Source organism: Gordonia caeni (genome assembly GCF_039537105.1).
GTDB lineage: Bacteria > Actinomycetota > Actinomycetes > Mycobacteriales > Mycobacteriaceae > Gordonia > Gordonia caeni.
The window spans coordinates 1-229,135 of record NZ_BAAAZW010000005.1; the positions used below are offsets into that span (position 1 = coordinate 1).

The 229,135-nt window shown below is 70.2% G+C and carries 210 protein-coding genes, 4 tRNA genes and 3 pseudogenes (1 of these 217 cut by a window edge); 152 read left to right on the forward strand and 65 right to left on the reverse strand.

Going from position 1 to position 229,135, the window contains the following annotated elements:
• Window positions 1-194: 194 nt before the first annotated feature.
• The 3 genes from ABD732_RS08995 to cmrA form a co-directional block, all read right to left on the reverse strand.
• A tRNA-His gene (locus ABD732_RS08995) sits at window positions 195-267 on the reverse strand.
• A 95-nt stretch (window positions 268-362) separates the two neighbouring features.
• Window positions 363-962: an oligoribonuclease gene (orn, locus tag ABD732_RS09000; protein WP_344782807.1), complete on the reverse strand. Its 600-nt coding sequence runs from the start codon at window positions 960-962 to the stop codon at window positions 363-365.
• 45 nt (window positions 963-1,007) lie between these two features.
• Window positions 1,008-1,817, reverse strand: coding sequence for a mycolate reductase (cmrA, locus tag ABD732_RS09005; protein WP_344782809.1), 810 nt, complete (start codon window positions 1,815-1,817; stop codon window positions 1,008-1,010).
• 107 nt (window positions 1,818-1,924) lie between these two features.
• Here cmrA and ABD732_RS09010 point away from each other — a divergent pair, with 107 nt between their 5' ends.
• Window positions 1,925-4,495 (forward strand): LuxR C-terminal-related transcriptional regulator, encoded by a 2,571-nt coding sequence (locus tag ABD732_RS09010; RefSeq protein WP_344782811.1) that lies wholly within the window; start codon window positions 1,925-1,927, stop codon window positions 4,493-4,495.
• 63 nt (window positions 4,496-4,558) lie between these two features.
• Complete coding sequence (locus ABD732_RS09015; protein ID WP_344782813.1) at window positions 4,559-7,120, forward strand: LuxR C-terminal-related transcriptional regulator; 2,562 nt, start codon at window positions 4,559-4,561, stop codon at window positions 7,118-7,120.
• A gap of 272 nt (window positions 7,121-7,392) precedes the next feature.
• Here the strand turns inward: ABD732_RS09015 and ABD732_RS09020 are convergent, their stop codons facing one another.
• Window positions 7,393-9,456, reverse strand: a complete 2,064-nt coding sequence (locus ABD732_RS09020) for an oxidoreductase (protein ID WP_344782815.1) — start codon at window positions 9,454-9,456, stop codon at window positions 7,393-7,395.
• 58 nt (window positions 9,457-9,514) lie between these two features.
• On the reverse strand, window positions 9,515-10,087 hold the full coding sequence (locus ABD732_RS09025; protein ID WP_344782817.1) for a PadR family transcriptional regulator: 573 nt from the start codon (window positions 10,085-10,087) through the stop codon (window positions 9,515-9,517).
• A gap of 163 nt (window positions 10,088-10,250) precedes the next feature.
• Between ABD732_RS09025 and ABD732_RS09030 the strand changes: the two genes are divergently transcribed.
• Window positions 10,251-11,168: an SMP-30/gluconolactonase/LRE family protein gene (locus tag ABD732_RS09030; protein WP_344782819.1), complete on the forward strand. Its 918-nt coding sequence runs from the start codon at window positions 10,251-10,253 to the stop codon at window positions 11,166-11,168.
• Here ABD732_RS09030 and ABD732_RS09035 read toward each other — a convergent pair.
• The 5 genes from ABD732_RS09035 to ABD732_RS09055 all read right to left on the reverse strand — a co-directional run bounded on the left by ABD732_RS09035 (window position 11,075) and on the right by ABD732_RS09055 (window position 15,800).
• A complete protein-coding gene (locus ABD732_RS09035) occupies window positions 11,075-12,850 on the reverse strand; it encodes an ABC transporter ATP-binding protein (protein WP_344782821.1) in 1,776 nt (591 codons plus the stop codon). The genes ABD732_RS09030 and ABD732_RS09035 overlap by 94 nt on opposite strands.
• Window positions 12,851-12,962: 112 nt before the next feature.
• On the reverse strand, window positions 12,963-13,094 hold the full coding sequence (locus ABD732_RS09040; RefSeq protein WP_344782823.1) for a hypothetical protein: 132 nt from the start codon (window positions 13,092-13,094) through the stop codon (window positions 12,963-12,965).
• A 120-nt stretch (window positions 13,095-13,214) separates the two neighbouring features.
• Window positions 13,215-13,622: a molybdenum cofactor biosynthesis protein MoaE gene (locus ABD732_RS09045; protein ID WP_344782825.1), complete on the reverse strand. Its 408-nt coding sequence runs from the start codon at window positions 13,620-13,622 to the stop codon at window positions 13,215-13,217.
• Window positions 13,615-14,640 carry a bifunctional molybdenum cofactor biosynthesis protein MoaC/MoaB gene (gene moaCB, locus ABD732_RS09050; RefSeq protein WP_344782827.1) on the reverse strand — a complete coding sequence of 342 codons (1,026 nt, stop codon included), beginning with the start codon at window positions 14,638-14,640 and terminating at the stop codon, window positions 13,615-13,617. Before moaCB ends, ABD732_RS09045 begins: the two co-directional genes overlap by 8 nt.
• A complete protein-coding gene (locus ABD732_RS09055; RefSeq protein WP_344782829.1) occupies window positions 14,625-15,800 on the reverse strand; it encodes a molybdopterin molybdotransferase MoeA in 1,176 nt (391 codons plus the stop codon). Before ABD732_RS09055 ends, moaCB begins: the two co-directional genes overlap by 16 nt.
• Window positions 15,801-15,909: 109 nt before the next feature.
• On the opposite strand from ABD732_RS09055, the gene moaA reads away from it, so the two are divergent.
• From moaA to ABD732_RS09085, 6 genes are all read left to right on the forward strand, one after another.
• Complete coding sequence (moaA, locus tag ABD732_RS09060; protein ID WP_344782831.1) at window positions 15,910-16,917, forward strand: GTP 3',8-cyclase MoaA; 1,008 nt, start codon at window positions 15,910-15,912, stop codon at window positions 16,915-16,917.
• The gene (locus ABD732_RS09065; RefSeq protein WP_344782833.1) at window positions 16,910-17,158 is read left to right on the forward strand and encodes a MoaD/ThiS family protein; all 249 of its coding nucleotides are present in this window, start codon (window positions 16,910-16,912) and stop codon (window positions 17,156-17,158) included. Before moaA ends, ABD732_RS09065 begins: the two co-directional genes overlap by 8 nt.
• 51 nt (window positions 17,159-17,209) lie before the next feature.
• Window positions 17,210-17,950 (forward strand): molybdate ABC transporter substrate-binding protein, encoded by a 741-nt coding sequence (gene modA / locus ABD732_RS09070; protein WP_344782835.1) that lies wholly within the window; start codon window positions 17,210-17,212, stop codon window positions 17,948-17,950.
• A complete protein-coding gene (modB, locus tag ABD732_RS09075; protein WP_344782838.1) occupies window positions 17,947-18,747 on the forward strand; it encodes a molybdate ABC transporter permease subunit in 801 nt (266 codons plus the stop codon). The genes modA and modB overlap by 4 nt, the downstream gene beginning before the upstream one ends.
• Before the next feature lie 157 nt (window positions 18,748-18,904).
• Window positions 18,905-20,278 carry an MFS transporter gene (locus ABD732_RS09080; protein WP_344782840.1) on the forward strand — a complete coding sequence of 458 codons (1,374 nt, stop codon included), beginning with the start codon at window positions 18,905-18,907 and terminating at the stop codon, window positions 20,276-20,278.
• Entirely contained in the window at window positions 20,275-21,414 is a 1,140-nt protein-coding gene (locus ABD732_RS09085) for a uroporphyrinogen-III synthase (RefSeq protein ID WP_344782842.1), read from the forward strand. Before ABD732_RS09080 ends, ABD732_RS09085 begins: the two co-directional genes overlap by 4 nt.
• Here ABD732_RS09085 and ABD732_RS09090 read toward each other — a convergent pair.
• From ABD732_RS09090 to ABD732_RS09110, 5 genes are all read right to left on the reverse strand, one after another.
• Complete coding sequence (locus tag ABD732_RS09090) at window positions 21,396-22,109, reverse strand: sirohydrochlorin chelatase (protein WP_344782844.1); 714 nt, start codon at window positions 22,107-22,109, stop codon at window positions 21,396-21,398. The two genes, ABD732_RS09085 and ABD732_RS09090, sit on opposite strands and share 19 nt — an antisense overlap.
• On the reverse strand, window positions 22,106-22,525 hold the full coding sequence (gene nirD / locus ABD732_RS09095) for a nitrite reductase small subunit NirD (RefSeq protein ID WP_344782846.1): 420 nt from the start codon (window positions 22,523-22,525) through the stop codon (window positions 22,106-22,108). The genes ABD732_RS09090 and nirD overlap by 4 nt, the downstream gene beginning before the upstream one ends.
• A gap of 11 nt (window positions 22,526-22,536) precedes the next feature.
• Window positions 22,537-25,071, reverse strand: a complete 2,535-nt coding sequence (gene nirB / locus ABD732_RS09100) for a nitrite reductase large subunit NirB (RefSeq protein ID WP_344782849.1) — start codon at window positions 25,069-25,071, stop codon at window positions 22,537-22,539.
• Window positions 25,072-25,204: 133 nt separating this feature from the next.
• The gene (locus ABD732_RS09105) at window positions 25,205-26,926 is read right to left on the reverse strand and encodes an NTP transferase domain-containing protein (RefSeq protein WP_344782851.1); all 1,722 of its coding nucleotides are present in this window, start codon (window positions 26,924-26,926) and stop codon (window positions 25,205-25,207) included.
• Between the two features lie 257 nt (window positions 26,927-27,183).
• On the reverse strand, window positions 27,184-31,224 hold the full coding sequence (locus tag ABD732_RS09110) for a bifunctional nitrate reductase/sulfite reductase flavoprotein subunit alpha (RefSeq protein WP_344782853.1): 4,041 nt from the start codon (window positions 31,222-31,224) through the stop codon (window positions 27,184-27,186).
• A gap of 143 nt (window positions 31,225-31,367) precedes the next feature.
• On the opposite strand from ABD732_RS09110, the gene ABD732_RS09115 reads away from it, so the two are divergent.
• The 4 genes from ABD732_RS09115 to ABD732_RS09130 all read left to right on the forward strand — a co-directional run bounded on the left by ABD732_RS09115 (window position 31,368) and on the right by ABD732_RS09130 (window position 37,229).
• Window positions 31,368-32,498: a thiolase family protein gene (locus ABD732_RS09115; RefSeq protein WP_344782855.1), complete on the forward strand. Its 1,131-nt coding sequence runs from the start codon at window positions 31,368-31,370 to the stop codon at window positions 32,496-32,498.
• Window positions 32,498-33,301 (forward strand): crotonase/enoyl-CoA hydratase family protein, encoded by an 804-nt coding sequence (locus ABD732_RS09120; RefSeq protein WP_344782857.1) that lies wholly within the window; start codon window positions 32,498-32,500, stop codon window positions 33,299-33,301. The genes ABD732_RS09115 and ABD732_RS09120 overlap by 1 nt, the downstream gene beginning before the upstream one ends.
• 91 nt (window positions 33,302-33,392) lie before the next feature.
• Window positions 33,393-35,756 carry an FdhF/YdeP family oxidoreductase gene (locus tag ABD732_RS09125; RefSeq protein ID WP_344782859.1) on the forward strand — a complete coding sequence of 788 codons (2,364 nt, stop codon included), beginning with the start codon at window positions 33,393-33,395 and terminating at the stop codon, window positions 35,754-35,756.
• A 192-nt stretch (window positions 35,757-35,948) separates the two neighbouring features.
• Window positions 35,949-37,229, forward strand: coding sequence for a hypothetical protein (locus ABD732_RS09130; protein ID WP_344782861.1), 1,281 nt, complete (start codon window positions 35,949-35,951; stop codon window positions 37,227-37,229).
• Between the two features lie 77 nt (window positions 37,230-37,306).
• On the opposite strand, the gene ABD732_RS09135 is transcribed toward ABD732_RS09130, so the two are convergent.
• Window positions 37,307-37,383 (reverse strand) — tRNA-Arg (locus tag ABD732_RS09135).
• Window positions 37,384-37,429: 46 nt separating this feature from the next.
• On the opposite strand from ABD732_RS09135, the gene ABD732_RS09140 reads away from it, so the two are divergent.
• Entirely contained in the window at window positions 37,430-39,607 is a 2,178-nt protein-coding gene (locus ABD732_RS09140; protein ID WP_344782863.1) for a bifunctional copper resistance protein CopD/cytochrome c oxidase assembly protein, read from the forward strand.
• An 89-nt stretch (window positions 39,608-39,696) separates the two neighbouring features.
• On the forward strand, window positions 39,697-40,119 hold the full coding sequence (locus tag ABD732_RS09145; protein ID WP_344782865.1) for a single-stranded DNA-binding protein: 423 nt from the start codon (window positions 39,697-39,699) through the stop codon (window positions 40,117-40,119).
• Here ABD732_RS09145 and ABD732_RS09150 read toward each other — a convergent pair.
• Window positions 40,097-40,483 carry a TIGR02611 family protein gene (locus tag ABD732_RS09150; RefSeq protein WP_344782867.1) on the reverse strand — a complete coding sequence of 129 codons (387 nt, stop codon included), beginning with the start codon at window positions 40,481-40,483 and terminating at the stop codon, window positions 40,097-40,099. The genes ABD732_RS09145 and ABD732_RS09150 overlap by 23 nt on opposite strands.
• A gap of 227 nt (window positions 40,484-40,710) precedes the next feature.
• On the opposite strand from ABD732_RS09150, the gene ABD732_RS09155 reads away from it, so the two are divergent.
• Window positions 40,711-41,289 carry a beta-class carbonic anhydrase gene (locus ABD732_RS09155; RefSeq protein WP_344782869.1) on the forward strand — a complete coding sequence of 193 codons (579 nt, stop codon included), beginning with the start codon at window positions 40,711-40,713 and terminating at the stop codon, window positions 41,287-41,289.
• Window positions 41,290-41,373: 84 nt separating this feature from the next.
• The gene (gene ettA / locus ABD732_RS09160; protein ID WP_344782871.1) at window positions 41,374-43,050 is read left to right on the forward strand and encodes an energy-dependent translational throttle protein EttA; all 1,677 of its coding nucleotides are present in this window, start codon (window positions 41,374-41,376) and stop codon (window positions 43,048-43,050) included.
• On the opposite strand, the gene ABD732_RS09165 is transcribed toward ettA, so the two are convergent.
• A complete protein-coding gene (locus tag ABD732_RS09165; RefSeq protein ID WP_344782873.1) occupies window positions 43,037-44,299 on the reverse strand; it encodes a PucR family transcriptional regulator in 1,263 nt (420 codons plus the stop codon). The two genes, ettA and ABD732_RS09165, sit on opposite strands and share 14 nt — an antisense overlap.
• A gap of 112 nt (window positions 44,300-44,411) precedes the next feature.
• Between ABD732_RS09165 and ABD732_RS09170 the strand changes: the two genes are divergently transcribed.
• The 7 genes from ABD732_RS09170 (at window position 44,412) to ABD732_RS09200 (ending at window position 55,084) form a co-directional block, all read left to right on the forward strand.
• Window positions 44,412-45,251: an SGNH/GDSL hydrolase family protein gene (locus ABD732_RS09170; protein WP_344782875.1), complete on the forward strand. Its 840-nt coding sequence runs from the start codon at window positions 44,412-44,414 to the stop codon at window positions 45,249-45,251.
• 100 nt (window positions 45,252-45,351) lie between these two features.
• Window positions 45,352-46,644 (forward strand): spinster family MFS transporter, encoded by a 1,293-nt coding sequence (locus ABD732_RS09175; protein ID WP_344782877.1) that lies wholly within the window; start codon window positions 45,352-45,354, stop codon window positions 46,642-46,644.
• Window positions 46,641-47,480, forward strand: coding sequence for a poly(ethylene terephthalate) hydrolase family protein (locus tag ABD732_RS09180; protein ID WP_344782879.1), 840 nt, complete (start codon window positions 46,641-46,643; stop codon window positions 47,478-47,480). The genes ABD732_RS09175 and ABD732_RS09180 overlap by 4 nt, the downstream gene beginning before the upstream one ends.
• A 116-nt stretch (window positions 47,481-47,596) precedes the next feature.
• A complete protein-coding gene (locus ABD732_RS09185; RefSeq protein ID WP_344782881.1) occupies window positions 47,597-48,646 on the forward strand; it encodes a helix-turn-helix domain-containing protein in 1,050 nt (349 codons plus the stop codon).
• A gap of 106 nt (window positions 48,647-48,752) precedes the next feature.
• Window positions 48,753-49,649 carry a helix-turn-helix transcriptional regulator gene (locus ABD732_RS09190; RefSeq protein WP_344782883.1) on the forward strand — a complete coding sequence of 299 codons (897 nt, stop codon included), beginning with the start codon at window positions 48,753-48,755 and terminating at the stop codon, window positions 49,647-49,649.
• A gap of 54 nt (window positions 49,650-49,703) precedes the next feature.
• Entirely contained in the window at window positions 49,704-54,365 is a 4,662-nt protein-coding gene (locus ABD732_RS09195; protein WP_344782885.1) for an NAD-glutamate dehydrogenase domain-containing protein, read from the forward strand.
• A gap of 41 nt (window positions 54,366-54,406) precedes the next feature.
• Window positions 54,407-55,084, forward strand: coding sequence for a DUF8185 domain-containing protein (locus ABD732_RS09200; RefSeq protein WP_344782887.1), 678 nt, complete (start codon window positions 54,407-54,409; stop codon window positions 55,082-55,084).
• Window positions 55,085-55,090: 6 nt separating this feature from the next.
• On the opposite strand, the gene ABD732_RS09205 is transcribed toward ABD732_RS09200, so the two are convergent.
• Together ABD732_RS09205 and ABD732_RS09210 are read right to left on the reverse strand one after the other, a co-directional pair.
• Complete coding sequence (locus ABD732_RS09205) at window positions 55,091-56,731, reverse strand: glycoside hydrolase family 13 protein (protein ID WP_344782889.1); 1,641 nt, start codon at window positions 56,729-56,731, stop codon at window positions 55,091-55,093.
• 12 nt (window positions 56,732-56,743) lie between these two features.
• Window positions 56,744-57,136 (reverse strand): globin, encoded by a 393-nt coding sequence (locus ABD732_RS09210; RefSeq protein WP_344782891.1) that lies wholly within the window; start codon window positions 57,134-57,136, stop codon window positions 56,744-56,746.
• A 163-nt stretch (window positions 57,137-57,299) separates the two neighbouring features.
• On the opposite strand from ABD732_RS09210, the gene ctaJ reads away from it, so the two are divergent.
• On the forward strand, window positions 57,300-57,521 hold the full coding sequence (ctaJ, locus tag ABD732_RS09215; RefSeq protein ID WP_425553026.1) for an aa3-type cytochrome oxidase subunit CtaJ: 222 nt from the start codon (window positions 57,300-57,302) through the stop codon (window positions 57,519-57,521).
• Entirely contained in the window at window positions 57,508-58,020 is a 513-nt protein-coding gene (locus tag ABD732_RS09220) for a DUF5130 family protein (protein WP_344782893.1), read from the forward strand. The genes ctaJ and ABD732_RS09220 overlap by 14 nt, the downstream gene beginning before the upstream one ends.
• A 70-nt stretch (window positions 58,021-58,090) precedes the next feature.
• Here the strand turns inward: ABD732_RS09220 and pepN are convergent, their stop codons facing one another.
• The gene (pepN, locus tag ABD732_RS09225) at window positions 58,091-60,685 is read right to left on the reverse strand and encodes an aminopeptidase N (RefSeq protein ID WP_344782895.1); all 2,595 of its coding nucleotides are present in this window, start codon (window positions 60,683-60,685) and stop codon (window positions 58,091-58,093) included.
• 21 nt (window positions 60,686-60,706) lie between these two features.
• Window positions 60,707-61,213 (reverse strand): hypothetical protein, encoded by a 507-nt coding sequence (locus tag ABD732_RS09230; RefSeq protein WP_344782897.1) that lies wholly within the window; start codon window positions 61,211-61,213, stop codon window positions 60,707-60,709.
• A gap of 112 nt (window positions 61,214-61,325) precedes the next feature.
• On the opposite strand from ABD732_RS09230, the gene ABD732_RS09235 reads away from it, so the two are divergent.
• The gene (locus tag ABD732_RS09235; protein WP_344782899.1) at window positions 61,326-61,934 is read left to right on the forward strand and encodes a mycothiol-dependent nitroreductase Rv2466c family protein; all 609 of its coding nucleotides are present in this window, start codon (window positions 61,326-61,328) and stop codon (window positions 61,932-61,934) included.
• 19 nt (window positions 61,935-61,953) lie between these two features.
• Here the strand turns inward: ABD732_RS09235 and ABD732_RS09240 are convergent, their stop codons facing one another.
• Entirely contained in the window at window positions 61,954-62,967 is a 1,014-nt protein-coding gene (locus ABD732_RS09240) for a M48 family metallopeptidase (protein ID WP_344782901.1), read from the reverse strand.
• A gap of 22 nt (window positions 62,968-62,989) precedes the next feature.
• Between ABD732_RS09240 and ABD732_RS09245 the strand changes: the two genes are divergently transcribed.
• The 3 genes from ABD732_RS09245 to ABD732_RS09255 all read left to right on the forward strand — a co-directional run bounded on the left by ABD732_RS09245 (window position 62,990) and on the right by ABD732_RS09255 (window position 65,315).
• On the forward strand, window positions 62,990-63,460 hold the full coding sequence (locus tag ABD732_RS09245) for a ribose-5-phosphate isomerase (protein ID WP_344782903.1): 471 nt from the start codon (window positions 62,990-62,992) through the stop codon (window positions 63,458-63,460).
• 15 nt (window positions 63,461-63,475) lie between these two features.
• On the forward strand, window positions 63,476-64,321 hold the full coding sequence (locus ABD732_RS09250; protein ID WP_344782905.1) for an Fpg/Nei family DNA glycosylase: 846 nt from the start codon (window positions 63,476-63,478) through the stop codon (window positions 64,319-64,321).
• Window positions 64,322-64,421: 100 nt separating this feature from the next.
• Window positions 64,422-65,315 (forward strand): cutinase family protein, encoded by an 894-nt coding sequence (locus tag ABD732_RS09255; RefSeq protein WP_344782907.1) that lies wholly within the window; start codon window positions 64,422-64,424, stop codon window positions 65,313-65,315.
• 91 nt (window positions 65,316-65,406) lie between these two features.
• Here ABD732_RS09255 and ABD732_RS09260 read toward each other — a convergent pair whose 3' ends face one another.
• On the reverse strand, window positions 65,407-66,105 hold the full coding sequence (locus ABD732_RS09260) for a L,D-transpeptidase (RefSeq protein WP_344782908.1): 699 nt from the start codon (window positions 66,103-66,105) through the stop codon (window positions 65,407-65,409).
• Between the two features lie 345 nt (window positions 66,106-66,450).
• Window positions 66,451-66,521 (reverse strand) — tRNA-Gly (locus ABD732_RS09265).
• A gap of 150 nt (window positions 66,522-66,671) precedes the next feature.
• On the opposite strand from ABD732_RS09265, the gene ABD732_RS09270 reads away from it, so the two are divergent.
• The 5 genes from ABD732_RS09270 (at window position 66,672) to clpX (ending at window position 71,095) form a co-directional block, all read left to right on the forward strand.
• Window positions 66,672-66,748, forward strand: a tRNA-Pro gene (locus ABD732_RS09270).
• A 47-nt stretch (window positions 66,749-66,795) separates the two neighbouring features.
• Window positions 66,796-68,169: a trigger factor gene (tig, locus tag ABD732_RS09275; RefSeq protein ID WP_344782910.1), complete on the forward strand. Its 1,374-nt coding sequence runs from the start codon at window positions 66,796-66,798 to the stop codon at window positions 68,167-68,169.
• A 245-nt stretch (window positions 68,170-68,414) separates the two neighbouring features.
• Entirely contained in the window at window positions 68,415-68,993 is a 579-nt protein-coding gene (locus tag ABD732_RS09280) for an ATP-dependent Clp protease proteolytic subunit (protein WP_344783483.1), read from the forward strand.
• A gap of 50 nt (window positions 68,994-69,043) precedes the next feature.
• Complete coding sequence (locus tag ABD732_RS09285; RefSeq protein WP_344782912.1) at window positions 69,044-69,724, forward strand: ATP-dependent Clp protease proteolytic subunit; 681 nt, start codon at window positions 69,044-69,046, stop codon at window positions 69,722-69,724.
• 96 nt (window positions 69,725-69,820) lie between these two features.
• Window positions 69,821-71,095, forward strand: a complete 1,275-nt coding sequence (gene clpX / locus ABD732_RS09290; RefSeq protein WP_344782914.1) for an ATP-dependent Clp protease ATP-binding subunit ClpX — start codon at window positions 69,821-69,823, stop codon at window positions 71,093-71,095.
• A gap of 33 nt (window positions 71,096-71,128) precedes the next feature.
• On the opposite strand, the gene ABD732_RS09295 is transcribed toward clpX, so the two are convergent.
• The gene (locus ABD732_RS09295; RefSeq protein WP_344782916.1) at window positions 71,129-71,794 is read right to left on the reverse strand and encodes an SAM-dependent methyltransferase; all 666 of its coding nucleotides are present in this window, start codon (window positions 71,792-71,794) and stop codon (window positions 71,129-71,131) included.
• A 43-nt stretch (window positions 71,795-71,837) separates the two neighbouring features.
• Complete coding sequence (locus tag ABD732_RS09300) at window positions 71,838-72,791, reverse strand: NAD(P)/FAD-dependent oxidoreductase (protein ID WP_344782918.1); 954 nt, start codon at window positions 72,789-72,791, stop codon at window positions 71,838-71,840.
• A gap of 136 nt (window positions 72,792-72,927) precedes the next feature.
• Between ABD732_RS09300 and sodC the strand changes: the two genes are divergently transcribed.
• Window positions 72,928-73,578, forward strand: coding sequence for a superoxide dismutase[Cu-Zn] (sodC, locus tag ABD732_RS09305; protein WP_344782920.1), 651 nt, complete (start codon window positions 72,928-72,930; stop codon window positions 73,576-73,578).
• A gap of 78 nt (window positions 73,579-73,656) precedes the next feature.
• A complete protein-coding gene (locus ABD732_RS09310; protein ID WP_344782922.1) occupies window positions 73,657-74,262 on the forward strand; it encodes a molybdenum cofactor guanylyltransferase in 606 nt (201 codons plus the stop codon).
• A 6-nt stretch (window positions 74,263-74,268) separates the two neighbouring features.
• Here ABD732_RS09310 and helR read toward each other — a convergent pair whose 3' ends face one another.
• Window positions 74,269-76,410: an RNA polymerase recycling motor ATPase HelR gene (gene helR, locus ABD732_RS09315; protein WP_344782924.1), complete on the reverse strand. Its 2,142-nt coding sequence runs from the start codon at window positions 76,408-76,410 to the stop codon at window positions 74,269-74,271.
• A gap of 139 nt (window positions 76,411-76,549) precedes the next feature.
• On the opposite strand from helR, the gene ABD732_RS09320 reads away from it, so the two are divergent.
• The 11 genes from ABD732_RS09320 (at window position 76,550) to ABD732_RS09370 (ending at window position 90,584) form a co-directional block, all read left to right on the forward strand.
• Window positions 76,550-79,204 (forward strand): valine--tRNA ligase, encoded by a 2,655-nt coding sequence (locus ABD732_RS09320; protein ID WP_344782926.1) that lies wholly within the window; start codon window positions 76,550-76,552, stop codon window positions 79,202-79,204.
• The gene (folC, locus tag ABD732_RS09325; protein WP_344782928.1) at window positions 79,201-80,604 is read left to right on the forward strand and encodes a bifunctional tetrahydrofolate synthase/dihydrofolate synthase; all 1,404 of its coding nucleotides are present in this window, start codon (window positions 79,201-79,203) and stop codon (window positions 80,602-80,604) included. The genes ABD732_RS09320 and folC overlap by 4 nt, the downstream gene beginning before the upstream one ends.
• A complete protein-coding gene (locus ABD732_RS09330; RefSeq protein WP_344782930.1) occupies window positions 80,601-80,996 on the forward strand; it encodes a DUF4233 domain-containing protein in 396 nt (131 codons plus the stop codon). Before folC ends, ABD732_RS09330 begins: the two co-directional genes overlap by 4 nt.
• 56 nt (window positions 80,997-81,052) lie before the next feature.
• Window positions 81,053-81,499: a hypothetical protein gene (locus tag ABD732_RS09335; RefSeq protein WP_344782932.1), complete on the forward strand. Its 447-nt coding sequence runs from the start codon at window positions 81,053-81,055 to the stop codon at window positions 81,497-81,499.
• A gap of 38 nt (window positions 81,500-81,537) precedes the next feature.
• Complete coding sequence (gene ndk, locus ABD732_RS09340) at window positions 81,538-81,954, forward strand: nucleoside-diphosphate kinase (RefSeq protein ID WP_344782934.1); 417 nt, start codon at window positions 81,538-81,540, stop codon at window positions 81,952-81,954.
• A 318-nt stretch (window positions 81,955-82,272) separates the two neighbouring features.
• Window positions 82,273-85,338, forward strand: a complete 3,066-nt coding sequence (locus ABD732_RS09345; RefSeq protein WP_344782936.1) for a translation initiation factor IF-2 N-terminal domain-containing protein — start codon at window positions 82,273-82,275, stop codon at window positions 85,336-85,338.
• Between the two features lie 211 nt (window positions 85,339-85,549).
• On the forward strand, window positions 85,550-85,861 hold the full coding sequence (gene rplU, locus ABD732_RS09350; RefSeq protein WP_344782938.1) for a 50S ribosomal protein L21: 312 nt from the start codon (window positions 85,550-85,552) through the stop codon (window positions 85,859-85,861).
• Window positions 85,862-85,896: 35 nt separating this feature from the next.
• Complete coding sequence (rpmA, locus tag ABD732_RS09355; RefSeq protein WP_344782940.1) at window positions 85,897-86,160, forward strand: 50S ribosomal protein L27; 264 nt, start codon at window positions 85,897-85,899, stop codon at window positions 86,158-86,160.
• Between the two features lie 113 nt (window positions 86,161-86,273).
• Window positions 86,274-87,740 carry a GTPase ObgE gene (obgE, locus tag ABD732_RS09360; RefSeq protein WP_344782942.1) on the forward strand — a complete coding sequence of 489 codons (1,467 nt, stop codon included), beginning with the start codon at window positions 86,274-86,276 and terminating at the stop codon, window positions 87,738-87,740.
• A complete protein-coding gene (gene proB / locus ABD732_RS09365) occupies window positions 87,733-88,848 on the forward strand; it encodes a glutamate 5-kinase (RefSeq protein WP_344782944.1) in 1,116 nt (371 codons plus the stop codon). The genes obgE and proB overlap by 8 nt, the downstream gene beginning before the upstream one ends.
• A 17-nt stretch (window positions 88,849-88,865) precedes the next feature.
• On the forward strand, window positions 88,866-90,584 hold the full coding sequence (locus ABD732_RS09370; RefSeq protein WP_344782946.1) for an acyl-CoA dehydrogenase family protein: 1,719 nt from the start codon (window positions 88,866-88,868) through the stop codon (window positions 90,582-90,584).
• Here the strand turns inward: ABD732_RS09370 and ABD732_RS09375 are convergent.
• The 4 genes from ABD732_RS09375 to ectA form a co-directional block, all read right to left on the reverse strand.
• The gene (locus ABD732_RS09375) at window positions 90,566-91,483 is read right to left on the reverse strand and encodes an NAD-dependent protein deacetylase (RefSeq protein WP_344782948.1); all 918 of its coding nucleotides are present in this window, start codon (window positions 91,481-91,483) and stop codon (window positions 90,566-90,568) included. The two genes, ABD732_RS09370 and ABD732_RS09375, sit on opposite strands and share 19 nt — an antisense overlap.
• Before the next feature lie 102 nt (window positions 91,484-91,585).
• Window positions 91,586-91,984 (reverse strand): ectoine synthase, encoded by a 399-nt coding sequence (locus ABD732_RS09380; protein WP_344782950.1) that lies wholly within the window; start codon window positions 91,982-91,984, stop codon window positions 91,586-91,588.
• A complete protein-coding gene (gene ectB, locus ABD732_RS09385; RefSeq protein WP_344782952.1) occupies window positions 91,981-93,276 on the reverse strand; it encodes a diaminobutyrate--2-oxoglutarate transaminase in 1,296 nt (431 codons plus the stop codon). The genes ABD732_RS09380 and ectB overlap by 4 nt, the downstream gene beginning before the upstream one ends.
• Window positions 93,277-93,286: 10 nt before the next feature.
• Window positions 93,287-93,814 (reverse strand): diaminobutyrate acetyltransferase, encoded by a 528-nt coding sequence (ectA, locus tag ABD732_RS09390; protein ID WP_344782954.1) that lies wholly within the window; start codon window positions 93,812-93,814, stop codon window positions 93,287-93,289.
• Window positions 93,815-93,971: 157 nt separating this feature from the next.
• On the opposite strand from ectA, the gene rsmD reads away from it, so the two are divergent.
• The 6 genes from rsmD (at window position 93,972) to mutM (ending at window position 98,178) form a co-directional block, all read left to right on the forward strand.
• Entirely contained in the window at window positions 93,972-94,541 is a 570-nt protein-coding gene (gene rsmD / locus ABD732_RS09395; protein ID WP_344782956.1) for a 16S rRNA (guanine(966)-N(2))-methyltransferase RsmD, read from the forward strand.
• Between the two features lie 37 nt (window positions 94,542-94,578).
• Window positions 94,579-95,067 carry a pantetheine-phosphate adenylyltransferase gene (gene coaD / locus ABD732_RS09400; protein ID WP_344782958.1) on the forward strand — a complete coding sequence of 163 codons (489 nt, stop codon included), beginning with the start codon at window positions 94,579-94,581 and terminating at the stop codon, window positions 95,065-95,067.
• 128 nt (window positions 95,068-95,195) lie between these two features.
• Window positions 95,196-95,990, forward strand: a complete 795-nt coding sequence (locus ABD732_RS09405) for a DivIVA domain-containing protein (protein WP_344782960.1) — start codon at window positions 95,196-95,198, stop codon at window positions 95,988-95,990.
• A 34-nt stretch (window positions 95,991-96,024) separates the two neighbouring features.
• Window positions 96,025-96,588, forward strand: coding sequence for a YceD family protein (locus ABD732_RS09410; protein WP_344782962.1), 564 nt, complete (start codon window positions 96,025-96,027; stop codon window positions 96,586-96,588).
• Window positions 96,585-97,307, forward strand: coding sequence for a ribonuclease III (gene rnc, locus ABD732_RS09415; protein ID WP_344782964.1), 723 nt, complete (start codon window positions 96,585-96,587; stop codon window positions 97,305-97,307). The genes ABD732_RS09410 and rnc overlap by 4 nt, the downstream gene beginning before the upstream one ends.
• Entirely contained in the window at window positions 97,300-98,178 is an 879-nt protein-coding gene (mutM, locus tag ABD732_RS09420; RefSeq protein WP_344782966.1) for a bifunctional DNA-formamidopyrimidine glycosylase/DNA-(apurinic or apyrimidinic site) lyase, read from the forward strand. The genes rnc and mutM overlap by 8 nt, the downstream gene beginning before the upstream one ends.
• A gap of 31 nt (window positions 98,179-98,209) precedes the next feature.
• On the opposite strand, the gene map (ABD732_RS09425) is transcribed toward mutM, so the two are convergent.
• Window positions 98,210-98,980, reverse strand: coding sequence for a type I methionyl aminopeptidase (map, locus tag ABD732_RS09425; protein ID WP_344782968.1), 771 nt, complete (start codon window positions 98,978-98,980; stop codon window positions 98,210-98,212).
• 47 nt (window positions 98,981-99,027) lie between these two features.
• On the opposite strand from map (ABD732_RS09425), the gene ABD732_RS09430 reads away from it, so the two are divergent.
• The 12 genes from ABD732_RS09430 (at window position 99,028) to ABD732_RS09485 (ending at window position 114,398) form a co-directional block, all read left to right on the forward strand.
• Window positions 99,028-99,294, forward strand: a complete 267-nt coding sequence (locus ABD732_RS09430; RefSeq protein WP_344782970.1) for a helix-turn-helix domain-containing protein — start codon at window positions 99,028-99,030, stop codon at window positions 99,292-99,294.
• A 52-nt stretch (window positions 99,295-99,346) separates the two neighbouring features.
• Complete coding sequence (locus tag ABD732_RS09435) at window positions 99,347-99,760, forward strand: OsmC family protein (RefSeq protein WP_344782972.1); 414 nt, start codon at window positions 99,347-99,349, stop codon at window positions 99,758-99,760.
• Window position 99,761: 1 nt separating this feature from the next.
• Window positions 99,762-100,031 carry an acylphosphatase gene (locus tag ABD732_RS09440; RefSeq protein ID WP_344782974.1) on the forward strand — a complete coding sequence of 90 codons (270 nt, stop codon included), beginning with the start codon at window positions 99,762-99,764 and terminating at the stop codon, window positions 100,029-100,031.
• 38 nt (window positions 100,032-100,069) lie between these two features.
• Window positions 100,070-103,666 (forward strand): chromosome segregation protein SMC, encoded by a 3,597-nt coding sequence (smc, locus tag ABD732_RS09445; RefSeq protein ID WP_344782976.1) that lies wholly within the window; start codon window positions 100,070-100,072, stop codon window positions 103,664-103,666.
• A 10-nt stretch (window positions 103,667-103,676) separates the two neighbouring features.
• A complete protein-coding gene (ftsY, locus tag ABD732_RS09450) occupies window positions 103,677-105,116 on the forward strand; it encodes a signal recognition particle-docking protein FtsY (protein ID WP_344782978.1) in 1,440 nt (479 codons plus the stop codon).
• A 107-nt stretch (window positions 105,117-105,223) separates the two neighbouring features.
• Window positions 105,224-105,853 carry a TetR/AcrR family transcriptional regulator gene (locus tag ABD732_RS09455; protein WP_344782980.1) on the forward strand — a complete coding sequence of 210 codons (630 nt, stop codon included), beginning with the start codon at window positions 105,224-105,226 and terminating at the stop codon, window positions 105,851-105,853.
• Window positions 105,854-105,863: 10 nt separating this feature from the next.
• Window positions 105,864-107,486: an acyl-CoA dehydrogenase family protein gene (locus ABD732_RS09460; RefSeq protein ID WP_344782982.1), complete on the forward strand. Its 1,623-nt coding sequence runs from the start codon at window positions 105,864-105,866 to the stop codon at window positions 107,484-107,486.
• A gap of 148 nt (window positions 107,487-107,634) precedes the next feature.
• Window positions 107,635-108,969, forward strand: coding sequence for an ammonium transporter (locus ABD732_RS09465; RefSeq protein WP_344782984.1), 1,335 nt, complete (start codon window positions 107,635-107,637; stop codon window positions 108,967-108,969).
• A gap of 46 nt (window positions 108,970-109,015) precedes the next feature.
• Complete coding sequence (locus ABD732_RS09470; RefSeq protein WP_344782986.1) at window positions 109,016-109,354, forward strand: P-II family nitrogen regulator; 339 nt, start codon at window positions 109,016-109,018, stop codon at window positions 109,352-109,354.
• A complete protein-coding gene (locus tag ABD732_RS09475; RefSeq protein WP_344782988.1) occupies window positions 109,329-111,713 on the forward strand; it encodes a [protein-PII] uridylyltransferase in 2,385 nt (794 codons plus the stop codon). Before ABD732_RS09470 ends, ABD732_RS09475 begins: the two co-directional genes overlap by 26 nt.
• Window positions 111,714-111,731: 18 nt before the next feature.
• The gene (gene ffh / locus ABD732_RS09480; protein WP_344782990.1) at window positions 111,732-113,315 is read left to right on the forward strand and encodes a signal recognition particle protein; all 1,584 of its coding nucleotides are present in this window, start codon (window positions 111,732-111,734) and stop codon (window positions 113,313-113,315) included.
• A gap of 6 nt (window positions 113,316-113,321) precedes the next feature.
• A complete protein-coding gene (locus tag ABD732_RS09485; RefSeq protein ID WP_344782992.1) occupies window positions 113,322-114,398 on the forward strand; it encodes an amidohydrolase family protein in 1,077 nt (358 codons plus the stop codon).
• On the opposite strand, the gene ABD732_RS09490 is transcribed toward ABD732_RS09485, so the two are convergent.
• Entirely contained in the window at window positions 114,385-115,038 is a 654-nt protein-coding gene (locus tag ABD732_RS09490; RefSeq protein ID WP_344782994.1) for a hypothetical protein, read from the reverse strand. The two genes, ABD732_RS09485 and ABD732_RS09490, sit on opposite strands and share 14 nt — an antisense overlap.
• A gap of 281 nt (window positions 115,039-115,319) precedes the next feature.
• Here ABD732_RS09490 and rpsP point away from each other — a divergent pair, with 281 nt between their 5' ends.
• The 13 genes from rpsP to ABD732_RS09555 all read left to right on the forward strand — a co-directional run bounded on the left by rpsP (window position 115,320) and on the right by ABD732_RS09555 (window position 124,901).
• Window positions 115,320-115,853, forward strand: a complete 534-nt coding sequence (gene rpsP / locus ABD732_RS09495; protein ID WP_344782996.1) for a 30S ribosomal protein S16 — start codon at window positions 115,320-115,322, stop codon at window positions 115,851-115,853.
• Window positions 115,850-116,092 (forward strand): RNA-binding protein, encoded by a 243-nt coding sequence (locus tag ABD732_RS09500; protein WP_344782998.1) that lies wholly within the window; start codon window positions 115,850-115,852, stop codon window positions 116,090-116,092. Before rpsP ends, ABD732_RS09500 begins: the two co-directional genes overlap by 4 nt.
• A 13-nt stretch (window positions 116,093-116,105) precedes the next feature.
• On the forward strand, window positions 116,106-116,624 hold the full coding sequence (gene rimM / locus ABD732_RS09505; RefSeq protein ID WP_344783000.1) for a ribosome maturation factor RimM: 519 nt from the start codon (window positions 116,106-116,108) through the stop codon (window positions 116,622-116,624).
• A gap of 6 nt (window positions 116,625-116,630) precedes the next feature.
• Window positions 116,631-117,311, forward strand: coding sequence for a tRNA (guanosine(37)-N1)-methyltransferase TrmD (gene trmD, locus ABD732_RS09510; RefSeq protein WP_344783002.1), 681 nt, complete (start codon window positions 116,631-116,633; stop codon window positions 117,309-117,311).
• 49 nt (window positions 117,312-117,360) lie between these two features.
• Window positions 117,361-118,575, forward strand: coding sequence for a hypothetical protein (locus ABD732_RS09515; protein WP_344783004.1), 1,215 nt, complete (start codon window positions 117,361-117,363; stop codon window positions 118,573-118,575).
• 164 nt (window positions 118,576-118,739) lie between these two features.
• A complete protein-coding gene (gene rplS, locus ABD732_RS09520; protein WP_344783006.1) occupies window positions 118,740-119,081 on the forward strand; it encodes a 50S ribosomal protein L19 in 342 nt (113 codons plus the stop codon).
• A 37-nt stretch (window positions 119,082-119,118) separates the two neighbouring features.
• Window positions 119,119-119,907, forward strand: coding sequence for a signal peptidase I (gene lepB, locus ABD732_RS09525; RefSeq protein WP_344783485.1), 789 nt, complete (start codon window positions 119,119-119,121; stop codon window positions 119,905-119,907).
• A 13-nt stretch (window positions 119,908-119,920) separates the two neighbouring features.
• A complete protein-coding gene (locus tag ABD732_RS09530; RefSeq protein ID WP_344783008.1) occupies window positions 119,921-120,571 on the forward strand; it encodes a ribonuclease HII in 651 nt (216 codons plus the stop codon).
• Window positions 120,572-120,580: 9 nt separating this feature from the next.
• The gene (locus tag ABD732_RS09535; protein WP_344783010.1) at window positions 120,581-120,892 is read left to right on the forward strand and encodes a DUF2469 domain-containing protein; all 312 of its coding nucleotides are present in this window, start codon (window positions 120,581-120,583) and stop codon (window positions 120,890-120,892) included.
• A 99-nt stretch (window positions 120,893-120,991) separates the two neighbouring features.
• Entirely contained in the window at window positions 120,992-121,396 is a 405-nt protein-coding gene (locus ABD732_RS09540) for a YraN family protein (RefSeq protein ID WP_344783012.1), read from the forward strand.
• Between the two features lie 36 nt (window positions 121,397-121,432).
• Entirely contained in the window at window positions 121,433-122,917 is a 1,485-nt protein-coding gene (locus tag ABD732_RS09545) for a YifB family Mg chelatase-like AAA ATPase (RefSeq protein WP_344783014.1), read from the forward strand.
• A complete protein-coding gene (gene dprA / locus ABD732_RS09550) occupies window positions 122,914-124,053 on the forward strand; it encodes a DNA-processing protein DprA (RefSeq protein ID WP_344783017.1) in 1,140 nt (379 codons plus the stop codon). Before ABD732_RS09545 ends, dprA begins: the two co-directional genes overlap by 4 nt.
• A 41-nt stretch (window positions 124,054-124,094) precedes the next feature.
• Window positions 124,095-124,901, forward strand: coding sequence for a siderophore-interacting protein (locus ABD732_RS09555; protein ID WP_344783019.1), 807 nt, complete (start codon window positions 124,095-124,097; stop codon window positions 124,899-124,901).
• Between the two features lie 13 nt (window positions 124,902-124,914).
• Here ABD732_RS09555 and ABD732_RS09560 read toward each other — a convergent pair whose 3' ends face one another.
• The gene (locus tag ABD732_RS09560) at window positions 124,915-126,297 is read right to left on the reverse strand and encodes a WS/DGAT/MGAT family O-acyltransferase (protein WP_344783021.1); all 1,383 of its coding nucleotides are present in this window, start codon (window positions 126,295-126,297) and stop codon (window positions 124,915-124,917) included.
• Window positions 126,298-126,350: 53 nt separating this feature from the next.
• Window positions 126,351-127,805, reverse strand: a complete 1,455-nt coding sequence (locus tag ABD732_RS09565; RefSeq protein ID WP_344783023.1) for an MFS transporter — start codon at window positions 127,803-127,805, stop codon at window positions 126,351-126,353.
• Window positions 127,806-127,903: 98 nt separating this feature from the next.
• Here ABD732_RS09565 and ABD732_RS09570 point away from each other — a divergent pair, with 98 nt between their 5' ends.
• On the forward strand, window positions 127,904-128,779 hold the full coding sequence (locus ABD732_RS09570; protein WP_344783025.1) for a tyrosine recombinase XerC: 876 nt from the start codon (window positions 127,904-127,906) through the stop codon (window positions 128,777-128,779).
• Here the strand turns inward: ABD732_RS09570 and ABD732_RS09575 are convergent.
• The gene (locus tag ABD732_RS09575) at window positions 128,764-129,300 is read right to left on the reverse strand and encodes a M23 family metallopeptidase (RefSeq protein ID WP_344783027.1); all 537 of its coding nucleotides are present in this window, start codon (window positions 129,298-129,300) and stop codon (window positions 128,764-128,766) included. The two genes, ABD732_RS09570 and ABD732_RS09575, sit on opposite strands and share 16 nt — an antisense overlap.
• A 249-nt stretch (window positions 129,301-129,549) precedes the next feature.
• Here ABD732_RS09575 and rpsB point away from each other — a divergent pair, with 249 nt between their 5' ends.
• The 5 genes from rpsB to ABD732_RS09600 all read left to right on the forward strand — a co-directional run bounded on the left by rpsB (window position 129,550) and on the right by ABD732_RS09600 (window position 133,692).
• Window positions 129,550-130,437, forward strand: coding sequence for a 30S ribosomal protein S2 (gene rpsB, locus ABD732_RS09580; protein ID WP_344783029.1), 888 nt, complete (start codon window positions 129,550-129,552; stop codon window positions 130,435-130,437).
• 57 nt (window positions 130,438-130,494) lie between these two features.
• Entirely contained in the window at window positions 130,495-131,319 is an 825-nt protein-coding gene (gene tsf / locus ABD732_RS09585; RefSeq protein WP_344783032.1) for a translation elongation factor Ts, read from the forward strand.
• Between the two features lie 186 nt (window positions 131,320-131,505).
• Window positions 131,506-132,243, forward strand: coding sequence for a UMP kinase (gene pyrH, locus ABD732_RS09590; RefSeq protein ID WP_344783034.1), 738 nt, complete (start codon window positions 131,506-131,508; stop codon window positions 132,241-132,243).
• A gap of 52 nt (window positions 132,244-132,295) precedes the next feature.
• Window positions 132,296-132,853 (forward strand): ribosome recycling factor, encoded by a 558-nt coding sequence (gene frr, locus ABD732_RS09595; protein ID WP_344783036.1) that lies wholly within the window; start codon window positions 132,296-132,298, stop codon window positions 132,851-132,853.
• Window positions 132,850-133,692 carry a phosphatidate cytidylyltransferase gene (locus ABD732_RS09600; protein ID WP_344783038.1) on the forward strand — a complete coding sequence of 281 codons (843 nt, stop codon included), beginning with the start codon at window positions 132,850-132,852 and terminating at the stop codon, window positions 133,690-133,692. Before frr ends, ABD732_RS09600 begins: the two co-directional genes overlap by 4 nt.
• 12 nt (window positions 133,693-133,704) lie before the next feature.
• On the opposite strand, the gene ABD732_RS09605 is transcribed toward ABD732_RS09600, so the two are convergent.
• Window positions 133,705-134,100, reverse strand: a complete 396-nt coding sequence (locus ABD732_RS09605) for a LapA family protein (RefSeq protein ID WP_344783040.1) — start codon at window positions 134,098-134,100, stop codon at window positions 133,705-133,707.
• A 31-nt stretch (window positions 134,101-134,131) separates the two neighbouring features.
• Here ABD732_RS09605 and rlmN point away from each other — a divergent pair, with 31 nt between their 5' ends.
• Window positions 134,132-135,238 carry a dual-specificity RNA methyltransferase RlmN gene (gene rlmN / locus ABD732_RS09610; RefSeq protein ID WP_344783042.1) on the forward strand — a complete coding sequence of 369 codons (1,107 nt, stop codon included), beginning with the start codon at window positions 134,132-134,134 and terminating at the stop codon, window positions 135,236-135,238.
• Between the two features lie 13 nt (window positions 135,239-135,251).
• Here rlmN and ABD732_RS09615 read toward each other — a convergent pair whose 3' ends face one another.
• On the reverse strand, window positions 135,252-135,518 hold the full coding sequence (locus tag ABD732_RS09615; RefSeq protein WP_344783044.1) for a DUF2631 domain-containing protein: 267 nt from the start codon (window positions 135,516-135,518) through the stop codon (window positions 135,252-135,254).
• Between the two features lie 97 nt (window positions 135,519-135,615).
• On the opposite strand from ABD732_RS09615, the gene dxr reads away from it, so the two are divergent.
• From dxr to ABD732_RS09640, 5 genes are read left to right on the forward strand one after another with little or no spacing between them, the layout of a single operon-like run.
• Window positions 135,616-136,791, forward strand: a complete 1,176-nt coding sequence (gene dxr / locus ABD732_RS09620) for a 1-deoxy-D-xylulose-5-phosphate reductoisomerase (protein WP_344783046.1) — start codon at window positions 135,616-135,618, stop codon at window positions 136,789-136,791.
• Window positions 136,792-136,822: 31 nt separating this feature from the next.
• Window positions 136,823-138,031, forward strand: a complete 1,209-nt coding sequence (locus tag ABD732_RS09625) for a M50 family metallopeptidase (protein ID WP_344783048.1) — start codon at window positions 136,823-136,825, stop codon at window positions 138,029-138,031.
• A 36-nt stretch (window positions 138,032-138,067) separates the two neighbouring features.
• Complete coding sequence (ispG, locus tag ABD732_RS09630; protein ID WP_344783050.1) at window positions 138,068-139,219, forward strand: flavodoxin-dependent (E)-4-hydroxy-3-methylbut-2-enyl-diphosphate synthase; 1,152 nt, start codon at window positions 138,068-138,070, stop codon at window positions 139,217-139,219.
• Window positions 139,220-139,261: 42 nt separating this feature from the next.
• Window positions 139,262-140,098: a GNAT family N-acetyltransferase gene (locus tag ABD732_RS09635; RefSeq protein ID WP_344783052.1), complete on the forward strand. Its 837-nt coding sequence runs from the start codon at window positions 139,262-139,264 to the stop codon at window positions 140,096-140,098.
• A 54-nt stretch (window positions 140,099-140,152) separates the two neighbouring features.
• Window positions 140,153-141,979 (forward strand): penicillin-binding transpeptidase domain-containing protein, encoded by a 1,827-nt coding sequence (locus tag ABD732_RS09640; protein WP_344783054.1) that lies wholly within the window; start codon window positions 140,153-140,155, stop codon window positions 141,977-141,979.
• 79 nt (window positions 141,980-142,058) lie between these two features.
• Here the strand turns inward: ABD732_RS09640 and ABD732_RS09645 are convergent, their stop codons facing one another.
• A complete protein-coding gene (locus tag ABD732_RS09645; RefSeq protein ID WP_344783056.1) occupies window positions 142,059-142,505 on the reverse strand; it encodes a hypothetical protein in 447 nt (148 codons plus the stop codon).
• Between the two features lie 210 nt (window positions 142,506-142,715).
• Here ABD732_RS09645 and ABD732_RS09650 point away from each other — a divergent pair, with 210 nt between their 5' ends.
• A complete protein-coding gene (locus tag ABD732_RS09650; RefSeq protein ID WP_344783058.1) occupies window positions 142,716-143,603 on the forward strand; it encodes a hypothetical protein in 888 nt (295 codons plus the stop codon).
• 25 nt (window positions 143,604-143,628) lie between these two features.
• Here ABD732_RS09650 and ABD732_RS09655 read toward each other — a convergent pair whose 3' ends face one another.
• The 3 genes from ABD732_RS09655 to ABD732_RS09665 all read right to left on the reverse strand — a co-directional run bounded on the left by ABD732_RS09655 (window position 143,629) and on the right by ABD732_RS09665 (window position 146,502).
• Window positions 143,629-144,411, reverse strand: coding sequence for a heme ABC transporter ATP-binding protein (locus ABD732_RS09655; RefSeq protein WP_344783060.1), 783 nt, complete (start codon window positions 144,409-144,411; stop codon window positions 143,629-143,631).
• A gap of 4 nt (window positions 144,412-144,415) precedes the next feature.
• Complete coding sequence (locus ABD732_RS09660; protein ID WP_344783487.1) at window positions 144,416-145,414, reverse strand: FecCD family ABC transporter permease; 999 nt, start codon at window positions 145,412-145,414, stop codon at window positions 144,416-144,418.
• Window positions 145,415-145,500: 86 nt separating this feature from the next.
• Window positions 145,501-146,502, reverse strand: a complete 1,002-nt coding sequence (locus ABD732_RS09665) for a heme/hemin ABC transporter substrate-binding protein (RefSeq protein ID WP_344783062.1) — start codon at window positions 146,500-146,502, stop codon at window positions 145,501-145,503.
• Window positions 146,503-146,625: 123 nt separating this feature from the next.
• Here ABD732_RS09665 and map (ABD732_RS09670) point away from each other — a divergent pair, with 123 nt between their 5' ends.
• Window positions 146,626-147,489: a type I methionyl aminopeptidase gene (gene map / locus ABD732_RS09670; protein ID WP_344783064.1), complete on the forward strand. Its 864-nt coding sequence runs from the start codon at window positions 146,626-146,628 to the stop codon at window positions 147,487-147,489.
• A 16-nt stretch (window positions 147,490-147,505) separates the two neighbouring features.
• On the opposite strand, the gene ABD732_RS09675 is transcribed toward map (ABD732_RS09670), so the two are convergent.
• Window positions 147,506-148,918: a serine/threonine-protein kinase gene (locus ABD732_RS09675; RefSeq protein WP_344783066.1), complete on the reverse strand. Its 1,413-nt coding sequence runs from the start codon at window positions 148,916-148,918 to the stop codon at window positions 147,506-147,508.
• Between the two features lie 69 nt (window positions 148,919-148,987).
• Between ABD732_RS09675 and ABD732_RS09680 the strand changes: the two genes are divergently transcribed.
• From ABD732_RS09680 to ABD732_RS09690, 3 genes and pseudogenes are all read left to right on the forward strand, one after another.
• Window positions 148,988-150,529: a cobyric acid synthase gene (locus tag ABD732_RS09680; protein WP_344783068.1), complete on the forward strand. Its 1,542-nt coding sequence runs from the start codon at window positions 148,988-148,990 to the stop codon at window positions 150,527-150,529.
• Window positions 150,511-151,338, forward strand: a complete 828-nt coding sequence (locus ABD732_RS09685; RefSeq protein WP_344783070.1) for an alpha/beta fold hydrolase — start codon at window positions 150,511-150,513, stop codon at window positions 151,336-151,338. The genes ABD732_RS09680 and ABD732_RS09685 overlap by 19 nt, the downstream gene beginning before the upstream one ends.
• Before the next feature lie 133 nt (window positions 151,339-151,471).
• Window positions 151,472-152,816, forward strand: a pseudogene (locus ABD732_RS09690) (lipase family protein).
• A 227-nt stretch (window positions 152,817-153,043) separates the two neighbouring features.
• Here ABD732_RS09690 and mtr read toward each other — a convergent pair.
• Both mtr and ABD732_RS09700 read right to left on the reverse strand, forming a co-directional pair.
• The gene (mtr, locus tag ABD732_RS09695) at window positions 153,044-154,441 is read right to left on the reverse strand and encodes a mycothione reductase (RefSeq protein ID WP_344783072.1); all 1,398 of its coding nucleotides are present in this window, start codon (window positions 154,439-154,441) and stop codon (window positions 153,044-153,046) included.
• Window positions 154,438-155,523, reverse strand: a complete 1,086-nt coding sequence (locus ABD732_RS09700) for an alpha/beta hydrolase (RefSeq protein ID WP_425553016.1) — start codon at window positions 155,521-155,523, stop codon at window positions 154,438-154,440. Before ABD732_RS09700 ends, mtr begins: the two co-directional genes overlap by 4 nt.
• A gap of 99 nt (window positions 155,524-155,622) precedes the next feature.
• On the opposite strand from ABD732_RS09700, the gene mqo reads away from it, so the two are divergent.
• From mqo to ABD732_RS09725, 5 genes are all read left to right on the forward strand, one after another.
• Complete coding sequence (gene mqo / locus ABD732_RS09705; RefSeq protein ID WP_344783076.1) at window positions 155,623-157,152, forward strand: malate dehydrogenase (quinone); 1,530 nt, start codon at window positions 155,623-155,625, stop codon at window positions 157,150-157,152.
• A gap of 5 nt (window positions 157,153-157,157) precedes the next feature.
• Window positions 157,158-159,014, forward strand: coding sequence for an AAA family ATPase (locus ABD732_RS09710; RefSeq protein ID WP_344783078.1), 1,857 nt, complete (start codon window positions 157,158-157,160; stop codon window positions 159,012-159,014).
• Between the two features lie 148 nt (window positions 159,015-159,162).
• On the forward strand, window positions 159,163-159,780 hold the full coding sequence (cobO, locus tag ABD732_RS09715; RefSeq protein ID WP_344783080.1) for a cob(I)yrinic acid a,c-diamide adenosyltransferase: 618 nt from the start codon (window positions 159,163-159,165) through the stop codon (window positions 159,778-159,780).
• Entirely contained in the window at window positions 159,774-161,156 is a 1,383-nt protein-coding gene (locus ABD732_RS09720) for a cobyrinic acid a,c-diamide synthase CobB (RefSeq protein WP_344783083.1), read from the forward strand. The genes cobO and ABD732_RS09720 overlap by 7 nt, the downstream gene beginning before the upstream one ends.
• 61 nt (window positions 161,157-161,217) lie before the next feature.
• Window positions 161,218-162,828, forward strand: a complete 1,611-nt coding sequence (locus tag ABD732_RS09725) for a GAF domain-containing sensor histidine kinase (RefSeq protein WP_344783489.1) — start codon at window positions 161,218-161,220, stop codon at window positions 162,826-162,828.
• Window positions 162,829-162,834: 6 nt separating this feature from the next.
• Here ABD732_RS09725 and ABD732_RS09730 read toward each other — a convergent pair whose 3' ends face one another.
• The 3 genes from ABD732_RS09730 to ABD732_RS09740 are packed head-to-tail and all read right to left on the reverse strand — an operon-like array spanning window position 162,835 to window position 164,684.
• Window positions 162,835-163,344 carry a pyridoxamine 5'-phosphate oxidase family protein gene (locus ABD732_RS09730; RefSeq protein ID WP_344783085.1) on the reverse strand — a complete coding sequence of 170 codons (510 nt, stop codon included), beginning with the start codon at window positions 163,342-163,344 and terminating at the stop codon, window positions 162,835-162,837.
• Window positions 163,345-163,348: 4 nt separating this feature from the next.
• On the reverse strand, window positions 163,349-164,020 hold the full coding sequence (locus tag ABD732_RS09735; RefSeq protein WP_344783087.1) for a hypothetical protein: 672 nt from the start codon (window positions 164,018-164,020) through the stop codon (window positions 163,349-163,351).
• Window positions 164,010-164,684 carry a response regulator gene (locus tag ABD732_RS09740; protein ID WP_344783089.1) on the reverse strand — a complete coding sequence of 225 codons (675 nt, stop codon included), beginning with the start codon at window positions 164,682-164,684 and terminating at the stop codon, window positions 164,010-164,012. The genes ABD732_RS09735 and ABD732_RS09740 overlap by 11 nt, the downstream gene beginning before the upstream one ends.
• Window positions 164,685-164,790: 106 nt before the next feature.
• Here ABD732_RS09740 and ABD732_RS09745 point away from each other — a divergent pair, with 106 nt between their 5' ends.
• From ABD732_RS09745 to ABD732_RS09755, 3 genes are read left to right on the forward strand one after another with little or no spacing between them, the layout of a single operon-like run.
• Window positions 164,791-165,765 carry an acyl-ACP desaturase gene (locus ABD732_RS09745; protein WP_344783091.1) on the forward strand — a complete coding sequence of 325 codons (975 nt, stop codon included), beginning with the start codon at window positions 164,791-164,793 and terminating at the stop codon, window positions 165,763-165,765.
• Between the two features lie 25 nt (window positions 165,766-165,790).
• Window positions 165,791-167,011 carry a uroporphyrinogen-III C-methyltransferase gene (gene cobA / locus ABD732_RS09750; protein WP_344783093.1) on the forward strand — a complete coding sequence of 407 codons (1,221 nt, stop codon included), beginning with the start codon at window positions 165,791-165,793 and terminating at the stop codon, window positions 167,009-167,011.
• Window positions 167,012-167,038: 27 nt separating this feature from the next.
• Window positions 167,039-167,509, forward strand: coding sequence for a hypothetical protein (locus tag ABD732_RS09755; protein WP_344783095.1), 471 nt, complete (start codon window positions 167,039-167,041; stop codon window positions 167,507-167,509).
• Window positions 167,510-167,514: 5 nt separating this feature from the next.
• Here ABD732_RS09755 and yaaA read toward each other — a convergent pair whose 3' ends face one another.
• A complete protein-coding gene (gene yaaA / locus ABD732_RS09760) occupies window positions 167,515-168,255 on the reverse strand; it encodes a peroxide stress protein YaaA (protein ID WP_344783097.1) in 741 nt (246 codons plus the stop codon).
• A 56-nt stretch (window positions 168,256-168,311) separates the two neighbouring features.
• Between yaaA and ABD732_RS09765 the strand changes: the two genes are divergently transcribed.
• Entirely contained in the window at window positions 168,312-170,045 is a 1,734-nt protein-coding gene (locus ABD732_RS09765) for a proline--tRNA ligase (RefSeq protein WP_344783491.1), read from the forward strand.
• Between the two features lie 7 nt (window positions 170,046-170,052).
• Here ABD732_RS09765 and ABD732_RS09770 read toward each other — a convergent pair whose 3' ends face one another.
• Together ABD732_RS09770 and ABD732_RS09775 are read right to left on the reverse strand one after the other, a co-directional pair.
• On the reverse strand, window positions 170,053-170,484 hold the full coding sequence (locus ABD732_RS09770; protein WP_344783099.1) for a ferritin-like domain-containing protein: 432 nt from the start codon (window positions 170,482-170,484) through the stop codon (window positions 170,053-170,055).
• Window positions 170,481-170,984 (reverse strand): hypothetical protein, encoded by a 504-nt coding sequence (locus ABD732_RS09775; protein WP_344783101.1) that lies wholly within the window; start codon window positions 170,982-170,984, stop codon window positions 170,481-170,483. The genes ABD732_RS09770 and ABD732_RS09775 overlap by 4 nt, the downstream gene beginning before the upstream one ends.
• Window positions 170,985-171,148: 164 nt before the next feature.
• On the opposite strand from ABD732_RS09775, the gene rimP reads away from it, so the two are divergent.
• From rimP to ABD732_RS09810, 7 genes are all read left to right on the forward strand, one after another.
• Entirely contained in the window at window positions 171,149-171,697 is a 549-nt protein-coding gene (gene rimP / locus ABD732_RS09780; RefSeq protein WP_344783103.1) for a ribosome maturation factor RimP, read from the forward strand.
• A 73-nt stretch (window positions 171,698-171,770) separates the two neighbouring features.
• Window positions 171,771-172,826: a transcription termination factor NusA gene (nusA, locus tag ABD732_RS09785; RefSeq protein WP_344783105.1), complete on the forward strand. Its 1,056-nt coding sequence runs from the start codon at window positions 171,771-171,773 to the stop codon at window positions 172,824-172,826.
• A gap of 36 nt (window positions 172,827-172,862) precedes the next feature.
• Entirely contained in the window at window positions 172,863-173,162 is a 300-nt protein-coding gene (locus tag ABD732_RS09790) for a YlxR family protein (RefSeq protein WP_344783493.1), read from the forward strand.
• Window positions 173,163-173,264: 102 nt separating this feature from the next.
• Entirely contained in the window at window positions 173,265-176,036 is a 2,772-nt protein-coding gene (infB, locus tag ABD732_RS09795) for a translation initiation factor IF-2 (protein WP_344783107.1), read from the forward strand.
• Window positions 176,036-176,515, forward strand: a complete 480-nt coding sequence (rbfA, locus tag ABD732_RS09800) for a 30S ribosome-binding factor RbfA (RefSeq protein WP_344783109.1) — start codon at window positions 176,036-176,038, stop codon at window positions 176,513-176,515. The genes infB and rbfA overlap by 1 nt, the downstream gene beginning before the upstream one ends.
• Entirely contained in the window at window positions 176,512-177,468 is a 957-nt protein-coding gene (locus tag ABD732_RS09805; RefSeq protein ID WP_344783111.1) for a DHH family phosphoesterase, read from the forward strand. The genes rbfA and ABD732_RS09805 overlap by 4 nt, the downstream gene beginning before the upstream one ends.
• Window positions 177,469-177,479: 11 nt before the next feature.
• The gene (locus ABD732_RS09810) at window positions 177,480-178,772 is read left to right on the forward strand and encodes an MATE family efflux transporter (RefSeq protein ID WP_344783113.1); all 1,293 of its coding nucleotides are present in this window, start codon (window positions 177,480-177,482) and stop codon (window positions 178,770-178,772) included.
• A gap of 6 nt (window positions 178,773-178,778) precedes the next feature.
• Here ABD732_RS09810 and ABD732_RS09815 read toward each other — a convergent pair whose 3' ends face one another.
• Together ABD732_RS09815 and ABD732_RS09820 are read right to left on the reverse strand one after the other, a co-directional pair.
• The gene (locus ABD732_RS09815; protein ID WP_344783115.1) at window positions 178,779-179,111 is read right to left on the reverse strand and encodes a GNAT family N-acetyltransferase; all 333 of its coding nucleotides are present in this window, start codon (window positions 179,109-179,111) and stop codon (window positions 178,779-178,781) included.
• 64 nt (window positions 179,112-179,175) lie between these two features.
• Complete coding sequence (locus ABD732_RS09820; RefSeq protein WP_344783117.1) at window positions 179,176-180,378, reverse strand: NAD(P)/FAD-dependent oxidoreductase; 1,203 nt, start codon at window positions 180,376-180,378, stop codon at window positions 179,176-179,178.
• An 82-nt stretch (window positions 180,379-180,460) separates the two neighbouring features.
• Between ABD732_RS09820 and ABD732_RS09825 the strand changes: the two genes are divergently transcribed.
• From ABD732_RS09825 to truB, 6 genes are all read left to right on the forward strand, one after another.
• Window positions 180,461-181,051 (forward strand): TetR/AcrR family transcriptional regulator, encoded by a 591-nt coding sequence (locus ABD732_RS09825; RefSeq protein ID WP_344783119.1) that lies wholly within the window; start codon window positions 180,461-180,463, stop codon window positions 181,049-181,051.
• Window positions 181,052-181,106: 55 nt separating this feature from the next.
• Window positions 181,107-181,466 (forward strand): DoxX family protein, encoded by a 360-nt coding sequence (locus ABD732_RS09830; RefSeq protein ID WP_344783121.1) that lies wholly within the window; start codon window positions 181,107-181,109, stop codon window positions 181,464-181,466.
• A gap of 28 nt (window positions 181,467-181,494) precedes the next feature.
• Window positions 181,495-182,460, forward strand: a complete 966-nt coding sequence (locus tag ABD732_RS09835) for a metallophosphoesterase family protein (protein WP_344783123.1) — start codon at window positions 181,495-181,497, stop codon at window positions 182,458-182,460.
• 137 nt (window positions 182,461-182,597) lie between these two features.
• Window positions 182,598-183,290 carry a 4'-phosphopantetheinyl transferase family protein gene (locus ABD732_RS09840; RefSeq protein WP_344783125.1) on the forward strand — a complete coding sequence of 231 codons (693 nt, stop codon included), beginning with the start codon at window positions 182,598-182,600 and terminating at the stop codon, window positions 183,288-183,290.
• 3 nt (window positions 183,291-183,293) lie between these two features.
• On the forward strand, window positions 183,294-185,384 hold the full coding sequence (locus tag ABD732_RS09845; protein WP_344783127.1) for an acyltransferase family protein: 2,091 nt from the start codon (window positions 183,294-183,296) through the stop codon (window positions 185,382-185,384).
• A 32-nt stretch (window positions 185,385-185,416) separates the two neighbouring features.
• Window positions 185,417-186,316: a tRNA pseudouridine(55) synthase TruB gene (gene truB, locus ABD732_RS09850; protein WP_344783129.1), complete on the forward strand. Its 900-nt coding sequence runs from the start codon at window positions 185,417-185,419 to the stop codon at window positions 186,314-186,316.
• 19 nt (window positions 186,317-186,335) lie between these two features.
• Here the strand turns inward: truB and ABD732_RS09855 are convergent, their stop codons facing one another.
• Window positions 186,336-187,019: a metal-dependent transcriptional regulator gene (locus ABD732_RS09855; protein ID WP_344783131.1), complete on the reverse strand. Its 684-nt coding sequence runs from the start codon at window positions 187,017-187,019 to the stop codon at window positions 186,336-186,338.
• A gap of 41 nt (window positions 187,020-187,060) precedes the next feature.
• Here ABD732_RS09855 and ABD732_RS09860 point away from each other — a divergent pair, with 41 nt between their 5' ends.
• The 4 genes from ABD732_RS09860 (at window position 187,061) to ABD732_RS09875 (ending at window position 191,598) form a co-directional block, all read left to right on the forward strand.
• Window positions 187,061-188,026 carry a bifunctional riboflavin kinase/FAD synthetase gene (locus tag ABD732_RS09860; RefSeq protein WP_344783133.1) on the forward strand — a complete coding sequence of 322 codons (966 nt, stop codon included), beginning with the start codon at window positions 187,061-187,063 and terminating at the stop codon, window positions 188,024-188,026.
• Window positions 188,027-188,182: 156 nt separating this feature from the next.
• Entirely contained in the window at window positions 188,183-188,452 is a 270-nt protein-coding gene (gene rpsO / locus ABD732_RS09865) for a 30S ribosomal protein S15 (RefSeq protein WP_344783135.1), read from the forward strand.
• A gap of 103 nt (window positions 188,453-188,555) precedes the next feature.
• Entirely contained in the window at window positions 188,556-189,017 is a 462-nt protein-coding gene (locus ABD732_RS09870; RefSeq protein ID WP_344783137.1) for a VOC family protein, read from the forward strand.
• 319 nt (window positions 189,018-189,336) lie between these two features.
• Entirely contained in the window at window positions 189,337-191,598 is a 2,262-nt protein-coding gene (locus ABD732_RS09875; RefSeq protein WP_344783139.1) for a polyribonucleotide nucleotidyltransferase, read from the forward strand.
• A gap of 165 nt (window positions 191,599-191,763) precedes the next feature.
• Here ABD732_RS09875 and ABD732_RS09880 read toward each other — a convergent pair whose 3' ends face one another.
• From ABD732_RS09880 to ABD732_RS09890, 3 genes are all read right to left on the reverse strand, one after another.
• A complete protein-coding gene (locus ABD732_RS09880; protein WP_344783141.1) occupies window positions 191,764-192,225 on the reverse strand; it encodes a GNAT family N-acetyltransferase in 462 nt (153 codons plus the stop codon).
• A gap of 29 nt (window positions 192,226-192,254) precedes the next feature.
• Window positions 192,255-194,306: a neutral/alkaline non-lysosomal ceramidase N-terminal domain-containing protein gene (locus ABD732_RS09885; protein ID WP_344783143.1), complete on the reverse strand. Its 2,052-nt coding sequence runs from the start codon at window positions 194,304-194,306 to the stop codon at window positions 192,255-192,257.
• A gap of 97 nt (window positions 194,307-194,403) precedes the next feature.
• On the reverse strand, window positions 194,404-195,873 hold the full coding sequence (locus ABD732_RS09890; RefSeq protein ID WP_425553018.1) for an MFS transporter: 1,470 nt from the start codon (window positions 195,871-195,873) through the stop codon (window positions 194,404-194,406).
• 97 nt (window positions 195,874-195,970) lie between these two features.
• Between ABD732_RS09890 and ABD732_RS09895 the strand changes: the two genes are divergently transcribed.
• The 5 genes from ABD732_RS09895 to ABD732_RS09915 all read left to right on the forward strand — a co-directional run bounded on the left by ABD732_RS09895 (window position 195,971) and on the right by ABD732_RS09915 (window position 199,741).
• The gene (locus ABD732_RS09895; protein ID WP_344783145.1) at window positions 195,971-196,450 is read left to right on the forward strand and encodes a MarR family winged helix-turn-helix transcriptional regulator; all 480 of its coding nucleotides are present in this window, start codon (window positions 195,971-195,973) and stop codon (window positions 196,448-196,450) included.
• Window positions 196,451-196,462: 12 nt separating this feature from the next.
• Window positions 196,463-197,947 (forward strand): amidase, encoded by a 1,485-nt coding sequence (locus ABD732_RS09900; protein WP_344783147.1) that lies wholly within the window; start codon window positions 196,463-196,465, stop codon window positions 197,945-197,947.
• Between the two features lie 63 nt (window positions 197,948-198,010).
• Window positions 198,011-198,763 (forward strand): 4-hydroxy-tetrahydrodipicolinate reductase, encoded by a 753-nt coding sequence (gene dapB, locus ABD732_RS09905; RefSeq protein WP_344783149.1) that lies wholly within the window; start codon window positions 198,011-198,013, stop codon window positions 198,761-198,763.
• Window positions 198,764-198,768: 5 nt separating this feature from the next.
• Entirely contained in the window at window positions 198,769-199,284 is a 516-nt protein-coding gene (locus ABD732_RS09910; RefSeq protein WP_344783151.1) for a hypothetical protein, read from the forward strand.
• Window position 199,285: 1 nt separating this feature from the next.
• The gene (locus ABD732_RS09915) at window positions 199,286-199,741 is read left to right on the forward strand and encodes a flavodoxin family protein (protein ID WP_344783153.1); all 456 of its coding nucleotides are present in this window, start codon (window positions 199,286-199,288) and stop codon (window positions 199,739-199,741) included.
• An 18-nt stretch (window positions 199,742-199,759) separates the two neighbouring features.
• Here the strand turns inward: ABD732_RS09915 and ABD732_RS09920 are convergent, their stop codons facing one another.
• Window positions 199,760-200,278 (reverse strand): hypothetical protein, encoded by a 519-nt coding sequence (locus tag ABD732_RS09920; RefSeq protein WP_344783155.1) that lies wholly within the window; start codon window positions 200,276-200,278, stop codon window positions 199,760-199,762.
• Between the two features lie 11 nt (window positions 200,279-200,289).
• Window positions 200,290-200,670 (reverse strand): winged helix-turn-helix transcriptional regulator, encoded by a 381-nt coding sequence (locus ABD732_RS09925; protein WP_344783157.1) that lies wholly within the window; start codon window positions 200,668-200,670, stop codon window positions 200,290-200,292.
• Between the two features lie 131 nt (window positions 200,671-200,801).
• Here ABD732_RS09925 and ABD732_RS09930 point away from each other — a divergent pair, with 131 nt between their 5' ends.
• From ABD732_RS09930 to ABD732_RS09970, 9 genes are all read left to right on the forward strand, one after another.
• Window positions 200,802-201,452, forward strand: a complete 651-nt coding sequence (locus ABD732_RS09930; protein WP_344783159.1) for an NAD(P)-dependent oxidoreductase — start codon at window positions 200,802-200,804, stop codon at window positions 201,450-201,452.
• Between the two features lie 99 nt (window positions 201,453-201,551).
• Complete coding sequence (locus ABD732_RS09935) at window positions 201,552-202,832, forward strand: GDSL-type esterase/lipase family protein (protein WP_344783161.1); 1,281 nt, start codon at window positions 201,552-201,554, stop codon at window positions 202,830-202,832.
• Window positions 202,833-202,859: 27 nt separating this feature from the next.
• On the forward strand, window positions 202,860-203,666 hold the full coding sequence (locus tag ABD732_RS09940; RefSeq protein WP_344783163.1) for a thymidylate synthase: 807 nt from the start codon (window positions 202,860-202,862) through the stop codon (window positions 203,664-203,666).
• Between the two features lie 31 nt (window positions 203,667-203,697).
• Window positions 203,698-204,201 (forward strand): dihydrofolate reductase, encoded by a 504-nt coding sequence (locus tag ABD732_RS09945; protein ID WP_344783165.1) that lies wholly within the window; start codon window positions 203,698-203,700, stop codon window positions 204,199-204,201.
• Window positions 204,198-205,436 carry a winged helix-turn-helix domain-containing protein gene (locus tag ABD732_RS09950; protein ID WP_344783167.1) on the forward strand — a complete coding sequence of 413 codons (1,239 nt, stop codon included), beginning with the start codon at window positions 204,198-204,200 and terminating at the stop codon, window positions 205,434-205,436. The genes ABD732_RS09945 and ABD732_RS09950 overlap by 4 nt, the downstream gene beginning before the upstream one ends.
• Complete coding sequence (locus ABD732_RS09955) at window positions 205,433-206,182, forward strand: class I SAM-dependent methyltransferase (RefSeq protein WP_344783169.1); 750 nt, start codon at window positions 205,433-205,435, stop codon at window positions 206,180-206,182. The genes ABD732_RS09950 and ABD732_RS09955 overlap by 4 nt, the downstream gene beginning before the upstream one ends.
• Window positions 206,179-206,586 (forward strand): helix-turn-helix domain-containing protein, encoded by a 408-nt coding sequence (locus ABD732_RS09960; RefSeq protein ID WP_344783171.1) that lies wholly within the window; start codon window positions 206,179-206,181, stop codon window positions 206,584-206,586. Before ABD732_RS09955 ends, ABD732_RS09960 begins: the two co-directional genes overlap by 4 nt.
• An 82-nt stretch (window positions 206,587-206,668) precedes the next feature.
• Window positions 206,669-207,076, forward strand: a complete 408-nt coding sequence (locus ABD732_RS09965; protein WP_344783173.1) for a VOC family protein — start codon at window positions 206,669-206,671, stop codon at window positions 207,074-207,076.
• Between the two features lie 62 nt (window positions 207,077-207,138).
• Window positions 207,139-207,651, forward strand: a complete 513-nt coding sequence (locus ABD732_RS09970; RefSeq protein WP_344783175.1) for a hypothetical protein — start codon at window positions 207,139-207,141, stop codon at window positions 207,649-207,651.
• A gap of 158 nt (window positions 207,652-207,809) precedes the next feature.
• On the opposite strand, the pseudogene ABD732_RS09975 reads toward ABD732_RS09970, so the two are convergent.
• A pseudogene (locus tag ABD732_RS09975) lies at window positions 207,810-209,192 on the reverse strand (IS1380 family transposase).
• Between the two features lie 201 nt (window positions 209,193-209,393).
• Between ABD732_RS09975 and bsh the strand changes: the two are divergent.
• A complete protein-coding gene (bsh, locus tag ABD732_RS09980; RefSeq protein ID WP_344783177.1) occupies window positions 209,394-210,371 on the forward strand; it encodes a choloylglycine hydrolase in 978 nt (325 codons plus the stop codon).
• 190 nt (window positions 210,372-210,561) lie between these two features.
• Here bsh and ABD732_RS09985 read toward each other — a convergent pair.
• Window positions 210,562-211,945: pseudogene (locus ABD732_RS09985) on the reverse strand (IS1380 family transposase).
• A gap of 135 nt (window positions 211,946-212,080) precedes the next feature.
• On the opposite strand from ABD732_RS09985, the gene ABD732_RS09990 reads away from it, so the two are divergent.
• From ABD732_RS09990 to ABD732_RS10010, 5 genes are all read left to right on the forward strand, one after another.
• The gene (locus tag ABD732_RS09990) at window positions 212,081-212,464 is read left to right on the forward strand and encodes a hypothetical protein (RefSeq protein WP_344783179.1); all 384 of its coding nucleotides are present in this window, start codon (window positions 212,081-212,083) and stop codon (window positions 212,462-212,464) included.
• Window positions 212,461-213,690, forward strand: a complete 1,230-nt coding sequence (locus ABD732_RS09995) for a CaiB/BaiF CoA transferase family protein (RefSeq protein WP_344783181.1) — start codon at window positions 212,461-212,463, stop codon at window positions 213,688-213,690. The genes ABD732_RS09990 and ABD732_RS09995 overlap by 4 nt, the downstream gene beginning before the upstream one ends.
• A gap of 5 nt (window positions 213,691-213,695) precedes the next feature.
• Complete coding sequence (locus ABD732_RS10000) at window positions 213,696-214,601, forward strand: beta/alpha barrel domain-containing protein (protein ID WP_344783497.1); 906 nt, start codon at window positions 213,696-213,698, stop codon at window positions 214,599-214,601.
• A gap of 42 nt (window positions 214,602-214,643) precedes the next feature.
• A complete protein-coding gene (locus ABD732_RS10005; protein ID WP_344783183.1) occupies window positions 214,644-215,417 on the forward strand; it encodes an HAD-IIB family hydrolase in 774 nt (257 codons plus the stop codon).
• A 141-nt stretch (window positions 215,418-215,558) separates the two neighbouring features.
• The gene (locus tag ABD732_RS10010) at window positions 215,559-216,446 is read left to right on the forward strand and encodes an intradiol ring-cleavage dioxygenase (protein ID WP_425553027.1); all 888 of its coding nucleotides are present in this window, start codon (window positions 215,559-215,561) and stop codon (window positions 216,444-216,446) included.
• A gap of 13 nt (window positions 216,447-216,459) precedes the next feature.
• Here the strand turns inward: ABD732_RS10010 and ABD732_RS10015 are convergent, their stop codons facing one another.
• The gene (locus tag ABD732_RS10015; protein WP_344783187.1) at window positions 216,460-217,230 is read right to left on the reverse strand and encodes a tyrosine-protein phosphatase; all 771 of its coding nucleotides are present in this window, start codon (window positions 217,228-217,230) and stop codon (window positions 216,460-216,462) included.
• Between the two features lie 151 nt (window positions 217,231-217,381).
• Here ABD732_RS10015 and thyX point away from each other — a divergent pair, with 151 nt between their 5' ends.
• The 6 genes from thyX to ABD732_RS10045 all read left to right on the forward strand — a co-directional run bounded on the left by thyX (window position 217,382) and on the right by ABD732_RS10045 (window position 225,695).
• Window positions 217,382-218,131 carry an FAD-dependent thymidylate synthase gene (gene thyX / locus ABD732_RS10020; protein ID WP_344783189.1) on the forward strand — a complete coding sequence of 250 codons (750 nt, stop codon included), beginning with the start codon at window positions 217,382-217,384 and terminating at the stop codon, window positions 218,129-218,131.
• Between the two features lie 38 nt (window positions 218,132-218,169).
• Window positions 218,170-219,075, forward strand: coding sequence for a 4-hydroxy-tetrahydrodipicolinate synthase (gene dapA, locus ABD732_RS10025; RefSeq protein ID WP_344783191.1), 906 nt, complete (start codon window positions 218,170-218,172; stop codon window positions 219,073-219,075).
• Entirely contained in the window at window positions 219,075-220,934 is a 1,860-nt protein-coding gene (locus ABD732_RS10030; protein WP_344783193.1) for a ribonuclease J, read from the forward strand. The genes dapA and ABD732_RS10030 overlap by 1 nt, the downstream gene beginning before the upstream one ends.
• A 10-nt stretch (window positions 220,935-220,944) precedes the next feature.
• On the forward strand, window positions 220,945-221,577 hold the full coding sequence (locus ABD732_RS10035; RefSeq protein ID WP_344783499.1) for a TIGR03085 family metal-binding protein: 633 nt from the start codon (window positions 220,945-220,947) through the stop codon (window positions 221,575-221,577).
• A gap of 83 nt (window positions 221,578-221,660) precedes the next feature.
• On the forward strand, window positions 221,661-224,495 hold the full coding sequence (locus ABD732_RS10040; protein WP_344783195.1) for a DNA translocase FtsK: 2,835 nt from the start codon (window positions 221,661-221,663) through the stop codon (window positions 224,493-224,495).
• 204 nt (window positions 224,496-224,699) lie between these two features.
• Window positions 224,700-225,695 carry a TerC family protein gene (locus tag ABD732_RS10045; RefSeq protein WP_344783197.1) on the forward strand — a complete coding sequence of 332 codons (996 nt, stop codon included), beginning with the start codon at window positions 224,700-224,702 and terminating at the stop codon, window positions 225,693-225,695.
• Here the strand turns inward: ABD732_RS10045 and ABD732_RS10050 are convergent.
• The gene (locus ABD732_RS10050; RefSeq protein ID WP_344783199.1) at window positions 225,655-225,939 is read right to left on the reverse strand and encodes a YciI family protein; all 285 of its coding nucleotides are present in this window, start codon (window positions 225,937-225,939) and stop codon (window positions 225,655-225,657) included. The genes ABD732_RS10045 and ABD732_RS10050 overlap by 41 nt on opposite strands.
• 24 nt (window positions 225,940-225,963) lie before the next feature.
• Window positions 225,964-226,497, reverse strand: coding sequence for an amino-acid N-acetyltransferase (locus ABD732_RS10055; protein ID WP_344783201.1), 534 nt, complete (start codon window positions 226,495-226,497; stop codon window positions 225,964-225,966).
• A gap of 73 nt (window positions 226,498-226,570) precedes the next feature.
• Here ABD732_RS10055 and pgsA point away from each other — a divergent pair, with 73 nt between their 5' ends.
• The 4 genes from pgsA to ABD732_RS10075 all read left to right on the forward strand — a co-directional run.
• Window positions 226,571-227,164 (forward strand): CDP-diacylglycerol--glycerol-3-phosphate 3-phosphatidyltransferase, encoded by a 594-nt coding sequence (gene pgsA / locus ABD732_RS10060; protein WP_344783203.1) that lies wholly within the window; start codon window positions 226,571-226,573, stop codon window positions 227,162-227,164.
• Window positions 227,165-227,347: 183 nt separating this feature from the next.
• Window positions 227,348-227,635 carry a helix-turn-helix domain-containing protein gene (locus ABD732_RS10065; RefSeq protein ID WP_344783205.1) on the forward strand — a complete coding sequence of 96 codons (288 nt, stop codon included), beginning with the start codon at window positions 227,348-227,350 and terminating at the stop codon, window positions 227,633-227,635.
• 61 nt (window positions 227,636-227,696) lie between these two features.
• Window positions 227,697-228,485: a PspA/IM30 family protein gene (locus ABD732_RS10070; RefSeq protein WP_425553019.1), complete on the forward strand. Its 789-nt coding sequence runs from the start codon at window positions 227,697-227,699 to the stop codon at window positions 228,483-228,485.
• Between the two features lie 14 nt (window positions 228,486-228,499).
• Window positions 228,500-229,135, forward strand: the 5' portion of a protein-coding gene (locus ABD732_RS10075; RefSeq protein WP_344783207.1) for a glycosyltransferase. Its footprint extends 570 nt past the window's final position; only the first 636 of its 1,206 coding nucleotides appear in the window; its start codon is at window positions 228,500-228,502; its stop codon lies off the right edge, out of view.

A 229,135-nucleotide genomic window follows, 5' to 3' on the forward strand; every position in this document is an offset into this window, starting at 1 on the left:
GCGGCCCCATCAGCGCGCCCCGTCAGAACGAAATCGAAACAGCCCGAATCTCCCTTTGTTGCCGCCAGAGGGACGATGTCCGGAGCGGCCGGTCCGGTGTCGAGGGCCGTCGACACCGGTGCCGGACCACAAGACGGCAGAAACGAGATAGTGCCTGGCCTGCATTCGCAGGCCAGGCACTATCTCTTCTTCGGGGTGACTGACGGGACTCGAACCCGCGACAGCCAGGATCACAACCTGGTGCTCTACCAACTGAACTACAGTCACCATCGACGCTGATCGGCGTTACCGCTTCTCAGGGTCAGGACAACACTCTATCCGTTCGGTGGGGTGAAACTCCAATCGGATTACCGCAGTGTCGTTTACGCAGGTCCGAGGTTCTCGACGAGCGTTTGCAGCTCCTCGGCGTCGGGGCCGGGAGCGTCGACGAAGGCGGCCTCGCGGTAGTAGCGGAGCTCGCGGATCGATTCGCGGATGTCGGCCAGGGCGCGGTGGGCCAGGCCCTTCTCCGGCTGTCCGAAGTAGATGGCCGGGAACCACCGGCGGCACAGTTCCTTGATCGAGCTGACGTCGATCATCCGGTAGTGCAGGAAGTTGTTCAGCTCCGGCATGTCCCGGGCGATGAACGCGCGGTCGGTCGCGATCGAGTTGCCTGCCAGGGGCACCGAGCCGGAAGTGGAGATGTGCTCGCGCAGATACTTCAGGACCATCTGTTCGGCCTCGGCGACGCTCACCGTGGACGCACGGACCTCCTCGGTGAGTCCCGAGGCGGCGTGCATCTTGACCACGACGCGGGGCATCGCCGCCAGCGCCGCATCGTCGGCATGGATCACCACGTCGACGCCGTCGCCGAGGACGTTGAGGTCGCTGTCGGTGACGAGCGCGGCGATCTCGATGAGTTTGTCGGAGCCGGTGTCCAGGCCGGTCATCTCGCAGTCGATCCAGACGAGTTTGTCTTCCACGACATCCGACTCTAGCCCTGCGGGTCTGCGGCGGGACCGGCCGGTTTACTCGCCCTCGCCCAGCTTGGCGTAGAAGGTGCCGACGATCGGCGCCACGATCGCGCGCGGGCTGTAGCCGCCGGCCACCGACATCGCCTTGGACAGTGCACCGGGCACCACGCGCATCTTGTTGCGCGACAGTGCATCCAGGCTCATCTCGGCGACGCGCTGGGAGGAGTGCCAGAGGAAGTCGGGGACCATCTTGTCGACGATGGAGGCCTCGTCCTCGGTGGGCGTCTGGGTGCGCACCGGTCCCGGGGCCAGCAGCGTCACGTGCACGCCGGTGCCCGCGAGCTCGCCGCGCAGCGACTCGCTGAAGGTGTTCACGAAGGCCTTGGTCGCGGCGTAGGTCGCATTGTTGGGGATCGGCATGTTGCCGGCCGCCGACCCGACCATGAGGATTCCGCCGGCGCCACGCTCCACCATCTGGGGTAGCACGGCCAGGGTGAGGTCGTGCACGGCGTTGACGTTCAGCAGCACCTGCGCCCGCTCGTAGCCCGGGTCCAGGTCGGCCAGCGGCCCGAAGGTCGCGATGCCGGCGTTGTTGCAGAGCACGGAGATCTCCCGGGCCGCGAGCTCCTCGCACAGCCGCCCGGTGGCCTCGGCGTCGGACAGATCGGTGGCGCGCACCTCCACCTCGACGCCGCACCTCCGCCGCAGTTCGGCCGCCAGCTCCTCCAGGATCTCGCCGCGCCGGGCCACCAGGATAAGCGAATGCCCGCGGTCGGCGAGCACGCAGGCCAGGGCCATGCCGATGCCGGAGGAGGCGCCGGTGACCACGGCGCGGGCGGACGGGTTCGGTGCGGGAAGAGCCATGGACGTCATCGTAGAGCGACGCTGGAAGACGTCGCTCGATCGGATGGATGTCCAGCGGCCTGCGGGAAGGCAGTTCACGGTCCGGTGACCTGGCAGATAATCCGTGTATGCCCACGATCGAGACCGGCTACCAGGCGGAACAGGCACTGCTTCGCGCGCGCCTGGACGGTGACGCGCAAGAACGCGGGTGCGTGGTAGTGGGACCGGCCGGATCAGGGAAGACCACGATTCTGGAGGCCCTGCGGAATCGGTACGCAGGCCCGGTGCTCACCGTGAGTGGTGTCCGGCGCACACCGGACCTCGTGTTCGGGCACCTTCCGGCATGCCGAGAGACGACCGCTCCGGAGGGGGACCGGCCGGCGGCGTGGCTGCGATGGGCGGTCGCCGATGCGTGTCGTGAGCGCTCGGGGACGGCGCTGTTCGTCGACGACGCACACTTGCTCGACGACGATGCGGCGGCGATCGTGCATTCGCTCGTCGTGCACGACAACGTGCCCGCATTTCTGGCCTGCGTACTCGATGCCGACCGGTCGCCGGCCCCGGCGGTGCGGTCGCTGTGGAAGGACAGGCACTTGCCGCGCGTGGATCTCCCGGCGATCGGTGCGCGGGAGGTGCGCGACTATCTGACTCGGGTGATCGGTCATCCGGTCACCACTCGCGATGTCGCTGCCTTCACCCGATGGTCCCGCGGCGCTCCCGCGACGCTGGTCGATCTGACCGCCTCGTCGCTCGAGGCCGATCAATGGGAGGTGGTCGGCGGGGTCGCGGTGCTCATGCAACGTCCGAGCCCGTCGGTGGAGGAGCGGGAACGGCTGGCCGAGGCCGTCGAGGGGTTGTCCGAGGGTGCGTTAGCGGTGGTGGAGTGCTTCGGCGCGGCGACCCCGGTGATCGGTACGCGGATGCTCGACTGGCTGCCACTGGGCCCGATGATCGACCTCGCCGGCTGGGATGCGCTGCTGGAAGCGGAGCGGTGCGGCGTGATCGAGGCCGACACCACAAGGGTGCGTCTCACAGTCCCGTTCCTCGCCGATGCGGCGGCCCGACGCACTCCGGCATTGCGGCGGGCCGAGTTGGCCGGTCGGTTGGCGACGGCGATCAAGGTCGGCTCCGGCACGCGAACCGGGGCTTCTCTCGAGGATGAGGCGTTGGCGCTGACCGGACTCCTCGCGCTGACCACTCCGCAGGGGGCCTCGGCCGGCGTCCGGCTCGCAGCGGCCAGGAGCGCCCACCGGCTCGGTGATCCGGAGGCGGTGCGTGCCCTTGCAGCGCCACGCGCCGACATCCACTCGGCCGACGATCCGGAGCTGGCGGTGCTGTACGCGTGGGCGCTGATCCACCTGAACCACCTCGAGTCTCTCCGTGTGCTGACCGTCCGGTGGGCCGACGAGCCGCTGCCCGCCTGGCGTGGGTTGGTCGACTTCCTCACCGAGTTCGGGCGGAGGCGGAAGCTCGGCGGCCGTGCCTTCCTGGACCTGCACGATTCGGACGAGGGTGGGCTGATCGGGGGTGTGGCCGAGCGCATGAGCCGCGATCGCATGAGCGGAGCCTGGTTCTGCTTCCTCCTCGCCGAGACCGCGATGCTCGTCGGCCGCTACACCGAGGCGCGGGGCCTCCTCGACGCGGTGGGGTCGGCGGCCGACGACGACGGCCTGCTCATGTTCCACCTGGCGTACGTGGACGTGCGCCTGCAGACCGCCGTGAGCGGTGCGGACCGTGCCTGCGCGGACACGGAGCGGATTCGGCAGGCGAGCGGGTGGCGGAGTGATCAGGTGTGCGCGGCCGCCGACTTCGTCTGCGGAGTAGCGCATGCGAACGCGGGTAGATTCGACGATGCCCTTGCGGAACTGCGGGACAGCGCGCCGTTCCTGGTCGCGACCAGGCTGGAGGATTCGTCGGCCAGGTTGATGGGCCGGATCACCCTGATGTCGACGGGGACGGGCTGGCGCGCGGGGGCGGCGCCGATCGAGGTCCCCGTGGACCCGTACGCGCTGCTGACCGTGAGTGAACTGACTCTGGACCGGGCCTGGTCGCTGGCGGCCGATGGAGACGCTGCCGGTTCCGTCGACTGTCTGCTGGACTTCGCCGAGGCGATCACGGGTGCTGCGCCGACACTGGCAGTGGACCACTTCGAGCTGGCGGCGCGTTTCCTGGTGCCGGGCGAGACGGAGGTGACGCGCCGGCTGACCGCGGGGGTGGGGACGGTGGCCGAGACGGTGGAGCCCGCTCGCCGGATCGATGCGCTCTCCGGATACGCGGGTGCGGTGCGGACGGCGGACGGGGCCGGCCTGGAAGCGGTCGCCGAGCGATACCGCAGCCTCGGCTTGGTGCCTGTGGCAGCCGACGCCTTCGCGCAGGCCGCCGATGCTCGGCGAGCGGCCGGCGCCACGCCCGCCGCTGTGACCGACCACCTCGCCGCCAAGCGGCTGGCCGAAGCGGTCGGCGGCCTGGCGTCGCCGGCGCAGCGGCTGGTGGCCGCACCGCTGCTCACCCGGCGCGAGGCGGAGATCGTCGCCCTGGTCGCTCAGACCCGAAGCAACGCGCAGATCGCCGAGCAATTGCAGTTGTCGGTGCGCACGATCGAGGGGCACCTGCTGCGAGCATCCGGCAAGCTCGGTGTGCGCGACCGCAAGGCGCTGGCGGAGATCTGGCGGGAACAGCTGTCCGCGTCGTGCGCGTGACCGAACTGCAGTACAAGCCGGCAAACCCGGGCGCAGGCGGCCGATCGGGCTGATAATCCGGATGTGGCGACATGGGCGTATCGGCGCACCGCCGAGTTCTCGGCGGTGGCTTCTGCATGGGCGTCCGGTCGCCCGGTCCTCGTCACCGGGCCCGCCGGGATCGGCAAGACCACCCTCGCGCGACAGTTCGCGGCTTCGCTCGGTCGCCGACCTTTCTGGATCATCGGCACCCCCGCCATGGCGCACACACCGCTCGCTGCGGTCACCGCAGCGGTTCCAGTCGCCGCGTCCGACGGCGCGCCGGTGATCGTCGATCGGCTGCGCGAGCGACTGCTGTCCGACGGCGCCATCGTCGTCGTGGAGGCGGCCGAGCATCTCGACGGCGCGTCAGCGGCGATCGTCGGACGGTTGTTCGTTTCGGTCGCCGGTGCGGGGATCGTCACGGCCAGCGGGGAACTCGATCCGTCGCTGCGGGCCGCGCTGGAGACCGCGGGGGCACACGAAGTGCAGGTGACAGCACTTGACCTGGCATCGACGACGGCATTCGTCGAGGAACGACTCGGCGGCCCCGTGGAGATCTCTGATGCGGTGCGTATCCATCGCGTTTGCGAAGGCAACCCGTTCAACGTGATCGAGTACGTCGACGGTGCAATGCAGGCCGGGGACCTGGCTCCGGCGAGCGACGGCACATGGCGGCTGCGCCCGGCCCCGGCGGTGAGCGATGACCTGCGCCGAGCGGGGGCCGAACGGCTGTTCACGGCGACGGCCGACCAGAGGCGGCTGCTGGGGCTGCTGAGTCTGTGCAACCCGCTGCCGCGGAGCGTCGTCGATCGGCTCGGGCTGGCCGGGGGCGTCGGCGCCGCCGAGGGGGAGCTGATCCTGCCGTTCGCGGACACCGTCGTGCCCGGTCACGCTCTCTTCACAGAGATCCACCGGGCGGAGATGGGTGCTCTGGAACGGCGGCGGCTGGTAGGCGAACTGGTCGACGTACTCGGCGAGGTGTCCGACGGCGCGGTGGAGAGGTTGCACCGGGCCCGGTTGTGCCTGGAATACGAGTTGCCGCTCGACGCGTCCGCGTTCGCGGAGAGTTCGGCGGCGGCCTTCTTACTCGGCGATCTTCAGCTGGCCGCAGGTCTCGCTGAACGCGCAGTGGACGGTGGGGCGGGGCCGTCGGCGCTGATGCAGCTGTCCCGTGCCGAATCGGGGATAGGGCATGCCCGGAAGGCGAAAGAGCTTCTGGGTGAGGTGGATCCGGATTCCCTGGATGAGGAGGAGCTGGCGGGTTACGCAGTCACACGGGCGATCAATCACACCCTCGGTGACGGTGACCAAGCCGCCGCGCTGGCGGTCCTCGACAAGTTCGAGCCCCGCATCCAGGCGCTGGGCTTGCGGTCGGCGTTCGCTGCGCTGCGCGCCCTGGCACACGTCAACGTCGGGAACCAGTATCAGGCGCTCTTGTGGTCGCGTCGGGCGCGGGGGATCGCCGAAAGTGCGCCGCTGTGGATGGTGGTCGGAAAGTACGTCGAAGCCGAAGCGCTGCGCCGCTGCGGTGAGACCGGTCGTCCCATCGCCTACTCGCGCGACGCCCTGGAGTCGACCGGTACGGGAGTCTCGCTGGCGGGTACCGGTGCCCGCCGCACCCTGGTACAGGCGCTGCTGGCCGACGGTGACCTTTCCGGCGCGCAGGACCGGGTCGACGAGTTGCTGGAGGCTACCCTGCTGCACCATGTTCCGCAGGCCATCGCGTGCAGCACGGCGGCGCAGGTCGCCGCCGCCCAGGGGCGGTTCACGAGCGCGCGCCGATTCTGCGAGAACGCGCTCCGGGCGCTGGGGGACGACGACCGGACCGGCTTGGGGCGGGGCACCGCAGCGCAGCTCGCGGCGATCTGTGCGATCAGCTGTGACGTGGACGGCGCCCGCCGGGCGCACGCGGTCACCGCACGGATGACGCGTACTGCGGACGGTTGGACGGGGACCAATCCGCGGCTTGCCGAGGCCTTCCTATGGCTCGCCGAGGGGGAACTCACCCGACCGGCGGCACGGTTCCGCGAAGTGGCCGCGGTGTGCCTTGCCGCCGAGCAACGACACGACGCACTGGTGGTGCTGCACTGGGCGGTCCGTCTCGGCGATGTGGCGGCGGCACGGGAACTGCTTGCGCTCGCGGCCACATGCGAGGGGCGATTGACTGGGCTGCAGCGCGAGCATGCCGCGGCTCTGCTGGCGTCGTCTCCGCCACGGCTGGTCGCCACCGCGATGGAGTTCGAGCGCCTCGGGTTCGTGCCGTCGGCGGTGGACACGCTGGCGCGGGGCATAACGCTTCATCGCCGCGCGGGAGAAGCTCGGCGGGCGACGATGCTTCTGGAGCGTTTCGCGGATCTGCGCGAGCGATGTGAAGGCATGATGACTGCACCGGTTCGCGAGGTGCTGGGCGGTGCGGTGCTGACAACCCGCGAGGCCGAGATCCTCGGCATGACCGCAGCGGGCGTCACCACCGGTGACATCGCCGATCGGCTGGCGGTCGGTCAGCAGACGGTGCGGAGCGTTCTCGCGCGCGCACGCCGCAAGGTCGAAGTCAGTCGTCACCCGAAGGTCCACCCGAAGCCGGGATCACCACGATCCGGATGAGATCACCCTGCGCGACGGCGAGATACAACGTGCCGTCAGGTGAGGACGAGATCGAGCGAAGATCGCCGGCTACTTGATCTCGGGTGCGCAACTACTCACGTCGTGGTGGCCCGACCCCCACTCGGTTCGACCCTCGACGGAGAGAGGCTCCTGTGCGCGAGGAAGGGGAGATTCTCCCCCTATGGCTGTGAGAACGCCGGTGTCGGGCGAGGACTCCGCGCGATCGGCGGGAACGGCAGCGCGGCGTGACCGAGCAGCGAGGGCCGACTCGGTCACGGCAGGCCGGCGGCCACCTCGGTGCCCTGGCGGATGGCCCGCTTGGCGTCGAGTTCCGACGCGAGATCCGCGCCGCCGATCACGTGCGTGGTGACGCCCGCCTCGGTGAGCGGGTCGACGAGATCGCGGACCGACTCCTGGCCGGCGCACACGACCACGTTGTCCACCTCGAGGACCCGCTTGCCGGTCTCGTTGCCTTCCTTGTCGTGCACGGTGATGTGCAGACCCTCGTCGTCGATCTTGTCGTAGGTGGCGCCGGAGATCTGTTCGACGCCCTTCATCTTGACCGTGGCGCGGTGCACCCAGCCGGTGGTCTTGCCGAGGGTCTTGCCCTGGCTGCCGGCCTTGCGCTGCACCATGTAGACCTGCCGGGTCGCCGGCAGCGGACGCGGCTTGGTGACGAAGCCCGGGGTGTCGAGGTCTTCGGTGACGCCCCACTCCTGTTCCCACTCCTTGAGGTTCAGGGTGGGGGACTCGTCGACGGTGAGGAACTCGGTGACGTCGAAGCCGATGCCGCCGGCGCCGATCACCGCCACGCGCTTGCCCACCTCGCGGTGGCCCAGCACGGCGTCCGCGTACGACATCACCATCGGATGATCGATGCCCTCGATCGACGGGATTCGGGGGGTCACGCCGGTCGCGATGATCACCTGGTCGAACCCGTCGTCGATGATCTCCTGCGGGCTCACCCGAGTGCCGAGGTGGACCGTGACGTTGTTGACCTCGAGCTGACGGGTGTAATAGCGGATGGTTTCGTTGAACTCCTCCTTGCCCGGGATCCGGGCGGCGATGGAGAACTGTCCGCCGATGGTGTCGCCGGCCTCGTACAGGTCGACGCGGTGCCCGCGCTGGGCGGCCGAGACCGCCGCCGACAGCCCGGCCGGTCCGGCGCCGATCACGGCGATCCGGCTCGCGTGGCGGGTCTGCCCGAGCGTCAGCACGGTCTCCCGGCCGGCGCGCGGGTTCAGCAGGCACGACACCTTCTTGCCGACGAAGGCATGGTCCAGGCAGGCCTGGTTGCAGCCGATGCACGTGTTGATCTCGTCGGAGCGACCCTCCTCGGCCTTGTTCACGAAATCCGGGTCGGCCAGCAGAGGGCGCGCCATCGAGACGGCGTCGACCTTGCCGCGCTCCAGGATCTCCTCGGCGAACTCGGGGGTGTTGATGCGATTCGACGCGATCAGCGGGATGTCGACCACGTCGCGCAGCCGCTCGGTGAACTTCACGAAGGCGCCGCGCGGCACCGAGGTGACGATGGTGGGCACCTGGGCTTCGTGCCAGCCGATGTCGGTGTTGATGGCGTCGACGCCGAGTTCCTCGACGCGCTGGGCCAGCAGGGCGATCTCGTCGAAGGTCTGGCCGCCCTTGACGAAGTCGGCGACGGACTGGCGCAGGATCACCGGGTAGTCGCGCGGCACCTGCTTGCGGACCTCCTTGACGATCTCGAGCAGGAAGCGCTGCCGGTTGTCGGTGGACCCGCCCCACTTGTCGGTGCGGTCGTTGGTGCGCGGACAGAGGAACTGGTTGATCAGGTAGCCCTCGCCGCCCATCAACTCGATCGCGTCGTACCCGGCCCGCCGGGCCAGCTTGGCGGCCTCGCCGAAGGTCCGGATCACGTGCCGGATCATCTGGTCGTTCATCTTCATGTGCTTGAACGGGTGGATCGGCGACGGCTCACTGCCGGCCGCGACCTTGAGTGGGGTGTACCCGTAGCGGCCGGCGTGGATGATCTGCAGCGCGATCTTGCCGTCCTCGGCGTGCACGGCCTTGGTGAACTCGCGATGGCGCAACACGTCGGCGTGATTGGTCATCTTGCCGGCGAACGGCAGGAGCAGGCCGGTGCGGGTGGGGGAGAAGCCGCCGGTGATGATCAGGCCCACACCGCCGCGCGCCCGCTCGGCGTAGTACGCGGCCAGCTTGGGCGTGTCCCAGATGCGGTCTTCCAGACCGGTGTGCATGGACCCCATCACGACGCGGTTCTTGAGCGTCATGCCGCCGATCTGCAGCGGCTCGAAGAGCAAGGGGTAGTGGGCGTTGGGGGCGCTGGTCGGGGCTGACATGGCGACCTTTCTTCTCGGAGGTTCCGGGGCTGTCGGAGGTGCGGGGGCTGTCGGGCGGTCAGGAGGCGGGAGTGCCGCGCTGATTCTCGGTGTCGAGTTCGCGCTGCAGACCCGCGAGAGTCTCGTCGCACCACCCGACGGTGGCTTCGAAGGCGCGGACCCCGCCGCGCAGCACCAGGTACTGGTGCAGCTTGCGGCCGCTGAGCGCATCCGGCTCCGGGTAGTAGTCGCGTTCGAAACCGCGGTAGAGGTCGAGCATGGCGTGCGCCTCGTCCCGGTGAGCCTTGAGCTCGCCGATCACCGCGGCCAGGTCGCCGAACTCTGCGGCCCGCAGTTTGACGCCGAGGTCGCTGCGCATCGGCATCACCGGGGTCGGGCTGCTGACCCAGTCGGCCAGCAACTGCCGCCCGGCCTCGGAGATGGTGTAGACCTTCTTGTCCGGGCGGCCGTCCTGGGAGACGTCGTGGTAGGTGACCAGCCCGTCGGCGTCGAGCTTCTTGAGCGTCCGGTAGATCTGCTGGTGCGTCGCCGACCAGAAGTAGCCGATCGACCGCTGGAACTGCCGGCCGATCTCGTACCCGGTGCCGGGGCGCTCGGCGAGCGACACCAGGATCGCGTGCTCCAATGCCATGCCACGACGCTACCCGTGCAACAAGGTTCTATGCAACATAGTTCTTATGCAACTCGATGCACCGGCTGATTCGGCGGGCGACGGTATGCTGGGGGTCACCGGAACGAGCCAATAGGACTTATGGCACACGCGCCCGGCTCCCGATCCTGATAAGAAAGGGCCTGTGAACACTTTTCGACGTATCGCGCTGCCCGGCAACGGACCCGAGGACGTCGTGTGTCTGCCCGACGGACGGGTGCTCACCGGCCTGGACGACGGGCGTCTGGTCGCGGTCACGCCGGACACCGATGCGGTCGAGGTGCTCGCCGACACCGCAGGTCATCTCCTGGGCCTGGAGGTGCTGCCCGACGGCGCCATACTGATCTGCGACCACGACCGCGGTGTCCTGCGGCTCGACAACGGCAGCGGGCGCCCCGAAGTGCTGGTGGACACCGTCGACGACCGGCCGCTGCATTTCGCGAGCAACGTGGTCGGCGCGGCCGACGGCACCGTCTACTTCACCGCGTCGTCCCAGCGGTTCACCATCGACCACTGGCGTTCGGACATCATCGAGCACTCCGGGAGCGGCCGCCTGATCCGGCGGAGCCCCGACGGCGCGGTCGACGTGCTGCTCGACGATCTGCAGTTCGCCAACGGCCTGGTGCTGGCCCCCGACGAGTCCTTCGTCCTGGTCGCTGAGACCGGCGCCTCCCGGATCACCCGCTACTGGCTGACCGGCGAGGACGAGGGCGCCACCGAAGTGGTGCTCGACGATCTGCCCGGCTACCCGGACAACATGTCGATCGGCAGCGACGGACTGGTCTGGTGCGCACTGGCCTCGCCGCGAAACCCGTTGCTGGAAGGCATCTTCAAGCTCCCGGCGCGGGCACGCAAGGTGCTGGCCAAAGTGCCCGAGGGCCTCGGCCCCGCCCCCGAGGACGTGGTCTGGGTGATCGCCTTCGACTTCGACGGCAACCGGGTCCACGACATCCGGCCCAAGGGCGTCGACTACACCTTCGTCACGAGCGTCGCCGAGCGCGACGGCGTGCTGTACTTCGGCACCATCGTCGACAACGCACTCGGGGTGTACTCGCTCGACTGACCGTCCTCGCAGCGGTGCCGCCCGGCCGGCGCGACCAGCCGACCCTCGCGCAGGGTGAGGACCCGATCGGCGATCCGGGTCAGCCGTGGATCGTGGGTGATCAGCAGCGTGGTCCGGCCCGCGGTGAGCCTTCGCAGCGGTGCCACGATCCCGTCGACGGTCTCGTCGTCGAGGGCGGCGGACGGCTCGTCGAGCACCAGCACCGGGGTGTCCCGCAGAATGGCCCGCGCGATGCACAGCCGCTGCCGCTGGCCTCCGGACAGCTCCACTCCGCCGTCGGCGAGCACGGTGTCGTAGCCGTCGGGCATGTGCTCGACGAACTCGTCGGCACCGGCGTCCCGCGCCGCGGCCCGGATCTGGTCGTGGCTCGCGTCCGGACGTCCGTAGGCGATGTTCTCGGCGACGGTACCGGCCTTGATGGTGGGCGTCTGCGGCAGCAGCGTGACGTGCTCGCGCACGGTGGCGCCGCTGAGGATCTCGAAGTCGTTGCCGTCCAGCAGGATCCGGCCGGAGTCCGGTGCCTCGAGTTTGGTGAGCAGGGCGGCGAGCGTGGATTTGCCGACACCGCTGGGGCCGACCAGCGCCACGATCGAGCCCGGTTCCAGCGTCAGGTCGATGCCGTTGAGAACGGTGCGCGGTCCCCGGCCGAAGGTGACCTCCCGCAGTTCCATTCGGCCGGCGGCGGCGGTCAGCGCCGTGGCGTCCTCCGGCTCGGGCAGATGGACGGGTTCGTCGAGGAGTTCGGCGATCCGATCGGCGCTCACCGCGGTGGACACCACCGACAGGCGGATCTCGGCGAGCTCCTGCAACTTGGGATAGAGCATGGCGAGATAGCCGGTGAGGGCGAGCAGCTGACCGATGGTCAGATCACCCCGCCGCACCTGCCAGACACCGGTCACCGTGACGATCAGAGTCATCACCACTTCGGCGAACCCGACCACCGCGCCGAATCCCGCCTCCAGCCGGGTCTCGCCGAGGCGGGCGCGCGCCCAGCGCCGGCCGTGGCGGGCCAGGCGATCGGCCTCCCGGGATTCCTGGTTATCGGCGACGGCGGTCTCGTGCCCGGACAGCGCGGTGTTCACGGCTTCGGCGATGTCGCTGTTGGCCTCGCGCTCGTCGCGAGTGACGCGGGCCTGGTGACCGCTGAACAGTGTCGAGACGGCCCAGAGCACGGGGACCGCAGCCAGCGCCACCCCGGCCACGACGGCGTTCATCAGGAAGGCGGCGCACAGCAGGCCCGCGATGGAGACACCCGCGACGGCGAGGCTGAGCAGGCCCGACGCGATGAGATGCTCGACGGCTTCCAGATCTGACGAATGCCGGACCACCAGGTCGCCGAGGCCGCGGCGACGATGAGTCAGCGGCGAGAGACGCTGGACGTGAGCGAAGACGCGGGTGCGCAGCCGGAGCACGATGCGTTCGGAGGCGGCGGTGGCCAGGACGGCGCCGGCGTAGTCCGCGCCTGCCGAGGCGGCCGTGATACCCAGCCAGAGCAGTGCAACCCGGGCGAAATGCCAGACGCCGTTGGCGTGCAGCGCGGAGTCGACCAGGTCGGAGAGGACGAAGACGCCGATCGCGTCGGAGGCGGCCGCGAGGATCAGCAGTGCGGCGGCACCGGCGAGGCGGCGACGTTCGGCGAGCAGTTCGTGGCGGAAGCGTTTCATCGCGGCGACGGGCGACATGAGAGTCCTTCAGGGGGAGAGCCTTCGCGGCCGGGGACACACGCCATCGCCGTGTGCGCCGATCGGCGCACACGGCGATGGTGTGGGGAGGGCGGTCAGGGGAGAACGGGGCTCAGCGCCACTGCCAGATCCAGCGGCGGGTGCGGCTGTTCCAGACGCGCTGACGGCGGCGGCGCCGCGGCTGCTGCTGCGGCTGGCGGCTACCGGGCCGGTTGTTCCGCTGCGTGGTGGCTCCGTTGATCATGTCGTCTCCTTTTGACGTGACAGTGTTTCGACTGCCGGCCGCGGATCCCTCCGTGACCGACAAAGACGAAACTAGGAGCGCAGACTGTGCCGGAACTGGCTGCGAACTGCTGACCGCCTGTCAGGTGCGGCAGGCGCCGACCCAGGCGGTGTCGCCGTCGGTGTAGGTCTCGTGCTTCCAGATCGGCACCTGGGACTTGATCTCGTCGATCACGCGCGCGCAGACCTCGAAGGCCTCTCCCCGGTGCGGGGCGGCGACGGCGACGACCACCGCGGCGTCGCCGATCGCCAAGTCGCCGACCCGGTGCTGGGCCGCCACCCGCACCTCTTCGGTGCGATGGCGGTCGAGGACCTCCTGCAGGAACCTGTCCGCAGCCGGATGCGCCTCGTAGCGCAGCGAGGCCACGGCGCGGCCGTCGTGATGGTCGCGCACCACCCCGGTGAAGGTGACCAGGGCGCCGTCGGCGTCGGTGAGCACCCGCTGTTCGCACACCCGCGGGTCCAGCGGCCGGTCGAGGATGTCACTCATGATGGCCGGCTCCTTCGGTCAGTTCGAGCAGATGGGTCACCAGTGGGCCGAGCACCTCGAGGCCGTCCTTCACACCGCCCGGTGATCCCGGAAGGTTCACCACGAAGGTGCCCCCGGCCAGGCCGGCCCGCCCCCGGCTGAGCGCCGCCAGCGGGGTCGCGGCGCGGCCGCGGTCGCGGATGGCCTCGGCGATGCCGGGCAGCTCGGTGGTGAGCACCGCCGCGGTGGCTTCGGGCACCCGGTCGTCGGCGGTGGGGCCGGTGCCGCCGGTGGTGATGAGCACGGCGGGCGCCGTCGCCAGGACCGCGTGCAGCGCATCGGCGAAGTCGTTGTCGGCGACCACGGTGACCGCGTCCACCTCGAAGTCGTGATCGGCGAGCCAGCGGGCGATCACCGGTCCGGTGCGGTCCTCACGCTCACCGGCGGCGCCGCGGGTGGAGGAGACGACGACCGCTGCCCGGTTGCTCCGGTGCAGAGGAGCGCGGTCGGCGCCGGCCTCCGGCGCGGTGCCGGCTGGAGCGGTGTCGCGGGTCCAGTGACCGTGGCGTCCACCGGTCTTCTCCTGCAGGGCCACCTCGGTCATCTGTGCCGCCGGATCGAGCGCCTTGACCATGTCGTGCAGGGTCAGTCCGGCGACGGTCACCGCGGTCAGTGCCTCCATCTCGACCCCGGTCTTGCCTGTGGTCGCGGCCGTGGCGGTGACGATGATCCGGTCGTCGTCGAGAGTGAAGTCGACGGCCACCTTCGACAGTGGCAGCGGATGGCACAGCGGAATCAGGTCCGCCGTGCGTTTGGCGCCCTGGATGCCGGCGATCCGCGCGGTCGCCAGCACGTCGCCTTTGGCGACGCCGCCGCCGCGGACGGCCTCGATCACCGCGCGGCTGGTCTGAAAGACCCCGCGCGCGGTGGCAACGCGTTTGGTGACGGCCTTGTCGGAGACGTCGACCATGGCCGCGGTGCCGTCGGCGCGCAGATGGGTCAGCCCGTCTGGGCGCCCCGGCGTCATGTCATCGGCCATGTGGTCACCTCGGCTCCCGCCGGGAGGTGCGTCACCTCGGCCTCGATCTCGATCAGCAGGTCGGCGGCGGCGGCGGTCACCGCGAGGTGGCTGCCCGGACCGCCGATGGGGGACACCGTGCCGTCCGGGTTCGCGACGCCGCGCAGGAACTGGGTCTTGCCAGGCACGGAGGTCACCTCGCGGGCCAGCCGGGCCCGCGACGACGGCACCGGTGGCCGCCCGCTGATCGCGCGCAGCGCATCGCGCAGCAGCACCTCGAACGAGACGACGATGCTCACCGGGTTTCCGGGGAAGCAGCAGACCGGGGTCTCCCGCCAGGTCGCCAGCCCCTGGGGGCCGCCGGGCTGCATGGCGATCGGGCCGAACCAGCCGTGGTCGCCGAGGCTCTGGCGCACCGGTTCGCGTTCGCCCATCGAGATGCCGCCGGAGGTGAGCACCAGGTCTGCGTCCTGGCATGCGGCGGTCAGGATGGTTTCGAAGTCGCCGTCGTCGCGCGCGGAGGCCACGAAGTTGACTTGCGCGCCGTGCTTGGACGAGAGCGACTGCAGAACAAGGGAATTGGACTCGAAGACTTGCCCCGCTTCAGGCTTGCGGCCCGGGCGGATCAGTTCGCTGCCGGTGGAGATCACCGCCACCCGCGGGCGGCGGTGCACCTCGACGGTCGGCACGCCGCTGGCGGCGAGAGCGCCCAGGTGACGCGGCGCGAGCCGGGTCTGCGCATCCACCACCAGCTCGCCGGCGCGCACGTCGTCGCCGGCGGGGCGGACGAAAGCTCCGCTCTCGACGGGCCCGTCGAACCGGACCCGGTCGTCGGTCTCGGAAGTGGACTCCACGGGCACCACGGCGTCGGCGCCCGGTGGCATCGGGGCGCCGGTCATGATGGCCATCGCCGCCCCCGGCGGCAACTCACGACGTTCGTTGTCGCCTGCGTAGATTCGGCCGAACACGGGCAGCGAGGCTCCGGCGGTGACGTCGGCGGCCCGGACGGCGAAACCGTCCATCGCCGAGTTGTCGAACAGCGGCAGCGAGTAGGGGGCGTGCACCGGCCGTGCGGTGACGTGGTCGAGTGCGGCGGACACCGGAATGGTCTCGGTGCGGGCGACTCCGGCGAGGTGGGCGGCCACCCTGCGGCGGTGGTCGGCGATGGGTCTGCGGGTCACAAGCCCACCCTAAGGTATGCGCGGAAGGCGAACAGCCGGTCTGACGGCGGGCGCCGAAAGGTCGACGACCGATTGAACGGAGCGAATCGCTGCTAACGTCGGAGAGGTGATGGGGGTGCAGACGCAGACGCAGGCGGTTCTCGTGGACGGCCTGGGCAGGCGTGCCCGCGACCTGCGGATCTCCCTGACCCAGGCGTGCAATCTGCGCTGCCGCTACTGCATGCCCGCCGAAGGTCTGCCGATCATGCCGCGCGAGGAGTTGCTGTCGGCCGGCGAGGTGGTGCGGCTGGTCGACGTCGCCGTCGACGATCTCGGCATCGACGAGGTGCGGCTGACCGGGGGTGAACCGCTGATCCGCCGGGACCTGGAAGACATCATCGCGCAGGTCCGCGCCCGCCACCCGGAGCTGCCGATCGCCCTGACCACCAATGCGCTGGGCCTGGCCCGCCGGGCGGACGGCCTCGCCGCCGCCGGCCTGAGCCGGATCAACATCTCGCTCGACACCGTCGACCGTGACCTGTTCGCCTCCATCACCCGCCGCGACCGGCTGCCCGACGTGATCGCCGGGATCGACGCCGCCGTCGCCGCCGGGCTGGCCCCGGTCAAGGTCAATGCGGTGGCGCTGCGGGAGAACCTCTCGCGCGCACCGCAATTGCTGCGCTGGTGCCTTGACCGCGGACTGTCGTTGCGGTTCATCGAATCCATGCCCCTGGACGCGGACGAGACCTGGACGCGCGACGGCTACGTGACGGCCGCGGAGGTCCTCGACGTCCTCGGCGGACACTTCGACCTGACGCCCCTGGCCCGCGAGGACAGCGGGGCGCCCGCCGAACGATGGCGCGTCGACGGCGGTCCCGGCACCGTCGGGGTGATCGCGTCCATGACGCGGTCGTTCTGCGGGGCGTGCGATCGCACACGGATCACGGCCGAGGGGCGTGTGCGCCCGTGTCTGTTCTCCGACGACGAGATCGACCTGCGGGCCATCCTCCGCTCCGGTGGCGACGACGCGGCCCTGGCGGCGGCCTGGCGCGAGGTGACCTGGCGCAAGTCGCCCGGGCATCTGCCGGCCGACGTTCTGACCCACCCCCGCCGTTCGATGGGAGCAATCGGTGGCTGAGACCATCACCGTCACGTATTTCGCCGCGTTGGTCGACCGGGCCGGATGCCGGACCGAAGAGTTCGAGGTCGCCGAGCCGACCGTCGGCGCCCTGCGCGCGGCCGTGGCCGGTCGGCACGGTGCCCGGGTCGCCGAACTGGCCGACCACAGCTCGGTGCTCAGCGGCGACCGGTTGCTCCGCGAGGACGCCGAGGTGATCGGCGCCGAAGTGGATCTGCTGCCGCCGTTCGCTGGCGGTTGACCCGCCCATGCGTCATCTTTGACGGGTACACCTTCGAGTCAGGAGTGGAAGATGAAGCGGCGCAGACTGTTCGGACCGGTCCTCGTGATCGCCGCGATCGTGGGACTGAGCGTTTCGATGACCGCGTGCGGCAGTGACGACGGCCAGAGTATCCGGGTGATGGCCGCGGCCTCCCTGGTGGACGTGATGGATCCGCTGTCCGACGCCTACGGCCAGCAGCACGACGGCGCGAGCGTGGAGGTGGACGCCGCCGCCTCCTCGGCACTGGTGCAGCGGCTCAAGTCCGGGGCCAAGGCCGATGTGCTGATCACCGCGGACACCGCGACGATGGACCAGGCGGTCGCCGACGGACTGGCCGCCGATCCGGTGGTGGTGGCCACCAACAAGCTCGTGATCGCGGTGCCGAAGGGCAACCCCGCCGGCGTGACCGGACTGGACTTCTTCACCACCGCCGGCAACCGCTCGGTGATCTGCGCCAGTGAGGTCCCCTGCGGCCGCGCGGCGGAGAAGGCGATCGACGCCACCGGCGGCACCCCGCAGCCGATCAGCCGCGCCGTGGACGTGCGGGCCGCGCTCGGGTCGGTGACCAGTGGTGAAGCCGACGCCGCGCTGGTCTACCAGACCGATGCCGCCTCGGCCGGCGACCAGGTGGACATCATCGAGATCCCGAACGCCCCGGTCAACGAGTACCCGGCCGCCGCCCTCACCGACGACGGCAAGGACTTCGTGAACCTGCTCACCTCGCAGGAAGGCAAGCAGATTCTGCAGGACGCCGGCTTCGGCACTCCGTGACCGACTCCCGGCCGGCCACCCGGCTCCCGGTCGCCGTCTCCGGCGTCGGGGTGCTGGGCCTGGCGGTGCTGATCGCCCCGCTGATCGCATTGGCCTGGGCGGCGCCCTGGAGCCGGATCTGGGAGCTGCTCACCGCCAAGCCGGCGATGCAGGCCCTGGGTCTGTCGCTGGGGGCGGCGACGCTGGCGACCCTGTGCGCGATCGTCCTCGGCGTTCCGCTGGCGGCGGTGCTCGCCTCGGGCGCCATCCGCCCCACCCGCCTGGTGCGGCTGCTGGTGGTGGTGCCCATGGTGATGCCGCCGGTGGTGATCGGCACCGCGCTGCTGACCCTCCTGGGCCGCCGCGGGCTGGTGGGCCAGTACCTGGACGCCTGGTTCGACTGGACCCCCACCTACACCTTCTCCGCGGTGGTGATCGCCCAGCTGGTGGTCGCCATGCCGTTCCTCGTCGTGAGTGTGGAGGCGGCCCTGCGCGCCCGCAACATCGACGCCGAAGAAGCCGCCTACACGCTCGGCGCCGGCCGATTCACCACCTTCCGGCTGGTCACCGTTCCCGAGATCCGCGCCGGAATCGGCGCCGGCGCCATCATGTGCTTCGCCCGCGCACTTGGCGAGTTCGGCGCCACCGTCACCTTCGCCGGCAACGTCCAAGGCGTCACGCAGACCATGCCGCTGGCGATCTACCTGTCGCTGCAGCGTGACGACCAGTCCGCGATCGCCATGGCCATCGGCCTGGTCATCCTCAGCGTGCTGATCCTGATCGGCATGCGCGGCCGCTGGCTGCCGGCCCTGTCCTGAGTCCGCGCTGGAGCGAGTCGGGGTCTCACAGCCGCACCCGAGCGCGCGAGAGAACCTGATTACCCAGTGGAGACCCGAGCGGCAAGGATGGGGAAACATTCGGTCCGTACGTTCGCCTGGTCGGCACTCGTCGGCGCAGGAACGCGAGGAGGAATCCGTGCAGAGCAAGCGATCTCACACGATCACCGACTGGGACCCCGAGGACGTAGAGGCCTGGGAGAACGGCGGCGCCCGGGTGGCCCGCCGCAACTTGATCTGGTCGGTTGCCGCCGAGCACGTCGGCTTCTCCGTGTGGTCGCTGTGGTCGGTGATGGTGCTGTTCATGCCCACCGAGGTCTACGGGATCTCGCTGGGTGACAAGTTCCTGATCGGCGCCGTCGCGACGCTGACCGGCTCCCTGCTGCGTTTCCCGTACACCATGGCCACCACCCGCTTCGGCGGTCGCAACTGGACCGTCTTCTCCGCGGTGGTGCTGTTGATCCCGGTGGTCGCGACCATCGCGTTGCTGGCCAACCCGGGGCAGCCGCTGTGGATGTATCTCGTCTGCGCGGCGCTGACCGGTCTGGGCGGTGGCAACTTCGCCTCCTCGATGACCAACATCAACGCCTTCTACCCGCAGCGACTCAAGGGCTGGGCGCTGGGTCTCAACGCCGGCGGCGGCAACCTCGGCGTGCCTGCCGTGCAGCTGCTGGGCCTGCTGGTGATCGCCTGGGCCGGTGACCGCCAGCCCTACTGGGTGTGCGCCTTCTACCTGGTCGCCCTCGTCGCCGCCGGCATCGGTGCCGCGATGTTCATGGACAACCTCCAGGGCCCGGGCGTGGACATGGCCGCCATGCGCGCCGCGCTCGGCAACCGGCACACCTGGACCATCTCCCTGCTGTACATCGGCACCTTCGGCTCGTTCATCGGCTTCTCCTTCGCCTTCGGGCAGATGCTCGCCCTGAGCTTCCGGGAACAGGGGCAGTCGGTGGGTGAGGCCTCCCTGCATGCGGCGCAGATCGCCTTCATCGGTCCGCTGCTCGGCTCGATCAGCCGCGTCTACGGCGGCAAACTCGCCGACCGCTTCGGTGGCAGCGCCGTCACGCTCGTGGTCTTCGTCGGCATGATCGGCGGCGCGGCGGTCCTCATCGCCGGCGGCACCTCGATCGCCGCCTGCGCCATCGGTTTCGTGCTGCTGTTCGTCCTGTCCGGGATGGGCAACGGCTCGGTGTACAAGATCATTCCGTCGGTGTTCGACGCGGCCGCGCGTTCGCTGCCACTCGACGAGGCCGGCCGCGCGGCGTACTCGCGGTCCATGTCCGGCGCGGTGATCGGTATCGCGGGTGCCGTCGGCGGTCTCGGCGGCGTCGGCATCAACCTGGTGCTGCGCCAGTCCTATGCGAGCACCGGGGCAGCGACCTGGGCGTTCGTCATCTTCGGGGCCTTCTACGCGGTGGCCGCGGTGATCACCTGGCGCGTCTACCTCGCCGTGCCGCGCAGCCGCGCCGCGTCGGGCGAGTCCGTCGCGGAGTCTGCGACACTTGGTTCATGACGAACCGCAACGGTGCCCCGGCCGCCGAGGGTGAACTGACCGGGTTCACCGTGGCCGTCACCGCCGCCCGCCGCGCCGAGGAGTTCACCACACTCCTGGCGCGGCGGGGCGCGCGTGTGCGCAGCGCAGCGGCCATCGCCATGGTCCCGTTGCACGACGACGTCACCCTGCGCCGGGTCACCGAAGAACTGATCGCCCAGCCGCCGGAGGTGCTCATCGCCACCACCGGAATCGGGTTCCGGGGATGGATCGAGGCCGCCGACGGTTGGGGGCTGGCCGAGGATCTGCTGAGCGCGCTCGGCGGTGCGCGGGTGATCTCCCGCGGCCCCAAGCCCACCGGTGCGCTGCGCGCGGCCGGCCTGCGCGAAGAGTGGTCGCCGGCGTCGGAGTCGTCGGTCGAAGTCCTCGAATGGCTCACCGCCGGTGACGATCTGGCGGGCCGCCGCGTGGCCGTGCAGTTGCACGGCGCCACCGACGAGTGGGACCCCAATCCCGGCTTCCTGTCCGGCCTGACCGGTCTCGGCGCAGACGTCGTGGGCGTCCCGGTCTATCGCTGGAAGAGTCCGGACGACCTGGAGGCCCTGGACGGACTGATCGTCGACATCGCCACCGGGGGAGTCGACGCGGTCACCTTCACGTCGGCGCCCGCCGTGGCCTCGATACTCAACCGGGCCGACGAGCTGGGGCTGAGCGCGTCGCTGCGGCAGGCGCTCCTCGACCGCGCGGTGGTCTACTGCGTGGGGCCGGTCACCGCGGGTCCGCTGGAGGCGATCGGGGTGGCCTCCGTGGCGCCCGACCGGATGCGACTGGGGGCGCTGGCCCGGCTGGTGGCCGACGACCTTCCGCAGCGGCGGCCGGAGCTGGAGGTCGCCGGGCATCGGCTCGGGGTGCGGGCGGCCGCGGCCGTGGTCGACGGCGTCGAGCGGGAAGTCTCCGCGACCGGGCTGGCGCTGCTGAAAGCGCTCGCCGCGCGGCCCGGGCAGGTGCGTTCGCGCGAGGAGTTGCTCACTCTGCTGCCCGCCGGCGGCGACGACGCGCACGCCGTGGAGGTCGCGATCGGCCGGTTGCGCAGCGCGCTGGGGGTGCGCGAGCTGATCGGGACTGTGGTGAAACGCGGTTACCGGCTGGCGGTCTGAAGCGGCGCGCCCGCGTGCACGGACTGTGCGCGGGCGCACGCCAGTCCGACCACCGCGGGATGCAGGCCCAGCGGCCGCCCCACGGCGTCGGCGCCGGACTGCTCCAGCCGCTGCTGAAAGAGGCCGTCCGCCAATAGATACGAGGCCACCGCCACACGGCGGGCCCCGCTGCGCCGCGCCTGCGCGACGGCGTCGGCCACCGACGGCCGGGTGATCGCGCCCTTGGGCGGCGCGGCGAAGGCCAGGTGCACCGGCCCGCCGCGGCGCTGCGCCAACTGCGCAGCCACCTGCTCCAGGTCGATCAGCGCTCGCGGGTCGGCCGAACCGGCGGCGGCGAGCACCAGCGCATCGGCGGAGCGGGCACCGGCTTGCGACAGCCGGTCGTCGAGCACCTGCGCCAGCACCGGGGACGGCCCCAGGGGGGTACTCACCGACAGCCCTGGGCGGTCGGCCACCGCCAGCCGTTCGGGGAGATCGTGGCAGACGTGGTGACCGCGGGCCAGGAAGGCCGGCACCACGCGCACCGGCCCGTCGGGCAGGGCGGCCAGCGCCTCCTCCGGGCTGGGGCCCAGGACGTCGACGAAGGCCACCCGCACCGGCGCGGACATCCGCTGCGACATCGCGCGGGCCAGATCGCCGATCATCGCGACCCCGCGCGGATTGCGCGTGCCGTGCGCCACCAGCAGCGTGTTCATCGGACCGGGTCGGCCGGGTCGGCGGGAGCGGGCAGGTAACCGAACCGGACCTGCGGGGAGTTGGCCACGAAGACCGTGCCGTCCAGGCCGATCCGGGTGCCGTACACCGGGACCGAGACGCCCTCGGCGTCCAGGCAGCGGCCGTCGATCAGGCTGAACGCCTGCTTCTTCAGCGGTGACTGCACCACCGGGAAACCGGCGCGGTCGCCGACGATGCCGCGCGAGAGCACCGCGGCGCGGCCGATCGGGTCGATGTTGCCGATGGCCTTGAGCCGGTCGTCGGCGAGCCGGAACAGCGCCACCTGAGCGCCGTCGGGCAACAGCACCGCGACGCCGCGCAGGCGTTCCAGCCGGTCGACGTGGCAGGCCGGGGTCCAGTCGCGGGTCCAGCGGTGGAGATCGAAAGCGAGAGACATGGCAGGGCTCCTCAGACGGTGCGCGCGGCGGCGGGGACGGTGGGCTGGCCCAGCAGGACCGGGACCTTGCGGCCGTTGTTCTCGCCGAAGGCGACGGTCGGGTCGGGCGACTCGGGGGCGTTGACGAAGGAGACGAAGCGGGAGAGCTTCTCCGGGTCGTCCAGGACGCCCTTCCACTCGCACGAGTAGCCGTCCACGTGCCGGGCCATGGCGGACTCGAAGTCCTCGGCCAGGCCGAGGGCGTCGTCGACGATCACCTCGCGCAGGCGGTCCAGGCCGCCGTCGAGTTCCTCGAGCCACGGTGCGGTGCGCTGCAGCCGGTCGGCGGTGCGGATGTAGTACATCAGGAAGCGGTCGATGTATCGGACCAGCGTCTGCGTGTCCAGGTCGCCGGCCAGCAGTTGGGCGTGGCGCGGGGTCATGCCGCCGTTGCCGCAGACGTACAGGTTCCAGCCCTTCTCGGTGGCGATCACCCCGACGTCCTTGCCGCGCGCCTCGGCGCACTCGCGGGCACAGCCGGAGACGCCCATCTTGAGCTTGTGCGGCGACCGCAGCCCGCGGTAGCGCAACTCCAGGTCGATCGCGAGCTGCACCGAATCCTGCTGGCCGTAGCGGCACCAGTCCGAGCCGACGCAGCTCTTCACGGTGCGCAGCGACTTTCCGTAGGCTTGCCCGGATTCCATGCCGCCGTCGACCAGCCGACGCCAGATCTGCGGCAACTGCTCGACGGTCGCACCGAACATGTCGATGCGCTGGCCGCCGGTGATCTTGGTGTACAGCCCGAAGTCGCGGGCGATCTCGCCGATCAGGATGAGGTGGTCGGGGGTGATGTCGCCGCCGGGCACGCGGGGGACCACCGAGTAGGTGCCGTTGCGCTGGATGTTGGCCAGGAAGGCGTCGTTGGTGTCCTGCAGGGTGGCCTGTTCGCCGCCCAGGATGTGCTCGGAGCTGGTGGAGGCCAGGATGGAGGCCACCGTCGGCTTGCAGAGGTCGCATCCGGTGCCGGTGCCGAACCGGGCGATGAGTCCGGAGAAGGTGCGGATGCCGCTGGCCTGCACCAGTTCGAAGAGTTCGGCGCGGGACTGGGCGAAGTGCTCGCACAGCGACTTGGACACCTCCACGCCCTCGGCGTCGAGGAGCTGGGAAAGCAGCGGTACGCACGAGCCGCAGGACGTGCCCGCCCCGGTGCAGCCCTTCAACTCGGCCACGGTGCACGAGCCGTCGGCGATCGCCGAGCACAGCGTCGCCTTGGTGACGTCGTTGCACGAGCAGATCTGGGCGTCGTCGGGGAGGGCGCCCACACCGAGCGCGCTGCCGCCGCCTTCGGCGGCCGGCGAGATCAGGCCGACCGGGTCCCCGGGCAGCGTGGAGCCGACCAGCGGCCGCAGCATCCCGTACGACGACGCATCGCCGACCAGCACACCGCCCAGCAGGGTGGAGGCGTCGTCGGAGAGCACCAGCTTGGCGTAGGTGCCGCCGATCGGGTCGCTCACCACCACCGGCAGCGAGCCCGGCGTGGTGCCGTGGGCGTCGCCGAAACTGGCCACCTCCACGCCGAGGAGCTTCAGCTTGGTCGACAGGTCGGCGCCGGGGAAGGTGGCGTCGCCGTCGACGAGTTGGTCGGCGACCACCTCGGCGGTGGCGTAGCCGGGGCCCACCAGGCCGTAGCAGCGGCCCTCGACCGCGGCGACCTCACCGATCGCGTACACGGCGGGATCGCTGGTGGCGCAACGCAGGTCGGTCAGCACGCCGCCGCGATCGGCCAGCGCCAGACCGGCCTCGCGGCCGAGCTCGTCGCGCGGCCGCACGCCGGCGGCGAAGACCAGCAGCCCGGCGTCCACGACGTCGCCGCCGGCCAGCGTGACCCGGACGCCGCCGTCCTCGCCGGGCTCGATGTTGTCGGTGCCCGAGGACAGGCTGATGTCGATGCCGCGCTCGCGGATCATCCGGGCCAGGTGCTCGCCGCCGCCGGAGTCCACCTGGTGCGGCATCAGCCTCGGATTCACCTCGACCACGTGCGGGCGGAGCCCCAACTGCTGCAGCGCATTCGCCGCCTCCAGGCCCAGCAGGCCGCCGCCGACCACCACGCCGACGGCCTTCGGGTCGCGGGCCAGTGCGGCCTCCGCGTCGGCGCGGATCGCGTCGAGATCGTCCAGGGTGCGGTAGACGTGGCAGCCCGGGGTGTCCCGGCCGGGCACCGGCGGCACGAAGGCGGAGGAGCCGGTGGCCAGGACCAGGGCGTCGTAGCCGATCCATTCGCCGCCCGCGGTGCGCACCCGGCGTCCGGACAGGTCGAGCTCGTCCACGCCGGTGCCGGTGCGCAGCGTCACCGCCGGGTCGTCGGGGAAGCTGTTGCCGGGCAGGGCGAGGCTGCTGCGGTCCCACGCCCCGACGTAACTGGACAGGCCCACGCGGTCGTAGGCGGCGTCGGCTTCTTCGCCCAGCACCACGATCTGCCAGCGACCCTCCTGGTCCCGGGTGCGCAAGGCTTCGACGAAGCGGTGGCCGACCATGCCGTGGCCGATGACGACGACGGTTCTGCTCATGGGTGACGTCCTTCCTGGTGCGTGATGTCCTCACGGTAGGAAGGCGGTGTTGCGCGGAGATTGCCCGCGATGTGGCCGGGCGGTCACATCGATCGCACAGCCGGATCCGGTGGGCTGTGAGGGCGGTGTGCGCTCAGATCAGGCGCTCGACGGCGGCAGTCACCTCGGCGGGCGGCAGCAGCGCCAGCCCGCGATGCCCGATCGCCGAAAGCAGATGTCCGGTGCCCCGCCCGGCGGTGACCGTCCAGCGGCCGGCGCCGTCCGGCTCCACCGGCAGCACCCGCCACCGTGCGGCCAGGCGAACTTCCTCCGCGTCGATGACGTCGAGGAACTCCGGCGCCCGGGGAGCACGGTCCAGGAGTCCGTCGAGGATCGCCGGCGCCAGGAGTGCGGTCCCGGCGACCGCCGCCAGTGGATTCCCGCCGAGTCCGAGAAGCACTGCGCCGCTGGGCATTCGGGCGACAATCACCGATCCGCCCGGGCGCAGGGCGATGCCGTCGACCAGAATCTGCGCGCCCTCGGCGGTCAGCGCGGTGCGCAGGTGATCGGCGACCCCGTGGCCGGTGGCACCGATCACCACGATCAGGTCGGCGTCCGGTGTCGTGAGCGCGGCCCGGAAGACCTCCGGCCGATCGGACAGATGGCCGCCGCCGGTCACCTCCGCACCGGCGCGGCGCAGCAGGTCGGCGACCGGCCCCGACGCGGTGTCGGGAACGGTGCCGTAGGGCAGCGGCGCGTCGGCGGGAGTATCGGCGGCGATCTCGTCACCGGAGGTGTGCAGCCGCGCGCGGACGGGGCCCCGGGCGGTGATCTCGGCCACGCGGGCGGCCCGGGCCGCCGAGCGGACCGCGGCGTCGACGCCCAGCCCGGCCGGGGCCAGGACGGCGCCGGCCGGCCAGGCGCTGCCGCTGCGCCGGGTGTCGTCGCGGCCGCTCGAGGTCTCGGTGAGCCGGTCACCGTGCAGTTCGGTCTCCTCGTGCCGGATCACCCGCTGCGCGCCGGCGGGCAGGGCGGCGCCGGTGGCGATGGGGGCGGCTTGGCCCGGGTCCAGCGCGCGGGAATCGGTGTGCCCGGCGGCGCGGGGTGCGTCGAGCAGCGTCCACGGGCCCGGTCCGGCGACGGCGTAGCCGTCCATCGCCGAGGCGTCGAACGGCGGAAAGGCGGCCGCGGCGGTCAGCGGCTCAGCGAGTACCGCGCCGGCGGCGGCGTCGACGGGCAGCACCACCGGACTCAGCGGTCGTAGGACCGAGCGCAGCAGGCCGCGGACCGCGGGCGGGCCGGCGGCGCGGCGGCGGGCGTGGTCGAGGTCGTCGGGGGTGTCCACGTCGGCGGTACCGGGCAGGGCGAGGAAGCGCGCGTCCGCCGGAAGCAGACTGCGGACCGAAGCGTCAGGGGCGGCGGCCGTGGCGGCTGCCAGTGCGGACGCAGACCACGCCCCGAGGAGGTACTGCGCCCGCCCGTCGCCGTCGGCCGCGAACACGGCGGGCGCCCCGGTCTCGCGCAGTTCGCGACACAGCCGCTCGACCTGGGCCGCGGTGAGGTCGGGGAGATCGCTGGCCAGCACCACCACGGGGACGTCGGTGCCGTCGTCACGGCCGAGCGCGGCCAGCCCGGCGGCGATCGCGGCGACCGGGCCCGCGTGCGGCGGCTCCTCCCGTGCGGACAGCACCGGGGACGGCAGCCCGCGGTCGGGGCCCACCACCACGGTTCGGCCGGCGGCGGCCACGGCGTCGAGGGCGATGTCGATCAGCCGGCGTCCGCCCACTCGTTCGGCGGGCTTGTCGGCGCCGGCCAGACGGCGGGCGCGGCCACCGGCCAGGATGATGGCGTCGAAGCGCGGTTGCGGCACGGTCACCGCCCGACCATACGACGCCACGGTGGATCCGTGGCCGAAGTGGAGGCTCGGGCAGCGTGGTGGTGGTGGTTGTCGTCGGGTTGGTGCCTTCGACACGTCCGCTCACTTCGTTCGGGACGGCTCAGGCGGCGGTGGGGATGGGGTCGGCTCGGGCACAGCGGGAGCATGGGGACGGCTCAGGCGGCGGTGGGGATGGGGTCGGCTCAGGCGGCGGTGGGTATGGGGGCGGCTCGGGCAGCGGGAGCAAGGGGGACGGCTCAGTAGACGTCGCGGACGTAGCGGCGTTCGGCGGCCAGGGCGGTGACGTAGGCGTCGGCGGCGGACGGGCTGAGCCGGCCCTGCTCGGCGATGATTCGGCGCAGGGTGTCGTCCACGTCGCGGGCCATGCGGCTGGCGTCGCCGCACACGTACACGTGGGCGCCGCGTTGCAGCCACGACCACAGCTCCTCCGCCTGAGCCAGCAGCAGGTCCTGGACGTAGATCTTCTGGTCCTGGTCGCGGGAGAAAGCGGTGTCGAGGCGGGTGAGCATCCCGTCGGCCCGGAACTGCTCGAGCTCGTCGCGGTAGTAGAAGTCTGTCGCCCGATGCTGCTCGCCGAAGAGCAGCCAGTTGTCGCCGGAGGCGCCGGTCGCGGCGCGGTGGTGCAGGAATCCGCGGAACGGCGCCACGCCGGTACCGGGGCCGATCATCACCGCCGGTGCGGCGGGATCCTCCGGCGGGGCGAAGTACTTGTTGGACTGGATGAAGATCGGCACCTCGGGGTCGTCGTCGGCGGCGCTGAGGAAGGTGGAGCAGACGCCACTGCGGTGTCCGTGCGGTCCGTCGAAGTCGACGACGGAGACGGTGATCTCGACCCGCCCGGCGTGGGCGAGGGGGCTGGACGAGATCGAGTACAGGCGCGGCTGGATCGGGCGGAGCACCGCCAGCCAGTCGGCGGCGCCGGCGGTCACCGGGTGGCTGTGCAACAGGTCGAAGGCCTGCCGCCCCCACGACCAGTCCGCCAATGCGGTCGGGTCGGCGATCAGGGCGGTCAGGTCGTCGTCGTGGTGGTGTTCGTTGACGAAGCGCACCAGATCGCCGGTGATCCGGGTGATGTCGAGATGACATGTGAGGGCTTCGGCCAACGGCATCGACCGCCCACCGACCTCGACGCATTCGCCCCCGTCCAGGCCGGTGGCCGCGAGCCACTGCGCCACCGTCGGGGTGCTGTTGCGGGGCCAGATGCCCAGGGCATCGCCCGGCGCGTACTCCAAGCTGCCCGCGGGAAGGTCGAAGGCGAAGCGGCGCACCTGCTTCGCCGAACCGGGGGCGGTCAGCAGATCGTTCGCGAGCAAGCGGGTCCGGAGCGGATTCTTGCGCGAGTAGCCGGGGGCGGTGGCCTCGGCCACGGCCGGTGCGGCGGCCGTCGTGGTCTCGGCGTTCTCTGCGTTGTCGGGATCCAGTGCGCTGCGGACCGCGGCGAGCCAGCGCGCCGCCTGCTCCTCGTAGTCCGGTTCGCACGAGGCGCGTGGGCACATCCGCGTCGCGCCCAGGAACTCCAGCCGCGCGTCGAGCTTGCGGGCGAAGCCGCAGAAGTCGGCGTACGAGGAGTCCCCGAAACCGAGGACCGAGTACCGCAGATCGGCCACTTGCGAGGCGATGGCCACGCCGAGCGCATCCCACAGCGCCAGGGCGCCGTCGGGGGCGTCGCCGTCGCCGGTGGTGGCGACCAGGAACAGGACGTCGCCGCGCAGGTCGTCGATGCCGACGTGCGTGGCTTCGGTGAGGGTCACCTCGAGGCCGTCCGCGCGCAGGGCGTCGGCGCATTCGGCGGCGTACTCCTCGGTGGTACCGGTCTGGGAGGCCCAGACCACCAGGACCCGGCGGGTCGGCGGCCCGGCGTCGACGGCGAACTCGGTGCGGGAGAAGTATCCGGCGAGGACGCCCTGCGCCCAGTCGCGCACCTCGTCGCGCAGGGGGGCCGAGGCGGGAATGGTCGGGAGCGCATCCACCGGGGGATTGGCCCGGATCCCGTGCACCAGGCCGGTGAGGAAGGCTTGTTCGCCGCTGGTCGCCATGGGTGCCGGGCCGATGCCGAGGGCCCCGGCCAGCGCATCGCCGGCGAGCACGTCGCCGACGGGCGGGGCGGCGGACTCGGGGGCGGCCGGCTCGGCCTCGACCGGTGCGGGGGCGATCGAAACCGCGCAGACTTTGAACTCGGGCTGCAGCGAATCCGGGTCCACGGCGTCGACCGTCATGGCGTTGACCGCCTGCAGGTCGCCGCCCCAGTGCATCGGCACGAAGCACAGGCCGGGGGTGATGTCGTCGGTCAGGCGCGCGGGCACCCGGACCGCGCCGCGGCGGGAGACCACGTCGACCGGTGCGCCGTCGTCGATTCCGGCGGCCCGCGCGTCGTCGGGGTGCAGTTCCACGAAGGGGGACGGGTTGAGCTTCTCCAAGCGGGGGACCCGTCCGGTCTTGGTGCGGGTGTGCCATTGGTGGGGGAGCCGGCCGGTGGTCAGCAGGAGCGGGTGGTCGTGGTCGGGCTGCTCGGCGTGCGGCAGGTAGGGGCGGGCCAGAAAGCGCGCCCTGCCGTTCGGGGTGGCGAAGGCCAGGCGCGGGACGGTGCCGTCCGGGTGGCGGAGCAGCTTCTGGCTGACGCCGTCGTTGCGGTACCGGATGGGGTTGCGGGCCCCGCTGCCGGGCGGGGCCGGCCACTGGACCGGGCCGGACCGCAGCCGGTCGTGATCCACCCCGCGCAGATCCCAGCCGGTCCGCGGATTGTGGAAGGCGGTGATCTCGTCGAAGACGGCGGCGGCGTCGGCGTGATCGAAGCCGTCGGTGAAGCCCATGGCGCGGGCCACCCCGGAGATCAGCTGCCAGTCCGGGCGGGCCTGGCCGGGCGCCGGGACAGCGGGCGCGGTGTAGGTGAGGGAGCGTTCGGAGTTCACCATCACCCCGGCGCTCTCCGTCCACAGCGTGGCCGGCAGCACCGAGTCGGCGTAGGCGGAAGTCTCCACGTCCGTGTAGACGTCCTGCACGACGACGAACTCGGCCTTCTCCAGCGCCCGGATCACGGTGTCCCGGTTGGCCACTGAGACCACCGGGTTGGTGCAGATGATCCACACCGCTTTGATGGTGCCCTCGGCGAGCTGCTCGAACAGATCGATGGTGCCGCCGCCGGCGGTGTCCGGGATGGTGCCCGACGGCAGACCCCAGAGGGTTTCGGTCTCGGCGCGGTCGCCGGGGTGCAGGGCGGTGCGCTGACCGGGCAGCCCCGGCCCCATGTAGCCCATCTCGCGGCCGCCCATCGCATTCGGCTGCCCGGTGAGGGAGAAGGGGCCGCTGCCGGTCCGGCAGATGGTGCCGGTCGCCAGATGCAGGTTGCAGAGGGCGTTGGTGTGCCAGGTGCCGTGGATCGACTGGTTGAGGCCCATCGTCCACAGGCTCATCCAGTTCCCGGCCTCGCCGAGCCAGCGGGCCGCGGTGCGCAGATCGTCCTCGGACAGGCCGCAGATCTCGGCGACCCGGCCGGCCGGGTAGTCCTCGAGCAGTGCGGCCAGTTCCGGCCAGCCGTCGGTGTGCTCGTCGATGAAGTCCTGGTCGATCGCGCCGTCGTCCACCAGCAGCCGCAACAGACCGTTGAGCAGCGCCAGATCGGTGCCCGGGCGCACCGGCAGGTGCAGGTCGGCCTTGGCGGCGGTCGCGGTGCGGCGCGGGTCCACCACGATCAGGCGGGCCCCGGCCTTGACCCGGTCCATCATGCGCAGGAAGAGGATCGGGTGGCAGTCGGCCATGTTGGCGCCGATCACCAGGAAGGCGTCGGCGTGGTCGAGGTCGTCGTAGCTGCCCGGCGGCCCGTCGGCGCCGAGGGACTGCTTGTAGCCGGTGCCCGCGCTGGCCATGCACAGCCGCGAGTTCGATTCGATCAGCGGTGTGCGCAGGTAGCCCTTGGCCAGCTTGTTCGCCAGGTACTGCGCTTCGATGGACATCTGGCCGGACACGTACAGCGCCACCGCGTCGGGGCCGTGCTCGTCGCGCAGTTCGGTGAAGCGGCCGGCGATCCGGTTGATCTCGTCGTCGACGTCGACCGGGGCGAGTGCGCTCCCGCGCTCGGTGCGGCGCAGCGCCGTGGTCAGCCGCCCGGGTGCGCGCAGCAGGTCGGCGGTGGTGTTGCCCTTGGTGCACAGGCGTCCCCGGTTGGCGGGGTGCGCGGCGGTGCCCGAGACCTTCGACACCGCGCCGTCGGCCACCTGCAGCGTCAGGCCGCAGCCGACACCGCAGTAGCCGCACACGGTCTCGACGGTGGATTGGGTCATGGGCCGAGCCTGGTGCGGCGGTGTTACGCATCCGCCGACGCTCCGTTACCGGGGGATCAAGCCGTCCGCACACCGGCGGCGGCCACGGTGTGCGGACAGGGCGGGCGCAGGTCGGGTCTATGACTGCTGCCACAATGGCGCCCATGAGAGACGCAGTCATCATCGAGGCAGTGCGTTCGCCGATCGGCAAGCGCAACGGATCCCTGTCGGGTGTGCACCCGGGCGACCTGACCGCCCACGTGCTCAACGAGGTCGTGCAGCGCGCCGGTGTCGATCCGGCCGACGTCGACGACGTGGTCTGGGGCTGTGTGAGCCAGGTCGGCGACCAGGCCGGCAGCATCGGCCGCGTCGGCGTGCTGGCGGCCGGATGGCCCGAATCGGTGCCCTCCACCGTGGTGGACCGCCGGTGCGGATCGGCCCAGCAGGCGGTGCATTTCGCGGCCGCGGGAGTGATCTCCGGCCAGTACGACCTCGCCGTCGCCGGCGGTGTGGAGTCGATGTCGCGGGTGCCGATGGGATCGGCTCGCGGCGACGGGAAGCCCTATCCGCCGTCGGTACTCGACCGCTACGGCGTGGACGGCTTCAATCAGGGCATCGGCGCCGAGATGGTGGCGCGCAAGTGGGGGCTCTCTCGCGCCCAGGTGGATGAGTACTCGGCGCGGTCGCACGAGCGGACCGCCGCGGCCGCCGACGCCGGTGCCTTCGATGCGCAGCTGGCCCCGCTCGCCGGCCTGGACCACGACGAGGGCCTGCGCCGCGGGACGACGGCGGAGAAGCTGGCCGGTCTGCGGACCGCTTTCGACGAGGACGGGGTGATCACCGCGGGCAACTCCTCGCAGATCTCCGACGGCGCCGCCGCGTTGCTGGTGACCTCCAGCGACTACGCCGCCGAGCGCGGCTGGAAGCCGATCGCCCGCGTGCACACCGCCGTGCTGGCCGGCGACGACCCGGTGATCATGCTGACCGCCCCGATCGCGGCGACGCACAAGGCGCTGGCCCGGTCGGGTCTGTCGATCGGCGACATCGGCGTCTTCGAGGTGAACGAGGCCTTCGCGCCGGTACCGCTGGCGTGGCAGGCCGAGACCGGCGCCGCCGACGAGGTGCTCAACCCGCTCGGCGGCGCGATCGCCGTCGGTCATCCGCTCGGCGGATCGGGCTCGGTGCTGATGACGAGGATGGTGCATCACATGCGCGACAACGGGATCCGCTACGGATTGCAGACGATGTGCGAGGCCGGCGGCATGGCCAACGCCACCATTCTGGAGCTGATCTGATGAGCGGTGACCCACTGCTGATCGAGCGAGACGGTGACATCGTCACCTGGACGATCAACCAACCCGAGACCCGCAACGCCATCTCCGACGACGCGGTGATCGACGCGATCGTCGGGGCCGTCGCCGAAGTCAACCGCGACCAGCAGGTGCGCGTGGTGATCCTCACCGGCGCTGGCAGCGCCTTCTCCGCCGGCGGCAACGTGAAGGACATGGCGGCCCGCGCCGGGCTGTTCGGCGGACCGTCGCACACGCAGCGCATCGGCTACCGGGAGGGGATCCAACGGATCCCGCGCGCGATGGACACCCTCGAAGTCCCGGTGATCGCCGCGGTGAACGGCCCCGCGGTGGGCGCCGGCTGCGATCTGGCGATGATGTGTGACCTGCGGATCGCCTCGTCGCAGGCCTTCTTCGCCGAGAGCTTCGTCAAACTCGGGTTGATCCCCGGTGACGGCGGCGCCTGGTTCCTGCCGCGACTGGTGGGCCCGGCCCGCGCGGCGGAGATGGCGCTGACCGGTGATCGTGTCGACGCGGCGACCGCCCTGGACTGGGGCCTCGTCTCGCGGGTCACCGAGCCCGGGGAGCTCCTGGACGCCGCCCGCGCGCTGGCTGCGCGGATCGCGGTTAATCCGCCGGTGGCGGTGCGGATGACCAAGAAGCTGTTGCGCGAATCGACGCGGCAGAGCCTGGATCAGCTGCTCGAACTGTCGGCCGCGATGCAGGGCATCGCCCACCACACACGCGACCACCACGAGGCCGTCTCGGCATTCCTGGAGAAGCGGCCCGGCGAGTTCACGGGTGACTGACCGGTAGCAGGGTGAAGGAGCGGATCGTCGGAGCGTTCGAGCGTAGGGTCGCAATGGGAGACAGCCCCTTTCGACGAACGGGAACGACCTCATGACGATGAGTGAGCATCGGCGACCCTCCGAGGCCGGCGAGCCGCAGACCGGCCTGATGCCGGACGGCGCGCGGCAGGGGGGCTACGGTCCCGCCACCGAGAAGAGCTGGTCGAGCAGTCCGTACCGGCATCCTGCCGCCGGCTGGGGTGCGGCCATGTCGGTGGGCAAGGTGCTGGCGCGCCAGCGACTGCCGATCGTGGGCACTGAGTCGATGTTCACCATGAACCATCCGGTCCGCGGCTACGACTGCCCGGGCTGCGCCTGGCCGGACGATCCCGGGGTGACGCTCGACATCTGCGAGAACGGAATCAAGCACGTCACCTGGGAGATGACCCGCAAGCGCGTCGACCGCGAGTTCTTCGCCGCCCACTCGGTCACCGAACTGGCCGAGTGGACCGACTTCGACCTGGAGGACCAGGGCCGGCTCACCGAGCCCATGGTCTACCGCGCCGCGACCGACCGCTACGTCCCGATCAGCTGGCACGACGCCTTCGCGCTCATCGGGGTCGAGTTGCGCGCCCTCGACAACCCCGACGAGGCCGCTTTCTACACCTCCGGGAGGTTGAGCAACGAGGCCTCGTTCCTGTACCAGCTGATGGCCCGCGAGTACGGCACCAACAACCTGCCGGACTGTTCCAACATGTGCCACGAGGCCTCCGGGCGGGCGCTGACCGCGTCGCTGGCGACAGGCAAGGGCACCGCCGACCTGGAGGATTGGGACGCCTGCGACGCGCTGTTCATCCTCGGGGTGAACGCGGCCTCCAACGCGCCCCGGATGCTGACCTCGCTCGCGGCGGCCGTCGACCGCGGCGCCCAGGTGGTGCACGTCAATCCGCTCGTCGAGGCCGGCGCGACGCGCACCATCGTGCCGCACGAGATCGTCGACATGGCGCGGTTCAAGACCACCGAGACCAGTACCGACAACCTGCAGGTGCGCCCCGGCGGCGACATGGCGCTGATCCGCGGGATGGCCAAGGTGGTGTTCGAGGCGGCCGAGACCGACCCGACCGCGATCGACCACGAGTTCCTCGCCGAGCACACCGACGGACTGGACGACTACCGGGCGCTGGTGCAGTCCACCGGCTGGGATGAGCTGGTGGAGCAGTCGGGCCTGAGCGAGTCCGACATCCGCCGGGCCGCCGGAACCTACCTGGCCTCCGAACGCACCGTGATCAGCTGGTGCCTGGGCGTCAGCCAGCACGAGCACGGCGTCGACGCGATCCGCGAGATCGTGAATCTGCTTCTGCTGCGCGGCAACATCGGCCGCCTCGGCGCGGGGCCGTCGCCGGTGCGCGGACACAGCAACGTCCAGGGCAACCGGACGTGCGGGATCGACCACAAGCCAGGGGAGGCCTTCCTGGCGCGGCTGGACGAGGTGTGCGGGATCGAGTCGCCGCGCGCCCGCGGCCTGGATACCGTGCACACCGTCGCCGGCATGCACGCCGGCACCGTGAAGGTCTTCGTCGGTATGGGCGGCAACTTCGTGCGCGCCGCCCCCGACACGGTGACCACCGCCGAGGGACTGTCCCGCTGCAATCTCACGGTGCACGTGAGCACCAAGCTCAACCGCAGCCACCTGGTCCACGGCGACCAGGCGCTCATCCTGCCGTGTCTGGGGCGCACTGAGCTGGACGAGCAGGGCGGCGGGGTACAGGGGATCTCAACCGAGGATGCGATGAGCTCGGTACAGCTGTCGGTGGGGCAACGTCGACCGGCGTCGCCGCACCTGCTCAGCGAACCGGCGATCATCGCCGGAATCGCCCGCGCCACGATGCCCGACAGCCCGACCGACTGGGAGGGCTACGTCGACCACTACGACCGGATCCGCGACGTGATGGCCCGAGTGCTCCCCGGCTTCGAGGGCTTCAACGAGCTGGTGCGCCGGCCGTACGGCTTCCGCATCCCGCAGCCTGCGCGCGAGCGCGACTTCCGCACCCCGTCGGGCAAAGCCGAGTTCTCGCTCGCCGGGCTGCCGGATGTGATTCCGGACGGCGACGACGTCCTGGTGCTGCAGACCATGCGGTCGCACGACCAGTGGAACACCACGATCTATTCCAACGACGACCGCTACCGCGGCGTGAAGAACATCCGCGAACTGATCCTGATGAACGCGAAGGACATGCGGGACCGGGGACTGGCCGAGGGCGATCTGGTGGACATCGTCGCCACCTCCAAGGACGGCTCGCAACGCTCGGTGAGTGGTTTCCGGGCGCTGGAGTACAACGTTCCGCGCGGTGCGGCCGCGGGCTACATGCCGGAACTGAACGTACTGATCGGTGCCGCAGATTTCAGTGAGCAGAGCGACCAGCCGCTGATGAAAAGTCTCCGCGTGACGGTGACGCCGTCGGCGTCACCCCGCTGAAAGCGTCCCACTCACAGCCTGAGCGGTCGGGCCTCGTGAACCGGGCCGTGAGGGCTGGGCTGTCGTACGACGTCCGAATCAATCTGTCTCAGAACGCATCTCATTCTGTGAACAGCCTGTGATGAAGGTCACGATCGTCTTAATGTTCGATGCAGCGTTGGGGACATCGAACAAATTCAAAGGGGACGTCACATGATTCGCTCGCTCAATCGCAGGACACGGCGCCGTCTGAGTCGAAGCAAAGTGGGGGCGGGGGTTTCCGTGGCCGCGGCGGCCGCGCTTTTCGCCAGCGGGCTCACCGCGCCGCCGGCGCAGGCGCTGGAGATTCCTGGAGTCTCCGGGGAATGCGCACCGGGCGATCCCGTCGGCGACCCGCCGTCGGGCGCCGACTGTGCAAACGCGAGCCCGTGGATCGTCGGCCCTGTGATCGACGCCATCATCGAGGCGGTGGCTCCGGACCTTGGGGTCAATGTAACCGACCTCAACAGGGCATTCGTCATCCTCGGTGCCGGGACGTCGACCATCAGTGGCAGTGGTTTCAACATGGCTCTGGGAGGCTTTGGGAACGCGACCGCCAACGCACAGACCCCGCTGAGCGGTGCCATCGCGATCGGCGTGGGGGGCGAGGCGAATGCCACCGCGAGCCTCGGGAGTGTGTCGCTAGCTGCCGCGATCGGGGGCGATGCAAACGGGAACGCGCTGCCGCTGGGAGTGACCGCCGTGGTTGCCGTCGGCGGAGACGCGTCGGCCACTGCGCTCGGCGGCTTCGCCGGCGCCTTCCCGACGCTGAACGAAGAAGGGGACGAACAAGGACCCAACCGCGCAGTCTGCACGGCGCTCTATGCCACGGCGAGCTACACCGATACGGCGGGCGCCACCACCTCGTGCACCAGTGTGCTCTTCATCTTCCAGCAGTCGCAGGACGCTGACGGCCCGGTGGTCTACGCGATCAAGAACCCGCTGTCGCTGGGGCTGGCCTCCCCCCTGGGGGCGCTGGAGAGTCTCCTCGAACTGTTCGATGAAGACCTGGCGGGTTTGGCCGGCACCGGCTTCCTCCCGGTCTTCGAGGAGGACCTCATCCGGATCGTGATGAACGATGACGGCCCGACGATCGAATCGGACCTCTTCGGCCCGGGCGCCCCGGAGCCGGAGCCGGAGCCGGAGATCCTCACCGCGTCGGCCACCGAGTCCGAGTCTGCGGTGAACACGCTGAGTGCGGGCGAGGCACCCGAGCGTGATGAAGCTCCGTCGGGCGCGCTCACCGACGACGGGACCACAGACTCGGCCGACACCGAGCTGACCGGCGACACCACGCCGGAAACCGGTTCCGGCGGAGACGGCAGCGGCAACACCGGTGGTGAATCGGAGAACCTCAGCGACTCCGGCGACGACTCCGGTGACGCGGGCGAATCCGAGAGCGCGGGCGCTGCTGACGACTCCGGTGACGAGACGGGTTCGCTCGAGCTGGAGTGAGTCTGTGACCCAAAGCGCACGTTGAAGGCGCGAATCGCCGCTGCTCAGGCCTGAAGTAGTCCTGAGCAGCGGCGATGTGGTGCCCCCGGCAGGACTCGAACCTGCGACCTCGGGATTAGAAGGCCCTTGCTCTATCCACCTGAGCTACGGAGGCGGTGCCGATAGCGAGGGCGAGTATATCCCGACCTAGAGTGGATCTCATGACTACGACCACCCCGCGGGCGACGGGGAAACCCGATCGCGACAGCCTGCGGGATCCGTCGGGGGCCCGGCGGCTGCTGATCGCGCTGATGATGCTCGTCGGTGTGATCGCCGCGGTGATCGTCACCGCGGTCAGTGCGGCGACGGCGCTGCGCCTGACCGGTCTTCCCGACCCGGGCTGGGCCACCACCTACGGGCTGCCCGTGGTGACCGTGGTCGGACAGTTGTTCGCTGCGATCGGGTTCGGCGCCGCGATCTTCGCCGCCTTCTTCGTGCCGCCGCAGGCCAGTGGGGAACTCGATGTCGGCGGGTACCGTGCGCTGCGCTGGTCGTCGGCGGCCTTCGCCTGCTGGAGCATGGCGGCCCTCGCCCTGATCCCGCTGTCGGTGGCCAACGTCAGCGGTCATCCGCTGGGCGAGACCATCTCGCAGTGCTTCTCCACCATCGGCGGCAGCAGCACCTTCGGTGTGTGCGGCGACGTCGCCGAATCGCGGTACTGGATGTGGACGGCGATCTTCGCGATCTTCGCGGCTGCGCTGGCCAAGGCCGCCCTGCGGTGGGGCTGGACGATCCTGGTGATCGGTCTGGGGTTCCTGTCGCTGATGCCGCCCGCGCTGGCGGGGCACTCCTCGGCCGGCGGCGACCACGACATGGGCACCAACAGCCTGATCCTGCACATCGTCGCCGCCTCGGTGTGGACCGGCGGCCTGATCGTGGTGCTGGCCTACTGTTTCGGCAACGGCCGCTGGCGCACGCTGGCGCTGCGCCGCTATTCGCGGGTGGCCTTCTGGTGCCTGATCGTCGTTGCGGCCAGCGGCGTGGTGAACGCGCTGGTGCGCATGACGTTCGGGCAGTTGTTCACCACCACCTACGGGCTGGTGGTGCTCGCCAAGTTCATCGCGTTGCTGATCGCCGGCGCGCTGGGGGCCGCGCATCGCCGCTACACGATCGCCGAACTGGAGAAGTCCGAGAACCCGGGCAAGTCGCTGTTCGTGCGCCTGGCCGCGGTGGAGACGATGGTCTTCGCGCTCGCCTTCGGCCTCGGGGCCGGGCTCTCGCGCACGCCGCCGCCGGTCCTGGAGACCGCCAGCGTCACTCCGGCCGAGCTGAAGATCGGTTTCCGGATCGACCGGGAACCCAGTCTGGCGAGCCTCGCCCTCGACTGGCGCTTCGACCTGATCTTCGGCACGGCCGCGATCGTGGCGGCCGTGGTCTATCTCGTCGGTGTCTGGCGTCTGCGCCGCCGCGGCGACGCCTGGCCGGTGGGCCGCACCGCGGCGTGGCTGCTGGGCTGCCTGGCGCTGCTGATCGCCACATCGTCGGGTCTGGGCCGGTACTCGCCGGCGGTGTTCAGCGTGCACATGATGGGCCACATGATCCTGTCCATGCTGGTGCCGGTCCTGCTGGTGCTCGGTGCACCGATGACGCTGGCCCTGCGGGCGATTCCGCCGGCGGGCCGCGACCAGCCGCCGGGCCCGCGCGAATGGCTGCTCTCCGGGATCCACAGCCGGTACTCCCGGTTCGTCACCCACCCGCTGATCGCCATCACCGTCTTCGTCGGCAGCTTCTATGTGCTCTATCTCGGCGGCCTGTTCGAGATGATCGTGCAGCACCACTCCGCACACCTGCTGATGAACCTGCACTTTCTGATCAGCGGCTACCTGTTCTACTGGCTGGTGATCGGTATCGACCCCGCGCCGAGACAGGTCAGCCCGGTCGCCAAACTGGGCATCGTGTGGGGGTCACTACCGTTCCACGCCTTCTTCGGTGTGGCACTGATGCTGACCTCCGCGGTGATCGCTGAGGAGTGGTACAAGTCGCTGATGCTGCCCTGGAGCAACGATCTGTACTCCGACCAGCAGACCGGCGGCGGTATCGCGTGGGCGACGGGCGAGTTCCCGCTCATGCTGGTGATGATCGCCCTGCTGGTCCAATGGCAGCGTCAGGACTCCCGGCAGGCCCGCCGATTCGACCGGCGCGCCGAACGCGACGGAGACGCCGAGCTGGAAAGCTACAACGCCATGCTCGCGCAGATGAACACCCCGGCCCAGGCGCAGAAGACTTCCGACGGCGCCCAGTCCGACGGCGCCCAGCCCGGCGGCGCTACGCCCGGGGGCGAGACCCCCGACGGCAAGATCCTGGACGACGGTGTGGATCACCGGCCGTCCGGGCCGTAGCTGTCCACAACCCGGCGCCCGGCGGTGTTCCCGTCCTGCCTCGACTGCGCGATGCTCGCGACAGGAGTCGAGAGAGCGGAGTCGGGGAGATGTTCGAGACCTACACGACCATCACGGGGCGCGTGACCAGCGACCCGCGGCACTGCCGGACCGAGCTGCACGGCGAAGTCGTGTCCATGCGGGTGGCCTGCACTTCCCGGCGGCTGGACCGGCAGACCGGGCGATGGTCGGACGGGCCGTCGGTGAAGCTGACGGTGGTGTGCTGGCGGCGGCTCGCCGCCGCGGTCGCCCCGGTGGTGCAGCGGGGCGCGCAGATCATCGCGCACGGCCAACTGCGGACCGAGGAATACGTCGCCGCCGACGGCAGCGCCCGCGCGGGACTGGAGATGACCGCCGTCTCACTGGGGCTGGACCTGGCACACCCGCGCTCAGTGGAGCAGCGCCGGCGGCCGGTCGAGGACGGGGACGAGCCCGCAGCGGCCGGGGCGGCTAGTACGCGGGCTGAGGGGTGAAGCGCGTGTAGGCGGTGCGGGCGTGGGCCAGCATGGTCTGCCGGTGGTAGGCGAGCTGGTCCAGAACGGCGCCGCGGGTGCGGTCGGCGATCCGGCTGCCGATGACGCTGGCTCGGTGCAACTGGGCACGCAGGAACGACGTGACCCGGTGCGCCCAGGTGAACTCGGTGGACAGGACGGCGAGACCGAGGAAAAGGGTCACCCAGCCGGGCCCGGGAATAGGCAGCGGGATCATGGCCAGACCGGCCAGCATCATCAGGGTGCCGACGACGCCGACGGCGAACCGATAGATCTGGTTCAGAACCGGGTTGCGTCTGATGACGAAGCGCTGCCGCCGGTGCCAGATCTTCAGTCGCAGTCGCATGCGCGGCCCTCCTGGGGGGTCGAGTTCGGTGTGCGCGGCGCCGGCGTCTCCGACGCGCAGTAGGACTCAACGTACGGGTAATTCCTGAGTAAGCCGTGAGATCGGCGGGATGTCGCGCAAACTCACAGAAATCTCCGCCATTCGCCCCGCCGTGAGCCGAAGGGTTCACCGGCCGCCGGCGTCGGCCTAGCGTCGGGTCACACCGAACTATCGCCGTGGAGGCCCCGATGTCTGTTCTGTCCGAAGTGCTCGCCAGCAACGCCGCCTACGCCGAGGACTTCGGTGACAAGGGCGAGCTGGCGCTGCCTCCCGCCCGCGGTTTCGCCATCCTGACCTGCATGGACGCCCGGCTCGATCCGGCGAAGTACGCCGGTCTGGCCGAAGGCGATGCGCATGTCATCCGGAACGCCGGCGGCCGGGCCAGCGACGATGCGATCCGGTCGCTGGTGATCTCGTACAAGCTCCTGGGCACCAAGGAGTGGTTCGTCATCCACCACAGCAACTGCGGCATGGAGTTCTTCACCGACGACGTGATCCGCGGCCTGCTGGCCTCGAGTCTGGAGACCGCGGCGCTCGGCGACGACGGCTTCTACGACGTCGGTACCGGCCCCGGCGCCCGCGAGGGTGACTACATCGACTGGCTGACGATCACCGATCAGGCCGACAGCGTCACCGAAGACGTGCGCCGGATCAAGGCTCACCCGCTGGTGCCGGCCGGCATCGGCGTCTACGGCTACATCTACGACGTGACCACCGGGCGTCTGGTGGAGGTGCCGGCCGCGACGGAGGCCGGCCGCGCAGGCTGAGCGCGCCCGATGCCCGCTGATCGCGGGGACCACTACACTGGAGGGCTGTTGTGCCCATGTGCGGTGTGAGAAGAGGTTTAGGCGTTGGCTGGCGAGTTTATTTACACCATGAAGAAGGTGCGCAAGGCGCACGGTGACAAGGTCATCCTCGATGACGTCACGATGTCGTTCTACCCCGGAGCGAAGATCGGCGTGGTGGGGCCGAACGGCGCCGGCAAGTCGTCGATCCTGAAGATCATGGCCGGGCTGGACCAGCCGAGCAACGGCGACGCCTTCCTCGATCCCGACGCCACCGTCGGCATCCTTCTCCAGGAGCCCCCGCTCAACGAGGAGAAGACGGTCAAGCAGAACGTCGAAGAGGGCATGGGCGAGATCGTCGAGAAGCTCGCGCGGTACAACGAGATCGCCGAGTTGATGGCGACCGACTACTCCGACGAGCTGATGGAAGAGATGGGCAAGCTCCAGGAAGACCTGGACAACTCCGATGCCTGGGACCTCGACAGCCAGATCGAGCAGGCCATGGACGCGCTGCGCTGCCCGCCCGGCGATTCGGAGGTGACCCACCTCTCCGGTGGCGAACGCCGCCGCGTCGCCCTGTGCAAGCTGCTTCTGAGCAAGCCCGACCTGCTGCTGCTCGACGAGCCCACCAACCACCTGGACGCCGAATCGGTGCTGTGGCTTGAGCAGTTCTTGGCGAGCTACCCCGGCGCCGTGCTCGCCGTGACGCACGACCGCTACTTCCTGGACCACGTCGCCCAGTGGATCTGTGAGGTCGACCGCGGCCAGCTCCACCCGTACGAGGGCAACTACTCGACGTACCTGGAGAAGAAGGCCGAACGGCTGGAGGTCCAGGGCAAGAAGGACCAGAAGCTGCAGAAGCGGCTCAAGGAAGAGCTCGCGTGGGTCCGCTCGGGTTCCAAGGCCCGCCAGACCAAGAACAAGGCGCGTCTGGCCCGCTACGACGAGATGGCCGCCGAAGCCGAGAAGCACCGCAAGCTCGACTTCGAAGAGATCCAGATCCCCACGCCGCCGCGACTGGGCAACGTGGTCGTCGAGGTGGAGAACCTGAAGAAGGGGTTCGACGATCGCATCCTGATCGACGATCTGACGTTCACCCTGCCGCGCAACGGCATCGTCGGCGTGATCGGTCCGAACGGCGTCGGCAAGACCACCCTGTTCAAAACCATCGTCGGGCTGGAAGACCCGGACGCCGGCACGGTCCGCGTCGGCGAGACCGTCAAGCTGAGCTACGTCGACCAGACCCGCGCCAACATCGACCCGAAGAAGACGGTGTGGCAGGTGGTCTCCGACGGACTGGACTACATCGAGGTGGGCCAGAACGAGATGCCCTCCCGCGCCTACCTGAGCGCATTCGGCTTCAAGGGCGCCGACCAGCAGAAGCCGGCGGAGGTGCTCTCCGGCGGTGAGCGCAACCGGCTGAACCTGGCCCTGACCCTCAAAGAGGGCGGCAACCTGATCCTTTTGGACGAGCCGACCAACGACCTGGACGTGGAGACCCTGAGCTCCCTGGAGAACGCGCTCGAGCTGTTCCCCGGCTGCGCCGTGGTGATCTCGCACGACCGCTGGTTCCTGGACCGCACCTGTACCCACATCCTCGCGTGGGAAGGCAACGTCGAAGAGGGCAAGTGGTTCTGGTTCGAGGGCAACTTCGAGGCCTACGAGGCCAACAAGATCGAGCGCCTGGGTGCCGACGCGGCCCGGCCGCATCGGGTCACGCACCGCAGGCTCACGCGGGACTGACGTCGATCACCCGGCCGCGGCGGGCAGCCACCGCCGCGGTCAGGGTGGCGGCATCGGCTGGACTGGTCGCGTCCAGGCCGGTCAGTTCGGCCGTCTTGCGTAGACGGTAGGCGACGGTGTTCGGGTGCACGTGCAGGGCGGCGGCAGTGGCGTTGCGGTCGCAGGCCGCGTCCAGATAGCACTCCAGAGTCTGGTGCAGCGCTGATCTGCCGTCGAGCGGGGCGAGCAGCCCGGCCAGCAGCGGTGTCGCGGCGCTGGGGCGGGTGAGTTGATATTCCAGGGCCACGTCGCCCAGCCGGACCACGCCTGCCGTGTGCCCGAAACACCGGGCCACCCGCAGCACCTCCTGCATCTGCGCGTAAGCGCCGCCGACGCCGTCCGGCTCGGCGACGGTCACCGCTGACAGGACGCCGGCGCCGATCGTGCGTTCCAGATTCGTCAGGTTGCGTTTGAGCGTCGCGTACTGAAAGCTCTCCGCCCAGTCGGTCACGCCGGGCTCGGCCTCGAAGATCGGGATCAGTGCGCCGCCGCCGCTGCTGGTCACCAGGCTAAGGGCGTCGTCGCGCCCGACACCGTCGAGCGCCCGCTGCATGCGGCGCACCTTGCGGCGCTCGGCCACCACCACATCGACATCGGCGGATTGCTCGTCGGGGTGCGGATCCAGGTGCAACGTCACCACCCAGTACAGCCGGGCCAAACGCACTCCCGCTCGCTCGGCCGCGCCGACGGCGTCGGCGCCCGAGGTGAGCGCGACGAACAGCGCCCGGCGCACCGAATCGTCCTGACCGGGGGCGGCGCGCACCGAGCCGTACCCCGCCAGGACCGCGGACGTGGCCGCACGCAGGTGCGTCTGCAGACGGACCCCCGCGCGAGACAGGTCTGCCGTGTCCCCGTCGCCGGCCATCGCACTGATCTCCGTCCACCAATGCTCGCACCCCAGGTGATAGGCGAGTAGGACGTCGGCGAGGGGGACCAGTTCCTCGGCGCGTCGCTGCGCGGACTCGCGCACCGGGGCCAGGTCGGTCTCATCCGGCCCGTGCTCGGTGCGCAGCGAATCGACGAACACCTCGAAGTTCCGCCGGATGATCGCCGTGACATCGGTGCGGACGGCCTCTTCGGGAAGGGACCGATAGAACGGCACCCGCGTCCACACGGTCTGGACCGTGTCAGCGACGATCGCTTGCGTCCGCTGGGCCAGCTGGTCGGCGAGCGCCCGGCCGCCGAGTATGACGACTTTGTTCTCTGGCACAAGATCCCCTCGATAGTCGAATGTCTCGAACAATCGCGAACTGCATGTTCGTTGCCATCATGTAATCCGCACCACGTTCAGTTCGACAAATCTGAAGAAAGCGAGGGACGCCATGCAGTCCCTGATCCGGGTCGTCGCCGCCACGATCGCCGCCGTGTGCCTGGGGGCGCTGCTGCCGGGCATCGCCACGGCGGCGCCGCCCTTGCGCTACGTGGCGCTCGGAGACTCCGCGGCGGCCGGCCCGCTGATCCCGGATCAGGATGCCGACAGTCCCGGCTGTCTGCGCTCTTCGCGCAACTACCCGTCGGTGGTCGCCGCCCGGCTCGGGGCGACGCTGACCGACGTCACCTGCTCGTCGGCGCGTACCGAGCACGTCGCCGAGGCGCCGCAGACGACCGTGGCCGGTCCGGTCCCGACGCAGGTGCAGGCGCTCGGTCCGGACACCGATCTGGTGACCGTCACCATCGGCGCCAACGACATCGATCTGTTCAGCACCGCCCTCGGCTGCCTCGAGCCGGTGCCCGGTGATTCGTGCTCGGATCCCGCCACCGCCGCCGAGCGCCGCGCTCGCATCGCGGCGGCCGCACCGAAGTGGGGTGAGATGCTCGACGACATCGCCGATCGGGCTCCGAATGCGCGGGTGGTGGCGGTCGGCTACGGCACCTATGTGCGTCCGGGCGGCTGCCCCAGCCGTCAGCCGATGAACGCCCGCGACGCCGATTACCTGCAGAGCGTCGTCGATGCGGTCAACGAGGCGATGGCCGCGCAGGCCCGTGCCCGGTCGATGGAGTTCGTCGACATCCGCGGTCGCACCGCCGGGGGAGACATCTGCGCTGCTCCCGATCGTGCGTACTACGCCGGCATGGTCCCGGCCGAGCCGGCCGCGCCACTGCATCCCACTGCGCTCGGTATGCGGGCCATCGGCGGCTACGTCGCCGAGCAGCTCGGCTGACGTCCCCCGCTCCGGCCATCACGAGAGGACTCCCATGTCATCGCTGTCGTCCCCACCACTGCCCGCACCCGTCGGAACCGCTCACTCCCGGGGCAGATCCGTGCTCGGGGGAAGTCTGATCGCCCTGTTCCTGGCGAATCTGCTGAACTTCTTCGATCGCGCCATTCCGGCCGTGGTCGCCGAGCCCATCAAGATCGAGTTCGCTCTCAGCGACCTGGAGCTGGGTTTGATCACGTCCGCGTTCACCGTGGTCTACGCCATCGCGGGGCTTCCGCTGGGCCGGCTCGCCGATCGTGCCGACCGGCCCAAGATCATCGGTGCCGGACTGCTGGTGTGGAGTGGCCTGACCGCTGCGACGGGCGCGGCCGGCAGCTACGCGCTCTTCTTGCTCGCCCGGCTCGGCGTCGGCGTCGGGGAGGCGAGCTTCACCCCGGCAGCCAACTCGATGATCGGCGATCTGTATCCGGCGGAGCGGCGCTCGCGGGCCCTGGGGATCTTCATGCTCGGCCTCCCCGTCGGGTTGTTGCTGGCCTACTTCACCGTCGGTCAGATCACCGAGGCCTTCGGCTCGTGGCGCGCCCCGTTCTTCGTGGCCGCGATTCCCGGTGTGCTGCTGGCCGTGGTGATGTTCCGGCTGCGCGATCCGCAGCGCGGTGCGTCCGAGAGCTCCCCGGTCGGATCGGCCGAGCCGATCGACCGTCCGATCCGCCGACTCCTCGCGATCCCCACGCTGCGCTGGCTGATTCTCGCCGGATTGACCTTCAACTTCGCCGCCTATGCAGTGAACTCTTTCACCGTGCCGCTCCTGATGCGGCAGTACGACCTCAAGCTGACCACGGCGGCGGTGGTGGCCGGGGTGATCATCGGTCTCACCGGACTGGTCGGCCTCCTGGCCGGCGCCCGCTTCGCCGACCGCGCCTCGTCGACTTCTCCGAAGGCGCGGCTGATGGTCGGCGCCGGCGCGACAGCACTCGCCGCACCGCTGACGGCGCTGGGCCTGCTCCAGCAGGGAGCCAGCGTGGTGGTGTTCACCGTGCTGTTCTCGCTCGGCTGGCTGCTGGCGTACGTCTTCTACGTCAGCGTGTATCCGGCGATTCACGATGTCGTGGTGCCGCGTCTGCGAGCCACTGCGACCGCCCTGTTCTTCGCCGCCATGTACCTCCTCGGCGGGTTCGCCGGGCCGGTGGTGGTCGGTGGTCTCTCCGACTGGTTCGCTGCGCGCGCCGCTGCCGGCGCCGGCGCCACCGATGTCGCCGCCTTCGGCGGTGACGGGCTGAACTCGGCGATGTACCTGGTCCCACTCACCCTTGTGCTCACCGCCGTCTTCATCCACTGCGCCGCCCGGCGCGTGGGCGAGGACTCCGGCCGCATGCGTGCCGAGCTCGCACAGTGAGGGCTTCGGCTGTGCTGCGGCGGATCCTGGTACCGGTCACGGCGGCGCTGACCGCGCTCACCCTGCTGATTCCGGTACCGGTTCAGGCAGCGGGTGACTGGGCGGGTCAGGCCCCGTTCACGCCGCAGGTGCGGATCGATCTGGTGCACACCGTCTATTACCCGCGCGAGATGGGGCGAGACGGACTGCGCCACCCCGTCGTGCTGTGGGGCAACGGCACCGGAGCGATCCCGGGCGTCTATTCCGGGCTGCTGCGGCACTACGCGCGCCAGGGCTTCGTCGTCGTGGCTGCCAACACTCCCACCAGTAACTTCGCTATCAGCATGCGCTGGGGCATCGACCTCATGGAGCGGGAGAACGCCGATCCGCGCAGCGTGTTCTTCCGGAAGGTCGACCTCGGCCGGATCGCCGCAGCCGGGCACTCCCAGGGCGGCTCGGCGGCGATCAACGCCGCTCTGGACAAACGGGTCAGCACTGTGGTGGCGATGGCGCCCGGACCGCTCAACGATCCCGCACTCGTGCGGGACGCATCCATCCTCTACCTTGCGGGGGAACACGATCCGATCGTGTGGCCGGCGCTGGTTCGGGCGATGTACCGGCGGTCCGGCCACCTCCCGGCCGGCTATCTGGAGATGCGCGGCGCCTCGCACCTGGAAGCGGTGCCGTCCGGCGGATCGATGCGCGCGCCGTCGACGGCGTGGCTGCGCTACTGGCTCTTCGACGACGATCGCGCCGGGCGCGCGTTCTTCGGTGAACACTGCGGATACTGTGTGGATCGCAGCGTGGTCACCGTGTTCGAGCGGAATCGTGCTGCGCAGCGCTCGACTGCGAGATAGGTCATACCTCGCCAAAGTAGCCCGGCGTAGAGCCGAAGACTCACTACGCTGGCTCTGGGGCCAATGCTGTCCGCACGAGCGGTGTGGACTGAGACGGGTAGGGAAGAGGGCACGCCGTGGCAGGTGGCTTTGACGCCGGGATCGACACGGGGCGGCAAGGCGGCCTGGAGCGATCGACGCTGACCGCCTGGAGAGCGCGGATCGGTGCCGATCAGTCGCTGGGCCGCAACCCCACCCGCTATCTGCGGCGCGTGGGACAGCAGGGCCTCGACAACCACATGGAGACTTTTCACGTCGACGCCGACCCGGTCGAAGATTTCGAGGAATACCTCTACTGGCGGCCGCTGTCGCAGTTGATGGTCTTCTCATTGCTGCGCACGCCGTGCACCACCGAGCGGACGGCTGAACTGGTCCGGCGATTTCGGTCGGAGTTCGTCCTGGTCGGCACTCAACATCTGCCGGGTGGGGGCACCGTGACCCAGGGCGGCCGCACCTTCCGGTACAGCCATCCGCGGCATCTGGTGGCGGTCAACAACGACGAGCCCTTCGTGCAGGTGTCCAACACGGTGGCCGATCTCGCCGGCGTCTGGGTGCCCATCGAGCTGCTCGACGGCAGGCCGAACGAGGAGTGGTCGATGGGGCCGCTGGTCGACGACTCGCCGCTGGCGCGCGCCACTGCGGCGTACATCGCGAGTTTCGCCAACGACGTGGCCGTCCGACGAGCCGACATCGACACCGACACCCAGGTGGCGGTGGCAGAACTGATCCGTGCCGCGCTGTCGTCGCACCGCGGCGACAACTTCCGGGCCGCGGACAGCGAGCTGTACGTCCGCGAGATCACCGGCAAGCTGATCGAGCAGAACTTCCGCGACCCCACGTTCGACGTGGAGTCGATCGCGCGTCTGCTGTTTCTGAGTCGCCGTCACCTGTATCGCGCCTTCGCCGGCGCCGACCAGACTCCCGCGGTCCTGATCGCTCAGCGCCGGCTGGCCGCGGCGAAAGCACTGCTGGTCCGCGACAGCCGGATGAGTCTGCGGGAAGTGGCCGCCGCGTGCGGCTTCGCGTCGGCGGGCACCCTGTCCAAGCGATTCCGGGCCGAGTTCGATCTCACGCCGAGTGAGTTCCGCAAAGCGGTCCGGGCCGGGGAGGTGAGCGCCGATGGGTAGCGGTTCGTCCAGGCCGGTCCACGCGTCGTTGCGGGGCCCTTCCGGGTTGGTGGCGCATCCGGCGTTCGACCGAATCCGCGTATCCGAGCCGGAGCGTTTCCGTGCGATGGTCCGCACCGCTCAGCTCGCCACGATGCGCGCCCAGATGACGCAGCTGACCGAGTGCACGGTGGAGGGCACCGCCGCCAACCCCGCCCGGGACCCGGCCGACCGGATGATGATGGCTGCCGTCGCCGACGGCCCCTCACGGTTGAAGGTTCCCGGTAGTGGAGCCGAGATGGACTGTGCCGCTGGACGACTGGTGGTCGTCGCCCCGGGTGCACGGTTCTCATGGCGGTTCTTCGGTCCGGTGGGGATCGCCGCACTGTCGGTGCCCGCGGTCTTGATCGACCGGCTCGGAACGACCGGCCGGCGGCCGGGTGCGGCGGCCCTGTCGGACTCGCCGCTGGATCGGGCGACGGCGGATTTCGTGGGGCAGTTCGCCCTCGACGCGGTGTCCGGGCGCCACCCGGTTCAGCCGCGGGCCGAGACCGTGGTGGTCGATCTGATCCGCGCCGCGGTCGACCGCAACGCCGACGGCGTCGACAGCGAGGAAGCCTATGTCCGTGCCGCGGTGCGGGAGGTGATCGAGCGCGAGTTCGCCCACACCTCCCTGTCGGCGGCGCGCATCGCCGAGCTCCTCTCGATGAGCCGCCGGCAGCTGTACCGCTACTTCGAGGGCAGCCCCGAGACGGTCGCCGATCTGATCGCCGCCCGGCGCGTGGAGCATGCGCGCGAACTTCTGGATGCCCCCGGGCCGGTGCAGATGGCGCAGGTGGCGCAGGCCTGCGGCTTCAGCTCGGCAGGCACGCTGCGCCGGCGCTTCGAGCAGCGTTTCGCGATGGCCCCCCGCGAGTACCACCTGCAGGCGAGGGCGACGCGCCGACAGCCGCCGGTCCAGACCCAGCAGCCCCGCAGGTCACGACCGTCACGGCCGGTGTCCGATGCCTACGAGGCCATCTGATCGGCCGCACGACCCGCCGGGCGGGGCTAGCCTGACGAGTGTCAGGAGGTGGCCATGACCGACGACCGCGGCACCGGGACGATTCCCGAGCACCTGATCCCGGGAGCGCTTCTGCGTTACGGCGGAGCAGCGGGCGATCGTGAGGCGCTCGCCCGGCATCTGGCGGTGGCCACGGTGCGCGCGCCGGACGGCTTCGTGGTCGACGCCGGACGTATCGGCGACGGCGTCCTGGAGATCATGGTGGTGGCCGCAGACGCGCCGCTGTTGGTGGAGTCGGTGCTCACCGTCGTCGACGCCGCCGATCTGACCGTCGAGGGGATCGACCATCCGATCATGCCGGTGCGCCGCGACGACGACGGCCGCCTGCTGCTGATCGGGGACGACCCCCAGGTGGAGGTGCCCGCCGGGGCCGGCCCGGTGATCGACGAGTCGTGGATCAGCGTGCGCGTCTTCGCCTCGGCCCTCTGCGATGCCGAGCAGGTGCGCACCGACGTGGCCCGGGCCGTGGGGCTGCTCGGCGCAGTGACCCGCGACGGGGAGGCGATGCGCACGGCGCTGGCCGGGCTCGCTGATTCGGCGATCGCCCCGGAGACCGAACGCAATGAGTACCGCGAACTGATCGGGTGGATCGCCGGCGGACCCAACTTCCATCTGGTGGGCTACGCGCGCGGCGACGGCAGCCCCGGCCTGGGTGTCTGGGCCGACCCGCAGACCATCCGACTGCAGCCCCTCCGGGAGGAACGCGACCGCCCGGTGATCGACCGCGTGTACCTGGAGACCGGCGTGCTGAGGACCCGGTACCCCGTGGTCCTGCGGTTCTTCGACGGGCACGTGGAGCACCAGTTCGTCGGCACCTTCACCTCGATCGGGGTGTACCAGTCGGTGCGGGAGATCCCGGTGGTGCGGCACAAGGTCTTCGCTGTTCTGAAAGCCCTTGGACTGGAAGAGGATTCGTTCAGCGGACTGGCGGCGATCGAGTTGCTCCAGACCTACCCGCTGTTCGCGTTGTTCGCCGCGTCCACCGCGGAGATCTCCCGGAGGCTCGCGGAACTGCTGACGGCGAACCTGGATCGCACGGTCCGCTTCTTCGCCCGCCTGTGTCACGACGGCCACACCGCGAGCGTGATCGCCTTCCTGCCGCGCGACCGCTACTCGACGGCGGTCCGCGCCCGGATCATCGAGTTCGCCGAACGCGAACTGGGCGGCTCCATCCCCGAGTTCGCGACGAGGCTCGCCGACGGCCCGCTCGCCCAGCTGCAGGTGATGCTGCGGGTGCGCGGCCTCTCCGAGAACGAGGACCTGAGCATCGGTTCGCCCACCTACACCCGGCTGGAGGGGCTGCTCAGTGAGGCGGTGCGGACGTGGGAGGACGACGTCCGGGAACTGACCGGCGCCGACGCGGTGGTATCCGGCCTGCTGCCGGCCGTCTCGACCCGATACCGGGAAGAGCGCGCGCCGTCGGGGGCTGCGCACGACCTGCCGATCGTGGCCGGGCTGGCCGCCGACGACGTCCATGTGGTACTGCGCTGCGCCGACGAGGTGCCCTGGACCTTCTCGCTCTACCTGGCCGGCCGGGATGCGGCGCTGACCGACGTGCTGCCGGTCCTGGCCAGTTTGGGACTGACGGTCCTCGACGAGCACCCGTACCGGGTGGACCGTGCAGACGGCCTCGGAGTGCGGATCTACGAGTTCGCGGTTCAGCCGGCCCCGCACGTGCACGCCGCCGAGACCCTCGGCAACGAGGAGCGCATCGCCGAGGCCTTCCGCCGGATGTGGGTGGGCCACACCGACGTCGACTCGCTGAACGAGCTGGTCCTGCGGGCGGGGCTCACCTGCGCCGAGGTCACGGTGCTGCGGACCTATGTGCGCTACCTGCAGCAGCTGGGGTTCGGCCACAGCATTGCGCATTTCGCCGAGGTCCTGGGCGAATACCGGGAGGTCACCCGGGCACTGGTCGCCCTCTTCCTGGCGACCTTCGACCCGGGGATCGACCCGGCGGCACGGGCACGCCGCGTCGAGGACGCACGAGGGCGGCTCGACGCCGAATTGGCGGCGGTCCTGAGCCTGGACGCCGACCGGGTGCTCTCGGCGCTCGCCGGCGCCATCGCAGCGACCCTGCGCACCAACTATTTCCGGCACGCCGATCCCGACTGCGCGCGCATCGACGGACGGTTCGCGCCCACGCTCGCACTGAAATTGGCCGTTCGTGACCTGCCGCAGGCACCCGCACCACGGCCCGAGTACGAGATCTTCGTGCACTCGGCACGGGTGGAAGGGGTGCATCTGCGCTTCGGCGCGGTGGCGCGCGGCGGCTGCCGGTGGTCCGACCGCCGGGAGGACTTCCGCACCGAGATCCTCGGCTTGGTGAAGGCGCAGGCGGTGAAGAACGCCGTGATCGTCCCCGCCGGAGCCAAGGGCGGTTTCGTGGTGCGGCGCCCACCCGCGGCCACCGGAGACGCCGGCGCCGACCAGGCTGCCCTGCGGGACGAGGGCATCGAGTGCTACCGCGCCTATGTGGCGGCACTGATCCAGTTGACCGACAACCTCGCCCACGCCGACGGGACCGTGGTGCCGCCGGCGGCGGTGGTCCGCAACGACGGCGACGACCCCTACCTGGTGATGGCCGCCGACAAGGGGACCGCCAGCTTCTCCGACATCGCCAACGCGATCGCCGCGGACTACCGGTTCTGGCTCGGCGACGCCTTCGCCTCGGGCGGCTCGGTCGGCTACGACCACAAGGCCATGGGCATCACCGCACGCGGCGCCTGGGAGGCGGTCAAACGGCACTTCGCGGAGATGGGCGTGGACACCCAGAGCGAGGAGTTCACCGCCGCCGGCATCGGCGACATGAGCGGCGACGTCTTCGGCAACGGCATGCTCGCCTCCCGCTGCACCAGACTGGTCGCGGCATTCGATCACCGGCACGTCTTCGTCGATCCCACCCCGGATCCGGAGGTCTCGTACCAGGAGCGGGCGCGGCTGTTCGCGCTGCCTCGATCGTCGTGGGCGGACTACCGTACAGCCCTGATCAGCGCCGGCGGCGGCGTCTGGTCGCGCGAGGTGAAGTCGATCCCGGTCAGTGCGCAGATGCGCGAAGCCCTCGGCCTGGACGGGGAGACGACGGCACTGGCGCCGCCCGAGCTGATCCGTGCGATCCTGCAGGCGCCGGTCGATCTGCTCTTCAACGGCGGCATCGGGACCTACATCCGGGCCTCTGACGAATCCGACAGCACCGTCGGCGACAAGGCCAACGATGCCGTCCGGGTGAGCGCGGACCGGTTGCGGGCCGAGGTGGTGGGCGAAGGCGGGAACCTGGGCGTCACCGAACGGGGCCGGGTGGAGGCCGACCTGTGCGGGGTGCGGATCAACACCGACGCGCTCGACAACTCCGCGGGCGTGGACTGCTCGGACCACGAGGTGAACATCAAGGTGCTGCTGGACTCACAGATCTCGGTGGGCGCACTGGATCCGGCCGAGCGCACCGGCCTGCTGGGGTCGATGACCGACGAAGTGGCGGGCCTGGTGCTGGCCGACAACATCGCACAGAACGCCGAGCTGGGCTGCGCGCGCCGCCGCGCCGACGACGAGGCCGACCTGTACGCCCGACTGCTGGCCCGGCTGGCGGCCGACGGCGTGGACCTGGCCTTGGAAACGCTGCCCACTCCCGAGGCGCTGGAGGAGCGCCGCGAATCCGAACTCGGTCGCGGTCTGACCAGCCCGGAGCTGGCGACGGTCATGGCCCACGTCAAGCTCGGAGCCAAAGCCGAACTGATCGCCTCATCGCTGCTCGACGGCGACGTCTTCGACCCGCTGGTGCACGCCTACTTCCCCCGGCCGCTGCGCAGCCGGTTCGCCGCCGGTATCGACGGTCACCGCCTGCGCAGGGAGATCGCCGCGACCTGCCTGGTGAACCAGATCGTCGACGACGGCGGAATGACGCACCTGTTCCGGATGACCGAGGCGACCACGGCCACCATCGAAGAGGCCGCCCGCGCCTATGCGGCCACCGCGCAGGTCTTCGGCCTCACCGACGAGATCGCCCGGCTGCGCAGCAGCGGCCTGGACGTGGCCCTGCTGGACGAGATGACCCAGCGTGACCGGACCCTGCTCTCGCGCGCCTCCCGCTGGTTCCTGGAACACCGGCCGCAGCCGCTGGCGATCGCCGCCGAGGTGCGCCGGTACAGCGTGGTGGCCGACCTGACACCGAAGATGGACCTGTGGGCCCGGCCCACCATCGCGGCCGCGATCGATTCGGCCGCAACCGATTTCGTGAGTCGCGGCGCCGGACCCGAGCTGGCGAGGCAGGTGGCGAGGGCGCCGTTCCGGCTGCACCTGCTCGACATCGCCGATCTCGCCGAGGTGGCCGACCGCGATCTCGACGAAGTGGGCGACCTGGCCTTCGCGGTCCTCGAACACTTCGCCATCGACGAGCTGCTCGAGGCGGTCGGTTCCCAGCTTCGGGCGGACCGGTGGCATCTGCTGGCGCGGCTGGCCTTGCGCGACGATCTGCACTCGCTGGTCCGCACGCTGACGCTGGCGATCCTGCGGCTGTCGGAGCCGGGGGAGAGCGCCGAGACCAAGATCGCCGACTGGGAGTCCTCGCGGAGCACCACGCTCGCGCGTGTGCGGGCCACGGTCGACGACGTCAAGGCCTCCGACGATCCCGGGATCGCGGGTCTGACGGTCGCCGTGCGGGCCCTGCGTAGTGTGGTCTGAGGAGTCGGACCAGCGGTACGGATGAATGGGGAGGTACCCGGGTGAGCGGACTGATCGTGGCCGCGGCGAGCGATCGCGGCGATGCCGCCGCCTTCGTCGCCCGGGCCTCCCGGGTGGACGATTCCGGGGTGATCCGGCTCAAGCAGCGCACCGACGGTCGCGTCGGGCTGTGGGTGCGAACCGGTTTCGACGTGCTCGCCACCCGGTCGGTCTTCGGGACGGTGGAACCGTCGGACGTGGTGGCCGACGTCGGGGCGATGGCGGCGTCCCTGGCCGGCGACGACGCCCCGGTGGCTCTCGGCTTCGCGCTGCCGGCCGCCTGGCGCGGTGCGCTGCCCGGCGTCGACGGCTTCACCCACCTCGACGACGTCCCGGCCCGCGAGCTGATCGACGTGGCCCGCCGAGGGACGCGCGTGGCCCGAGACGAGTCCGGAGCACTCGGCCCGGCCTCGTCGCTGCTCGATCAGGAGGTGATCGAGGTGACCTCGGAGGCCGCGGCGCAGACGGCCGCCATCACCATGCGCGCGGTGTTCGCGCTCACCGCGATGGGCTTCGTGCGGGATGCGCGCGGCCATGAGATCAGTGAGGACTCCCCGCTCGAGGCCATCGCCGAGGCCGAGCCGGTTCGCGTCCGGGTGAGCCCGGCGTGGGTGCGGGTGGATGCCCGCTACGGCTCGGTGTACCAGCGGCAGGCCGTACTCGGCGTGTCGGTGCTCTGAGGGGCCTCAGACCAGCCAGGCGGCCGAGTTCGGTGCCAGCATGCCCTGCTCCAGCGGAAGACTGACCAGCAGGATCTCGCCGTGGGGGAGTGGCACCGGGGAGTCGGTGGTGTTCAGCGCGCAGATCAGGCCGCCGGGCCGGCGGAAGGCCAGGCAGCCGTCCGGGGCGCCGTACCACTGGACGTCGTCACCGCTGAATTCCGGACGCGCATAACGTAATTCGATCGCCTGCCGGTACAGCGACAGGGTGGAGTACAGGTTCTCCAACTGCACCTCGACGGTGAAACGTCCCCAGTCCGCGGGCATCGGCAGCCAGGTGTCCGGGGTGCTGCTGAAGCCGTACGGCGGCTCGTCGCCCTCCCACGGCATCGGCACCCGGCAGCCGTCGCGGCCGCGGTCGGTGTGCCCGGAGCGGGCCCACACCGGATCGACCAGCGCCTCGTCGGGCAGGGTCGCGTTCGGCAGACCCAGCTCGGCGCCGTTGTAGATGAACACGGTGCCCGGCAGGGCGAGTTCGACCAGCGCCATCGCGCGGGCCCGGGCGATGCCGATGCCCAGCGCGTTCTCGGCGGACCAGGCGTCCTCACCGGCCTCGGCAGGCGCCGGCGGGGTGTAGCGGGTCACCTCGCGCTCGACGTCGTGATTGGACAGGGTCCACGTGGGCACCGCGCCCACCGCGTGCACGGCCGCCAGCGACTCGGTGATCGCCTCACCGATCGCGGCCGCCTCGAAGGGGACGGTGGCCAGCCGGAAGTTGAAACCGAGGTGCAGTTCGTCGGGGCGGACGTACTTGGCGAACTCGTCGTTGGAGTCCACCCACACTTCGCCGACGTTCGCGGTACCCGGGTACTGGTCCATCACCGCGCGGATGCGGCGGTGGATGTGGTGCACCTCGTCGTTGTTGAAGCGGGGATCGTCGTCGGTGTGCTTGAGGATCACCGCGGGGGTCTCCATGTCGGGCAGCCCGGGCGCCTTGGCCATGCCGTGGGCCACGTCGATCCGGAAGCCGTCGACGCCGCGATCGAGCCAGAAACGCATGGTGCGCTCCAGGTCGGCCATCACCTCGGGGTTGTCCCAGTTGAGGTCGGGCTGTTCGGGCGCGAACAGATGCAGGTACCACTCGCCGAGTTCGCCGTCGGCCTCGCGGATCCGGCTCCACGCCGGACCGCCGAAGACACTGGTCCAGTTGTTGGGCGGCAGTTCGCCGTGTTCGCCGCGGCCGGGCCGGAAGATGTAGCGGTCGCGTTCGGGGCTGCCCGGCGCCGCGCCGAGCGCGGCGGAGAACCACGCGTGCTGGTCGCTGGTGTGGTTGGGCACCAGATCCATCGTGACCCGCAGATCACGGTCGTGCGCTTCGGCGATCAGCTCGTCGAAGGTCGCCAGATCGCCGAAGAGCGGGTCGACGGCGCGTGGATCGGACACGTCGTAGCCGTGGTCGGCCATCGGTGACCGCATGATCGGCGAAAGCCAGATCGCGTCCACGCCAAGCAGTTCCAGGTAGCCGAGCTTGTCGATGATTCCGGCCAGATCACCGACGCCGTCGCCGTTCAGGTCGGAGAACGACCGCGGATAGATCTGATACACCACGGCCTTCGACCACCACTCGTCAGCGGGGCTCACCACGGGATTCACGATGTCTGCGCTCACCCGGGCATTGTTTCACATCGGGCTGTTCATGAGGGACTGCGCAGCTGCATGGAGGTATTCGGTCAGCCGGGCACGGTGTTCGTCGTCGAGGACGTCGGACGGCACCGAGGCGACGGCGATGTCCATGCACCGCAGCCAGGCGTCCCGTTCGAGGGGGCCGATCTTGTACGGCACGTGCCGCATGCGCAGGCGCGGATGGCCGCGTTCCTGCGAGTAGGTGTGCGGTCCACCCCAGTACTGCTCCAGAAACATGCGCAGCCGGCGCTCGGCGCCGTGCAGGTCCTCTTCGGGATACAGCGGCAGCAACACTTCGTCGTCGGCCACCTCCGCGTAGAAGCGTTCGGTGATCGCCCGGAAGGTCGCCTCGCCCCCGACTTGCTCGTAAAAGGTGTTCACGACATCCATTGTTCCCCATCTACGACGCGCTGTAGGCCCTCCGCACACGGGGCGGGGCCGGGTGGGTTAAATTGGACGGGACAGGCGGCCCGCATCCCGCGGGCTCCAAGCGCCCGCCGACGGGTCGCTCGTGGAAAGGCTGACAGTGGAAGACTGGGTCGTCCCCATCGGAATGATCGTGATCATTCTGGTCTCGATCTCCGTGCTCGCATGCGTGGTCTCGATGCTCTTCTCTTCGGGCGTCCGCCGCCCGAAGGTTCCGGAGTACACCCTGGACCAGGAGTGGACGCGCGCCCCCGCGCTCTTCAGTGCGACCGAGATCGAGCCCATGGCACTGCCGCGGCACTTCGAGCCGGCCGATACCGAGGGAGGGTATGCAAGTGGCAAGTGGTGACACCAAGCGCGAAGTCGCTCAGCAGCAGGGCGGCGTGGTCGACCTCGCCGGCTTCTACAACGACGAGGGGCTGCCGCTGGGCGCCGCCGTCACCGCGAGTGGCCGGATCTCCACCGCGCTGTTCCCGGGGGCGACCTTCGACACCCCGCCGTTCACCCGCGACGAGCTGATCGCTCTCGACGAGGCCCTCCGCGACGCGAGCAACCTGGCCGAGGTCCGGTTCTCGGTGTACATCGGGAACCTCGGCGACGACGTGGTGGCCGACGCCCGCGGCATCCTGGCCAAGGCGCCGGAGCCGGCGTACGGCACGCTGATCGCGGTCTCGCCGAACACCCACGAGGTGGCGGTGGTCTCCGGTTCGGAGGTGGCCGGCCGCGTCAACGACCGCGTCGCCGAACTCGGGGTGACCGCTGCGATCTCCGCGTTCAAGAACAATCAGCTGATCGACGGTCTGGTCTCCGCGCTGCGCGTGATGGCCACGGCGGTCGCCCGGCCCTGACGCCAGAGCCCTAGACCACTCGGGCCCCCGACCTGCGAAGGTCGGGGGCCCGAGTGGTCTCGCGAGCAGCTCAGCGCGCGTCGAAGGCGCGGGCCCGCAGGGCGCGTTCGACGCCGGCACGGCCTTCGACGATGAGGCGTGCCAGGGCCGGGGGCACGTCGGGGGCCGCCAGGAAGGCGTCCGCCGCGGCCAGCGCCGCCTCGCTGACGTCCCAGGACGGGTACAGGCCGACCACCACGGTCTGCGCCACCTCGCTGGTTCGCCGCGCCCAGAGGCCGGCGACGTCGGCGAAGTAGCGGGCCGTGTACGGCAACAGCAGTTCGGCCTGGCCGGGCCGGTTGAGACCCTCCACGATCGAGCGCACCGTCACGTTGGCGACCGAGTCGTCGGTGAAGGCGGTCGTCCAGGCGGCCTCCTTGGCGTCGGGCACCGGTCGCGCGGCCCGGGCGGCCTCCGCGTGCCGGGCACCGGCCGCGGTGTTGTCGCGCGCGGCCTCGGCGTCGATCACCGGCGTGATCCCGTCCTGCGTGGGTAGCGCGCCGGCGGCGGCCAGCGCCTTGACGATCCTCCAGCGCAGTTCGGCATCCAGGGTGAGCCCCGCCAGCCCGTACTCCTCCGGCGCCTGGCCGTCGAGGAGGCCGCGCCACAGGTCCACCTGGTCCTGGTTCACCACACCGCCGAGGAGGGCGTTGACGAAGGCGAGCTGATGATCGGAACCGGCCTCGGCCGCGCGGGCCAGGTCCAGCAGCGCGGCGGCGAAAGCGGGCCGGCCGGTGGCCTCGGCCCACTGCGGTTCGGCGTAGGCCTCCAGCGCGGTGGCCGCCTGCAGCAGGACCCGCTGCACCACCCCCACCTCGGTCTCGGCGCCGATCCCGGCCGACACCAGCGTCACGAAGTCGCGGGCACGCATCTCGGCCTGCCGCGTCATCTCCCACGCCGCCGACCACACCAGGGTGCGCGGCATCGAGTCGGCGATGTCGCCGACTCTCGCCGTCGCGGTGGCCAGCGACTCGGGATCCAGGCGCACCGAGGCGTAGGTGAGGTCGTCGTCGTTCAGCAGGATCAGGGCGCCGCGCGGCACACCGATCAGGTCGGGTACCTCGGTGCGCGGGCCGTCGACGTCGATCTCCACACTGTGCGTGCGGACCAGGCGGCCCTGGGCATCGTCGTCGTAGACGCCGATCCGCATACGGTGCACACGCGTCTCACCGGCCCCCGGCTCGGCGCCGTCCTGCAGCACGGCGAAGCCGCTGAACCGGCCGTCGCCGTCCAGGGTGAACTCCGGGCGCAGGACGTTGATGCCGGTGGTCTTGAGCCACTGTGCGCCCCAGTCGGACAGGTCCCGGCCGGAGGCGCGCTCGAGGGCGCCGACCAGGTCGGCGAAGGTGGCGTTGCCGAAGCGGTGCTCGGCGAAGTACTCGCGCAGCCCGGTGAGGAAGGGCTCCAGGCCGACATAGGCGACCAGTTGCTTGAGCACCGAGGCGCCCTTGGCGTAGGTGATGCCGTCGAAGTTCACCTCGACGGCGGCGATGTCGGGGATGTCGGCGGCGATCGGATGCGTCGACGGCAACTGGTCCTGCCGGTACGCCCACGACTTCTCCACGTTGGCGAAGGTGGTCCAGGCGTTGGTGTACTCGGTGGCCTCCACCTGTGAGAGCACCGAGGCGAAGGTCGCGAACGACTCGTTGAGCCACAGGTCGTCCCACCACTGCATGGTGACCAGATCGCCGAACCACATGTGCGCCATCTCATGCAGGATGGTCTCGGCGCGGCGCTCGTAGAGGTAACGGGTCACCCGGGACCGGAAGACGTAATCCTCCAGGAAGGTGACCGCGCCGGCGTTCTCCATGGCGCCCGCGTTGAACTCGGGGACGAACAGCTGGTCGTACTTTCCGAAGGCGTACGGGATGCCGAAGGTGCGGTGGTAGAAGCCGAAGCCCTGCTTGGTCTCGGTGAATAGCCGGTCGGCGTCCATGAACTCGGCCAGCGAGGCGCGGCAGTACAGGCCGAGCGGGATGGTGCCGTGCTCGTCGACGTACTCGTCGGTCCAGGTGGCGTACGGGCCGGCGATCAGAGCGACCAGATAGGTGCTCATCACCTCGGTGGTGGCGAAGACGTGCTCGACGGCGCCGCCGGCGGCGGGGGCCGCTTCGGTCTCGGCCCCGTTGGAGATCACCTGCCAGCCGGTGGGCGCGATCACCCGCAGCGAGTAGGTGGCCTTGAGATCCGGCTGGTCGAAGCAGGCGAACATCCGCTTGGCATCGGCGGTCTCGAACTGGGAGTACAGGTATACCGCGCCGTCGGCGGGGTCGACGAAACGGTGCAGGCCTTCGCCGGTGTTGGAGTAGGCGCAGTCGGCCACCACTGTCAGCTCGTTCTGCGCGGCCAGATCGGTCAGCGTCAGGCCGACGGACTCGTCGTATCCGGCCACGTCGAGTGAGGTGCCGTTCAGCTCCGCCGACAGCAGGTCCGGGGCCACCAGGTCGATGAAGGTCTGCGCGCCCGGCTCCGCGGTGAACGTGACCGTGGTGCGCGAGCGGAATGTCTCCTCGCCCGGGGCGTCGGTGCCGTCGGCGGTCAGATCCAGGTCGATGCGGTAATTCTGGACGTCGATGGTGGCGGCGCGCTCCCGGGCGGCCGCGCGGGTCAGATTCGGTGCAGTCACCTCACCGACTGTAGTCCCGGGTCAGGGGGCGGTGAAGGTCCCCACACCGGGCAGCGACGGTTGGCCGGCGTTCGGATACGCGCCCGATCCGATCAGGTGGATGCTGACCATCACCTGGCCCGAGCCGGTGGGCACGTCCCGTGAGGTCGGGGTGGGATCGAGGAAGTGCGGGCACGGTTTGACGGTGGCGGTGCCGCTGCGGCCGTTGGTGACGTTGATCCAGTTCACCGCCACCAGCGCGCCGCCGCCGGTGGCCGAACAGGTCTCCGGGGGTGCGGGCGCAGCCAGCCGCGTGACGCCGCGTTGGTCGGTGGTGGCGGCGGTGACGTTGCCCAGCACCGGCATCGGCACCACGAGGCCGCTGAACTGCAGTCCGACGGCCGGCCACTGCAGCACCGAGACCGGTGCGGCGGCGATGGTGACCGGCGGCGGCTCGGCCTGTGCCGGGGCGTGGGCCAGTGCCGCCCCGGCGACGGCAGCGGCGGCCGCGACAGAGCAGGCGATGGGGAGGGTCTTGCGTGAATTCATGACGGCGTCCTCGGGTGGTGTGCGGTCCGTCCCGACCCTGCTCACCACGCTAGTCAGCGGCCCGGGTGACGGCAACCACACGCGGGCGGCGTCTGGTGATTGAATGGGAGCCATGGCTGATCGCGATCGTGTGGATTTCTGGTTCGACCCGTTGTGCCCGTGGTGCTGGATCACCTCGCGCTGGATCCTCGAAGCCGCACAAGTGCGGCCCATCGACGTCCGGTTCCATCTGATGAGCCTGGCGATCCTGAACGAGGGCAAAGACATTCCCGACGCGTACCGCGACATGCTCAAGGACGCCATGGAGCCGGTGCGCGTGCTGGCGGCCGCGGCCGACCGGCACGGAGACGAGGTCCTCGCGCCCCTCTACGAGGCGATGGGAACCATCCGGCACACCAACGGCAGCCACGACTTCACCTCGATGATCACCGAGTCGCTGGCCGCCGCTGGTCTGGAGGCCGATCTGGCGCAGGCCGCCTCCTCCACCGACTACGACGCTGAGATCCGGGCGAGTCATCACCGGGGGATGGACAAGGTGGGCGACGACGTCGGCACCCCGACCATCCACGTCAACGACATCGCCTTCTTCGGCCCGGTGCTGTCGCGGATCCCGCGCGGCGAGGACGCCGGGAAGGTGTGGGACGGGGTGGTGGCGCTCGCGAGCTACCCGCACTTCTTCGAACTCAAGCGCTCGCGCCACGAGAATCCCGAGTTCGACTGAGCGGCCGCGAGCCCGGGCGCTAGAACTTGGGCGGGGCGACGAGCCCGTTGGGCAGACTGCCCGGCGCCGGTTCGGCCGGCGGCGGGGGAGTCGGGATGTCGACGATGTGGCCGCTGCCCACGCCGCGCGTGGCCTTGCGCGGGCGCAGCACGATCGCCCCGGCCCGGGTCCGGTCGCGCAGCGCCGCCGCGCGCCAGGTGAGCACCGGATGCGTGGACAGCAGGTTCACCAGCGTGACGAAGAACCCCTTCTCCTGCACGGCGCGGTCGGCGAACTGGTCGAAGTCGACGGCGCTGAGCATGTACTTGCCCGCCGACATCAGTCCGATCGCCGGCGGCGCCCCGGCCGGACGGGTGTAGTAGCCGTAGTTGTCGGCGGTGTACTCCTGGGCGCGAGACAGGGTGGTTCCCAGGATCGGCACCGACATCAGAGTGCCGGTGAACAACTGCCGCCAGTACGAGGTGTGCCCGGCGGCGATGTGACCGACCTCGTGACCGATGATGAACTCGAGAGCCTCCGGGCTGCGCGCGGTGCCGCCGACCTCGAACAGGTCCGAGTAGATGACGATGTAGCGCCGGAAACCGTGACCGGACGCGAAGGCGTTGATCGCACCGTTCCCGTTGACCACGTAGCCGTCGGGGACGTAGTGCAGCCCGTAGCGGGCGGCGGCGGCGACCAGCATCGCGTAGCCCTCGGGAAACTGGGTGGGCGTCATCTGCACCGCGCCGACGCGCTGCTGGGCGTACATCAGGCCGCGGGCGAAGAGCACCACCAACGGCAACGCCAGAATCAGCAGGAAGTAGTCGCTGATCGAGCCGCCGGCGACCAGCACGATGACGGTGACGTAGCCGCCGAGGCTGAGTAGAAGCAGCAGGACCAGCATCGGGATCTCCCACGGATGGAAGCGAGGCTTCCCCGAGTAGACCGCGGGCGGCCGCCAGACGGCATCCGGGCCGGGCTGATACTCCGGCGGCGCGAGCACCTGGGGATCGGGCACACCGGGGACTGAGGGGATGGGCGCGTGGGTATCCACCCCACCAATCTATAGTGGCCGCATGCGGATTTACCTGGGTGCCGACCATGCCGGATTCGAGCGCAAGAACGAGATCGCCGACCATCTGCGGGCCGCTGGCCACGAAGTGGTCGATTGCGGTGCTCACGAGTACGACGCGCTCGACGACTACCCGCCGTTCTGCATCGCGGCGGCCGAGCGGGTCGTCGCAGATCCGGGCAGCCTGGGCATCGTGCTCGGCGGCAGTGGCAACGGCGAGCAGATCGCCGCCAACAAGGTTCCCGGTGCGCGCTGCGCGCTGGCCTGGAGCGTGGAGACCGCGACCCTGGCCCGCGAACACAACAACGCCCAGCTGATCGGGATCGGCGGCCGCATGCACTCCACGGAGGAGGCACTGGCGATCGTCGACGCCTTCGTGGCGGCTCCGTGGTCGGACGAGGAGCGCCACCAGCGCCGCATCGACCTGCTGGCCGACTACGAGCGCACCGGCGAGAACCACCTGCCGCAGGCCTGACCCCGCGGCCGCCGGATGCCCGAGGGACACGCGCTGCACCGGCTCGCCCGGCGACAGCAACAGCAGTTCGGTGGCCAGCGGCTCCAGGTCAGCAGTCCGCAGGGCCGGTTCGGTCCGGAGGCGGCGCTGCTGGACGGTCTGGTGTTCCGCGCCGCCGACGCCTGGGGCAAACACCTGATCTACACCTTCGGCGGCCCCGAGCCCGACCCCGATGAGGCCGGCTCGCGCCCGGCGCGCACCGCCGCGCCGCGGCTGGTGCACATTCACCTCGGGATCTACGGTGCCTTCACCGAGGAGGACCTGCCGATGCCCGAGCCGACAGGCCAGGTGCGCCTGCGCATGGTCGGCGACACGATGGGCCTGGATCTGCGCGGCCCCAACGCCTGCGAGCTGTACACGCCGCACGACCTCGAGGCGCTCATCGGCCGGCTCGGCCCGGACCCGCTGCGCGCCGACGCCGATCCGGGCCGGGCGCAGGCCGCGATCGCCAGGTCGCGCCGGCCGATCGGTTCGTTGCTGATGGACCAGAAGGTGATCGCCGGCGTCGGGAACATCTACCGTGCCGAGGTGCTCTTCCGGGCGGGGATCGATCCACTGCGTCCGGGAACGTCGGTCACCGGCGCCGAGTTCGAGGAGATCTGGGCCGACCTGCTGGCGCTGATGCCGGTCGGTGTGGAGCACGGGCGGATCCACGTGATCCGGCCCGAGCACGATCACGGCGCACCCGCCTACGCCCCGGACCGGCCCCGCACCTACGTGTACCGCCGCGCCGGTGAACCCTGCCGCGTCTGCGGTGCGCCGATCGCCTGGCGCGAACTGGAGGGCCGCAACCTCTTCTGGTGCCCCGGCTGCCAGAAGTGATTCCCCCGGGCGACGGCCCCGCTCCGCAGTCGCGAGGTTCTCAGCCGATGTTCAGAGACTTGCCCGGGCCGCTCCCAGACGCGACGCGCACAGTGGAGACATGACCACGACCGCAGTGACGGTCCTCGCCGTCGGCGGGACCGGAGAGTCCTTTCCCGACGACGACCGCACCGAGGTGACCGGCATGCTCGCCGCGGTCACCGACGACCTCGACGAGCGTTTCCGCGCCCGCTGGGTGCCCTATCCGGCGAGCTACGGGCCCAGTCCGCGCCTGGACGGGGAGAGCTACCAGACCAGCGTCTGCGCCGGTGTCGTCGCCCTCGCCCGTGCCGTGGAGCAGGCCGTCGCCGCAGACCCGGAGGCGGCCGTGATGCTGATCGGGTACTCGCAGGGGGCCGTGGTGATCCGGACGCTGCTGGCGCATCCGTCATCGCACCACCTGCTGTCGGCGATCTGCGCGGTCGGCTTCGTCGCCGACCCGCATCAGCCGCCCGGCGTGGTGGCCGGTTGCGACGGCTGGGGTGTGGCCGGACCGGGGCCGGAGCTGCCGGGCGGGCTGCCCGCATTCTGGGTCGGTGCGGCCGAAGACATGATCTGCAATGCCAGCCCGGACTCCCTGATCCGCGATGTCGCCGACCTGTCCGGTGTGCTGTCGGTGGGCCAGTTGCGTCGCTGGGCCGGCGACGTCTGCGCGCGGGTGCGCGCGGCGGACCTGCAGAACGCGGCCGCCACCCGGGTCTCGCCCAGCCAGTGGCGCCGCGACGTGCACCGCCTGGCGGTGGCCGCGCGCGAGGTGCGCGGCTATCTGCCGTCGGCGCTGCGGGCGGGCAGCCTGCGCTGGGAGAACCCGCGCGGCGGCCGGCACGTCTCCTACGACAGCGAGCCGTATCGGCGCGCCCCGCTCACCGACCCGGACACCACCGGCTGCCAGGCCCTCGCGCACTGGATGCAGGTACAGGCAACGTTGGGGGAGCGTCGAATCGCGGCCGCGTGAGGCCCGTTCACCGACCCCGGATGCGAAATGAGGCTCCTCCCGAATACGGGAGGAGCCTCATTGCGTCTAGGCGGGATCAGCCAGCCGGCGATCAGCCGTTGTACTGGCCGCCCACGGTGCCGCGCACGACGATCGGCGTGCCGGTGCCGATGTTGTCGTACACCCACTTGCCGTTCTCGGTGCTCACGTTCAGGCAGCCGTGGCTGACGTTGGTGTTGCCCTGCTGGGCCACCGACCACGGAGCTGCGTGGATGAAAATGCCCGAGTTGGACATCCGGGTGGCGTACTCGACATAGGTGCGGTAACCCTCGGGCGAGTCGATCGGCACACCGTAGGTGGAGCTGTCCATGTACATGTCACGGTACTTCTCCATGGTGCGGTAGGTGCCGTTCGGAGTCGGGTGCTTGTCCGAGCCCATCGACAGCGGCATCTTCTTGATGAACTCGCCGTTCTTCCACCAGTAGATGGTCTTGTCACCGTCGACGGCCAGCGCGACGTACCCGGTCGGGGTCTTCACGTTCGGCATGGCCGGCACACCCGGCTCAGCCGGCTGGGTCGACTTCGGCGACGGCTTGTTCGGCGTCCGCTCCGGAGAGGTGGGCGGAGTCGGGAGTTCAGGGAGCTCGGGCACGTCGATGGTCGGACCACCCGGGAAGATGGTGACCTTGCTGGCCGGCTCTGCGTGAGCGGCGGCCGGAAGTGCCAGGGACAGGGCGGCGGCGCTGACTGCGACGGCTACGAGGCGGGCAGTAACGGTCTTACGTCGGCCCGAAGACTTGGCTGAAAACACTGTGGTCAAAACCTTCGTTCGTGGTCATGGATGACGTCCCCCCGAGACGTACAGGAAGCATCGTTACACAACTGTTGTGATCGAGCCAACCGAATGTGCGAGGCGACCTCGCTGAGAATGAGCGAATCTGGCTGGTCCGGCCTGGTCGACCTCGGTCGATAGCGAAACCGGTCACATCGGTGTGTCGGGCCCTCTCCGGGTCCGAGATCGCTGCATTCCACGCTAACACGGCCGGAAACGGCGGCCCGGGAACCGTATCCGCCGGCGGCGGCGTGACGTGGACCGAGGGAGGCCCCAGAACGAAGCCCGGCCAGTGGAGATTCCACTGGCCGGGCGTTCGATACGAGCGGGTGACGGGAATCGAACCCGCGTAGCTAGTTTGGAAGACTAGGGCTCTACCATTGAGCTACACCCGCGTTGCGCGCGGTCGACATCAGTCGGCCGTCCCGCGAGCACAGACTCTACGTGACCGACTTTCGGTCGGCAAAAGCCCGCCCGCGTTCGTGGGATCGCAGCAGTGACCCGTACTATGTGCTGTTGGTCGCGTCGAGAGTTGCCGCGGGCCGCGGGATGTGGCGCAGCTTGGTAGCGCATCCGCTTTGGGAGCGGAGGGTCGCAGGTTCAAATCCTGTCATCCCGACCACACTCAAGACACCGACGAGCACAGTAACCAAAAGGAGCACCAACGTCGTGAAGAGCACCGTCGAGCAGCTGAGCCCGACCCGAGTCAAGCTGAATGTCGAGGTTCCGTTCGAGGAGCTGTCCGGCGACTTCGACCGGGCCTACCAGACGCTGGCCCAGCAGATCCGTATCCCGGGATTCCGTCCCGGCAAGGCGCCCGCCAAGATCATCGAGGCCCGGGTCGGTCGCGACACCGTGCTCGAGCAGGTCGTCAACGACGCGCTGCCGGGCAAGTATTCGGAGGCACTGGCCGAGTCCGAGGTCAACGCCATCAGCCAGCCCGAGATCGAGCTGGGCGACCTGGTCTACGGCGAGCCGCTCACCTTCAGCGCCGTCGTCGACACCCGCCCGGAGATCACCCTCCCGGACTTCGCGTCCCTGTCGGTCGAGGTCGACCCGATCGAGGTCAGCGACGCCGACGTCGAAGAAGAGCTGGAGACGCTGCGTCAGCGGTTCGGCACCCTGGCCGGTGTCGACCGCGGCGTGCAGAACGGCGACTTCGTGTCGCTGGACCTGTCGGCCACGGTGAACGGCGAGGCCGTCCCGGACGCCGCCACCGAGGGCCTGTCCCACGAGGTCGGCAACGGCGACCTGATCGACGGCCTCGACGAGGCCATCACCGGCCTCAAGGCCGGGGAGAGCACCGAGTTCACCACCACGCTGATCGCCGGCGAGCACGCCGGCGCCGAGGCCGTGGTCAGTGCCACCGTGCAGTCGGTCAAGGAGCGCGAGCTGCCCGAGCTGGACGAGGAGTTCGTTCAGATGGCCAGCGAATTCGACACCGTCGACGAGCTGCGCGAGGACCTGCGCCGCCAGGCCTCCGAGGCCAAGAAGTACGAGCAGGCCGGCAGCATCCGCGACGCGGTGCTCGACCAGCTGCTCGAAGAGGTCGAGTTCCCGCTGCCGGAGAAGGTCGTCGAAGACGAGGTCGAGGCCACCCAGCACCAGCTGGTCCATGCGCTCGGTCACGACGACGAGCAGGTCAACCGCTTCCTGGAGGCTCAGGGCAAGACCCGCGAGGAGTGGGACGCCGAGGCCAAGGAGACCGCGGAGAAGTCGGTGCGCACCCAGCTGCTGCTGGACGCGATCGCCGACGCCGCCGAGACCGAGGTGGACCAGAACGAGCTGACCCAGCAGATCATCATGCAGGCCCAGCGCTACGGCATGCCGCCGCAGGAGTTCATCCAGCAGCTGCAGAACGCCAACCAGATCGGCGCCCTGTACGCCGACGTCCGCCGCAACAAGGCGCTCGCCTCGGTGATCGGCGACGTCACCGTCAAGGACACCAACGGAGAGGTCATCGACACCGAGACCTTCTTCGGCACCCCGGACGCCGAGGGCGAGGACGCCCAGGCCGACGACGCCGAGGACGAGCAGGCCTGACGCCGCTTCGACCCCGCCGCAGCCGGGACCGGATCTTCCGGTCCCGGCTGCGTGCATCGCCGAGGGTGTTCGAACGGCGACAGACGTTCCGCTGTCAGCGAATCCGCGGGTGTGGGGAACAACCGGGCCCCGATATTTGATTACTGTCGGTGACAGCTTTCAATCGCGGCTCTGGCCATCCCACGAGGTGGCCGCCATGACAGATGGGACCTTCTACTGTGAGCAACCTGTACACGCCGCCCACCATGAGCTCGGGTGTGGCCGGGCTGAATCTGAGTGATTCGGTCTTCGAGCGGCTGCTGCGCGAACGCATCATCTTCCTCGGTACCCAGGTCGACGACGACATCGCCAACCGCCTCTGCGCGCAGATCCTGCTGCTGTCGGCCGAGGATCCCGAACGCGACATCAGCTTGTACATCAACTCGCCGGGCGGCAGCGTCACCGCCGGCATGGCCATCTTCGACACCATGCAGCTGGCACCGTGCGACATCTCCACCTACGCGATGGGCATGGCCGCCTCGATGGGGCAGTTCCTGCTCGCGGCCGGCGCCAAGGGCAAGCGGCACGCGCTGCCGCACGCGCGGATCATGATGCACCAGCCGTCGGCGGGCATCGGCGGCACCGCGGCGGACATCGCCATCCAGGCCGAGCAGTTCGCGGCCACCAAGAAGGAGATGAACCGCCTCAACGCGGAGTTCACCGGCCAGAAGCTGGAGAAGATCGAGGCCGACGCCGACCGCGACAAGTGGTTCACCGCGTCCGAGGCCAAGGACTACGGCATCGTCGACCACGTGGTGACCAGCGTCGCCCGCACGGGCAAATGACCCGCGGCCCCGTGACTCGACCGGCTCCCCACAACCTCATCGGAGAATCCATGTACAACGACCTCCCGGCCGCGGTCCGCGCCGGCATCCCCGATTCGGCCCTGGCGCTCAAGCAGATCCAGGCGCGCTACATCCTGCCGTCGTTCATCGAGAACACCCCGAACGGTCAGCGGCAGTACGACCCGTACGCCAAGCTCTTCGAAGAGCGCATCGTGTTCGTGGGCACCCCGATCGACCAGACCGTCGCCAACGACGTGATGGCGCAACTGCTGGTCCTGGAGAGCCAGGACCCCGATCGCGACATCACGATGTACATCAACTCGCCGGGCGGCAGCGTGCCGGACATGCTCGCCATCTACGACACCATGCAGTACGTGCACTGCGACATCGTGACCGTCTGCCTGGGCGAGGCCGCCTCGGCCGCCGCCATCCTGCTGGCCGCCGGCACGCCGGGTAAGCGCGCCGCGCTGCCCAACGCCACCGTGCTGATCCACCAGCCGCGCACCGGCGGCGCTTTCCAGGGCCAGGTCTCCGACCTGGAGATCCAGGCCGCCGAGATCGAGCGGATCCGCAAGCGCCTCGACGAGATCCTGTCCCGCCACACGGGGCAGGACACCGCCAAGATCCGCAAGGACACCGATCGCGACAACATCCTGTCCGCGGACGAGGCGAAGGACTACGGGATCATCGACGAGGTCTTCGAGTACCGGAAGAAGTCGGCGCGCAAGTAGCCGACACGCCGGGGGGAACCGGCCTACAAGCGGGTGGACGACGACTAGCGCAGGTACCGTTGAGGTCCTGTAGATCAGGAAGTGGGTGCAAGCCAGATGGCACGTATCGGAGATGGTGGCGACCTGCTGAAATGCTCGTTTTGCGGTAAGAGCCAGAAGCAGGTCAAGAAGCTCATCGCCGGCCCCGGGGTGTACATCTGCGACGAGTGCATCGATCTCTGCAACGAGATCATCGAGGAAGAGCTGGCCGAGACCAGCGATGTGAAGCTCGACGAGCTGCCCAAGCCGGCCGAGATCCGTGACTTCCTCGATACCTATGTGGTGGGTCAGGACACCGCCAAGCGCACGCTGGCGGTGGCCGTCTACAACCACTACAAGCGCATTCAGGCAGGGGAGAAGAAGGAGCCGCGCGGCGGCGAGTCCGTCGAGCTGGCCAAGTCGAACATCCTGATGCTCGGCCCCACCGGCTGCGGCAAGACCTACCTGGCGCAGACCCTGGCCAAGATGCTCAACGTCCCGTTCGCGATCGCGGACGCGACCGCGCTCACCGAGGCCGGCTACGTCGGCGAGGACGTCGAGAACATCCTGCTGAAGCTGATCCAGGCCGCCGACTACGACGTCAAGCGCGCCGAGACCGGCATCATCTACATCGACGAGGTCGACAAGGTGGCGCGCAAGAGCGAGAACCCGTCGATCACCCGCGACGTCTCCGGCGAGGGCGTGCAGCAGGCGCTGCTGAAGATCCTCGAGGGCACGCAGGCATCGGTGCCCCCGCAGGGCGGCCGCAAGCACCCGCACCAGGAGTTCATCCAGATCGACACGACGAACGTCCTGTTCATCGTGGCCGGCGCCTTCGCCGGGCTGGAGAAGATCGTCTCCGAGCGGGTCGGCAAGCGCGGTATCGGTTTCGGCAACGACGTGACCACCAAGAACGACGTCGACACCACCGATCACTTCGCCGAGGTGATGCCGGAGGATCTGATCAAGTTCGGGCTGATCCCGGAGTTCATCGGCCGGCTGCCGATGATCGCCTCGGTGACCAACCTGGACAAGGAGGCGCTGGTCTCCATCCTGTCCGATCCGAAGAACGCGCTGGTGAAGCAGTACTGCAAGCTCTTCGACATGGACAACGTGGAGCTCGAGTTCACCCCGGACGCCCTGGACGCGGTGGCCGAGCAGGCCATCCACCGCGGCACCGGTGCCCGCGGTCTCCGCGCGATCATGGAGGAGGTGCTGCTGCCGGTGATGTACGACATCCCCAGCCGCACCGACGTCGCCAAGGTGGTCGTGACCGGTGAGACGGTCAGCGACAACGTGCTGCCGACGATCGTCCCGCGCAAGCCCCCGCAGCGGCGCGAGAAGTCCGCCTGAGTCCGGGCTTCCCCGCTCCAGCCCTGGTGCGCGTCACGCTGTTCGCGTGGCGCGCACCACTGCATCGTGCAGGCGCTGGGTCTTCCCCTGCGGATCGACGACGCTGCGCGACTCTCCGGTCGCGGACTCGATCCGCCACCGGCCGGCGGGCAGGACCTCGCTGATCCAGTCCGCGGTCACCTTCGTCTGCTCGGGCGGCCCCGGATGGTCGCCCTCCGAGTGGTCGCCGTCCGAGTGGTCGCCCTCCGAGTGGGCACCGTCATGGTGGAGGTGCCCGACGACCAGCAGGGTGCCGCCCGGTGCCACCCAGTCCGACAGTCGCCGGTAGAAGGCGAGCTGATCGCCCTCCGGGTGCGCGTAGAAGGTGGTGACCAGGTCCACCGGTTCGGCCGGCGCCCAGTCGGTGAGGTCGGCGTGGACCCAGTCGACGGTGACCCCGGCTTGGTCGGCGCGGTCGGCGGCCAGGCGCAGGGCGCTGGCCGAGACGTCGGCTCCGGTGGTGGTCCATCCGTGTGCGGCGAGCCAGATCGCTTCGCTGCCGGCGCCGCAGCCGGCATCCACCGCGGTGCCGGGAGTCAGCCCGGCGAGTTCACGCTGCAGGTACGGGTGTTCGGCCGCCGCCTCGGGGTGGTCGGCGCCGGCCCAGCGCTGTTCCCAGTAGTCGCCGGACATTTCCGCGTCGTGGTGATGGGGTGCCATGAGTTCTCCTGTGGGGCGGGGAGGGGACGAGTGCGCTCGGCGTTCAGGCCGTGACGCGGCGTTCCTCGACGGCGCGGTCGGCGTCGGCGAAGGTCAGGTTCAGGTTGAGGCGGGCGGCCACCAGGACTCCGTCGGCGGCGGCCGCGGTGACCTGCGCGGCCTGGTCGCGCAGGTTTCCGGCCACCCAGACGCCCGGCACCGCGGTGCTGCCGTCGGCATCGGAGGGGACGACGGTGCCCATCTGATTCTCTTCCAGGGGCAGCCCGAGGCCTGCGATTATCCCGACGTTGGCCTCGATACGCGAATGCACGGCGAGCGCATCCACCTCCACTGCGGTGCCGTCGGCCAGCCGGACACCGGTCAGGGCGCCGGCGGCGTCGTCGAGCACCTCGGCGACGCGGCCGCGCACCACCTCGATCCCGACGGCCTCGAGCTTGGCCACCTCGTCGGGGGCCGGATCGGCATCGCCTGCGAGCAGGACGACGTCGTCGCTCCACTGGTGGAACATCAGCGCCTGCATCCACGACAGCGGACCGGTGCCGAGGATTCCGATGCGCCGATCGCGCACCTCCCAGCCGTGGCAGTAGGGGCAGTGCAGCACGCTGGTGCCCCAGTGGGCGGCCAGGCCGGGGAGATCGGGAAGCACGTCGCGCACGCCGGTGGCCACCAGCAGCGCCCGGCTGCGCAGCACGGTGCCGTCGTCCAGGGTGACGGCGAATCCGTCGCCGTCGGGGAGGGCGTCGCGGACCTGCCCGGCCAGCACGCGGCCCCCGTAGCCGGTCACCTCGGTCCGGCCGCGCGCCAGATACTCGGCGGGCGCGATGCCTTCGTTGGCCAGGAGACCGTGGATTCCCGCGGCGGGCGCGTTCCGCGGTGCGCCGCCGTCGATCACGGTCACCGCGCGCCGGGCGCGTGCGAGGGTCAGGCCGGCGCTCAGGCCGGCGGCTCCTCCGCCGATCACGATCACTTCGTCGTGCCGGTCATGGTTCTCGTTCATCGGTGCGGTCCTCTCGTCGGCGGGTTCGGTGATGACAGCGAGCATGCGCCCCACGACGCCATCGGCGCAATGCCTATTGCCGAACGGCAAAGAATTGCCTCTGCCAGAGGGCCGGACAGGGTCTACCGTGGGATGCATGACTACTCCCCGAATGCGACGACCTGGAATCCGGCGACGCGGGGCACGACTGGGCGGGGCCGTGGCGGCCGTCGCGGTCGCGGTGGCCCTGACCTCGTGCGGGAGTTCCGACAACAACGGCGACGACGACATCGACGTCCCCCTCCGGAACGCCGCCGGTGAGCAGATCGCCACCGCGGAGTTCGAGTTCGACGACGGCTATGTGACCGTCAAGGTGACCACCGAGGAGCCGGGCAAGCTGTCCCCGGGGTTCCACGGCCTGCACATCCACTCGGTGGGTGTCTGCGAACCGGACTCGCAGCCGCCGGACGGGGGCGAGGCAGGGGACTTCCTGTCGGCCGGCGGACACTTCCAGGCACCCGGGCACTCCGGGCATCCGTCCAGCGGAGACCTGTCCTCCCTGCAGGTGCGCAGCGACGGGTCCGCGCTGCTGGAGACCACCACCGACGCGGTGACGCGCGACGACCTGTCCGCCGGGACGGGGTCGGCCATCGTCATCCACGCCGGCCCGGACAACTTCGCCAACGTGCCCGCCGACAAGTACCGGCAGTCCGACGGCACCCCCGGCCCGGACGAGGAGACCATGGCCACCGGTGACGCCGGTGCACGCGTGGCGTGCGGCGTCATCTCGCCCGGCAGTGACGGCTGATCGGGATGACTGGCCGGGGTGCGACCGATCGGGCCAATCGGCTTCTGCCGCCCCGGCTTTGACGACACAATGGCGAGCATGACTGAGCAGAGGCAGCACGGACTGGCCGGAATCATTCTCGCGGGCGGGCGATCGCGCCGGATGGGTCAGGACAAGGCCTCCCTCGAGTGGGAGGGGCGCCCGATGCTCGACGTGATCGCCGAGTCGATCGGGCAGCGGTGCAGCCCGGTGCTGGTGGCCGCGCCCGCCTCCTCGCAGGCGTTCGCCGAACTGGGGCCGGACTCCGAACTCACCTGGGTCACCGACGAGCAGGTCGGGACCGGGCCGCTCGGGGGCATCGTTGCCGCCCTGTCCGCCGCCAAGGACGCCGGCGCCGCCGCGGCCTTCGTCTGCGCCACCGACCTTCCGCTGGTGAGCGCGGACCTGATCGATGAGTTGCTGCGCGCGCTGACCGGCTCGCCTGACGTGGTGATCGCTCACGAGGGCGGCCGCGATCATCCGCTGGCCGGCATCTACCGGGTGCGCGCCCTCCCGGCGCTGGAGGAACTGGTCGCCCAGGGCGAACTGCTGATGACCAACGCCCTCGATGCCGTCGTCACCCACCGCGTGGGCGTCTCCGATCCGCGCTGGCTCACCAACGTCGACGCTCCCGAAGACCTGCACCGGCTCCGCGAACTGGCCTGAGCGGTATCACTCGGCGATGACCAGTTCGCCCGTCGTCCGGGTCATCGCGATGTAGCGGTTCACCGCTCCGGGCAGACCGCTGCCGTATTCGCCGGGCGCGATGGCCACCACCAGATCGAACTCCAGGCCGCTGGTCTCCGACGGCAGCAGTGCCCGTACCCGCGCGCGCTCGCCGATCCCGGCCAGCCGGCCGGGCCCGCCGATCACCGCGGCGACACCGTCGTTGCCCGCGAGCCAGGCATCCAGCACCGCAGGCACCTGGTCGACGCCGATCCGGCGCACCGGGCGCCCCGCACTGCGAATCGATTCGCCGATGTTCGCGCTCGGCAGCAGCGGGCGGATCTGCTCGGCGGCGACCTCCATCACCTCCCGCGGTGTCCGGTAGTTCACCGACAGCGCTGCCACCCGCAGATCGCGCAGGCCGGCGGCGGTCAGGCGTTCGCGCCACGTCCGGTCGTCGCCGCGGCGGCTCTGCGCGCGGTCGCCCACCACGGTGAAGCCGCCCGCCGGGCAGCGACGCGCCAACATCGCCCACTCCGCGTCGGTGAGATCCTGTGCCTCGTCGACCACGACGTGCGCGAACGGTCCGGCCAGCCGATCCGGGTCCGCGACCGGCAGGCCCGTCTCGTCGGTCACCAGGGTGCCCATCCCGCCGAAGGCGAACTGCTGCACCAGCCCCTCGCGGTCGTCGTCGGCGGCCACCAACTCGTCGAGGACCTCGCCCATCACCCGCTGCTGCTCCGCGACCGCTGCGCTGCGGCGCCGGTCCCTCGACTCGAAGTCCTTGTCGCCCAGGCGATGTCGTGCGGCATCCAGGAGGGGCAGGTCGGCGACGGTCCAGTGCTGCGGATCCGGCCGGTGCAGGGCGGCCGCCTCGTCGACGGACAACGCAGGCGCGCACAGGCGCAGGTAGGCGGGCACGGTCCAGAGGTCGCCCACCACGTCGCGGGCGTCCAGGAGCGGCCACGCCCGGTGCAGCGCCGAGAGCAGACTCCGGTCCGCGGCCAGCGCCGCTGCGAACTCGCCGCCGGGCAGTCCGGGGTGCCGTGCGGCGAGGTGCTCGGTCAGCGCGTCGAGGATCTGGCCGCGGGCCTCGTTGTGCGGCGTGCCGTATTCGACGGCGTCGAAGGCGACGGCCCAGTCCCGGGCGGTCACGGTGACGTCGGCCCAGTCGGTCTCCACCGTGACCGGCCGGTCCGGGGGATCCTCGTAGAACGCCACCGCCCGCTCGATCGCAGCGGTCAGACCGGCCTTGAGTTCGGCGACCCGCCGATCGGGCTCCTCGATCGCCCCGGCGCCCTCGGCGGTCAGGTCGCGCAGCGTCGCGAAGCGGGTGCCCTCCTCGCCGAGGTCGGGGAGCACGTCGGCCACGTACGACAGGAACGCCGGCGTGGGCCCGACGAACAGGACGCCGCCGCGGGCCGCGGTGACGCGCGGATCGGCGTAGAGGAGGTAGGCCGCGCGGTGTAGCGCGACGACGGTCTTGCCGGTGCCCGGGCCGCCGTCGACCACCAGGGTGCCGCCGGCCCGGTCGCGAATGATCGCGTCCTGTTCGGCGGCGAGCGTGGCGAGCACATCGCGCATCCGTCCGGTGCCCGCGGCGCCGAGGGCGGCCAGGAACGACGACTCCGCGTCCAGGGCGCCGCCGTCGAGGCTCCGGAGGGCGTCGTCGGTGAGCGCCTCGTCCCAGTAGTCGCTCACCCGGCCGTTCGACCAGCGGTAGCGGCGCCGGGCCGCCAGCCCGCACGGCTGCGCCCGGGAGGCGGCGAAGAACGGTGCAGCGGCCGGGGTGCGCCAGTCCAGGAGGAGGTCGCGCCCGTCCGCATCGGTCACACCGATCCGCCCGAGATAGCCGATCGTGCCGTCGGGCGCGGTCATCCGGCCCAGGCACAGTTCGGCGCCGCGGCGGCGCAGAACTTTCAGACGCGCGGTGAGCCCACGGATCTCGGCGTCCCGCTCGGCGGCTTCGCGCCCGCCCCGCGCCGGAGTCCGGTACAGCGTGTCCAGCCGTTCCTCGATGCCGTCGGAATGAGCGGCCACCGCGGCGTCGATCGCGGCGAAGCGCGCGTCGTCGTCGGCGATCAATGCTGCGGCCGCCTTGCGGGCGCTGCTGTCGGGCAGGTCGAAGTAGGTGGACTGCGGTGGCATGCGGGCGGCTCCAGGAGTAGGCGTGAGCAGCGATTATGCACCCCCGATCGGGCCTTGCGGCAAGCCCCGATGCGCGCGCTACAGTAGAAGGGGCACCGGCCCCGAAGGCCGCGCCGAGTCATTACCTAGAATCGAGGTCGTGACTACCCCTGACGCGAGCAACTCGCTTCCCGCTGCCTGGAATCCCGCCGAGCATGAAGAAGCGCTGTACGAGGGCTGGGTAGCCTCCGGATACTTCGAAGCCGATCCCACCAGCGACAAGCCGGGCTACTCGATCGTGCTGCCGCCCCCGAACGTCACCGGCTCCCTGCACATGGGACACGCGCTCGACCACACCCTGATGGACACCCTGACGCGCCGCAAGCGCATGCAAGGGTACGAGGTGCTGTGGCTGCCGGGCATGGATCACGCCGGCATCGCGACGCAGAACATCGTGGCCGGCCGATTGGCCGAGGCCGGTATCGACCGCGAGGAACTCGGCCGGGAGGCCTTCATCGAGAAGGTCTGGGAGTGGAAGCGTGAATCCGGCGGCACCATCCAGGGACAGATGCGCCGCCTCGGCGACGGCGTGGACTGGAGCCGCGACCGCTTCACCATGGACGAGGGCCTCTCGCGCGCCGTCCAGACCATCTTCAAGAAGCTCTACGGCGACGGCCTGATCTACCGGGCCGAACGCCTGGTCAACTGGTCGCCGGTGCTGCAGACCGCGATCAGCGACATCGAGGTGAAGTTCGAGGAGGTCGAAGGCGAACTCGTCTCGTTCCGCTACGGCTCGCTCAGCGACGACGAGCCGCACATCGTGGTGGCCACCACCCGGATGGAGACCATGCTCGGCGACACCGCGATCGCGGTGCACCCCGACGACGAGCGCTACCGGGATCTGGTGGGCACCGAGATCGCCCACCCGTTCCTGGACCGGGCCATCCCGGTGATCGCCGACGCCTACGTCGACCCTGAGTTCGGCACCGGCGCGGTCAAGATCACCCCGGCGCACGACCCCAACGACTTCGAGATGGGCGTCCGGCACAACCTGCCGATGCCGACCATCATGGACAAGACCGGCCGCATCGAGGGCACCGGCACCCGGTTCGACGGCCTCGACCGCTTCGAGGCCCGGGTCGCGGTGCGCGAGGCGCTCGCCGAGCAGGGCCGGATCGTCGAGGAGAAGCGCCCCTACCTGCACAGCGTCGGACACTCCGAGCGGTCGGGCGAGACCATCGAGCCGCGGCTGTCCATGCAGTGGTGGGTCAAGGTCGATCAGCTCGCGAAGGCCGCCGGGGACGCGGTGCGCGACGGAGACACCGTGATCCATCCGGCCAGCCAGGAGCCGCGCTGGTTCGGCTGGGTCGACGACATGCACGACTGGTGCATCTCGCGCCAGCTGTGGTGGGGCCACCGGATCCCGATCTGGTACGGCCCGGACGGCGAGGTGGGCTGCTTCGGCCCGGACGAGACGGCCCCCGAAGGCTGGGAGCAGGACCCGGACGTCCTCGACACCTGGTTCTCGTCGGGACTGTGGCCGTTCTCCACCATGGGGTGGCCGGAGCAGACCCCCGAACTCGACAAGTTCTATCCGACGTCGGTGCTGGTCACCGGATACGACATCCTGTTCTTCTGGGTGGCCCGGATGATGATGTTCGGCACCTACGTCGGCGGCCTCGCCGACGCCGGCCTGGCCGCCCGCAAGGCTGCGGTGCCGTTCGACAACGTCTTCCTGCACGGCCTGGTGCGCGACGAGCACGGCAGCAAGATGAGCAAGTCCAAGGGCAACGGCATCGACCCTCTGGACTGGGTGGACCGCTTCGGTGCCGACGCGCTGCGCTTCACCCTGGCCCGCGGCGCGAATCCGGGCAGTGACATCTCGGTGGGCGAGTCGCACGCGCAGAGCTCGCGCAACTTCGCCACCAAACTGTTCAACGCGACGCGCTTCGCCCTGATGAACGGCGCCCGGCCGGGCGACCTGCCGCCCCGCGCGGAGCTGACCGTCGCCGACCGCTGGATCCTGGGCCGCCTGGACCAGGTTCTGACCCAGGTCGACGAGGGGTTCGAGGCCTACGAGTTCTCCAAGGCCTGCGAGGCGCTCTACCACTTCGCCTGGGACGAGGTCTGCGACTGGTACCTGGAGTTGGCCAAGGTGCAGAACCAGGAGAGCGACGGGCGAGCGGCGAGCACCGCCCTGGTGCTCGGCACCGTTCTGGACAAGCTGCTGCGTGCGCTGTCGCCGGTGATGCCGTTCGTCACCGAGGTGCTGTGGAAGGCGCTGACCGGCGGCGAGTCCGTCGTCGTCGCGTCCTGGCCGGAGTCCTCCGGTGAGCCGGTCGACTCCGCGGCCGCCACCGCGATCGCCGACCTGCAGAAGCTGGTCACCGAGGTGCGGCGGTTCCGCAGCGACCAGGGCCTGAACCCGGGCCAGCGGGTCGCCGCCCGGGTGAGCGGTCTGGACGCCGAGTTCGACGAGCTGCGGTCCCAGCTGGAGTCGCTGGCGCGGCTGCAGCCGGCCGGCGACGACTTCGAAACCACCGCGACCGTGGAGGTACGGCTGTCGGGGTGCACGCCCACGGTCGCCATCGACACCTCCGGGCAGGTGGACGTGGAGGCCGAACGCAAACGCGCCGCGAAGGACCTCGCCGCTGCGGAGAAGGAACTGGCCGGCACCACCGCCAAGCTCGGCAACGAGCAGTTCCTGGCCAAGGCCCCCGGCGCCGTGGTCGCCAAGATCACCGCGCGCCGGGAACTGGCCGAGGCCGAGGTGGAGCGACTCACCGCCAAGCTGGCCGAGTTGGACGCCCGGTGAGCGACACCGACCGGGACGCCGACCTCGCCGAACTGGCGGCGGTGGAGGCCGAGCTCGACACGCGCTGGCCGGAGACCAAGATCGAGCCGTCGCTGACGCGCATCACCGCGCTGATGGAACTGCTGGGCCACCCCGAGCGGGCGTACCCGTCGATCCACGTCGCCGGCACCAACGGCAAGACCTCGGTGACCCGGATGATCTCCTCGCTGCTGCGCGCCTTCAGCCGGCGCACCGGCCAGATCACCAGCCCGCATCTGCAGTCGGTGACCGAGCGGATCGCGATCGACGGCATGCCGATCAGCCCCCGCGACTATGTGGACACCTACCGCGACCTGGAGCCGTACATCACGATGGTCGACGACTCGTCGACCGCCGCCGGCGGCCCCCGGATGAGCAAGTTCGAGGTACTCACCGCCATGGCCTTCGCCGCCTTCGCCGACGCCCCCGTCGAGGTGGCCGTCGTCGAGACCGGCATGGGCGGGCGCTGGGACGCCACCAACGTCATCGACTCGGTGGTCGCGGTGATCACCCCGATCGCCTTCGACCACGCCGACTACCTGGGGGACACGCTCACCCAGATCGCGGGGGAGAAGGCCGGGATCATCTCCGGCGCCGACCCGGAGGCCCTGGTGCCCGACGACCCGGTGACGGTGATCGGCGTGCAGCAGCCGGAGGCGATGGACGTGCTGCTGCGCGCCGCGGTGGAGGCCGGCTCGGTGGTGGCCCGCCAGCAGTCCGAGTTCGCGGTGCGCTCCTCGGCCACCGCGGTGGGCGGGCAACTGCTGACCCTGCAGGGCCTCGGCGGCACCTACGAGGACATCTTCCTTCCACTGCACGGGGCGCACCAGGCCGAGAACGCCGCACTCGCCCTCGCCGCGGTGGAGGCCTTCTTCGGTGCCGGCGCCGACCGGGGGCTGGACGCGGACGTGGTCCGCGCCGGGTTCGCCGAGGTGAACAGTCCGGGCCGGCTGGAACGGGTGCGCAGCACCCCCAGCGTCTTCGTCGATGCCGCCCACAATCCGCACGGGGCCACGGCACTGGCCCGCACCCTGACCGAGGAGTTCGACTTCCGCCGGCTGATCGGCGTGATCGGCATGCTCGGCGACAAGGATGCGCGCGGCTTCCTGGATCAGCTCGAGCCGGTGCTTCACTCGGTGGTCATCACCGACAACGGCTCCCCGCGCGCTCTGGACCCGGCCACGCTCGGCGAATTGGCCGAGGAGGTCTTCGGTGAGGACCGCGTGCTGATCGAACCATTCCTGCCCGACGCCGTGACCGCCGCGATCGGCCTGGCCGAAGAGGGCGAGGACGAGACCCTCTCCGGCGCGGGGGTGGTGATCACCGGGTCGGTGGTCACCGCCGGTGCCGGTCGCACCCTGTTCGGCAAGGAGCCCGCATGAGCCAGACACCCGAGTATTCGGCCCCGCTGACCGATCCGTGGAAGGGGTTCCGCGGCATCATGGCCGCAGTGCTGATCCTGGAGGCCATCGTGGTGGGCCTGACCTTTCCTGTGGTCGCCACCCTCGGCGGAGGGGTGACGGTGGTCCCGGGGATCTACCTGGGCGTGGTGTGCCTGCTGCTGGTCGTGCTCTCGGGCATGCAGCGGCGCCCGTACGCGCTGCAGATCAACTTCGCCATGCAGGCACTGGTGATCCTCGGCGGCCTGTTCCACTGGTCGATCGCGGTGGTCGGCGTGGTCTTCCTCTGTGTGTGGATCTACATCGCCTACATCAGGCGGGACGTGGAGCGCCGGATCGAACGCGGCCAGTTGCCCGGTCAGCACCCGGTATGACGTCGGCTACACTCGGCGGCAACATGATGGAATCCGGGTTGAGTGGAAACGATGGCATGACGCAGCGTCGAGGGGCGGCAGGACGCCGCTGGGCGGTGACGACGGCGGCAGTGCTGCCGGTGATCGGGGCGCTGCTGATCAGCGCGCCCGCGCATGCCGACCCGGACGAGCCGCGCAGCGGCCAGGAGCCGAACATCGAGCAGGTGGAGCCCGGCGCACCGATGCCCGTGCCGTCCGGGGCCTTCGGATACCTCGCCACCCGCAGCGCGACGCTGTGGCTGGCAGGCCAGCAGCCCGCCGACCGCATCGAGGCGCTCCCGGTGCCCCCGCAGTACCGTCTGGCCAACCGGGCACTCGCCGAGCAGATGGATCGTGAACTCACCGCTGCAGTCCGGACCCCGGGCGCCTGCGTGCAGATCATCATCGACCCGCAGTCGAGCTCGGGGAACCTGTTCGATTACGGCGTCTGGTCCATCGACCGCGAGTACTGCCCGGCCTCCTGATCGCGCGGCGGGTACCCGGGGCGCTACAGTGTTGCCTCGTGACTGAACAGACTCTCGTTCTCATCAAGCCCGACGGCGTCCAGCGTGGACTGGTCGGCGACGTCATCAACCGCATCGAGCGCAAAGGCCTGACACTGGCCGCACTCGAGCTCCGCGAGGTGACCGTCGAACTGGCGTCCGCGCACTACGCCGAGCATTCCGAGCGCCCCTTCTTCGGTGACCTCCTGGAATTCATCACCTCCGCCCCGGTGGTGGCGATGGTGGTCGAGGGCGATCGTGCGATCGCCGCCTTCCGTCAGCTCGCCGGCGGTACCGACCCGGTGGAGAAGGCCGCCCCGGGCACCATCCGCGGCGACTTCGGTCTGGCGACCCAGTTCAACATCGTGCACGGCTCGGACTCGCCGGAGTCCGCCGCGCGCGAGATCTCCCTCTGGTTCCCCTCGCTGAATTCCTGATCGATCGCCTGATCACACCGCTGCGCGACTGCCGCGCGGCGGTGTGATCGGGGACCGGATTCCCGGCCGTGTGCAGGATCCGGGTGAACGTGTGGGATACTTGTCCAGTCGGGGGTGTCACACTTTGGCATCCCGGATGCGACGCACAGCGCAGTGGCCGTCATAGCGGCCGGCGCGGTGGACGTCGACAAGCAAGGCGTCTGAGACGACGCGAAGACCACACAACACCGGCCGATTTGGCCGCACACATAGGGAAGGCCCTCGCGTGGCCGCGTCGCCGCAAGTCGTCGACGCGCCCGGGGGTCCCAAGGAGACCACGTGACCGATAACGGGTCGCCGACCGACGCACAGGCGTCGGATCATTCGGCGGAAGCATTTCCCCTACGACTCCGCGTGCATGCACTCGCCCGAACGCTGGGATTGACCAGCCGGGAAGTGCTCGCGCACCTGCAAGAACTGGGCGTCACCGCACGCTCGGCGTCATCGTCCATCAGCCGGGACGAGGCGCAGTCGGTCGCCGACCGCGTCGCAGCGCCGGCCGACGACGCCGGTGAGACCCAGATCCCTGAGACCCAGACCCCTGAGGCCCCTGCGTCCGAGGCGCCGGTCGCGCAAGCGCCGGTCACCGAGTCGCTGTTCTCCGCGATCGTCGTCGAAGAGCCCGCCGCGCCGGTGACGGCGCCGGGCGAGGTGGCGCCGCTGTTCCTGCCGCCCACCCCGAAGACCGCCGACAAGCCCGCCGACAAGCCCGCGGCTGACAAGCCCGCAGCTGAGAAGCCGGCCGCTGAGCCCGCCGCAGACGCGGAGAGCGTCGACGACGAGTCCCCGACGGAGCGTTCCGCCGAAGGCGGCGCCGACAAGAGCGGGACCGACAAGAGCGGGACCGACGAGAGCGGAGCCGACAGCAGCGACGCCGCCCAGGACGACGACAACGAGGACGGCACCCAGCGTGCGCGCCGGCGTCGCCGGGGCCGCCGGGGCCGCGGTCGCGGACGCGGAGACGCCGACGGTAACGACGGCGACAAGTCCGACACCGACAGCGCCGACCAGGCCGAATCCGGCGACAGCGATTCCGGTGACAGCAAGTCCGCCGACAGCGCCGACGCCGACGGCACCGACGAAGGCAAGAGCGACACCGGCGACAACGCCGACGCCGACACCGATGACGCCGCCACCGACGACGAGGGCAACGGCGGTGACAACGACGGTGACTCGACCACCCCGAGCAGCAAGCGCCGGAGGCGGCGTCGCCGCCGCCGCAGCGGTTCGGACGGGGACGAGACCGGTGGGTCCGACGATCCGCCGAACACCGTCGTCCACGAGCGGGAGCCGCGAGCTCGCCGCCAGCGCGACGAGGTGCAGGGCATCTCCGGTTCCACCCGGCTCGAAGCCAAGCGCCAGCGCCGCCGCGACGGTCGCGATGCCGGCCGCCGCCGCCCGCCGATCCTGTCCGAGTCGGAGTTCCTGGCACGCCGCGAGGCCGTCGAGCGGGTGATGGTGGTGCGCGAGCGCACCGTCGATCCGGCCGCGGCCGCCGCCGATCCGCACACCCCGACCGAGGACTACACGCAGGTCGCGGTCCTGGAGGACGGCGTTCTGGTGGAGCACTTCGTCACCACCGAGAACTCGCAGTCGATGGTCGGCAACATCTACCTGGGACGCGTCCAGAACGTGCTTCCGGGCATGGAAGCCGCGTTCGTCGACATCGGCCGTGGCCGCAACGGCGTCCTGTACGCCGGCGAGGTCAACTGGGAGGCGGCCGGACTGAACGGCGGCTCCCGCAAGATCGAGCAGGCACTCAAGCCCGGCGACTACGTCCTGGTCCAGGTGAGCAAGGATCCGGTAGGGCACAAGGGCGCCCGCCTGACCACGCAGATCTCGCTGGCCGGCCGCTACCTGGTGTACGTGCCGGGCGGCACGTCGACGGGAATCAGCCGCAAGCTGCCGGACACCGAACGCAAGCGACTCAAGTCGATTCTGTCGAAGCTGGTGCCCGACGAGGCCGGCGTCATCATCCGCACCGCCTCCGAGGGGGTCAGCGCCGAGGAGCTCGGTGCCGACATCGCCCGCCTGGAAGAGCAGTGGAAGGGCATCGAGGCGGCGGCCGAGACGCACAAGGCCAAGGCCTCGGGCAGCACCAAGGCGCTGTACGAGGAGCCCGACCTGCTGGTCCGGGTGGTCCGCGACCTGTTCAACGAAGACTTCACCAAGCTGGTGGTCGAGGGCGACAAGGCCTGGGATCAGGTCGCCGGGTACGTCGAGCGCGTGGCCCCGGATCTGTCCGAGCGCGTGTCCCGGTTCGACAAGGCCGATCCCGGTGCGCCGGACTCGTTCTCGGTCTACCGGATCGACGAGCAGCTGGCCAAGGCACTCGACCGCAAGGTCTGGCTGCCCTCGGGCGGCACGCTCATCATCGAGCACACCGAGGCCATGACGGTGGTGGACGTCAACACGGGCAAGTTCACCGGGTCCGGCGGAAACCTGGAAGAGACCGTCACCCGCAACAATCTGGAGGCGGCCGAGGAGATCGTCCGCCAGATGCGGCTGCGCGACATCGGCGGCATGATCGTCGTCGACTTCATCGACATGGTCCTGGAGTCGAACCGGGACCTGGTGCTGCGCCGTCTCACCGAGGCGCTGGCCCGGGACCGCACCCGTCACCAGGTCTCCGAGGTCACCTCGCTGGGTCTGGTCCAGATGACGCGCAAGCGGCTGGGGACCGGCCTGCTGGAGGCCTTCTCCACCACGTGCACCACCTGCCAGGGACGCGGCCTGATCGTGCACACCAATCCGGTGGAGGTCCGGTCCGGCGACGACTCGTCGCGCGGCGACGGCGGTTCCAAGCGGTCGCGCCGAAACAAGCGGCGCAACGACAAGCCCGACGCCCCCGCGGCCGCGGCCGCGGCGCCGACCGAGTCCAAGTCGCACAAGCCGGCAGCCGAGCATCCGCTCTTCAAGGCGATGGCGCACCACGAGGACGAGGAGGCGCCGGCCGAGGAAGCCGCCGCGACCGCGTCGGCCCCTGTGACCGAGCAGGCCCCCAAGAAGTCCGAGCAGGCCCCCAGGAAGTCGGCGTCGGCCCGCAGGAAGGCCGAGCAGGCCCCGAAGGTCGAGACGGCGCCGGCGAAGGCAGAGCCCGAGCAGTCGGCCGGCAAGCCCGAGCCCGAGCCCGAGCCGGAGACCGCCGCACCGGTGGTCACCCGGCGCCGGCGTGCGGCGCGGCGCGCGGCTGCGCCGAGCGCTCCCGCCGAGCCGATGGTGATCTCCACCGAGGCGCCGGTGACCACGGTCGCAGGGCACGTGAGCGAGCCGGTGGTGGAGGTGACACGCAAGCCGCGGCGGCGCGGCGGCCGGAGGGCCGCGGGCGCACCGCCGTCGTCCTAGACCGGGGCGACGCGCGGCGGGGCAGCCGGTTTGACCTGGTTCAGTATCCTGCCGTAGCCTTGACAGGTCGCCTTCCGCAGGCGAGCGCGCCTGTGCGCGCAGCCGCGGGGGGATCTCCGGATGAAGCCGGAGACGCACGAACACCGATGTACGCCGGACGCAGAGACCTCTGCGCCTCGGCCCGATGAGACGAGTTAAGAGGACAGCGGTAATGGCAACGTACGCCATCGTCAAGACCGGCGGTAAGCAGTACAAGGTCGCCGAAGGTGACATTGTGAAGGTCGAGAAGCTCGACGTCGAGCCGGGCGGCTCCGTGGAACTGCCCGTGGCGCTCGTCGTCGACGGTGCGAACCTGACCACCGACGCCGACGCGCTGGCCAAGATCTCGGCCACCGCCGAGGTCGTGGAGCACGTCAAGGGCCCGAAGATCCGGATCCACAAGTTCAAGAACAAGACCGGCTACCACAAGCGCCAGGGCCACCGTCAGCGGCTGACGGTCCTGAAGTTCACCGGTATCAACTGACAACCCAGCCGTAACGACTTCAGGAGGTCTGAGCAATGGCAACTAAGAAGGGCGCGTCCAGCACGCGCAACGGTCGCGATTCCAATGCCCAGCGGCTGGGTGTGAAGCGCTTCGGCGGCCAGCTGGTCAACGCCGGCGAGATCCTGGTCCGCCAGCGCGGCACCAAGTTCCACCCGGGCGTCAACGTGGGCCGCGGCGGCGACGACACGCTGTTCGCCCTGGCCGACGGCGCCGTGGAGTTCGGCACCAAGCGCGGCCGCAAGACCGTGAACATCGTCCCGGATTCGGCTGCGGTCTGACCCGGACGTCACACACATAAGCTCGAAGCCGACAGGGCGGGGCAGGGTTCGCGGAGAGCCCTGACCCGCCCTGTCGCTTTCTATATCCAGCTCAGCTCTAGGAGGGCAGCGCCATGTCGAGGTTCATCGACCGGGTGACCATCGATGCGGTGGCCGGAAGCGGCGGGCACGGCTGTTCCTCGGTGCACCGCGAGAAGTTCAAGCCGCTCGGCGGCCCCGACGGAGGCAACGGCGGCAGCGGCGGTGACGTGATCCTGGTGGTGGACCCTCAGGTGCACACCCTGCTCGACTTCCACTTCCGTCCGCACGCCAAGGCCGGCAACGGCAAGCCCGGTGAGGGCGGCAACCGCAGCGGCGCCAACGGCGAGTCGCTGATCCTGAAGGTGCCCGACGGCACCGTGGTGCTCGACACCGACGGCACCGTCCTGGCCGATCTGGTCGGGGAGGGCACCGAGTTCGTCGCCAGCCAGGGCGGCCGCGGCGGTCTGGGCAATGCGGCGCTCGCCTCGCGGGCGCGCAAGGCGCCCGGCTTCGCGCTGCTCGGCGAACCCGGCGAAGAACGCCAGCTGGTGCTGGAGCTCAAGTCGGTGGCCGACGTCGGCCTGGTGGGTTTCCCGTCGGCCGGCAAATCGTCGCTGGTCTCGGTGCTGTCGGCGGCCAAGCCGAAGATCGCCGACTACCCGTTCACCACACTGGCCCCCAATCTGGGCGTGGTGACCGCCGGTGAGGACACCTTCACCATCGCCGACGTGCCCGGCCTGATTCCCGGCGCCTCGCAGGGCCGCGGGCTCGGCCTGGACTTCCTGCGCCATCTGGAACGCTGCGCGGTGCTCGCGCACGTGGTCGACTGCGCCACCCTGGAGCCCGGCCGCGACCCCGTCTCCGACATCGACGCGCTCGAAGCCGAACTTGCCGCCTACCAGCCGGTGCTGGCGCAGGACCAGTCGCTGGGCGACCTGGCCGACCGCCCGCGGATCGTGGTGCTCAACAAGGTGGACATCCCCGAGGCCGACGAGCTCGCCGACCTGGTGGAGGACGAGATCGCCGAGCGCGGCTGGCCCGTCTTCCGGGTCTCCGCCGTCGCCCACAAGGGTTTGCAGGAACTCAAGTACGCGTTGTCGGCGCAGGTGGCCGAGTACCGCCGCGAGCACGAGAAGCCGGTGGCGCGACGCGTCGTGCTGCGGCCCAAGGCCGTGGACCGGACCGAGTTCACCGTGGCGGCCGATCCCGACATCGAGGGCGGCTTCATCGTGCGCGGTGAGCGTCCCGAGCGCTGGATCCGCCAGACCCAGTTCGACAACGACGAGGCCGTCGGCTACCTGGCCGACCGGCTCAATCGTCTCGGGGTGGAGGAGGCGCTGGTCAAGCGCGGCGCCAAGGCGGGCGCTGCGGTCACCATCGCCGGGGTGACCTTCGACTGGGAGCCGACCGTCCCGATGAGCGAGGACGTGCCGCTGACCGGCCGTGGCACCGACATCCGGCTCGAGCGCAACGATCGCGTGGGCGCCGCCGAGCGCAAGGCGGCCCGCAAGCAGCGCCGCCTCAGCGAGGACGAGACGGACGAGGACACCATTGAGTGAGGTGCGGACGGCGATCGCCGGAGCGCGCAGCATCGTCGTCAAGATCGGTTCGTCGGCGGTCACCGACCTGCAGACCGGCATCGACCTCGCGCGGATGGATCTGCTGGTCGACGCCCTGGAAGCGCGGATGCGTGCCGGCAGCGACGTGGTGGTGGTGTCGTCGGGGGCAGTGGGCGCCGGGATAGCCCCGCTGGGGCTGAAGAAGCGGCCCGCCGATCTGGCGACCAAGCAGGCCGCGGCCAGCGTCGGTCAGCTGAAGATGGCGCAGGCCTGGGAGGCTTCGTTCTCCCGGTACGGCCGCACGGTGGGCCAGGTGCTCCTGACCGCCGACGACGTCTCCAACCGCGCCCACCACGCGAACGCCCAGCGCACCCTGGACCGGTTGCGGGCCCTGCACACGGTGCCGGTGGTCAACGAGAACGACACCGTCGCCACCAACGAGCTGCGGTTCGGCGACAACGACCGTCTCGGCGCCCTGGTGGCGCACCTGGCCGGCGCCGACGCCCTGGTGCTGCTGTCCGACGTGGACGGCCTGTACACCGGCGACCCCCGTAAACCCGGCCCGGACGGGCAGCCTGCCCGATTCATCGCCGAGGTGGCCGGCCCGGAGGACCTGGACGGTGTGATCGCCGGCTCCGGCGGAACGTTGGGCACCGGCGGTATGGCCTCCAAACTCTCGGCGGCACGGCTCGCGGCCGATTCCGGCGTCCCGGTGTTGCTGGCGGCCGCGGCCCAGGCAGATCGGGCCCTGGCGGATGCCTCGGTGGGCACCGTTTTCGCGGCTCGTCCGCAGCGCCTTTCGGCGCGCCGGTTCTGGGTGCGGCACGCGGCAGAAGCGCTGGGGCGCTTGACCATCGACGCCGGAGCGGTGGACGCGGTCGTCGGCCGCCGCCGGTCGTTGCTGGCCGCCGGCATCACCGGTGTCGCCGGCGGATTCTCCAGCGGTGACGTGGTGGAACTGGCCGGTCCCGACGGGGTGGTGTGCGCGCGCGGCGTCTCCTCGTACGACGCCGACGACATCGCCGCCATGCTCGGCAAGTCCAGTGAAGAGCTACCCGCGGACTACAGCCGTCCGGTGGTCCACGCCGACCATCTGGTCCGGGCCTGACTCGCTACAGTGAGTCCATGACAGGACTCCTGCTGAATCCGTCCACCGCCGACTTCTCGCAGTTCGATCCCGAAAGCCGTCGCCTGCTGCGGGCGACCGTCGACTTCTTCGAGTCGTACGGCAAGGATCGGCTCCTGCAGGCCGACCTGAACGCGGAGTGGGTCGACGACTTCCTCGAGTTCGAGAAGAACGAGAAGCTGTTCGCGACCTTCCTGACGCCCGCGGCCTACGCCGACGGCGACGAGAACCGCCGCTGGGATGCCGCGCGCAACGCCGCCCTCAGCGAGATCTTCGGGTTCTACGGTCTGGCCTACTGGTATGCCGAGCAGGTGACCATCCTCGGCCTGGGACCGATCTGGATGTCGGGCAACGAGGAGGCCAAGACCACCGCGGCTCGCCAGCTCCTCGACGGCGAAGTGATGGCCTTCGGGCTGTCGGAGCGGTCGCACGGCGCGGACGTGTACAGCACCGACATGATCCTGACCGAAGGGGCCGACGGCGGTTTCACCGCGTCGGGCACCAAGTACTACATCGGCAACGGCAACGTCGCCGGCATGGTGTCGGTGTTCGGCCGGCGCGCCGACATCGACGGCCCCGAGGGCTACGTGTTCTTCGTCGCCGACAGCCGCCGCCCGGAGTATCGGTTGATCGGCAACGTGGTGCACGGGCAGATGTTCGTCTCCACCTTCGAGCTCGACGACTACCCGGTGGGCCCAGCCGACATCCTGCACACCGGGCCGGAGGCCTTCGCCGCCGCCCTGAACACCGTGAACGTCGGCAAGTTCAACCTGTGCCACGGCTCGGTCGGCATGTGCGAGCACTCGCTGTACGAGGCGATCACGCACTCCAACAACAGGATCCTGTACGGCAACCCGGTCACCGACTTCTCTCATGTGCAGGGCAATTTCGTCGACGCCTACGCCCGGCTGGCCGCGATGAAGCTGTTCAGCGACCGCGCCGTCGACTACTTCCGCAGCGCCGGCCGCGAGGACCGCCGCTACCTGCTGTTCAACCCGGTCACCAAGTCCAAGGTCACCTCCGAGGGGGAGACCGTGATGACGCTGCTGCTCGACGTCGTGGCGGCCAAGGGCTACGAGAAGAACACCTACTTCCATCAGGCCAACCGCTTCATCGGATGGCTGCCGCGGCTGGAGGGGACCGTGCACGTCAACGTCGCGCAGATCCTCAAGTTCATGCCCAACTACCTGTTCGATCCGGCCGAGTACCCCCAGATCGGCAAGCGGACCGAGCCGGGCGACGATGCCTTCTTCTTCGCGCAGGGCCCGGTCGGCGGCGCCGGGAAGGTGCGTTTCGCCGACTGGACGGCGCCCTACGAGGCACGCCTGGACGTGCCGAACGTGGCCGCGTTCTACGCGCAGGCCAAGGCCCTGCAGACGCTGCTGCAGACGGCGCCGCCGAGTGAGGCTCAGCGCGCCGACCTCGACTTCGTCCTCACGATCGGGCACCTGTTCTCCCTGATCGTCTACGGCCAGCTGATCCTCGAAGAGGCCGCGCTCACCGGTCTGGACGACGACCTGCTCGCCCGCATCTTCGACTTCCAGATCCGGGACTTCTCCGGCTACGCGGTATCGCTGTACGGCAAACCGTCGGCCACACCGGAACAGCAGCGGTGGGCGCTGGACGCCATCGCCCGCCCCGAAGCCGACTCCGGCGTGTTCGACCGGGTGTGGCAGCAGGTGAAGGCGCTCGACGGCGCCTACGCGATGCCCGACTGAGAAGCGGAGTTCACCGGTTCGGGGCCCAGCGCGGCGGCGACGGCGGGCAAAATCGTCTCGCAGCGGTGATCGATCTTCAGGTGCGCGAGCTCGTCACCGCGGGTCGCGCCCCGGTTGAGGATCGCGACGGGCTTTCCCGCCCGGGCCGCGTGCCGCACGAAACGCAGCCCGGACATCACGGTCAGTGAACTGCCGACCACCAGCACGGCGTCGGCGTCGTCGACCATGGCGAAGGCCCGGGCCACCGCGGTGCGCGGCACGTTCTCGCCGAAGTACACGATGTCGGGTTTGAGGATGCCGCCGCACTGCGGGCAATCGACCGTCGCGAAGCCGGCGGTGTCCTCGAGGACGGCGTCGGCGTCCGGGGCCACCTCGATGGCGCCGCGGCCGGTGACGCGGTCCCGGAAGCCCGGATTGGCCGCCTCCAAGGCCGCGTCGAGCACGTGCCGCGACAGGGTGTGCCCGCAGTCCAGGCAGATCACCCGGCCGTAGGAGCCGTGCAGGTCCAACACGCGCCGGGACCCGGCCTTGAGGTGGAGCATGTCGACGTTCTGGGTGAGGATCCCGGAGATCAGTCCGTCGTCCTCCAGCCGGGCGAGGGCCCGGTGCGCCGCGTTGGGGGAGGTGGCGTCCATGTGGCGCCAGCCCAGATGGTTGCGCGCCCAGTAGTGCCGCCGGAACTCCGGTGAACTGAGGAACATGTCGATCGTCATCGGCGTGCGCGGGGGAGACCCCGGGCTGCGGTAGTCGGGGATCCCCGACGGGGTGGACAGGCCGGCGCCGGTCAGCGCCACGCTGCGCCGGCCGGTGAGGAATGCAGTGAGCTCCGCGGCACGCCCGGTGGGATCGGGGTCGAGGGCGGTCTCCGGGGCCGGGGTCCACGCGACAGATCGGCGCATGGCGTCCATGGTTCCAGATGCGAACCGCGGTCCGCTCGATCGTTGCTGTGCAACCATCGTGCGGACCGCGGATCGAAATCGGTCGAACCCGGTTCCGGGACGTCAGTCGTCGACGGTCACCAGCGGGTACACGCCGTTCTCGTCGTGCACCTCGGTGCCGACGACCGGCGGGTTGAAGACGCAGAGCATCCGCATCGGTCCGCTGTCGTCGACGGTGACCGTGTGGCGCTCGTGGCCGTTGAGCAGGTACATCGTGCCGGGGGCCAGCGGGTAGACGGTGCCGTCCTCACGGTCGGTCAGCGTCCCGGTGCCTTCCACCAGCCACACCGCTTCGACGTGGTTGGCGTAGTGGAACTCGTTGACCGAGCCGGGCTCGATGGTGGTCTCGTGGAACGAGAAGCCCACCCGGTCGCCGCCCAGCACGATCCGCTTGGACCGCCAGTGTCCGGCGGCCACGTCGCGGTCGGTACCGGTGATCTCCTCGGTGGTACGAACGATCATTCAGCAACCTCCGGGGTGCGCTCGGTGGCGACGGCCGCGACCGCCTTGCTCAGGATGTCCAGGCCGCGCTGCAGGTCGTCCTCGTCGATGGTCAGCGGCGGAAGCAGCTTGACCACTTCGTCGCTGGGGCCGGAGGTCTCGGCCAGCAGACGGTCCTCGTACGCCAGGGCGCAGACCTTGCCGGCGAGCTCGGGCTCGTCGAAGACCAGGCCCTGCACCATGCCGCGACCGCGGTGGGTGACGCCCTCGTACTTCTCGGACAGACCGGCGAAGGTCTCCGAGATGATCGCGCCCTTGCGGTGCACGTCGCGGGTCAGCAGGTCGTCCGACCAGTACTTGTTGAGCGCCGTGGTGGCGGTCACGAAGGCCGGGTTGTTACCGCGGAAGGTGCCGTTGTGCTCGCCCGGATTCCAGACGTCGTGCTCGGGCTTGAGCAGAGTCAGCGCCATCGGCAGGCCGTAGCCGCTGATCGACTTGGACAGCGTCACGATGTCCGGCTTGATGTCGGCGATCTCGAACGAGAAGAACTCGCCGGTGCGGCCGCAGCCCATCTGGACGTCGTCGACGATCAGCAGGATCTCGCGCGACTGGCAGAGCTCGGCGAGCGCGCTCAGCCATTCGGCGCGAGCGACGTTGACGCCGCCCTCACCCTGAATGGTCTCCACGATCACCGCGGCCGGCCGGTTGAGGCCCGAGCCGTGGTCGTCGAGCACTCGGGTGAACCAGCCGAAGTCCTCGACGGCGCCGTCGAAGTAGTCGTCGAACGGCATCGGGGTGCTGTGCACCAGCGGCACGCCGGCGCCGGCGCGCTTGGTGGCGTTGCCGGTCACCGAGAGCGAGCCCAGGGTCATGCCGTGGAAAGCGTTGGTGAAGCTGACGATCGACTCGCGGCCGGTCACCTTGCGGGCCAGCTTCAGCGCGGACTCGACCGCGTTGGTGCCGGTCGGACCGGGGAACTGGACCTTGTAGTCCAGGTTGCGCGGCGCCAGGATCCGGTCGTGGAAAGTCTGCAGGAACTCGCCCTTGGCGACGGTCGACATGTCCAGACCGTGCGTGATGCCGTCGCGCACCAGATGGCGCAGCAGCGCTTCCTTGAGGTCGGGGTCGTTGTGCCCGTAGTTGAGTGCGCCGGCGCCAGCGAAGAAGTCGAGGTATTTGTTGCCGTCGACGTCGGTCAGCCACGCGCCCTGCGCGGTATCGAAGATGGCCGGCCAGTTCCGGCAGTAAGAACGGACTTCAGATTCGTATTTAGTGAAGGTTTTGTCGTCCACATGCGTATCGATGGTGGTCATCGTTATTTCCTTATTCAGATTGTGAATCCGCCGCCAGGATGTACAGATCCTCTGGTTGGTGTGCATCCGGGAACAGTGTTGCGGCGAAGAGGGATTCGGATCGGAATCCCAATCCCAGGGTTTTCGCGGCTGAAGCGAACAGATGCTTCGAGCCGTCGTTGTCCGGGCTGATGGTGGTCTGCATGCTCGTCACGCCCTCGGCGCGGCAGCGCTCGAAGAGTTCGACCAGCATGCGCGCGGCGATTCCCCGGCCGCGCTGGTCGGCATCGACGGCCACCTGCCAGATCATCAGTACATCCGGCCGGCTCGGCTTTCGATACCCGGTCACGAACCCCACCACGCCGCCGTCGGATTCGGCGACGATCGACGTGTCTGGAAAATCGTGGCACCACAGCACATAGGCGTAGCTGGAATTGACGTCCAGCACCTGGGAATCGCGGGCGATTTCCCAGAGGCGCATTCCATCGTCGACCACCGGTTTCCGGAAGCTCGTTCCGGTCCGGGATTCCACTGGTGATTTCGGTGTAGCCGGATTCATGACGCCTTCGACGGTAACGAGAACACGTCTCGAAGTCACAATGTGACAGCGGGCTTTCGCAGTTCCACCCGGTTCCTCACTGATCAGAGGGGGGATGTGGGATAAGTCACACCGGGGGCGTTCGCGAGGGCGGACGAGGAACTAAGATGGGTTCACCATGCCCCGCATCATCGCCGGCGATTTCCGCGGTCGCCGACTCGCCACCCCCGCCGACGCCACCCGTCCCACCTCCGATCGGGTCCGCGAAGCGATCGCCTCGATGCTCGGAGCGCGGATGGACATCGCCGATGCCCGCGTGCTCGATCTTTACGCAGGGACCGGGGCGCTGGCATTGGAAGCGCTCTCGCGGGGCGCGGGCAGTGCGGTCCTGGTGGAATCGGACCGCAGGGCCGCCGCCGTGGTGCGGGAGAACATCGCGGTCTGCGGCGCGCAGGGCCGGGCTCGCGTGGTGAACCGGTCGGTGTCCTCCTACCTGGCCGCCCCCGGACAACTGTTCGATCTCGTCTTCGCCGACCCGCCGTACGCGCTGAGCGCGGACGAGATGTCCGGTGTGCTCGCCGCGCTGCCGCCGCATCTCGCCGAGGGGGCGTGGGTGGTGCTCGAGCGGGCCAGCCGCAGTCGGGAGCCGCGCTGGCCGTCGTCGCTCGAACCGGTCTCGGTCAAGACCTATGGGGACACCGTCGTCACCCTCGCCACGGCGGTCGTGGGCGACGGCGCGGCCGAGTAACGGGGCAGGGCAGGGGCGGCTCGGTAGGGTCTGCGCCATGAGTGCAGCAGTGTGCCCCGGTTCCTACGATCCGTTCACCCTCGGTCACCGCTTCGTCGTGGAGCGGGCCGCCGCCCGGTTCAACCGGGTGATCGTCGCGGTGGTCGTGAATCCGAACAAGCAGGGGATGTTCACCGTCCCCGAGCGCATCGCGCTGATCGAGAGCGACTGCGCCGATCTGCCCAATGTCGAGGTGCGTAGCTGGACCGGCCTGCTGGTCGATCTGGTCCGCGAGGAAGACGCCACCACCATCGTCAAGGGCCTGCGGTCGGAGACCGATTTCGCCTATGAGGCGCCGATGGCGCAGATGAACCGGGAGCTGTCCGGGGCGGAGACCTTCTTCATGCTCACCGATCCGCGGTACGCGCACGTGTCGAGTTCGCTGGTCAAGGAGGTGGCCAAGCTCGGCGGCGAGGCCTCCCCGTATCTCTCGCCGGCCATCCACGCGGCGCTGATGGACCGGATCGACGGGGTGCGTCGGGCCTGATCGGCCCGGTTCGGCGATATCGAGACACGCCCGCGCGCCTCCCCAGTCACATGAGCACCATTCGGCACAATGGCCTCAGGATTAACGACCAGGCCAGTCCTTCGGTACTGCGCCGGATAGGGGTAACCGTGTACCGCTGCTTCGAAGCTCTGGAAGAGATGATGGCCATCGTCGAGGAGGCCCGGGGCGTCCCGATGTCGGCGAACTGCGTGGTGCCGCGCGAGGCGATGCGTGAACTGCTCGACGATCTGCGCGATGCCCTCCCGGTGGAACTCGACGACGCCCAGGACGTGCTCGACGAGCGCGACACCCTGATCGACAACGCCCGCGAGAGCGCCGACACCATGGTCTCCAGCGCCGAACGTGACTCCTCGTCGATGCTCGAGCAGGCGCGCGCGGAGTCCGACCGCATGCTGGCCGACGCCAAGTCGCGCGCCGACCGCATGGTCGACGAGGCCGCCGCCCACGCAGCCTCGGTGCAGCAGGCCGCGGCCGAGGAGGCTCAGCGCCTGCACACCAACGCGCAGCGCGAGTTCGAGGCGGTCACAGGCCGGGCCCACGCCGAGGCGGGCCGCGTGGTCGACGCCGGCAACGCGAACTACGAGAAGTCCGTCGCCGACGGCATCGCCGAACAGCAGCGCCTGGTCTCCGAGGCCGAGGTGGTGGCCGCGGCCAAGTCCGAGGCCGATCGCATCGTCGACGCCGCGTACGCCGAATCGGACCGCCTCCGGGGCGACTGCGACGTCTACGTCGACGAGAAGCTGGCCGGCTTCGAGGACATCCTCACCAACACCCTGCGGTCGGTGAACCGCGGCCGCCAGCAGCTGCGCACCGGTGCGGCCGTGCACGACTACGTCGAGTACGCCCACGACTACGCGGGCGCCGATCGCGGAGTCCACGCGGCCACCCCGATGGCGGGCTGACCGGCGGGGCGTTGCTCACGGTAAAATCACCGGCGTGAGCTCATCTTCCCGCACCAGTCCGTTCGTGATCGACGTGCGCAGCCTCCCGCGCCGGCCCGGTTCCATGATCGAGGTGCATCGGAGCTTCCCTGCGCCCGACCGCATCGGCGCGGAGATGATCGCCATCCCCGCCGAGGGTGAGATCGACGTGGACCTGCGGCTCGAGTCGGTGTCCGAGGGGGTGCTGGTGTCCGGCACGGTCAGCGCGGCCACGCAGGGCCAGTGCGGTCGCTGCCTGGAGCCGGTGACCGGCGACGTGGACCTCTATCTCACCGAGCTGTTCGCCTACCCGGACAGTGCGACCGATCAGACCAGTGACGAAGACGACGTCGCCCGGCTGGTCGACGACGAAGTGGATCTGGAACAGCTCGTCATCGACGGCGTCGGCACCGAACTGCCGCTCAGCCCGGTGTGCGACGACGACTGCGCCGGCCTGTGCGCCGAATGCGGCGTCCGGCTGGCCGACGCCGAGCCCGGACACGCCCACGAGAGCATCGATCCGCGATGGGCGGCCCTGGCCGACAAATTGACAGACCCCGGCGAGGAGTCGAAGGCGTGAGCAAAGCCGATCCGGCCGAGCTCCTCGCAGCCCTCGGCGTCAGCCTCAGCGAGGACCTGCTCACTCTGGCGCTGACCCACCGGTCGTACGCCTACGAGAACGGGAACCTGCCGACCAACGAGCGTCTGGAGTTCCTGGGCGACGCCGTACTGGGCGTCGTGGTGACCGAACGGCTCTACCTCGGCTTCCCCGATCGGCCCGAAGGGGAGCTGGCCAAGATCCGCGCCAGCGTGGTGAACATGAACGCCCTGGCCGACGTCGCCCGCGAACTGGGGCCCGGCGGCCTCGGCCGGCACCTGTACCTGGGGCGCGGCGAAGAGATGACCGGCGGCCGGGACAAGGCCAGCATCCTGGCCGACGGCCTGGAATCGATGCTGGGGGCGGTCTTCCTCGACCACGGCATCGAGGTGGCCAAAGAGGTCGTCCTCCGGCTGTTCGAGCCGATGATCGAGCGGGCCGGCGAACTCGGCGCGGGCCTGGACTGGAAGACCTCGCTGCAGGAGCTCACCGCCGCGCACAGCCTCGGGGTGCCGCACTACCAGATCAGTTCCACCGGGCCCGACCACGACAAGGAGTTCACCGCCGAGGCCATCGTCGGTGGCGCCGCGCGCGGCTCCGGGGTGGGCCGGACCAAGAAGGAAGCCGAGCAGAAGGCCGCCGCGCTGGCCTGGCAGGCCCTCAACGGCGAGTACGGCTCCGGCGAGAGTACGAGTGCCTGAACTACCCGAGGTCGAGACCATTCGCCTGGGGCTGACCGAGCACCTGACCGGGCGCCGGGTGACGGACGTGCAGGTGCTGCATTCGCGTGCGGTGCGCAGACACGCCGGGGGACCGGTCGATCTGCGTGACCGCCTGCGCGGAAAACAGTTGCTCGGGGTCTCCCGGCGCGGCAAGTATCTGTGGCTGGCGGCCGCAGACGCCGCCGACGAAGTGGCCGCGGTGGTGCACCTCGGGATGAGCGGGCAGATGCTGATCGCGGGGGCCGGGGCACCCGATCCGGTGCACCTGCGGATACGCGCGGAACTCGACGACGGCAACGAACTGCGCTTCGTCGACCAGCGGACCTTCGGCGGCTGGCACCTCGACGACTACGCCGAAACCGGCGGCAGTCGGCTGCCCGTGTCGATCGCGCACATCGCCGCCGACCCGTTCGACCCCGCCTACGACCCCGGGGCGGTGGTGGATCGGCTCCGCCGCAAGGACACCGAGATCAAACGCGCACTGCTGGACCAGACGGTGATCTCCGGCGTCGGGAACATCTACGCTGACGAGGCCCTCTGGCGGGCGCAGTTGCACGGGCGTCGCCGCACGCGCGGCATCCCGCGGGCCCGGCTGCACCAACTGCTGGAGGCGGCCGGAGAAGTGATGAGCGAAGCGATCACCGTCGGCGGCACCTCGTTCGACGCCCTGTACGTGAACGTCAACGGCGAGTCCGGCTACTTCGACCGCGCCCTGAATGCTTATGGGCGGGAAGGGGAGGAGTGCGCGCGGTGCGGCGCCCCGATGGCCCGCGAGAGCTTCATGAACCGCAGCTCGTTCTTCTGCCCCGTCTGCCAGCCGCCGCCGCGCAGTCGGACGCCGCGCCGGTGATCGGGTGAACCGTGCGGAACCCGCTGTTCGATCACGAAGGCCGCGTGAGGATTTCGGCGCCGTGTTCGGTGATCGCGATCGTGTGTTCGCTGTGTGCGGTGCGGCATCCGGTCGCGCTGCGTAACGTCCAGCCGTCGGAGTCGGTGATCAGCCGGTCGGTGTCGGCCATCACCCACGGTTCCAGTGCGAGCAACATGCCGGGCCGCAGCTTGAAGCCGCGTCTCCGTCGCCCCGAGTTCGGCACGTGCGGGTCCTGGTGCATGGTGGTGCCGATGCCGTGACCGCCGAACTCGAGGTTGATCGGGTAGCCCGCGCCGGCGAGTACGGTGCCGATGGCGTGGGAGATGTCGCCGACGCGCGCTCGAGGTCCCGCCGCCGCGATGCCGGCGGCCAGCGCCCGCTCGGTGCACTCGATCATCATTCGATCCCGCGAAGAGTGGTCCTGCCCGACCACGAAGCTGACCGCAGCGTCCGCGGCGACGCCATTGAGCTTGGCGGCGAGGTCGAGGGTGAGCAGGTCTCCATCGACCAGCCGGTAGTCGTGCGGCTTCCCGTGGAGGACGGCGTCGTTGACCGCTGTACAGACGTAATGCCCGAACGGGCCCCTGCCGAACGACGGCGCGTAGTCGACATAGCAGGATTCGGCGCCGGCTTCGAGGATCATGCCCTTGACCCACCGGTCGATGTCGAGCAGATTCGTGTCGACCCGCGCTCTGTCTTTCATGGCGTGGAGGATGTCGCCGACGAGACGGCCCGTGGCGCGTGCGCGTTCGAGCTGGGCATGGTCGAGGATCTCAATCATTCCAATAACTATACCGGTCAGATCATACCGGTATTACAGTGGTTGGCATGGTCAGACTGCCGCTCACCGTCGGGGAGATCGAACGTGGGCAGCGCCTCGGTGCGCTGCTGAGGCTCGCCCGGGGTGAGCGCTCGATCCTCGCCGTCGCACTCGAAGCCGACGTGTCGCCGGAGACGTTGCGGAAGATCGAGACGGGGCGGGTGGCGACGCCCTCGTTCCCGACTATCGCCGCCCTCGCACAGGTGCTCGGCCTCTCCCTCGACGAGTTGTGGGCGCAAGTGGCTGAGCCGTCGGACGCGGTCTCCACGGCCTGATGATTGGATTCGTAGGACACGAAAGTCCGCCCCGATCGAAAGGCAAGAACTCATGACCGAACTCTGGGTCCAGCGCACCGGCCCCCGCCGCTATACCGGACACAGCTCCCGCGGGGCGCAGGTGCTGATCGGTTCGGAGGACGTCGAAGGGGTCTTCACTCCGGGCGAACTGCTGAAGATCGCCCTGGCGGCCTGCTCGGGCATGTCCACGGACCTGCCCCTGTCGCGCCGCCTCGGTGACGACTACGAGGCCACCGTCCGGGTCTCCGGCGACGCCGACCGGGAGAACGAGGTGTACCCGCGGATCGACGAGGTGCTCGAGGTGGACCTGTCCGCCCTCGAGCCCGAGGCGCTGCAGCGCCTCCTGGTGGTGGTCGAGCGCGCCGTGGACCGGGTGTGCACCGTCGGGCGCACCCTCAAAGCCGGCACTGAGGTGAAGCTGACCATCGACGCCGACGGGGCCTGACATGGAACGGCTGACCGCGTACGTGCACGGCATGGTCCAGGGGGTGGGTTTCCGCTGGTGGACCCGGTCACGGGCGCTGGAGCTGGGCCTGACCGGCTACGCCAAGAATCTGGCCGACGGACGCGTGCTGGTGGTGGCCGAGGGCCCGCGGCCGGCGCTGGACGCCCTGCTGGCCCAGCTGCGGTCCGGGAAGACCGCCGGGTCGGTGGACCTGGTGGTCGAGAGTTTCGATCAGGCGCGCGGCGAGTACAGCGGTTTCTCCGAGCGGTGAGCATCCCCGCCGATCACCGGTGAGTAGGCTTTAGCGTCGTGCACCTCAAAAGCCTGACCCTGAAGGGCTTCAAGTCCTTCGCGTCGGCGACGACCCTCCGCTTCGAGCCGGGCATCACATGTGTGGTGGGCCCCAACGGCTCGGGCAAGAGCAATGTCGTCGACGCGCTGACCTGGGTGATGGGCGAGCAGGGCGCCAAGGCGCTGCGCGGCGGCAAGATGGCCGACGTGATCTTCGCCGGCACCTCCGGCCGCGCCCCCCTGGGCCGCGCGGAAGTGACCCTGACCATCGACAACTCCGACGGTGCGCTGCCGATCGACTACTCGGAGGTCTCGATCACCCGCCGCATGTTCCGCGACGGCGCCGGCGAGTACGAGATCAACGGGAATGCCTGCCGGCTGATGGACGTGCAGGAGCTGCTGTCCGACTCGGGCATCGGCCGCGAAATGCACGTCATCGTCGGTCAGGGTCGGCTCGCGACCATCCTGGAATCGCGCCCGGAGGACCGGCGCGCGTTCATCGAGGAGGCGGCCGGAGTGCTCAAGCACCGCCGCCGCAAGGAGAAGGCGGTCCGCAAACTCGACGCGATGGCCGCCAACCTCGCCCGGCTGACCGACCTGACCGCCGAACTGCGCCGCCAGCTCAAACCTCTGGGCCGGCAGGCCGAAGTGGCCCGCCGCGCCGCCACGGTGCAGGCGGAACTGCGCGACGCGCGACTGCGGCTGGCCGCCGACGACCTGGTCGCCCGGCGCAGCGAGATGGCCGAGCATTCGGCGGTCGAGGACGAGATCCGGCGCAAGCAGGACGAAGTGACCGCCGAGCTGGACGCCGCCACCGCGGCGCTGACGGCGAGCCAGGAGCAGCTCGCGCAGGTGGCCCCGGCCGCGGCCGAAGCCGGCCGGGTGTTCTACACGCTCTCGGCCCTGGCCGAACGGGTCGAGGGCACCCGGCGGGTGGCCGCCGAACGCGCCACCCACCTGGCGACGCCGAGCGCACCGGCCGGGGGCCCGGATCCGGACGAGTTGGAGCGCCGCGCCGACGAGGCGGCCCTGGCCGAGGCCGAGCACACCGCCGCCGTCGAAGAGGCTGCCGGCCGCCTGGAGTACGCCACTGCGGCGCTGGCCGCGGCCGAAGAGGCGTCGGCGCAGGCCGAGAAGGCCCACCTGACGGCCGTCCAGGCGGTCGCCGACCGCCGCGAGGGCCTGGCCCGGCTGGAAGGTCAGGCCGCCACCCTGCGCAGCCGCGTCGACTCGGTGGAGGGGGAGACCCAGCGCCTGACCGAGGCCATCGATGCCGCGCACGAACGCGCCGCCGCCGCGCAGCGCGAGCTGGACGAGGCCGCCGAGCGGATGCGAGACCTGGAGGCCCGGGAAGAGGGCCTGGACTCCCACCACGAACGCTGCGTCGCCGCGCTGACCGCGGCCGGCGAGCAAGTCGCGGCCCTGCGCCAGGCCGAGCGGGAAGCCGAGCAGCGGATCGCCTCGCTGACCGCCCGGATCGACGCGCTGGCCGTCGGCCTGGAACGCGCCGACGGCGGCGCCTGGCTGCTCGAACGCGAAACCCGTGGACTGCTCGCGCCGCTGTCGGAACTGCTCACCGTGGAACCCGGATACGAGACCGCGATCGCCGGCGCCCTGGGCCCGGCGGTGGACGCGATCGCCACCGTCGACCAGGTCGCCGCCCTAGGCGCGCTCGAGGCCCTGCGCGACGGCGAAGGCGGCCGCGCCGCACTGATCGTCGGGGGACTGGCCGACCGGGCCCGCGGCGACCGCCCGCAACTGCCCGCCGGCGCGGTCTGGGCGCGCGACGTGGTGACCGCACCCGGATCCATCGCCGGTGCGATCGACGTGCTGCTGCACCACATCGTCCTGGTGGACGACGCCGCCGAGGCGATGACCGTGGCCCGAGAGCACCGGGTGCTCGCGGTGACCCGCGCCGGTGACCGTATCTCCGAGGCCGCGGTGGAAGGCGGCATCTCGGCGCGGCCGTCGACGCTGGAAGTGCAATCGGCGATCGACACCGCCACCGAAGACCTGGCCGCGGCCCGCCGGGACGCCGAGCAACTCGCCGACGACCTCGCGCGGGCCCTCACCGAGGAGCGGGGGGCCGCCGAGGCCGCCGAGGGGGCGCTTGCCGCGCTCGGCGAATCCGACGCCGACGTGGGGGCCGCCTACGAACTGCTCGGCCGGCTGGGCACCGAGATCCGCAGCGCCGAACAGGAGGCGCAGCGGCTGGTCCGCCAGCGCGAGCGGGCCGAGGAGGGCCGGGCGGAGAACCTGGCCGAGCTCACCGCCGTCGACGAGCGGCTGCGGCGCGCCGTGGACGAGACCGACCTGGACCACGACGACGATGCAGACCGCGCCCTGCGGGAGGCGGCGGCCGCCGAAGTCGCCACCGCACGGTCGGTGGAGGTGGAGACCCGGCTGGCGCTGCGCACCGCCGAAGAACGGCTGTCGTCGGTCCGGGGCAAGGCCGAGGGACTGCGCCGCAGCGCCGCCGCCGAACGCAGCAACCGCGAGCGGCAGCGCCGCCAGGACGCGCAGCGCCGCTACGCCGCCGGGGTGGCAGCCGCCGTGGCCGAAGCCTCGACCGCGCTGGCCGAGGAGGTCGCCGCCGGACTGGCGAGCGCCGCCGCCGGACGTGACCAACTCGAAGCGGCCCGCGCGGCCCGCACCGCCGAGACCGAAGAACTGCGCGGCCGCGTCGACGCCGCCGGCGCCACCCTGAACTCCCTGCGCGATGCCGTTCACCGCGACGAGGTGGCCAAGGCCCAGGCCGCCCTGCGGATCGAACAGCTCGAGGAACAAGTCCTCGAGCAGTTCGCCGTGGCACCCGACGACCTGATCGCCGAGTACGGCCCGGACGTCCCGATGCCGCCGTCGGATCTGGAGATGCGCGAATACACCGAGGCCAAGGCGCGCGGCGAACTGGTGGTGGCCCCGGCCCCGATGCCCTTCGACCGCGCCACCCAGGAGACCCGCGCGAAGAAGGCGCAGAAGGATCTGAACACCCTCGGCAAGGTCAATCCGCTGGCCCTGGAGGAGTTCGCGGCGCTGGAAGAGCGCTATAACTTCCTGTCCGCGCAGCTCGAGGACGTGAAGGGGGCCCGTGCGGACCTGCTCGAGGTGGTCGCCGAGGTCGACGCCCGCATCCTGCAGGTCTTCACCGAGGCTTACGCCGACGTGGAGAAGGAGTTCTCCCAGGTGTTCGCGACCCTGTTCCCGGGCGGCGAGGGCCGACTGGTGCTCACCGACCCGAACGATCTGCTGACCACCGGCGTCGAGGTGGAGGCCCGGCCGCCGGGCAAGAAGGTCAAACGGCTGTCGTTGCTGTCCGGCGGCGAGAAGTCGCTCACCGCGGTGGCCATGCTGGTCGCCATCTTCCGCGCGCGGCCCTCACCGTTCTACGTGATGGACGAGGTGGAGGCCGCCCTCGACGACGCCAACCTGCGGCGGCTGATCAGCCTGTTCGAGCAGCTGCGCGAACGCAGTCAGCTGATCGTCATCACCCACCAGAAGCCGACCATGGAGATCGCCGACGCCCTGTACGGCGTCAGCATGCGCGGCGACGGCATCACCCAGGTCATCTCCCAGCGTCTGCGCGGCGTCGATCTGACGCCCGCCTCCGCAAGCTGAAAGGCTCCACGTGAACACTCAAGTCATCATCGGCATCGTCATCGGCGTCGTCTTGCTGGTGGCGCTGCTCGCCGTCACCGGCGTCGCGCTGTCCCGGCGGCGCCGGATCACCCTGGCCGAGCCCACGCAGAAGCAGGAGGTCGACGGGCAGCGCCAGGTGGACAAGTCCGGCGGCTACCAAGCCGGCACCGGTTTCTCGTTCAGTCAGGGCGGCACGGCCACCGCCCCGCCCCCCGCCGCCCCGAAACCGGCCGCCCCGAAACCGGCCGCCCCGAAACCGGCTGCCCCGAAACCCGAGAGCGCGGCCGAGGAGGCCGAGCGGATCCTCGCCGAGGCCTCCGACGCCCCGGTCACCCCGGTCGCCGACGATCCGATCGCGCAGCTGCCCGGCACCGAGACCGAGTCCGAGGATTCGGCCATGGTGGTCGAGGAGTCCGCGGAGTCGGCGACGTCTGAGGCCGAGGCCGAACCGGAACCCGAGGCCGAGCCCGAAGCCCAGCCCGTCGCGGCCGAGCCGGTGCTCGACGAGATCGCCCCGACCGAGGGCCGGCTGTCGCGCCTGCGGGGCCGGCTGGCCCGCTCCCAGGGGGCGATCGGCACCTCCATGCTGGGCCTGCTGGGCGCCGGCGACCTGGACGAGGACAGCTGGGAGGAGATCGAGGACACCCTGGTGATGGCCGACCTCGGCACCGCTGCCACCGAGGCCGTGGTCACGGATCTGCGGGCCGAACTGGCCACCGGCAAGGTGCGTACCGCCGAGGATGCGCGCGCCGCACTGCGCCGCGTGCTGGTGGCGCAGCTGCGCCCGGACCTCGACCGCGCCGTGCACGCCCTGCCGCACGCCGGCGGACCTGCCGTGGTCCTGGTGGTCGGCGTCAACGGCGTCGGCAAGACCACCACCACCGGCAAGCTGGCGCGCGTCCTGGTCGCCGACGGGCGCCGCGTCCTGCTCGGCGCCGCCGACACCTTCCGCGCCGCCGCGGCCGACCAACTGCAGACCTGGGGTGAGCGGGTCGGCGCCGGCATCGTGCGCGGCGCCGAGGGCGCCGACCCGGCGTCGGTGGCCTTCGACTCGGTGGCCACCGGGATCGCCGACGGGGTGGACGTGGTGCTGATCGACACCGCCGGACGCCTGCACACCAAGACCGGCCTGATGGACGAGCTCGGCAAGGTCAAGCGTGTGGTGGAGAAGAAGACTCCGGTCGACGAGGTGCTGCTGGTCCTGGACGCCACCGTCGGCCAGAACGGGCTGACGCAGGCGAAGGTCTTCGCCGAGGTGGTCGACCTGACCGGTGTGGTGCTGACCAAACTCGACGGCACCGCCAAGGGCGGCATCGTCTTCCGGATCCAGGAGGAGCTGGGCGTGCCGGTGAAACTCGTGGGACTGGGGGAGGGCGCCGACGACCTCGCGCCGTTCGATCCGGGCGCCTTCGTCGACGCACTGCTGTAGAAGGCGGCTGTCGCCCCCTGGCCTTAAGAACTGAACTGTGATTCAATCCTTGTTGAGCAAGGTTTGAATCACAGTTCAGTTCATTGGTGTCAGTTCGAGGAGCGGCGATGGCCTACCGGCCGACCGAGGCGACCCGCGCCAGCGCGCAGGCCAAGCGCGACGCGGTGCTCGCCGCCGCCCGGGACGTGGTTGCCGCCGGCGGCTTCGCCGGCGCCTCCGTCGCCGCCATCGCCGAGCGCAGCGGCGTCAGCGTCGGCTCGGTGTACTCGTACTTCGACAATCGGGAGGCCCTGCTCGCCGAGGTCTTCCGCGCCGCGGCCGAGGAGGAGTTCGCCCGGGTCGCCCGCGTGGTCGGCGACGCCGGCGGCGATCCGGCCGCCCGGCTGGCTGCGCTGATCGACACCTTCGCCGAACGCGCGCTGCGCGGGCGGCGGATGGCGTGGTCGCTGCTGTTCGAGCCGGTGACCGCGGCGGTGGACGCCGAACGGCTCCGGCTGCGCCGCAGTTATCGCGAACTCGGCGAGACGATCGTCGCCGACGGCATCGCGGCCGGCACCTTCGTCGACCAGGACGTGCCGGTGGTGGCCGGTGCCGTGATGGGCGCGGTCTCCGAGTCGCTGGTCGGCGCCCTCAATCCCGAACTGACCCCGCACCCGCCGGCCGATCCGGCAGCCCTGATCGCCACGATCCGGCGTTTCTGCTTCCTCGCGCTGGGCGCGAGACCCACCGAGAACTGAGGAGTTCGCCATGACCGCCACCCACCAGGTGTTCAACCAGGCCCCGCCGCGCACCGGCATCAACGAGTACACCGGCCACACCGCGCTGGTCGAGGCCGTCGAGACCTTCGGCGGCGGCTGGGCCGGGAACGACCTGACCGAAGCGGGCGCACTGGTGGGGGGCGCGGACTTCCAGCGCGACGCCGAACTGGCCAACACCTTCACGCCGAAGCTGGTGACCCACGACCGCTGGGGTCACCGCATCGACGACGTCGAGTTCCACCCGGCCTACCACCGCATCATCGGCGACGCGATCGCCCACGGCGCGCACACCAGCTGCTGGTCGGATCCGCGTCCGGGCGCGCACGTCGCCCGCGCCGCGATGTTCATGCAGTTCGGCCAGATCGAACCCGGGCACGCCTGCCCGGTCAGCATGACCCACGCCGTGGTGCCCTCCCTGCGGGTGGATCCCGTCCTGGCCGAGCAGTGGCTGCCGCGCACCTTTTCCCGCGACTACCGGCACGACCTGGGCACCGGCGACAAGACCTCAGCCATCTTCGGCATGGCCATGACCGAGAAGCAGGGCGGCTCGGACGTGCGCGCCAACACCACCCGCGCGGCGGAACAGTCCGACGGCACCTACCTGATCACCGGCCACAAGTGGTTCTGCTCGGCCCCGCAATCGGACGCTTTCCTGGTGCTGGCGCAGACCGAGCCGGGCGTCACCTGCTTCGTGGTGCCGCGGGTCCTGCCCGACGGCACCCGCAACGTCTTCAACGTCCAGCGGCTCAAGGACAAGCTCGGCAACAAGTCGAACGCCTCCAGCGAGGTGGAGTTCGACCGGACCGTCGGCTGGCGACTGGGCGACGAGGGCGCCGGGGTGCGCACCATCATCGAAATGGTCAACCAGACCCGCCTGGACTGCATCCTCGGCAGCGCCGCCGGTATGCGGCAGTCGGTGGCCGAAGCAGCGTGGCACGTGCGCCACCGGTCGGCCTTCGGCGCCACCTTGATCGACCAGCCGGCCATGACCGCCGTGATCGCCGACCTGCAGGTGGAGGCCGAGGCCGCGGTCTGGACCGGTATCGCGCTGGCCGCCGCCTACGACGACGACTCCGCCGACGCGGCCGCCTTCCGCCGGCTGGCCACCGCCGTCGGCAAGTACTGGGTGTGCAAGCGCGGGCCCGGCCACGCCTACGAGGCCCTCGAATGCCTCGGCGGCAACGGCTACACCGAGACCGGTTTCCCGCTGGCGCGCCGCTACCGCGAACAGCCCGTGATGGCCGTCTGGGAGGGGTCGGGCAACGTGATCGCCCTGGACGTGCTGCGCGCGATGATGCGTGATCCGCAGTCGGTGGAGGCCGTCGACGCCGAATTCGAGAAGGCGCTCGGCGTGTACCGCGACTACGACCTGCACGTGGAACGCACCCGCAAGCTGATCGCCGCCGCGGCCGCCGACCCGCAGAACGCTCCGGCGCTGGCCCGCCGCCTCACCGAGTCGATGGCGATCGCGCTGCAGGGCTCGGTGCTGATCCAGCGGGCACCGGCGCCGGTCACCGAGGCCTTCGTCGCCGGCCGTATCGCCGACCCCGGCCACCTGTACGGCGTGCTGGACGCGAACCTGGACCTGGCCGCCATCGCCGCCCGGGCCTGAGCGGCGCCGGTCACCGGTCGGCAATGCAGCCTTAACGCTGCGGTGGCGCACGTAACATCACCGAAACCGTTACGGACGATCGCGGGAAATCTCCGCGCGACACAGTCTTTCTCACACGCCCAAACCGGCGTAGATGAGGAGGTCCACCGTGACAACGGCGCTACCCGACAGCGTTTTCGGCACATTCGACACCGGCGATACCGCCTGGGTGATGATCAGCGCGGCCCTAGTGCTGCTCATGACGCCCGCCCTGGCCTTCTTCTACGGAGGCCTCTGCCGCGGCAAAGCGGTCCTGAACATGATGATGATGTCCTTCATCGCCCTGGCGTCGGTCACCGTCGTCTACGTTCTCTTCGGCTTCTCCATGTCCTTCGGTGACTCGCTCACCGGCACCGGCGACATCGGGGGAGTGTTCTCCAATCCCTTCGCCCTGTGGGGCTCCGATCAGCTGATGGCCACTCGCGAGGTCGACGGGGTCACCCAGGTGGTGATGTGGGGCGACACCGGCATTCCGGCCATCGTCTTCCTGGCGTTCCAGCTGACCTTCGCGGTGATCACCGTGGCGCTGATCAGCGGTGCGATCGCCGAGCGCGCCAAGTTCTCCACATGGGTGGTCTTCACGGTGTTCTTCACCGTGCTGGTGTACCTGCCGCTGGCCCACATGGTCTGGGGCGGCGGACTGCTGTCCGGTTCGGAGAACGGGTTCGCGGCCTGGATCTTCGGCACCACCGACGGTGCGGCCACCGTCGAGCCCATCGACTTCGCCGGCGGCACCGTGGTGCACATCAACGCCGGTATGGCCGCGCTGGTGCTGGCCCTGGTGGTCGGCAAGCGGCTGAGCTTCGGCCGCACCACGCACCGCCCGCACAACATCCCGTTCGTCATGCTCGGCGCGGCCCTGCTGTGGTTCGGCTGGTTCGGCTTCAACGCCGGCTCGGAACTGGGCGCCGACGCGACCACCGGCCTGGTGTGGGTCAACACCACCGCGGCCACTGCGGCGGCGATCGTGGGCTGGCTGGCCATCGAATGGTGGCGCGACGGGCACCCCACCAGTGTGGGTGCCGCCTCGGGCATCGTCGCCGGTCTGGTCGCGATCACCCCGGCCTGTGGTGCGCTGACCCCGGTCGGCTCGCTCGGCCTCGGCGTCGTCGCCGGTGCCCTCTCGGCCCTGGCGATCGGTCTGAAGACCAAGCTCGGCTTCGACGACTCGCTCGACGTGGTCGGCGTGCACCTGGTCTCCGGACTCTGGGGCACCGTCGGTATCGGCCTGCTGGCCAAGGAGTCGGGCCTGTTCTACGGCCACGACCCCAAGCAGCTGGTGGTTCAGATCGTGATCGCACTCGTGGCCCTGGTCTACACCGGCGTCCTGACCACGGTGATCGCGTTCGCTCTGAAGCCGCTCGGCTGGCGAGTGGACCGCGAAGAAGAAGCAACCGGCATCGACTCGGCGGAACATGCCGAGACCGCCTACGAGCTCGCCTGATGTCAGCGGCACTAGGCTCGGAAACCAGAACAGGAAGGGTTCACCCATGAAGCTGATTACCGCCATCATCAAGCCGTTCACATTGGAGGACGTCAAGTCTCGACTCGAGCAGCTGGGCATCGTCGGTATGACGGTCAGCGAGGTGCAGGGCTACGGCCGGCAGAAAGGCCACACCGAGGTCTACCGCGGTGCCGAGTACGCCGTCGACTTCGTGCCGAAGGTCCGGGTGGAGGTGGTGGTCGACGACGACGACCTCGACCGGGTCACCGACGTGATCGTCGAAGCGGCCCGCACCGGCAAGATCGGCGATGGGAAGGTCTGGATCACCCCGGTGGAATCGGTGGTCCGGGTGCGGACCGGTGAACGCGGCACCGAAGCTCTCTGACGGCGGCGCGGCCGACGCCGCGCGCAGCCTCGCGGCGACCCGGACAGCGGTGCTGTCCGGGTTCTCGCCCGACAGGCCGGCCGGGGAGGATCTGCGGGAGGCCCTCACCGCAGCCTACGAGGGGTGGATCGTGCAACGCGCGGACGCTCTCGGGGTCACCGACGGCTGCGGCTACGCCGTGGTGGCCGTCGGGGCGCTCGGACGGCGGGAAATGGTCCCGGGATCGGATCTGGATCTGGTGCTGCTGCACGAGGACCGGCACCCGGAGCGGCTCGCGGCCATCGCCGACGGCTTCTGGTATCCGATCTGGGATTCGGGCCTGAGCCTGGACCACAGCGTCCGGACCCTGCCCGATGCGCTGCGTGCGGCGCGTGAGCAGCCCACCGCCGCGCTGAGTCTGCTGGACGCGCGCTTCATCGCGGGGGACCGCGATCTGGCCGCGCTGATGGTGGACTCGGTGCGGAACCTGTGGCGGATCGAGGCGCGGCTGCGGCTGCCGGATGTGCTCGAGCTGACCCGGGAGCGGTGGGAGCGCACCGGCGACAACGCCCAGCGGGCGCAGCCGGACCTGAAGAACGGCCGCGGCGGTCTCCGCGACGTGCAACTGCTCAACTCGCTGGCGCTGGCTCAGCTGACCGACGGGCTGTCCCGGCTGCGGGCCGACGAACCGGGGACCCCGGTCGCGCGGGCCTACCAGCGGCTGCTCGACGTGCGGACTCAGCATCATCTGATCACCGGCCGCTCGCGCGACCGGCTGCAGCCCGAAGACGCGCAGGATCTCGCCGTGGCACTGGGACTCGAGGACCGGTTCGCCCTGGCCCGGCTGCTCAGCGATGCGGCGCGCACCGTCGACTTCGCCGTCGAGACGGGCCTGCGGACCGCCGCCAACGCGGTGGGCCGGCGCGGACTGTCCCGCCTGCGGAGGCTGCCGGTGCGCACGCCGCTGGACGAGGGAGTGGTGCGCCACGACGGCGAGGTGGCGCTGGCCCGCTCGGTGATCCCCAGTCAGGACGCCGGGCTGGTCTTCCGGGTGGCCGCGGCCGCCGCGCGGAACGATCTGCCGATCAACGGCCCGGCGCTGGAACGCCTGGCCCGCTACGCGCCCGAGCCGGTGGTGCCGTGGACCGCCGAGCCGCTCAGCGACCTGCTGGTGCTGCTGTCGTCGGGGGCGCCGATGGCGCGCACCGTCGAGGCCCTCGACCGCATCGGCCTGTGGGGGAAGATGTTCCCCGAATGGGATCACATCCGGGATCTGGCCCCGCGCGACCCGGTGCACACCTGGACGGTGGACCGCCATTCGATCGAGACGGTGGCGGGTGCGGCCGCCCTGACCACGTCGGTGTCCCGGCCGGATCTGCTGGTGCTGGGCGCGCTGATCCACGACATCGGCAAGGGCCGCGACCGCGACCACTGCGAGGTCGGGGCGGAGTTGGCGACGGTGATCGGCCGGCGGCTGGGCCTGTGGCCGCAGGACGTGGAGATCCTGTCGGCGATGGTCCGTCACCATCTGCTGCTGCCGTCGACCGCCACTCGGCGGGACCCGGCCGATCCGCGGGTGGTGGCCGAGGTGGCCGACACGCTGGGGCACAACCGGGTCCTGGTGGAGTTGCTGGGCGCGCTGGCACAGGCGGACGGCGAGGCCACCGGTTCCGGGGTGTGGAGCGACTGGAAGGCCGGTCTGGTGGCCGGTCTCACCGGCCGGGTCCTGGAGGTGATCGGCGGTGCCGAGGTGCCGCCGCCGGACCCGATGACCCCCGAGCAGCGGGCGCTGGCCGAGGAGGGCGGGCTGCACGTGCGCCTGGAGGCGGGCGACGGTCCGACCACCTATCTGGCGACCCTGGTGGCCCCGGACCGGCCCGGACTGCTGTCGTCGATGGCGGCGGTGCTGGCCGCGGCCGGACTGACCGTGCACGCCGCGCATGTGCGCGTGCACGCCGGTCACGCGGTCGACACCTTCGTGGTGATGCCGGGCTTCGGCGACCCCCCGGACGTGCACGTCCTACGCCAGCGGTTGCGCACCGCGCTCGACGGTCGAGACGACGTCCTGGCGAAGATCCGGCGCGGCGCTCCGCTGCCGCCGGCGCCCGCGCCCGCGCGGGTGGGGTGGATCGACGATCCGGCGGACGGCTCGGTGCTGCTGGAGGTGCGCACCGCCGACACCCCGGCGCTGCTGGCCCGGATCGCGGCGGTCCTGGAAGGTGCCGGCGCCGACGTGCGCTGGGCGACGGTGACGACGCTGGGCTCGACGGTGATCGACACCTTCTGCGTCGGACTGTCCCGGGACACCCCCGGTGCGCGGGCGGAGATCGGCGCCGCGGTGCTGCGGGTCTGCCCGGGCCCCGCGCCGCCCGCGGACTGATCGTGGAAAGATGGGGGAATGTTCGAATCCCTCTCCGACCGGTTGACAGGTGCCCTCAAGGATCTCCGTGGCAAGGGTCGGCTGACCGATGCCGACATCGACGCCACCGCGCGTGAGATCCGGCTGGCACTGCTGGAAGCGGACGTGTCGCTGCCGGTGGTCCGGACCTTCATCTCCCGGATCAAGCAGCGCGCCAAAGGCCAGGAGGTCTCCGGTGCGCTGAACCCGGCGCAGCAGATCGTCAAGATCGTCAACGAAGAGTTGATCGCGATCCTCGGCGGCGAGACCCGGCGGATCCAGCTGGCCAAGACCCCGCCGACGGTCATCATGCTGGCCGGTCTGCAGGGCGCCGGTAAGACGACACTGGCGGGCAAGCTGGCCGCCTGGCTCACCAAGCAGGGCCACACACCGATCCTGGTGGCCTGCGACCTGCAGCGTCCGGGAGCAGTGCAGCAGCTGCAGATCGTCGGCGACCGCGCCGGGGTGCCGGTGTTCGCCCCGAACGCCGGCACGTCCGTCGGCGGCGAGGGCGACCTGGGCACCGACGGCTCCGGCGATCCGGTCGCGGTGGCCACCGACGGCGTGGCGTACGCCCGCGACAAGCAGTACGACGTGGTGATCATCGACACCGCGGGCCGTCTCGGCATCGACGAGGTGCTGATGGGGCAGGCCGCCGCGATCCGCGACGCCACCGAGCCCGACGAGGTGCTCTTCGTCCTGGACGCGATGATCGGCCAGGACGCGGTGAGCACCGCGCAGGCCTTCGCCGAAGGCGTCGACTTCACCGGTGTGGTGCTGACCAAGCTCGACGGCGACGCCCGCGGCGGTGCGGCGCTGTCGGTCCGCGAGATCACCGGCCGGCCCATCATGTTCGCGTCGACGGGTGAGAAGCTCGAGGAATTCGACGTCTTCCACCCCGATCGCATGTCCAGCCGCATCCTCGGCATGGGCGACGTGCTGTCGCTGATCGAGCAGGCCGAACAGCACTGGGACGCCGCCGAGGCCGAGGCCGCCGCCGAGAAGATCAGCCAGGGCGAGCTGACGCTGGACGACTTCCTCCAGCAGATGCTGATGATCCGCAAGATGGGGCCGATCGGGAACCTGCTGGGCATGCTGCCCGGCGCCGGCGACATGAAAGACGCCCTCTCGCAGGTCGACGACAGCCAGCTCGACAAGATCCAGGCGATCATCCGCGGCATGACCCCCGCCGAGCGGGACGACCCGAAGATCATCAACGCCTCCCGCCGCATCCGGATCGCGAACGGCTCCGGCGTGACGGTCACCGACGTCAATCAGCTGGTGGACCGGTTCTTCGCGGCCCGCAAGATGATGTCCCAGATGTCCGGCCGGATGGGCATGCCCGGGGCCGGGAAACGCAACGCGCGCAAGGGCAAGAAGGGCGCCAAGGGACGCAAGGGCAAAGGCAAGGGCCGCGGACCGACGCCGCCGAAGGGCATGCGCGGAGGCCTGCCGGGCATGATGCCGGGCATGGGGATGCCCCCCGGCATGGACCTCTCGCAGATGCCGCCCGGCCTCGACCAGATGCCGCCGGGGCTGGAAGGCCTGGACCTGTCCGACCTGAAGCTGCCGAAGAACAAGTAGCTCGCCGTGGCCGAGCACTACCGCGGAATCGATCCGTTCACCGGTGAGACCGTCGAACTGTGGGTCGACGGCGGGCGAATCTCCACCGAGGCGCTGCCCGGTGCCGAGACCGTCTCCGACGGCGGCGCGATCGTGCCGGGGCTGGTGGACGCCCACAATCACGTGGGCATCGCTCCCGGCCTGGGCGTGACCGTCGAGAAGGCGCGCGAGTTCGCCCATCAGGACGCGCGCGCCGGGGCGCTGCTGCTCCGCGAAGTGGGATCGCCGCTGGACACCCATCCGCTCGACGACGATCCGCGGTGCCCGCGTTTTCTGCGCGCCGGCAAGCACATCGCCCGGCCCAAGCGCTATCTGCGCGACTACGGCGTGGAATTGGACGACCCGGACACCCTCGCCGACGAGGTGCGCCGGCAGGCCGCCGCCGGCGACGGCTGGGTGAAGCTGGTCGGGGACTGGATCGACCGCGACGCCGGCGACCTGGCGCCGCTCTGGACGCGCACCCAACTCGACGCCGCGGTGGCCGCGGCACACGACGCCGGGGCGCGGATCACCGCGCACGTCTTCGGCTACGACGCCCTGCCGGACATCATCGGCGCCGGCTTCGACTCGATCGAGCACGGCACCGGACTCACCGAGGACCTGATCGATCAGCTGGTGGCGCGCGAGATCGCTCTCGTTCCCACCCTGATCCAGGTGGAGAACTTCCCCGGGATCGCCGAAGGCGCCGACCGGTTCCCGGTCTACCAGGCCCATATGCGCAAGCTGTACGCCGAGTCGTCGGCGGTGTACGCGGCCGCCCGTGAGGCCGGGGTGGCGATCTACGCGGGCACCGATGCGGGCGGCTTCGTCGAACACGGCCGCATCGTCGACGAGGTCGAAGCCCTCACCGGGATCGGGTACTCGCCGCTGGAAGCCCTGGCGGCGGCTTCCACCGGGCCGCGGCGATGGCTGGGCGCCGACGGGCTGACCCACGGGGCACGAGCGGACTTCCTGGTCCTGGACGCCGATCCGGGTCGGGACCCGTCGACGCTGCGCCGCCCGCGGCACGTGGTCTGCAGCGGCCTGCAGCTCAGAGCAGCCTGATCACGCCGATGACGATCAGCAGGGCCGAGACCAGCCAGCCGGCCCCGCGGGCCACCACACCCTGATTGGCGCGGGCCTTGGCGAAGAGCCGGCCGATCCACGAGTGCGGGAAGCGGCGGACCAGTCCGAGCAGCAGGGCCGCCAGGAACGGCAGGCTCAGCGCCACGCAGGCGAACAGCAGAATGCCCAGATAGCGCTCGGCGGCGGGCATCCCGCTCGCCGACAGCACGGCCAGCCCGGCGAAGAAGGGCACCGAGGTGGCCGACTGGATGGCGCCGAGGATCATGCCGACCAGGACGGTCAGCGGCGACGGGGTGCGCAGCGGCGTCAGGATCCGGTCCACAAGGTCCGAGGAATCGCCGCCCCGGTAGGTCAGGATCGCGGTGACGATGCCGGTCAGGATCAGCAGGATGCCGAAGACGGGGGAATCGACGACGTGTTTCACGAAGTCGCCGAGGCCGTCGAAGGCCAGCAGCACCACCAGGGCCATCAGGGCCACGCCCAGCCAGTCGCCGAGGATCAGCAGGCCCGCGATCCAGCGGTAGCGGCCGGGGGCGAGCATCATGGCCAGCGCCACCAGGACGCCGATCAGCAGGACGTTGACCGCGTCCACGAAGGCGTAGGCGAGGACGTTGAGCATGGTCGAGTGCTCTCCGTTCCTCGTGGGCAGTGGACGGCCGTTCGTGCGCAGCGGCCGCGTCGTCGGTCGAGTGTAGCCAAGGGGCTCCCGCGGCCGTGCATCGGCGAGGCCGAGGCGCCGGCGGCGCTTTTGTCAGGGCGGGGGCGGGTCTGGCAGAATGAAACGCTGGTTCGCCGGAACCGGTCACGTGCCGACCGGCGGTCACCCCGTAAGAGATCGCAAAACCGGATTCACCTCTCGGTGGATCGCTGAATTGCGCAGTGACACTGAAGGATTGCTACATGGCTGTCAAGATCAAGCTCACCCGGCTCGGCAAGATCCGGAACCCGCAGTACCGCATCATCGTCGCCGATGCCCGCACCCGCCGCAACGGCCGGGCCATCGAGACCATCGGCAAGTACCACCCGAAGGAAGATCCCTCGCTGATCGAGGTCGACTCCGAGCGCGCGCAGTACTGGCTGGGTGTCGGCGCACAGCCGACCGAGCCGGTCCTCGCCCTGCTCAAGGTGACCGGTGACTGGCAGAAGTTCAAGGGCCTGCCGGGCGCCGAGGGCACCCTGAAGGTGGCCGAGCCCAAGACCAGCAAGCAGGAACTGTTCGCCGCCGCGCTGGCCGCCGCGGAGAACGAGCCCGCCGTGGCAGCCACCACCGCGAAGAAGAAGTCCAAGAAGACCGAGACCGAGAAGGTCGAGGAAGTCAAGGACGAGGTGAAGCTGGCCGAGCCGGAGACCGAGGCGGTTGCCGAGGATCTGGCCGCCGACGGCGAGACCGTGGCCGAGGCGGTCGCCGAGGCCGGTGACGAGGCCAAGGCGTGAGTGCCGTCATCGCTGACGCCGTCGAGCACCTGGTGCGCGGCATCGTCGCCAACCCCGACGAGGTTCGGGTGGAACTGATCACCGGCCGTCGCGGGCGGATGATCGAGGTCCACGTCAATCCCGAGGATCTGGGCAAGGTGATCGGCCGCAACGGCCGGACCGCCACCGCGCTGCGGACCCTGGTCGCCGGTGTCGGCGGCCGCGGGATGCGCGTCGACATCGTCGACACCGACCGCTGATCGCGCCGCCGCGATGGATCTGGTGATCGGCCGTGTGGCCAAGACGCACGGCGTTCGCGGAGAACTCGTGGTGGATGTGCGCACCGACGATCCGGGGGAGCGTTTCGCCCCCGGGACCGTCCTGCGCGGCCGCGCGCCCAAAGGCGGCGGCGAGAAGAATTACACGGTGACAGCCGCCCGGCCCCACGCCGGGCGGCTGTTGCTGACCCTGGAGGGCGTCACCGACCGCACCGCGGGCGATGCGTTGCGCGGCACGGTGTTCCTGATCGACGCCGCCGACGTCGACTCCGGCGATCATCCCGACGAGTTCTACGACCACGAGCTGATCGGGCTGCCGGTCGGCACCGTCGACGGCGAGCACGTGGGCGAGATCGCCGACGTCCTGCACCTGCCCGGCGGAGAGCTGCTCTCGGTCACCACCGCGGCCGGCGCCGAGGTGCTGATCCCCTTCGTCACCGAGATCGTGCCGACGGTGACGCGCGAGGCCGTGACGATCGACCCGCCCGACGGCCTCCTGGACCCGGACGCGTGACCTGCGGTGCGCATCGACGTCCTCACCATCTTCCCCGAGTACCTGACCCCGCTGCGGGTCGCGCTGCTCGGTAAGGCCGTCGACGCCGGTCTCCTCGAAGTCGGCATCCACGACCTGCGGGACTGGACGCACGACGTCCACCGCAGCGTCGACGACACCCCGTACGGCGGCGGCCCCGGCATGGTGATGAAGCCGGACGTCTGGGGCCCCGCACTCGACGAGGTCTGCCCCGACGACGCGCTCCTGGTGGTGCCCACCCCGGCCGGGGTGCCGTTCACCCAGGCCACCGCCGAGCGGTGGAGCACCGAGCAACACCTGGTCTTCGCCTGCGGCCGGTACGAGGGCATCGATCAGCGCGTCTTCGACGACGCCGCCCGCCGGGTGCGGGTGGAGGAGGTCTCGCTCGGCGACTTCGTCCTGATCGGCGGCGAGGCCGCGGTCCTGGCGATGGTCGAGGCCACCACCCGCCTGATCCCCGGCGTGCTGGGCAATCCGCAGTCGCATCGGGAGGACTCGTTCTCCGACGGGCTGCTGGAAGGCCCCAGCTACACGCGGCCCAAGGTGTGGCGCGACCTGGAGGTACCGCCGGTGCTGCTGTCCGGGGACCACGGCAAGGTGGACGCCTGGCGCCGTGAGCAAGCGCTGCAGCGCACCCGCGAGCGCCGTCCCGAACTGCTCGACGACTGATCACCGGCGTGTCGCGGAACCGCGACCGGCGCCGCCGCGTCTGAACCACATGGCGCCTCGCACGGACTGGTCGGTGGACCTGGCGGTGGTGCTCGCCCGCATCGAATCGATGGACCCGGGCGGCGCGGCCGCCGATGCCGCGGAGATCGGCCGGATCATGAACGCCGCCCAGCGCATCGCGATGACGCTGCTGAGCCGTTTCGACACCATCGACGGTCTGGCCGGTGACGGCGCGGCGGCCGCGGACCGCGCCGGGGCGCAGCTGGGGGCCGACGTCGGTGCGGTCGCCGACCGGCTCGCCCCGGCGCAGACCGCCCTCACCGCGGCCGCCGGAGACCTGGCGGCTAGTGCGGCGGTCCGGCCGCACCTGGTGAACACCTATGTCGGCGGCGGGGGCACGGTACTGCAGGCCGCGGTGCTCCGCGCCGCGATCGCGGGCACCATGAACGCCGTCTACAGCGATCCGATGAGCGGCCGCACCGACGGTCTGTCGGTGGCGGAGACGCCCGGGCAGCGCGTCGGCGGCCCCGCAGCGATCAGCGGTGCCGCCCCGACCGCTCCGCTCGCAGCCCCGGCTCCCTCGCCCGTCTCCGGGCCGGATCCGATCCCGATCACGGGGGTGGCGCCGGTGGCCACCTCCGGGGCCCCGGCACCGGGGGCGCCGGTGCAGGCACCGCCGGCGCGACCGGCGCCGACACCGCCGTCGCCGACCCGGCCACCGGCCCCCGCAGGCTCGTCGCCGCCGTCTCCCGGGCCCGGGCCCTTGGCTCCCGGACCGGCCGGATCGGCCCCCGCGGGGGCCGTACCGGCCCGATCGCGCGGAACGGCGGCGCCGACCGCGGCCGGAGTGCGGCCCGCCGTCGCCTTCGGGATCGCCGGCCGGACGCCACCCGTCCCGGCGGCGCCCACCGCGACATCGGCTGCGGCTTCCGCCGGGGCCGCCGCCGGCCGCGGTGTCCCGGCTCCGGCCACCGCGGGCCCGGCGGCGTCCGCGACGTCGGCGCCCGGGGCCACCCAGTCCGGCCGGCCCGGCGCCTCGTCGACGGTGCCGCCGGGTGCCGGGCGATCCGGGGCGCGTGAGGACACCGAGCGGCGGCGGCCGGACTATCTGCTGTCGACGCAGGAGTGTGCGCGGCTGATCGGGCCGTTGCCGGTGGCCGGGCCTGCGGTGCTGGGGGAGATGCCCGCGCCGGAGCCGGCACCCGAGGGCCCGGATTCCGGCGGCGGATCAGACGACGACGAGGACGTCGACTTCACCCTGTGACCGGTGATTTCACTCCGGGGGCCGCGTCTGGCAAAATGGTTCGGGTTGCCCGCTCTGTGCGCGCAACGACCACTGACTCGGGCATGAACCGGTCGATCCCGCGCGGTACACCGCGCCGGGCGCCAGGTTCCTCTGCACCACGCCAAGCCTGATTGGAACGACCTATGAACACGCTCGACTTCCTCGACAAGCAGTCCCTCCGCGACGACATCCCGGAGTTCGCCCCCGGCGACACCGTCGATGTCCACGTCAAGGTCATCGAGGGCTCCAAGGAGCGCGTCCAGGTGTTCAAGGGCGTCGTGATCCGCCGCCAGGGCGGCGGCGTGCGCGAGACGTTCACCGTCCGCAAGGTCTCGTTCGGCGTCGGCGTGGAGCGCACCTTCCCGGTGCACAGCCCGAACATCGCCCAGATCGACGTCCTCACCCGCGGCGACGTGCGCCGCGCCAAGCTGTACTACCTGCGCGATCTGCGCGGCAAGGCCGCCAAGATCAAGGAAAAGCGCTGAGCTCACGCTCGCACGCTAACCTGGCCCCGTGAGCGACATCGACGGAACATCCGCCGGCTCGCCGCCGGAGGACGACGGCGACGAGACCGCCCAGACCGAGGGTGGCGAAAAGCGGCGCGGGGGACTCCTCCGCGAGATCGCGATCATCGTCACCATCGTGCTGGTGCTTATGTTCGTCGTCTCCACGTTCTTCTTCCGGCAGTACGTGGTGCCCAGCGAGTCGATGGAACCGACCCTGCACGGGTGCTACGGGTGTGCCAACGACCGCATCGTCGTCGACAAGATGTCGTACCGGTTCACCGATCCGACACCCGGTGACGTGGTGGTCTTCAAGGCGCCGACGTCGTCGTGGGACGGGGCCTGGAGTTCGCCGCGGTCGTCGAACTCGGTGGTGCACGCCCTGCAAGACGTGCTCGCCGTCTTCGCGCTGGCACCGCCGGACGAGAACAACCTGGTCAAGCGGATCATCGCGACCGGCGGTCAGACCGTGCAGTGCCGCAACGACGACGGCAAGGGCGTCACCGTCGACGGCGAGTCGCTCGACGAGCCGTACATCGACCCGGACCTGCAGAACGAGGCCTACGACGTCTCCGACGGCACCCTCGGCGGCGGCACCTGCTACGGCCCGGACTTCGGGCCGATCAAGGTGCCCGACGACCACGTGTGGGTGATGGGCGACAACCGGTCCAACTCGGCGGACTCACGCGAGCACGTCGGCGACGAGTTCCAGGGGACCGTCCCGGTCTCCGACATCCGCGGCAAGGTGCGGTTCATCCTGTACCCGTTCTCGCGGATCGGCGGAGTCGGCTCGGTCGACCCGCAGTAGAGGCGGAGCCGGAGTGCCCAGTTCGCTGCGCTGGCCGCCCCGCACCACGGTGCGCCGGGCCGCGTCCCTGCGCACCCTCGAATTCACGCTGGAACGCAGCGGTCTCGGGCCGGTGGCCGGAGTGGACGAGGCCGGCCGCGGCGCCTGCGCCGGACCGCTGGTGGTGGCCGCCTGCATCCTGCGTCCCACGCAGCTCAAATCCCTTGCCGACCTGGACGACTCGAAGAAGCTGTCCGCGGCCACCCGAGAGCGCCTGTACGCCGCCGTGGTGCGGCACGCCGCCGCCTGGAGCGTGGTCGCGATCGAGGCCGGCGAGATCGACCGGATCGGCGTCCACGTGGCGAACCTGCGCGGCATGCGGCAGGCCGTCGCGGGCCTGTCGATGCGGCCCGGGTACGTGCTGTCGGACGGTTTCGCCGTTCCCGGCCTGCCGGCGCCGTCGTTGCCGGTGATCGGCGGAGACGCCAACGCGGCCTGCATCGCCGCCGCGTCGGTGCTGGCGAAGGTCACCCGGGACCGCATCATGACCGAGCTCGACGGCGTGCACGCCGGCTACGACTTCGCCGTCCACAAGGGCTACAGCACCGCCCGCCACATGGACTGCCTCGACCGCCTGGGACCGTCGCCCGAGCACCGGATGTCGTACCGAAACGTCTGCAGATAGGCTGGCCTGATGAGCGCTGAGGACCTCGAGAAGTACGAAGCAGAGATGGAGCTGTCCCTGTACCGCGAGTACAAGGATCTGGTCGGTCAGTTCTCGTACGTGGTGGAGACCGAACGGCGCTTCTACCTGGCCAACGGCGTGAACCTGGTGCCGCGCAACAACGACGGCGAGGTCTACTTCGAGATCCACATGACCGACGCATGGGTGTGGGACATGTACCGTCCGGCCCGGTTCGTCAAGCAGGTCCGCGTGGTGACCTTCAAGGACGTCAACATCGAGGAACTGGAGCGGTCCGAGCTGCGCCTGCCCGACGAGCCGTGAGTCACGGCCGCTCGGCCGCGGTTGTGGATGAGCGGTGCTGTCCACAGGAACGCTCGCCGGTGAGGTGACCCCGACGCCGCGCCGGACGAGGCTCGGTGCATGGGGGAGAACACGGTGCGCCGCGACCGGCGCGGAAAAGTGGGTCGTATCGGGGAGGACTTGGCCGCCGAGTTCCTGACGTCGCTGGGCTGGCAGATCCTGGACCGCAACTGGCGGACCCGGTACGGCGAACTCGATCTGATCGCCGCCGACGGTCCGTCGCTGGTGATCGTCGAGGTGAAGACGCGGGCCTCGCACACCTACACCGATCCGGTGGCCGCGGTGACGCCGCAGAAGCTGCGCCGGATGCGGCTGCTGGCCCGGCAGTGGCTGGCCGCGCGGCCGGACGGTGCGCCCTGGTGGGAAGTGATCCGGTTCGACGCGGTCTCGGTGCAACTGGATCTGGAGCACCCGTGCGATCGCGACCGCGCCCGGCTGCGCCACCACGTCGGCCTGGTGGAGTGAGGGCCCCCGGTGCACATCGTCGGCAACGTTCACTCGATGGGGCTCGGTGGTTTCGTCGCCACCCCGATCGAGATCCAGGGCAACATCGGCCAGGGCCTGCCCGGATTCACCATCAGCGGCAGCGTCGACTCCTCGCTGCGCGAAGCCAAGGACCGCGTGCGCGCGGCGATCGTCAACTCCGGCTTCAAGTTTCCGGACATGAAGGTGACCGTCGCCCTGGCGCCGGCCGAGGTCCGCAAGGAGGGCTCCGGGTTCGATCTGGGCATGGCCCTGTCGGTGCTGATCGCCGCTGAGCAGGCCGAAGGTGAGCGCGTCGCGGGGACCGTCTTCCTGGGGGAGCTGGCGCTGGACGGCCGGGTGCGTCCGGTGCGCGGGGTGCTGCCGCTGCTGCTCGCCGCGCGTGACGCCGGCTTCGTGCGTGCGGTGGTGCCGGCCGCCAATGCGCGCGAAGCCGCGCTGGTGGACGGCCTGGAGATCGGCGCGGCGCAGTCACTGGGGCAGGTGGTCGCGTGGCTGGCCGGCAGCACCGTCCTCGACGGCCCGCCCGAGGGCGACGGCGGCCGCCCGCCGCCGATCCCGGACATGGCCGACGTGGTGGGGCAGGCGCAGGCCCGCCACGCCCTGGAAGTCGCGGCCGCCGGCGGGCACCACGTGCTGATGACCGGGCCGCCCGGCATCGGCAAGACGATGCTGGCCTCCCGACTGCCCGGGATCCTGCCGCCGCTGCAGCCCGGGGAATCCCTGGAGGTCACCGCGATCCATTCGGTGGCCGGCACGCTGCCGGCCCATCACCCGCTGATCACCGTGCCGCCGTTCATCGCCCCGCACCACAGTGTCAGCATGACGGCGCTGCTCGGCGGCGGCACCGGGATGGCCCGGCCGGGCGCGGTCTCGCGGGCGCACCGGGGCGTGCTGTTCCTGGACGAGTGCGCCGAGTTGGGCCCCAAAGTGCTCGACGGCCTGCGTCAGCCGCTCGAGGACGGGCGGGTGACCATCCTGCGTCGCGACGGCGGCGCGACCTACCCGGCCCGGTTCCTGCTGCTGATGGCCGCCAATCCGTGCCCGTGCGCGCCGGCCAACGACGTCGACTGCGTCTGCAGTTCGGTGGTGCGGCGCCGCTACCTGGGCAAGCTGTCCGGGCCCCTGATGGACCGCATCGACATCCGCGTGCAGATGGAACCGCCCGGCAGCACCATGTTGCTCAGCGCGCAGGGAGAGTCGACCGCCCGGATCGCCGACCGGGTCGACCGGGCCCGCTGCCGGGCGCGGGAGCGATGGCGGGCACAGGGCTGGCTGACCAACTCGGAGGTGCCCGGCAGCGCCCTGCGCCAGGACTTCCCGCTCCACCGCGAGGCACTGGCGCCGATCGAGCGATGCCTGCGCGACGGCCGGGTGACCGCCCGCGGGGCCGACCGGGCGCTGCGACTGGCCTGGACCATCTGTGATCTGCGGGACGGGGACCGGCCCGGCCCCGACGACGTCGCGCAGGCGCTGATGTACCGGGACCGGGAGTTCCGGTGACCGCCGTCGGCACCCGGGAACTGCGCGCCTGGGCGTACCTGTCCGCGGTGGCCGAGCCGCCGTGTGCACCGTTGATCGCGCTGGCCGAACGCTACGGGGCGGTGGAGACCGCGCAGATGATCAAGACGCGGACGCTGCCGGCGGGCCACGGCGGGGTGCTCAAAGCGACGCAGGCCCGCCACGCCACCGATACGGCGGCGAAGGACCTGGACACCGCGGCCGGGCTGGGTGCCCGGTTGCTCACCCGCGATCATCCGGACTGGCCCGAGTGGGCGCTGCTCGCACTGGATCAGGCGGGCACGGCCGAGCGCGGGGGAGGACCACTGGCCCTGTGGGTGCGGGGCACGACGTCGCTCGCCGACATGACGGGCTCGGCGATCGGGGTGGTCGGGGCGCGCGCCGCGTCCCCGTACGGCGAGCACGTCGCGGGCCGGCTGGGCGGCGATCTGGCCGCGGCCGGCCGAGCGGTGATCTCCGGTGCCGCGTACGGCATCGACGGCGCGGCCCACCGCGGCGCACTGGCGGCCGGGGGACTCACCGCGGCGGTCCTGGCCTGCGGCATCGACCGGGACTATCCGGCCGGGCACGCCCGGCTGCTCGGCGAGATCGCCCGCCTGGGGCTGGTGATCACCGAGTACGCGCCGGGAACCACGGCGGCCAAGCACCGCTTCCTGACGCGGAACCGTCTGGTCGCGGCACTGTCCGGCGCGCTGGTGGTAGTAGAGGCCGGGAGGCGGTCCGGGGCGGCTAACACTGCGGCCTGGGCCCGCACCCTGGGCCGGCCGCTGGGGGCGGTGCCCGGGCCGGTCACGGCGGCGTCGTCGGTGGGGTGCCACCAGATGATCGCCGACGGCGAGGCGACCCTGGTGACCGATGCCGCGTCGGCCGTCGCGCTGGTGGAGGTGAACGGGCACGACAACCACGTGCGCTCGCCGGCCCGTCCGACCGACCACCTGCCGCCCGGCCAGTTCGCGGTGATCGAGGCGCTGCCCGCCCACGGCGGACTGAGCCTGGAGGAGATCGCCTTCGTCTCCGGACGCCCCGTCGACGAGGCCCGGGTGGCGCTGGCCCTGCTCGAAGTGGCCGGACTGGTCCAGAACGAGGCCGGAACCTGGAGCCTGACCACCGGTGGTTAGGGTCACCTCACCTACCCGGGAAAAGCGGTACGGTGGAGGCCATGGCAAAGAAGTTGAACACGATGTCGGTCCTGCGGACCGAGTGGCTGACCGATCACATGGTCCGGGTGTGGCTGGGCGGTGACGGCTTCGACGGCTTCGTTCCGGCCGGTGAGGCCGATGCCCCGGACACCGACATGTACGTCAAGCTCCACTTCCCGTCGCCGGACGGCGGCGACGAACCGGTCCTGCGGACCTACACCGTCCGCCGGTACGACCCGGTCGCCCGGGAGATCGCCATCGACTTCGTGGTGCACGGCGACGAGGGCATCGCCGGTCCCTGGGCCGCGCGGGCGACCCCCGGCGAGGTGGTGTCGTTCTTCGGCCCGGGCAGCGGCTACCGGCCCGATCCGGAGGCCCCGTGGCACCTGCTGGTCTCCGACGAGGCCGGTCTGCCCGCCCTCGCCGCCGCCCTGGAGGCGATGCCGGCCGAGGCGGTCGTGAAGGCCTTCATCGAGGTCGCCGGTCCCGAGGACGAGCAGGAGCTGATCGCTCCCGTGGGCGCCGAGATCACCTGGGTCCATCGCGGAGCGTCGTCGGATGTGGCCGCCGACGACGCGGCCGGCGACAACGCCCCGGTGATCGCCGCGGTGCGCGCCGCCCCATGGCTCGACGGCGAACCGCAGGTCTTCGTGCACGGCGAGGCCCAGACGGTGATGAAGAACCTGCGTCCCTACATCCGCAAGGAGCGCGGCGTGAGCGCCAAGCGGGCCTCGTCGATCTCCGGTTACTGGCGACGCGGCCGTACCGAGGAGGGCTTCCGCCAGTGGAAGGCCGAGCAGCGGACCGCGGAGAAGTCGCGGTCCTGATCCTCGCGCCGGATCAGGTCCCGGAGTCGGTGGTCTCGTCGTCGGCCGGCTCCGCGGCGGCGATCTCGGCCGCTTCGAGCAGTTCGGCGCACGCGTCGCGCGTGTAGTCGGCGAGCCGTTGGAGATGCGGCAACGTGTCTCGGCAGCCGACGATCCCCAGGGTCACCTTGTCGGCATAGCCGACGAGGGTGATGTTGAGGGCGTAGCCGTCGACGAGAAACGAGATCGGCACCAGCGTCTGCAGTTCGGCGCCGAGCAGATAGAGCTTCTCCTTGCTGAGCACCACGTTCGACACCGTGAGGTTGAAGAGCGTGGGGATCTTCGAGGCGAGCCCGGAGTGCTGGGCCAGCATCAGTGGTGACAGTCCGATCAAGGCGAAGAAGTCCTGCGCGGTGCGGCTCAGTGCGTCGATGTCCTGTTTCCCGCGGCGGGTGTGCGCGGCCACCGTGTGCACGCGCTGCACCGGATCGGCGATGTCGGTGCCGAGTGGGGTGACGAACCCGGTGGCCGCGTTACGCGTCTGTTCCTCGCGCGTCAGGCCGATCGGCACCGACGCCGTCAGAGACGAATCGGGCAGCGCGTCCAGGTCGAGCAGATAGCGGCGCACCGCACCGCCGGCGACGGTCAGCACGACGTCGTTCACCTTGGTCCCGGTGAGCGACGCGATACGCCGCAAGGTGTCGACATCGAGGCTCTCGACGGCGACGCGGCGGTGCGGGCCGAGACGTCCGTTGAACAGCGAACCGGGGGTGCCGGCCGCCGTACGGACGACGCTGTTGGCGCCGAAGGTCATCCGGGCCAGCCGGTCGAACACCTCGACGCTGGCCACGGTGCCCTTCGCCACGCGCCGGGGGAGGATGGTCAGCTTCTCCAGCAAGCCCGGGTCCGGCGTCTCGTCCGGAGTGCCGGTGGGCAGGGTGCCGGAGGGATCGGTGCTCAGCCAGGAGGTGATGGTCTCCACCGCGGCCCCGCCGTCGGTCGCACAGTGGTGGGCTTTGAAATAGAAGGCGAAACGGTTGTCCGACAGACCTTCGATCACGTGCGCTTCCCAGACCGGGCGGGTCAGGTCGAGGGGCCGCGAATGCAGGAACTCGACGAGCGTGCCGAGCTCCGCTTCGCCGCCGGGCGACGGCAGAGCCGCGAACCGGACGTGATAGCTCGGGTCCGGCGTCGTCTTCTTCCAGTACGCGGCATCGGCGATCGGCAGGTCGGCGATCTTGCTGTCGTACGGGAACGGCAGATAGGCCATCGCGGAGAACAACTCGTAGATCTCGCGCACGAACTCGCTGCCGGCGCCGTCGGGAAGCTTGAAGATCGCCAGGGCGCCGATGTGCATGGGCGTCCGTGCGGACTCCATCCGAAGCATGGCGTGATCGACAGGACTGAGCAGCTTCATTCTTCGCATCGTAGGGGGCGACCGCAGATCGATTCCGGGGTTTGCCGTGGGCGCTAGACGATCGGCTCCTCGTCGATCCGGCGCCCACGCGGGACGGCCAGCGCAGTACCGGCCGACACCAGGCACGCCAGGAGCGCGATCCCCGAGGCCCACAGGTAGGCGGTCGAGGTGGGAACCGGCGTGGGCGCCCCGTCCGGGCCGGCGACGACGGCGATCGACGCGGCCAGGATCATGCCGACCACGGCGGTGGCCGTCGACGTGCCGACCGAGCGCATCAGGGCGTTGACCCCGTTGGCTTCGCCGGTGTGCGAGACGGGCACCCAGGCCATGATCAGCGCCGGCATCGCCGAGTAGGCCACGCCCAGGCCGCCGCCGACCAGGAGGTTGATGATCAGCAGCCACAGCCAGGTGCCCGTCCAGGGCCCGGCGATCATCACCAGCAGCATCGCGTAGCCGACGCCGATCACCAGCCCGCCCAGCGCCAGCGAGATGCGCGCGCCGAAGCGGGTGGTCAGAGCAGCCGAGAGGTACGAGCACGCGAACATCACCAGGCCGGCGGGCATCAGCACCATCGACGCCCACACCATCGACAGCCCCATGCCGACGCTGCCGGCGTCCATCGCCGAGGTCGGCGCCATCAGCAGCTGAATCGGGATCATCTGCATGGCGTAGAAGGCGTACCCGGTGGTCACCGAGGCGATGTTGGTCAGCAGCACCGGCCGCTGGATGTTGAGCTGCAGGTTCACCAGCGGATTGCGGTGCCGCCGTTCCCAGCGCCACCACAGTTGCGAGGTCACCACGAAGACGGCGAACAGCCCGAGCGTCAGCGGACTGGTCCAGCCCCACACCCCGCCTTTCGACAGCGGAAGCAGAATGCTGACCATCAGCACGGTGAGGCCCACGGCGCCGACGGCGTCGAAACGACCGCCGGTGGCCACCCCGCGGACCGGAACGGTGAGGAGCACCGCGACCATGGCGCCGGCCGCGAGTGCCGCGCACACCCAGAACAGCGCATGCCAGCTCACCTGCTGGGCGATGGCCGCGGCGAACGGCAGCCCGAATGCGCCGCCCACACCGAGGGAGGCGCTCATCGCACCCACCGAGGAGCCGAGGCGCTCGGTCGGCACGATGTCGCGCATCAGGGAGATGCCCACCGCGATGGTGCCGAAGCCGACACCCTGCAGTGCACGGCCGACGAGGAAGAACACCAGGCCGGGGGCCAGGGCGCAGACCACGGACCCGATCGCCACCGCCGCCATGCTGGCGACGAGGACCGTCCGCTTGCCGAACATGTCGCCCAGCCGCCCGGAGATCGGGGTCACCACGGCCCCGACCAGCAGGGTGATGGTCAACGCCCACGAGGCATTGGTCGCGGTGGTGTTCAGGAGGGCGGGCAGCAACGGGATCAGCGGCACGATGATCGTCTGCATCAGCGCGACGACGATGCCGGCGGCGCACAGGACGGCGACCGCCAGGCGCGGGTGGTGTTCGGGCGGGGAAGTGGTCAACAGAACATTTCGACGATGGCGGGATCACACTGAGCGCCGGGAGAGTGAGCGCTCGCTCCTGCACCGTATAGGCCGCCGGCGGCCATAGACTGGCCGGTATGGCCGAGGTGCTCGAGAGGTTCGCCGAATACCTGCGCTTCGAGAAGGGGTGCAGCGAGCACACCGTGCGTGCCTACACCGGCGACGTCCGGGGACTGATCACCTTCGCCGGCACTCGCGGGACGGAAGTCGCCGACATCGATCTCTCGCTGCTGCGGGCCTGGCTGGCCGAGCAGACCCGCCGCGGGGCGGCGCGGACCACCGTCGCCCGCCAGGTGTCGTCGGCCAAGACGTTCGGCGCGTGGGCGGTGCGCGAACAGGTGATGGCGACCGATCCGGCGGCGCGGCTGCAGGCGCCGAAGGCGCACCGCGTGCTGCCCGGCGTGCTCGACCCCGGGCAGGCGGCGCGCGCCGCGGAGGTGGCCGGAGACGAGCCGGTGGATCTGCGGGACGCGTTGATCGTGGAACTGCTGTACTCGTGCGGCATTCGGGTGGGCGAGCTGTGCGGCCTCGACCTGGCCGATGTGGACGCCGACCGCCGGGTGCTCCGCGTGATCGGCAAGGGCGACAAACAGCGTGCCGTGCCCTACGGGGCACCGGCCGCTCGGGCCGTCGCCGACTGGCTGGCACGGGGCCGGCCCGCCCTGGCCACCGCGGCCTCCGGGGAGGCGCTCCTGCTGGGAGTGCGCGGCGGTCGGCTCGATCAGCGGATGGCGCGCACCGTGGTCCACCGGGCCACCGCCGCACAGGGAACCGACGTCGGCCCGCACGGTCTGCGACACAGCGCGGCCACCCACCTGCTGGAGGGCGGTGCGGATCTGCGGGTGGTGCAGGAACTCCTCGGCCACTCCTCGCTGGCGACGACGCAGCTGTACACCCACGTCAGCGTCGAACGGCTGCGAGCGGTGCACGATCAGGCTCATCCACGGGCCTGATCGGGCCAGGCCCCGACCGGTTTGAGCCGGACCCGGAGGGCACCGACCAGCGCCAGTGGATTGAGATAGGTCGCCGTCCGGTCCGAACCGCGGCGGGCGCCCCAATGCAGGCACGCGGCGACGGTGCACCCAGGGTGCCCGGCGTCGAGGTAGCCCAGCACCTGACCGCGGCTCACCGTCTCACCGGCCCGTACTACCGCCCGCACCGGTTCGTAGGTGGTGGCGATCCCGTCGGGGTGGAGCACCGCGACGGTCGGCCGCCCGGCCACCGTGCCGGCGAACCGGACGGTGCCGGCGCCCGCGGAGATCACCGCCGCATCGCCGGCGGCGCCCAGGTCCACACCGCGGTGCCCGGCGAGCCAGCGCTGAGCGGGTGGATCGAAGGCCCGCACCACCGCCGGCCGGGGTGCCAACGGCCAGTCGTAGCGGCCGCGCGCGGGGGCCGGCGTCGGGAACGCGGCGGGCTGGACCAGCACCAGCGCGCAGGCGACGGCGACGGTCCGGCGCGCGGCAGATCTCATACAGGTCAGACGCGCGGGCGGGCGATCGGGATCCGGTTTTGATTCCCGGGCGTGTCGGCGCGTAGTGTTGAGGACTGCATCTCGCCGGACCTCCGGAGAGGTGACTTCGCGCGTTCGCACGTCCGGTCTCACGGCCGGACACCACGACCGGATCTCACGGTCCCGGGCCATTCCCCGGGCAGGTCCGGCGGCGGGCGCCAGGATCGGCCGCCGCCCGGCGACCGATGTAACCGACACAAAGGAATACCCATGGCAGTCGTGACCATGCGGCAGCTGCTCGACAGCGGCGCGCATTTCGGACACCAGACCCGTCGCTGGAACCCGAAGATGAAGCGTTTCATCTTCACCGACCGCAACGGCATCTACATCATCGATCTGCAGCAGACGCTGACCTACATCGATCGCGCCTACGAGTTCGTCAAGGAGACCGTCGCCCACGGCGGCACCGTCCTGTTCGTCGGCACCAAGAAGCAGGCCCAGGAGTCCATCGCCGCCGAGGCGACCCGCGTCGGCATGCCGTACGTGAACCAGCGCTGGCTCGGTGGCATGCTCACCAACTTCCAGACCGTCCACAAGCGCCTTCAGCGGATGAAGGAGCTCGAGGCCATGGAGCAGACCGGCGGCTTCGAGGGACGCACCAAGAAGGAAATCCTCATGCTGACGCGTGAGAAGAACAAGCTCGAGCGCACCCTCGGCGGCATCCGCGACATGGGCAAGGTGCCCTCGGCCCTCTGGGTGGTCGACACCAACAAGGAGCACATCGCCGTCGGCGAGGCCCGCAAGCTCAACATCCCGGTCATCGCGATCCTGGACACCAACTGCGACCCGGATCTGGTGGACTACCCGATCCCGGCGAACGACGACGCCATCCGCAGCACCGCGCTGCTGACCCGCGTCATCGCCTCCGCCGTCGCCGAGGGCGTGCAGGCGCGTGCCGGCCAGGGCAGTGGTGACACCAAGCCCGAGGGCGGCGCCGAGCCGCTCGCCGAGTGGGAGCAGGATCTGCTGGCCACCCCCGAGGTGGTCGTCGACGAGGCCGTCGCCGAGGCGGCTACCGAGGCACCGGCTACTGAGGCGCCGGCTGCTGAGGCACCGGCTGCTGAGGCACCGGCCGCGGAGGCCCCGGCCGAGCAGTGACCGGCGCCGGCCGTTCCATCCGACCCACACCACTTCTTTCGAAGGGAGTCGCCACCCATGGCGAACTACACCGCGGCGGACGTCAAGCGTCTGCGCGAACTGACCGGCTCGGGCATGCTCGACTGCAAGAATGCCCTGGCCAACAACGACGGTGATTTCGACAAGGCCGTCGAGGAACTGCGGATCAAGGGCGCCAAGGACGTCGGCAAGCGCGCTGAGCGCGCCACCGCCGAGGGCCTGGTGGCCGCGCGCGACGGCGTCATGATCGAGCTCAACGCCGAGACCGACTTCGTCGCCAAGAACGCCGAGTTCCAGCAGCTGGCCGAGGACGTGCTCGGCGCGGCCGTCGCGCAGCGCACCGACGACATCGACGCGCTGAACGCCGCCCCGCTGGGCGACGGCACCGTGGCCGACGCCGTCGAGGCGCTGTCGGCGAAGATCGGCGAGAAGCTGGTCCTGCGTCGCGTCGCCGCCTACGACGGCCCGGTGGCCGTCTACCTGCACAAGCGTGCATCGGACCTGCCGCCGTCGGTCGGCGTGCTGGTCTCGTACACCGGTGACGGCGATGCCGCGGCCGAGGCCGCGCGCGGCGCCGCCATGCAGGTGGCCGCCCTCCGCGCCAAGTACGCCAGCCGCGACGAGGTGCCCGCCGATGTGGTGGAGAACGAGCGCCGCATCGCCGAGGAGACCGCCAAGGCCGAAGGCAAGCCCGAGCAGGCGCTGCCGAAGATCGTCGAGGGACGCGTCAACGGCTTCTACAAGGACGTCGTCCTGGTGGATCAGGCGTCGGTCACCGACTCCAAGAAGACCGTCAAGGCCATCCTGGACGAGGCCGGCGCCACCGTCGTCGCGTTCACCCGCTTCGAGGTCGGCCAGGCCTGACCGGCTTCGGCTGACACGCAGGCCACGACGGCCCGGAACTCCCACTGCGGGAGCTCCGGGCCGTCGTGCATCCGCGGGTCGGCACACCGGTCGGTATCGGCCGGGTGGGTTCTTCTAAGATGGGTGAGATCGATTCCGGCGGGGCGGACGGCCCCGCCGGAACCAAGCTCGAGGTGAAGAGGGTTCATGAGTTCTGAGTCCCCGGTCAATGCGCCCCGGGAGGGTTTCAGCAGGGTGCTGCTGAAACTGGGCGGTGAGATGTTCGGCGGCGGCTCGGTGGGGCTCGACCCCGACGTGCTGGGCACGGTGGCCGATCAGATCGCCGAGGTGGTGGCCGGCGGTGTGCAGGTGGGCATCGTGATCGGCGGCGGCAACTTCTTCCGCGGCGCGGAACTGCAGCAGCGCGGACTGGACCGGGCCCGCTCGGACTACATGGGCATGCTCGGCACCGTCATGAACTGCCTCGCTCTGCAGGACTTCCTGGAGAAGCGCGGCATCGACACGCGCGTCCAGACGGCCATCACCATGGGGCAGGTGGCCGAGCCCTATCTGCCGCTGCGTGCCGTCCGGCACCTGGAGAAGGGGCGCGTGGTGATCTTCGGCGCCGGCATGGGCATGCCGTACTTCTCCACCGACACCACCGCGGCGCAGCGCGCCCTGGAGATCAAGGCCGAAGCGGTCCTGATGGCGAAGGCCGTCGACGGCGTGTACTCGGCCGACCCCCGCGTCGATCCGGACGCCGAGCTGTACCGCGAGATCACCCACCGGCAGGTCCTGGACCGGGAACTCAAGGTGGCCGACGCGACCGCCTTCTCGCTCTGCATGGACAACAACATGCCGATTCTGGTGTTCAATCTTCTGGAACGGGGAAACATCGCCCGCGCAGTCGCGGGGGAGACCATCGGCACGCTGGTCGCCTCCTGACCGGCCGACCCCCGACCGCCAACCAGCAACCACACTCAGCGATAGGACGACGATGATCGACGAAGCTCTGCTCGATGCCGAGGAGAAGATGGAGAAGGCGGTCGAGCACCTGCGCGACGACATGGCCTCCATCCGCACCGGCCGAGCCAACCCGGCGATGTTCAACAAGATCATGATCGAGTACTACGGTGCGATGACCCCGATCACCCAGGTGTCGAGCATCAACGCCCCGGAGCCCCGGATGATCGTGATCAAGCCCTACGAGCAGGCGATCATGAACGACATCGAGACCGCGATCCGCAACTCGGACCTGGGAGTCAACCCCACCGACGACGGCACCGTGATCCGCGTGTCGATCCCACAGCTCACCGAAGAGCGCCGCCGCGACCTGGGCAAGCAGGCGCGCAGCAAGGGCGAGGACGCCAAGATCGCCGTCCGCAACGTCCGCCGCAAGGCCGTCGACGAACTCAAGCGCATCCAGAAGGACGGCGAGGCCGGTGAGGACGAGGTGGTCCGCGCCGAGAAGGAACTGGACAAGACCACCCACGTCTACACCGACCAGATCGACGAGCTGGTGAAGAACAAGGAAGCCGAGCTGCTGGAAGTATGACCGCCGATACGCAGCCGAAGGCCTCCCGGGCCGGCCGGAACCTCCCCGCCGCGATCGCGGTGGGGCTGGCGCTGGGCGTCGGCCTGATCCTGGTTCTGGCGTACGTTCCGCGCGTCTGGTTCGCGATCGTGGCCGTGGCGATCGGCATCGCGACCTGGGAGGTCGCCAAGCGGCTGCGTGAGGGCGACCGTCGGGTCGCGCTGATTCCGCTACTGGTGGGCGGACAGGCGGCCATCTGGGTGACGTGGCCGTGGGGGCCGCTGGGCGGTTTCGTCGCCATCGCGATCACCGTGCTGGTGATCCTGGCGTGGAAGCTGTTCGCGCAGGGGCTCACCGAGGCTCCCCACGAATACACGCGCGACGTCGCGCTGTCGCTGATGGTGCTGTGCTGGCTGCCGCTGATGGCGATCTTCGCCGTCGACATGGTGCAGCAGCACGAGGGCCGCTACCGGGTCTTCACCTTCCTGATCGTCCTGGTCTGCTCGGACGTCGGCGGATTCGCCGCGGGCGTGCTGTTCGGCAAGCATCCGATGGTGCCGGCCATCAGCCCGAAGAAGTCGTGGGAGGGGCTCGGCGGTTCGCTGGTCGTCGCCACGGCGGGCGCGGTGGCCTGCGTCCACTGGCTGCTGGGCACCCACTGGTGGATCGGCCTGATCCTGGGACCGGTGCTGGTGATCGTCGGCACCTGCGGCGATCTGGTGGAGTCGCAGATCAAGCGTGACCTCGGCATCAAGGACATGGGGACGCTGCTGCCCGGCCACGGCGGCATCATGGACCGCCTGGACTCGTTGATCCCGGCCGCCCTGGTGACCTGGGGCATCCTGTCGGCTCTGCTGTAGCCGGTCGGGGCCCTACTTCTGGGCCGACTTGCGCGCCTTGTCGACCTTCCGCAGCGCGCGGCGCAACTCCATGATCCGCGCCGCGGTGACGGCCAGGGTGAGGATCGCGCCCAGCAGCGCGGCGATCAGCAGGCTGATGCCCACCGGCAGGTTCACCTTCCAGAAGACCAGGTCGATCTCCTGCGAATCCTGATTGCGGAGGATGAACACCAGCAGCAGGATCGCGACGACGACGCCGACGACCCAGGCGAAGTAGGTGGCCCGCGAGCGGGTGTGCTTCACCTTGCCCACCTCCCGCTTGGTGTCCGAGAGGGCTCTCCGTTCCCGCTCGCGGAGACCGTCGGTCACCGGAGGGGTGGTGGCCTGCGGTTCGGAGGGCTGGTCAGCGCTGGGTTCCGGGGTGCTCATTCGAGCATCATCGCATGAGACAATGGATCCCGTGAGCAGCCTTCCCCTTGTTTTCAACGCGCCCGCCCGCGGCAAGCCGCCGCGGCATTTCGCCGACCTCGACGAAGCGGCGCGGGTGGCGGCCGTGCAGGAACTGGGGCTGCCGAAGTTCCGGGCCAATCAGCTGGCCAAGCAGTACTACGGGCGGCTGAACTCCGATGCCGCGGAGATGACCGATCTGCCGGCGGCCATTCGCGAGGACGTGGGCGCCGCCCTGTTCCCGCCGCTGATGACGCCGGTGCGGCACGTCTCCTGCGACGACGACTCCACCCGCAAGACGCTGTGGCGCCTGCACGACGGCACCCTCCTCGAATCGGTCCTGATGCGCTACCCGGACCGCAACACCCTCTGCATCTCCTCGCAGGCCGGCTGCGGCATGGCGTGCCCGTTCTGCGCCACCGGCCAGGGCGGACTGGACCGGAACCTGTCCACCGCCGAGATCGTCGACCAGGTGCGGGCGGCCGCCCGGGCGCTGCGCGACGGCGACGTGGGCGAACCGGGCCGGCTGTCCAACATCGTCTTCATGGGGATGGGGGAGCCGCTGGCCAATTACAAGCGGGTGATCGATGCGGTCCGCAAGATCACCTCACCCGAGCCCAACGGCCTCGGGATCTCGGCCCGGTCGGTGACGGTCTCCACCGTCGGCCTGGCCCCGGCGATCCGGCGGCTCGCCGACGAGGGCATCCCGGTGACGTTGGCGGTGTCGTTGCACACCCCCGACGACGAACTCCGCGACACCCTGGTGCCGGTGAACAACCGGTGGAGCGTGGACGAGGTGCTCGAGGCCGCCCGCTACTACGCCGACACCACCGGACGACGGGTCTCGATCGAGTACGCGCTGATCCGGGACGTCAACGATCAGCCGTGGCGGGCCGACCTGCTGGGCAAGAAGCTGCGCGCGGCGCTGGGCCCGATGGTGCACGTGAATCTGATTCCACTTAACCCGACGCCGGGCTCGGAGTGGGATGCCAGCCCCAAGCCGGTCGAGCGGGAGTTCGTGCGGCGCGTGCAGGCGCAGGGCGTCTCGTGCACGGTCCGCGACACCCGCGGCCAGGAGATCGCGGCGGCCTGCGGGCAGCTGGCCGCCGAGGAGAACTGACCTCCGGTAGCGCCTAGTAGCGCTTCCAGGCGTTCTTGCGCGGGCGCATCTTGTAGATCGGGTACAGGCACAGCACGACGCCGAAGACGATCAGCCAGATGTCTTCCACGTGGCCGACGTGGTTGCCCACCAGCATGCCGAACATGATCAGGCCGCTGATGAACGACGCGATCGCATAGGTGCGGGGGGCGGTGCCGGACCAGCCGAAACGGGCGGACGGGGCCTCGGGGTCCTCGCGAACCCAGCCGGTATCGACGGTCTCGACCTCGGTGCTTGCCACAAGAACTCCTCGGGTTCGGCGATCGGTGTACGGCCACCGGTGTATGACGACCGGTAGTAGTCGGGGCTCAAGCATAACCCGGTCGCGGTGCGTCACAATGACCGGTGTGACGACACGTGTGTTGATCCTGGGTTCGACCGGTTCCATCGGGACGCAGGCCCTCGAGGTGATCGCTGAACATCCGGAACTGTTCGAGGTGGCCGGGCTCGGTGCCGGCGGCGGCAACCTGGACCTGCTGACCCGGCAGGCGGCCGAGTCCGGGTTGTCGGCGGGCCGGATCGCGGTGGCCGACGCCGAAGCGGCCGGGGTGCTCTCGGGCCGTCTGGACGGCCGGGTACTCGGCGGCGAGGACGCGATGGTCCGGCTGATCGAAGAGACCGGGGCCGACGTGGTGCTCAACGGGGTGGTCGGCGCCATCGGCCTGCGGCCGAGCCTCGCGGCCCTGCACAGCGGGGCGCGGCTGGCGCTGGCGAACAAGGAGTCGCTGGTCGCCGGTGGCGCGCTGGTGCTGGACGCCGCCGCGCCCGGTCAGATCGTGCCGGTGGACTCCGAGCATTCGGCCATCGCCCAGTGCCTGCGCGGCGGTTCGCCCGACGAGGTGGACCGCCTGGTGCTCACCGCCTCCGGCGGGCCCTTCCGCGGCTGGACGGCCGAGCAGGTGGCCGGGGTGACGCCCGAACAGGCCGGGCGGCATCCCACCTGGTCGATGGGTCCGATGATCACGCTGAACTCGGCGACCCTGGTGAACAAGGCGCTCGAGGTGATCGAGGCGCACCTGCTGTTCGGGGTGCCCTACGACCGGATCGACGTGACCGTGCACCCGCAATCCATCGTCCACTCGATGGTGACCTTCGTGGACGGTGCCACCATCGCGAAAGCCTCGCCGCCGTCGATGAAGCTGCCGATCGCCCTCGCCCTCGGCTGGCCGCACCGGGTGCCCGGCTCGTCGTCGTCCTGCGACTTCAGCCGGGCAGCGGAGTGGACCTTCGAGCCGGTCGACGAGACCGTCTTCCCGGCGATCTCCGTCGCGCGCCGGGCCGGGGAGGCCGGCGGCTGCCACACGGCGATCTACAACGCGGCGAACGAGGTGGCCGCCGCCGGTTTCTTCGCCGGTGCCGTCGGCTTCACCGACATCGTGGCGATCATCGCCGAGGTGCTCGCGCAGGCCGATCAGTGGTCGGCGCCGCCGGGTACTGTGGAAGACGTATTGGCTGCCGATCAGTGGGCGCGCGATCGCGCTGCCACGCTGGTCGCCGCTCGTTCCCCCAGGTAGTCGTCCCAGAAGTAAGGCAGGACCGGAGAAGGTGAGTTTCGCTCTCGGTGTGGTGCTCTTCGCGCTCGCCCTGCTGATCTCCATCGCGTGGCATGAGCTCGGTCACATGTGGGCCGCTCAGGCCACGGGGATGAAGGTGCGCCGCTACTTCGTCGGCTTCGGTCCCACGCTGTGGTCGACGCGGCGCGGGGAGACCGAGTACGGGGTCAAGGGCATCCCGCTCGGCGGCTTCTGCGACATCGCCGGCATGACCCCGCACGACGAACTCGCGGTCGAGGACCGCGAACGGGCCATGTACAAGCAGCCGACGTGGAAACGGCTCGTGGTGCTGTTCGCCGGGCCCGCCCAGAACTTCATCCTGGGCTTCGTCCTGGTGATCGTGGTGGGCCTGAGTTGGGGGCTGCCGATTCTCGGGGACCGCCCGGTGCACGCCACCACGGTGGGCTGCGTGGCTCCGGCCACCGACGACAAGGGCAGGCTGGTCGAGTGCTCCGGTCCCGGACCGGCGGTGGCCGCGGGGCTGGAGCCCGGCGACCAGATCCTGGCCGTGGACGGGCATACGGTCGCCGGTACGACCGACCTGATCATGCAGGTGCAGAAGTCGAGCGGGCAGGTGCACCTGACCGTGGAACGCGACGGCGCCCGCCAGGAGCTGACGGTCCCGGTGACCCAGGTCCAACGGATGACGGAGAACCCGGACGGCACGCTGTCGCCGGTGACCGTCGGCGCCATCGGCGTCGGCCTGAACGAGGAACGGACCAACCATTACAACGCGCTGACGGTGTGGGGCGGGGCGGTGAGCTTCACCGGCGACATGTTCACCGAGACCTACAAGGCGCTGATCAAGCTGCCGACCAAGATCGACAATCTGTGGACTGCGGTGACCGGCGGCGAACGCGACCCGGAGACCCCGATCAGCGTCTACGGCGCCTCGGTGATGGGCGGCCAGGTGGTCGAGCGCGGCTACTGGGACGTCTTCTTCCTCCTGCTGATCAGCGTCAATTTCTTCCTGGGCCTGTTCAACCTGGTGCCGCTGCTGCCGTTGGACGGCGGCCACATGGCGATCGCCCTCTACGAGAAGCTGCGCAACACGATCCGCCGCCTCTTCGGCAAGGCCGCGGCCGGACCCGTCGACTACTACAAGCTGCTGCCGCTGACGTATGCGGTGGTGGTGGTGATGGCCGGCTTCATGGTGCTGACTCTCACCGCCGACATCGTCAACCCCATTCAGATCTTCTGACGGCCGCCCGGCCGCGCAGAACGCAAGGAGCAAGACATGACCGCACCGATCGGACTCGGTATCCCGACCCCGCCGCCCGTCCTGGCCCCGCGACGGAAGACGCGTCAGCTGCAGGTCGGCTCGGTGGGCGTGGGCAGCGACTCGCCGATCTCGGTGCAGTCGATGTGCACCACCAAGACCCACGACGTGAATGCGACGCTGCAGCAGATCGCCGAGCTCACCGCCTCGGGATGCGACATCGTCCGGGTGGCCTGCCCGCGGCAGGAGGACGCCGACGCGCTGCCGGAGATCGCCCGCAAGGCGAACATCCCGGTGATCGCCGACATCCACTTCCAGCCGAAGTACATCTTCGCCGCCATCGACGCCGGCTGCGCCGCGGTGCGCGTGAACCCGGGCAACATCAAGGAGTTCGACGGCCGGGTCAAGGAGGTGGCCAAGGCCGCCGGTGACGCCGGCATTCCGATCCGTATCGGGGTCAACGCCGGTTCGCTGGATCCGCGGCTGATGAAGAAGTACGGCAAAGCCACCCCGGAGGCGCTCGTGGAGTCGGCACTGTGGGAGGCCGGCCTGTTCGAGGAGCACGGCTTCGGTGACATCAAGATCTCGGTGAAGCACAACGACCCGGTGATCATGGTGGAGGCCTACCGCCAGCTCGCCGCCCAGTGCGACTACCCGCTGCACCTGGGCGTCACCGAGGCGGGCCCGGCGTTCCAGGGCACCATCAAGTCGTCCGTCGCGTTCGGTGCGCTGCTGTCGGAGGGGATCGGCGACACCATCCGCGTCTCGCTGTCGGCGCCGCCGGCGGAGGAGATCAAGGTCGGCGACGCGATCCTGCAGTCGCTGAATCTGCGCCCGCGCAAGCTGGAGATCGTCTCGTGCCCGTCGTGCGGCCGGGCCCAGGTGGACGTGTACAAGCTGGCCAACGAGGTGACCGCCGGACTCGACGGTCTGGAGGTGCCGCTGCGGGTGGCCGTGATGGGCTGCGTGGTGAACGGCCCGGGCGAGGCCCGCGAAGCCGACCTCGGGGTGGCCTCCGGCAACGGCAAGGGACAGATCTTCGTCAAGGGCGAAGTGATCAAGACGGTGCCCGAGGCGCTGATCGTGGAGACCTTGATCGAAGAAGCGATGCGTATCGCCGGTGAATCGGGGGACACTGGAGAAGGCAACCCGGTGGTGACGGTCGGCTGATCGTCGCCGGGGCGCCGGAGACGACCGACGAGGAGGTGAGGCGTGCTCGGACTGCTGGGTGATCGCCCACTCGGGTCGCGCGATGCGGTCGCGGTGACCCGCGCCCTGGACGGCGATCCGGTGACCTCGTGCATGGTGGCCGCCCGGGTGGAGGCCTACGGGCTGTCCCCACGTTTTCTGGGCGGCGAATTGTGGACCGCCTCGCGGCCGGAGGAGTCCCTGTGCTTCTCCGGGGCCAACCTGGTGCCGCTGTCGGGGACCTCGACGGATCTGGACAATTTCGCTCAGCGTGCGCTCTCCGGTCCACGGATGTGTACTTCGCTCGTGGGGCCGGCCGGGCTGTCCCTGGGCTTGTGGGATCGTCTCGCCGACCACTGGGGCGAGCCGCGCGAGATCCGCGACGATCAGCCGCTGCTCGCGCTCGACGGCTATCCCGCGGCACCGGTCGATCGCAGTGTGCGCTTGGTGACCGGCGCCGACCTGGACGCCTACTTCCCGGCGGCGGTCGAGATGTTCATCGGCGAGGTCGGAGTGGATCCACGGCTGGAGGACGACGGGCGGGCCTATCGCCGCCGGCTCGCTTCACTGATCTCCGCGCGCCGCGTCTTCGCCCGGTTCGAGGGCACGCGGGTGGTCTTCAAGGCCGAGATCGGCGCACTGTCGCGCCGGGTGGGCCAGATTCAGGGCGTGTGGGTGGATCCGGAGTATCGCGGCCACGGCTGCGGGATCGCCGGAACCGCCGCGGTGGCCGCGGCGATCGCGCGGCAGGGCCGGATCGCCAGCCTGTACGTCAACGGCTTCAACGCTGTCGCCCGCGAGACCTACCGCCGCGTCGGATTCGAGCAGGTCGGCACGTTCGCCACCGTTCTCATCGACTGATCGTCCGGCGCGCCGACCCGGGTGGCGGGGCGCCACGCCCTAGGCTCAGCGCTGATGGATCATTCGCCGCCTGCTGTTCGGAGGCGCTCCGGCCTGCGCGCGGCAGGGATGGCGCTGGTGCTGATGCTGGCCGCGACGCTGGTGGCGTGCACCACCGAAGACGACGGGCCGCGCGGGATCGCCCAGGACTTCCTCCGCGACTTCGCCGAGCAGAACTTCGCCGCCGCCGCCGCCATGACCACCGCGCCCGACCGTGCCGAGCCCTTCCTGGCCGCGGCCTGGGAGGGACTGGACGGGGAGGGGCTCACCGCCCGCACCGGGAGGGTGCGGATGGACCACGACATCGCCGACGTGGACGTGACCTACACCTGGACCCTGCCGAACGACCGGGAATGGCGCTACCCGGCGACGCTGACGATGGGCCGCAGCGATGCGGGGTGGGCGGTGCGCTGGTCGTCGACCAATGTGCACCCCGAACTCGGGGCCGATCAGCGGCTGTCGCTGTCCACTTTCGCGCCCCCGCGGGCCGCCGTGAACGAGTCCGACGGCAGCGAGGTGATGGGCGACGGCACCATCACCTCCATCAGTTTCGATGCCGCCGATGCCGCAGAGCACGGCTCGGTGGTCGATTCGGCGGAGCGCCTGGTGGCCGTTCTCGGGCCGCAGATCCCCGGACTGACCGTGCAAGGCCTGGCGGAGAAGGCGACCGCGAGCGCTGAACCGCTACCGATCGGCCGGATCCCGGGTGAGCAGTTCGACAAGCTGCGCGATCAGCTGGCCGTTCCCGGCGTGATCGCCCAGGACCAGGCGATACTGGTCCCGCGCGACCCGGGGTTCGCGTCGGCGGTGCTGGGGCAGGTGCGCACCCGTGTCGCCGACCAGATGGGCGGCGAGTCCGGGTGGCGGATCTCGGTGCTCAACCCGAACGGTCTGGTGGCCGACGTGCTCAGCGACCATCCGGCGACGCCGGCGCCCGCGGTCTCGCTGACGCTGTCGCGCTCGGTGCAGAACGCCGCCCAGCGGGCGGTGAACGCCGTCGGCAAGCAGTCGATGATGGTGGTGATGCAGGCCTCGACCGGCCGGCTGCTGGCGATCGCGCAGAATCCGGCCGCCGACCGCGGCGGCCTCCTGGCCACCATGGGCACCTATCCGCCCGGATCCACGTTCAAGATCGTCACCTCGTCGGCGGCGATGGCCGCCGGTCTGTCCAGCCCGGACGCGATCGTGCCGTGTCCGGGGGAGATCCAGATCGGCTCGCGACTGATCCCCAACTACGATCGCTTCGCCCTCGGCCCGGTGCCGCTGCGCCAGGCGTTCGCGAACTCGTGCAACACCAGTTTCGCCGATCTGGCCGGGAAGATGGGCCCGACGGATCTGGCGCACGCCGCGGCCGCGATGGGCCTGGGCGCCCAGTACGACATCGCCGGCATCGACTCCAAGTCGGGTTCGGTGCCGATCGAACCGGATCTGGTGCTGCGCGCCGAGGACGGCTTCGGGCAGGGCACGGTGCTCTCGTCCCCGCTGGGGATGGCGCTGGTCGCGGCCACCGCCGCCACCGGCAAGGCGCCCGTGCCCAACCTGATCGAGGGTCGCGAGACCACGGTGGTGGGCCCCCGCCCGGAACTGAAAGCCGAGGTCTACGAGCAACTGCGGCCCATGATGCGCGAGGTGGTGACCGAGGGGACCGCGACGTCGATCGGTGGGGCCGGGCCGGTGTTCGGCAAGACCGGTGAGGCCGAGGTGAGCGGCGGCTCGCACGCCTGGTTCGCCGGATTCCGCGGCGATCTCGCGTTCGCGACGCTGATCGTCCTGGGCGGCGACTCGACCAACGCCGTCAACGTGACCCGGGACTTTCTGTCCCTGCTGCCACCCGGGCGCTGAGACGGGGCGGTGGTACCGACGAAAGGGGCCGCCCGGCTGAATGATCAGCCGAGCGGCCCCTTCGTCGTCGTGCTCGCGGCTATCCGCGGGCCTGGACGTTGAAGTTCCCGTTGCCGACGGTGTAGATGACGGCCGGCCACGACAGGTTGCACCGGGGGGCCAGTGTCCACGTCTTGACCGACTCGCGCGGGGCGAGGTGGCCCGCGTTCCGGACACCGGTCGCCGAGTAGTAGTGCCATGCGCCGCGCTGGAACTCCTGGCCGGCGCGCATCTTCGGGATCCCCGTCTCGGGGCCGCCGACCGAGCCGACGCGGACGTTGTGGACCGTGGAGCGGCCCACGTTGGTCACCCAGAGGACGTGATCGGTCTTGGGCGTGTCGTGGTTGATGACGCACTTGGTGTAGGTCCGCAACGCCAGATCGTTCGGGGGTGCCGCTTGGGCGGGCGCGGCCAGAGCCGCCGACCCGACTCCGAGGGCGCCGGTCGTCGCCAGTACCGCTGCGATGCGGAGGAGTTTGTTCTTCATATCGTCTTCCTATTCGTGTCGACCGCTCCGAACTCGGCTGCTTCGCTGCCGCCCGGACATGGCCCTCTGATCTTTCCGCACTTCGCCCACGTAGGCGAGTCCGCCGCGCGGATGAATTCTCCGCTGTCGGGCGGTGCGCCAGACCGGGACATCGGCTCGACGCGTCCGTCGGTTATCGTCGGCTGACGCAAATTTCGAGAGGGAGTGCCGATGACTGGACCGAATCCGTACGGCGGGCACCCCGGCCCGCAGGGACAGGGATATCCCCAGCAGGGATACCCCCAGCAGGGATACCCCCAGCAGGGTGGATACCCGCCGCAGCAACCGGGCTACCCGCAACAGGGCTACCCGCAACAGGGCTATCCGCAACAGGATTACGGTCAGCCGGGTCACCAGCAGCCCGGCCCGAGCCATCAGGCACCCCATGGCCAGGCTCCTTATGGCCAGGCCCCGTACGGCCAGGCGCCTTACGGCCAGGCCCCTCATGGTCAAGCCCCGTACGGCCAGGCCCTGTACGGCCAGTCCCCGTACGGGCAGGCCCCCGGATCGGGCGGCCCGGCGGTCGGCGCGGGGATGTCGCCCCGGGTACACCAGGCGCTGTGGGTCGTGGCCGGTCTGGGGCTGCTCGCGTTCATCTCGGTCTTCCTGCCCTGGATCTCGGGCGGCGGTGAGTCGGCGTCGGGGATGACCGACGGCGGCACCGACACCTACGGCGTGTGGGTGCTGATCCTGGGTCTGCTGACCGTCGTCCTCGCCGGCGTGGCCCTCTTCTTCACCGAGAAGCTCCCCGTCCTGCCTCTGGTCTCCGGGGCCATCGCCGCATTGACCGGGCTGGTGATGGTGATCGTCTTCGCGGTCGACCTGAACAAGATCAACGACGCGAAGGCGAATCTCGACGGAATGACCGCCGAGATGAGCCAGCAGCTCGAAGAGCTGAACCGGCAACTGGGCCAGAGCGGAGTCGCGCCGCCCACCGTGGCACCGACTGGGATGGAGATCGGCAGCGCCTTCGGGCTGTGGTTCGTGCTGGTGATCGGTCTGGTGCTGATCGCCGCGGGCGCCCTGGTGGTCTTCTTCCGCCAGTTCGCCAAGAACTGAGCCGACTCGCCGGCGAGCCGGCCGATCAGCGGCGGTCGGGTGTGATGATCAGCTCGCCGGTCTGCGGGTGCCGCACCAGGGTGACGGGGTGGTCGTAGGTGTCGCTGAGGGCCTCGGCCGTCATCACCTCGTCCACCGCGCCGGTCGAACGGATCTGACCGTCCTTCATCAGGGCTACCCGGTCGGCGTAGGCCGCCGCCAGCGAGAGGTCGTGCACCACCAGGACGATGGTGGTGCCGGCGTCCGCGCGGGTGCGCAGAATCTTCAGCATCTGTTCTGTGTGACCGATGTCCAGGGCCGCGGTGGGCTCGTCCAGCAGGATCACCGGGGTGTCCTGCGCCAGTGCACGTGCCAGTGACACGCGGGCCTGCTGGCCGCCGGACAGCTGGGAGAACGGCCGATCGACCAGATCGGCGATCTGGCACTCGGCGATGGCCTCCTGGATGAGTTCCTCCGAGCGCGCCGCCTCCGGGGTGCGCAGCCACGGGTAACGGCCCAGTTCCACCACTTCGCGCACGGTGAAGGGCGTGTCGACCCGATTGTTCTGCGTCACCAGTGTGCGGTGGCGGGCCAGCTCGCGGGTGGAGAACTCGCGCAGGTGGCGGTCGTTGAGGTGGACGGCCCCGGAGCCGGGCGGCCGGACTCCGGCCAGAATCGACAGCAGCGTGGACTTGCCGCAGCCGTTGGGGCCCACCAGAGTGAGCAGCTGCGCGGGCTCGGCGGTGAGGGTGACGCCGCGCAGGACGGGGCGGCCGCCGAGGGCGATGTGGATTTCGGCGCCGCTGAGGGTGTGACCGGTGGAGGGCATCGGATCACCACCCGGTCTTCGCGGTGCGGCGCAGCAGGACGAAGAAGACGGGGCCGCCGATCAGCGAGGTCAGCATGCCCAGCGGCAGCTCCCCGGCGGTGAGGGTGCGGGCGGCCAGGTCGGCGGCCGCGATGCACAGCGCACCGCCGATCACCGAGGCCGGGAGGAGGACGCGGTGGCGCGGCCCCACCAGCAGGCGCATCAAGTGCGGGACGATCAGGCCGACGAACATCACGATGCCGGTGAAGGCGACGGCGCCCGCGGTGAGGATCGCGACCAGCACGATCACCTGGCGGCGGACCAGTTCCACGTTCACGCCGAGGGCGGCGGCCTGCAGCTCGCCGAGGGCCAGCAGGTCGAGCTTGTTGACCAGCACCACCGACGCGGCGATGGCACCGAGAACCAGGGGAGCCACCACCTGCACGTGCGCCCACGTGACCGCGCCGGCCAGCGAGCCGAGCTGCCAGAAGACGATCTGCTCGCGGGTGGCGGTGGAGGCGATGGTGGTCAGGTAGGCGATGATGCCCAGCGCGAAGGCGTTCACCGCGATACCGGTGAGCACGATCATCACCACCGAGGTGCCCCCGTCACGCATCGACAGGATGTAGACGGCGAAGGTGGTGAACAGGCCGAAGACCGCGGCCGCCCCGGCCACCGCCCACCCGTTGGCGGCCGCACCGCCGATCACGAAGACCAGGCAGGCGCCGACGGCGGCGCCGGAGGAGACGCCGATGATGCCCGGCTCGGCCAGCGGGTTGGCCAGCACGCCCTGCAGGAGGCAGCCCGCGGCGCCGAGCGCGGCGCCCACCAGCAGCCCCAGCACGATGCGGGGGAACCGGGAGATCCAGAGCGCGTTCTCGCCCTGCTGATCGGGCAGCGGTCCGATGTTCAGGTGCCAGTGGTGGGCGATGGAGCCGAGGACCTCGCCGGGGGAGACCGAGACCTGGCCGGTACCGGCGGAGACCACCACCACCACTCCCAGCAGCACCAGGCACGCCGCCATCACCCACGCGGCGCGGCGCCAGTGAGTCGGGGCGCGCAGAATCGCACGTCGCCGGCTGCTCTGCGTGTCCGGCGTCTGGAGGTCAGTCACTGGTAGATGGCCTTTCCGAGCGCCTGCAATACCAGGCCGGTGTCCGGACCGAAGGCGAGGATCTGGGTCTCGTCCATCGCGATGATCCGCTTGTTGCGGCCCGCACCGGTGCCGGCGACGGCGGGCAGTTCGGCCACCTTGTCCAGGCCGCCCACCGTGTCGGCGCCCTGCGTCATCACCAGGATCACCTCGGGATCGGCACGCATCAGGGATTCGGTGCTGACGGTGGTGAAGGCGGCGGTGAGACCGGCCGCGGTGCCGGCATCCCGCCCACCGAGGGCGGTGATCAAGTCGTCGGCGCCCGATCGGGGCCCGCCGAGCAGGATCAGCCGGTCGCCGCGGATGTACAGGAAGGCGATGACGGGATCGCCGGTCGGATCGGGCAGTGCTGCGCGGGCGGCGTCGATCTGCGATCGGGTGCGCTGCACCAGCTTCTCCCCGGCCTGCTGGGCGCCGAGGGCCGCGGCGACGTCGCGGATCAGCTCCGGTGTGTCGGCCACGCTCCGTTCACCGGTGAACTCGACCACGTCGATCTGCGCCGCCCGCAGCTGGTCGAGTACCCCGTTGGGGGTGGCGTCCTCACCGGCCAGCACGATCGTCGGCCGCTGCGCCAACACCCGTTCCACGTTGACGGCGTGGCCGGCGTCGGTCACCTCCGGAAGGCCCTGAGCCGCAGGGAAAGTGGTGGAGCGGTCGCGGCCGACCACCTGGGGGCCCAGTCCGAGGGCGAAGACCGTCGCTCCCAGAGTGCCGTTGCGATCGAGGGCGATGATCCGGTCCGCGCGCGGCGAGGACGCCGGATCGGTCTCGACGGGCACCGGATCGTCGCTGGGCAGGGTGACCACCTGGGTGCCGTTGCGCAGGTGTTCGGCGCTCGGGTCGCTGACGGCACCGACGTCGAGGGGCGCGGTGGAACAGCCCAGCAGCAGCACGGTCAGCAGCCCGATCAGCAGGGTCGCTGCGCTGCCGCGAGGGTGTGGGCGGCGGACGAGCGGCACGAGCGGATCCTTCGGGGGCAGACAGAGGAGTGTTTAGGCACACCTTACCGACGGCTCGGCGGCACCGGCGGCCCGGGGATGCTGTTCCGCCGGACCGGCGGGCGATCCGTAGAATCGACGGTCATGACCGTTCGTGCACCGCTGACCCCCGGCGTCGTTTCTCCCGTCCTGCCGGTTCCCGATCACATCGTCCGCCCGGAATACGTGTGGAAGCCGACGGTGCAAGAAGGCGACGAGCCGTGGGTGCAGACTCCGGAGGTCATCGAGAAGGTGCGCCTGGCCAGCAAGATCGCCGCCAACGCGCTCGCCGAGGCCGGCCGCGCCGTGGCGCCCGGGGTGACCACCGATCAGCTGGACGCGATCGCGCACGAGTACATGATCGACCACGGCGCCTACCCGTCGACGCTGGGCTACAAGGACTTCCCGAAGTCGTGCTGCACCTCCCTGAACGAGGTGATCTGCCACGGCATCCCCGATTCCACGGTGATCCAGGACGGGGACATCGTGAACATCGACGTGACCGCCTACATCGACGGCGCGCACGGTGACACCAATGCCACCTTCCTGGCCGGGGACGTCAGTGAAGAGCATCGCGCTCTGGTCGAGCGGACCCGGATCGCCACCGAGCGCGCCATCAAGGCGGTCAAGCCCGGGCGCGAGCTGAACGTGATCGGCCGCGTCATCGAGGCCTACGCGAACCGCTTCGGCTACAACGTGGTTCGCGATTTCACCGGCCACGGAATCGGCGAGACCTTCCACAACGGCCTGGTGGTGCTGCACTACGACCAGCCCGCGGTGGACACCGTGATCGAGACCGGCATGGTCTTCACCATCGAACCGATGATCAACCTCGGCGCCCTCGATTGGGAGATGTGGGACGACGACTGGACGGTGGTCAACACCGACCGCAAGTGGACGGCCCAGTTCGAGCACACGCTGGTCGTCACCGACAGCGGCGCGGAGATACTCACCGTCCCCGACGCCTGAGCGGGGCCTGCGGGCGTCAGTCCAGCGAATCGCCGACGCACAGCGTCGACACGGTGCTGCTGGTGCGGCCCGTCGCCTGCTGGGATCGGTCCACTGCGGCCTGGGATGCCGCAGTCCGAGTGGCACCGCGCGCGGTGTAGTAGGCGGCCGAACCGGCCGAGACGCCCGTGGCGTGGGCGACGGCCGCGCAGCCGGTGGTGAAAGTGGCGTAGCCCCACGACTCGTCGTAGCCGTAGGTCGCCGCCTTGCTCAGCAGATCCTCGCGGGAGTCGTAGTGCCCGAACCGGATCACCCGGCCCTGTGGGCTGACCACCAGCCCCCAGGTGGCTGCCGCGGCCGCCGACGACGGGGCCCCCGACGGCGAGACTCCCGACGGCGAGGCGGCGGCCCCGGCCGGACTGCTGGAGACGTCCGGTGCGGGGGACGCGCTGTCGTCGCGGTTGATCAAGAGGATCGCCCCGGCGATCACGGCGATGCCGATGAGGATCGCGATCAGCGACAACATGATGGTGATCGTCGACCGATTCGGTGGCGGCGGGGTCGTGGCGGGGCCGACCGGTGGCGGCGGGGGAAGGGGCACCGGAGCCACCCGCGTCTGCCGCCGGGTGGCCGGATCGGCGCCGGCGGCCAGCGCGGCGGCGAAGGCCCTGCAGGACCGATACCGCTGCGCCGGATCCTTGGCGAGAGCACGGGCGAAGACGTGGTCGAGACCGGCGAGCGCGGGAATCGACCGGCTGATCGGCGGCGGCGCCTCCGACAGCTGGGCGTGCAGCAGCGCGGGCGTGGGCAAACCCGCGAACGGTGTGCGCCCGGTGAGGAGTTCGTAGGCCGTGCACGCCAGTGCGTACTGGTCGGCGGCGGCCACGTCGCGCCGACCGCCGATGGTCTCCGGGGCCGCGTAGGTCAGGGTGCCGACGAATGAGTCGGCCGCGGTCAGGGAGCTGGCGCCGGCGAGGCGGGCGATCCCGAAATCGAGCACCGTCACCCGCTCCACGGCGCCGGCGGCGTCGCGCCGGACCATGATGTTCGCGGGTTTGACGTCCCGGTGGACCACGCCGCGGGCGTGCGCGTAGTCGAGCGCGTCGGCGACCTGCCGGACGATCTGCGTCACTTCGCCCAGGGGCAGCCGCTGCCCGCCGGACAGGTCGGTGCCCTCCAGGTACTGCATGGTGAACCAGGGGATCTCACCGTCGATTCCGTGGTGATAGACGGTGACGATCCCGGGATGGTCCAGCGAGGCGACGGTCCGCGCCTCGGCGCCGAACCGGGCGGCGAAGTCGCCCTGGGAGTCCACGGCGAGCACCTTGAGGGCTTCGCGGCGCTCGAGGTGCCGATTGCGCACCAGGAACACGCTGCCCATGCCGCCCCTGCCGAGCAGAGACAGCACTTCGTATCCGGCGAACTCGCCGCCGGGGACCGGACCGGCCACTGGCGAATCCCCCTCTCGATCGTTACCCGCCTGCGAGCCGATCGTAGCCGCCGACGTTATTGTGAGGCCGTGACACGGATCCGGGGCGCCCTGCTGATCGGTGGTACGTCCAGCGATGCGGGCAAGAGCCTGGTGGTGGCCGGACTGTGCCGTGCACTGTCCCGGCGCGGGATCTCGGTGGCGCCGTTCAAGGCGCAGAACATGTCCAACAACTCCGCGGTGACCCTCGACGGCGGCGAGATCGGTCGGGCGCAGGCGCTGCAGGCGGCCGCCTGCGGCCTGGAGCCGGACACGCGCTTCAACCCGGTGCTGCTGAAGCCGGGCAGCGATCGGCGTTCCCAGGTGGTGGTGCGCGGCCGGGCCGTCGGCGACGTCGGCGCACAGGATTACCAGACCTGGCGCACCCGCCTGGCCACGCTGGTGGCCGATGAACTGTCCGCGCTGCGCGCCGAGTTCGACGTCGTGATCTGCGAGGGGGCCGGGTCGATCGCCGAGATCAACTTGCGCGCAGGCGATCTGGCGAATCTGGGGCTCGCCCGCCGCGCCGCGCTGCCGGTGCTGGTGGTCGCCGACATCGATCGCGGCGGCGCCCTGGCCGGGCTGTTCGGCACCACCGCGATCCTCGACCCGGACGATCAGGCGCTGGTGGCCGGTTATGTGATCAACAAGTTCCGCGGCGACCCGGCCATTCTCGCCCCCGGTCTGGACATGCTGCGCGAACGCACCGGCCGCGAGACGCTCGGGGTGATTCCGTTCAGCCCGCACGTCTGGATCGACGCCGAGGACTCGCTGGCCAGTCCGGTCGGCCGGCGGGTCGGCGCACCGGCGGTGCACGACGGCGCACCCCGGCTGTCGGTGGCCGCGATCCGGTTGCCGCGGGTCTCCAACAGCACCGACGTCGAGGCACTGGCCTGCGAACCGCACGTGGACGTGCACTGGGTCGATGACCCCGCCGTCGTGGCCGCGGCCGATCTGGCGGTCCTCCCGGGTACCCGCGCCACCGTCGACGACCTGTCGTGGCTGCGCGAGCGCGGCCTGGACCGGGCGCTGGCGGGGCGCGCAGCTCAGGGCCGGCCGGTGCTCGGCATCTGCGGCGGCTTCCAGATGCTGGCCCGGCACATCGACGACGATGTCGAGTCGGCGGCCGGCGCCGTCGACGGACTGGGACTGCTGGACGTGCGGATCACCTTCCATCGAGACAAGACCTTGCGCCGATTCCTTGGGGAGGCCGACGGAATCCCGGTGCGGGGCTATGAGATCCATCACGGGCAGGTGACGGGCTCGGGGGAGCGGCCCTGGCTGCACGAGGACCTCACCGGCCCCGAGGGGGCGCGTCGCGGGGCGGTCTACGGCACGCACTGCCACGGGCTGCTGGAGAGCGGCGAGTTCCGGCGCGCCTTCCTCTCCGAGGTGGCTGCGGCGGCGGGCCGGACCGGCTTCGCCCCGGCCCCCGACTTGGAAGTGGCCGCCGTGCGGGAGGCGCAGCTGGATCTGCTCGCCGATCTGATGGAGGGCAACCTGGACATGTCAGCTGTGCAACGTTTGCTCGTCGCGGGCGCCCCCGCACTCCCGGGCGTCCTAAGCTGTCTGTCGTGGAATCCGAGTACCTGAAGGTAGAGCACAACGGCCTGACATTCGATGTGCATCGCGGCGGTCCGGCTCGGGGGCCGTGGGTGGTGCTCTTGCACGGCTTCCCGGTGAATTCGAGCTGTTACGACAAGGTGCTGCCGCGCGTGCACGACGCGGGCCTGCGCACGGTCACCATCGATCAGCGCGGATACAGTCCCGGGGCACGGCCGGAGGCGGTCGGCGACTACCGGCTGGACATGCTGACCGACGACGTCCTCGGCGTCCTCGGTCACCTGAACATCGCCTACTCGATGCTGGTGGGCCACGACTGGGGCGGCATCGTCGCCTGGCATCTGGCGGCCAAACACCCGGACCGGTTCACCGGGCTGGTGGCGGCGAGCACCGGCCATCCGTCGGCGATGGCCGCTGCCCTGGCGGCCGGCGGCGATCAGCGCACCCGGTCGTCGTACATCAAGGACTTCATCGCCGACAGCGCCGAGGAGACGCTGACCGCGCGTGACGGCGTGCTGCTGCGGCGGGCGGGAGTCACCGCAGAGGAACTGGCCCCGCTGCTGGAGCCGGGGGCCATCACCGGGCCGCTGAACTGGTACCGCGCCAACTTCACCGGCGACATCGCCGAGACCCTGGCCTGCCCGCCGGTGGAGGTTCCGACCACCATGCTGTGGAGCGACGGCGACACCGCCCTGGGGCGTGAGCAGGCCGAACTCAGCGGCCGCTACGTCCGGTCGGACTTCCGGTTCTCTGAGCTCGCCGGGGTGGACCACTGGATCCCCCAACATGCTCCGGAGGCACTCGCCAGCGAGATCGCACTGCGTTCCGCGATGTTCTGAGCCGAGTATGTTACATCCTGACGTGATGTGCGTCATACTGCCCTGACCGCAGCTTCAAGGGACGTGGCATGAATTGAAGCATCGAGGGCGTTTCAGGCTGGCTACATGGTTGTCGGTGGCGGTCGTGGTGTTGATGGTCGCGACCGATCCGGCACCCCCGGCAGGGGCCGAGCCCCTGCCGAACGAGCCGTTCACGATGGGGGCCATCCCCGAGGAGATACCGCAGGCGATCGACGCCGTGGTCCCGCCACCGCCGTTTCCCCGGTTGAAGTCCATCCCGCAGCGCGCACAGACGCCCGGGATGAGTCACCGCATGCAGGAGCTGCGCGAAGCGGTGCTGCCCGACCCGACCGGTGACCCGTTCTTCGACGTCTGGCCCACCCGGCTCGACGAGCGCGAGCCGGGGGAACTCCTCGCCGACCGGGATGTGACCTGGCCGGCGGGACTGCTGGCGACCGCCCCGATCTCGCGGGCACGGCAACTGAAGTTCGCGACCCGGGATGCGGCGGGCCGGCCGTCCTTCGGGACCGCGACCGTCCTGGAGCCCCGGGCGCCGTGGACCGGACGCGGTGCCCGCCCGATCCTGGTGAACAATCTGCCGATCGATTCGCTGGGGGCTGCCTGCACCGCGGGGATGACGCTGGCGCACGGGGAGTATCGCCACCGGGTTCACCGACTTCTTCCCGCCGACCACCGCCCTGGCGCTCGCCCGCGGCTACACGGTGATCGTGCCGGATCACCAGGGGCCGCGGCAGGCGTACGCCGAGCCGGTCACCGCGGGTCACATCGTTCTCGACTCGGTGCGCGCGGCGGCCCGATTCGATCACCGGCGCTTCGGCGAGAGCCGGGTGGGGATGTTCGGCTACTCCGGCGGTGCGATCGCCACCAACGGCGCCGCCAAGCTGATCGGCTCCTACGCTCCCGAACTGGCGCCCCGCATGGTCGGTGCGGCGCTGGGCGGAGTACCGGCCGACTTCCAGATCCTCGTCGGGTCGATGAACGCCAACCTGGCCACCGGCCTTTTCCACGCGGCCACCTTCGGGATCGCTCGCGAGCGCCCGGAGATCTTGACCAAGGCGAACCATGCGGCGCAATGGATCGCGACCTCGCCGCTGAAGAACGTCTGCGTCATTCCCGAGGCACTGGCGGGCCAGACCTTCCTGCCGATGCAGGTGCTTTCCAACGACCCCGATCCGTTCCATTCGGACGTGGCCTACGACATCTACCGGATCACCAAGATGGCCGATAAGAAGGCCGAGGTCCCGCTGTACATCTTCAACGGCACCCAGGAGTTCTGGATCCCGGCGGTCGGAGCACGCAACCTCTTCGCCGAACAGTGCCGTCTCGGCGCCAACGCCACCTACCGGGAGGCCTTCGGCGAGCACGGCATCGCGGCGGTCACCGGGTATCCGGAGGCGGCGACGTGGCTGGACTCCCGCCTGCACGGCAAGCCCGCCCGGTCCACCTGCCGGCGCTGACTCCTTCAGTAGCCGGCGAAGGAGTCCCGGTTCAGGCGGAGCGGGTTCCAGCGGATCCCGGGGCCCGCCGGTCAGGGCCGACGGTGCGGCGGAAGATGTTCGAGTTCATGAATTCGGTCATGTCTTACATCGTGCGGGCAGGTCGGCCGCGGCAGCGCTCGGTGGGCGATCTGCAGCAGACTCACAGCACCCCCCGGCAGACTGCCAGGCACGCGGCGGTCGTCGGGTCAGTCCAGGTCGAGGCCCAGAAGCGCGTTCTCGAGCACTTCAGGCAGCGCCGGGTGGATCCAGTACTGGCCGCGCGCCATCTCGCGTGCACCCAGCCCGAAGCTCATCGCCTGGATGGCCGGCTGGATGATCGACGAGGCCTGCGCACCCATGATGTGGACGCCCAGGAGGCGGCCGGTGCCGCGCTCGGCGATCACCTTGCAGAATCCCTCGGTGTCCTCCATGGCCCAGCCGTAGGCCACGTCGCCGTACGACTGCACTTTCACGGTGATGTCGTGGCCGGCATCGACGGCCTGCGCCTCGGTGAGCCCGACGGTGGCCAGCTGCGGGCGGGTGAACACCGCGGCGGGCACGTACTGGTGCGCGAACGAGTCGAGATCGGCGGCGTCCCAGCCCTTCAGAAGATTGGCCTGCACGGTGCGCTGCTCCTGGTTGGCCACGTGCTTGAGCTGATACGGCGAGGAGACGTCGCCCAGGGCCCACACGCCGCGCGCCCCGGTGCGACCGTGCTCGTCGGCCTGCACCCGGCCGTCGTCGGTCAGGGTCAGGCCGATGGTGTCCAAACCCAGGCGGTCGCCGTTCGGGGTGCGGCCGGTGGCCACCAGGAGCACGTCGGAGTCGATGTGCTCGCCGCCGGCACCGGTCAGGCGGACACCGCCGCCCGGCAGTTCGGTGGCGCCCACGATCGTCTCGTTCAGGCGCACGTCCCACTGCCGGCGGGCGGTCTCGGTGAAGCGGGTGCTCAGGTCGCGGTCCATCTTGCGCAGCAGCGCCGGACCGCGGGCGACGAGCGTCACCTCGGTGCCCAGCCCGGCGAAGACGTGCGCGAACTCGCTGGCGATGTAGCCGCTGCCCAGAATCGTGATGCGCCGCGGCAGCTCCGGCAGCCGCATGACGTCCTGATTGGTGTAGTAACGCACGCCGGAGTCGGCGACGGCGTCGGGAATCTGGGGCCGGGCGCCCGCAGCGATCACCACTTCGGTGGCCAGCACCACGTCGCCGTCGGCCGTCACCAGGCGGTACCGGTCGTCCTCGCGCCCGTCGAAACGCACGTGCGAGGAGTAGACGGTGATGTTGGGGCAGTCCTCGACGCGGTAGCGCCGTCCGCCGGCCGAGATCGGGTCGATGCGGCCGAAGACCCGATCGACCAGCTGCGGCCAGCGGGTGCCGTCGAAGGTGGCGTCGATGTCGTAGGTGCCCGCCTCCTTGACCTCCTCGGCGACGTCGGCGGCGTAGACGAACATCTTGGTCGGGATGCAGCCGACGTTGAGGCAGGTGCCGCCGTAGACACCCTCCTCGAAGATCGCCGTCGAGACGTCGTCGAAGCGTTCGTCGGGGATCGAGTTGCCGCTGCCGGTTCCGATGATGGCCAGGTCGACCAGGTGCGGGGTGCTCATTCGGTCACCTCCGCCATCTCGTGGGTCAGCCAGCCGTCGACGGTGTCGTAGGCCCGGTTGCGCGGCCCCGTCTTGGACAGGAAGACGTCGTGGCGGGCATCGGGGATCGCCACCGACAGCACCCGGTGGCCGAGGAACGACGCCCACCGGGCCATGTGGCTCACGTCGAGCACGCAGTCGGCGGTGTCCACGGCCACGTCGTAGGCGGAGCGGAAGCGGGTCTTGTCCGAGCGCAGCGCCAGCACCGGCACCCCCGCATCGATGCCGCCGTGCACCGTGAGCTGCCCCTGCCGGACGGCGTTGAGCCAGCCGAAAGTGACCGGGAATCCGCTGAGCGGCTTGCGCTCGAGGTCGTAGCTCCATTCGCCGTGCGCGTCGGAGTGCAGGCTCTCGCCGTAGGCCGAGGACAGGTCGCGGGGCACTGGGGTCTTGCCGCGCAGCCCGCCGACCGCCGAGAGGATCCGGGCGGCGACGCCGGTGCGCAGCGCCGCCTCACCCTGCAGATCGAGCCACGGACTGTTGAGCAGCAGGCCCGCCACGCGCGCGTGCCGCTCCGGGTCGGTGCGGCGCAGCCGGTCCAGCCACAGCGCGGTCACCAGCCCGCCGGTGGAGTGCCCGGAGACCACGATGCGCTCGGCGCCGCCGCTTTCGGCGATCTCCTCACCGATGACGTCCAGCGCCAGGTTCAGCTCGTCGTCGTAAAGGCTGAGGTCGGAGACGTAGTGGGGCGTCTGGTGCGCGGCCAGCGACCGGCCGCACTTGCGCAGGTCGATGGCGTAGAACGCATAGCCGCGGTCGTGGAAGAACTGGGCCAACTCCTCCTGGAAGAAGTAGTCGGTGAAGCCGTGCACGTAGAGCACGGCGCCCTGCGGCGCCTCGACGGCGCCCGGCTTGCGGATCAGGGTCGCGCTGATCGGGTCCTCGCCGTCGGGATCCTGCGGCAAAGGCAGCGTCAGGAGTTCATAATGATCGAGGAAGTGATCGGGCCGCCAATTGTGGGCGGGCTTCGCGGTGGTGGAGGAATCGGTAGCGCTCACGGCCCTCAGCTTAGGCGGCGCCGGGCCCTGTCGCGCATCCCACATTCGTCGGCACCGATTCGGGCTGGATTCCCGTCATGGTGGACAATGACCAGGCATGCGGACCCGACCGGAGCGGTCCGGTGGTCAGGAAGTGAGCATTACGTGTCGCAGAAGGTGATCAAGACAGACGTCGCGCTGGTCGGGGCGGGCATCATGAGTGCCACGCTCGGCGCTCTGCTCCGGCAGTTGGAGCCGAACTGGTCGATCAGTCTCTTCGAGCGGCTCGACGCCGCCGCGGCCGAGAGCAGTGACCCCTGGAACAACGCCGGTACCGGTCACTCGGCGCTGTGCGAGCTGAACTACACGCCGATGGGCGACGACGGCGTCATCGACATCTCCAAGGCGCTCAACATCAACGAGCAGTTCCAGCAGTCGCGCCAGTTCTGGGCTCACGCGGTCGACACCGGTCTGCTGGGTGCGCCCGACGAGTTCATCAACCCGATCCCGCACGTGAGCTTCGCGCACGGCCCCGACGGCGTCGACTACTTGCGCAAGCGGTACGAGGCGCTGAGCAGCCAGACGCTTTTCGAGGCCATGGAGCTGATCACCGACGACGCCGAGTTCGGCAAGCGGCTCCCGCTCATGGGTGCCGGTCGCGACTACTCCGATCCGGTGGCGCTGAACTGGTACACCGAGGGCACCGACGTCGACTTCGGCGCACTGACCCAGCAGCTCCTGAACTACGTCGGACGCGACGCGGACCTCTATTTCGGATACGACGTGCGCAACCTGTCGCAGCAGGCCGACGGCAGCTGGGTGATCAAGGTGCGCAACACCCGCAGCGGCGAGGACTTCCGCGTCGAAGCCAAGTTCGTCTTCATCGGTGCCGGCGGCGGTGCTCTGCACCTGCTCCAGAAGTCGGGCATCCCCGAGGCCAAGGGGTTCGGTGGCTTCCCGGTCAGCGGCCAGTTCTTCCGCTGCACCAACCCCGAGGTGATCGCCGAGCACTCGGCCAAGGTCTACGGCCAGGCGGCGGTGGGCGCCCCGCCGATGTCGGTGCCGCACCTGGACACCCGCGTGATCAACCACGACAAGGGGCTGCTGTTCGGCCCGTACGCCGGCTGGTCGCCCAAGTTCCTCAAGACCGGCGGCGTGATGGATCTGCCGAAGTCGGTGAAGCCGGGCAACCTGCTGCCGATGATGTCCATCGCGCCGAAAGAGTTCGGGCTGCTGAAGTACCTGATCGGCGAGCTGGCATCGACACCGGCCGACCGGGTCAACACGCTGCGCGAGTTCGTCCCGCGCGCCACCGGCGGCGACTGGGAGATGATCACCGCCGGCCAGCGCGTCCAGGTGATCCGCAAGAGTGGCAAGGGCGGCAACCTCGAGTTCGGCACCGCCGTGGTGGCGGCCGGGGACGGCACCATCGCCGGTCTGCTGGGCGCCTCGCCGGGCGCGTCGACGGCGGTGCCGGCGATGATCTCGGTGCTGCAGCAGTGCTTCGGCGACCGCTTCGACGGCTGGCAGGGCAAGCTGACCGAGATGATCCCGTCGTACGGCACGAAGCTCAATGACGATCCGGCGCTGTTCCGCCAGATGTGGGACTGGACCAACCGGAGTCTGGAGCTGACCGGCCGCGGCCGCGACGCCGCCCCGGACGCCGGACGGCACGAGGCACCCGAGACGGTCTGAATCCGATGACCCAGCCTTCGGTCCGTTATCCGTTCAGCGCGGTGGTGGGCCAAGATCGGCTCAAGCTGGCCCTGATCCTGTCCGCCGTGGCCCCCGGAATCGGGGGCGTACTGATCCGCGGCGAGAAGGGAACCGCCAAGTCGACCATCGTGCGCGGTCTGGCGCCGTTGCTCGACGGCGCCCGCGTGGTGGAGTTGCCCATCGGTGCCACCGAGGACCGGGTGATCGGCTCGCTCGACCTGACGCGCGTTCTGCGGGACGGCCAAGCGCACTTCACACCGGGACTGTTGGCGCAGGCCGACGGCGGGGTCCTCTACATCGACGAAGTCAACCTGCTGTCGGACCATCTGGTGGACGTCCTTCTCGATGCGGCAGCCAGCGGCCGCGTGACGGTGGAGCGTGACGGGGTCTCGCACACGCAGTCCGCCGCATTCGTGCTGGTCGGCACCATGAACCCGGAAGAGGGCGAGCTTCGCCCGCAACTGCTGGACCGCTTCGGTCTGGTGGTGGACGTCGCCGGACCACGCGGCGTCGACGAGCGCGTCGCGATCGTCACCGCGCGCCTGGCCTACGACGCCGATCCGGACGGTTTCGCGGCGTCGTACGCCGCCGAGGAGACCGAGCTGGGCGCCCGGATCGCCGCGGCGCGCGCCGCGATCGAGCGCGTCACAGTTCCTCAGGCCGAGCTGCGCCGCGTTGCCGCGATCTGCGCCGCACTGGAAGTGGACGGGCTGCGCGGCGACATCGTGGTGACCCGGACAGCAGCCGCCCACGCGGCTTGGCGCGGGGCCGACGAGGTCACCGAGGACGATGTCGCGGTCGCGGTGGAACTGGCACTGCCGCATCGGCGGCGGCGCAATCCCTTCGACTCATCCAGCATGGATCGCGACGAGCTCGACGAGGCGCTGGAGCAGGGGGAGCAGGCGGCGCAGGATCCGGGTGACACCCCTGAGTCCGACGAGCCTCAGGGCACCGAGGCAGACCCGGACTCCGAGCCGGATCCCGACCCGGACCCCGAGGACGATCCGCCGGGCGGCGGTGGCACGCCGCCGGGCCCGCAGTTCGGTGCGCCGTCCGTCGGAAGCGGTACACGCCTGCGGACGTTCCGTGCCGAGGGGCTCGGCGACGGTGCAGACGGGCGACGCTCTCGTGCGCGCAGCCGGCGTGGGATGACCGCGCGCGCAATCGATTACGCCGACCACACCCCGGTACACCTGTTCGCGACGGTGCTGGCCGCGGCCGGCCGGTCGACCGGCACGGGGATGCCGGCCATCGGTGCGGACGACCTGCGGGGCGCCGAGCGGATCGGCGCCGAATCGAATCTGGTGGTCTTCGTCGTAGACCTGTCGGGGTCGATGACGGCCCGGGCACGTTTGGCGGCGGTCCGCACCGCCTGCGTGGATCTGCTGCGCGATTCGTATACCCGGCGCGACCGGGTGGCGGTGATCGTTGCTGCCGGCAAGGACGCGTACGTGGCGGTGCCGCCGACGCGATCGGTGGATCTGGCGGTGGCCCGGCTGGCACAGGTGCGCACCGGGGGCAGAACGCCGCTGGCCGAAGGGCTGGCCCAGGCGCTCGGGGTGATCGAGCGCGCCGCGCGGACCGATCCGACGCGCCGCCCGCTGCTGGTGCTGCTGACCGACGGACGGGCGACCGCCGGAGCCGGCGCCGCCGACCGGGCCATGGCTGCCGCCGACAGCGTTGCCCGCCAACACATCTCATCGCTGGTCGTGGACTGCGAGCAGGGCATGATCCGGCTCGGCCTGGCCGCGGAACTGGCGCGGCGCCTCGGCGCGCAGTACGCGTCGATGGACGACCTGGAGATCTCCGGGCTGGCCGGCCGGATCGGGAGCGTCGCCTGAGAACCGGTCAGAACGGCGGGTCACCGGGATCTCGCCGAGCGTACTTGGCCTGAGCGGCGGTCGCGGCCGAGGTTTCGGGTACTCATACTGCGGTGTGTGCAAGGCCTGGGGAGAATTGATTTCCACGGTCGGCACTAAGGTGGCCGGTATGCCCAAAGGAGTCCCCGAGACGGTCCCGAACGACGGCCTGACCACCCGTCAACGGCGTAATCAGCCGGTCCTGGCCGTGCACACCGGTGCAGGCAAGGGAAAGTCGACCGCCGCCTTCGGCATGGCGCTGCGCGCGTGGAATGCCGGCCTGAGCGTGGCCGTCTTCCAGTTCGTCAAGAGCGCCAAGTGGAAGGTCGGCGAGGAGAACGCCATGCTCGCACTGGACCGGCTGCACCGGGAGACCGGGGAGGGCGCGCCGGTCCAGTGGCACAAGATGGGGCAGGGCTGGTCGTGGATCCGCCGCAGCGATGACGCCGAGCAGGACCACGCCGAGGCCGCCCGCGCCGGCTGGACGGAGATCGCCCGCCGGATCGCCGCACAGGAACACGACTTCTACGTCCTCGACGAGTTCACGTACCCGATGCACTGGGGCTGGATCGATCCCGGCGAGGTGGTCGAGGCCCTGCGCGAGCGACCCGGGCGCCAGCACGTGGTCATCACCGGCCGGTATGCGCCCCAGCCCCTGATCGACGCCGCGGACCTGGTGACCGAGATGACCAAGATCAAGCACCCGATGGACGCCGGCCGGAAGGGCCAGAAGGGCGTCGAATGGTGACAGGCCGCGTGCCCGCCGTGGTGATCGCGGCCCCCGCCTCGGGAAGCGGGAAGACCACGGTGGCCACCGGGCTGATCGGCGCGCTGACCGCCGCGGGCCGGAGGGTCGCGCCGTTCAAAGTGGGACCGGACTACATCGACCCGGGCTACCACGCCCTGGCGTCGGGGCGGCCGGGCCGCAATCTGGACCCGAACCTGGTCGGCGAGCAGCGCATCGGCCCGCTGCTGGCGGCCGGTACGCGCGGCGCGGACATCGCGGTGATCGAGGGGGTGATGGGGCTGTTCGACGGCCGGATCGCAGACGGCGCAGGCGATCTGGGCCTGGGATCCACCGCGCACGTCGCGACCCTGATCGGTGCACCGGTGGTGCTGGTGGTCGACGCCGCGGGGCACTCGCAGTCGCTGGCCGCGCTGCTGCACGGCTTCGTCACCTACGCGCCGTCGGTGCGGATCGCCGGGGTGATCCTCAATCGGGTGGGCTCGCCTCGCCACGAGCAGGTCCTGCGCGCCGCGTGCGGCCGCGCCGGACTCACCGTGCTCGGGGTCCTGGGCCGTGACCCGGCCATGTCGGTGCCGTCGCGTCACCTGGGACTGATCCCGGCCGCCGAACGCGAGACGGCCGCCGTCGGCGCCGTATCGGCGATGTCCGAGAAGCTCACCGGCGCACTGGATCTGCCTGCCATCCTCGCGGCCGCAGCCGGCGCGGCACCGGTGGCAGACGAGCCGTGGTCGGCGACCGACGAGATCGGTGACGACGTGACCCCCGGCCGGCCGGTGATCGCCGTCGCCCGCGGACCCGCATTCACCTTCTCCTACGCCGAACACAGCGAACTGCTGGCCGCCGCGGGCGCCGAGGTGGTGGGTTTCGATCCGCTGACCGAGACTCTGCCGGACCAGACGGCCGGAGTGGTCCTCGGTGGCGGCTTCCCCGAGGAGCACGGCGCGGCCCTCGGCGCCAACGAGACGCTGCGGGTCGCACTGCGCGCCCATGTGGCGGCGGGCCGGCCGGTGCACGCCGAGTGCGCGGGTCTGCTCTACCTACAGCAGACCCTGGACGGCGCCCCGATGGCCGGGGCGCTCCCCGGGCACGGGGCGTTCTCGCCGCGCCTGACGCTCGGCTACCGGGACGCGGTGGCCCTCACCGACTCGGTGCTCTTCGCCGCGGGCGAACGGGTGACCGGCCACGAGTTCCACCGCAGCACCGTCGACTGGTCCGCGCCGCCGCCGCCCGCGTGGGGATGGACCGGCGCCGACGGGGCCAGGGTGATCGACGGCGCCGTCGTGCCTGGGGTGCATGCTTCGTACCTGCACGTGCACCCGGCGGGATATCCTGCGGCCATCGCCCGGTTCGTCCGGGCCGCGGCCGCAGGGGGATGACGAGACGGTGAACGAGTACGCCGATTTGACCGCACAGCGCCTGGCCGACGGTGCTCCACGCGTGTCGGAGGGGTCGGAGGCGCTGCGCACCGCGCTGGACGCGCTCACCGAGCAGCAGACCGATCCGACCGTCCTGCGCGACCTGCTGGAAGCGGTGCTGCTGGTGGGGCAGGGGCTGGATCTGAACGAGGCCCTGCAGCGAATCACCGAGGTGGCCGCCGCAGTCCTGGACGCCCAATACTGCGCGCTGGGCGTCCGCGGTCCCGAACGGGGCCTGCAGGCCTTCGTCTACACCGGAATCCCGCCCGAGATCCGCGCCGAGATGGGGCGCCTGCCCGTCGGGCGCGGAGTGCTCGGCGAACTGCTCGACCACCCCGAGGTCCTGCGCATCCAGCACCTGGCCGAGCACCCCGCCTCCGTGGGATTCCCGCCGCATCATCCGCCGATGGACACGTTCCTGGGAGCGCCGATCATCGTGCGCGGGGAACTGTTCGGCAGCATCTACCTCACCGAGAAGCAGTCGGCGCCGGAGTTCACCGAGCAGGACGAGCAGATCGTCTCGGTGCTCGCCGTGGCGGTCGGCATCGCCGTCGAGAACGCCCGAATGTACGAGCGGCAGCGGACGCGGCACCGGTGGATGGAGATCCTGGTGCACCGCGGTTCCGAGGCGATGGCCGGTATCGCGGTGGAGGACACCCTCAACGGGCTGTGCGGCGACGTGGCGGCGTTGACCGGGGCCGTCGACGTCTACGTGGTGACCGCCGAGGGCGGCGAGCCGCGCCTGCACGGGCACACCGGACGCGCCGTCGATCCGGCGGCGATCGCCTGGCCGGGCCTGGCCTTCAGCGTCAGCGAGGTCGACGGCGAGGCCGCCGGCTGGCTGCGGAGCGGTGCGCGGTGGAAGACGGCCCAGCCGATGCAGCTGACCCCCGGGGACTTCGGGGCGATCGTGCTGACGCACGTCGACCGGCCCATCTGGGAGCCGGAGGAACTCGCCGGCCTGGCCGGCGTCGCCCGCGTCGCCTCGCTCACCGTGGCGTACTCGGAGCAGCAGCAACTGGCGCGCGAGCTGGAGATGCTCGAAGACCGGCACCGCATCGCCCGCGACCTGCACGATCACGTGATCCAGCGGCTTTTCGCCATCGGCATGTCCCTGCAGACCATGCAGGCGGCGCCGGACCAGGTGGAGGGGAGGGTCGCGCAGGTGATCGACGACCTCGACGCCACCATCGGCCAGATCCGCACCTCGATCTTCGACCTGCAATCGGCCTCGGTGCACGGTGCCCCGGTCACCTTGCGGCGCAAGGTCCTCGACGTGATCGCCGAGTTGGCCCGGCATGCGCCCATCGTGCCGAGTGCGTCGTTCATCGGCCCCGTCGACACCCTGGTGCCCGACAGCCTGGCACCGCACATCGAGGCGGTACTCCGTGAAGGGCTGTCCAATGCGCTGCGGCACTCCGGCGGCGACCGGATCGGGGTGCGGATCGTCGCCGCCGACGTGCTGACCGTGGAAGTGTCCGACAACGGCTGCGGCATCCCGCCCCGCGCCGCCTACCGCGGTCTGGACAACTTGACCATGCGGGCCGATCAGTGCGACGGCAATTTCACCGTGGACTCGCGGCCCGGCGGCGGCACCACCCTGATCTGGGAGGTCCCGCTCGATCCGTCGTGAGCCGGGCTAGAAGCGGAAGCGGGTGCAGTCGGTCGGGAACGACGTCCACGCCAGGACACGCTCGGGCATGATGACGCGCAGTCCGCCGCCGTCGGCGCCCGACCAGGCGTCGGCGGCGGGCCGGTAGTCGTCGTCGTGGTACTTGGCGAAGGCCGCGGCGAGCCGGGCCCCGAGTCCGTCCGGGTCGGCGCGGGTGGCCGCCGAAAGCCCGTCGACGATGACGACCTGCGTGCCGCTCTCCAGCGTGAGCGTGACGTAGGGATTCGCCTCGACGTTGCGGACGTGTCGGGTGGTGGGGGCGCCGTCGTAGTAGAAGCGGCCGTCGAGCCAGACACCCCAGCGGGGGACCGAGTGCGGCCGGCCGTCCGGGCGCACGCTCGCCAGCCAGTAGTGCTTGGCGGCGCCCAGCCTGGCTTCCACCTCCGGCCAGGTGAGCAGTCCCTCGGTGGTCTCGGGCAGGCCGTAGCCTTCGGGGAACTCCGGTCGGTCGGCGCTGGGCTGTGGGGCGGCGGACATGTTCTCAGTCAAGCAGGCGGCGCTGTGTCACGTCTCCGGAAGGCAGGATGACGATCTCCCGATCGGCGGTGAGGATGTGCAGGAAGCCGGGCGCCTCTTCCAGTACGTAGCCGTCGAATGTGCCCTGCGTGGTGGTCGTGATCTGTTCCTTCACCATCCACGGTGAGCTGTCGAAGGCCGCCAGCAGCAAGACCCCGACCGCGGCGATCAACGCGACCCGGTCGGCGAGCAGCCGGGACAGGCCGTTCAACCGTCCCTCGGCCGCCCCCAGACGGATCAGCGCGAACACCACGCCCATGCCCGCGGCGCCCAGCAGCGTCCACGGATTGCGGTAGGTGATTGTCATGGCGAAGGCCGTCACCGAGAGCAGCACGGCGGCCAGGATCATCGCTATCTGGAGGGTGCCGCGGTGGTGCGGGAGCGGCCAGAAGAGCCGGAGCAGGACCAGGGGGAGCAGGATCGCGGTGAAGATCCCGGTCAGCCACGGCTGCTCGGCGATGGTGCCGAAGGCGATCGCGAAGGAATCCCCGAAATCGAAGGTGTCGGCGATGGCGGCGACCGTCGGCCAGTCCCAGCGCGCCACGGCCAGCAGACGCAGCAGCAGGAAGGCGATGACGACGACGGCGGTGGTGCCCAGTTCGATGTCGAAACGTGAGCGCTCGGGCTCAGCGTTCACGTTCGCGCAGCTTGGTCGCCATCACGGCCACCTGGGTGCGGCGCTGCATGTCGAGCTTGGCGAGGATGTGCGAGACGTAGTTCTTGATCGTCTTCTCCGCCAGGAACATCCGTTCGGCGATCTGCCGGTTGGTCAGTCCTTCGCCGATCAGATGGAAGACCTCGCGCTCCTGCCCGGTGAGCTCGGCGAGCGGATCGTGCTTCTCCTTCTTGTCGTTGCGCAGCCGGGCCAGCAGAGCCGCCGTGCTGCGATCGTCCAGGAGGGAGCCGCCCCGGCCCACCGTGCGGACCGCGGCGATCAGGTTGTGGCCCAAGATCTGCTTGAGCACGAAGCCCGACGCACCCGCCAGGACAGCGGCCAGCAGCGCATCGTCATCGGCGTAGCTGGTCAGCATCAGGCAGTGGACGTTCGGGTTGCGGGACCGGACCTCCCGACACAGTTCGACGCCGTTGCCGTCGGGCAGCCGCACATCCAGGACGGCGACGTCGGGCCGGGTGGCGCCGATCCCGTTGACGGCTTCCTTGACGGTCGCGGCCTCACCGACCACCTGCAGGTCGTCGGCGGTGCCGAGGAGGTCACGCAGTCCGCGACGCACCAGCTCGTGATCGTCGACGAGGAAGACGCGCACCGGCTTCCCAGAGGCAGCGGACTGCGGTTTGGCCATGGTTCAAACGGTACCGCAGGCACCGCCGAGATTCGGACCGGCGACCCGGCGGGTTCAGGACTTTCGGCTCAAGAACCCCCGGCCCGGCCCGCGCAGTATCGATGCCATGACCACTCTCATCGGAAACACCATGAGCGGCTCGGACCTCCTCCGCGAGCTGCTTCCCGTCTGCGAGACCGAAGTCGATCGGCACATGAAGATGACCAGGGACTGGCATCCGCACGACTACGTGCCGTGGGACGACGGCCGCAACTTCGCGAAGCTCGGCGGGGTCGACTGGGATCCGGCTCAGTCGCAACTGTCGGAGACGGCCAAGGCCGCGATGATCACCAACCTGCTCACCGAGGACAACCTGCCCTCCTACCACCGGGTGATCGCCGACAACTTCAGCCTCGACGACGCCTGGGGCTTCTGGGTCGGCCGCTGGACGGCCGAGGAGATGCGCCACTCCACGGTGATGCGCGACTACTTGGTGGTGACCCGCGGCGTGGACCCGGTGGAGCTCGAACAGCTCCGCATGCAACACATGACCTCCGGTTACAACCCGCTGCCCGACGACGACGGACAGCGCGACCACAGCTACGACATGCTCTTCGCCGTCGCCTACGTCTCGTTCCAGGAGCTGGCCACCCGCGTCAGCCACCGCAACACCGGCAAGGCCTGTGGCGACCCGATCGCGGACCGGATGCTGCAGCGCGTGGCGGCCGACGAGAATCTGCACATGCTCTTCTACCGGAACATCGTCTCCGGAGCCCTGGACCTGGTGCCCGACGAGACGATGGCGGCGATCTACGGGATCGTCTCCAATTTCCAGATGCCCGGTGCCACCATGCCCAACTTCCGGCGCAACGCGGTGCTGATCGCCAAGGGCGGCATCTACGACCTGCCGCAGCACCTCGAGGAAGTGATCATGCCGGTGCTGCGCAAGTGGCGGATCTTCGACCGTGACGATTTCGGCCCGGTGGGCCAGATGTACCGGGAGAAGCTCGCGGACTACCTCGAGGAGATGAACGTCAAGGTGCGCAAGTTCGAGGCCGCCCGGGAGCGGTCGCTGGCGCGGGCGCGGGCAACGAGCGCGTAACACGCGGACAGTAGGCTCGTCCATCATGGGCGATGGACATTATCTGGCGGGGCTGGACCTGACCGGACGCAAAGTGGTGGTGGTCGGTGGCGGCGGAGTGGCTCAGCGGAGGCTGCCGAATCTGATCGCGGCCGGTGCCGACGTGCACGTGATCGCCGTCGACCCGCGGCCCACGGTGGAAGCAGAGCCCGCGATCACCGTGCGCCGCCGGGCCTACGCCGCCGGCGACCTCGACGGCGCCTGGTATGCGCTGGCCTGCACAGACGACCCGGAAGTGAACGCGGCAGTGGTGGCCGAGGCCGCCGCTGCACGCATCTTCTGCGTGCGCGCCGACGATGCCCGCGAGGGCACCGCGGTGACCCCGGCCTCCGGCCGCCACGACGGTCTGCAGTTCGGCGTCCTCGCCGGCGGCGACCATCGCCGGAGCGCCGCGGTGCGGGCCGCGATCACCGCCGCCCTCGCCGACGGCACCACGCTGACCGTCGATGCGGCGGCCCCGCACGCGGCGGGCGTCGCGCTGGTCGGCGGCGGACCGGGCGATCCGGAACTGATCACGGTGCGCGGCCGGCGGTTGCTGGCCCGCGCCGACGTGGTGGTGGCCGATCGGCTGGCGCCGGGCGCACTGCTGGACGAGCTCGGCCCCCAGGTGGAGGTGATCGACGCCGCCAAGGTGCCCTACGGGCGCGCTATGCGCCAGGAGAAGATCAACGAGATCCTCGTCGACCGGGCGCAGGCAGGGAAGTTCGTGGTGCGCCTCAAGGGTGGTGACCCGTACGTGTACGGCCGCGGCTTCGAAGAGCTCCAGGCCTGTGTCGACGCGGGGGTGCCGGTGACCGTGGTCCCGGGGATCACGTCGCCGATCTCGGCGCCCGCCCTGGCGGGCATTCCAGTGACCCACCGCGGGGTGACGCACGAGGTGGTGATCGTCTCCGGGCACGTCGCGCCGGGGCACCCGGACTCGCTCACCGAGTGGGATGCGCTGGCCAAGCTCCGCGGCACCTTGGTGCTGATGATGGCGGTGCAGCGGCTCGACGCCTTCGCGCAGGCTCTGCTCGACGGCGGGAAGCCCGGCGACACCCCGGTCGCGCTGATCGAGAACGCCTCGCGCCCTGATCAGCGGCTGTTGCGCACCGACCTGGCCGGTGCCGCACAGACCGCTCGCGAGGCCGAACTCAAACCGCCCGCGATCGTGGTGGTGGGGCCGGTGGCCGGTTTCACCGACGCCGACCGGGCAATTGGTTTCTGACCAGGCCGATCGGTAGCGTCTTCGTCCATGTTCAACGCCCGGATCGTCGGAGTGGTCTGCGGTGCGATCCTGCTCGGGGCTGCCATCGCCTCCTGGTGGGTGTCGCCCGTGGTGACCGCGGCGCTGGTCGGCGCCGCCGTGGTGCTGATGTCGGTGTGGCAGGTGTACCGCCGGGTCAAGCACATCCCACCGGTCTCCACCGGTACGTGGGTGACGGTGTGGGTACCTCTGATCTTCGGTGCGCTGGCGGTGATCGCACTCAACGGCTGGATCTACCGGATCTCCGCCGATGCCGGAGGTGAATCCGGTGAGACCGGCACGCTGATCGGGCTGGCCACCGGTGTGGTCGGGATGGCCGCCGCCTACGGATACGGGCGGCTGCGCGCGCAGCGGGTCCAGGTGGCCGAGCAGCAGTACGGTGCGGCCGCCGCCCCCGACGAGGACGACGTCGCCGGCGAGCAGGAATGGTTCTTTCCCACCGGCGATCCGCGCAGCTGAGCGGGTCAGTGGGTGATGACGGTGATCTCGGTCGGTGAGGTGATCTCCACGCGCTGACCGGCGTTGGTCAGCACCGCGGCCAGTTTGCCGATGTCGCGCACCGTGGCGCGGGTTCGCACCAGTTCGCGCGCGATCAAACCCTTGTAGTGCTTGTTGAAGTGACTGACCACCTTGCGGCTGCCGTCGGGGGCCTCGGTGACCACGGTCGCCGTCACGGCGCCGCGGACCGGCCCCAATGTCAGGTAGGCGCCGGACCGCAGGTCGACCACGAAGTCGTCGAGGCCGTCGAGCGCGGGCGAGAGCACCGGCTTCCAGGTGGCTGCGAGGGTGCCGAAGCCGGGCAGCCGTGATCCGCCGGAGAGGCGATAGGCGGGGATCTGATCGGTGGCGCGCACCACCCCGAACAGGGCCGAGCCGATCATCAGGCGGTCGGCGGCCTTGGCTTTGCCCGCCCGGGTGAGGCTCCCATGGTCCAGGGCGTCGTAGAGGACGCCGGTGTACCGCTCGATCGCCGGCCGGGTGGGGGACTCGAACAGGTCGGCGTTGCGGTCCACCTCGGCCAGCTGGGCTCTGCCCAGCCCCAGGGCGCGCTGGGCGGCGTCCAGATCCCCGGACAGATCGACCAGAGCGTCGGCGATGCGCGAGCGCACCTCGTTGAGCTCAGGCAGAACGAGGCGGCCGAAGTCGAGGGGGGCGCCGGAACCGCCGTCGGACTTGGTCTCAGAGGGAGGAAGAATCACGAGCACCCGCACACCGTAGCCAAGCGGTGTGCCGACTAAGGTGATCACCCGTGATCACCCGTATGTCCTCCCTGTTCCTGCGTACTCTGCGCGACGACCCCGCCGACGCCGAGGTGCCGAGCCACAAGCTGCTGGTCCGCGCCGGTTACATCCGCCGCGCCGCGCCCGGCATCTACTCGTGGCTGCCGCTGGGACTCAAGGTGTTCCGGAACATCGAGAACCTGGTCCGCCGGGAGATGGACGCCATCGGCGCCCAGGAGATCCTGCTGCCGGCGTTGCTGCCGCGCGAGCCCTACGAGACCTCCGAGCGGTGGACCGAGTACGGCCCCAACCTGTTCCGTCTGCGCGACCGCAAGGGCAACGACATGCTGTTGGGCCCCACGCACGAGGAACTGTTCACGCTGCTGGTGAAGGGCGAGTACAGCTCGTACAAGGATCTCCCGGTGGTCCTGTACCAGATCCAGACCAAGTACCGCGACGAGGAGCGTCCCCGCGCCGGCCTGCTGCGCGGCCGCGAGTTCGTGATGAAGGATTCGTACTCCTTCGACGTCGACGATGCCGGGCTCGAGCGGTCGTACGATCTGCACCGCGCCGCCTACCAGCGGATCTTCGACGGCCTGGGTGTCAAGTACGTGATCGTGCAGGCGACCTCCGGCGCCATGGGCGGCAGCGCCTCCGAAGAGTTCCTGGCCGAGTGCGAGGTGGGCGAGGACACCTTCGTCCGCAGCAGCGAGTCGGGGTACGCCGCCAACGTCGAGGCCGTGGCCACGCCGGTGCCGCCGGCTCTGCCGGTCGACGGTCTGCCCGCGCCGCAGGTGTACGACACCGGGGACACCCCGACCATCGCGACCCTCGTCGACTGGGCCAACGGCGTGCTCGACCGGGAGGTCACCGCCGCCGACACCCTCAAGAACGTGCTCGTGAAGATCCGCCGCCCCGGCGGCGACTGGGAGATCACCGCCGTCGGCGTCCCCGGTGACCGCGAGGTGGACTTCAAGCGGCTGGAAGCGTCGGTGGAACCCGCCGAGGTGGAACTGCTGACCGACGAGGACTTCGCGGCCAATCCGGCGCTGGTCCGCGGCTACATCGGCCCGCTGGGCGTGCAGAAGGCCGGGTTCGCCTACCTTGCCGACCCGCGCGTGGTGACCGGCACCCGCTGGATCACCGGTGCCGACGAGCCGGGCAAGCACGTCGTCGACCTGGTGGCCGGCCGCGACTTCACCCCCGACGGGGTGATCGAGGCGGCCGAGGTGCGCGCGGGCGATCCGTCGCCGGACGGGCGGGGTGTACTGGAAGCCGCCCGCGGCATCGAGATCGGTCACATCTTCCAGCTCGGCCGCAAGTACGCTGACGCCTTCGAGCTGGACGTGCTCGGCGAGAACGGCAAGCCGGTGCGGGTCACGATGGGCTCCTACGGGCTGGGCGTCTCCCGCCTGGTCGCGGTGCTCGCCGAGCAGCTGCACGACGACAAGGGTCTGGTGTGGCCGCGCGCGGTGGCACCGTTCGACGTGCACTTGGTGATCGCCAACAAGGACGAGGCCGCCGTCGCCGGCGCCCAGCAGCTGGCCGGCGACCTCGACGCCGCCGGGCTGGAAGTGCTGTTCGACGACCGCAAGGCCTCACCGGGGGTCAAGTTCAAAGACGCCGAGCTGCTCGGCATGCCCACGGTCGTGGTGGTGGGCCGCGGCTGGGCCGAGGGCACCGTGGAGATCCGCGACCGGGCCACCGGGGAGGCCACTGCGGTCCCGATCGAGGATGCGGTGTCCGCTGTGGTCGCCGCGGTGCGCGAGGACTGACTCCCGGTCAGCCGGCGGCGCCGGGGAACGCAGTGGTGACCGGCGTCTGCCCCAGCACGCCGCGCCAATGTGCGGCACGCAGGGCGCAGTCGGTGAGGCCGTCCACGGCGCGCCGGCGCAGTTCGGCGCTGTCCACCTGCTCCAGCATGGCGCGGTAGGCGCGGGCGCATTCCTGTTCGGCGTCGGCCGCGGCGGTGGCCGCCGAGTCGGGGCCCGTCACCTCCACCGGGAGCGTGTATCCGGCGGCGGCCTGCTGCGCTCGGCCGCCGGCGGCGATCAGGTCCTCGTTGAGCTGGTCGCGTCGAACCCGGTGCGCCGCGACGTATTCGCCGACGGTGCCGCGCTCGGCGGAGCCGATGAAGGCGGTGGTGACGCCGTAGGTGAAGATGGCCGCGTTCTCCGCGTCGACGGCGGCGGTGAGGGCTTCGGTGTCGCTCATGCCAGTTGCACCTCTCGCAGCGTGGCGCACGAGGCGCTGATCGAGCCGAGCAGTCCCGCCCGGAAGCCGTCGGCGTCCACGGCGCCGGCCGCCGCGAGCCGGGCGGCGGTCTCCAACTCCGCACGCAGAACGTCCAGCGTCACCGGATCGGTGCCGCCCGGTGCCGTGCTCGCCTGGGCGGCGGCCGGCGAATGCAACCGATTGATCTCGTCGACCAGGGCCTGTGCGTGCTCGCCGCGCTCGGTCGCCACCTGCTGCAGTGCCGCGGTGTACGCGGTCTCGCGCGGTGCCAGCTGCTGCGCCTGCTGCTCCTGTCGTGCGGCGGACTGGGCCAGCGGAACGAGGCTCTCGGCGGCGAGTTGCCGGTCGCTGGGTCCGGAGGTGCAGGCGGCGACGGCGGAACCGGCCGCCACGGCCAGGGTCAGTCCGGCGCCGCCGCGCAGCACGGCGCGTCGATTGGGAACCGGTGGACGGGAACGGGGCAGCGGTGCGGCGGTCACATCGGCCGATTCTGCCAGCCGCGGTGTGCGTCCGGGGGCCCGGCCGGTCACTGCCCCCTGGCCTGCGCCCCGGCTGGGAGGGGAGCGGTCGTTTCATGGCCTAAGATGGAAGCTCCTGCAGCGGCCCGGGATTCCCCGGGCCGCGATGAATGAGGGGAGGTCGCGTGACCGACACGACACACGAGCAGATCGGTGATCTGGCGGCACCGATCATCGGTCCCCTCGGCTACGACGTCGAAGAGATCGCCGTCCGCGGTCCGGCGGGCCGCCGCGACGTCACGATCACCGTCGACCGGGACGGCGGGGCGAGCCTGGACGAACTGGCCGACGTGAGCCGGCGACTGTCCGACGTCCTCGACGAGGCGGACCTGTTCGGAGACGAGCCCTATCACCTCGAAGTGAGCACGCCCGGCATCGACCGGCCGCTCACCCTGCCGCGGCACTGGCGCCGGGCCCGCGGGCGCAAAGTCAGCCTCGAGCGCGCCCACGGCGGCGGCACGCAGACCGCGCTCGGGCGGATCGGCGACTCCGACGACGAGTCCGTCACGCTGGTGAACAACGACAAGGGCAGGATGAGCACCACCACCGTCCCGCTGGCCGAGATCACCCGAGCCGTGCTGGAAGTCGACTTCACGCGCCCCGGCGAGGCCGAGTTGCGTCGCTGCGGACTCGACGAGGACGAGATCGCCCGCCGCCGCACGCCTGCGCCCTGAACCCCGGCGCCCCACAACCCCCGCACACGACACCGGCACAACTCAATCCGACAAACGAATAGGAGTCACCACCATGCACATCGACGTCACCGCGCTGCGGCTGATCGAAGCCGACAAGGGCATTCCGACCGACACCGTCATCACCGCGATCGAGACGGCACTGCTCACCGCGTACCGGCACACCGACGGTTTCGCCGCGCACGCCCGCATCGACATCAACCGCAAGTCCGGCGAAGTCCGGGTGCTGGCGCAGGAACTCGACGACGACGGCGTCGTGGTGCACGAGTGGGACGACACCCCGGAGGGATTCGGGCGGATCGCCGCCACCACCGCCCGCCAGGTGATCCTGCAGCGGCTGCGCGATGCGGAGAACGAGAAGCAGTTCGGCGAGCTCGTCGCGCACGAGGGCGAGATCGTGGGCGGCGTGGTGCAGGCCGATGCGCGCGCGAAGTCCAAGGGCCTGGTGGTGGTCCAGATCGGCTCGGACGCCAACGCCACCGAGGGCGTCATTCCGCCCGGCGAGCAGGTCCCCGGCGAGAACCTGCAGCACGGCGACCGCGTCAAGTGCTACGTGGTCGGCGTGCAGCGCGGGATGCGCGGTCCGCAGATCACCCTGTCGCGGACCCACCCGAACCTGGTGCGCAAGCTCTTCGCCCTGGAGGTCCCGGAGATCGCGGACGGCTCGGTGGAGATCGTGTCGGTGGCGCGCGAAGCCGGCCACCGTTCCAAGATCGCCGTGCACACCGGTGTCGCCGGACTCAACGCCAAGGGCGCCTGCATCGGCCCGATGGGCCAGCGTGTGCGCAACGTCATGAGTGAACTGGGCGGCGAGAAGATCGACATCATCGACTACTCGACCGATCCGGCGGAGTTCGTCGGTCACGCCCTCTCGCCGGCCAAGGTGGTGTCTGTGGAGGTGATCGACCCGGAGGCGAAGGCCGCGCGGGTGGTGGTTCCCGATTACCAGCTGTCCCTCGCGATCGGGAAGGAAGGCCAGAACGCCCGCCTCGCCGCCCGGCTGACCGGCTGGCGCATCGACATCCGCTCGGACGCGGAGCCCGCCGAACCCGCCGCCGCGGCCGAGCCCGAATCCGGTGGCGCGCCGAACGCCGGGAATGGGCTAGACTGATCGGTGGTTCTTCCAGAGTCGACACATCCGATCCGCATGTGCCTGGGCTGCCGACAGCGCAGCCCGTGGACACAGCTGGTCAGGGTGGCGGTGGACGATGGACCGGACCGGAGTTCTGGAGACGGGACACCGGCGCTGGTGATCGATCACCGGAGGAACCTGCCGGGACGCGGTGCCTGGCTGCATCCGTCGCAGTCGTGTGTGACGACGGCGGTGCGGCGTCAGGCGTTCGGACCGGCTTTCCGGTTGCGCGGACTGAAGGTGCAACTGGACGACTTCGCCGAGATTTTCGGCGAGGCCGGCCATGAGGACTCCGCAGGGAGTCAGGACAGGTGAGTAGAAGACATGAGCACACCGTGAAGTCGCCACGATGAGCACGTTCGTTAGATAAACCGAGGCCGTAGCGGAAGCCCGCTCGGCCTCCAAGTGAGGAGAGCAGTGGCAGGCAAGGCCCGCGTCCACGAGTTGGCCAAGGAACTCAGCGTCACCAGCAAGGTTGTGCTGGAGCGTCTGAAGGAACAAGGCGAATTCGTCAAATCAGCGTCGTCGACCGTCGAGGCCCCCGTGGCCCGTCGACTCCGCGAATCTTTCAAGTCCACCGGCGAGGCCGATGGCAAGTCCGACAGCAAGGCCGAGGCGGCCCCCGCCAAGGCGACTCCGGGCAAGGCTGCCCCGAGCAAGGCGACCCCGGGCAAGGCTGCGGCCAAGCCCGGTGCCCCCAAGCCCGGCGCTCCGGCCCCTGCGGCCCCGGCCGCGCCGACTCCCGCCGAGGCGGCGCCCAAGCCGGCGGCGGACAAGCCCGCGGCTGCGCAGCCCGCAGCACCTGCGGCACCTGAGCCCGCTGCCGCTGCCGCGCCGGCACCCGCGGACAAGCCGGCGGCTCCGTCGCCCGGCCCCCGTCCGGGCCCGCGGCCCGCGCCGCGTAAGCCGCGCGTGGGCAACAACCCCTACTCGTCCACCCCGACCCCGGCACCGCGGCCGCAGGCCCCGCGTCCGGGGCCCGGTCAGGCCGGCCCGCGTCCGGGCGGCGGTCGTCCCGCCGCCGGTGGTCGCCCCGGCCCCGGTGGTCCCCGGCCCAGCCCCGGCAGCATGCCGCCGCGCCCGAACCCGGGGGCGATGCCCCAGCGTGCGGCCCGGCCCGACGCCCGTCCCGGTGGACGCAGCGGCGGCCCCGGCCGCGGTGGTCCCGGCGGCGGTGGCGGCGGATACCGCGGCGGTCCCGGCGGCGGTGCTCCCGCAGGCGGTGGCTTCCGTGGTCGCCCCGGTGGCGGCGGCGGTCGCGGTCGCGGCGGTGCAGCCGGTGCCTTCGGCCGTCCCGGCGGCGCGCCCCGCAGGGGCCGCAAGTCGAAGCGGCAGAAGCGGCAAGAGTACGACTCGATGCAGGCTCCGACCGTCGGCGGCATCCGTCTGCCGCACGGCAACGGCGCCACCATCCGGCTCGCCCGCGGCGCATCGCTGTCGGATTTCGCGGACAAGATCGACGCCAACCCGGCCTCGCTGGTCCAGGCGCTGTTCAACCTCGGCGAGATGGTCACCGCGACCGAGTCGGTCAACGACGAGACGCTGGAGCTGCTCGGCTCGGAGATGAACTACGTCGTCCAGGTCGTCAGCCCGGAGGACGAGGACCGCGAGCTCCTGGAGAGCTTCGACCTCACCTACGGCGAGGACGAGGGCGGCGAAGAGGATCTCGCGCAGCGTCCGCCGGTGGTGACCGTGATGGGTCACGTCGACCACGGTAAGACCCGACTGCTCGACACCATCCGCAAGGAGAACGTGGGCGCGGGCGAAGCCGGTGGCATCACCCAGCACATCGGTGCGTACCAGGTGAACACCGTGCTCAACGGCGAGGAGCGTCTGGTCACCTTCATCGACACCCCGGGTCACGAGGCGTTCACCGCCATGCGTGCCCGCGGTGCGAAGGCGACCGACATCGCGATTCTGGTGGTCGCCGCCGACGACGGCGTCATGCCGCAGACGGTGGAGGCGGTCAACCACGCGCAGGCCGCCGACGTCCCCGTGGTGGTGGCGGTCAACAAGATCGACAAGGAAGGCGCCGACCCGGCCAAGATCCGCGGTCAGCTGACCGAGTACGGCCTGATTCCCGAGGAGTACGGCGGCGACACCATGTTCGTCGACATCTCGGCCAAGCAGGGCGAGAACATCGATCAGCTGCTGGAAGCGGTTCTGCTGACCGCCGACGCCTCGCTGGATCTGCGGGCGAACCCGGACATGGACGCGCAGGGTGTGGCCATCGAGGCGCACCTGGACCGCGGTCGCGGTCCGGTCGCCACGGTGCTCATCCAGCGCGGCACCCTCCGCGTCGGCGACTCCATCGTCGCCGGCGACGCCTACGGTCGTGTCCGGCGCATGGTCGACGAGCACGGCGACGACGTCACCGAGGCCTACCCGTCACGTCCGGTTCAGGTGATCGGCTTCACGTCGGTCCCGGGTGCCGGTGACAACGTGCTGGTGGTCGAGGAGGATCGCACTGCGCGGCAGATCGCCGATCGTCGTGCGGCGCGCAAGCGCAATGCGCTCGCCGCCCGCAGCCGCAAGCGGATCAGCCTCGAGGATCTGGATTCGGCGCTCAAGGAGACCAGCCAGCTCAACCTGATCCTCAAGGGCGACAACTCCGGTACCGTCGAGGCCCTCGAAGAGGCGCTGCTCGGGATCGAGATCGACGACGAGGTCTCGCTGCGGGTCATCGACCGCGGCGTCGGCGGCGTCACCGAGACCAACGTCAACCTGGCGGCGGCCTCGGATGCGATCATCATCGGCTTCAACGTCCGCGCGGAGGGCAAGGCCACCGAGCTGGCCAACCGCGAGGGCGTCGAGATCCGGTACTACTCGATCATCTACAAGGCGATCGAGGAGATCGAAGCCGCGCTCAAGGGCATGCTCAAGCCGATCTACGAAGAGGTCGAACTGGGCCGCACGGAGATCCGCGCGATCTTCAAATCGTCCAAGGTCGGCAACATCGCCGGCTGTATGGTCCAGTCCGGGGTGGTCCGCCGCAACGCCAAGGCGCGTCTGCTGCGGGACAACACCGTGGTGGCCGAGAACCTCACGGTCAGCTCGCTGCGCCGGGAGAAGGACGATGTCACCGAGGTCCGCGAGGGCTTCGAATGCGGTCTGACGCTGACCTACTCCGACATCAAGGTCGGAGACGTCATCGAGACCTACGAAATGGTGGAGAAGGCACGAGACTGATGGTCGATCATGCGCGAGCCGCTCGGCTCGCCAAGCGGATCTCCACGATCGTCGCCTCGGCGATCGGCACGCAGATCAAAGACCCGCGACTGGCACACGTGACCATCACGGACTGCCGGGTCACGGGCGATCTGCACGACGCCACGGTGTTCTACACGGTGATGGGCGAGTCGGTGAACGACGAGCCCGACGTGGCCGGGGCGGCGGCCGGACTGGCCGCCGCCACCGGTGTCCTGCGTTCCCTGGTGGGCGCGGGCACCGGTGTCCGGTTCACCCCGACGCTCCGCTTCGAGCTGGACACCGTTCCGGATGCGACGCGCGCGATGGAAGAACTCCTCGCTCGGGCCCGTGCCCAGGACGAACTGGTGGCGCGGGCGGCGGCGGAGGCGAAGCCGGCCGGCGACCCCGATCCGTATCGTCGCGACGAAGAAGACGAGGCCGACGAGACCGGCGACCACGGGGCCGGGGACGACAGGTGAATGCCGCCTCGGCTGCCGAGATCGCCGAGGTTCTGCGCGATGCCCCGGCGGTCTCCATCATCAGTCACGTCCGTCCCGACGCGGACACCATCGGCAGTGCCTTGGCCCTCGGCCAGGCACTGCGAGGGCGTGGCGCACAGGTGGCGGTCTCGTTCCCCGGCCCGGAGGAGCTGCCCGGAACACTGCGGCAGCTGCCCGGTGCCGACCTGATCGTCGCCGATCGGGAGCTGACCGCCGCCCCGGTGGCGGTCGCCGTCGACGCGGCGACCGTCGAGCGCATCGGTGCGCTGGGGGAGGTATTCGCCGCCTCCGGCACGACGGTCTGCATCGACCATCACGTGTCGAACACCGGCTTCGCCGACCTCGATCTGATCGACGGCGAATCCGACTGCACGGCGGTCCTGGTGCTGGACGTGCTCGACGCCCTGGGCGCTGAGCTGACTCCGGACATCGCCACGTGCCTGTTCGCCGGGCTGGTCACCGACACCGGCTCCTTCAAGTGGGCACGGCCGGAGTCGTTCCTGGTCGCCGGTCGGCTGACCGCGGCGGGCGTGGATTCGGCCAAGTGGAGCCGGCTCCTGCTCGACTCGCACCCGTTCGGATGGTTCGCCATGGTCTCGGCGGTCCTGGCGACCGCTCGGCTGGACCAGAACGCTTGCGGCGGTGCGGGGCTGGCCGTCGCCGTGGTGGACGCCGAGCAGATGGCCGGGATGGACTGGGAGGACGGCGAGAGCGTCGTCGACATCGTGCGCACCGCGCGCGAAGCCGATGTCACCGCCGTCTTCAAGGAGAGCACACCGGGACACTGGAACGTGTCCCTGCGCAGCAAGTCGATGACCGACCTGGTGCCGATCGCCCGCAGCCTCGGCGGCGGCGGGCACACTCGGGCCGCCGGATACAGCGACACCGGACCCGTCGGCGATGTGATCGACCGGCTGCGGAAGGCGCTGTAGTCGCCGCCCCGGTGACCGCGACCTCCGACTTCTTCAAGTTCGCGGGCTCGGCGCTGGTGGTGCTGATCGCACCGCCGCTCTACCTGATGCTCGATCTGGCCGTCGTCGGCAGGCTCGGCGGACGTGAGCTCGCGGCATTGGCCGTGGCCACCCTGGTCCTGGCCATCATCAGCACGCAGCTGACGTTCCTCTCGTACGGCACCACCGCCCGGTCGGCGCGCGAGTTCGGCGCCGGGAACCGGTCCGCGGCCGTGCGCGAGGGCGTCCAGGCCAGCTGGATCGGGATCGGAGTCGGCCTGGCCATCATCGCCGTCGTCTATCCGCTCGCGCCGGTGATCATGCGGGCCCTGGTTCCCGACACCGAAGTGGCCGCCGAAGCGGCGGGCTGGTTGCGGATCGCCGTGTTCGGGGTGCCGCTGATTCTCCTGGCGATGGCCGGTAACGGCTGGATGCGCGGCGTCCAGGAGGTGCGTCGCCCCATCTGGTATGTGGTTGCGGGACTGTCGATCTCGGCGGTGCTGTGCGTGCTGCTGGTCCACGGCCTGGCCGGAGCGCCGGCCGTCGGGCTCAACGGCAGCGCGTGGGCCAACCTGGTCGGCCAGGGCATCACCGGGGTGCTGTTCGGTTCTCATCTGATCGCCGAATCACGGCGCCGGCTCCGGCCCGACTGGGCAGTCATGCGGGCGCAACTGGTGATGGCGCGCGATCTGGTGCTGCGCAGCGCGGCCTTCCAGATCTGCTTCGTGTCCGCGGCCGCGGTGGCCGCGCGCTTCGGCGTGGCACAGGTGGCCGCGCACCAGCTGGTCCTGCAGCTGTGGGAGTTCATCTCGCTGCTGCTCGATTCCCTGGCGATCGCGGCGCAGCAACTGGTGGGCGCCGCCCTCGGTGCGGGTGCCTTCGCCGCGGCCAAGGGGAACGCGAAGCGGGCGACGCTGCTGTCGGTGGGGTTGTCCGGTGGGCTGGCGCTGATCTTCGCCGCCGGGATCACGCTGATTCCACGGATCTTCACCGACGACGCGGAGATCCTCGCAGCGGTCCGTACGCCGTGGTGGTTCCTGGTCGCGATGCTGCCGGTGGCCGGAGTGGTCTTCGCCCTGGACGGCGTGCTGCTCGGCGCGGGCGACGTCGCTTACCTGCGCACGGCGACCCTGCTCGGCGCGCTGTGCGGTTTCCTGCCGATGATCTGGCTGTCGCTGGTCTTCGACTGGGGGCTGGCCGGCATCTGGGCCGGACTGTTGCTGTTCATGCTCACCCGGCTCGGTGCCGTGGTCTGGCGCGTCCGATCGGGCCGCTGGCTCCACTGAGGGGAGCTACCGGTCTGCGCCGAGGTCCCGGTACTGCGGGAAGCGCTCGAGGAAGTCGCGCACGTAGGTGCACACCGGGGTCACCGTGCCGCCGTGCGCGGCGACGTCGTCGAGCACCTTCGACACCAGGAGGCGAGCGAAGCCGGCCCGGCCGAACTTCTCGGTGACGACGGTGTGCAGCAGGATCAGATTCCCGTCCGTACCGCGTTCGTAGCCTTCCACCCCGACGAGGTCGTCGCCGGACCAGAGCTCGTACCGGTCGCGATCGGGGTTGTGCCGCAGCGCCGGTGGGGGATCCAGCGTGACTGTGGGCGGCGGTACCGGTGTCTCGGAAGGCATGTCTTCACCGTAGCCGTGCGCGGGCACCGCTCACAGGGACTCGCCGGTCACCGGGACGCACTGCTCAGAGGGACTCGAGTGGGACCGACGGGTCGGCCAGGCGCGCGGGATCGACGCCGCGCGCGGTGCTGATCAGGTCGGCGATGGCGTCGCCGTCGTCCCACAGATTCACGTTCATGCCGGCGCGGACCCGGTCGTCCTCGTCGAGCCAGAAGGCCAGGAAGGCCGGCGCGTCGGTGTCGCCGCGCAAAACGACGCGGTCCTCGCCGGAGGCGTGACCGCGGTACTCCATGCCGAAGTCGTACTGGTCGCTGAAGAAGTACGGCAGGCGCGAATACTCTTCGTCGTGCCCCAGCAGATTGGCCGCGGCGACGGCCGGCTGGTTGAGGGCGTTGGCCCAGTGCTCGATGCGGATGCGGCCGAAGTGCGGGTGGTCGTGCGCGGCGACGTCGCCCACCGCGTAGATGTGTTCGTCGCTGGTGCGCAGCCCGGCATCGACGTCGATGCCGTTGCTCACCGCGAGTCCGGCCGCTTCGGCCAGGTCCACCTCCGGCTGCGCGCCGATGCCGACCAGCACGGTGCCGGCCTCGAACGAGGTGCCGTCGTCGGCGACCACCCGGCCGCCCGGGGCCCGGTCCACCTCGATGGCGTCCACGCCCACGCCGAGCCGCAGATCGACTCCTCGGCTGCGGTGCAGATCGGCGAGGATCCGGCCGACCTCGTCGCCCAGGATGTTCTGCAGGGGCAGCCGCTGCGGCTCGATCACCGTGACCTGCGTCCCTGCGGTCCGGGCGGTGGCCGCCACCTCCAGCCCGATCCAGCCGCCGCCGACGATCACCAGCGACTTCCCGTCGCCGAACCGGTCGCGCAGCCGCTCGGAATCGTCGATCGTGCGCAGGTACGCGACGTCCGGGTCGCCGGGGAAACGCCGGGGCGACGAACCGGTCGCCAGCACCAGCTTGTCGTAGTGGAGCGCCGTGCCGTCGTCGAGGATCACGAACCGCCCCGCCGGATCGAGTTTCACCGCCCGCACACCGGTGTGCACATCGACGCGATGACGGGCGTACCAGTCCGAGTCGAAGGGGAAGACGGAGGCGTGCTCGGCCTTGCCGGCGAGGAAGTCCTTGGACAGCGGCGGTCGCTCGTAGGGGAGGTGGTGCTCGCCCGCGACCAGCGTGATGGCGCCGTCGAAGCCGCGTTCCCGGAGTGCTTCGGCAGTCTTCGCCGCAGCCAGACCGCCACCGATGATCACGTATGAACCGTCCATGACCTCACGCTACGCCGGAACATCGGGTTGTCCAGCGAAACGGATTGCCAGGTGGAACCGGCGGCGCGTAGTGTTAGTGAACATGTTCACTGAACAAGTTCAATCGACGCGATCGGCGCAGCGGGACCGCACGCGCGAGCGCGTGCTCGACGCCGCGCAGCGACTGTTCGCCGACCGCGGCTTCACGGCGACCACCGTCCGCCGGATCGCGTCCGCCGCCGGCGTCAGTGTGGGGACGGTGATGACGGTCGGTGACAAGGACGCGCTGCTGTTGGCCGTCTACGACCGCCGGATCGCTGCGGTCCACGCCGCACAGGAGCGGATCCCGGCACCGGCCGCCGGACGGTCGGCGGCCGACCGCATCGGCGACCTGATCGCGCCCTTCCTGGACATGTACGACGACGACTTGCCGCTGGCCCGCGAGTACGGCGCCGTCCTGGCCCGCGGCACCCACCGGACCGAGGTCTTCGGCGAGCTCGGAGTCGCGCTGGTCGGGGAGTTCACGCAGATCCTGCGGGAAGCCGGGTTCGCCGGCCGGGCCGAGGCCGCGGCCCGCGCCGTGTACTTCTCCTATCTCGGCCTGCTGCTGGCCGCCGCGGCGCAGGGGACCGAGGCCGGAGCCGTACGGACGCTCCTGGAGGACGTCGTCGACGTGCTGACCGCCGGCCCGTGACCGGAGCCGCCGCGATCGCCGACGGCGGTCACTGACCTCAACGGAAGGAATCCGAATGTTCTCCACCCCCGATCCCGCCTGGCCGGTGATCGTCCTCGCAGCGATCTTGCTCGCCGACGCCCTCGCGTCGGTCAGGCCGCCGGCGTTCATCCGCGACTGCCTCACCGGCGTCGGCTTCCCGTTGGAATGGGGGTGGGCACTGGTGTGGATCAAGCTCGTCGCGACGGCGGGACTGCTGGTCGGACTGTGGGAGCCCGGAGTCGGCGCCGCGGCCACGGCCGGGGTGATCGCCTACTTCTTGGCCGCGGCGGCCGCACACGTGCGGGCCCGGTTCGTCGGTGTGACCTTCTGGGTGAACTGCCTCGGCATGCTGGCGATATCGATCGCCGTCCTGGTGGTCTCGTTCGTCGTGTGATCGCGGCGGTCTGGCACCATGGGGCCCTGTGGCTACTCTCTGGGCGATCAGCGATCTGCATGTCGCACATCGGGGCAACGAGCACATCATCGACGCGATCCGGCCCGGCGGGCCGGGGGACTGGCTGATCGCCGCCGGTGACATCTCCGAACGCACCGACGACATCATCGACACGCTCCGCCGGCTGAAGGCGCGCTTCGACACCGTGATCTGGGTGCCGGGCAATCACGAGCTGTACACCACGGCCAAGGATCCGCTGCAGATCTTCGGTGTCGCGCGCTACGACTACCTGGTCCAGGCCTGCCGGGACATCGGGGTGATCACCCCCGAGGACATCTACCCGCTGTTCGACCCCGGCGACGGGACCCCGCCGGTGCGGGTGGTCCCGATGTTCCTGCTGTACGACTACACGTTCCGGCCGGAGGGGACCACGACGGCCCTGCAGGCGCTCGCGGTGGCCCGGGAGGCGAACGTGGTCGCCACCGACGAGTTCCTGCTCTCGCCCGAGCCCTTCGGAACGCGGGATGCGTGGAGCCGGGCGCGGATCGAGGCCACCCGGGCGCGGCTCGAGGCGATCGATCCCGCCGAGAAGACGATCTTGATCAACCACTGGCCGCTGCGCCGCGAACCCTGCGATGCACTGATGTATCCCGAGTTCGCGCTCTGGTGCGGCAGTGAACTGACGGCGGACTGGCACACGCGCTTCAACGCCGCCGCCTGCGTCTACGGACACCTGCACATCCCGCGGACCACCTGGTACGACGGGGTGCGATTCGAGGAGGTCTCGGTGGGCTATCCACGCGAGTGGAAGCGCCGGGGGCTGCCCGAGCCGTTGCTGCGGAAGATCGTGCCCGACGAGGGCATCGGGCCCGGTGACCTCAATGAACTCGGCGTCCGGTTCGAGCTGCCGCCCGACTACGAGGAACGTGCCAGGGAGTTCCGGGAGCGACTGGAGACCGTCCGCGCCCGGCGGGCCGAACGCCGCCGAACGTGATCTCAGCCATATAGGACTGCGGGAGTCGGATAAGTCACCATCACGGGTCCGTCACCGCTCACGTGTTGGTGGCCCGCTCCGGCGACTGGCACCATGGGGCAGTTGTGCCCAGTGGTCGGCCGGAAGGAGGCGTCGCGATGATCGAACTGCTGTTTCCGCGCGGCGTCGCCGCCGCCGAAGCATTCGGCGACCCCGACGGCGCGGCGATCCTGCCCGCCGAGGAGAGCCTGATCTCCCAGGCGGTGGACAAGCGCCGCCGCGAGTTCACCACCGCCCGGCACTGCGGCCGCCAGGCGCTCGGACAGCTCGGCATCGAGCCGGTGCCGATCCTGCGCGGCGAGCGCGGCATGCCGCTCTGGCCGGAGCGGGTGGTCGGCAGCCTCACCCACTGCGACGGCTATCGTGCGGCCGTCGCCGCCTATTCGATGCAGGTCCGGTCGCTCGGTATCGATGCCGAACCGCACCAGGCGCTGCCCGACGGCGTCCTCGGCCACACCAGCCTCCCCGAGGAACGCGAGGTCCTGGCCGGCCGCAGCGACGATCTGCACTGGGACCGCCTGCTGTTCTGCGCCAAGGAGGCCACCTACAAGGCGTGGTTCCCGCTCACCCGGCGGTGGCTCGGTTTCGAGGACGCCCACATCACCTTCACCCGCGACGCGCGGGTCGCCCAGACCGCGGACGTCCCCGGCGACGTCGCGGCCGCGGGCACGTTCGAATCCACCATCAAGATCGACGGCACGACGGTCGACGGGGGAGCCCCCCTGCTCACCCTGCCCGGGCGCTGGCTGATCGCCGGCGGCCTGATCCTGACCACCATCACCCTGATCTGAGTCGTGAGCACCGATACCGTTTCCACCGCCCACAGGCGTGCCGCCGGCACGTCTGCGCCGCGGCGTTCGGACATCGAGGGTCTGCGCGGCGTGGCGATCATGCTGGTGGTGATCTTCCACATCTGGGTGGGGACGGTGTCCGGGGGCGTCGACGCGTTCCTGTTCATCTCGGGCTTCTTCCTGATCCCGTCGCTGCTGCGCGCCCAGCTCGGCACCGATCCGGTGAACAATCCGCTGCCGCGCGTGTGGCGGGTGCTCAAGCGCCTGTGGATCCCGATGGCCGCGACGGTGGCCGTCACGGTGCTCGCCACCTGGTTCATCTATCCGTCGTCCCGCCGCGCCGAGACCCTGATCGATGCGCTGTGGTCGGACCTGTTCGTGGAGAACTGGGCACTTGGGCTGGCCGGTGACACCTACGCCGATGCCACCTCGCTGCCGTCGCCGTTCCAGCACCTATGGTCGCTGGCGGTGCAGGCGCAGGTCTTCATCGTGCTGATCGGCGGGCTCACCCTGGCCGGGCTGGCGCTGCGCCGGGCCGCGGCGCGCGGGCTGTTCTCCGTCGGGGCGATCCGCCCGATCCTGGTGACCGTGCTGGTCGCCGGAACCCTCGCCTCGTTCGGGTGGGCCACCTTCGCGGGCCCGGCGAATCAGACGCTGAACTACTACAACACCTTCTCGCGCTTCTGGGAGATCGCCCTGGGCGGGCTGGTCGGCCTCGTCTTGACCAAACTGGCGGTGGCCCCCTGGGCCCGCCAGCTGGCCGGCGTGGTGGGCCTGGCGATGCTGGTCGCCACCGGCCTGGTGGTCGACGGCGCGACCAGTTTCCCCGGCCCCGCCGCCCTGTTGCCGCTGGGCGGCACGGTGCTGGTGTTCCTGGCCGGTGCCGGCGGGACCAGCGTCACCACGCGGGCGCTGTCGGCGCGGCCGATGGTCTATCTCGGGGCGATCGCGTATCCGCTGTACCTGTGGCACTGGCCGCTGCTGATGATGTTCCTGGTGTACCGCAACTATCACGGCACGCCGGTGCACCACGTGAACCTGCTCGACGGCCTGGCGATCGTCGCGGTCTCATTGCTGCTGGCCGCGCTGAGCAACTTCCTACTCAAGGCCGATTCACCGATCCGCCGGCTGCGGGCGCGCACGCCTGTGGTGCTGACCGCCACTGTCGCCGCCCTGATCGTCGCCGTGCAGGCATGGCTGGTGCCGGTGCAGATGGCCTCGGCGGACTCGATCGACTGGCGGCTGCACCCGGGGGCGGCCGCCACCGCCGGCGAGCCGACACCGGCCGGGGTGGAGTTCCTGCCGCAGGTGGAGGCCTCCCGCGCGGATCTGCCGCAGACGGCGGCCGACGGGTGCTTCAACGACGGCCAGAAGACCGCCGACCTGGTGATCTGTGATTACGGGGCGCCGCGAGAGCCCGGCCGCAAGGTCCTCAGCCTGATCGGCGGCTCCCACGCCGAGCACTTTCTGCCCGCGCTGGACGCGATCGGCGCCGAACACGACTTCACCGTCGAGACCGTCGTGATGGCCGGCTGCTCGATGGGATCGGGGCCCGCCGCGGACGAAGCGGCCACCAGCGACCGCTGCCGCGACTGGCAGCGCAACGCCATGGACCATCTGCTCACCACCCGGCCCGATGCGGTCTTCACCAACTCGACCCGGCCGGCCGCCGAGTTCGGCACCGGCGATCAGGTTCCGGCCCGCTACATCGACGTCTTCGTCCGGCTGGCCGACGCCGGGATTCCGGTGGTCGGGGTCCGCGATCTGCCGTGGCTGATGACGCCGGACGGCGAGAAGCGCGAGCCCTTCGACTGCATGGCGGTGCGCGACGACCCCGTCGCCTGCGGTGTGCAGCGGAGCCTGTCGTTGTCGCCGGAGGACCCGGCCGTGGCGGCCCTCGGCGATCTTCCGGGCGTGAGCCTGCTCGACTTCAGCGACCTGCACTGCGGCCCCGACGACTGTCCGGTGGTGGTGGGCAACGTCCTGGTCTACCGGGACGCGCACCACTTCACCAAGACCTTCGTCCTCACCATGAAGCCGTTCATCGAGCGGGACCTGGGGGAGGCCCTCGGCTGGTTCCCGGACCGCCACTGACCGTCGCTCCGGCCGACTGGCACTATGACGCAATGGCCGATTCCTCCATCGAGAACGCCGGACTCCTCGTCATCGACAAGACCCCCGGCATGACCAGTCACGACGTCGTCGCCGCCTGCCGCAAGGCCTTCGGCACCCGGCGGGTCGGCCATGCAGGCACCCTGGACCCGATGGCGACGGGCGTGCTGGTGATCGGTATCGAGCGCGCCACCAAGCTGCTGGGGCTGCTGTCGCTGACCACCAAGTCGTACTCGGCGACCATCCGGCTGGGCGCGTCGACCACCACCGACGACGCCGAGGGCGAGCCGATCGGCGGCGCCGATGCCGCGGGCCTGACCGATGAGCAGATCGCAGCCGGCGTGGCCGCCCTCACCGGTGATCTGCAGCAGATCCCGGCCAAAGTGAGCGCCATCAAGGTCGACGGGCGCCGCGCGCACGCCCTGGTGCGCACCGGTGAAGAGTTCGAGCTGGCGCCGCGGCCGGTCACGGTGCACCGGTTCGACGTCACCGGCATCCGGCGGACCGGGGAGTTCGTGGACCTGGACGTGGACGTGGACTGCTCGTCGGGCACCTACATCCGCTCGCTGGCCCGCGACCTGGGGGCGGCGCTCGGCGTCGGCGGCCACCTGACCTCGCTGCGGCGCACGGCCGTCGGACCGTTCACCCTCGAGCACGCGCGGACCCTGGACGACGTGGCCGCCGCCCCGGGGGTGAGCCTGGACATCGACGCCGCGGCCAAGCTGTGCTTCCCGCACCGCGACATCAGCGACGACGAGGCCGAATCCATCAGCCAGGGACGCTGGCTGGAGCCGATCGGCCGCCCCGAGATCTACACGGTGGTCGACCCGTCCGGGCAGGCCATCGCCCTGGTGCGGGAGAAGGGCCGCCGCGCCGCGTCGGTCATGGTGGTGCGTCCGGCCACCCTGCGCTGACGCCGGGGGTGCGCTCGACTCAGGTGTGCTCGAGGAAGATCGCGCGGGAGGCGACGTCGCCGAGGTGGATGGGCTCGCCGTCGTCCACGCACACGGTGATGGTCCCGGCGAACGGGCGCTTCTCGGTCACCTTGACGGTGCGGTCGAGGTCGATGCCGATCTCCTGGAAGTAGCGCAGCATCTCCGGATCGGAGTCGGAGATCCGGTTGATCACGCCGGAGTCGTCGACGTCGAGCTCGGCCAGTTGCAGTGAGCCGGCGCCGGGGACCCGGCCGTCGGCCTGCGGGATCGGATCGCCGTGCGGATCACGCCGCGGGAAGCCCAGTTTCGCATCGATCCGAGCGATCAGGTGGTCGGAGACGGCGTGTTCGAGGATCTCGGCCTCGTCGTGCACCTCGTCCCAGCCGTAGCCGAGTTCGCGCACCAGGTAGGTCTCCAGCAGCCGGTGCCGGCGGACCATGCCGATGGCGGCGGCCGAGCCGTCGTCGGTGAGGGAGACCGAGCCGTATCGCTCGTGTTCCACCAGACCCTGATCGGCGAGCTTGCGGATGCCCTCCGAGGCGGTGGACGCCGAGACGCCGAGCTTCTCGGCGAGAAGTTTGGTGGTGACCTTGGTGTCACTCCACTCCTGGGAGGTCCAGATGACCTTCAGATAGTCCTGGGTGACCGACGTGAGATCACCGACCGGGCGAGTGTGGGGCATGGTGATGAGCTTACTCAACCCCGGGGTCGTACCCTGGACGAGTGTTGCGTTGGCGAGGGTTGGATGAGGTGCCCCCGGGCTGGGGTCGCTGTGTGGTCACCATCGGCGTGTTCGACGGGGTGCACCGCGGGCATGCGCAGTTGATCGCGGCGGCCACGCGGGCCGCCGCCGAGCGCGGCATCCCGTCGGTGCTGATGACGTTCGACCCGCACCCGTCGGAGGTGGTGCGGCCGGGTACCCACCCGCCGCAGCTGTCGACTCTGCACCGCCGGGCCGCGCTGGCGCAGGAGATGGGGATCGACGTCTTCTGCGTGATCCCGTTCAACTCGACGCTGGCGGCGCAATCGCCCGAAGAGTTCGTGCACGAGGTGCTGGTGGAGGAGTTGCACGCCGCCGAAGTGGTGGTCGGCAACAACTTCACCTTCGGACACAAGGCCGCCGGCGACGTCGCCAAGCTCACTGAACTCGGCGAGCGCTTCGGTTTCGAGGTGACCGGGGTGTCGCTGTTCGGCGAGCACGCGGTCACCTTCTCGTCCACCTACATCCGCTCGTGCGTGGCCGCCGGCGATGTGGAACTGGCTGCCGAGGCCCTCGGGCGGCCGCACCGCGTCGAGGGCATCGTGGTGCACGGCGAGCAGCGCGGGCGCGATCTCGGTTTCCCGACCGCCAACGTCGCGTCCACCACGCACGCGGCGATTCCCGGGGACGGCGTGTACGCCGCCTGGTTCACGATCCTCAAGAGCGCCAACGAACCCGAGGGGATGGCGATCGGGCAGCGCTATCCGTCGGCGGTGTCGGTGGGGACCAACCCGACCTTCTCCGGCCGCAACCGCACCGTCGAGGCGTACGTGCTCGACGTGGACGCCGACATCTACGGTCAGCACGTGGCGGTCGACTTCGTGAGCCGGATCCGCGGCATGGAGACCTACGACAGCCTGGACGCCCTGATCGCCGCCATCGGCGACGACGTCGACCGCACCCGGGTGATCCTGGGCGGGGACGACTGATCGGGGACGACCGGGCCGAGACGGCAGGCGCGGATTTCTTCCGCTCCGGTGCAGGCTGGTAGCCTGGGCCGTCGGCGTTGCTGCAGTCCGTGGCGGCGCGCCCTCCGCGAGTTCGCGGGGCATATGGACACGGAACTGAAACAGAGGAGATCAGCCATGGCTTTGACCGCTGATGAGAAGAAGACCGTCCTCGCCGAGTACGGCGTGCACGAGAGCGACACCGGTTCGCCCGAGGCCCAGATCGCGCTGCTGACCAAGCGCATCACCGATCTGACCGAGCACCTCAAGTTCCACAAGCACGACCACCACAGCCGCCGTGGCCTGCTGCTGCTGGTCGGCCGTCGCCGCCGCCTGCTCAAGTACTTGCAGAGCGTCGACATCAACCGCTACCGCTCGCTGATCGAGCGCCTGGGTCTGCGTCGCTGACCTTCGTTTCTTCCGACGGCCGCTCCACCACATCGGTGGGGCGGCCGTCGTCGTCTCCGGCGGGAAGACTCACACTGTGCGGCCCGAGTGTCATGCTGGATTCATGAGCGGAACCTCGATCACCCCGTCCGCCTGCTATCGCGATCCGGCCGCGGCGGCCGCCTGGCTGTGCGCGGCCTTCGGCTTCGAGATCGTCGTGCAGATCGATGCCCCGGACGGCGCCCCGGCGAACTGTCACTACGAGATCGGCCGGGATCAGGCGCGGATCGCGATCGGCGGCCGCTGGGCCGACTGGACGGCGGTCCCCGACGGCACCGTCACCGGGTGGCTGTCGGTGCACCTGCCGGACGAGCTCGGGGCGGACGGCCTGGACGCGCATTGCGCGCACGCGCGCGCCGCCGGCGCCGTGATCGACGCAGAACCGGCCGACGAGTTCTTCGGTGCCCGCCGGTACCGGGCCGTCGACCCGGGAGGGCACCGCTGGAGTTTCCAGGTCCAGGTGCGCGAGGTGAGCAGAGCCGAGGCCGAAGAACACCTCGGGATCGAGATCGCCCGCTGGGAGTGACCGGGAGACGCCGGACTCGCGGAACGGTGCTGACCTGGGGCCGGAGCCGGCGGGTGATACGCTGGTACCGGACGATGCGCCCTATGAGCGCGTCCGGATGTGTCGCCAGGGATGGTCCTCGGTAGTGGCTGCCGGAACATCTACGTTCCGGCAGCTTCGATCGAAGGCCCTCTCACCACCGCGCACGAAGCGCGGTACACCTCTGGGCCCTGCCCGCAGTGCCACGTCCGGGCCCGTGCACCTGCACCGGGTCCGCCACTGCATATCCGCCGGTCAGCGCACACTGCGCCCGGCGACACGAAAGGGATTCAACCAATCCATGACTGATGTCAACGACTACGACGGTGACGAGATCACCGAAGTCTCCTGTGTGATCGACAACGGCTCCTTCGGCAAGCGGACCATCCGCTTCGAGACGGGGCGACTGGCCCTGCAGGCCGCCGGCGCCGTCGTCGCCTACCTGGACGAGGGGACCATGATCCTCTCCACCACCACCGCCTCGAAGCACCCGAAGGAGCACTTCGACTTCTTCCCGCTGACCGTGGACGTGGAAGAGCGGATGTATGCCGCCGGCCGCATCCCCGGTTCGTTCTTCCGCCGTGAGGGCCGCCCGTCCACCGACGCGATCCTCACCTGCCGCCTGATCGACCGCCCGCTGCGCCCGACCTTCGTCGACGGCCTGCGCAACGAGATCCAGGTGGTCGAGACCATCCTGTCGCTGGATCCGAAGGACCTGTACGACGTCGTCGCGATCAACGCCGCGTCGGCCTCCACTCAGATCTCCGGCATCCCGTTCTCCGGCCCGGTCGGCGCCGTGCGCGTCGCCCTGATCCCGTCCGCCGAGAACAAGGCCGGCCAGTGGGTCGCCTTCCCGACCGTCGAGCAGCTCGAAGGCGCCGTCTTCGATATGGTGGTCGCCGGCCGGATCGTCTCCGGCAACGGAGCCGACGCCGACGTCGCGATCATGATGGTGGAGGCCGAGGCCACCGACAACGTCCTCGAGCTGATCGCCGACGGCGCGCAGGAGCCCAACGAGGCCATCGTCGCCGAGGGCCTGGAGGCCGCCAAGCCGTTCATCGCGCAGCTGTGCGAGGCCCAGAAGCAGCTGGCTTCGGCCGCCGCCAAGGAGACCCGCGAGTTCCCGCTGTTCCCGCCCTACCAGGAGGATGCCTTCGAGGCCGTCTCCGAGTTCGCCACCGACCGTCTCTCGCAGGTGCTGGCGATCGCCGCCAAGGCCGAGCGCGAGGACGCCACCGATGCGCTCAAGGCCGATGTGCTCGCAGAGCTCGGCGAGCGTTTCGAGGGCCGCGAGGGCGAGATCGGCGCAGCCTTCCGCTCGCTGACCAAGAAGCTCGTGCGCCAGCGCATCCTGACCGATCACTTCCGTATCGACGGTCGCGGCATCACCGACATCCGCGAGCTGTCGGCCGAGGTCGGCGTGATCCCGCGGGCACACGGCAGCGCGCTGTTCGAGCGCGGCGAGACCCAGATCATGGGCGTCACCACGCTGGACATGGTGAAGATGGCGCAGCAGATCGACTCGCTCGGTCCGGAGACCTCCAAGCGCTACATGCACCACTACAACTTCCCGCCGTACTCGACCGGTGAGACCGGCCGCGTCGGCTCGCCGAAGCGCCGCGAGATCGGTCACGGCGCACTCGCCGAGCGGGCCCTGATGCCGGTGCTGCCGAGCGTCGAGGAGTTCCCGTACGCGATCCGCCAGGTGTCCGAGGCCCTCGGCTCCAACGGCTCCACCTCGATGGGCTCGGTCTGTGCCGCGACCCTGTCGATGCTGAACGCCGGTGTGCCGCTGAAGGCGCCGGTCGCCGGTATCGCCATGGGCCTGGTGTCCGACGAGGTCACCATCGACGGCAAGACCGAGACCCGCTACGTCGCCCTGACCGACATCCTCGGTGCCGAGGATGCCTTCGGCGACATGGACTTCAAGGTCGCCGGCACCAAGAACTTCGTGACGGCGCTGCAGCTGGACACCAAGCTCGACGGCATCCCCTCGCCGGTTCTCGCCGGTGCGCTCAGCCAGGCCAAGCAGGCCCGGATGACCATCCTGGACGTGATCGCCGAGGCGATCGACGAGCCGGACGAGATGAGCCCGTACGCGCCGCGGATCACCACCATCAAGATCCCGATGGACAAGATCGGCGAGCTGATCGGCCCCAAGGGCAAGACGATCAACGGCATCACCGAGGAGACCGGCGCCAGCATCTCGATCGAGGACGACGGCACCGTGTTCATCGGCGCTGCCGACGGAGCTTCGGCCGAGGCCGCGATCGACAAGGTCAACGCCATCGCCAATCCGCAGCTGCCCAAGGTGGGCGAGCGCTTCCTGGGCACCGTCGTCAAGACCGCCCCGTTCGGCGCCTTCGTCTCGCTGCTGCCGGGTCGCGACGGCCTGGTCCACATCTCCAAGCTGGGCAACGGCAAGCGCATCGGCAAGGTCGAAGACGTGGTGAACGTCGGCGACAAGCTGCAGGTGGAGATCGCCGACATCGACGAGCGCGGCAAGATCAGCCTCGTTCCGGTGCAGGCGGACGCTCCGGCCACCGAGACGGCCGACGCCTGATCGGTCACCGACCGCCACTCCGGCCCGCGCTTCCCACACCGGGAGTCGCGGGCCGGAGTCGTCTCCGGACTCGCGCGCACTGAATCCGGCCGACTCCTCACTGCCGTCGGATCGGCGCATTCTGCCGAGTGCGCGTAGCCGAAGTCACGCGCGTGGCCGGAATCGTCAGCCGAGTTCGCGGGTGTAGAGCAACATCCGGTAGTCGGTGCCCGGCTCGATGTTGACCCAGCCGTGGCGTTCGTAGAAGCGGCGGGTGTCGGTGTCGACCTCGTCGACGTTGATGTGCAGCTCGCCGCCGCCGCGGGCGACGACCTCGTCGACCACCGCGGTCAGCAGTCCGGTGCCGATGCCGGCGTCCCGAAGGCCGGGGACCACGTACAGCTCGTCGAGCACGGCGAGGGGGCCGTCGCAGTAGATCGTCGGGCGCAGGGTGACCGTAGCGAAACCGGTTGCGGCACCGTCCTTTTCGGCGAGCAGCGCGAAGGCGGCCGGCTCGGCGAGGAGTCGGGCGTAGCGTTCGGTCAGCACCTCGACCGGCGGGGTGGGCGAGTCGAACTCGGTGTCGAAGTCGTACTGGAGCCGGGCCAGCAGCCCGGCGTCGGCGACGGCGGCCAGACGGGTACTCATGACCCCAGATTAGACCGGACGGCGCGGTGTCAGACGACGTCGACGAGGCCGGAGTCGCCGGTGATCTCGGTGAGCCGGCCCGAGGCGGACTTGGCGTCGCCGAAATAGCGGATGCGATAGCTCCCGGGCTCGGCGTCGCGGGGGATACGCCAGGTGACGGTGATCTTGGAGGCCGAGGCGCTTCCGCCCGGCCGGATCCACGCCAGCTCGGTACTGGCGTGGTCGTCGTCGTAGGCGGTGTCCCAGCCGGTCGCCGTCCGGCGCTCGACGACGAAGTAGCCCTTGCTGTTCGCGCCGCGCCGCACCCGGTTGGCCGGATGAGCGCCGCAGAACGCCGCGGTGATCGTGGTGCCGCGGGCAGCCCGTCGCTTCGGTGCGGTGACCAGTGAGCCGAAGCGATGACCGGGCATCGGGGTGTCGGCGGGCGGTGCGCCGAGCAGGTCGGGCTGCAGCCCGCTGCGATCGGCCGGGCGCGGTCCCGCATCGGCGCGACGGCCTCGGGCCATCGCGCGGGCCATGGTGTGGAACTCCTGCATGTAGGCGCAGAGCGTCCACCGCCCGAACAGGGTGGCGCCGCCCTCGTACTGCTGCTCCACGTACTCCTCGGGGGTGGTCACGTACTGCGAGTAGCCGTTCGAATAGCCCTGCAGGAGGACGTTCTGCAGGGGTACGTCCAGTGCGTCGGCGACCACCTGCCGGATGCGCAGACCGGAGACCACGGTGGCCTCGGCCGGCAGTGCGGCGAACACCAGGTCGCCGATCCGGATCAGCTGCAGCGGCAGCGTCTGCTCCACCCAGGTCCGAGGCGGCATCAGCCCCAGCGGGAAGAGCGGCATCTTCGGCGACTGCGAGTCGCTGATCCACGGTTCGACCGTCGGGCGGGCACCGGCGCCGAGGGCCATCGCGAACTCGTTGCGGAACCCTTCCTGGAGGATCGCCAGCTGGCTGCGGGTGTTGTCCTCCTGGCTGGTGGCCGCCGAGGCGACACCCATGATCGCCGGGCTGGTGCGCACCGCCTTGCCGTGCGGGGTGTAGTCCCCACGCACACGGACGTCGGCGAGGTTCACATAGCGCGTCGCCGAGTCGACGCCGGTGCGCGACATGGCCTGCGCGCCGTGCAGGGCCGTGCGCCCGGCCCGGTCCTGACGCTGGCCGATCAGCACGTTGTTGGTCCGGTTGTCGGCGGTCGGCCCGCCGGGCGCCATCTTGCGCAGCCACAGGTTGGGCGACATGTCGCCGGCATTGGTCTGCGCGTGCGCGCTGATCACCCCGGAGTCACGCTGTTCGCCGAGGTAGGAGGCGTAGCCCTTGTTGTCCGGGCCGATCTGGAAGTTGGCGTCGGTCAGTGAGGTGCCGTGGGTGGCGAACCAGGTGATCTCGCCGATCGTCCGGCCGGCCTGGCGCAGCCGCAGCGCGGTGACCTGCGGATCGATGCGCTCGGGGAAATGCCGTTTGTCCGCGCGCGGATTACGGTCGAAGGCTTGCCGGGAACGGTTGGCCGAGGCGTTGTGCAGCTCGGCGCGGCCCAGTTCGACGGTGCCGGGGGCCAGGGAGTCGTGAGCCCGGGCCACCGCGTCGAGCAGGCCGGCGAGCTCGGCTTGCAGCGAGTTGCGCCGGTGGCCCATGGCCGCCAGGACGTAGGCGTAGTCCCACGAGGTTCCGCCGCACGAGTTGTGGTTGTGCGTGGCGTTGATGTTGACGTTGTGCACGTTGTAGGTGCCGCCGTAGCGCTTGGCGAGTTCGGCGAGCAGCAGCGTGTGGTGCGAGGTGAAGATGCAGGCGATGTCGGCGGTGATGAACAGCACCCGTTCGCCGGTGGCGGCGTCGGCGATCACGTAGGCCCGCGCCCAGGTGCGCTGAAGCAGACCTGCGGCCACTTGTTCGGCGTCCGAGTAGCCCATCATGCCTTGCCCGGCGATTGCGCCGGTCATGTCACCCTTGCCGGCGCCGACCAGGTAGCCGGAGCCGCCCGGAGCAGCGGTGGCGGGACCGGCGAGGCCCCCGGCGGCACCCAGGGCACCGGCCCCGGCGGCCGTCACCGCGGCCGCCTGCAGCAGATTTCGGCGTGAAATACCGGACACGTCAGCTCCCCGACTAGAACTTGTTCCAACTCGAGGAAGGTTAACTCACCGGTAGGGGCCGCGGCGGCCGGGGTGGACCGTGATCAGTGCCGGGCGATCAGTGCCGGGCGCTGACGGCGGCCTGCAGCTCTTCCGGGGTCAGCTTCTCAGCTCGGAACGGGTACACCATCAGGGCCAGCACCGCGCCGACGGCCGCAGCGACGGCGCCGATGATGAAGCAGGCCTGGTAGGCGCCCAGCGTCGGGATCTCGACCCCGGTGGGGCCGAAGTCCATCGTCGCGCTGGTGAGCACGACGGCCATGACGGCACCGGAGACGGTGGTGCCGACCGACCGCATGAGGCCGTTGAGCCCCACCCCGGCGCCGGCATCCTGCGGCGGGACGTTCTCCAGGATCAGGGTCGGCATGGCGGCGTAGCCGATACCGACGCCGGCCGAGCCGATGCAGGTGGCGACCAGCAGTTGCCAGGGCGCACCGGTCATGAAGACGGCCAGCACGTACCCGGCGGACAGGACCGCACCGCCCAGCGCGAGGGTGCGGCGACCCCCGATGGTGGTGAGCAGCCTGCTCGACACCGGGGCGAACAACAACATCATCAGGCCGCCGGGCGCCATCCAGAGGCCCGCCTGCAGGACTGACTGACCCAGGCCGTAGCCGGTTTCGCTCGGCGTCTCCAGCAGCTGCGGGATGACGATGGCCTGGGCCATCATGCCGAAGCCGATCAGCACGGCGGCGAGGTTGGTCATCAGCACCGGACGGCCGGACATGGTGCGCAGGTCGACCAGGGGGTCGTCCTGCCGCAGCTCGAACAGCCCCCACAGGACCAGCACGGCGATGCCGCCGATGATCAGGCCGATGGTGGTGGCCGAGCCCCAGCCCCAGTCGTTGCCCTTGGAGACGCCGACCAGGAAGGCGACCAGTCCGACCGCCAGTCCGAGGGCGCCGATCATGTCGAGGCGCCCGGGGTTGGCGTCGTGGACGTGGGGAAGGATCAGCAGTGCCATCAGGGTCATCGCGGCCGCCAGGCCCAGGGACACCCAGAACAGGGCGTGCCAGTCGAGGGAGTCGGCGATCAGTGCGGCCAGCGGCAGGCCGAGCGCGCCGCCGACGCCCAGCATGGCGCTGATCGAGGCGACTGCCGTGTTCACCATGCGCACCGGTGCCACTTCGCGGACGAAGCTGATCGCGACCGGGATGTAGCCCATGGCCAGGCCCTGCAGGACGCGTCCGGCGAGCATCGGCAGCAGCGTGTCGGACAGGGCGCAGAGCAGCGATCCGACCAGCAGGATCACCGACGAGGCCACCAGCACCGGCTTCTTGCCGAACAGGTCGGCGAGCCGCCCGGCGACGGGCATCGCCACGGCGCCGCCGAGGAGGGTGGCGGTGACCACCCAGGAGGCGTTCGACCGCGAGGTGTTCAGCAGGTCCGGCAGTTCCAGCTGGATCGGGATCACCAGCGACTGCATCAGCGAGGCGAACAGGCTGGACAGTCCCAGGACCGCGATGATTACGACCGGGTTCTTCGAGGTGGTGGCGCGCGGCCTGGGCGGCGAAGCGGGAGAGTTCACGAATAATGTCCTAAACGGGTAAGTGTGTAATCTGCACAGGCAATGAGTGTGTAGATTACACACGCTTGGCCGACGGCGGAATTTCACGGAGGTGAAGGTGAGGCAGAACACCGGAGAGGGTCCGGAACTGGGCGACGAGGCGAGCCGACGGCTCGGGGGCGCCATGGGGCGCCTGGAAGCGTTGCGCCGCCATCGCGTCGACTCCGGTGCTCCCGACTCGCCCGGCACCGCCGACATGCGGCTGCTCTGGTTGCTGCGCGATTCGGGGCCGCAGACGCTCAGCGAAATCACCGCGGCCCTCGGGCTGGAGCGGTCGACGGTCAACCGCCAGGTCAACGCGGCGGTGGACGCCGGACTGCTGGACAAGACGCGGGTGTCGGGGTCGAGTGCGCACCGGGTCGCGCTGACCGGCGAGGGACAGCGCGCCTTCGAGCGCGGCGCCCGCCACATCCTGTCGTCGATCGAGCGTGCGCTCGCCGAGATGGGGCCCCGGGACGCGATGACGCTGATCGACCTCGTGGAACGGTTCGTGGACGTCTACGGTCGACAGTTGGGGGATCCTCCCAAGGAGTACTGAGAAGGGCGTGCCATGAACATCGACGAGTACATGAGTTACGACGCGACCGGGCTCGCGAAGCTGGTGGCCGACGAACAGGTGACTCCCGCCGAACTGCTCGATCTGGCACGCCGGCGGCTGCGCGAGGTGAACCCGGCGATCAACGCCGTGGTCGCCGAGACCACTCGAGCCGCGAACACTCAGGTCGGTGGCGACCTGTCCGGCCCCTTCGCCGGGGTGCCGTTCTTGCTCAAAGATCTGTCCCAGGAGTACCGGGGCTATCCGACGACCGCGGGCTGCAGGGCGCTCAAAGACGTGGTCGAGACCGAGAACGCCCTGGTGACCGATCGTTTCCTGGACGCCGGACTGGTGGTGGCCGGCAAGACGAACACGCCCGAACTCGGTGCGAAAGGCGTGACCGAGCCTTCGCTGTGGGGCCCGTCCCGGAACCCCTGGGACACCTCGCGGACGCCGGGCGGCTCGTCGGGCGGCTCGGCGGCCGCGGTAGCCGCGGGAATCGTTCCCGCCGCCGGGGCCAACGACGGCGGCGGCTCCATCCGCATCCCCGCCGGCTGCACCGGCCTGGTCGGCCTCAAGCCCAGCCGTGGCCTGGCACCGTACGGACCGCAGACCGGCGAGCCGATGTTCGGGATGGCGGTGCAGGGCGTGGTGACCCGGACGGTGCGCGACAGCGCCGGCCTGATGGACGCGATCATCGGTGACTTCCCCCTGGCCGACTACCGTGCGGCACGGCCGGCGCGCCCGTTCGCCGAGATCGTCGCCGAGCGCCCGGGCACGCTCCGCATCGCCTACTCGGCGCACTCGGCGATCAGCGGCGAGCCGACGCCGGAAGCGCGGAAGTCGATGGAGGCCACCGCAGCACTGCTGACCGATCTCGGCCACGAGGTGACCGAGATCGATCCGCCCTACGACGACAAGGCGCTCGCTGAGACGTTCCTGACCATCTGGTTCGCCCAGCTGGCCGGCCAGGTGGCCGAGATCAAGGAACGCACCGGGGCCGGCGACTCCGACTTCGAGGCCGACACCCTGGCGATGGTGGAGATCGGGCGGGCCAACGGGGTGGTCGCGGCGCTGCGGGCGATCGGCGAGATCTCCGGGTACACCCGCGCCATGGACGGGTTCTTCGACGACCACGACTACTTCATGACGCCGACCATCGGCCAGGCGCCGGTCGAGGTGGGGGCGCTGGACACCCCGGGGCCGCTGCAGGTCGGCGCCCGTCTGGCGCACCGCCTGCACGGCGGCAAAGCGCTGCTGAAGACCGGGATCATCGATCAGATGATCGAAGAGAACCTCGGCTGGGTGCCGTACACGCAGATGGCCAATCTGACCGGCCGCCCGGCGATCAGCGTGCCCGTGTATTGGACCGACGAGGGGCTGCCGCTGGGCACCCAGTTCAACGGCCCGCTCGGTTCGGACGGGGCGCTGCTGCAACTGGCCGCCCAACTGGAGGAGGCCAGTCCCTGGATCGGGCGCTTCCCAGCGCAACCGGTGTGAGCGCGCCCGGTGGCCCGCGCCCTAGACTCGTCAGCAACGACGTCGAGCGACAGAGGTGAACAGATGAGCGACGCACTCCGGGTCGGGGTACTGGGTAGCAGGGGCAAGGTCGGGCAGGCCATCGTCGAGGGCGTGCAGGCCGCTCCCGACACCGACTTCACCGTCGGTGTGGACAAGGGTGACGCACTGGATGCCTTCGTGGACTCGCAGACCCGGGTGGTCGTGGACTTCACGCACCCGGATGTGGTGATGGACAACCTGAAGTTCCTGATCGACCACGGCATCCACGCCGTCGTCGGCACCACCGGCTTCACCCAGGAGCGGCTCGATCAGGTGAGCGAGTGGCTGTCCGTCGCGCCGGAGGTCGGTGTGCTGATCGCGCCGAACTTCGCCATCGGCGCCATCTTGTCGATGCACTTCGCACAGAAGGCGGCGCCGTACTTCGACTCCGCGGAAGTGGTCGAGCTGCACCATCCGTACAAGGCCGATGCGCCGTCGGGCACCGCCGGACGCACCGCCAAGCTGATCGCCGAGGCCCGGGCCGAAGCCGGCTCCGCGCCGATGCCCGATGCCACCTCGACCGGCCTGGACGGGGCCCGGGGCGCCGACGTCGACGGAGTGCGCGTGCACTCCGTCCGGCTGGCCGGGCTGGTGGCGCACCAGGAGGTGTTGTTCGGCACGCAGGGGGAGACGCTGACCATCCGGCACGATTCGCTCGACCGGACGTCGTTCGTCCCCGGCGTGCTGCTGGGCGTCCGCGAGATCGGCGCGCACCCGGGCCTCACGGTGGGGCTCGACGGCTTCATGGATCTGTGACGACCATGGCAGCCAAGCAGAAGGACGCCCGGCCGCTGGTGCTGATGATCGGCTTCATGGTCTTCGCGATCGCGGTCTACCTGGTGCTGCTCAGCCGCTCGGCGGTGCGCCTGATCGAGGCCGGCGGCGTCGTGGGCATCGGGCTGGGCGTCGGCGTCTTCGTGCTCCCGCTGATCGGGGTGTGGATCGTGGTGCAGACCCTGCGATCGGGAATCGAACACCAGCGGATGTCCGCCGCCGTCGCCGAGGCCGGCCGGGACCTGAACGTCGCCCACCTGCCGCACCGTCCCTCCGGGCGGCTGGAGCGTGAGGCCGCCGACGACCTCTTCGCCGAGGTGAAGCAGGAATGGGAAGCCGATCCGTCGGACTGGATGAGCACCTACCGGATCGCCCGCGCCTACGACTACGCCGGCGACCGCGGCCGTGCCCGGGAGATGATGCGCCGCGCCTCCGAGGGCTACCGCGCCGCGAAAGCCTCAGGGACACTGGCGGATCCGGCCGCGCCGCAACCGGGAAGCTGACATGGCGCGCCTGCTGATCGTCCATCACACGCCGTCGCCGCACTGCCAGGAGATGCTGGAGGCGGTGATCTCCGGGGCGAGTGATCCGGAGATCGAGGACGTCGAGGTGGTGCGCCGCGCGGCACTGACGCTGTCGCCGGTCGACGTGCTCGAAGCCGACGGCTACCTGCTCGGCTCGCCGGCCAACCTCGGCTACATGAGCGGGGCGCTCAAGCACGCCTTCGACGTCGTCTACTACCCGTGCCTGGATTCGACCACCGGCCGTCCGTACGGACTGTTCATGCACGGCAACCAGGGCACCGAGGGCGCCCAGCGCAGCGTGCACTCCATCGCCGGCGGCCTGGGCTGGGAGCAGGCGGCCGACGACGTGGTGATCTCGGCCAAGCCCGGCAAGGACGAGCTCGAGGCGTGCTGGGAGCTGGGTGCGACCGTCGCTGCTCGACTTATGGAGGCGTGATCGGCTGCCCCGGCCGATCTATGTGCGGGCCGGGTGGTGCATGGGGGCAACAATGGCCGCTCGGGCGGGAGTCTGGTTGAGACCTGCCCACGCGGCCTGCATCTCCGCGGTGACGTCGGTGCCGACCGTGCGGACCCACCGGAGGGTGGGTTGCCGTCCGTTGATGTGGGTGACGAGACGGGTCTGCTCGATGACTGCGGCGTCGACTTCCCGCGCCTCGATGAGGTTGAAGTCGATGTCGAACACGAGGAACACGGCGGTGGTGAAGTCAGTGGAACGAAACGCGCCGAACTTCGCCGCGGTGCCCGCTGATCGCACTCCCATCGCCTTGACCTGGATGCGGTCACCGGCCGGCGTGGTGATGTCGTGCGACTTGGTGCTGTTGGGTTCCAGAACACCGTCCCGCGCCGCGTGGACCACAGCCTCGGCGACGTCACCCAAGGGTTTGTTGCCGGTGCGGACGAGGCCGCGCCGCCGCAGCTCGGCGAGGACGGCGCCGTCGAGTCGGAGTAGGTCCTGCACCCCCAGCGCCGTCAAGTCGACGGAAGTCACTGGGAGGTACCGCTGACGAGCCGCTGGTGCGACCCGCGGGCCGCGAGCACCTGCACCATGTGCTCGTTCGCCCACGCCTCGAGGGCGCGCAGCGGGGTGCGGAGCGACTGGCCGAGGGCGGTGAGTTCGTACTCCACGCGCGGCGGGATCTCCGGATACTGCGTCCGTTTCACCAGGCCGTCGTGTTCCAGGCCGCGCAGAGTCTGCGTGAGCATCTTCTGCGAGATGCCGTCGATCCGCCGAGCGATCTCGCTGAACCGCCGAGGACCGTCGTCGAGGGTGCCGATCACCAGGACCGTCCACCGGTCGCCGATGCGGTCGAGGAGGGCGCGGCTCGGGCAGTTGCGGTCGTACGGGTCCCACGCGGGCTCGGTCATGGCTCCTCCTCTATGGCCTTCCGGTGACTAAGTTACCAGCAAGTGCCTACTTACCATCAGAGAGTAAGCGCCCTACAGTGAGTGACAGGAGGTCCGGAGATCTGCTCCGGACCGCGCGAGTAGGAGAAGACATGGCACGCATCACGATTCTGGGCGGCACGGGCTACGCGGGCGGACACCTCGTCGCCGCCGCGGCGGCCAAGGGACACTCGGTCGTCGCCTACAGCCGCACGCTGCCGGAGGCGCCGGTCGCCGGCGTCGAGTACCGGACCGGTGATGTGACCGACGCCGCGGTGCTGGAGTCCGCGGTGTCCGGGACGGACGTCGTCGTCTCGGCGCTCTCGCCCCGCGGGAAGTTGGAGGGCGCCGGACTGCTCCGCGCGATCGAGGAGAAGCTGGCCGGCCTCGCACGGACCCGCGGTGTCCGATTCGGCGTGGTGGGTGGCGCCGGTTCGTTACTGGTGGCCCCGGGCGGGCCCGCGGTGGCCGACGGCGACGACTTCCCGGCCGAGATCACGCCCGAGGCCGATGAGATGGGCGCCGTCCTCGACGATCTGCGGGCCAGTGACCCGTCGCTCGACTGGTTCTATGTGAGCCCGGCCGGCGGCTTCGGCGCGTGGGCTCCCGGCGAGGCCACGGGCACCTACCGGCTCGGCGGCGATGTGCTCCTGGCCGACGACAACGGTGAGTCCTTCATCTCCGGGGCCGACCTCGCCGATGCCGTCGTCACCGAGATCGAGACTCCCGCGCACCGCCGCGCCCGGTTCACCGTCGCCTACTGACTCTGACCCAAAGGCGCCCGCCGCCCGGTGTCTGCGAGTACTTTGCGGTCCATGCGTGCGGGGTCGTGGGGACGAAGGTCAAGGGAACGAACGCTCGCGGTGCTCGCGACGGCGATGTTCGTTCCGGTGGCGCCGGCGGTGACCGGGACGGGCCCGGCCACCGCCGCGCCGGCGCCGTGCACCACCGACTGGATCACCGCTGCCGCGGCGAGTCCCACCGACCCGTCCCTGGTGGATCCGCGGCTCACTCCGCTGGTCTCCGGTGGTGATCAGACCTACCGGGTGACGGTGTTCCCGGCCGTCGACGGCACCGACGTGCGGGTGCGGTTGACCAACCGCTACCGGCCCAGCGCGCTGCGGGTCGGCGCCGCGACGGTCGGCGCCAAGGGGCGCGGGGCCGCTCTGGCCTCGGCGGCCACTCCGGTCACCTTCGGCGGCAAGCGCTCGGTCACCCTGGCACCGGGCGCCGACGTGCTGTCCGATCCCGTCGGCATCCCGGTCGGGGGAGGCGAGCCGCTGGCGGTGAGCGTCTACGTGGCCGGCGCCGGGCTCGCGCCGACCGGGCATTTCAACGCCAACACCACGGGCTACTACACGCCGCCGGGCAGCGGCGACGCGGCCGCTGACCGCAGCGGTCGCCGGTACACCCTCACCACCACGTCGCTGCCGATCGTGTCGGGGCTGGACGTGCGGCCCTCCCGTCCAGCCGCCACGGTGGTGGCCTTCGGTGATTCGATCACCGACGGTTACGTCGCGAACAGCTACTTCACCGTCCCGGAGGATCCGTCGGTGGTGGACCGCCGGGTGCGCTACCCGGACTTCCTGCAGCGCCGCCTGGACGCGGTCGGCCGGTCGACGGCGGTGGTGAACGCGGGGATCTCGGGCAACCTCGTCACCGAGTCGGGCACCTTGCCGATGTTCGGTCCCTCCGGCCTCAGCCGTCTGGACCGTGACGTGCTGGCACTGGACGGGGTGAGCGATGTGCTGCTGCTCGAAGGAGCCAACGACCTGGCCACACCGGCCGCCTCCGACTACCGCGGGTTGGTGGCGAGCTACACCGGCATGATCAATCGCCTGCATCGCGCCGGAAAGCGCGTTCACCTGGGGACGCTGACCCCTATGGACGGTTCGTGGCGCCACGGTCTGGCCTCCCCGCAGGCCGACGCCGAGCGGCAGCGGATCAACCGCTGGATCCGCGATCAGAAGCTGTCGGACTCGGTGATCGACTTCGACAGCGCGGTGCGCGATCCCAGTGATCCGAGCGTGCTCGCCGCGAAGTACGCCGGCCCGGACCGCGTCCACCCGAATGCCGCCGGATACCGGGCGATGGCCGGGGCGGTCGACCTCGACGCTCTGGCCGGTGCGGCCTGCCGTGATTGAGTGCGCGTAATCAGTAGACTCACCCGTGTGAGCGCGACCATCCCCACCCCGTACGAGGATCTGCTGCGCCGGGTCTCCGCGACCGGCACGCCCAAGGCCGACCGGACCGGGACCGGGACGCGAAGTGTCTTCGGGGCCCAGCTGAGGTTCGACCTCGCCGAGGGATTCCCGCTGATCACCACCAAGAAGGTGCATCTCAAGTCGATCGTCTACGAGCTGCTGTGGTTCCTGCGCGGCGACTCCAATGTGCGTTGGCTGCAGGAGCACGGCGTGACCATCTGGGACGAGTGGGCCGCCCCGGACGGCGACCTCGGGCCCGTCTACGGCGTGCAGTGGCGCAGCTGGCCGACGCCGTCGGGGGAGCACATCGACCAGATCCAGGCCGCCCTCGACCTGCTGAAATCTGATCCGGACTCGCGCCGCAACATCGTCTCGGCGTGGAACGTCGGCGAGATTCCACAGATGGCCCTGCCTCCGTGCCATGCCTTCTTCCAGTTCTACGTGGCCGACGGGAAGCTCAGCTGCCAGCTCTATCAGCGCAGCGCCGACCTGTTCCTCGGCGTACCCTTCAACATCGCCTCCTATGCGCTGCTCACGCACATGATGGCGCAGCAGGCCGGCCTCGAAGTCGGCGATTTCATCTGGACCGGCGGCGACTGCCACATCTACGACAACCACGTCGCGCAGGTGCGCGAGCAGCTCGCCCGCGACCCGTACCCGTACCCGAAGCTCGAACTGCGTCCGGCGGCGTCGATCTTCGACTACACCTACGAGGACGTGCAGGTTCTCGACTACCAGTCGCATCCGCCGATCAAGGCGCCGGTCGCGGTCTGACCGCGGTGCCGGGCGGGGAAAGGAAGCGAACATGACGATCGCCTTGGTCTGGGCGCAGGATCGGGTCGGCGCCATCGGCCGGCGCGGCGCCATCCCGTGGAACGTGCCCGAGGACATGGCGCACTTCCGTGAGGTGACCGGACAGGGTGCGGTGATCATGGGCCGCAAGACGTGGGAGTCGTTACCCGAACGGTTCCGCCCGCTGCCGGGTCGCCGCAACGTGGTCCTCACTCGGGCGCAGGGCTACGCCGCCGACGGTGCCGAGGTGATGAACGACCTCGACGCGGCGCTGGACCTGGTGGGCCGGGTCGCGTCGGTGATCGGCGGCGGCGAGATCTACCGGGCCGCCATGGCGCACGCCACCGCCCTGCTGGTGACCGAGATCAGCGCCCTGGTCGACAGCGCCGACGCCTTCGCTCCGGAAGTGGACCCCGACACCTGGGAGGCGGTGGAGTCCTCGGAGTGGCAGCGCTCGCGCACCGGGACCGTGTACCGCTTCGTGGAGTACCGCCGCATCGACTACCGCGGGCGGTGAGCGCCGACCTGTCGGGGGCCGCCGCCCGGCGAATCGCGCTGGCGGCGCAGGGATTCGCCGACCGTGTCCCGGTGGGCCCGCCGACGCGCACCCACTTGCGCCGGGTCGTCGCACGCACCCGGCTGCTGCAGATGGATTCGGTGAACATCCTGACGCGGGCGCACTACATGCCGGCGTTCAGCCGCCTCGGCGGATACGACGAGAAGATCCTCGATCGCGCCGCCTGGCGATCGTCGGCCCGGACGCCGCGTCTTTTGGCGGAGTACTGGGCGCACGAGGCCGCGCTGATCCCGGTCGAGGACTGGCCGCTGTTCGGCTGGCGCATGCGCCAGTACGCTGACGGGCGCTGGCGGTACACCCGGGAAGTGCTGCAGCGCAATAGATCTCTGACCGGCGACGTGCTCGGGGTGATCACCGGGGAGGGCGCCAGCACGCCCCGCGAGATCGAGGGCGTCCTCGGCATCGATCGGCCCGCCGCCGGGAAGGGGAGTTGGTGGGATCGCGGTGAGGTGAAGCACGTGTGCGAAGCGCTGTTCGCGGCCGGCACGTTGTCGTCGGTACGCAACGATCACTTCGTCCGGCACTACGACCTCGCCGAGCGGGTCGTGGGCGATCACTGGGCCGCCACCGACGTGGCCGAGACCGACGCCGTCCGGGAGCTGGTGGCGCGTGCGGCCGCCGCGCACGGCATCGCCACGACGGCGGACCTCGCCGACTACTACCGCCTCAAGACGACGCAGGTCCGCGCAGTGCTCGACGACCTCCTCGACGAGGGCACCCTGCACCGGGTGAGGGTGCACGGCTGGGACGAGCCGGCGTTCCTGCACGCCGAGGCGCGGACTCCGCGCCGGGTCGCCCGGTCGGCGCTGCTGTCCCCGTTCGATCCGCTGGTCTTCTACCGGCCGCGCACGCAGCGGCTCTTCGATTTCCACTACCGGCTGGAGATCTACGTTCCGGCGCACAAGCGGGTGCACGGCTACTACGTGCTGCCGTACCTGCTCGACGAGCACCTGGTCGCCCGGGTTGATCTGAAAGCCGACCGCCGGGCCGGGGTGCTGCACGTGCTCGCCGCGCACAGCGAACCCGGCACCGACGGCGGCACCGTCGCCGAAGCCCTGAACGCCGATCTGCGGGCGATGGCGTCCTGGCGCGGACTCGGCGAGGTCGTCGTGCATCCCCGCGGCGACCTGGCCGCAGCCCTCGCCGCCTGCGGGGGAGTCGGAGCGGCGCCGTGACGAACTGGTTCACCAGCGGGGGAGCAGGCTACGCCGCGCACCGGCCGACCTATCCGGCGGAGCTCGCCCGGGCACTGGCGGAACTCGCGCCGGCGCGACGTCTCGCCGTGGACGTCGGCTGTGGATCCGGGCAGTTCACCGTCCTGCTCGCCGAGTGCTTCGACGAGGTGATCGGACTCGATCCGAGCGACGACCAGCTCGCCCATGCCGTCGCCCGCGACGGCGTGGAATACCGGCGAGCAAGAGCGGAGGAGACAGGCCTCGCCGACGCCTGCGCCGACCTGATCACCGTCGCCCAGGCCGCCCACTGGCTGGACCTGCCGCCCTTCTACGACGAGGTGCGCCGGATCGCCGCCGACGGCGCCGTCCTCGCACTGATCACCTACGGCGCCGCCGATCTGCCGCCCGACCTGCAGCCTCGATTCGACCGGCTGTACCGTGACGAACTGGGGCCGTACTGGCCGCCCGAGCGACGCCACATCGACGCCGGCTACGCCGACCTGGAGTTCGGGTTCGACCGCCTGCCGGTCGCGGCGCCGGCGATCGAGCGGGAGTGGACGCTCGGTGAGTTCACCGCCTACCTGGAGACCTGGTCGGCCGCCCGGCGCGCGGCCGCCGCCGGCGACGGACACCTGATCGACCGTTTCGCCGCCGACATCCGCGACAGCTGGGGGCCGGGTCGCCGTCGCGTCCGGTGGCCGCTCACGGTGGTGGCCGGCCGCGTCGAGCGGTCCGACCTCCGATGAGCGCGCAGACCCCGCAGACGCTCGCGCACCTGCGCCGGGCGCGGGATCTGATGGACCGGGACTACGCCCGGCCCCTCGACGTGCCCGCGATGGCCGCCCGGGCGCTGATGTCGCCGTCGCACTTCTCCCGGGAGTTCAAGACCGCCTACGGCGAAACGCCCTACGGCTACCTGGTGACCCGGCGCGTGGAGCGGGCGATGGCGCTCCTGCGGGCCGGATCCACGGTCACCGATGCGTGCATGGCCGTGGGCTTCTCCTCCCTGGGGTCGTTCAGCAGCACCTTCACGCGGCTGGCCGGGGAGACGCCGTCGGCGTACCGGTCGCGGCCGCACGGGGCGATGGAGGCGCTGCCGTCGTGCATGACGAGACTCCTGGCGCGGCCGACACCGTTCGGCCCCCGGTAGTCCGGGACCCGGTGAACGCATTCCGGCGATCCGAGCAGGATTGGAGAAGCGATCCGCCCGCGGCGGTTCTAGCGTGGAATCCATGACGAACACGATCACTCTCACCGCCACTCCCATCACCGTCGACGACGTCGACGAGGCCTTGCGGTTCTACCGCGACGCGCTCGGCCTCGAAGTGAAGCTCGATGTCCCCAACGGCGACTTCCGCTGGGTCACGCTCGGCCCCCCGGACTCCGACTCGAACATCGTGCTCTCGCAGCCGGGCGCGGGCCGCTCACCGGAGGACGGCGAGGCTCTGCACCGCCTGGTCGCCAAGGGAACGATGGGGCCGTACATCTTCAGCGTCGACGACCTCGACGCCGTCTTCGAGAAGGTCTCCGGCTCCGGCGCCGAAGTGCTGCAGGAGCCGGTGCAGCAGCCGTGGGGCCCGCGCGACTGCGCCTTCCGGGATCCGGCCGGCAACATGGTGCGGATCAACGCCTCCTCCTGAACGCCTCCTCCTGTCCGGCTCCGCCTCCGGGGCGCCGGTCCGCGCACGCTAGGGTCACGCCTGTGAATCGGATCGAGATCTACGGGCGGTGGCCGACCACGCTGCCCGGGGAGAGGCCGGCCCAGCTCGCCGTCGCGGCCAAGGACGGCCGGTACGCGCTGCTCTACACCGAGACCGGGGACTGGGAGGCGCTCGCCTTCGCCTATGACGAGGAGGCCGCCCGCCGGGCCGCCCGGCTCATCGGGCACATCGTCGCCATGCCCGAGCACGCCCGGATCGGCGGTGAGGGCGTCGAATCGGGGGCGGGCACCGACCATCCGGGCGTCGAGTGGGTGACTCCCGACGAGATCCTCGACGACCCGAACGCGGCCGTGCGGATCGCCGGGCACTCCATGCGGCGGCTCTGGGTGCTGCCGAGCACCGACGGCGACGTGCTCGGGCTCCTGGACCCGGACGGCGAACCCAGCGACCTCGCCGAGTTCGGTTCGGTGGCCGCCGCCGACACCTTCATCGCCGTGATCGATGCGCTGATCCGGGACCCGAGGTACACGGTGGAGGCCGGCGAGTCGCACTAGCCTCACTGTTTCATGTCGCGGTGAGCAGCGACGCTGAAGGCGGTCTTCGGGCCGTTTCGGTCTGATTTCGTCGGTTGGGCGTGTTTGGTGCCCGACTCATCGCGTCGGGTGAGCGGGTTCCGGGGGTCCTTCGGGGTTGTCGGGGCAGGGTTCGGTGGTTAGCCGAAAGCGGTGCGTATTCGGTGCCAGCCAGCGGCGATGGCCTGAGCCCATCGCCATGTCTTGTCGATTCGCAGCGTGTTTGCCGAGCTCCTCGGGTGATGCGGGCGGCCACGTGCAGCACCCGGTAGCGGAATGCGGCGATCTCGCAGCGGGCCAGCACCGGGTCGCCTGCGAAGGCGATGAGTTTGGTCCAGGCGATCAGGTCGGTGGCCATGAGGACGACTTCGAGCCAGGCGGCGTTCTCATTGAAGGCGCGGCAGGGCAGGTTGCGTAGCCCGGTGGCTTTGGCCTGCCGGATCCGGTCCTCCACCCGAGCATGCTGGCGGTGGCGCAGTTCCAAGCCAGCAACGTTTCCGGCGATCACCCGGGGCTCGGTGTCGGTGAGGAATGCGGTGATGCGCATGCCATCTGAGTCGGTGAACCTCAGCTGCGCCCCCAGGGTGCGGCCGTTCTTTGCGCAGGATCAACCTCGATCCTTCCGGCCAGGCCGACAGGTCGATGTTGGGTGTCACTTCGGTGACCCAGGCACCGTCGCGGATGCCATCGTCTTCGATGGCCGGGTGCCAACACTGCTCGGGGATGCCGTCGACGAGGTTCTTGATGCGAAAGTCCACCGGGAATCCGAACGAGAACCCCACCCCGCGCTCGCGGCAGGCGGCAGCGAAGGCGCGGGTGGCGCCCGCCGAATCCGAACGCACCACCACTGGCTGACTGCCCGGAGCGCCAGGGGTGGGCCGGGCCTGCACCGGTAGCGAGGCCAGGGCCATATCCAGAACTTCGATGTGATCGGCGGCGGTGTTGGATCCGGCGTTGCCGGGCCGCAACAACCCGCCGAGTGCCTCTCCGCCGGCGATGTCGGGGCGGTCCAGGAACGCCAGCAGCGGGTGGAACCCGAACGTTCGCTTCCAGGTAGCGGCCGCGTTCTCCTTCTCGCTGTGGGCGAGGGTGATCGTGGCATCCAGATCGATACGCAGCTCGCGGGAAAGGTCCGGGCCAGCGCCGGCGGCCCACGCCTTCTGCCGGGCCTCGGCCCGAGCTGCACGCACCCCAGGCAGATGACCGGTATCGACTCGGTCCAGCACTCGCCACGCGGTGGGCATCGAGGCCACCGGACCGAACACGTCCTGGCGATCGCCCAGAACCTGGATGCCGGTGATTGCCGACGCACCATCGGCGACCGCGACGGCCATATCGGTCAGCACCTGCCCTGGTGAATGGATCCACGGCCCGCGGTAGGTGTCGGCGACAGCGTCGTCGAGCCCGCAGGTCAAGCCTGTGTACTCGGCAATCTCCCGCAGCATCCCCAGCCCAGCATGGGAGACCACGCCCGAGCCATCCGCACTGACCTTCAACCGTCGAAATGACCCGCTAGACTTCACCCGGGGAGTGCTCCTTGAACTGGTATGACGTTGACCGTAGACAAGTCACATCATCCCAGTTCAGGGGCGCTTCCTACATCATTTCAGAGCCTAAACCTCACACTGCGCATGAAACGCTGAGGCTAGTGCTGCGCCCCCGAATCTGCTAAACATGAAAAAGCTCCCCTCCCTCGGGGAGCGACCGGACAAGGGAGGCGCACTATGTGCACCGGTCTCAGCTACACCACCAAGAACCACTACTTCGGAAGAAACCTCGACCTGGAATTCTCCTACAACGAGAAGGTCACCATCACTCCCCGAAACTTCCCATTCGAGTTTCGCCGAGTCCCACCCCTGCCCACTCATCACGCCATCATCGGCATGGCCACCACCGCCGACGGCTTCCCGCTCTACTACGACGGAACCAACGAAAAGGGCCTCAGCATGGCGGGCCTCAACTTCCCGGACAACGCCGACTACAAACCCGAAGCTGCCGACAAGACCAACATCGCGCCCTTCGAGTTCATCCCCTGGGTCCTGGCCCAGTTCGACACGGTCACCCAGGTGGAAACCGCCCTGACGAAGGTCAACCTGGTCGACATCCCCTTCAACGACGACTTCCCGCAGTCACCGTTGCACTGGATCATCTCCGATAGCGACAGGTCCCTCGCTGTGGAGAGCGTGAGATCCGGGTTGCGCGTTTACGACAACCCGTACGGCGTCCTGACCAACAACCCGACCTTCGACATCCAGAGCTTCAATCTGAACAACTACATGCACCTGTCGACCAACCCACCGGAAAACAACTTCTCCGACCAGCTCCGGTTCGACACCTACAGCCGAGGGATGGGGGCCATCGGGCTACCCGGCGACCTTTCCTCAGCCTCACGGTTCGCCAAGGCCGTTTTCACCAAGATGAACTCGATCTCCGGAACATCCGAGTCAGAATCTCTGAGCCAATTCTTCCAAATCCTTGGCTCGGTAGCGCAACAACGCGGATGCGTACGAGTAGGCGGCGAGGACTCATACGAAATCACCATCTACTCGTCCTGCTGCAACACCGACACCGGCGTCTACTACTACACCACCTACGAGAACAGCCAGATCACAGGCGTCGACATGCACAAAGTAGACCTCGACTCCGAAGAGCTCGTCGACTACCCACTGACCAAAGGCCAGCAGATCGCCATGCACAACTAACAAGGAAAGCAGTACAACCTACTGGCGCCTAGCCTCGGCCTTTCACGGGCCGGTGAGTCGAGCCGTTGAACGCCGTCGCCGAGCCGTTTCGGGCTGATTTCGTGGTCGAGGCATGGTTGGGGCCCGGTTGTCGCGCCGGGTGTGCGGGTTCCAGGGGTCCTTCGGGGTCGTCGGGGCAGAGGTCCGGCAGTTAGCCGAACGCGGTGCGTATTCGGTGCCAGCCTGCAGCGATGGCGCTCGCCCAGCGCCAGGTTTTGTCGATACGCAGGTGAATCTGTCGTGCGCTGCGGGTGATGCGGGCAGCCACGTGCAGCACGCGATAGCGGAACGCGGCGATCTCAACGAGCCAGCACCGGGTCGCCACCGAAGGCGATGAGTTTGGTCCAGGCGATCAAGTCGGTGGCCATCATGACGGCCTCGAGCCAGGCAGCGTTCTCGCTGAACCCGCGGCAAGGCAGGTTGCGCAGTCCGGTGGCTTTGGCCTGCCGGATACGGTCCTCCACGCGGGCGTGCTGGCGGTGACGTAGCTCCAGGCCGGCGATATTTCCGCCGACCACTCCGGGTGGGGCGTCGGTGAGGAACGCGGTGATCCGCATCCCGTCCGAGTCGGTGAACGTCAACTGCGCCCCGGGGTGCGGGCGCTCTTTGCGCAGGATCAACCGCGACCCGTCCGGCCACGCCGACAGATCGATGTTGGCGGTCACCTCGGTCACCCAGGCGCCGTCCCGGATCCCGCTTGAGGTGTCGATGGCCGGGTACCAGCACTGCTCAGGGATGCCGTCGACGAACTTCTTGATACGAAAATCGACCGGGAATCCGAAGGAGAATCCGACCCCACGCTCGCGGCACGCGGCAGCAAACGCGCGGGTGGCGCCGGCTGAATCCGAGCGGGCCAGCACCCGTGGGCCACCGGGATCACCAGGGGTGGGACGAGCGTGTGCAGGTAGTGAAGCCAGCGCCATGTCCAGGACCTGGATGTGGTCGGCAGCGGTGTTGGAGCCAGCATTGCCCGGTCGGAGCAGCCCGCCCAGTGCCTCCCCGCCAGCAATGTCGGGCCGGTCCAGAAATGCCAGTAGCGGGTGGAACCCGAAGGTGCGTTTCCACGTCGCGGCCGCGTTCTCTTTCTCGCTATGGGCGACGGTGATCGTGGCATCCAGATCGATGCACAACTCACGGCTCAAATCGGGGCCGGCGCCCGCGGCCCACGCCGCTTGCCGGGCTGCGGCCCGCGCGGCGCGCACCGCCGGAAGATGCTCGGCATCGACTCGGTCCAGCACCCGCCACGCCGTCGGCATCGAAGCCACCGCCCCGAATACGTCCTCGCGATCACCCAGGACACCGATCCCGGTGATCGCCCCCGCGCCATCAGCGACCGCCACGGCCAGATCGGTCAGTACCTGGCCCGGGGAATGGACCCACGGCCCGCGGTAGGTATCTGCCAAAGCGTCATCGAGGGCAGCGACCAGGCCTGTGTGGCCGGCTAACTCCCGCAGCATCCCCAACCCGGCGTGCGAAACCACGCCCGACCCGTCCGCACTGACCTTCAACCGCCGAAATGACCCGCTAGACTTCACCTGGGAAGTGCTCCTCGAACTGAACCGATGTGGACCTTAGACAAGTCACATCATCCCAGCTCCGGAGCACTTCCCACATCATTTCCGGACCCTCACCTCATGCCCCACGTGAAACACCGAGGCTAGGCTGGCAGCGTGAACACCTTGCAGATCGTCGCCCGTCAGGTCAACCGCGTGGTGGCGCCGATGCTGAAGCTGCCGGTGGCCCGGTCGTTGCTGGGCCGCTCGATGACCGAGATCACCTACACCGGACGCAAGAGCGGCACCACGTTCCGGCTGGTCGTGAGCTATCGGCGCCGCGGTGACGACGAGGTGGTGATCGGCGTCGCCATGGCGGACAAGAAGACCTGGTGGCGCAACTTCTATCCGGACCCGGCGCCGATCCTGATCCGGCTCGACGGCCTCGACCGGGCCGGCACCGCCGTGGCCACGTGCACCGACAGCGGTACCTCCGTCCGGATCATCTTGCAGCCCTTGGGAATCGCCGACGCCGAGCACGGCCGGGGCGGCGACCGATGACCGGTGCCGCCGCCCAGCGCTTCCCCCTCGACGGCGTCCGCGTGCTGGAGCTCGGGAGCTACATCGCCGCTCCGTCGGCCGGCCGGCTGCTCGCCGACTTCGGTGCCGAGGTGATCAAGATCGAGCGTGAGAGCGGCGATGAACTGCGCAACTGGCGGCTGTACGCCGGCGAGACGTCCATGCTGTTCCGCACACTCAACCGGAACAAGAAGTCGATGGTGCTGGACCTGCGCACCGAATCCGGCCGCGAGGACGTCCGCCGGCTGGCGGCGCAGTGCGACGTGGTGGTGGAGAACTTCCGCCCGGGCACGCTGGAGAAGTGGGGGCTCTCGCCGGCCGAGCTCAGCCGCGACAATCCCGATCTGATCGTCGTCCGGATCTCGGCGTTCGGGCAGACCGGTCCGTACGCCGAACGGCCGGGCTTCGCCGCCGTCGCCGAGGCCTACGGCGGCTTCCGCGAACTGGTCGGCGACCCGGACCGCCCGCCGGTGCGCGTCGGGGTCTCCATCGGGGACTCGATCGCCGGGCTGTACGGGGCTTTCGGCGCGGTGATGGCCCTCTACGACGGTTTGCGGCGCCGCGACGCCTCGCCGGACCCGCTGCCGTTGGACGACCGGATCGTCGACGTCGCGCTGCACGAGGCTATCTTCTCGATGATGGAGTCGCTGATCCCCGATCTGGATGCCTACGGCGTCCGCCGGGAGCGGACCGGCGGCCGGATGCAGGGCATCGCACCGTCGAACGCCTACGTGTGCGCCGACGGTCTCTCGGTGGTGATCTCCGGCAACGCCGACGCGATCTTCGGGCGCTACATGCAGGTGATCGACCGGCCCGACTTGGCCGGCGACCCGCGGCTGACCGACAACGACGGCCGCTGGACGCACCGCGACGAGATCGATGCGGCGATCGGCGCGTGGACCGGTGCCCGCACCCGCGAGGAGGTCCTGGCCGCGATGGAGGCCGCGGGGGTGCCCGCCGGCCCGATCTACACCGCGGCCGACATCGTCGCCGACCCGCAGTACCGGGCACGGGACATGATTCAGGAGTTCGACGTCGACGCCGGCGGCGACGGCCCCACCCGGGTCGGTTTCCCGGGCATCGTGCCGGTGCTGGGTGGACGATCGCTGCCGATCCGATCGCTGGGACCGGAACTGGGGGAGCACACCGACGAGATCCGCGCGCGGCTGCTGCCGGACGGCTCCGGCGGCGAGGAGGGACAACCGTGAACGAACTGATCCTGCGTGACGTCACGCTCCGCGACGGACTGCAACTGGCGGGCAAACTGCTGGACACCGGGGAGAAAGTGGCGCTGATCCGGCTGCTGCTGCAGGCAGGCGTCCCCGAACTGGAGATCGGCTCGATGGCGCGCGGGGACCTGGTGCCGCCGATGGCCGACACACCGGAGGTGATCGCCGCGCTCACGCCGGAGGAGCTGGAGCGCTGCTGGATCTGGGTGGCGACTCCGCGTCACGTCGTCAAGGCGGCGGCCGCCGGTGCCCGCAACTTCCAGTACTGCCTGTCGGTCTCCGACGCCCACAACCGGGCGAACATCGGCCGGACCGCCGAGGCGAGCGTGGCCGCCATGCCCGAAGCGGTGAACCATGCCACCGACGTCGGCGGCCGGATCCAGCTGACCCTCGCCACCGCGTTCACGTGCCCGTTCGACGGCCCCGTCGACCCGGACCGGGTACTGCAGATCATCGGCGATCCGCGGACGGCAGGAAGTGACGACGTGGTGTTGGCCGACACCCTGGGACAGGCCGCGCCGGCCCAGGTTCAGGACCTGTTCGAGGCGGCGGCTCCGGTCGCCGGCAACCGGCGTCTGGTGTTCCACGGACATGACACGTGGGGAATGGGCGTGGCGAATTCGCTTGCCGCACAACGCGGTGGAGCCACCGTGGTCGACGGTGCACTGGGCGGGCTGGGCGGCTGCCCGTTCGCCCCCGGAGCCAGCGGCAACACGGCGACCGAAGACCTGCTGTTCGCGACGCAGCCGTCGTACCTGACCCCGGAGGTCTTCGGCACCCTGGTGCGCGCCGGCGAAGACCTGCTCGCCCGGCTCGGCGAGCGGCCGCGCTCGCGGGCGGCCGAGGGGGCCCGATCGGAGGCGCGGGCCTTCGGCTGGGTGATCAGATAGCCGTGCGCGGCCCGGTCCGGGCGCCTGGCTAAGCTGACGCGCATGGCTGACGGACTGACCCACAACGGCAAGACCTACCGACTCGTCATGTTCGATCTGGACGACACGCTCGCCCCGTCGAAGACCGCGATGAGCGATCAGATGGTCGAACTGTTCCGCGACATGCTCGGCGTCTCGCTCGGCTGCATCATCTCCGGTGGGCAGATGGGCCAGTTCCAGAGCCAGGTGCTCGACCGTCTCGGCGAGTTCGACGACCGCGCCAACCTGCACCTGATGCCGACCAACGGCACCCGCTACCTGCGCTGGGAAGACCCGGAGTGGGTCACCGTCTACGCCGAGGACCTGACCGACGACCAGAAGTCGCGGGCACTGGCGGTGGTCGAGGCCGGCGCCCGCGAACTCGGGCTGTGGGAGTCCCAGACGTGGGGCCCGATCCTGGAGGACCGGGGCAGCCAGATCACCTTCAGCGCCCTGGGGCAAGCCGCGCCGGTGGACGCGAAGTCCGCGTGGGACCCCGACGGCCGCAAGAAGGAGGCGCTGCGCGCCTACGCGGCGGAGCGGCTGGGCGACCTGGAGGTCCGCAGCGGTGGATCCACCTCGGTGGACATCACCGCCAAGGGCATCGACAAGGCGTACGGGGCCCGCCGCCTGATGGAGCTGCTGGACCTGACGACCGACGACATCCTGTTCTTCGGTGACCGGCTGGACGAGGGCGGCAACGACCGTCCGGTCCAGGACCTGGGCATCGATTCGATCCCGGTCCACGGCTGGGAGGACACCTACGCCAAGCTCGCCGCGATCGTCCGGGGCGATTAGCCGCCGGGTCCCAGGCGACCCACAGCGACCTGACAGGAACTCCGCTTAGGGTTCGCTGGCATGCACGCACGTTTCGGGAAGACCCGCCACGAACTGCCCCCGGAGAACCGCCCCGTGGACGGGGCGGTGTCCAGACGCGGGATGCTGCTCGGCACCGGAGCCCTGGGGCTGGCCGGGGTGCTCGCCGCGTGCGGCACCGACGACGGGGCGCCGTCCGGGTCGACGAGCGGCTCGGCGCAGGCCGCAGCGACCGGGGACCACGAGCTCCTCAACGAGTTGCTGGCGCAGGCGCCGCAGTGCCCCACCACCAGCGAGGAGACCGAGGGGCCGTACTGGTTCGACGTCGACCGCATCCGCGCGGACATCCGGGAGGACCGCGAGGGAGTACCGCTGGCGCTGGCCCTGCGCGTGGTGGACCTGGACAACTGCCGGGTCGATGGCGACCCGGCGCCGGTCAGCGATGCCGTGGTCGAGATCTGGCACTGCGACGCCGAAGGCAACTACTCGGGCTTCGAAGCGAACTCCGCCTCGTCCGGCGGTCCCGGCGGGGGACCACCCGGCGGCGCGCCGCCCGCCGGCGAGCGGCCCTCCGGACAGCCGCCCGCCGGTGGCCCCGGTGGACCCGGCCCGGGCGGCGACGGCGGCGGGACGCTCTCCGACGGCTCGTACAGTTCGGGCGACCGCGAGTCCACCACCTCGGACGAGAAGACTTACCTGCGCGGCGCGCAGTCCACGGACTCGTCTGGGATCGCCCGCTTCACCAGCATCTATCCGGGTTGGTACTCCGGCCGCACGGTGCACATCCATCTGCGCGTGCACCTGAACAAGACCACGGCCCGCACCAGTCAGCTGTACTTCGACGACGACCTCAACGATTCGGTCTTCGCGGCCCGTCCGTACAGCGGGCACCCCGATCGGGACACCCGCAACGACACCGACGGCATCTACGACGCGACCGGACTGCTCAAGGCCGAACAGGACGGCGGCACCGTCTACGCGGCGGTGAACCTCGGCATCACGCGGACCTGAGCGCGAGCGAACCTCAGGCGAGCACGGCGCTGCGGATACGCGAGATGTCGGCATCGCTCAGCCGCAGGCCCTTGTGCAGGTACCCGTCGAAGCTGCCGTACATGCGGTCGGCGTGTGCGAAGGCGCCGCGAAGCCAGTTGACGTCGGTGCCGTTGTGGCCCGCGAGGAAGTCGGCTTCGATCGTCTTCATGTCCGCGCCGGCGATCCGCAGCAGGACGGCCGAGGCCCAGCCGGTGCGATCGCGCCCGGCCGAGCAGTGGATCAGGATGGAATCGCCGGCCTCGCCGGCCTTGGCGACCTCGAGCAGGGTGGTGCGGTAGGCCTCACGCGCGCCGGGGTTGTCGACGAAGGTCCGGTACATGCCGGGGAAGTCGGCCGAGCCCGCCAGCGGCGCGAGCGCCATCACGTCGGCCCGGACCACCCGGGCACCCGGGACGACCCGGTTGGGCTTGAGCTGGGTCTCGACGACGGTGCGCAGGTCGACGATGGTGGTCACGTCGCGACGTCTCAGTTCGGCCAGGCCGGCGTTGTTCAGGTTCTGCAGGTCACCGCTGCGGATCACGCGGTCGCCCAGGGCGCGGCCGTCGGCGGTCCGGTAGTCGGCGAAGGTGCGCGCGTCGTAGACGCCGCCGATCTGCACGCGTTCGGCGGCGGGGGCCGGTGCCTGCTGGGAGGGCACCGCCTGCGCGGGAGCGGTGCCGACCACGAGCGGGGCCAGGCCGACCGCTGCGGCGACGGTGAGGCCGGCTGCGCGGCGGATGATCGCGGTACGGGTGGAAGTCATCAGAGGGGCTGCTCTCGACGTCGGAACCAGGTTGACAATTATCGCCGAGTGTAACTGCGGTGGGCTGAGGGTCCCAAGCGTCCGGCGGGCCGGGCATACTGACTACGGCCCGGCGAGCACTGGGCCGCGACGAGAACGGGAGTGTCACAACGTGTCCGAGCTGGTACCGCTGAAGGTGCAACTGGTCGCGTCGACCAGCTTCGACGTCCCCGACGTGCCCTGGTCGACCGATGCCGACGGGGGAGAAGCCCTGATCGAGTTCGCCGGCCGTGCCTGCTACGAGAGCTGGGACAAGCCGAATCCGCGGACCGCGACCAATGCCGGGTATCTGCGGCACGTCCTCGAGGTGGGGCACACCTCGCTCTTCGAACACGCCAGCGCCACCTTCTACATCACCGGGATCTCGCGGTCGTGCACGCACGAGTTGATCCGGCACCGCCACTTCTCCTACTCGCAGCTGTCGCAGCGGTTCGTCCCCGAGCACGATGCGAACGTGGTGGCCCCGCCGGCGATCCGCGGCGATGCGGAACTGGAGGCGCTGTTCCTGGCCGCCACCGATGCGAGCCGGGCGGCCTACGCCGAACTGCTGCACCGCCTCGAGGACAAGTTCGCCGGCGTTCCGAACGCGATCCTGCGGCGCAAGCAGGCCCGGCAGGCGGCCCGGTCGGTGCTGCCGAACGCGACCGAGACGCGGATCGTGGTGACCGGCAACTACCGCGCGTGGCGCCACTTCATCGGTATGCGCGCCACCGAACATGCGGACACCGAGATCCGGGAGCTGGCCGTGGCCTGTCTGCGCCGCCTGACCGACCTGGCGCCGACAGCTTTCGGGGACTTCGAGATCGGTGAACTGGCCGACGGCTCCGAGGTCGCCACCTCGCCTTTCGTCTTCGAGGGCTGAGCGACTACTCACCGGTCAGGTGCGGTAGCGTGAACGCCATGATTTCGCCTGCCACGGGGCCCGATGCGGCGCCCTTCGGAACGAACGCCGTCGCCATGGTCACCCCGTTCGACTCCGGCGGCAAGCTGGACCTGGACAAAGCAGCTGAATTGGCCGTTCACCTGGTCAATCGAGGCCTCGACGCCCTCGTCGTCTCCGGTACCACCGGAGAGTCGCCGACCACCACGCCGGCGGAGAAGAACGCGCTGCTGCGCACGGTTCTGGACGTCGTCGGCGACCGGGCGCGCGTGATTCAGGGTGCCGGCAGCTACGACACCGCCGAGACGATCCTGCGCGCCCGGGAGGCCGCCGAGATCGGCGCCCACGGCCTGCTGATCGTGACGCCGTACTACTCGCGGCCACCGCAGCGCGGGATCCTGTCGCACTTCTGGTCGGTCGCCGATGCCACCGACCTGCCGATCATGCTGTACGACATCCCGCCGCGATCGGTGGTCCCGATCGAGGCCGAGACCATCCTCGCGCTGGCCGAGCACCCCAACATCCGGGCGATCAAAGACGCCAAGGGCGACCTGCACCAGGCCGGCAAGATCATGGCCCGCACCGACCTGCAGTATCTCAGCGGCGAGGACGCCCTGAATCTGCCGTGGCTGGCGCTGGGCGCAGTGGGCTTCGTCAGCGTCATCGGGCATCTGGTGCCCGACCGGATGGCGGCCATGCGCGATGCGGTCGCCGCCGGAGACCTCGCGACCGCTCGCAAGCTCAGCCAGTCGATGCTCCCGTTGGTGGACGCGATGGCGCTCACCGGCGGCGTGACCATGGTCAAGACCGCACTGCGGCTGACCGGCCTGGACGTGGGCGAGCCGCGCCTGCCACAGGTGCCGGCGACCCCGGCGGAGATCGAACAGATCCTCGTCCTCCTTCGCCAAGCAGAGGTGATCTCCTGATGACCGGTCCGGGACGCTCGCAGCGTCGTCGTTCGTCGCGCAAGTCCGGCCCGCCGGCTGCCGACGCACCGCAGACCAAGGGCAAAGACAAGCGCGAGCGCGGCGCGCCGCACCCGGCCGCCGAAGCCGCCACCGGCTCCGGCGTGACCGGCGACCTGCTCGAACGGCTGCCGTCGCCGCCGCCGCTGCCCAAGGGCGGTCTGCGCCTGGTGGCTCTCGGCGGTATCGGTGAGATCGGCCGCAACATGACCGTCTTCGAGTACGACGGCCGCCTGCTCGTGGTGGACTGCGGTGTGCTGTTCCCGGAGGACCAGCAGCCCGGCGTCGACCTGATCCTCCCGGACTTCCGGTACATCGAGGACCGGGTGAAGGCCATCGACGCGATCGTCCTGACCCACGGTCACGAGGACCACATCGGCGCCGTGCCCTTCCTGCTGAAGTTGCGCCCGGACATCCCGGTGGTGGGCTCGAAGTTCACACTGGCGCTGGTGGCGGCCAAGTGCCGCGAGCACCGGTTGCGCCCCACCCTGATCGAGGTGCGCGAGGGCGACCGCCAGAGCTACGGCCCGTTCGACTGCGAGTTCTTCGCGGTGAACCACTCCATTCCCGATGCGCTGGCGGTGGCCATCCGCACCCCGGCCGGTCTGGTGCTGCACACCGGCGACATCAAGCTCGACCAGTTGCCGCTGGACAACCGGCTCACCGACCTGGCCGGATTCAGCCGGCTCGGCGACGAGGGCGTCGACCTGTTCCTGGTCGACTCGACCAACGCCGAGGTGCCGGGCTTCGTCACTCCCGAACGGGAGATCGGCGGCGTGCTCGACACGGTGATCGGCAAGGCCAATCAGCGCGTGATCGTCGCCTCGTTCGCCAGCCACGTGCACCGCATCCAGCAGATCGTCGACGTGGCCCACCGGCACGGCCGCAAGGTCACCTTCGTGGGTCGCTCGATGGTCCGCAACATGCAGATCGCCCAGGAATTGGGGTATCTGCACGTCCCCGAAGGCGTCGAGGTGGACATCGACAGGGCGGCGACGCTGCCCGACGACAAGGTTGTGCTGGTGACCACCGGCTCGCAGGGCGAGCCGCTGTCGGCGCTCTCGCGCATGGCGCGCGGGGAGCACCGGCAGATCAACATCCGCGCCGACGACCTGGTGGTCCTGGCCTCCTCGCTGATCCCCGGCAACGAGAACTCCGTCTTCGCCGTGGTCAACGGGCTCGCCAAGCGCGGCGCCACGGTCATCACGCAGGCCAGCGCCAAGGTGCACGTCTCCGGACACGCCTCGGCCGGGGAACTGCTGTACCTGTACAACGCGGTGCGGCCGTCCAACGCCATGCCCGTGCACGGTGAGTGGCGGCACTTGCGCGCCAACGCCGCGCTGGCCGAGGCCACCGGCGTTCCGGCCGATCGCATCGTGCTGGCCGAGGACGGGGTGACCGTCGACCTGGTCGACGGACGCGCCCGGATCTCCGGCAAGGTGCCGGTGGGCTTCGTCTACGTCGACGGCCTGTCGGTCGGCGACGTGAGCGAGTCCACCCTGTCGGACCGGCTGGTGCTCGGCGAGGGCGGCTTCATCGCCATCACCGTGGCCGTGGACGAGCGGACCGGTCGCGCGGTCAGCCGCCCGCAGATCTCCGGCCGCGGCTTCTCCGACGCCCCCGGGGCGCTCTCGGATGCCGCCGACCTGGTCGACAAGACCCTCGTCGAACTGGCGGACGACGGAGTGACCGACGCCCACCGCATCGCGCAGGGCATCCGCCGGGTGGTCGGGCGCTGGGTGGCGCAGAAGTACCGCCGCCGGCCGATGATCGTACCCACGGTGATCGAAGTGGACTCCGCGGACGGGTCCGGCGACTGACATGAGCAAGGTGAATCTGGCTCAGACCGAGCGCGCCGGACTGGTGGAGGCCCTCCGGCTGGCCGGGTCGGATGCACCGACGCTGTGCACCGGCTGGGACACGCGCGATCTGGCCGTTCACGTGCTCCTGCGTGAGCGGCGGATCGATGCCACGGCGGGCATGTTCGTGCCGCCGCTGGCCGGCTGGACTGGCCGCGTCACCCGCGCCTACCGAAGTCGCGAGTACGACGATCTGCTCGCCGACATCGCGGCCGGGCCGCCCTGGTATTCACCGTTCGCCCGGCCCGACAAGTTCCTCAATCTGGCCGAGATGTTCGTGCACCACGAGGACGTGCTGCGCGGCGGTGCCGATGCCGCCGGGCCCTGGGTTCCGCGGAAGCTGCCGCCGGGGCTCGACGAGGCGCTGGTTCTTCCACTGAAGACGGTGGGCCGGCTCACCATGGGCAAGTCGCCCGCCGCTGTCACGCTGACCACGCCCGACGGTCGTGCGCTGCTCTCGGTCGGCAAGGGCGCGCCGGTCACCGTCACCGGCTCGGTGGGGGAACTGCTGCTGTTCGCGTTCGGTCGGGCGCCGGTCGACGTCGCCCTGACCGGCGACGATGAGGCCGTCGATCGTCTTCGGAACGCTGCGCGCGGCCTGTAGACGATCACAACTTCGACACGACGCACAGGCCGTCAGTGTTGCGGGTGTGACTGGTGTGAACCGAAGGCACTAGGCTGAGAGCCATGGCTTCTCAGGCAAGCACGCGCAGTCGCACGTCCGCGTCCGGTCGCGGCGGCAGTTCTCAGGGCCGGGGTTCGAACACCGGTGGCGGCAAGACCAGTGGCGGCAAGGCTGGTGGATCCCGGTCCACCGCTGCGCGCGGCGGCGGTACCCGGTCGGCGACGTCCACGCCCCGCCGCTCGAACGCGCGCGGCGGTTCCCGGCCCCCGGCCCGGGCCAATCATTCGCAGGAGATGCACCACCGGCCGTCCACCGTGGGGACGCTCGGCCGCGGCCTGGGCCGCGGTATCGGCGCCACCTGGAATCTGGCGGCCCGCGGTCTCGGCGGTGCGGCCCGGATGGGACTGTCGCCGCAGGTCGATCCGGATGATCCCGAGTTCACGATCGAACACGAGCGGTCCCCACGTCGGGACGGCACCGCCCTGGCCCTGACTCTGCTGGCCGCACTGATCATCGCCGGCGTCTGGTTCGGCGCGCTCGGCGCGCTCGGCGCCTTCGTCGACGCCCTGGTCCGCTACGGAATCGGTTCGCTCGCCTACCTCTTGCCCCTGGTCCTGCTCGGCGTCGCCGTCGCGCTGATGCGTCGCGGCGCCAACCTGTCGCGGCGTCTGCGGAACGTCGGCGGCGGCCTCCTGCTGGGCCTGTCCATGCTGGGGCTGGCGCACCTGCTGCTCGGGGCACCGGCAGACTCGGCCGCACGCGCCGGTGCGGCGGGTTTCCTGGGCTATGCGCTGGGCTCGCCGCTCACCCAGGCGGTCACCGTCTGGGTCTCGGTGCCCGTCCTGCTCTTCTGCGGTGTCGCAGGGCTGATCGCCCTCAGCGGCCGCACCGTGCGCGAACTGGTCGACGGCGCCTCGGAGTACCTCGGCATCGGTGTCTACCGCGACGCCGAATCCGACGAGTACGACGACGAGTACGACGAGTACGACGAGTACGGCGACGAGGACCCGGAGTACGACGACGAGGACCCGGCGCCCGAGACCGGGGGCCGCGGCGTGGTCGCCGACCCCGACGCGGAGCCGGATTGGGGCGACCCCTACGACAACTATCCGCCCGACGAGCGCCGCCGCCCGACGGAGCGGTCCCGGCGCCGCACGGCGCCCGCGGAGCGCCCGGAACGGCGGCCGGCCCGCCCGACGGCCGGCGCGGCCCGCGACCGGCACATGCCCGATCTGCAGACCGAGCCCCTCCTGGACACCCCGGTGGACCGGCAGGTCACCGAGCCGATCGGTCCTCTGGTCACCCCGGCGCCCGAACCGGCACCCGAACCCAAGCCGGCCGCCCAGCGCAAGGCGGCCGCCAAGCGCAAGCCGGCGGCCCCGGCGCCGACCGGCGACTCCGGCTACCGGCTGCCGCCGACGGATCTGCTGATCGACGGCGACCCGCCCAAGCGGGGCAGCTCCGCCAACGACGACATGATCGACCGCATCAACGGGGTGCTGGAGCAGTTCAAGGTGGATGCGGCCGTCACCGGCTACACCCGCGGTCCGACCGTCACCCGGTACGAGGTGGAACTCGGTCCCGCGGTGAAGGTGGAGAAGATCACCCAGCTGCAGCGCAACATCGCCTACGCCGTCGCCACCGACAACGTGCGGCTGCTGGCCCCCATCCCGGGCAAGTCGGCGGTCGGCATCGAGGTGCCCAACGCCGACCGCGAGATGGTGCGCCTGGCCGATGTGCTCAACGACGACCACGCGGCCGCCGACGACCATCCGATGCTCATGGGCCTCGGCAAGGACATCGAGGGCGATTTCGTCAGCGCCAACCTGGCCAAGATGCCGCACCTGCTCGTGGCCGGTTCCACCGGCTCGGGCAAGTCGAGTTTCGTGAACTCGATGCTGGTCTCGCTGCTGACCCGGGCCACCCCGGACGACGTGCGCCTGATCCTCATCGATCCCAAGATGGTGGAACTGACCCCGTACGAGGGGGTGCCGCACCTGATCACGCCGATCATCACCGAACCCAAGAAGGCGGCCGCCGCGCTCGCCTGGCTGGTGGAGGAGATGGAGCAGCGCTACCAGGACATGAAGGCCTCCCGGGTGCGTCACATCAACGATTTCAACGCCAAGGTGCGGTCCGGCGAGATCACCACCCCGCTCGGCTCCGAACGCGTGTACACGCCGTACCCGTACATCCTGGCCGTGGTCGACGAGCTCGCCGACCTGATGATGACCGCACCGCGGGACGTCGAGGAGGCGATCGTCCGGATCACCCAGAAGGCGCGTGCCGCCGGCATCCACCTGGTGCTGGCCACGCAGCGCCCGTCGGTGGACGTGGTGACGGGGCTGATCAAGACCAACGTGCCGTCTCGGCTGGCGTTCGCCACCAGTTCGCTCACCGACTCGCGGGTCATCCTGGATCAGCCGGGCGCCGAGAAGCTCATCGGCATGGGCGATGCGCTGTTCTTGCCGATGGGGGCCAACAAGCCGATCCGCATGCAGGGCGCGTTCATCAGCGACGAGGAGATCAGCGCCGTCGTCGAGTTCACCAAGGAACAGTCCGAGCCCGAGTTCGTCGAGGGCGTCACCGCCGCCAAGGCAGGGGACAAGAAGGACATCGACGCCGACATCGGCAACGACCTCGATGATCTCCTGCAGGCCGTGGAACTGGTGGTGTCCAGCCAATTCGGCTCCACGTCCATGCTGCAGCGGAAACTGCGCGTCGGCTTCGCCAAGGCCGGCCGCCTGATGGACCTGATGGAGACCCGCGGCGTCGTGGGGCCCAGCGAGGGCTCCAAGGCCCGCGAGGTGCTGGTGAAGCCGGAGGACCTGGCCGGGGTGATCGCCTCGATCACCGGCGGGGGCGACGACCGCGACGGCGAGGAGCCGCCCTTCTGACGGTGCCGGGTGCGGGCCCGCGTAGGATGGGCCGCACGATCTAGGAGGGGAGTATCCCCCCGACGGCGATCTCGTCAATACGGCCGCGTGCGGCCGGTGTGCCGATCACACCGGACCAGCGCAGCCCGGGACGCCGGTCCGCTCCGCGGATGGGAGAGACCTCCAGCATCGCTTCCTTAGAGTTGCGCGCTGGAGGCCACGACCGTGGATGTTTCGTTATTGACCTGGGTGATCACCTGCGTGGTGATCGCCGGGCTGTTCGTCTTCGACTTCTTCTCGCACGTACGGGTGCCGCACGATCCCACGCTGCGCGAGTCCGGATTCTGGTCGGCGGTCTACATCTCGCTCGCCCTGGCCTTCGGCGGCTTCGTGTGGTGGCAGTGGGGCAGCACCTACGGCGGGGAGTACTTCGCGGGCTTCGTCACCGAGAAGGCCCTGTCGGTGGACAACCTGTTCGTCTTCGTCATCATCATGACCAGGTTCATGGTGCCGCGGATCTACCAGCAGAAGGTGCTGCTGCTGGGCATCGTGATGGCGCTGGTGATGCGCGCCGGCTTCATCGCCGTCGGCGCCGCGGCGATCGCCGCCTACAGCTGGGTGTTTTACCTGTTCGGGATCTTCCTGCTGCTGACCGCGGTGAAGCTGATCACCGAGAGCGACGAGCCGGTGGCGCACGAGCGCCACCGGGAGGGCCGCATCGAGCGGTTCGCCCGGCGCTTCCTGCGCACCACCGACGTCTACGACGGCGACCGCCTGCTCACCCGGATCGACGGGCGCCTGATGGTCACCCCGCTGATGATCGTGCTGATCGTCATCGGCTTCACCGACGTGCTGTTCGCGCTGGACTCGATCCCGGCGATCTACGGCCTCACCCAGGAGCCGTACCTGGTGTTCACGGCCAACGCCTTCGCGCTGATGGGGTTGCGCCAGCTGTACTTCCTGCTGGGCGGCCTGTTGGACAAGCTGATCTACCTGTCGTACGGGCTGTCGCTGATCCTGGCGTTCATCGGCGTGAAGCTGGTGCTGCACGCGCTGCACGAGAACACACTGGGCTTCATCAACGGCGGCGAGCCCGTTCCGGTGCCGGAGATCTCCACGCCGGTGAGCCTGGGCGTGATCGGCGGGACCCTGGTGGTCACCACCGTCGCCAGCCTCGTGGTCAGTCGCCGAAGGGGCCGTAGAGGTTCGACCACGCCTTGATCCGGGTGTCGTCGATGGCGCCGGCCAGGGCGAACGGGTCGTGCGCCAGGACCTCGGCGGCCGCGGCCTCGTCGTCGGCGCGCAGCACCAGCAGAGCGCCGGAGCCGTCGTGGTAGGCGCCCACCATCAGCACCACGCCCGCCTCGTGACCGGTCTGCAGCCACAGGCGGTGGGCGGGACGGTGCTCGTCACGCAGGGTGGCGCGGTCGGGGTGGTAGGTGTATTCGACGGCGAAAGTGGGCATGGCCACGACCCTACTGGAGCAGCCTCACAGCAGAACCAGCATCCGGGTGTTGCCGAGCGTGTTGGGTTTGACGAAGCTCAGGTCCAGGAACTCGGCGACACCGGTGTCGTACGACCGGCACATCTCCTCGAAGACCTCATGGGTCACCGGGGTGCCGTCGATCTCGGTGAACCCGTGGCGGCTGAAGAACTCCACCTCGAAGGTCAGCACGAAGACCCGGCGCAGTTCGAGCTCGCGGGCCACCTCGAGCAGCCGGGTCACCAACCGGTGGCCGATCCCGCGGCCGCCGGCGGCCGGGTCGACGGCGACGGTGCGGACCTCGCCGAGGTCGGCCCACATCACGTGCAGCGCACCGCAACCGACTACGCGCCCGTCGACGGAGGCCACCCAGAACTCCTGTACCGACTCGTACAGGGTCACCAGGTTCTTGCCCAGCAGGATCTTGCCCGCGTAGACGTCGATCAGCTCCTTGATCCGCGGCACGTCCGAGGTCCGGGCGCGGCGCACCGTGACCCCGTTCGCCTCGACGGGGGGCTCGGCAGGCTGCGGAGTGGACATGGATCAAGAGGATAGACCCAGACCCGGTGCGCCCGCGGGGACAGGCACAAGAGCGGGCCGATAGTCTGGCGGGGTGACCGAACCGATCCCCGACGCGCAGGTACCGGTGCAGACCGCTCCCGTGCTGAATCTGGCCAACGGGCTGACGGTTTTCCGGATTCTGCTGGTGCCGGTGTTCGTCGTCGTCCTGTTCGTGGCCGATGGTGCCGAACCGGCGTGGCGGATCGCCGCCTTCGTGATCTTCGCGGTCGCGGCGATCACCGATCAGCTCGACGGGCGGATCGCCCGGTCGTGGGGCCTGGTCACCGATTTCGGCAAACTCGCCGACCCGATCGCCGACAAGGCGCTGATCGGGGCGGCACTGCTGAGTCTGTCGATCCTCGGCGTGGTCCCGTGGTGGATCACCGTCGTCATCCTGGTGCGCGAGATCGGGATCACGGTGCTGCGGTTCGCCGTGATGCGGCGCGGGGTGATCGCGGCCAGCCAAGGCGGCAAACTCAAGACCCTCCTGCAATCGATCGGCATCGGGCTGCTGGTGCTGCCGTTGGAGGGCGTCGCCTTCGACGTGGCGATGTGGATTCTGTATGCGGCGGTGGCGGTCACGGTGCTCACCGGACTGGACTACCTCTGGCGGGCCACGCTGGGCCGGCGCCACGCCGCCGAGTGAACGCAGGAGGGGTGAACGGGAACAATCCGGGGGTGTCCGCGGTTGTTCTTCTGGTGAAGAGTAGGCATGTCCGCCGTCGGCATGTGAGGTGAAATTCCGATAAGGTCAACGGCACAGACTCGTCGGGGTACGCACCGGGACGGTGCGGCCGCGGCGAGGTGAACGAGTGAGAAGGAGTGGTCGTTGGCACTACTGCTGCGTGAGGCGCTCGGCGACGAACTGCGCCGGCTCCGGACGGACCAGGGACGCACCCTGCGCGAGGTCTCGACCTCGGCACGGGTCTCGTTGGGCTACCTGTCCGAGGTGGAACGCGGTCAGAAGGAAGCCTCCAGCGAACTGCTCGCAGCCATTTGCGATGCGCTCGACGTCCCGGTCGGCGCGGTGCTGACCCAGGTCGGCAGCGTGATGACTCCGCCGGTCATCGAGGTGCTGACCGCGGAGACCCGCGCCGGCGCACTTGCGGCGGCCTGAGCTGATCGACGCTGTAATGTCCATTCCCGACACGCTCTGCAACTAAAGGGGAAATCCGAAGATGGCGAATCCGTTCGTGAAGCTGTGGCGCTACCTCAGCGCATGGGGCAACGACACCATCGATCAGCGCGCCGACCCGCGGATCCAGATCGAACAGGCCATCGGCGACGCGCAGCGGCAGCACGAGGCACTGTCCAAGCAGGCGGCCGCGGTGATCGGAAACCAGCGCCAGGTGGAGATGCGCCTGAACCGGCAGCTGGAGAAGATCGAGCAGCTGCAGAGCAACGTGCGCCAGGCGCTGACGCTGGCCGACCAGGCCTCCGCCGCCGGTGACGCACGAAAGACCAACGACTACACCAACGCCGCCGAGGCCTTCGCCGCCCAGTTGGTGACCGCCGAGCAGAGCGTGGAAGACCTGAAGGTGCTGCACGACCAGTCGCTGACGGCCGCGCAGTCGGCCAAGCAGGCGGTCGAACGCAACGCGATGGTGCTCAAGGGCAAGCTCGACGAGCGCACCAAGCTGCTCGGTCAGCTGGAGCAGGCCAAGATGCAGGAGCACGTCAGCTCCTCGCTGAACCAGATGAGCGAGCTGTCGGCGCCGGGCAACACCCCGAGCTTGGATCAGGTGCGTGAGAAGATCGAACGGCGCTACGCGAACGCACTCGGCTCGGCCGAGCTGGCCCAGGATTCGGTCAGCGGCCGGATGATGGAAGTGGAGCAGGCCAGCGTCCAGATGGCCGGCCACGCCCGGCTGGAGCAGATCCGCGCCAGCATGGGCATCGAGGCCGCCCCGGCGCCCGGCCAGGTGGAGGCCGGCGAGAGCGACAAGCAGGGTCAGGCCGACAGCTGAACCGGCTGGCCTTCGTGGCCGGCTCGGATGCCGGTCACGCCTTCACTGCACTCGGATTGGCCGCCGCCTTCGCCGCGGCCGGCGATCAGACCGTGGTCTACACCGGCACTCGCTGGCTCGATGCCGCCGCACGGCGCGGCCTGACGGTCCGGGAACTTCCGGGACTGGCGGTGCGCGACGACGAGGACGATTCCGACGCCGGCGCCAAGCTGAGTTCCCGTGCTTCCCGAATGGCTCTGGAACTGGCGCCGATGCTGGCTCTCGACGGCACCGACCTGGTGTTCAGTGATGCGATCACCCTGGCCGGCGGCTGGGCCGCCGAGCTGACCGGCGTGCCATGGATCGAGCTGTCCCCGCACCCGTTGTACGAGCAGTCGCGGGGCCTGCCGCCCATCGGCGCGGGTATGCCCGCGGGCATCGGAGTGACCGGGCGACTGCGAGACACCGTGCTGCGGACGATGGCAGCACCGTCGCAGGCCCGGGGCCGGGCGCAGCGCGCTCGGGCGCGCACCGCGATCGGGCTGTCGCCGGAGCCCGAGCCGGCCGCGCGCTTCGTGGCCACCCTCCCCGGACTGGAGGAGCCGCGCCCGGACTGGCCCGAGCGCACCCACCTGATCGGTCCGCAGTTCTTCGAGCCGACCGACGACGAG

Coding starts and splice junctions, on each gene's coding strand:
- ispG (WP_344783050.1), top strand. CDS start 138,068: ATGACCGCACCGATCGGACTCGGTATCCCGACCCCGCCGCCCGTCCTG.
- ABD732_RS09640 (WP_344783054.1), top strand. CDS start 140,153: ATGGATCATTCGCCGCCTGCTGTTCGGAGGCGCTCCGGCCTGCGCGCG.
- ABD732_RS09910 (WP_344783151.1), top strand. CDS start 198,769: ATGGCAGCCAAGCAGAAGGACGCCCGGCCGCTGGTGCTGATGATCGGC.
- helR (WP_344782924.1), bottom strand. CDS start 76,410: ATGCCACCGCAGTCCACCTACTTCGACCTGCCCGACAGCAGCGCCCGC.
- ABD732_RS09255 (WP_344782907.1), top strand. CDS start 64,422: ATGACCACGACCGCAGTGACGGTCCTCGCCGTCGGCGGGACCGGAGAG.
- obgE (WP_344782942.1), top strand. CDS start 86,274: ATGTCGAGGTTCATCGACCGGGTGACCATCGATGCGGTGGCCGGAAGC.
- dapB (WP_344783149.1), top strand. CDS start 198,011: ATGAGCGACGCACTCCGGGTCGGGGTACTGGGTAGCAGGGGCAAGGTC.
- ABD732_RS09555 (WP_344783019.1), top strand. CDS start 124,095: ATGGCAAAGAAGTTGAACACGATGTCGGTCCTGCGGACCGAGTGGCTG.
- ABD732_RS09645 (WP_344783056.1), bottom strand. CDS start 142,505: ATGAAGAACAAACTCCTCCGCATCGCAGCGGTACTGGCGACGACCGGC.
- ABD732_RS09370 (WP_344782946.1), top strand. CDS start 88,866: ATGACAGGACTCCTGCTGAATCCGTCCACCGCCGACTTCTCGCAGTTC.
- nirB (WP_344782849.1), bottom strand. CDS start 25,071: ATGAGCAGAACCGTCGTCGTCATCGGCCACGGCATGGTCGGCCACCGC.
- rbfA (WP_344783109.1), top strand. CDS start 176,036: ATGGTCGATCATGCGCGAGCCGCTCGGCTCGCCAAGCGGATCTCCACG.
- ABD732_RS09460 (WP_344782982.1), top strand. CDS start 105,864: ATGACCGCCACCCACCAGGTGTTCAACCAGGCCCCGCCGCGCACCGGC.
- ABD732_RS09820 (WP_344783117.1), bottom strand. CDS start 180,378: ATGGACGGTTCATACGTGATCATCGGTGGCGGTCTGGCTGCGGCGAAG.
- cobO (WP_344783080.1), top strand. CDS start 159,163: ATGCCCAAAGGAGTCCCCGAGACGGTCCCGAACGACGGCCTGACCACC.
- ABD732_RS09790 (WP_344783493.1), top strand. CDS start 172,863: ATGTGCCTGGGCTGCCGACAGCGCAGCCCGTGGACACAGCTGGTCAGG.
- ABD732_RS09210 (WP_344782891.1), bottom strand. CDS start 57,136: ATGGATGTCGTGAACACCTTTTACGAGCAAGTCGGGGGCGAGGCGACC.
- ABD732_RS09310 (WP_344782922.1), top strand. CDS start 73,657: ATGACTGAGCAGAGGCAGCACGGACTGGCCGGAATCATTCTCGCGGGC.
- ABD732_RS09130 (WP_344782861.1), top strand. CDS start 35,949: ATGATTCGCTCGCTCAATCGCAGGACACGGCGCCGTCTGAGTCGAAGC.
- modA (WP_344782835.1), top strand. CDS start 17,210: ATGAAGCGGCGCAGACTGTTCGGACCGGTCCTCGTGATCGCCGCGATC.
- ABD732_RS09025 (WP_344782817.1), bottom strand. CDS start 10,087: ATGGCATTGGAGCACGCGATCCTGGTGTCGCTCGCCGAGCGCCCCGGC.
- ABD732_RS09430 (WP_344782970.1), top strand. CDS start 99,028: ATGGTCAGACTGCCGCTCACCGTCGGGGAGATCGAACGTGGGCAGCGC.
- ABD732_RS09110 (WP_344782853.1), bottom strand. CDS start 31,224: ATGACCCAATCCACCGTCGAGACCGTGTGCGGCTACTGCGGTGTCGGC.
- ABD732_RS09020 (WP_344782815.1), bottom strand. CDS start 9,456: ATGTCAGCCCCGACCAGCGCCCCCAACGCCCACTACCCCTTGCTCTTC.
- ABD732_RS09700 (WP_425553016.1), bottom strand. CDS start 155,523: ATGTGGGATGCGCGACAGGGCCCGGCGCCGCCTAAGCTGAGGGCCGTG.
- ectB (WP_344782952.1), bottom strand. CDS start 93,276: ATGACCACCATCGATACGCATGTGGACGACAAAACCTTCACTAAATAC.
- rplU (WP_344782938.1), top strand. CDS start 85,550: ATGGCAACGTACGCCATCGTCAAGACCGGCGGTAAGCAGTACAAGGTC.
- cmrA (WP_344782809.1), bottom strand. CDS start 1,817: ATGGCTCTTCCCGCACCGAACCCGTCCGCCCGCGCCGTGGTCACCGGC.
- ABD732_RS09120 (WP_344782857.1), top strand. CDS start 32,498: ATGAGCGGTGACCCACTGCTGATCGAGCGAGACGGTGACATCGTCACC.
- rpsB (WP_344783029.1), top strand. CDS start 129,550: ATGGCAGTCGTGACCATGCGGCAGCTGCTCGACAGCGGCGCGCATTTC.
- ABD732_RS10055 (WP_344783201.1), bottom strand. CDS start 226,497: ATGTCCACTCCGCAGCCTGCCGAGCCCCCCGTCGAGGCGAACGGGGTC.
- ABD732_RS09125 (WP_344782859.1), top strand. CDS start 33,393: ATGACGATGAGTGAGCATCGGCGACCCTCCGAGGCCGGCGAGCCGCAG.
- ABD732_RS09155 (WP_344782869.1), top strand. CDS start 40,711: ATGTCTGTTCTGTCCGAAGTGCTCGCCAGCAACGCCGCCTACGCCGAG.
- bsh (WP_344783177.1), top strand. CDS start 209,394: ATGTGCACCGGTCTCAGCTACACCACCAAGAACCACTACTTCGGAAGA.
- nirD (WP_344782846.1), bottom strand. CDS start 22,525: ATGTCTCTCGCTTTCGATCTCCACCGCTGGACCCGCGACTGGACCCCG.
- ABD732_RS09085 (WP_344782842.1), top strand. CDS start 20,275: ATGACGAACCGCAACGGTGCCCCGGCCGCCGAGGGTGAACTGACCGGG.
- map (WP_344783064.1), top strand. CDS start 146,626: ATGACCGTTCGTGCACCGCTGACCCCCGGCGTCGTTTCTCCCGTCCTG.
- ABD732_RS09825 (WP_344783119.1), top strand. CDS start 180,461: ATGTTCACTGAACAAGTTCAATCGACGCGATCGGCGCAGCGGGACCGC.
- ABD732_RS09040 (WP_344782823.1), bottom strand. CDS start 13,094: ATGATCAACGGAGCCACCACGCAGCGGAACAACCGGCCCGGTAGCCGC.
- ABD732_RS09995 (WP_344783181.1), top strand. CDS start 212,461: ATGACCGGTGCCGCCGCCCAGCGCTTCCCCCTCGACGGCGTCCGCGTG.
- ABD732_RS09300 (WP_344782918.1), bottom strand. CDS start 72,791: ATGAACGAGAACCATGACCGGCACGACGAAGTGATCGTGATCGGCGGA.
- ABD732_RS09650 (WP_344783058.1), top strand. CDS start 142,716: ATGACTGGACCGAATCCGTACGGCGGGCACCCCGGCCCGCAGGGACAG.
- ABD732_RS09170 (WP_344782875.1), top strand. CDS start 44,412: ATGCAGTCCCTGATCCGGGTCGTCGCCGCCACGATCGCCGCCGTGTGC.
- ctaJ (WP_425553026.1), top strand. CDS start 57,300: ATGATCGTGATCATTCTGGTCTCGATCTCCGTGCTCGCATGCGTGGTC.
- ABD732_RS09655 (WP_344783060.1), bottom strand. CDS start 144,411: ATGCCCTCCACCGGTCACACCCTCAGCGGCGCCGAAATCCACATCGCC.
- ABD732_RS09840 (WP_344783125.1), top strand. CDS start 182,598: ATGATCGAACTGCTGTTTCCGCGCGGCGTCGCCGCCGCCGAAGCATTC.
- tsf (WP_344783032.1), top strand. CDS start 130,495: ATGGCGAACTACACCGCGGCGGACGTCAAGCGTCTGCGCGAACTGACC.
- ABD732_RS09115 (WP_344782855.1), top strand. CDS start 31,368: ATGAGAGACGCAGTCATCATCGAGGCAGTGCGTTCGCCGATCGGCAAG.
- ABD732_RS09660 (WP_344783487.1), bottom strand. CDS start 145,414: ATGGCGGCGTGCCTGGTGCTGCTGGGAGTGGTGGTGGTGGTCTCCGCC.
- pyrH (WP_344783034.1), top strand. CDS start 131,506: ATGAGTTCTGAGTCCCCGGTCAATGCGCCCCGGGAGGGTTTCAGCAGG.
- ABD732_RS09295 (WP_344782916.1), bottom strand. CDS start 71,794: ATGGCACCCCATCACCACGACGCGGAAATGTCCGGCGACTACTGGGAA.
- ABD732_RS09330 (WP_344782930.1), top strand. CDS start 80,601: ATGAGCCAGACACCCGAGTATTCGGCCCCGCTGACCGATCCGTGGAAG.
- rpmA (WP_344782940.1), top strand. CDS start 85,897: ATGGCAACTAAGAAGGGCGCGTCCAGCACGCGCAACGGTCGCGATTCC.
- dapA (WP_344783191.1), top strand. CDS start 218,170: ATGATTTCGCCTGCCACGGGGCCCGATGCGGCGCCCTTCGGAACGAAC.
- ABD732_RS09875 (WP_344783139.1), top strand. CDS start 189,337: ATGACTGATGTCAACGACTACGACGGTGACGAGATCACCGAAGTCTCC.
- map (WP_344782968.1), bottom strand. CDS start 98,980: ATGATTGAGATCCTCGACCATGCCCAGCTCGAACGCGCACGCGCCACG.
- ABD732_RS09765 (WP_344783491.1), top strand. CDS start 168,312: ATGTCCTCCCTGTTCCTGCGTACTCTGCGCGACGACCCCGCCGACGCC.
- ABD732_RS09925 (WP_344783157.1), bottom strand. CDS start 200,670: ATGACCGAGCCCGCGTGGGACCCGTACGACCGCAACTGCCCGAGCCGC.
- ABD732_RS09145 (WP_344782865.1), top strand. CDS start 39,697: ATGTTCGAGACCTACACGACCATCACGGGGCGCGTGACCAGCGACCCG.
- mtr (WP_344783072.1), bottom strand. CDS start 154,441: ATGAGCACCCCGCACCTGGTCGACCTGGCCATCATCGGAACCGGCAGC.
- ABD732_RS09710 (WP_344783078.1), top strand. CDS start 157,158: ATGACCCAGCCTTCGGTCCGTTATCCGTTCAGCGCGGTGGTGGGCCAA.
- ABD732_RS09335 (WP_344782932.1), top strand. CDS start 81,053: ATGACGCAGCGTCGAGGGGCGGCAGGACGCCGCTGGGCGGTGACGACG.
- ABD732_RS09140 (WP_344782863.1), top strand. CDS start 37,430: ATGACTACGACCACCCCGCGGGCGACGGGGAAACCCGATCGCGACAGC.
- ABD732_RS09490 (WP_344782994.1), bottom strand. CDS start 115,038: ATGCTCAACGTCCTCGCCTACGCCTTCGTGGACGCGGTCAACGTCCTG.
- ectA (WP_344782954.1), bottom strand. CDS start 93,814: ATGAATCCGGCTACACCGAAATCACCAGTGGAATCCCGGACCGGAACG.
- ABD732_RS10070 (WP_425553019.1), top strand. CDS start 227,697: ATGGCGAATCCGTTCGTGAAGCTGTGGCGCTACCTCAGCGCATGGGGC.
- ABD732_RS10040 (WP_344783195.1), top strand. CDS start 221,661: ATGGCTTCTCAGGCAAGCACGCGCAGTCGCACGTCCGCGTCCGGTCGC.
- ABD732_RS09245 (WP_344782903.1), top strand. CDS start 62,990: ATGCGGATTTACCTGGGTGCCGACCATGCCGGATTCGAGCGCAAGAAC.
- ABD732_RS09730 (WP_344783085.1), bottom strand. CDS start 163,344: ATGTCCGCCGCCCCACAGCCCAGCGCCGACCGACCGGAGTTCCCCGAA.
- ABD732_RS09090 (WP_344782844.1), bottom strand. CDS start 22,109: ATGAACACGCTGCTGGTGGCGCACGGCACGCGCAATCCGCGCGGGGTC.
- ABD732_RS09575 (WP_344783027.1), bottom strand. CDS start 129,300: ATGAGATCTGCCGCGCGCCGGACCGTCGCCGTCGCCTGCGCGCTGGTG.
- ABD732_RS09600 (WP_344783038.1), top strand. CDS start 132,850: ATGACCGCCGATACGCAGCCGAAGGCCTCCCGGGCCGGCCGGAACCTC.
- ABD732_RS10015 (WP_344783187.1), bottom strand. CDS start 217,230: ATGACTTCCACCCGTACCGCGATCATCCGCCGCGCAGCCGGCCTCACC.
- ABD732_RS09455 (WP_344782980.1), top strand. CDS start 105,224: ATGGCCTACCGGCCGACCGAGGCGACCCGCGCCAGCGCGCAGGCCAAG.
- ABD732_RS09900 (WP_344783147.1), top strand. CDS start 196,463: ATGAACATCGACGAGTACATGAGTTACGACGCGACCGGGCTCGCGAAG.
- rpsP (WP_344782996.1), top strand. CDS start 115,320: ATGGCTGTCAAGATCAAGCTCACCCGGCTCGGCAAGATCCGGAACCCG.
- ABD732_RS09230 (WP_344782897.1), bottom strand. CDS start 61,213: ATGAATTCACGCAAGACCCTCCCCATCGCCTGCTCTGTCGCGGCCGCC.
- ABD732_RS09035 (WP_344782821.1), bottom strand. CDS start 12,850: ATGTCGCCCGTCGCCGCGATGAAACGCTTCCGCCACGAACTGCTCGCC.
- cobA (WP_344783093.1), top strand. CDS start 165,791: ATGGGCGATGGACATTATCTGGCGGGGCTGGACCTGACCGGACGCAAA.
- ABD732_RS09740 (WP_344783089.1), bottom strand. CDS start 164,684: ATGGCCAAACCGCAGTCCGCTGCCTCTGGGAAGCCGGTGCGCGTCTTC.
- ABD732_RS09915 (WP_344783153.1), top strand. CDS start 199,286: ATGGCGCGCCTGCTGATCGTCCATCACACGCCGTCGCCGCACTGCCAG.
- rimM (WP_344783000.1), top strand. CDS start 116,106: ATGGATCTGGTGATCGGCCGTGTGGCCAAGACGCACGGCGTTCGCGGA.
- nusA (WP_344783105.1), top strand. CDS start 171,771: ATGCACATCGACGTCACCGCGCTGCGGCTGATCGAAGCCGACAAGGGC.
- rplS (WP_344783006.1), top strand. CDS start 118,740: ATGAACACGCTCGACTTCCTCGACAAGCAGTCCCTCCGCGACGACATC.
- ABD732_RS09870 (WP_344783137.1), top strand. CDS start 188,556: ATGAGCGGAACCTCGATCACCCCGTCCGCCTGCTATCGCGATCCGGCC.
- ABD732_RS09965 (WP_344783173.1), top strand. CDS start 206,669: ATGACGAACACGATCACTCTCACCGCCACTCCCATCACCGTCGACGAC.
- ABD732_RS10005 (WP_344783183.1), top strand. CDS start 214,644: ATGGCTGACGGACTGACCCACAACGGCAAGACCTACCGACTCGTCATG.
- ABD732_RS09435 (WP_344782972.1), top strand. CDS start 99,347: ATGACCGAACTCTGGGTCCAGCGCACCGGCCCCCGCCGCTATACCGGA.
- ABD732_RS09045 (WP_344782825.1), bottom strand. CDS start 13,622: ATGAGTGACATCCTCGACCGGCCGCTGGACCCGCGGGTGTGCGAACAG.
- ABD732_RS09440 (WP_344782974.1), top strand. CDS start 99,762: ATGGAACGGCTGACCGCGTACGTGCACGGCATGGTCCAGGGGGTGGGT.
- ABD732_RS09855 (WP_344783131.1), bottom strand. CDS start 187,019: ATGCCCCACACTCGCCCGGTCGGTGATCTCACGTCGGTCACCCAGGAC.
- ffh (WP_344782990.1), top strand. CDS start 111,732: ATGTTCGAATCCCTCTCCGACCGGTTGACAGGTGCCCTCAAGGATCTC.
- coaD (WP_344782958.1), top strand. CDS start 94,579: ATGAGTGCAGCAGTGTGCCCCGGTTCCTACGATCCGTTCACCCTCGGT.
- ABD732_RS09720 (WP_344783083.1), top strand. CDS start 159,774: ATGGTGACAGGCCGCGTGCCCGCCGTGGTGATCGCGGCCCCCGCCTCG.
- ABD732_RS09535 (WP_344783010.1), top strand. CDS start 120,581: ATGAGCGCTGAGGACCTCGAGAAGTACGAAGCAGAGATGGAGCTGTCC.
- ABD732_RS09235 (WP_344782899.1), top strand. CDS start 61,326: ATGGCTGATCGCGATCGTGTGGATTTCTGGTTCGACCCGTTGTGCCCG.
- sodC (WP_344782920.1), top strand. CDS start 72,928: ATGACTACTCCCCGAATGCGACGACCTGGAATCCGGCGACGCGGGGCA.
- ABD732_RS10010 (WP_425553027.1), top strand. CDS start 215,559: ATGCTGCTCGGCACCGGAGCCCTGGGGCTGGCCGGGGTGCTCGCCGCG.
- ABD732_RS09605 (WP_344783040.1), bottom strand. CDS start 134,100: ATGAGCACCCCGGAACCCAGCGCTGACCAGCCCTCCGAACCGCAGGCC.
- ABD732_RS09540 (WP_344783012.1), top strand. CDS start 120,992: ATGGGGGAGAACACGGTGCGCCGCGACCGGCGCGGAAAAGTGGGTCGT.
- ABD732_RS09830 (WP_344783121.1), top strand. CDS start 181,107: ATGTTCTCCACCCCCGATCCCGCCTGGCCGGTGATCGTCCTCGCAGCG.
- rpsO (WP_344783135.1), top strand. CDS start 188,183: ATGGCTTTGACCGCTGATGAGAAGAAGACCGTCCTCGCCGAGTACGGC.
- ABD732_RS09150 (WP_344782867.1), bottom strand. CDS start 40,483: ATGCGACTGCGACTGAAGATCTGGCACCGGCGGCAGCGCTTCGTCATC.
- ABD732_RS09250 (WP_344782905.1), top strand. CDS start 63,476: ATGCCCGAGGGACACGCGCTGCACCGGCTCGCCCGGCGACAGCAACAG.
- clpX (WP_344782914.1), top strand. CDS start 69,821: ATGGCACGTATCGGAGATGGTGGCGACCTGCTGAAATGCTCGTTTTGC.
- ABD732_RS09770 (WP_344783099.1), bottom strand. CDS start 170,484: ATGAGCGACACCGAAGCCCTCACCGCCGCCGTCGACGCGGAGAACGCG.
- ABD732_RS09380 (WP_344782950.1), bottom strand. CDS start 91,984: ATGATCGTTCGTACCACCGAGGAGATCACCGGTACCGACCGCGACGTG.
- ABD732_RS09930 (WP_344783159.1), top strand. CDS start 200,802: ATGGCACGCATCACGATTCTGGGCGGCACGGGCTACGCGGGCGGACAC.
- ABD732_RS09515 (WP_344783004.1), top strand. CDS start 117,361: ATGGCGCCTCGCACGGACTGGTCGGTGGACCTGGCGGTGGTGCTCGCC.
- truB (WP_344783129.1), top strand. CDS start 185,417: ATGGCCGATTCCTCCATCGAGAACGCCGGACTCCTCGTCATCGACAAG.
- moaCB (WP_344782827.1), bottom strand. CDS start 14,640: ATGGCCGATGACATGACGCCGGGGCGCCCAGACGGGCTGACCCATCTG.
- rsmD (WP_344782956.1), top strand. CDS start 93,972: ATGCCCCGCATCATCGCCGGCGATTTCCGCGGTCGCCGACTCGCCACC.
- ABD732_RS09470 (WP_344782986.1), top strand. CDS start 109,016: ATGAAGCTGATTACCGCCATCATCAAGCCGTTCACATTGGAGGACGTC.
- ABD732_RS09570 (WP_344783025.1), top strand. CDS start 127,904: ATGGCCGAGGTGCTCGAGAGGTTCGCCGAATACCTGCGCTTCGAGAAG.
- ABD732_RS09280 (WP_344783483.1), top strand. CDS start 68,415: ATGAGCTCGGGTGTGGCCGGGCTGAATCTGAGTGATTCGGTCTTCGAG.
- ABD732_RS09195 (WP_344782885.1), top strand. CDS start 49,704: ATGACCGACGACCGCGGCACCGGGACGATTCCCGAGCACCTGATCCCG.
- ABD732_RS09745 (WP_344783091.1), top strand. CDS start 164,791: ATGACCACTCTCATCGGAAACACCATGAGCGGCTCGGACCTCCTCCGC.
- frr (WP_344783036.1), top strand. CDS start 132,296: ATGATCGACGAAGCTCTGCTCGATGCCGAGGAGAAGATGGAGAAGGCG.
- ABD732_RS09285 (WP_344782912.1), top strand. CDS start 69,044: ATGTACAACGACCTCCCGGCCGCGGTCCGCGCCGGCATCCCCGATTCG.
- dxr (WP_344783046.1), top strand. CDS start 135,616: ATGACCGGTGTGACGACACGTGTGTTGATCCTGGGTTCGACCGGTTCC.
- ABD732_RS09945 (WP_344783165.1), top strand. CDS start 203,698: ATGACGATCGCCTTGGTCTGGGCGCAGGATCGGGTCGGCGCCATCGGC.
- ABD732_RS10030 (WP_344783193.1), top strand. CDS start 219,075: ATGACCGGTCCGGGACGCTCGCAGCGTCGTCGTTCGTCGCGCAAGTCC.
- ABD732_RS10050 (WP_344783199.1), bottom strand. CDS start 225,939: ATGCCCACTTTCGCCGTCGAATACACCTACCACCCCGACCGCGCCACC.
- ABD732_RS09545 (WP_344783014.1), top strand. CDS start 121,433: ATGGGGCTCGGTGGTTTCGTCGCCACCCCGATCGAGATCCAGGGCAAC.
- moaA (WP_344782831.1), top strand. CDS start 15,910: ATGGGGGTGCAGACGCAGACGCAGGCGGTTCTCGTGGACGGCCTGGGC.
- ABD732_RS09755 (WP_344783095.1), top strand. CDS start 167,039: ATGTTCAACGCCCGGATCGTCGGAGTGGTCTGCGGTGCGATCCTGCTC.
- ABD732_RS09560 (WP_344783021.1), bottom strand. CDS start 126,297: ATGAAGCTGCTCAGTCCTGTCGATCACGCCATGCTTCGGATGGAGTCC.
- ABD732_RS09880 (WP_344783141.1), bottom strand. CDS start 192,225: ATGAGTACCCGTCTGGCCGCCGTCGCCGACGCCGGGCTGCTGGCCCGG.
- ABD732_RS09010 (WP_344782811.1), top strand. CDS start 1,925: ATGCCCACGATCGAGACCGGCTACCAGGCGGAACAGGCACTGCTTCGC.
- ABD732_RS09375 (WP_344782948.1), bottom strand. CDS start 91,483: ATGCGCCGATCTGTCGCGTGGACCCCGGCCCCGGAGACCGCCCTCGAC.
- ABD732_RS09815 (WP_344783115.1), bottom strand. CDS start 179,111: ATGCCTTCCGAGACACCGGTACCGCCGCCCACAGTCACGCTGGATCCC.
- ABD732_RS09960 (WP_344783171.1), top strand. CDS start 206,179: ATGAGCGCGCAGACCCCGCAGACGCTCGCGCACCTGCGCCGGGCGCGG.
- ABD732_RS09190 (WP_344782883.1), top strand. CDS start 48,753: ATGGTCCGCACCGCTCAGCTCGCCACGATGCGCGCCCAGATGACGCAG.